Source organism: Pseudocolwellia agarivorans (assembly GCF_002000085.1).
GTDB classification, from domain to species: Bacteria; Pseudomonadota; Gammaproteobacteria; order Enterobacterales; family Alteromonadaceae; genus Pseudocolwellia; species Pseudocolwellia agarivorans.
Map to the genome: position 1 here is coordinate 115,343 of NZ_MUZU01000006.1, position 169,622 is coordinate 284,964.

At 37.2% G+C, this 169,622-nt stretch carries 158 protein-coding genes and 1 pseudogene (1 of these 159 cut by a window edge); 59 read left to right on the forward strand and 100 right to left on the reverse strand.

What is annotated here, in order from left to right:
* A protein-coding gene (locus B0X80_RS11095) for an RNA polymerase sigma factor (RefSeq protein WP_077340299.1) crosses the window boundary here: on the reverse strand, positions 1 to 193 show its 5' portion. The gene continues 296 nt to the left of window position 1, outside the view; 193 of the gene's 489 nt are visible here — the first part of the coding sequence; the start codon lies at positions 191 to 193; the stop codon falls past the left edge of the window.
* A gap of 119 nt (positions 194 to 312) precedes the next feature.
* Here B0X80_RS11095 and B0X80_RS11100 point away from each other — a divergent pair, with 119 nt between their 5' ends.
* Complete coding sequence (locus B0X80_RS11100; protein WP_077340301.1) at positions 313 to 1,701, forward strand: S8 family serine peptidase; 1,389 nt, start codon at positions 313 to 315, stop codon at positions 1,699 to 1,701.
* A gap of 44 nt (positions 1,702 to 1,745) precedes the next feature.
* Here B0X80_RS11100 and B0X80_RS11105 read toward each other — a convergent pair whose 3' ends face one another.
* The 4 genes from B0X80_RS11105 to B0X80_RS11120 all read right to left on the reverse strand — a co-directional run bounded on the left by B0X80_RS11105 (position 1,746) and on the right by B0X80_RS11120 (position 4,359).
* On the reverse strand, positions 1,746 to 2,006 hold the full coding sequence (locus tag B0X80_RS11105; protein WP_077340303.1) for a Txe/YoeB family addiction module toxin: 261 nt from the start codon (positions 2,004 to 2,006) through the stop codon (positions 1,746 to 1,748).
* The gene (locus B0X80_RS11110) at positions 2,003 to 2,254 is read right to left on the reverse strand and encodes a type II toxin-antitoxin system Phd/YefM family antitoxin (protein WP_076419866.1); all 252 of its coding nucleotides are present in this window, start codon (positions 2,252 to 2,254) and stop codon (positions 2,003 to 2,005) included. Before B0X80_RS11110 ends, B0X80_RS11105 begins: the two co-directional genes overlap by 4 nt.
* A 98-nt stretch (positions 2,255 to 2,352) precedes the next feature.
* Positions 2,353 to 3,318: a surface lipoprotein assembly modifier gene (locus tag B0X80_RS11115; protein ID WP_077340305.1), complete on the reverse strand. Its 966-nt coding sequence runs from the start codon at positions 3,316 to 3,318 to the stop codon at positions 2,353 to 2,355.
* Positions 3,319 to 3,402: 84 nt separating this feature from the next.
* The gene (locus B0X80_RS11120; RefSeq protein WP_077340307.1) at positions 3,403 to 4,359 is read right to left on the reverse strand and encodes a hypothetical protein; all 957 of its coding nucleotides are present in this window, start codon (positions 4,357 to 4,359) and stop codon (positions 3,403 to 3,405) included.
* A 335-nt stretch (positions 4,360 to 4,694) separates the two neighbouring features.
* Here B0X80_RS11120 and B0X80_RS11125 point away from each other — a divergent pair, with 335 nt between their 5' ends.
* Positions 4,695 to 5,909, forward strand: a complete 1,215-nt coding sequence (locus B0X80_RS11125) for a hypothetical protein (protein ID WP_077340309.1) — start codon at positions 4,695 to 4,697, stop codon at positions 5,907 to 5,909.
* A gap of 78 nt (positions 5,910 to 5,987) precedes the next feature.
* Here B0X80_RS11125 and B0X80_RS11130 read toward each other — a convergent pair whose 3' ends face one another.
* Positions 5,988 to 6,992, reverse strand: coding sequence for an ester cyclase (locus B0X80_RS11130; protein WP_077340311.1), 1,005 nt, complete (start codon positions 6,990 to 6,992; stop codon positions 5,988 to 5,990).
* 129 nt (positions 6,993 to 7,121) lie between these two features.
* Between B0X80_RS11130 and B0X80_RS11135 the strand changes: the two genes are divergently transcribed.
* On the forward strand, positions 7,122 to 8,102 hold the full coding sequence (locus B0X80_RS11135; protein ID WP_077340313.1) for an ester cyclase: 981 nt from the start codon (positions 7,122 to 7,124) through the stop codon (positions 8,100 to 8,102).
* A gap of 109 nt (positions 8,103 to 8,211) precedes the next feature.
* On the opposite strand, the gene B0X80_RS11140 is transcribed toward B0X80_RS11135, so the two are convergent.
* A complete protein-coding gene (locus B0X80_RS11140; protein ID WP_077340315.1) occupies positions 8,212 to 9,222 on the reverse strand; it encodes a nuclear transport factor 2 family protein in 1,011 nt (336 codons plus the stop codon).
* Between the two features lie 247 nt (positions 9,223 to 9,469).
* Here B0X80_RS11140 and B0X80_RS11145 point away from each other — a divergent pair, with 247 nt between their 5' ends.
* From B0X80_RS11145 to B0X80_RS11160, 4 genes are all read left to right on the forward strand, one after another.
* The gene (locus B0X80_RS11145; RefSeq protein WP_077340317.1) at positions 9,470 to 11,080 is read left to right on the forward strand and encodes a sodium:solute symporter family transporter; all 1,611 of its coding nucleotides are present in this window, start codon (positions 9,470 to 9,472) and stop codon (positions 11,078 to 11,080) included.
* A 16-nt stretch (positions 11,081 to 11,096) separates the two neighbouring features.
* Positions 11,097 to 12,206, forward strand: a complete 1,110-nt coding sequence (locus B0X80_RS11150; RefSeq protein WP_077340319.1) for a nuclear transport factor 2 family protein — start codon at positions 11,097 to 11,099, stop codon at positions 12,204 to 12,206.
* A 2-nt stretch (positions 12,207 to 12,208) separates the two neighbouring features.
* Positions 12,209 to 13,078, forward strand: a complete 870-nt coding sequence (locus B0X80_RS11155; protein WP_077340321.1) for a nuclear transport factor 2 family protein — start codon at positions 12,209 to 12,211, stop codon at positions 13,076 to 13,078.
* Positions 13,079 to 13,415: 337 nt separating this feature from the next.
* On the forward strand, positions 13,416 to 13,595 hold the full coding sequence (locus tag B0X80_RS11160) for a DUF6435 family protein (protein ID WP_077340323.1): 180 nt from the start codon (positions 13,416 to 13,418) through the stop codon (positions 13,593 to 13,595).
* A 114-nt stretch (positions 13,596 to 13,709) separates the two neighbouring features.
* Here the strand turns inward: B0X80_RS11160 and B0X80_RS11165 are convergent, their stop codons facing one another.
* Both B0X80_RS11165 and B0X80_RS11170 read right to left on the reverse strand, forming a co-directional pair.
* Complete coding sequence (locus tag B0X80_RS11165) at positions 13,710 to 14,126, reverse strand: ester cyclase (RefSeq protein ID WP_077340325.1); 417 nt, start codon at positions 14,124 to 14,126, stop codon at positions 13,710 to 13,712.
* A gap of 169 nt (positions 14,127 to 14,295) precedes the next feature.
* Positions 14,296 to 16,680: a TonB-dependent receptor gene (locus B0X80_RS11170; protein ID WP_077340327.1), complete on the reverse strand. Its 2,385-nt coding sequence runs from the start codon at positions 16,678 to 16,680 to the stop codon at positions 14,296 to 14,298.
* 758 nt (positions 16,681 to 17,438) lie between these two features.
* Here B0X80_RS11170 and B0X80_RS11175 point away from each other — a divergent pair.
* The 10 genes from B0X80_RS11175 to B0X80_RS11220 all read left to right on the forward strand — a co-directional run bounded on the left by B0X80_RS11175 (position 17,439) and on the right by B0X80_RS11220 (position 28,364).
* Entirely contained in the window at positions 17,439 to 21,854 is a 4,416-nt protein-coding gene (locus B0X80_RS11175) for a cobaltochelatase subunit CobN (protein WP_077340329.1), read from the forward strand.
* 1 nt (position 21,855) lies between these two features.
* Positions 21,856 to 22,365, forward strand: a complete 510-nt coding sequence (locus B0X80_RS11180; protein WP_217697145.1) for a MotA/TolQ/ExbB proton channel family protein — start codon at positions 21,856 to 21,858, stop codon at positions 22,363 to 22,365.
* 15 nt (positions 22,366 to 22,380) lie between these two features.
* Positions 22,381 to 22,728 (forward strand): DUF2149 domain-containing protein, encoded by a 348-nt coding sequence (locus B0X80_RS11185; protein ID WP_077340331.1) that lies wholly within the window; start codon positions 22,381 to 22,383, stop codon positions 22,726 to 22,728.
* A 152-nt stretch (positions 22,729 to 22,880) separates the two neighbouring features.
* Positions 22,881 to 23,903, forward strand: coding sequence for a zinc-binding alcohol dehydrogenase family protein (locus B0X80_RS11190; RefSeq protein ID WP_077340333.1), 1,023 nt, complete (start codon positions 22,881 to 22,883; stop codon positions 23,901 to 23,903).
* A 30-nt stretch (positions 23,904 to 23,933) separates the two neighbouring features.
* Positions 23,934 to 25,037, forward strand: coding sequence for an L-dopachrome tautomerase-related protein (locus B0X80_RS11195; protein WP_077340334.1), 1,104 nt, complete (start codon positions 23,934 to 23,936; stop codon positions 25,035 to 25,037).
* 297 nt (positions 25,038 to 25,334) lie between these two features.
* Positions 25,335 to 25,775: a cupin domain-containing protein gene (locus B0X80_RS11200; protein WP_077340336.1), complete on the forward strand. Its 441-nt coding sequence runs from the start codon at positions 25,335 to 25,337 to the stop codon at positions 25,773 to 25,775.
* 49 nt (positions 25,776 to 25,824) lie between these two features.
* Positions 25,825 to 26,607: a glycine betaine ABC transporter substrate-binding protein gene (locus B0X80_RS11205; protein WP_077340338.1), complete on the forward strand. Its 783-nt coding sequence runs from the start codon at positions 25,825 to 25,827 to the stop codon at positions 26,605 to 26,607.
* Between the two features lie 151 nt (positions 26,608 to 26,758).
* Positions 26,759 to 27,049, forward strand: coding sequence for a putative quinol monooxygenase (locus tag B0X80_RS11210; RefSeq protein ID WP_077340340.1), 291 nt, complete (start codon positions 26,759 to 26,761; stop codon positions 27,047 to 27,049).
* Positions 27,050 to 27,195: 146 nt separating this feature from the next.
* On the forward strand, positions 27,196 to 27,585 hold the full coding sequence (locus B0X80_RS11215) for a VOC family protein (RefSeq protein WP_077340342.1): 390 nt from the start codon (positions 27,196 to 27,198) through the stop codon (positions 27,583 to 27,585).
* Positions 27,586 to 27,587: 2 nt separating this feature from the next.
* Positions 27,588 to 28,364: a prolyl hydroxylase family protein gene (locus B0X80_RS11220; RefSeq protein WP_077340344.1), complete on the forward strand. Its 777-nt coding sequence runs from the start codon at positions 27,588 to 27,590 to the stop codon at positions 28,362 to 28,364.
* An 87-nt stretch (positions 28,365 to 28,451) separates the two neighbouring features.
* On the opposite strand, the gene B0X80_RS11225 is transcribed toward B0X80_RS11220, so the two are convergent.
* The 9 genes from B0X80_RS11225 to B0X80_RS11265 form a co-directional block, all read right to left on the reverse strand.
* Positions 28,452 to 29,594 (reverse strand): L-dopachrome tautomerase-related protein, encoded by a 1,143-nt coding sequence (locus B0X80_RS11225; protein WP_077340346.1) that lies wholly within the window; start codon positions 29,592 to 29,594, stop codon positions 28,452 to 28,454.
* Positions 29,595 to 29,605: 11 nt separating this feature from the next.
* A complete protein-coding gene (locus B0X80_RS11230) occupies positions 29,606 to 30,010 on the reverse strand; it encodes a cupin domain-containing protein (RefSeq protein WP_077340348.1) in 405 nt (134 codons plus the stop codon).
* A gap of 9 nt (positions 30,011 to 30,019) precedes the next feature.
* A complete protein-coding gene (grxB, locus tag B0X80_RS11235; protein WP_077340349.1) occupies positions 30,020 to 30,658 on the reverse strand; it encodes a glutaredoxin 2 in 639 nt (212 codons plus the stop codon).
* Positions 30,659 to 30,838: 180 nt separating this feature from the next.
* Positions 30,839 to 32,119, reverse strand: a complete 1,281-nt coding sequence (locus B0X80_RS11240; RefSeq protein ID WP_175623930.1) for an OprO/OprP family phosphate-selective porin — start codon at positions 32,117 to 32,119, stop codon at positions 30,839 to 30,841.
* Between the two features lie 48 nt (positions 32,120 to 32,167).
* Positions 32,168 to 34,054 (reverse strand): methyl-accepting chemotaxis protein, encoded by a 1,887-nt coding sequence (locus tag B0X80_RS11245; protein ID WP_077340353.1) that lies wholly within the window; start codon positions 34,052 to 34,054, stop codon positions 32,168 to 32,170.
* A gap of 776 nt (positions 34,055 to 34,830) precedes the next feature.
* Positions 34,831 to 36,291, reverse strand: coding sequence for a sulfatase family protein (locus tag B0X80_RS11250; RefSeq protein ID WP_077340355.1), 1,461 nt, complete (start codon positions 36,289 to 36,291; stop codon positions 34,831 to 34,833).
* A gap of 343 nt (positions 36,292 to 36,634) precedes the next feature.
* Entirely contained in the window at positions 36,635 to 37,126 is a 492-nt protein-coding gene (locus tag B0X80_RS11255) for a nuclear transport factor 2 family protein (protein WP_245825442.1), read from the reverse strand.
* Between the two features lie 16 nt (positions 37,127 to 37,142).
* The gene (locus tag B0X80_RS11260) at positions 37,143 to 37,790 is read right to left on the reverse strand and encodes a DsbA family protein (protein ID WP_077340357.1); all 648 of its coding nucleotides are present in this window, start codon (positions 37,788 to 37,790) and stop codon (positions 37,143 to 37,145) included.
* 85 nt (positions 37,791 to 37,875) lie between these two features.
* On the reverse strand, positions 37,876 to 38,760 hold the full coding sequence (locus B0X80_RS11265) for an MBL fold metallo-hydrolase (protein ID WP_245825443.1): 885 nt from the start codon (positions 38,758 to 38,760) through the stop codon (positions 37,876 to 37,878).
* Positions 38,761 to 39,084: 324 nt separating this feature from the next.
* On the opposite strand from B0X80_RS11265, the gene B0X80_RS11270 reads away from it, so the two are divergent.
* The 3 genes from B0X80_RS11270 to B0X80_RS11280 all read left to right on the forward strand — a co-directional run bounded on the left by B0X80_RS11270 (position 39,085) and on the right by B0X80_RS11280 (position 43,861).
* A complete protein-coding gene (locus B0X80_RS11270; RefSeq protein WP_175623934.1) occupies positions 39,085 to 39,591 on the forward strand; it encodes a (2Fe-2S)-binding protein in 507 nt (168 codons plus the stop codon).
* Complete coding sequence (locus B0X80_RS11275) at positions 39,591 to 41,768, forward strand: xanthine dehydrogenase family protein molybdopterin-binding subunit (RefSeq protein WP_077340362.1); 2,178 nt, start codon at positions 39,591 to 39,593, stop codon at positions 41,766 to 41,768. The genes B0X80_RS11270 and B0X80_RS11275 overlap by 1 nt, the downstream gene beginning before the upstream one ends.
* Before the next feature lie 533 nt (positions 41,769 to 42,301).
* The gene (locus B0X80_RS11280) at positions 42,302 to 43,861 is read left to right on the forward strand and encodes a bifunctional GNAT family N-acetyltransferase/carbon-nitrogen hydrolase family protein (protein WP_077340364.1); all 1,560 of its coding nucleotides are present in this window, start codon (positions 42,302 to 42,304) and stop codon (positions 43,859 to 43,861) included.
* An 83-nt stretch (positions 43,862 to 43,944) separates the two neighbouring features.
* Here the strand turns inward: B0X80_RS11280 and B0X80_RS11285 are convergent, their stop codons facing one another.
* Together B0X80_RS11285 and B0X80_RS11290 are read right to left on the reverse strand one after the other, a co-directional pair.
* The gene (locus B0X80_RS11285; protein ID WP_077340366.1) at positions 43,945 to 47,169 is read right to left on the reverse strand and encodes a LamG-like jellyroll fold domain-containing protein; all 3,225 of its coding nucleotides are present in this window, start codon (positions 47,167 to 47,169) and stop codon (positions 43,945 to 43,947) included.
* A gap of 402 nt (positions 47,170 to 47,571) precedes the next feature.
* A complete protein-coding gene (locus B0X80_RS11290; RefSeq protein WP_077340524.1) occupies positions 47,572 to 48,588 on the reverse strand; it encodes an aldo/keto reductase in 1,017 nt (338 codons plus the stop codon).
* A gap of 287 nt (positions 48,589 to 48,875) precedes the next feature.
* On the opposite strand from B0X80_RS11290, the gene B0X80_RS11295 reads away from it, so the two are divergent.
* Entirely contained in the window at positions 48,876 to 49,898 is a 1,023-nt protein-coding gene (locus B0X80_RS11295) for a LacI family DNA-binding transcriptional regulator (RefSeq protein WP_077340368.1), read from the forward strand.
* Between the two features lie 70 nt (positions 49,899 to 49,968).
* On the opposite strand, the gene B0X80_RS11300 is transcribed toward B0X80_RS11295, so the two are convergent.
* The 3 genes from B0X80_RS11300 to amt all read right to left on the reverse strand — a co-directional run bounded on the left by B0X80_RS11300 (position 49,969) and on the right by amt (position 57,407).
* Positions 49,969 to 51,441: an MFS transporter gene (locus tag B0X80_RS11300; RefSeq protein ID WP_077340370.1), complete on the reverse strand. Its 1,473-nt coding sequence runs from the start codon at positions 51,439 to 51,441 to the stop codon at positions 49,969 to 49,971.
* A gap of 172 nt (positions 51,442 to 51,613) precedes the next feature.
* Complete coding sequence (locus tag B0X80_RS11305) at positions 51,614 to 54,175, reverse strand: glycoside hydrolase family 31 protein (protein ID WP_077340372.1); 2,562 nt, start codon at positions 54,173 to 54,175, stop codon at positions 51,614 to 51,616.
* Positions 54,176 to 54,356: 181 nt separating this feature from the next.
* On the reverse strand, positions 54,357 to 57,407 hold the full coding sequence (amt, locus tag B0X80_RS11310) for an ammonium transporter (protein WP_077340374.1): 3,051 nt from the start codon (positions 57,405 to 57,407) through the stop codon (positions 54,357 to 54,359).
* A gap of 567 nt (positions 57,408 to 57,974) precedes the next feature.
* Between amt and B0X80_RS11315 the strand changes: the two genes are divergently transcribed.
* Together B0X80_RS11315 and B0X80_RS11320 are read left to right on the forward strand one after the other, a co-directional pair.
* Positions 57,975 to 59,696, forward strand: a complete 1,722-nt coding sequence (locus B0X80_RS11315; RefSeq protein WP_077340376.1) for an alpha-amylase family glycosyl hydrolase — start codon at positions 57,975 to 57,977, stop codon at positions 59,694 to 59,696.
* Between the two features lie 261 nt (positions 59,697 to 59,957).
* Positions 59,958 to 61,589, forward strand: coding sequence for an alpha-glucosidase (locus B0X80_RS11320; protein WP_077340526.1), 1,632 nt, complete (start codon positions 59,958 to 59,960; stop codon positions 61,587 to 61,589).
* 170 nt (positions 61,590 to 61,759) lie between these two features.
* Here the strand turns inward: B0X80_RS11320 and B0X80_RS11325 are convergent, their stop codons facing one another.
* Positions 61,760 to 62,347 (reverse strand): PIN domain-containing protein, encoded by a 588-nt coding sequence (locus B0X80_RS11325; protein WP_077340378.1) that lies wholly within the window; start codon positions 62,345 to 62,347, stop codon positions 61,760 to 61,762.
* Between the two features lie 393 nt (positions 62,348 to 62,740).
* Here B0X80_RS11325 and B0X80_RS11330 point away from each other — a divergent pair.
* Both B0X80_RS11330 and B0X80_RS11335 read left to right on the forward strand, forming a co-directional pair.
* Positions 62,741 to 64,090, forward strand: a pseudogene (locus B0X80_RS11330) (circularly permuted type 2 ATP-grasp protein); the annotation flags it as partial.
* 1 nt (position 64,091) lies between these two features.
* The gene (locus B0X80_RS11335) at positions 64,092 to 65,021 is read left to right on the forward strand and encodes an alpha-E domain-containing protein (RefSeq protein ID WP_077340380.1); all 930 of its coding nucleotides are present in this window, start codon (positions 64,092 to 64,094) and stop codon (positions 65,019 to 65,021) included.
* 82 nt (positions 65,022 to 65,103) lie between these two features.
* Here B0X80_RS11335 and B0X80_RS11340 read toward each other — a convergent pair whose 3' ends face one another.
* Positions 65,104 to 65,385 carry a hypothetical protein gene (locus B0X80_RS11340; RefSeq protein WP_139345314.1) on the reverse strand — a complete coding sequence of 94 codons (282 nt, stop codon included), beginning with the start codon at positions 65,383 to 65,385 and terminating at the stop codon, positions 65,104 to 65,106.
* Positions 65,386 to 65,587: 202 nt separating this feature from the next.
* Positions 65,588 to 66,913, reverse strand: coding sequence for an IS4 family transposase (locus B0X80_RS11345; RefSeq protein ID WP_077340384.1), 1,326 nt, complete (start codon positions 66,911 to 66,913; stop codon positions 65,588 to 65,590).
* A 326-nt stretch (positions 66,914 to 67,239) separates the two neighbouring features.
* On the opposite strand from B0X80_RS11345, the gene B0X80_RS11350 reads away from it, so the two are divergent.
* Positions 67,240 to 67,962 carry a PIN domain-containing protein gene (locus B0X80_RS11350; protein ID WP_245825444.1) on the forward strand — a complete coding sequence of 241 codons (723 nt, stop codon included), beginning with the start codon at positions 67,240 to 67,242 and terminating at the stop codon, positions 67,960 to 67,962.
* Between the two features lie 387 nt (positions 67,963 to 68,349).
* Here B0X80_RS11350 and B0X80_RS11355 read toward each other — a convergent pair whose 3' ends face one another.
* The 9 genes from B0X80_RS11355 to B0X80_RS11395 form a co-directional block, all read right to left on the reverse strand.
* Positions 68,350 to 69,747: an HlyD family type I secretion periplasmic adaptor subunit gene (locus B0X80_RS11355; protein WP_077340386.1), complete on the reverse strand. Its 1,398-nt coding sequence runs from the start codon at positions 69,745 to 69,747 to the stop codon at positions 68,350 to 68,352.
* A 162-nt stretch (positions 69,748 to 69,909) separates the two neighbouring features.
* Positions 69,910 to 73,638: a calcium-binding protein gene (locus tag B0X80_RS20360; RefSeq protein ID WP_139345315.1), complete on the reverse strand. Its 3,729-nt coding sequence runs from the start codon at positions 73,636 to 73,638 to the stop codon at positions 69,910 to 69,912.
* 1 nt (position 73,639) lies between these two features.
* Positions 73,640 to 74,374 carry a hypothetical protein gene (locus B0X80_RS11365; RefSeq protein WP_077340388.1) on the reverse strand — a complete coding sequence of 245 codons (735 nt, stop codon included), beginning with the start codon at positions 74,372 to 74,374 and terminating at the stop codon, positions 73,640 to 73,642.
* Between the two features lie 68 nt (positions 74,375 to 74,442).
* Entirely contained in the window at positions 74,443 to 74,895 is a 453-nt protein-coding gene (tnpA, locus tag B0X80_RS11370; RefSeq protein WP_077340390.1) for an IS200/IS605 family transposase, read from the reverse strand.
* A gap of 129 nt (positions 74,896 to 75,024) precedes the next feature.
* On the reverse strand, positions 75,025 to 76,674 hold the full coding sequence (locus B0X80_RS11375) for a tetratricopeptide repeat-containing sulfotransferase family protein (RefSeq protein WP_077340392.1): 1,650 nt from the start codon (positions 76,672 to 76,674) through the stop codon (positions 75,025 to 75,027).
* A 35-nt stretch (positions 76,675 to 76,709) separates the two neighbouring features.
* Positions 76,710 to 78,860 (reverse strand): type I secretion system permease/ATPase, encoded by a 2,151-nt coding sequence (locus B0X80_RS11380; RefSeq protein WP_077340394.1) that lies wholly within the window; start codon positions 78,858 to 78,860, stop codon positions 76,710 to 76,712.
* 269 nt (positions 78,861 to 79,129) lie between these two features.
* The gene (gene groL / locus B0X80_RS11385; protein ID WP_077340396.1) at positions 79,130 to 80,773 is read right to left on the reverse strand and encodes a chaperonin GroEL; all 1,644 of its coding nucleotides are present in this window, start codon (positions 80,771 to 80,773) and stop codon (positions 79,130 to 79,132) included.
* A gap of 173 nt (positions 80,774 to 80,946) precedes the next feature.
* Positions 80,947 to 81,237: a co-chaperone GroES gene (locus B0X80_RS11390; RefSeq protein WP_076419823.1), complete on the reverse strand. Its 291-nt coding sequence runs from the start codon at positions 81,235 to 81,237 to the stop codon at positions 80,947 to 80,949.
* 99 nt (positions 81,238 to 81,336) lie between these two features.
* Positions 81,337 to 81,843, reverse strand: coding sequence for an FxsA family protein (locus B0X80_RS11395; protein ID WP_077340398.1), 507 nt, complete (start codon positions 81,841 to 81,843; stop codon positions 81,337 to 81,339).
* A 276-nt stretch (positions 81,844 to 82,119) separates the two neighbouring features.
* On the opposite strand from B0X80_RS11395, the gene B0X80_RS11400 reads away from it, so the two are divergent.
* Positions 82,120 to 83,940: a protein-disulfide reductase DsbD gene (locus B0X80_RS11400; RefSeq protein WP_077340400.1), complete on the forward strand. Its 1,821-nt coding sequence runs from the start codon at positions 82,120 to 82,122 to the stop codon at positions 83,938 to 83,940.
* A 142-nt stretch (positions 83,941 to 84,082) separates the two neighbouring features.
* On the opposite strand, the gene B0X80_RS11405 is transcribed toward B0X80_RS11400, so the two are convergent.
* Genes B0X80_RS11405 through B0X80_RS11415 form a run of 3 tightly spaced genes read right to left on the reverse strand, consistent with a single transcriptional unit; the run spans position 84,083 to position 88,013 of the window.
* A complete protein-coding gene (locus B0X80_RS11405) occupies positions 84,083 to 86,515 on the reverse strand; it encodes an EAL domain-containing protein (RefSeq protein ID WP_077340402.1) in 2,433 nt (810 codons plus the stop codon).
* Between the two features lie 3 nt (positions 86,516 to 86,518).
* The gene (locus tag B0X80_RS11410; RefSeq protein ID WP_139345316.1) at positions 86,519 to 87,712 is read right to left on the reverse strand and encodes a hypothetical protein; all 1,194 of its coding nucleotides are present in this window, start codon (positions 87,710 to 87,712) and stop codon (positions 86,519 to 86,521) included.
* Between the two features lie 13 nt (positions 87,713 to 87,725).
* Complete coding sequence (locus B0X80_RS11415; RefSeq protein ID WP_077340406.1) at positions 87,726 to 88,013, reverse strand: hypothetical protein; 288 nt, start codon at positions 88,011 to 88,013, stop codon at positions 87,726 to 87,728.
* Between the two features lie 473 nt (positions 88,014 to 88,486).
* Here B0X80_RS11415 and aroQ point away from each other — a divergent pair, with 473 nt between their 5' ends.
* From aroQ to B0X80_RS11450, 7 genes are all read left to right on the forward strand, one after another.
* Positions 88,487 to 88,933: a type II 3-dehydroquinate dehydratase gene (gene aroQ / locus B0X80_RS11420; RefSeq protein ID WP_077340408.1), complete on the forward strand. Its 447-nt coding sequence runs from the start codon at positions 88,487 to 88,489 to the stop codon at positions 88,931 to 88,933.
* Positions 88,934 to 89,018: 85 nt separating this feature from the next.
* Positions 89,019 to 89,468 (forward strand): acetyl-CoA carboxylase biotin carboxyl carrier protein, encoded by a 450-nt coding sequence (gene accB / locus B0X80_RS11425; RefSeq protein WP_077340410.1) that lies wholly within the window; start codon positions 89,019 to 89,021, stop codon positions 89,466 to 89,468.
* Between the two features lie 23 nt (positions 89,469 to 89,491).
* Positions 89,492 to 90,838 carry an acetyl-CoA carboxylase biotin carboxylase subunit gene (gene accC, locus B0X80_RS11430; RefSeq protein WP_077340412.1) on the forward strand — a complete coding sequence of 449 codons (1,347 nt, stop codon included), beginning with the start codon at positions 89,492 to 89,494 and terminating at the stop codon, positions 90,836 to 90,838.
* 641 nt (positions 90,839 to 91,479) lie between these two features.
* Positions 91,480 to 94,239 (forward strand): CBM96 family carbohydrate-binding protein, encoded by a 2,760-nt coding sequence (locus B0X80_RS11435; protein ID WP_077340413.1) that lies wholly within the window; start codon positions 91,480 to 91,482, stop codon positions 94,237 to 94,239.
* Positions 94,236 to 94,823, forward strand: a complete 588-nt coding sequence (locus B0X80_RS11440; protein ID WP_077340414.1) for a hypothetical protein — start codon at positions 94,236 to 94,238, stop codon at positions 94,821 to 94,823. Before B0X80_RS11435 ends, B0X80_RS11440 begins: the two co-directional genes overlap by 4 nt.
* A 55-nt stretch (positions 94,824 to 94,878) precedes the next feature.
* Positions 94,879 to 95,502, forward strand: a complete 624-nt coding sequence (locus tag B0X80_RS11445) for a PEP-CTERM sorting domain-containing protein (RefSeq protein ID WP_077340415.1) — start codon at positions 94,879 to 94,881, stop codon at positions 95,500 to 95,502.
* 120 nt (positions 95,503 to 95,622) lie between these two features.
* Positions 95,623 to 95,790, forward strand: coding sequence for an oxidoreductase-like domain-containing protein (locus B0X80_RS11450; protein ID WP_077340416.1), 168 nt, complete (start codon positions 95,623 to 95,625; stop codon positions 95,788 to 95,790).
* A gap of 66 nt (positions 95,791 to 95,856) precedes the next feature.
* Here the strand turns inward: B0X80_RS11450 and B0X80_RS11455 are convergent, their stop codons facing one another.
* Complete coding sequence (locus B0X80_RS11455) at positions 95,857 to 97,302, reverse strand: aminotransferase-like domain-containing protein (protein ID WP_077340417.1); 1,446 nt, start codon at positions 97,300 to 97,302, stop codon at positions 95,857 to 95,859.
* A 120-nt stretch (positions 97,303 to 97,422) separates the two neighbouring features.
* Here B0X80_RS11455 and B0X80_RS11460 point away from each other — a divergent pair, with 120 nt between their 5' ends.
* From B0X80_RS11460 to B0X80_RS11470, 3 genes are all read left to right on the forward strand, one after another.
* On the forward strand, positions 97,423 to 98,340 hold the full coding sequence (locus B0X80_RS11460) for a DMT family transporter (RefSeq protein WP_245825445.1): 918 nt from the start codon (positions 97,423 to 97,425) through the stop codon (positions 98,338 to 98,340).
* Positions 98,341 to 98,599: 259 nt separating this feature from the next.
* The gene (locus B0X80_RS11465) at positions 98,600 to 99,568 is read left to right on the forward strand and encodes a class 1 fructose-bisphosphatase (protein ID WP_077340418.1); all 969 of its coding nucleotides are present in this window, start codon (positions 98,600 to 98,602) and stop codon (positions 99,566 to 99,568) included.
* 216 nt (positions 99,569 to 99,784) lie between these two features.
* A complete protein-coding gene (locus B0X80_RS11470; protein WP_077340419.1) occupies positions 99,785 to 100,708 on the forward strand; it encodes a manganese-dependent inorganic pyrophosphatase in 924 nt (307 codons plus the stop codon).
* 96 nt (positions 100,709 to 100,804) lie between these two features.
* Here the strand turns inward: B0X80_RS11470 and B0X80_RS11475 are convergent, their stop codons facing one another.
* Positions 100,805 to 101,674, reverse strand: coding sequence for an AraC family transcriptional regulator (locus tag B0X80_RS11475; protein ID WP_217697146.1), 870 nt, complete (start codon positions 101,672 to 101,674; stop codon positions 100,805 to 100,807).
* Between the two features lie 165 nt (positions 101,675 to 101,839).
* Between B0X80_RS11475 and B0X80_RS11480 the strand changes: the two genes are divergently transcribed.
* Complete coding sequence (locus B0X80_RS11480) at positions 101,840 to 102,391, forward strand: GNAT family N-acetyltransferase (protein ID WP_077340420.1); 552 nt, start codon at positions 101,840 to 101,842, stop codon at positions 102,389 to 102,391.
* Positions 102,392 to 102,467: 76 nt separating this feature from the next.
* Here B0X80_RS11480 and fadA read toward each other — a convergent pair whose 3' ends face one another.
* On the reverse strand, positions 102,468 to 103,631 hold the full coding sequence (fadA, locus tag B0X80_RS11485; RefSeq protein WP_077340421.1) for an acetyl-CoA C-acyltransferase FadA: 1,164 nt from the start codon (positions 103,629 to 103,631) through the stop codon (positions 102,468 to 102,470).
* Positions 103,632 to 103,646: 15 nt separating this feature from the next.
* Complete coding sequence (gene fadB, locus B0X80_RS11490) at positions 103,647 to 105,815, reverse strand: fatty acid oxidation complex subunit alpha FadB (protein ID WP_077340422.1); 2,169 nt, start codon at positions 105,813 to 105,815, stop codon at positions 103,647 to 103,649.
* Between the two features lie 331 nt (positions 105,816 to 106,146).
* Here fadB and B0X80_RS11495 point away from each other — a divergent pair, with 331 nt between their 5' ends.
* A complete protein-coding gene (locus B0X80_RS11495; protein WP_077340423.1) occupies positions 106,147 to 107,346 on the forward strand; it encodes an MFS transporter in 1,200 nt (399 codons plus the stop codon).
* Positions 107,347 to 107,414: 68 nt separating this feature from the next.
* Positions 107,415 to 108,323 carry a TIGR03899 family protein gene (locus tag B0X80_RS11500; RefSeq protein ID WP_077340425.1) on the forward strand — a complete coding sequence of 303 codons (909 nt, stop codon included), beginning with the start codon at positions 107,415 to 107,417 and terminating at the stop codon, positions 108,321 to 108,323.
* Position 108,324: 1 nt separating this feature from the next.
* On the opposite strand, the gene B0X80_RS11505 is transcribed toward B0X80_RS11500, so the two are convergent.
* The 25 genes from B0X80_RS11505 to mpl form a co-directional block, all read right to left on the reverse strand.
* Positions 108,325 to 109,074, reverse strand: coding sequence for a phosphoadenylyl-sulfate reductase (locus B0X80_RS11505; protein WP_077340427.1), 750 nt, complete (start codon positions 109,072 to 109,074; stop codon positions 108,325 to 108,327).
* The gene (gene cysI, locus B0X80_RS11510) at positions 109,067 to 110,806 is read right to left on the reverse strand and encodes an assimilatory sulfite reductase (NADPH) hemoprotein subunit (RefSeq protein ID WP_077340429.1); all 1,740 of its coding nucleotides are present in this window, start codon (positions 110,804 to 110,806) and stop codon (positions 109,067 to 109,069) included. The genes B0X80_RS11505 and cysI overlap by 8 nt, the downstream gene beginning before the upstream one ends.
* Positions 110,806 to 112,620: an assimilatory sulfite reductase (NADPH) flavoprotein subunit gene (locus B0X80_RS11515; RefSeq protein WP_077340431.1), complete on the reverse strand. Its 1,815-nt coding sequence runs from the start codon at positions 112,618 to 112,620 to the stop codon at positions 110,806 to 110,808. The genes cysI and B0X80_RS11515 overlap by 1 nt, the downstream gene beginning before the upstream one ends.
* A gap of 125 nt (positions 112,621 to 112,745) precedes the next feature.
* Positions 112,746 to 113,306, reverse strand: a complete 561-nt coding sequence (locus B0X80_RS11520; RefSeq protein ID WP_077340433.1) for a dienelactone hydrolase family protein — start codon at positions 113,304 to 113,306, stop codon at positions 112,746 to 112,748.
* 27 nt (positions 113,307 to 113,333) lie between these two features.
* Positions 113,334 to 113,660 carry an isochorismate lyase gene (locus B0X80_RS11525; protein ID WP_077340435.1) on the reverse strand — a complete coding sequence of 109 codons (327 nt, stop codon included), beginning with the start codon at positions 113,658 to 113,660 and terminating at the stop codon, positions 113,334 to 113,336.
* 63 nt (positions 113,661 to 113,723) lie between these two features.
* Entirely contained in the window at positions 113,724 to 114,086 is a 363-nt protein-coding gene (locus tag B0X80_RS11530; protein WP_077340437.1) for a VOC family protein, read from the reverse strand.
* Between the two features lie 47 nt (positions 114,087 to 114,133).
* Entirely contained in the window at positions 114,134 to 114,601 is a 468-nt protein-coding gene (locus B0X80_RS11535) for an OsmC family protein (RefSeq protein WP_077340438.1), read from the reverse strand.
* Between the two features lie 41 nt (positions 114,602 to 114,642).
* Positions 114,643 to 114,855: a DUF3565 domain-containing protein gene (locus B0X80_RS11540; RefSeq protein WP_077340439.1), complete on the reverse strand. Its 213-nt coding sequence runs from the start codon at positions 114,853 to 114,855 to the stop codon at positions 114,643 to 114,645.
* Positions 114,856 to 114,897: 42 nt separating this feature from the next.
* Positions 114,898 to 115,101 carry a hypothetical protein gene (locus B0X80_RS11545; RefSeq protein ID WP_077340440.1) on the reverse strand — a complete coding sequence of 68 codons (204 nt, stop codon included), beginning with the start codon at positions 115,099 to 115,101 and terminating at the stop codon, positions 114,898 to 114,900.
* A 348-nt stretch (positions 115,102 to 115,449) separates the two neighbouring features.
* Complete coding sequence (locus B0X80_RS11550; RefSeq protein WP_077340441.1) at positions 115,450 to 115,647, reverse strand: RidA family protein; 198 nt, start codon at positions 115,645 to 115,647, stop codon at positions 115,450 to 115,452.
* A gap of 56 nt (positions 115,648 to 115,703) precedes the next feature.
* Positions 115,704 to 116,330: a LysE family translocator gene (locus B0X80_RS11555; RefSeq protein WP_077340442.1), complete on the reverse strand. Its 627-nt coding sequence runs from the start codon at positions 116,328 to 116,330 to the stop codon at positions 115,704 to 115,706.
* Positions 116,331 to 116,631: 301 nt separating this feature from the next.
* Positions 116,632 to 116,940 carry a DUF1272 domain-containing protein gene (locus B0X80_RS11560; RefSeq protein ID WP_077340443.1) on the reverse strand — a complete coding sequence of 103 codons (309 nt, stop codon included), beginning with the start codon at positions 116,938 to 116,940 and terminating at the stop codon, positions 116,632 to 116,634.
* Between the two features lie 37 nt (positions 116,941 to 116,977).
* Positions 116,978 to 117,493, reverse strand: coding sequence for a ClbS/DfsB family four-helix bundle protein (locus tag B0X80_RS11565; protein ID WP_077340444.1), 516 nt, complete (start codon positions 117,491 to 117,493; stop codon positions 116,978 to 116,980).
* Between the two features lie 17 nt (positions 117,494 to 117,510).
* Complete coding sequence (locus tag B0X80_RS11570; protein ID WP_077340445.1) at positions 117,511 to 117,945, reverse strand: DUF2214 family protein; 435 nt, start codon at positions 117,943 to 117,945, stop codon at positions 117,511 to 117,513.
* 35 nt (positions 117,946 to 117,980) lie between these two features.
* Positions 117,981 to 118,217 (reverse strand): DUF1059 domain-containing protein, encoded by a 237-nt coding sequence (locus tag B0X80_RS11575; protein ID WP_077340446.1) that lies wholly within the window; start codon positions 118,215 to 118,217, stop codon positions 117,981 to 117,983.
* 98 nt (positions 118,218 to 118,315) lie between these two features.
* On the reverse strand, positions 118,316 to 118,720 hold the full coding sequence (locus tag B0X80_RS11580; RefSeq protein WP_077340447.1) for a GFA family protein: 405 nt from the start codon (positions 118,718 to 118,720) through the stop codon (positions 118,316 to 118,318).
* Between the two features lie 42 nt (positions 118,721 to 118,762).
* On the reverse strand, positions 118,763 to 119,026 hold the full coding sequence (locus B0X80_RS11585) for a hypothetical protein (protein ID WP_077340448.1): 264 nt from the start codon (positions 119,024 to 119,026) through the stop codon (positions 118,763 to 118,765).
* A gap of 82 nt (positions 119,027 to 119,108) precedes the next feature.
* The gene (locus B0X80_RS11590) at positions 119,109 to 119,804 is read right to left on the reverse strand and encodes an aspartate/glutamate racemase family protein (protein WP_077340450.1); all 696 of its coding nucleotides are present in this window, start codon (positions 119,802 to 119,804) and stop codon (positions 119,109 to 119,111) included.
* A gap of 15 nt (positions 119,805 to 119,819) precedes the next feature.
* Entirely contained in the window at positions 119,820 to 120,050 is a 231-nt protein-coding gene (locus B0X80_RS11595) for a PspC domain-containing protein (RefSeq protein WP_077340452.1), read from the reverse strand.
* Between the two features lie 46 nt (positions 120,051 to 120,096).
* Positions 120,097 to 120,366, reverse strand: a complete 270-nt coding sequence (locus B0X80_RS11600) for a hypothetical protein (RefSeq protein WP_077340454.1) — start codon at positions 120,364 to 120,366, stop codon at positions 120,097 to 120,099.
* A 150-nt stretch (positions 120,367 to 120,516) separates the two neighbouring features.
* The gene (locus B0X80_RS11605; protein ID WP_077340455.1) at positions 120,517 to 120,846 is read right to left on the reverse strand and encodes a hypothetical protein; all 330 of its coding nucleotides are present in this window, start codon (positions 120,844 to 120,846) and stop codon (positions 120,517 to 120,519) included.
* Positions 120,847 to 120,900: 54 nt separating this feature from the next.
* A complete protein-coding gene (locus B0X80_RS11610; RefSeq protein ID WP_077340456.1) occupies positions 120,901 to 121,149 on the reverse strand; it encodes a hypothetical protein in 249 nt (82 codons plus the stop codon).
* Positions 121,150 to 121,298: 149 nt separating this feature from the next.
* Positions 121,299 to 122,219: an FRG domain-containing protein gene (locus B0X80_RS11615; protein ID WP_077340457.1), complete on the reverse strand. Its 921-nt coding sequence runs from the start codon at positions 122,217 to 122,219 to the stop codon at positions 121,299 to 121,301.
* A 31-nt stretch (positions 122,220 to 122,250) separates the two neighbouring features.
* On the reverse strand, positions 122,251 to 122,904 hold the full coding sequence (locus B0X80_RS11620; RefSeq protein WP_077340458.1) for a flavin prenyltransferase UbiX: 654 nt from the start codon (positions 122,902 to 122,904) through the stop codon (positions 122,251 to 122,253).
* A 12-nt stretch (positions 122,905 to 122,916) separates the two neighbouring features.
* On the reverse strand, positions 122,917 to 124,299 hold the full coding sequence (mpl, locus tag B0X80_RS11625; protein WP_077340459.1) for a UDP-N-acetylmuramate:L-alanyl-gamma-D-glutamyl-meso-diaminopimelate ligase: 1,383 nt from the start codon (positions 124,297 to 124,299) through the stop codon (positions 122,917 to 122,919).
* Between the two features lie 175 nt (positions 124,300 to 124,474).
* On the opposite strand from mpl, the gene B0X80_RS11630 reads away from it, so the two are divergent.
* The 6 genes from B0X80_RS11630 to B0X80_RS11655 all read left to right on the forward strand — a co-directional run bounded on the left by B0X80_RS11630 (position 124,475) and on the right by B0X80_RS11655 (position 131,634).
* Positions 124,475 to 125,644, forward strand: coding sequence for a YcbX family protein (locus B0X80_RS11630; protein WP_077340460.1), 1,170 nt, complete (start codon positions 124,475 to 124,477; stop codon positions 125,642 to 125,644).
* Between the two features lie 4 nt (positions 125,645 to 125,648).
* Positions 125,649 to 126,383, forward strand: coding sequence for a 5-oxoprolinase subunit PxpA (locus B0X80_RS11635; protein ID WP_077340461.1), 735 nt, complete (start codon positions 125,649 to 125,651; stop codon positions 126,381 to 126,383).
* 14 nt (positions 126,384 to 126,397) lie between these two features.
* A complete protein-coding gene (gene pxpB, locus B0X80_RS11640; RefSeq protein ID WP_077340462.1) occupies positions 126,398 to 127,153 on the forward strand; it encodes a 5-oxoprolinase subunit PxpB in 756 nt (251 codons plus the stop codon).
* Entirely contained in the window at positions 127,153 to 128,151 is a 999-nt protein-coding gene (locus tag B0X80_RS11645; protein ID WP_077340463.1) for a 5-oxoprolinase subunit C family protein, read from the forward strand. The genes pxpB and B0X80_RS11645 overlap by 1 nt, the downstream gene beginning before the upstream one ends.
* A gap of 221 nt (positions 128,152 to 128,372) precedes the next feature.
* The gene (locus B0X80_RS11650; protein ID WP_077340464.1) at positions 128,373 to 129,842 is read left to right on the forward strand and encodes a NarK family nitrate/nitrite MFS transporter; all 1,470 of its coding nucleotides are present in this window, start codon (positions 128,373 to 128,375) and stop codon (positions 129,840 to 129,842) included.
* On the forward strand, positions 129,832 to 131,634 hold the full coding sequence (locus B0X80_RS11655) for a bifunctional protein-serine/threonine kinase/phosphatase (protein ID WP_077340465.1): 1,803 nt from the start codon (positions 129,832 to 129,834) through the stop codon (positions 131,632 to 131,634). Before B0X80_RS11650 ends, B0X80_RS11655 begins: the two co-directional genes overlap by 11 nt.
* A gap of 92 nt (positions 131,635 to 131,726) precedes the next feature.
* Here B0X80_RS11655 and B0X80_RS11660 read toward each other — a convergent pair whose 3' ends face one another.
* A complete protein-coding gene (locus B0X80_RS11660) occupies positions 131,727 to 134,279 on the reverse strand; it encodes a TonB-dependent receptor plug domain-containing protein (RefSeq protein ID WP_077340467.1) in 2,553 nt (850 codons plus the stop codon).
* 387 nt (positions 134,280 to 134,666) lie between these two features.
* Here B0X80_RS11660 and nirB point away from each other — a divergent pair, with 387 nt between their 5' ends.
* The 8 genes from nirB (at position 134,667) to B0X80_RS11700 (ending at position 145,137) form a co-directional block, all read left to right on the forward strand.
* Positions 134,667 to 137,225 carry a nitrite reductase large subunit NirB gene (gene nirB / locus B0X80_RS11665; protein ID WP_077340469.1) on the forward strand — a complete coding sequence of 853 codons (2,559 nt, stop codon included), beginning with the start codon at positions 134,667 to 134,669 and terminating at the stop codon, positions 137,223 to 137,225.
* An 11-nt stretch (positions 137,226 to 137,236) separates the two neighbouring features.
* Positions 137,237 to 137,569 (forward strand): nitrite reductase small subunit NirD, encoded by a 333-nt coding sequence (gene nirD / locus B0X80_RS11670; protein ID WP_076420889.1) that lies wholly within the window; start codon positions 137,237 to 137,239, stop codon positions 137,567 to 137,569.
* Between the two features lie 236 nt (positions 137,570 to 137,805).
* Entirely contained in the window at positions 137,806 to 138,405 is a 600-nt protein-coding gene (locus tag B0X80_RS11675; protein ID WP_076420887.1) for an anthranilate synthase component II, read from the forward strand.
* A gap of 170 nt (positions 138,406 to 138,575) precedes the next feature.
* Complete coding sequence (locus B0X80_RS11680; protein ID WP_077340471.1) at positions 138,576 to 139,721, forward strand: HDOD domain-containing protein; 1,146 nt, start codon at positions 138,576 to 138,578, stop codon at positions 139,719 to 139,721.
* A 384-nt stretch (positions 139,722 to 140,105) separates the two neighbouring features.
* Positions 140,106 to 141,320: an aspartate aminotransferase family protein gene (locus B0X80_RS11685; protein WP_077340473.1), complete on the forward strand. Its 1,215-nt coding sequence runs from the start codon at positions 140,106 to 140,108 to the stop codon at positions 141,318 to 141,320.
* A 160-nt stretch (positions 141,321 to 141,480) separates the two neighbouring features.
* Positions 141,481 to 142,497: an arginine N-succinyltransferase gene (gene astA / locus B0X80_RS11690; protein ID WP_077340475.1), complete on the forward strand. Its 1,017-nt coding sequence runs from the start codon at positions 141,481 to 141,483 to the stop codon at positions 142,495 to 142,497.
* A gap of 90 nt (positions 142,498 to 142,587) precedes the next feature.
* Complete coding sequence (astD, locus tag B0X80_RS11695) at positions 142,588 to 144,060, forward strand: succinylglutamate-semialdehyde dehydrogenase (protein WP_077340477.1); 1,473 nt, start codon at positions 142,588 to 142,590, stop codon at positions 144,058 to 144,060.
* A gap of 267 nt (positions 144,061 to 144,327) precedes the next feature.
* Positions 144,328 to 145,137 (forward strand): DUF1338 domain-containing protein, encoded by an 810-nt coding sequence (locus B0X80_RS11700; RefSeq protein WP_077340479.1) that lies wholly within the window; start codon positions 144,328 to 144,330, stop codon positions 145,135 to 145,137.
* 287 nt (positions 145,138 to 145,424) lie between these two features.
* Here B0X80_RS11700 and B0X80_RS11705 read toward each other — a convergent pair whose 3' ends face one another.
* Complete coding sequence (locus B0X80_RS11705) at positions 145,425 to 148,181, reverse strand: TonB-dependent receptor plug domain-containing protein (protein ID WP_342743301.1); 2,757 nt, start codon at positions 148,179 to 148,181, stop codon at positions 145,425 to 145,427.
* On the reverse strand, positions 148,151 to 148,447 hold the full coding sequence (locus B0X80_RS20590) for a carboxypeptidase-like regulatory domain-containing protein (protein WP_245825447.1): 297 nt from the start codon (positions 148,445 to 148,447) through the stop codon (positions 148,151 to 148,153). Before B0X80_RS20590 ends, B0X80_RS11705 begins: the two co-directional genes overlap by 31 nt.
* A 381-nt stretch (positions 148,448 to 148,828) precedes the next feature.
* Here B0X80_RS20590 and B0X80_RS11710 point away from each other — a divergent pair, with 381 nt between their 5' ends.
* Complete coding sequence (locus B0X80_RS11710; RefSeq protein WP_077340481.1) at positions 148,829 to 149,185, forward strand: DUF3802 family protein; 357 nt, start codon at positions 148,829 to 148,831, stop codon at positions 149,183 to 149,185.
* An 8-nt stretch (positions 149,186 to 149,193) separates the two neighbouring features.
* Complete coding sequence (locus B0X80_RS11715; RefSeq protein WP_077340483.1) at positions 149,194 to 149,604, forward strand: OsmC family protein; 411 nt, start codon at positions 149,194 to 149,196, stop codon at positions 149,602 to 149,604.
* 12 nt (positions 149,605 to 149,616) lie between these two features.
* Here the strand turns inward: B0X80_RS11715 and B0X80_RS11720 are convergent, their stop codons facing one another.
* From B0X80_RS11720 to rpsJ, 29 genes are all read right to left on the reverse strand, one after another.
* Positions 149,617 to 150,516 (reverse strand): phosphoribulokinase, encoded by a 900-nt coding sequence (locus tag B0X80_RS11720; protein ID WP_076420869.1) that lies wholly within the window; start codon positions 150,514 to 150,516, stop codon positions 149,617 to 149,619.
* A gap of 144 nt (positions 150,517 to 150,660) precedes the next feature.
* Entirely contained in the window at positions 150,661 to 151,062 is a 402-nt protein-coding gene (gene rplQ / locus B0X80_RS11725; protein ID WP_076420867.1) for a 50S ribosomal protein L17, read from the reverse strand.
* Between the two features lie 42 nt (positions 151,063 to 151,104).
* Positions 151,105 to 152,094, reverse strand: coding sequence for a DNA-directed RNA polymerase subunit alpha (locus B0X80_RS11730; RefSeq protein WP_077340485.1), 990 nt, complete (start codon positions 152,092 to 152,094; stop codon positions 151,105 to 151,107).
* 24 nt (positions 152,095 to 152,118) lie between these two features.
* Positions 152,119 to 152,739 carry a 30S ribosomal protein S4 gene (gene rpsD, locus B0X80_RS11735; RefSeq protein WP_076420863.1) on the reverse strand — a complete coding sequence of 207 codons (621 nt, stop codon included), beginning with the start codon at positions 152,737 to 152,739 and terminating at the stop codon, positions 152,119 to 152,121.
* A 21-nt stretch (positions 152,740 to 152,760) separates the two neighbouring features.
* Positions 152,761 to 153,150: a 30S ribosomal protein S11 gene (rpsK, locus tag B0X80_RS11740; RefSeq protein WP_076420861.1), complete on the reverse strand. Its 390-nt coding sequence runs from the start codon at positions 153,148 to 153,150 to the stop codon at positions 152,761 to 152,763.
* Positions 153,151 to 153,163: 13 nt separating this feature from the next.
* Positions 153,164 to 153,520: a 30S ribosomal protein S13 gene (gene rpsM / locus B0X80_RS11745; RefSeq protein ID WP_077340487.1), complete on the reverse strand. Its 357-nt coding sequence runs from the start codon at positions 153,518 to 153,520 to the stop codon at positions 153,164 to 153,166.
* A 129-nt stretch (positions 153,521 to 153,649) separates the two neighbouring features.
* Complete coding sequence (rpmJ, locus tag B0X80_RS11750) at positions 153,650 to 153,763, reverse strand: 50S ribosomal protein L36 (RefSeq protein WP_009839384.1); 114 nt, start codon at positions 153,761 to 153,763, stop codon at positions 153,650 to 153,652.
* 33 nt (positions 153,764 to 153,796) lie between these two features.
* Positions 153,797 to 155,122 carry a preprotein translocase subunit SecY gene (gene secY, locus B0X80_RS11755; protein ID WP_076420857.1) on the reverse strand — a complete coding sequence of 442 codons (1,326 nt, stop codon included), beginning with the start codon at positions 155,120 to 155,122 and terminating at the stop codon, positions 153,797 to 153,799.
* Positions 155,123 to 155,130: 8 nt separating this feature from the next.
* Positions 155,131 to 155,565: a 50S ribosomal protein L15 gene (rplO, locus tag B0X80_RS11760; RefSeq protein ID WP_076420855.1), complete on the reverse strand. Its 435-nt coding sequence runs from the start codon at positions 155,563 to 155,565 to the stop codon at positions 155,131 to 155,133.
* A gap of 2 nt (positions 155,566 to 155,567) precedes the next feature.
* Positions 155,568 to 155,747: a 50S ribosomal protein L30 gene (rpmD, locus tag B0X80_RS11765; RefSeq protein ID WP_076420853.1), complete on the reverse strand. Its 180-nt coding sequence runs from the start codon at positions 155,745 to 155,747 to the stop codon at positions 155,568 to 155,570.
* 6 nt (positions 155,748 to 155,753) lie between these two features.
* Positions 155,754 to 156,257 (reverse strand): 30S ribosomal protein S5, encoded by a 504-nt coding sequence (gene rpsE / locus B0X80_RS11770; RefSeq protein WP_076420850.1) that lies wholly within the window; start codon positions 156,255 to 156,257, stop codon positions 155,754 to 155,756.
* Between the two features lie 9 nt (positions 156,258 to 156,266).
* On the reverse strand, positions 156,267 to 156,620 hold the full coding sequence (gene rplR / locus B0X80_RS11775) for a 50S ribosomal protein L18 (RefSeq protein WP_077340489.1): 354 nt from the start codon (positions 156,618 to 156,620) through the stop codon (positions 156,267 to 156,269).
* Positions 156,621 to 156,629: 9 nt separating this feature from the next.
* The gene (rplF, locus tag B0X80_RS11780) at positions 156,630 to 157,163 is read right to left on the reverse strand and encodes a 50S ribosomal protein L6 (protein ID WP_077340491.1); all 534 of its coding nucleotides are present in this window, start codon (positions 157,161 to 157,163) and stop codon (positions 156,630 to 156,632) included.
* Positions 157,164 to 157,174: 11 nt separating this feature from the next.
* Positions 157,175 to 157,564 carry a 30S ribosomal protein S8 gene (gene rpsH / locus B0X80_RS11785; protein ID WP_089024871.1) on the reverse strand — a complete coding sequence of 130 codons (390 nt, stop codon included), beginning with the start codon at positions 157,562 to 157,564 and terminating at the stop codon, positions 157,175 to 157,177.
* A 19-nt stretch (positions 157,565 to 157,583) separates the two neighbouring features.
* The gene (rpsN, locus tag B0X80_RS11790) at positions 157,584 to 157,889 is read right to left on the reverse strand and encodes a 30S ribosomal protein S14 (RefSeq protein WP_077340493.1); all 306 of its coding nucleotides are present in this window, start codon (positions 157,887 to 157,889) and stop codon (positions 157,584 to 157,586) included.
* Between the two features lie 4 nt (positions 157,890 to 157,893).
* Complete coding sequence (gene rplE / locus B0X80_RS11795; protein ID WP_076420839.1) at positions 157,894 to 158,439, reverse strand: 50S ribosomal protein L5; 546 nt, start codon at positions 158,437 to 158,439, stop codon at positions 157,894 to 157,896.
* 12 nt (positions 158,440 to 158,451) lie between these two features.
* Positions 158,452 to 158,766 (reverse strand): 50S ribosomal protein L24, encoded by a 315-nt coding sequence (gene rplX, locus B0X80_RS11800; RefSeq protein WP_076420837.1) that lies wholly within the window; start codon positions 158,764 to 158,766, stop codon positions 158,452 to 158,454.
* Between the two features lie 12 nt (positions 158,767 to 158,778).
* Positions 158,779 to 159,147: a 50S ribosomal protein L14 gene (rplN, locus tag B0X80_RS11805; RefSeq protein WP_070375069.1), complete on the reverse strand. Its 369-nt coding sequence runs from the start codon at positions 159,145 to 159,147 to the stop codon at positions 158,779 to 158,781.
* 646 nt (positions 159,148 to 159,793) lie between these two features.
* A complete protein-coding gene (gene rpsQ, locus B0X80_RS11810; RefSeq protein ID WP_077340495.1) occupies positions 159,794 to 160,045 on the reverse strand; it encodes a 30S ribosomal protein S17 in 252 nt (83 codons plus the stop codon).
* Positions 160,045 to 160,236, reverse strand: coding sequence for a 50S ribosomal protein L29 (gene rpmC, locus B0X80_RS11815; RefSeq protein WP_077340497.1), 192 nt, complete (start codon positions 160,234 to 160,236; stop codon positions 160,045 to 160,047). The genes rpsQ and rpmC overlap by 1 nt, the downstream gene beginning before the upstream one ends.
* Positions 160,236 to 160,649 carry a 50S ribosomal protein L16 gene (gene rplP / locus B0X80_RS11820; RefSeq protein ID WP_077340498.1) on the reverse strand — a complete coding sequence of 138 codons (414 nt, stop codon included), beginning with the start codon at positions 160,647 to 160,649 and terminating at the stop codon, positions 160,236 to 160,238. Before rplP ends, rpmC begins: the two co-directional genes overlap by 1 nt.
* Before the next feature lie 11 nt (positions 160,650 to 160,660).
* Positions 160,661 to 161,359, reverse strand: coding sequence for a 30S ribosomal protein S3 (rpsC, locus tag B0X80_RS11825; RefSeq protein ID WP_076420827.1), 699 nt, complete (start codon positions 161,357 to 161,359; stop codon positions 160,661 to 160,663).
* Between the two features lie 11 nt (positions 161,360 to 161,370).
* On the reverse strand, positions 161,371 to 161,703 hold the full coding sequence (gene rplV / locus B0X80_RS11830) for a 50S ribosomal protein L22 (RefSeq protein WP_077340499.1): 333 nt from the start codon (positions 161,701 to 161,703) through the stop codon (positions 161,371 to 161,373).
* Positions 161,704 to 161,714: 11 nt separating this feature from the next.
* Positions 161,715 to 161,990: a 30S ribosomal protein S19 gene (gene rpsS / locus B0X80_RS11835; protein ID WP_076420823.1), complete on the reverse strand. Its 276-nt coding sequence runs from the start codon at positions 161,988 to 161,990 to the stop codon at positions 161,715 to 161,717.
* A 26-nt stretch (positions 161,991 to 162,016) separates the two neighbouring features.
* Positions 162,017 to 162,841, reverse strand: coding sequence for a 50S ribosomal protein L2 (gene rplB / locus B0X80_RS11840; RefSeq protein WP_077340500.1), 825 nt, complete (start codon positions 162,839 to 162,841; stop codon positions 162,017 to 162,019).
* 12 nt (positions 162,842 to 162,853) lie between these two features.
* Complete coding sequence (gene rplW / locus B0X80_RS11845) at positions 162,854 to 163,156, reverse strand: 50S ribosomal protein L23 (protein WP_076420819.1); 303 nt, start codon at positions 163,154 to 163,156, stop codon at positions 162,854 to 162,856.
* On the reverse strand, positions 163,153 to 163,758 hold the full coding sequence (rplD, locus tag B0X80_RS11850) for a 50S ribosomal protein L4 (RefSeq protein WP_077340501.1): 606 nt from the start codon (positions 163,756 to 163,758) through the stop codon (positions 163,153 to 163,155). Before rplD ends, rplW begins: the two co-directional genes overlap by 4 nt.
* A 17-nt stretch (positions 163,759 to 163,775) precedes the next feature.
* Positions 163,776 to 164,414, reverse strand: a complete 639-nt coding sequence (rplC, locus tag B0X80_RS11855; RefSeq protein WP_077340502.1) for a 50S ribosomal protein L3 — start codon at positions 164,412 to 164,414, stop codon at positions 163,776 to 163,778.
* 15 nt (positions 164,415 to 164,429) lie between these two features.
* The gene (gene rpsJ / locus B0X80_RS11860) at positions 164,430 to 164,741 is read right to left on the reverse strand and encodes a 30S ribosomal protein S10 (RefSeq protein WP_019026497.1); all 312 of its coding nucleotides are present in this window, start codon (positions 164,739 to 164,741) and stop codon (positions 164,430 to 164,432) included.
* A gap of 683 nt (positions 164,742 to 165,424) precedes the next feature.
* Here rpsJ and fusA point away from each other — a divergent pair.
* The 3 genes from fusA to B0X80_RS11875 all read left to right on the forward strand — a co-directional run bounded on the left by fusA (position 165,425) and on the right by B0X80_RS11875 (position 169,442).
* Positions 165,425 to 167,512, forward strand: a complete 2,088-nt coding sequence (gene fusA / locus B0X80_RS11865) for an elongation factor G (protein ID WP_077340503.1) — start codon at positions 165,425 to 165,427, stop codon at positions 167,510 to 167,512.
* Positions 167,513 to 167,873: 361 nt separating this feature from the next.
* On the forward strand, positions 167,874 to 168,224 hold the full coding sequence (locus B0X80_RS11870) for a YciI family protein (protein WP_077340504.1): 351 nt from the start codon (positions 167,874 to 167,876) through the stop codon (positions 168,222 to 168,224).
* Between the two features lie 15 nt (positions 168,225 to 168,239).
* Entirely contained in the window at positions 168,240 to 169,442 is a 1,203-nt protein-coding gene (locus B0X80_RS11875; protein WP_077340505.1) for an RNA polymerase sigma factor, read from the forward strand.
* A 54-nt stretch (positions 169,443 to 169,496) separates the two neighbouring features.
* On the opposite strand, the gene B0X80_RS11880 is transcribed toward B0X80_RS11875, so the two are convergent.
* The coding region (locus tag B0X80_RS11880) for an EF-Tu C-terminal domain-related protein (RefSeq protein WP_077340506.1) at positions 169,497 to 169,622 on the reverse strand (126 nt) is incomplete at its 5' end.

Here is a 169,622-nt window from a genome sequence, read left to right on the forward strand (position 1 = left end):
GATATTCATCAATCCATAAGTTACGACAAACCCGAAACATCCATTTATTTAACTCAACGTTTTCAGGCACGCCTTTAGTTAATAAGCGTTCAATGGTATTTTGTAATAAATCGTCTGCATCGTGTTGATTTCCCGTTAGCGAATAAGCAAATCGACGTATCATAGGCACTAAGGCAATTATTTGATTTTTCATTTTATCCCTCCGTTATAATAGGTAGACGAATGACAATGAAGTTTATTCCCAAATTTTTGGAATTTTTTTACTTTTAATACGTTTTCTTAATACAGCCCGCAAATTTTATAGGAAAAATAATGATAAAGATTAGGCAAGCCGTATTAATATTCTGCATAAGTATAACACTACCTACTTCACTTAAGGCAGATGGATTATTAGGTAAACCGCTGTCAAGTATAGAAAATTCAATATTGAACGATAAAGTCATTAATCGCCAGAATAATATTATTAATAAAAAAGCAGAAGAAATAAAAAAGAAGGCAGCACAACAAGCTAACCTAAATAAATTATTAATAAAATTACCTGAAAACGAAGTGAGTTCTTTAATTTTACCCGTAGGTAATTTAACCGAACCTCTTAATATTTTAGACAACGCAGGCAAAATCCTCTTTAAAGATGTTGAAGTAGAAAACGGTTGGCGCGCCATAGAACACCAATGGTTAGTTATGAGCTCTCAACAAGAGTTAACACAATTAAAGCAACTCGCGCAAAACAACCGTATTGAAATAGTAAACACTAAAAGCTTTAATGCTTTGGCATTAACCTTAGTGCAATTTAAAGTACAAGCGTCGTTTGATAGTGCTGAAAAAATCGTTTCCATACTACCTGTATCGTTACATAAAAAACTAACACGCGATTACGTGTATCAAACGCAATCATTAAAAGAGCTAAACCAAACTAAAATCCCTGCTGATGCAAATAAAACTGACATAACAAGTACCGCTTGTTTAGCACCGTTATCTATAGGTATGGTTGATACCGCAATAGATGTTAAACATCCAGTATTTAAGAATAAGTCGGTAACACGACAAAGTTTTGTTCCTGCCAACTTAACAGCACCTAAAGCTCATGGCACAGCCGTTTCAGCCTTGTTAATTAGTAGTTCGCCGCAACTGCCCGCTTTATTACCTAATGCTAAGTTATTTGCTGCTGAAGTATTTTATGGCCAAAGCGATTTTAGCCAAGGAGCTAATTTATTTAGTTTAGTGGCGGGTATTAATTGGCTATTAGAGCAACACGTTTCAGTGATTAATATGAGTTTAGCTGGGCCAAACAACACGATTTTAGCTACGGTTATTGAATCAGCTTTAGCTAAAAACATTACCATTGTTGCGGCTGTAGGAAACGAAGGTCCGCACTCACCACCTTTATATCCCGCAGCTTACAAAAATGTGATTGGCGTAACGGCTGTTGATAAAAATAATAAATTATATCGCTGGGCTAACCGAGGTGATTATGTTGATTTTTCAGCGCGTGGTGTTTCAGTTAAAACAGCTCGTTTATCTGGAGACTTTGGCTACGAAAGCGGAACATCGATGGCTGCACCCGTAGTAACGGCTTATGCCGCGTGTGCAAAGTTCAAAAATGAACAAGATGACTTGTTACAGCTTTTAACCCAACAAGCTGTCGATTTAGGAGAGAAAGGCCACGATCCATTGTTTGGTTATGGTCGATTGGGGGATTAAAACAGTAAGCTATTACTTCACAATTTATTCTATTTATCTAAACCTTATACCCCATAATGATAACGCAATTGGGCAATTAGAATTGAATCATCGAATTGCTTATAAACAATTCGATGTTCGTCATTTATACGCCTAGACCAATATCCAGATAAGCCGTGTTTTAAAGGTTCCGGTTTTCCAATCCCCTCATAGGGAGTTCTTTGAATGTCTTTAATAAGCAAGTTAATACGTTTTAGTATTTTTTTGTCGGTAGTTTGCCAGTAAAGGTATTGTCCCCAAGCATTAGTTGAAAAAGTCAGTTTCATTCAATAAGCTCGCGTACTACTCCTTTGCCAGATTCCAGCTCAGCAATAGACTTTAAAAGATCTCTAGCATTTGCTGGAGATCTAAGTAAATAGGTTGTTTCTTGCATTGCGTTATAATCTTCTAGAGAAATCATAACAACAGGTGATTCACTTTTGCGTGTGATGATTATTGGTGCATGATCATTACAAACATCTGCCATTGTGTTTGCTAAATTTGCTCTAGCGGCCGTATAGCTTATTGCATCCATAATAACTCCAAACTGTTCATGTACGTTAATCTGTACATTATATTTCTATCCTATAAAACAGTCAATAAACAAGATATGAACACAAATGCTAGCAATAACTAAAACACTCCTTTTATCGATAACGAGCTAATTGTTTCGTCGTAATTTAACGAAGCAATTGTTGATTCATAATGTCCATATTCTACTTTAGTATTGAGCGACCAGTTGGGTGTTATGTTGAATATCCATTGCGCGTCTACTACTTGGCTTTTATCTTTACGTTGAGCTTGTGCGTTACTCTCAGATTGCTCGTTAGATCCAAATTGATCCGTAGGGCTAAACGGTTCGTTAGTCGTTATTTGTTGATAATCTTTTTTGTTAAACTGCCAGCCAAACTGTATTTGCTGTTTATGATCCCAACCTTCAAAACTATGCGAATACATGACGCGAACACCTGAGGCTTGGTGATCAAACTGGTTGTTGTTTGCGTTTTCATTGTCGATATTTAAGTTGAGTGAAACAAAGCTTTTAGCTTGGTTAAAAAAGAAAAAATGTTGATTACTAACACCAAAACTTGTTGCGTCTCTGTCAGTTAAATTCGCAAATTTTTTCTTTTTATAGTCGGCTGAAACACGTAATAAATAACGTTGGTCAAACAATCTAGACCAATACACACTATTTTGACTAAACTGTAAAAAGTCTTCCTTTGCTAATTCGGCATCTACAAAGTAATAACTAGTACCTAGGGTTGCATCGGTAAAACGATAATCTAAATCAAAAGCTATTTTTGCTAAGTTTAAATCATAGTCGCTATAAGTTTGGTAGTCGTTTACTTGATAACTTAAGTTAGATTTTAAAGTTAATTTGGGCGATATTTTCCATTTTATTTTTGCTTCACCTTGCAAGGTTAATGCAACATCCGATTGTTCGCTTACTTGATCAAGCTCGGCAACGGTTAGCGTATCGTCATATTTTAGGCCGCTGTTAATTTCCCAAGTTAGGTCAACAGCATCGGCATGCACTACGCTAGCAATCGCTGAAACGAATAATGTGCTAATGATTAAGGGTTGGTTAAGTTTTTTCATGTGGATGCTCCAGAATACGGCATAAATAAAATTAAAAAAGTGAAAGAAAAGGCGAGAGGGGAACTCGCCTTTTTATGAGGTAAATTAGATACCTAAGCCTGAGCTAGCGTTAATCGCATTGTCTACTGAGTTATCAACCGTTAAGGCAACTGCATTGTTAATTTGGTTTGATACATTTTGAGCAACGTTTTTCTCAATGCTTTGTCCTATATTTTGAGTCAGGCTGCTATTCACACTTTGCTCAGTAGTGGCATTAATTGTCGCGCTAATGGTTTGAGTTAATACATTGTTTACTTCCGCATTAGTCAGTGCTTCTGTACTACTTAATAACTCGCCAGCTAAATTGGCATTAACCGTATTATCAATCGCTTGCTCTACAATAACGCTTGTGTTTTGTTCAACACTTGATGACAAGTTATTACTTATTGCTGTGACTTGTTGCACACTACCGGTTACAGCAAGGTCTATTTTTTCGCCGCTTGCTAAGAGCACGTTTTGACTTGTTGTAACACCTGATGTTAACGACTCTTGTAACAAGGTTTGGCTTTCACCTAACTTGCTTTGTAATTGTGTACCCGTTTTCGTTAACGTGTCAGTATATGATGCGCTATCTAACGACATTGATGCTTCACTACTCGTTTCGCTTTTAGAATCAGCTTTCGCTGTATTGGAGTTTTCTTTAGTTTCTGTTTTAGGTTCGGTGGTTGGTTCTTTTGTTACTAAGCCACCACCTTCTGTACCGTTCTCTTCATTAGCATTTGCATCAAGACTATTATTGTCTGCAAGCATAAGTTGGTTATTACTTTGCGTTGATTCGCTTGCTTGTGCTGATTGATTTGTATCTGTTGCAACTTGTTGCTCAGATGACGCACTCGCATCGCTTTGCATATTTGATGAAGTATCAAGTTGAGTTTGCTCTGCTTGATATTCAGCTTGTGTATTACTGTTGTTTGAAAAAGTTAAGTTTGCATCAGTATTCGCAAATACGGTTGTTGTTAGTGCGCATGAAATATATAAAGCTGTTTTAGTTAAGTTCATCATAATTGTTTCCTCAGAGAGTTTTTAGTAAATTCACTAAGGTAACGGTTGATGAATGGAGTTTATTCCAAATTATTTTCATAAATGTTTAAATAAAAATTAAACATTTGATTCTATTAGTTTATTTTTAAATTTTTTTTTCGTCCTCCTTGATAAAAGCCTTTTATGAATTGCATGTAATCATTTCGACCTAAATCTTGTTTTTCCGTGCGGCCTTATTCTTTACTATTATTTGCAATGCCTTGATAAGTGCGTATGATCCATATTCCCCTTTGTATTTTCAGTCTTGTAGCCAATATAACTGAAAATAGTCCTCCTACTAGAGTTTGTAGAATTTAATGAAAAAGTTGTTATCTTTACCCGTAGAAATGCCATTGTCTGAAGCTGAAAATCAGGTTTATCAAAATTTCCTTAAATATGTTCCGCCACTAAGCTTAAATTTGATGGCGATAAAAGTGGAACATTGGCCGGATGATTTTTTAGGCTGGTGTGGTGAACTCATCAGGTTATGTCGTGAAGATCTTAATATGGATCTTGTTGAAGATGAACAATTAGTCCCATTAAAAAAAATGCAAGACGTACTTGAAGCGGGCTTTACCCTTAGCCAGTTTAAAATGGCTCGTATTGCACCATGGCCAATATTTGTGGATTTTATCAAGCAACAAAACACTATACATGCTTTAGATGAACGCTTACTTTTACTCGCCTATATTGATGGTATTCGTGAAAAACCTTTAGCTGAATTACTGATGGAAGACCGTTTAGCTTTTGCAGGTAAACATACAAGCGAACACGACCATAGTATTTATAATTTTGATATTGAATGGTTTGCGAGTACTAAAGGTGCCAAAGCTTTTCACGTATTACTTGAACAGTCGCCAGAAAAATTTGATATTGCATTAGCTCATATTCCTTTAACGGGTGATGTGACTTACGAAAACTATCAAAATTTTGTCAGTGATTATCAGAAAATTTTTGAAGAATATGCGCCAGAAAAGCCACAAAGTACTAAAGCGCCATTAGCTGCTGCAACACGCTTATTAGCTATGCGTAGACCCGACCAATTTATTGCATTAAACAATAATAAAATAGATATATTATGCCAAGGTATGTCGATCCCTAAATTTAAAAATACTGATTTTTCATCTTACTGGCAAGACATGATCGCAACGTTGCACACTTTCGCATGGTGGAATCAGGCTGAGCCAACAGTTGCTGATAGCACAGCAGTAGATGCTGAAAATAAAGAACTCACTTTATGGAAAAACCGCGCGGTATTAATTGATTTATTTTTATTTGCTGATGCTGATTTAGCGCAAAACTCTAACTTTATTCGTTTTCGTGATAAAGCGCTAAATAAAGCAGCGACTAAATCAAGAGCCACACCTAAAAAACGCAGTAAAGAATCTGCTGAAATGTTAGTAGATAAAGCGCTAGAGTCGGAAGATATTCCAGAATATTTACACAGCAAGCGCGATACACTTATTAACCAAGTAAAAGGTGGTAAAAGCGTAGAACAAGCTATTGGTTTAATGCGCGCTATTTTTGGTTAATCCCTTTTAACCAATTAAACACAAAGAGTACTGCAACTGCGGTACTCTTTTACTCCTTACCTTTAGCTCTACTAGCAGCTAACAACGTGCCTTGTTAAACTCCCTCATACGCGCTAATACATCAACTCCTATTTGATGATAAACGTGCAGTATGTCTACTAACACCCAGTTTTCTCTTATTACACCGTTTTCGCAGCGCCAAAAATCTAAACTGCGCATAGTAATTTCTTGATTAGCTGGAGCTATACCTAGCCAACCATCGTTACTAATCGTCATTTGCATACCGGGCCATGCGGTAAAACCTACATAGTTTCCATCACCAAATAAATAGCCTTTTTCAACATCACCCACTCGGTTAGGCATGCCATTTAAAAACGGAATTTGATGCCAATTTCTAAAGCCTTTAATGCCTCGCCCTGTTCCTATACCCGACGGACCATACCAGCTACATTTAGGATGCCAGTACTTTTCAAGTTCCATCGCTTCAACACCGCCTGTGGCATAGTTACCTAACGAGTTACACATATCTTCAACTAACTTAACACTGCTAGCTGACAAATGATTTTCTTGAATATTTAAACCGTCTTGTGTCGCTGGTGCCGGCACATGCCACTCTCTTCCTAAACTAGGTACCATAGGCCAAGCTTTAGCTTGCATCATCACTTCAGGTATATCCCAAAGGGCTTGTATCTCTACCACTTTGTTATTTTTAATACGGTAAAACTCATGAAAACGCATTGAAACTTGATGCCCCGTGGGCGGAATATCTAACCAACTTTTTTCAAAGCTGCCGGTGTAATACCCACACATACCAACCCAATGACTACCGTCTTCACTATCGCCCGCCATGACTATAGTTTCTCTACGCTCTAGATCGGGTATAGCATTATTTAAAGGCTGATAAGCTGTTTCGAAAAAGGTTTGAGCGCCATGTAACGTTTCGAACGGATAAGATAATTTCACTACAGCATCAGACGCTAACACGTAGTTAAACTCATTTAAAACGGATACGCGATCAAAATTATATAAAGCCTGCCTTAATGGCTTAAGTAATGCTTTATGATTTGTATGTAATTGTTCCATTGCTGCTCTCTCTTGTGGCTCTTTGCCATAATATTTAAATTCAACTAAAAAAACACTATGACTTCGAAGTCATTCAATGATACTCTGCAAAAAGTGTATTTCAAGTAAAACTTTTGATGGAGAAATAAAATGACAACATTGCTAGATAAATTATATCTACAACTTAAATCTTCTGCCGATAATATTGAAGCTTACGTAGCTGATGATGTGCAATGGAATGTTAGTGCTCCAATTAACGAGCTACATAACAAAGCACAAATGTTAAGTCAGTTTTGGCAACCTTTAATTACCGCCCTACCCGATATTGAAAGAAAGCCCTTTATTCACATTGAAAGTGAATACCAAGGCGCACAATGGATCGCCGGTACAGGTTATTTTGTAGGTACTTTTGCAAAAGATTTACTTGATATACCTGCTACCAATAGAACCCTCTATTTACGTTATACCGAACTGGTAAAGCTAGAAGAAGGTAAAGTTAAAGAATGCTTTATTATTCTCGACTTTTTAGATGCCATGAACCAAGCAGGCGTTAACCCGTTAAGAAAAAGCTTAGGTCACGATGGTTTAATTATGCCACCATCAACAATGGACGGTTTATGCTACGGCGATACAGCCAAAGCTGATGAAAGCGAATCACAAAAGTCTCAACAATTAGTTATCGATATGCTTGATGAGCTTGGCCGTTTCGACGGAAAGTCTTTAGCCAGCATGCAATTACAAAACTTTTGGCACAGCGATTTTATGTGGTATGGCCCTGCAGGTATAGGTACAACTCGTGGTATTGAAGGCTTTAGAGCCAATCATCAAGGGCCATTTGTATTTAGTTTTCCTGACAGAAGTGTTGATCATAAAGCCACGTTAGTCGCACATAATAATTATGTATCAACCGGAGGTTGGCCACATATGCACGGTACACATTCTGTTGGCGGCTGGTTAGGTTTACCACCTACCAATAAAGAATTATCGCTACGTGTTATGGACATATGGCGCCGCGAAGGTGAGTTACTTAAAGAAAACTGGGTCGCTATTGATATTATTGATATGTGCATGCAAATGGGTATTGATGTATTTGCTATGATGAGAGAACAAAAACAAGGTAAAGCCTGTTAACCCTTACCATAAACAGCTGTTTTAAAAAGAAAAAAGGAAGCATTGGGCTTCCTTTTTTAATTTAAAATAACGTTAACTTAACCTAAGTTCAGTTTAAGAAGTAGTTAACTTAGCTTGGGTTATTAATTTTTCTACTACGTTCTAAAATATCTAAACCTTGTTGTTTTAACCAATAAGGAATATCAATTAACACCCAGTTTTCCATCAGCTTATCACCTTCACGACGATATACATCAACCACTCTCATGTCAGCTCTTATGTCGCCACCGGGTAAACCTAGAAAGCCCCCAATAGGCGTACTGCTTAAATTAGGCCAACCAAAGAAGCACGCATAATTACCTTCTGCGTATCGACAAATGTGGCCATTAAATACCTTGTCTTTTAATCCCTGTCTAAACGGGTAAGAATGTTGCTCTTGAAACTTAGGAATTGTATAAGTAGCACCTATGCCTGCAGGGCCATACCACACCATATCTTTAGCCCATGTTTTTTCTAAAATTTCAGGCGGATAAGTATCGTTAGCCGTTTTATTGAGTTGTGATAAATCATCAATCATTTGATTAAGCAATGCCATGGTTTTTTCAGCTTCAGCGGGTTCTTTATCGTCTAACTGAATTCCATCATGAGTTCTTGGTCCGGGGTAAATAAATGAATGCCCAGTGGCTTGCGGTAGAGGATTTATGCCCACTTGATGCATAACGCTAATAATGTCGCAGAAAAAACCAGAACGTACAATTTTACCGTTTTCAATACAGTTAAAATCAGCATAACGCACCATAGCGACCTGCCCTGAGCGCGGAATACCCAGCCAGTCTTTATCAAACTGCACCATAAAGTGTCCCATACTCGTTACCCAATTAGCATTGTCGTTACCACTAACTCCAGCCATGAAGACATCTTGTCGACGTTGAATATTTTTAAAGGCATGCATAAAAGGTTGCCAAAATATTTCGTTAACCGCTTGCGGGCCTTTTTGCTCATTAAATGGATGCACGCCATACCACTGACAATCATCACTCATATATTGAGTCAATACATCGCCAACAGTTTCAGGTGATGATGCTTCTAACGCCTGATAATACTCAAGTATAAGATTTTTATTTTTTTGTTCATTCGTCATTTTTATTCTCGTATGGCTGTGTGATTTTTAAATTCACAATAAAAATAATGAGGTTAACGTTACTATCTGCGTTACACCTAAAGGTTAATTTTATGCTCAAAATGAAATGTTTCCACTCAATTTACTGAATATCTACTTTCATATTATTTTAAACAATGCTATGTTTAAATGACTTCGAAGTCAACGAAGAATAATTAACAATAATGAACAACAGAAGACTTCAATATAATCTTAAAGAGAGATATGTATGACAGAATTTGGAACGCTAAATTGGACGATACTCATCGTTTATATACTCGGTAACCTTTTTCTTGGTTATGTAGTGAGTAAAAAAGTCAGTTCGTCTGACGACTTTTATCTTGGGCAAAAAACAACACCGTGGTGGGCGATAGGCATTTCAGTTATTGCCACCTACGTCAGTGCCTTAACATTTTTAGGTGCGCCAGCATGGGCATACAAAGACGGCCTTTCGGTAATTGCTATCCACCTTAATTATCCACTTGTTATTATTGCCGTTATTACCTTTTTCTTCCCCTTCTTTTATAACGCCGGGGTTGCCTCTATTTACGAATACCAAGAAAAACGCTTCGGGAAAAAAGCACGTGCTTTAGTCTCAGGCATTTGGTTAATATCGCAAACAATGGGCTCAGCTGCGGTACTTTATGCGACCTCAATTGTACTGAGCTTTATTACGGGTATTCCTGAAATTACCGCCATATTTATTGTGACCATAATAGCCCTTATTTATACCGTAATGGGAGGGATAACCGCCGTTATTTGGACCGATGTTATTCAGTCAGGCATATTGTTTTTAGGGGCTGGTGTTATTATGTATGCCCTTATCGACACCAGCACAACCCCGGTTATGGAAAGTCTTGCACAGTTAAAAGCGCAAGGTAAAACCAACCCTCTTAACTTTGATTTCGACTTTACTAATACCACCACCGTTTGGTCAGGTATATTAGCGATGACCCTCTACCACATTACGGTATATGGCACTAACCAAATGATGGTGCAACGAACGTTAGCCGCCAAAAACATTGGTGATGCTAAAAAGTCTTACTTATTAATGGGTTTTCTAGCTTTCTTTGTTTACTTCTTTTTCATTATTTTGGGTATTTTATTTTACAACTATTACCAAGGTAAGCCGTTTGAAAACGAAAATACCATTATTTTAGAGTTTGCTGCTCAATATGGTATGCCGGGCTTAATGGGGATTATTGCTGCTGCAGTTATGGCGGCTTCTATGTCAAGTTTAGACTCCGCATTCAATTCTTTATCTACCGTATCAACGCTAGATTTTTATAAGAAATATTACAAGCCTAATGAAACCGACAAACACTACCTTAATGTATCGCGTGTTTTCACAGTATTTTGGGCTGCCATAATTGTTTTCCCTGCCATTATGTACCACCTACACAGCTCAGGCTCTATTTTAGAAGTGTTAAGTAAAGTCGGCTCGTATTTCGTTGGCGCACAATTAGGGATGTTTGGTTTAGGTTTCTTCTCTAAACACGCAACGGAGCGTGGACTATTAGTAGGAACATTTGTTGGTGTATTAGCTGTTGCTTATACCGCTATTTACACCGATGTAGCATGGCCTTGGTACGCAGCTATAGGCGCTTTCGTTAACGTTGTGGTTACGATTATTGCCAGTATTGCCATTGACGGTAAACAAGCTGAATACTCGCCTTATAGCGTTAAAGGTCAAATTAAAGCCTTTGCCGATAGTGGCAAACCAGAAAAAGAAAATGGCTGGTATTTAGTGCCGGGTAAGGTAGACAAAGTCTGTTATTCACTCTTTGGCTTCTTCATTTTCACCCTAGTATTTTTATTCTCTTTTGAGCTATTCATTTAAAGTAACGAGTTAAACTATGAGTATTAAGTTAAACAAATCAATAACACAGGTACATTGGCAACCTCTAACAGCGTTGTTAGAGCCAGCAGGTGCCAAGCAACAAGCGCTTACAGGGTTCGATGATGAATTCGTTGATATTGTTGATTACATTATTCGTATAACTCACCGCATTTGGGAACAAAAAAATGTGGGATTATGCTACCGCTATTACAGCGAAATTTGTCCAGTATTTACCTTGGGCGGATATTCTGAATGTGTTGAGCAAGTGGTTCAAAACACTCTAAAAACCATTGCTGCTTTCCCTGACAGAAGTTTAATTGGCGAAAACGTTATATGGAAAGAAGAAGCTGACGGCACTTATTATTCGTCACATTTAATTACCAGTATTATGACCAACACAGGTAATTCTGATTTTGGTTTAGCCACCAATAAAACAGGACGAGTAACGACCATTGCTGACTGTGTTTGTTTTGAAAACAAAATAATTAAAGAATGGTTAGTGCGAGATAATAGCTTTTTGATCAGCCAATTAGGGCTTGATCTTATTGACGCTGCTATTCATTTTTCAGCCCTTACACCTAACGATACCTTTAATGAATGGTATAACAGTGAATACAATCGTGTACTCGCAGCAAAACACAGAACAGAGTTAAGCTTTACCGAAAGTAGTTGGACAACTGAAAGCTTTGTTCATGCTTGGGCGCAAACCTTATTTAATCAAAAACAATTTTCTACCTTAACGCAGTTTTATCATGTTGCGGCTGCCCATCAATGGCCAGGAGGTAGACAATCGACAGGGTTAGCTCAAATTAGCGGTACGTTAATTCAGTGGTTAGCACAATGCCCTGATGCCAAAATGACGATTGATCATATTGGCGTAACAGGCTTTGACGACGACACCATAGATATTGCCATTAGATGGTCGGTAGCAGGAACCTTTAACCCACACATCGACAGATTATCATCATTAAAAGGTAACCGCTTTTTTGTATTAGGTTGTACCCATATGCGAGTAAAAAATCAGAAAATAATTAAAGAAGTTACCGTATTCGATGAAATTTCTTTATACGCTAATATGATCCGCGAGTCGGGTCATTCACTACCATTATTAGCACAAGGAGTTTAATCATGTTTAATCAACTTATCGCGTTATACACCGAAGGTGATTTAGCACAGTTATCGTCTCGTATTTTGCACAGCACGGCATGGAAACAGCACGACTTCACCGCTTACGGTAGTATGCAAATAAACAAGCTATGGCTTAAAAGCTTAGAGCAATTTGGTTTTTTACAAGTAACTAAGCAGCAAGAAATACAGGGCGATAATTTTTCAGCGCTATATATAGAGCTATCGAAAGAATCGACAAGTAATAACGAAAACGTTTCTATCACTTTTTTCTTTGAGCATAACAACGAGCACATTAAACGTTTGCATTGTATAGTAGATACCTTAGCCCTTGCTAAATTATTACAGCAAGAGCCTAGTGTTTTAATTGATGCGCTGCCAACACCTGATCCTTTATTACTGAGTCAGTTTGATCATCAATTACACCCTAAAAGTTATCATGCCACGCCTAACGATGTATGCGACTTACCTAACAGCATTAGCGAAACGGTAAATCAATGGTGGAATATATGGCAAGAAAAACAACTCGCTAGCTTTAAAAATATTTATAGCGATAGTGCAAAAATACAAATAGCTGGCTTTGGCTCTCATGAAGGGTTTAAGCAACTACGCGACTTCCAACTGAAAGTACATAACCGTATGAATCGCAGCTATTGCCAGTTAGAAAACATATGTGTTGATAAAGCAGAAAGTTCACTTGCAGTAAAATGGCATATTGATGGTGACTATATTGATAACGGTAAAATTAAGCGTATTCGTGTACCCGTTATTTCAGTACTGACTATAGAAAATAAACATATTGTAGAAGAGCAACTGCAAATAGACTGGTTAGCTTTATACAAACAATACGACCTGAGTTATCCGTTTGTATAAGTAAGCTAAACACTGAATCAGTATTACATGTATATCGCTCTTAATTTAGCGCGATATACATTTAAGTTCCCCTCCTAAAAAGTTCTACTTTTTAAAAAATTTATTAACCACAGAGAAAAGATTAAGAGAAAGAAAGATACATAACGTTAATCAGCTGAATTCAGTATCAACTTAGCCGTTTACAGCTCCCTTATTTAAACAACGATTTTAAACCACAAAGAAAAATTCAAGAGAAGATCAAAGAAAGAACTGATCCATTCTTTTTAATTCCACCATAAGTAATCTATTATGGTTATTCAATCGTATTGCTAGTTAACTACCGCTATCGAGAAACTCAATGTTTTCACTATTTAAATCAGACCCAACCAAAAAACTCAATAAGCTTTATGAAGCTAAACTAGAGCAAGCTATGCAAGCCCAAAGAAATGGCGACATAAAAAGTTACTCAGAATTAACTGTTGAAGCAGAAGAAATACATAAACAAATAAAAGAGATGGAAAAAACAGGAAATAAATAAATCGTAGAATTACGATATAGGTGACTTTTTATATAATGACTCGCCAAATTGAAATTGACGAGTGATTACGCTAGAGCATTTATAGCATTACTTAGAATACCATTGCTCTGATGCTTAGCTCCAACCTAGTTGTTGTACGCTAATGGTGTCATTCCAAATTTTTGTCATGTGTTTGATCAGTCCATTCTCGAATTCCATATTATAAGCATAATCAGCAATAAAAGAGTTACCTGTTGGTGGAACAGGTCCTCCTTCAGCAGTGTGGGTACCTTCAATAATTCCTAAAGCAGCGACACAATTTCGTTCTTCATCAGCGGCAATAAATTTTAATTCATATTTTCCGTCAGGAATTATAATTAATAAGTTTTTCATCCATTCACAATATACATCAAGAGACGTTATACCTTCTAAGGCAGATGTTTGTGATGAAAAGGTTGCATCTTGATGACAATATTTGCTACAAAAATTCCAGCCTTTTCCAGTTTCGCATGCATCAAAAAATTGATGAGCAACTTCAAGTGTATTTGACATATTCATTCCCATTAAATCAGTATTGTTGAGGAGGTAATAATTTTTAAAGCAACGTAAATTTTTATTTTTTAACGACTTATATTTAATTTACTCGCTAACTTTTTTCCATAAAAAACCGCAGGTATTCTGCGGTTTTTTAAGGGCTTAACTAATAAACTTTAAATAAGGATTAGAAAGAATACTTAAGACTTGCCCCCCATGTTCTTGGATCGCTCCAGTTAGCTTGTACTGAGTTAATAGGTTGACCATCTTTAAGTTGAGAATGAACAACAGCACGTGTTAATACCGCTTTATCCGTTAAGTTATTAATAAAGAAATCAACTTGTAAATCTTCTTTAATGATCCAAGTTAAACGCGCATTAACAATGCCATGAGCATCAACTCGAGTTTCAGGTGTATTTACATCAAAAGCATAGTAATCGTCAGAGTATGTCGCTTGTAGATGCGGAATTAAAAATCCACCATTATCTAATTCAACTTCATAAGTCACGCCAAAACCAACAGTGTATTCAGGTGCCATTGCAGGAGACCAACCAGCAAAACTAAATTGACTATTATTGTCGTTAATATCTTGGCGACCTTCAAAGTTGCCTAATCCTAATAAAGGACGTAATTGAGAATTACCTACCGCATAGTCGTCTGAAAATTCAGCATCTAACCAAGTGAACGTACCATTAACAGATAGGTTATCCGTTGGATACCATTGCATATCCATCTCAATACCTTTCGTTTCAATGCTTCCGCCGTTTTCATAATATTCAAAACTTTGTGTTGTACCTGCTTCAACACATTGCAGTACCGTATCGCTAGTGGTTATATCATTACATGCAACAGCAAATAATTGTGCTTTAACATCGTCGTATTCATTAACGAAAGCCGAAATATTTAAACGCATTTCGCCATCAAGTAAGGTACTTTTCATCCCTACTTCATACGACATAACTTCTTCGTTGTCGTAAAGCGGATCCGCACCACGAGAAACAACACGACCATCATTAGCACCACCAGTTCTAACACCTGTAGCAGCAGATGCGTACATCATTAAATCATCACTTTGATCAAACTCAACAGCAGCTTTCCACAATACGGCTGAATCATCCCAATCAGGAATATCATCCCCTGTAAAACTCTTCTCATCTTTGTTATAGCGTAAACCACCCACTAAACGTAAGTCTTCAGATACCTCATAACGTAATTGACCAAATACAGCGATTGAATCTGACGTATGTGGGTCATGATCAGGGTTCCCCCAACTAGGCACAACGATTGAATCTGGAACACCATTTCCTGTAGTATCTGTACTTGATAACCATTCCCAGTCAGCTTCTTGATCAAAGTAGTATAAACCAGCAATCCATTGTAAAGGACCTTCATGATTTGAAGAGATTTGTAGCTCTGTTGAAATCGTTTTTTGATCATCTTGGCGACCAAAACCGCCAACCGAATCTAACCCTCCATCACTGTAATCATTATCGTAAAACTGTTTACCACTTAATTCAGAGTAGTTTGATGTCCATTTAAAATCCGCAACATCGGTGTACCATTCTAATGTTGCTGTAGCAGAAAATGCTTCTTGCTTATCAAGTGACATAGCATTTCGGTATACGTCGTATGGTCCAATATCATTGCGCTCAACATCATCACGTTGATAAATATGACCTGGTGTTACCGTAGCATTAGGATTGTATACGCCTGGGCTAGTTTCTGTTAAAGAATAGCCTGCTATTTGCTGATAGCCCCAAATAGCTTCAGAGTTAGCATCTTTTTTAGAATAATCGACACGGAAGGTCGCATTGAAATCTTTACTTGGTTCATATCGAGTGACTGAACGCGCATAGAAAGAATTTTTTTCACGCAAGTCATCAGAAGGGCCTAATAAAAAGTGGTTTTTGATATAACCATCATGTCGATCTGAAGCAACCACAACACGTGTTGCCAAATTATCTGTTAAAGGAAGATTTAATACCCCTTCGTAAGCACTACGGTTGTATGCGCCCGTAGTAATTTTAACATTACCTTCAATATCATCCATGTTCGGACGATTAGTAATAACATTAATACTACCGGCAAAGGTATTACGACCATACAATGTACCTTGAGGACCACGTAATACTTCAATACGTTCAATATCAACAAAAGCCCCCATGCCCGCTGTTGTTGTTGGTACATAAATACCATCTTGGAAAATACCGACTATTTGCTCAGCAATACCTGTACCTGCAACCCCTACTTCGTTAGTACGAGCACCACGCATAGCCGGTCTAACTTCACCACCTGAGCTGCCTACTTTTAAGCCAGGAACAACTTGCTGTAAACCAGTTATATCAATAATACCCGCACGTTCAACATCGTCTGAGCCCAATGCTGTAATTGAAGATGACACTTCTTGTAAGTCTTGTGAATGTCTGTTGGCGGTAACAACAATTTTTTCAATTTTATGGGATTCTTTTTCCACGTTAGCTTCTTCAGCTAAAGCCGTTTGGCTCAAAAAAGCATTAGTAATAGCTAATGCTAGCGTGGTTTTTAACAGCTTATTTCGTGTAACTGGCTTCATGTGTTATTCCTCATCCTCTACTTAAAATTATAAGTACAAAAGTTCATGTTAAAAGTGCGAACAATAATAGGGCTGTTTTAATGGTTATTTATTGCCCTTACCCATATTTGTACTTCGGAATCATTTTTATGTCAAGGGTCTATCAATAACACAAAATAAAGAAGTTAAAACATCAATAGCAACAACACAAATAAAAACCTTACTAAACAAAACGATAAAACAAAAACAAATAAAAACAATAAATCACAAAAATAATGACTTCGACGTCACTAATGTAACGAATTGTAAAAATCATTAAAATAATAAACACAAATAAGACAATAAATGATAACAAGGTTAATCGGCTCATTTACCCACTAAAATAGTGAATGTAAAAGTAGCTTTATTGACAATATTCGCTGCAGTCTGTAAAAAGGACATAAGTCTCAGCATGCTCATTTTTATTGATGTTTTCATCATTTAAATGTGCCTCATGGAATCCAGTATTAACAACATAAATCTGGAGCTGTCCTCGCAACTGTATTTGTTATTGAAAATATTATATTTCCAATAACATAAGCCAGACACATGACGCTGATACCTACTGTTTTGAGCGAGAATACTCAATTTAGCACAGCAATTTTCTAGATTTTTTAGCCTTTACTCTATTTCAATCTGAATATAGAGCTTAGTCTGTTACTTCAATTCTAGAGGCAAATAAACACGCGCTGTTCTTTATTTAATTCTCTCCCCCTATTTTTAATTGGCTTTGAGAATTTATGCGTTTTTTGATCTTATTTTTACTCTTTATTTCTTCTATTTGCTCTGCAGTTGAAGACGATTATTTACTCGTACTCGTTTCGCAACGTAACTCAGAAACCATAGCAGAAGCCGCTAGATTATTTTATATCGCACATCCCGAGCAAAAACAGCTAGCCATTAAAGCGCGCAGCGATGTGCAATTATGGGAACTATCACCCGAAGAACGTTCGGTATTAATTACTAACAGTCGAGCTATTTTAGGCTTTGGTTTATACGGTGCCAGCGTACCCAATTTAAAGTCGCTATTAACACAATTCAAAAAGCCTAAATTACTGATAAACAGCGACCATCGTTTAGTTATATTAAGCCAATTTGGTAACTCGCCACTATTTCCTGATGCTGAACAAATGCGAGAAATAGCCAAGAATCAACCCGGTGAGAATTTCATTCAAGATCTTGCTGATCAATTAGAGCAATATCCCAGTAAAAAAGTATGGTTACAAGCTCGTGGCTACTGGAAAGCAGGCGGTGCCAACAACAGCGCTGAAATGTTCGCTTCAATTTTTAGTGCCTTAGGCGAAAGCATAAACATTAAAGCACCTGTTCCTACACCTGAATTACGTTGGGTTATTAATAATAGCTTTTATAATCAACTCACTAATACCGAACTTTCAAAACTTAACCAGCAACCCGTTGTGGCCATAATTGATCACGCAGGTGGCGCTCGACCTGCTGATACTAAGCTACTTCGCGAAATTTGTGATCTCGCTACAAGCCAATACAACAATCAATGTTTAGGCGCTATCGCCGCTTGGGGTAAAGCTGGTGTAGACGCGGTTAAACAATTAGTGCCGATTAAAGATCGTTTAAGTGCCGTGATCATGCTGCAAGACTTTGTAATTGGTGGTGGCGATGGTCGTTCAGAAGTTACTGAATTACTCACACAACTTAATGTTCCGGTAATTAAAGCCATAAAACTACGTGACCGAACAGCCATTGAACGTCAGCTTTCATCAGACGGATTAGCGCAAGAAAAAGTTTATTACCAAGTAGCAATGCCTGAATTACAAGGCGCTAGCCAACCTTTAGTAATAGCAACCGCAGGTGCTGCCAACGACGATCCACTAACAGGTATTCGTGTACAAGGTGTTACCGCTGAAACCAGCTCGATTCATTCGTTATTAACCCGTACACAACGTTGGAACCAACTACAAACGAAACAAAATGCCGATAAAAAAGTTGCGATTATTTATTACAACCATCCTCCCGGACGACACAACATAGGTGCCGATAACTTAGATGTTCCCGCATCGTTATGGCAAATATTAAATCAATTAAAAGCCGCAGGTTATAACACCGGCGAGCTACCTAAATCACAAGAAGACCTACTCGATATGATGCAAGATCGTGGTGTAAATTTACCGCGCGACTCTGGCGCTCTAGCCTCCATGAGCCAACATATTGAACGCATGACAAGTACAGAATACAGCACATGGTTTGAAACCTTACCGGCTAGTGTGCAGCGCGAAATGGAGCAAGGTCCATTTGGTTTATTACACGAGCAACTTAGCGCTGCAATTAGCCAAAACAAAGGCAAGCTTGCGTCAGATGCACTACATCATACCGTTGAAGAAATGCATCATTTACTTGAAGGGGTTGATCACAAAGGTCGCACTCGTGCACTCGCTTTATTAGGTCAACTAGAAACCTGTTATTTAAACGTCATCAAAACACCTGAGCAACAAACCTGTATGAGTGAAGCGCCTAATATTATTGACGCACTACAAAAAACAGGCATTGAAGGTTTAGGCGGCTGGGGCAAAGCACCCGGTAAAGTAATGACCTTTAATGGCGAGCTACTTTTGCCCGGTTTAACTTTCGGCAATATATTTATTGGTCCGCAACCACCAAGAGGTTGGGAAATTAACGAAGAGCTATTACACGCAAATTTAGCTTTTCCACCACCGCATCAATATTTAGCGTTTTATCACTTTTTACGTAACAAATTTAAAGCCGATGCGTTTGTGCATTTAGGTCGCCATTCAACTTACGAATTTTTACCGCGCCGCTCTGTAGGTTTAGCACCTGACGATTACTCACGTATTATCGCAGGCGATGTACCGGGTGTTTATCCATATATTGTTGATGGTGTTGGCGAAGGTATTCAAGCTAAGCGTCGTGGTTTAGCTGTGATGGTAGATCACCTAACGCCACCTCTTGCTAGCACACCACTTTACGACGAGTTACTGCAACTTAGACAACTAATAGAAAGCTTTGAAGCAAGCCACGGCACAGATAACGAAGTGGTTGCCACAAGACTGGTTAAACAAATACGTGAGAAAGTCGACAAGCTCGAACTCAAAGAAGAACTCGCACAAGCTATGTCAGCTGAACTTGCCGTAATGGGTATCAGTTTTGAAGAAGTTGACGACGATATGATGGTGCATGAAGTGGGTCATTACCTTACCGACTTACAAGAACGTTTCATGCCATTAGGCTTACATATTTTTGGTAAAGACTGGCAAGAAAATGCGGTAGAAATGATGTTGAATTCAATGCTTACCCGGGCAGACAGCCAAGATAGCGTATTGAAAAAAGATATAACAGCAAGATTAGTCGCTTCGCCACAAGCTGAAATGACTGCCCTACTCAATGGCTTAAAAGGTGGTTTTATCACACCGGGTCAAGGTAACGATCCAATAAGAAGCCCTGCAAGTTTACCGACAGGTCGTAACTTCTATGCCCTTGATAGCTCATTAATTCCTAGCCCTGTTGCATGGCAGCTTGGACAAGAAATGGCAAAATCAGCAAGAGAAAATAACGAAAAAGCAGCCGATAAACGTGAAGCGTTAATTCTTTGGGCATCTGACGTAGTGCGTGATGAAGGTGTAATGATCGCCTTTGGTTTAGACATGTTAGGACTGGAACCTGTATGGAACAGCCGTGGTTTAGTTAAAGGCTTAAAGCGTCAAGATCTGCAAAACCAAAGTGATGAAGAAAACCGAGTCCGTCGCGATATGGTATTCACCACGTCAGGCTTATTCCGCGATTTATACGGTCAGCAAATGCTGATGTTAGACAAAGCGACATTAATGGCGATAGATGCCAGTGCAGATACCATCAGAACCGACTACCCAGCCTTAAGTTTACCACTAGCAAACGCATTAGAAGTGTTAGGTAAAGAAGCCATAGGTGGTAACGAATCACTTAACATTAACCAAGTGGCCGCTAACTGGGTGATTCAAGCTAAAGAGTTACTTGCCGCAGGTTTTAACGCTAAAGATGCTGGTATTAGCGCAAGTTTACGTGTATTTGGCGATGCTCCCGGTAGTTATGGCGCAGGTATTAACCGTTTAGTGGAACGTTCGGGTGCATGGGAAAAACGAGAGGAACTCGCTAAAGTTTATACCCGACGTTTAGGCCACAGCTATGGATTATCATCGTTTGGCACGCCAGCACAAAACACCTTTAAGCGTGTATTAAGTGATGTGGAAAACACCTACTTTGGTCGTTCAAGTAACCTTTATGGCTTAATCGATAACAACGATGCTTTCGATTATCTTGGCGGCTTAAGCTTAGCGGTAGAAACCTTAACGGGTAAACCACCAAAGAATTATATTATTGATCATGCCGATCCTGACAACGTAAAAACTAAACGTTTAGGGCCAGCACTTCGACAAGAGCTTCGCGGTCGCTTCTTAAATCCTGCTTGGTTAAAAGCGCAAATGGAACATGACTATGCAGGTGCTCGTACTATGGGTAGTGAGTTTCTTGAATACTTATGGGGCTGGCAAGTAACCAATCCAACCTTAGTGGGTGACTGGGCGTGGGAAGAAGTTAAAGCGGTTTACATAGACGATCGTTACGATCTTCAATTAGATGAGTTTTTAGAAAAAGGCCACAACGCACACGTTAAAAGCAACATGCTTGCGATTATGTTAGTGGCCGCTCAAAAAGGATTTTGGGATGCAGATAAAGCCACTATTGAACAACTTGCTGCTAGCTTTGCACGCTTAGTAAAAGCCAATGGTTTACCAGGCAGTGGTCATTCAGATCCTGACAACCCTATGTTGCCATGGTTAGAGCAACATTTATCTGCCGAGCAATGGCAAGATCTCGCGCAAGTTATCGCCTTAGCTAAAGGTAACGATACACAAGTTGAACCTGAAGAAGTTCATCGTGTCGCAGAGCTTAAACTAAAAGCTGAAGAACTAGCGCCAGAAAGCGCAGATACAGATAAGAGTTCTAACAGTGCTAACGCCGAACAAAAGCCAGCAGATGAAACAGCTGAAATTAAAACAGAAACTGAAAACAACTCAACATGGCAATGGTGGCTAGCCCTAGTACTTGTTACTTTTATGCTGTTCGGTTTTTACCGCGGAATAACAAGAGCCAAAAGCTTAACCCATAGATCTTCAACAGGAGAGCAATAACATGCACACAGAATACGGAATGATATTAGGTGTACTGCACCAATTTGTGGGTTGGTTACTTTACCCTGTTATTTTAGTATTAGCTTTGGCGGTAATAGGTGTTTTATGGGAGCTAGGTTTAGCTTTTGCTGAACGTTATTATATTTTAAAAGCCTTTAGCCAAGCGGCTCTTTCTGTTGCAGGTAAAACTTCGACTACAACCTTAAAAATAAACCACACTGAAATTGAGCAAGAGTTTCAAACGCATGCCACCAAACGCTTAGAACGTATCGACTTATTTGCTCGCTCAGGTCCTATCTTAGGTTTAATGGGCACTTTGATCCCTTTAGGTCCGGGGTTAACGGCGTTGGGGTCGGGCAACATTGATATTTTAGCAACGGCCCTCACGGTAGCTTTCGACACAACGGTAGTTGGTTTATTAATTGGTTTAGTGGCTTATACCCTAGGACGTGTTCGTCGACGTTGGTACGATCAAACATGGCAGAAAATCACTTCTGCAACTGCTAAGTAAATTTAGGAGAATATTATGTCTAATAAATCATCGTGGCAGTCTTCTCAATTTGCTGAACAAGACACCGACCCACTTGCAGGTTTCGCTAATATAATGGATGTTATGTTAGTTTTTGCACTCGGCTTAATGTTAGCGTTAGTTGCGCAAAGTAAAGAATTACAAGAAAGGTTCTCGATAGAATCTAATAAAACAGAAGTAACCGAAGTCCTCGAAGCAATAGAAGTAACAACGGGAACTGAACTCGTTGATGCGCCTGAGTCACTTGCAAATCCAGCCAATGCAAAAGCTAACGGTATGAAATCGCTAGGGCAAGTTTATAAAGATCCTAAAACCGGAAAACTTATTTTAATTAGTGGCGGCTGACACACCACATTTTTTATTATATGCGGGTAATAGCCCACCATTATCAATAATTTTTTGACAATGATTCTAAAATTACCCTATTCATTAAAACCTAATTAACCTCTATCATATCTCCAACGTAATAAATACCTACTCATTTTTGGAGCAAAACAATGAAAGCGATCGGATATAAAGAATCATTACCTATTACCAATGCAGACTCTTTACAAGATATTGAATTAACTAAGCCCACAGCAACAGGTAACGACTTACTGATAAAAGTTAAAGCGATAGCAGTAAACCCTGTTGATTATAAAATTCGTCAAAACGTGGCGCCAACAGATGATAACTACAAAGTTATTGGCTGGGATGCTGTCGGTGAAGTGGTTGAAACAGGTAATGACGTTACTCGTTTTAATATAGGCGATACCGTTTTTTATGCAGGTGATTTACTACGCCAAGGCAGCAATGCGGAATTTCAATTAGTAGATGAAAAGCTAGTAGGTTTAAAACCTAAAAACATCTCAGACGCTGAAGCCGCCGCATTACCTTTAACGTCAATCACCGCTTGGGAAATGTTATTCGAACATTTAGCAATAAAACAACAAGCGTCTAACCCAGCACAAAAAGATGAAGTTATTTTAGTTGTAGGTGCTGCTGGTGGTGTAGGTTCAATACTTATTCAACTTGCTAAAAAACTAACTAATGCAACGATTATTGCAACAGCATCACGCGAAAGTTCGAAACAATGGGTTACTGATTTAGGGGCTGATTATGTAGTTGATCATTCAAAGCCATTATCACCACAAATTGAAGCATTAAACATTGGTCCATTAACTCATGTAGCCAGTTTAAATAATACCGATGCGTACATAGATACTTATGTTGAGCAACTTATCCCATTCGGAAAAATTGCTTTAATTGATGATCCTGAAGCGATTGATATTAAAAAACTTAAAATGAAAAGTTTATCGCTGCATTGGACTTTTATGTACACACGTTCAATGTTCCAAACCGACGATATGGTTGAGCAAGGTAAGTTATTAAACCGTGTATCTGAGCTTATCGACCAAGGAAAGATCAAAACAACGATAGGTAAAAACTTAGGAAAAATTAATGCTGAAAACTTAAGAGCAGCTCATCAAGAATTAGAGTCTGGCTCATCTATCGGCAAAATTGTGTTATCAGGCTTTTAAATTCTTACGTATATACAAACAGGAACACACATGAAATTAATTAAGAACACATTCGCTATAGCAACATTGTCGCTAGTAGCAGCAATTGCACCTAATATTCAAGCTGCACAAGTTAGCTCATTAGAAACAGCAACAGAATTTACAGACAGTCGAGGTGGTGGCATAACTATTACACCAGCGGGACGTATGATAGTAAGTATGCACCCATTAGATGGACCCAAAATACGTGTAGTTGAAGTGATGGCAAACGGCGCAAAACAACCTTTTCCTACTACAGACTGGGCTGATGGCCCTGAAATTGGCAAAGTAGGTTTTACTTCAGTTATTGGTGTGCATAGTGATAGTAAAGGTGTTGTTTGGGTTTTAGATATGGGCAGCGACAAAACACCAGCACAATTAGTTGCTTGGGATTCAGTAAACAATACCCTTGTTAACACAATAAAAATTGATAAATCTGCACTATTAGCTAACTCGTTTATTCAAGACTTTGTTATTGACGAAAAACGTGATCATATCTACATAGCAGATATGTCTTTCGGTAATTTTATGGGTGCAACTAAACCCGCAATTATAGTAGTTGATCTTAAAACAGGTAAATCTACACGTGTTTTAGAAAGCCACAAAACCTTTATGCCTGAAGATTTTGATATTGTTATTGAAGCCTCTTTATTAGCATCTAAAACACCCGAAGGAAAAACCAATAAACTACGCTTTGGTTTAAACCCTATTGCGATAGATGACAAAAGCGAATGGGTTTACTTCGGTGCATTTACTGGTACTACAATTTATCGTATACCCGCATCCACATTAGCAAATAGCAAGATGTCGGACAAAAGTCGTGCGAATAAAATTGAAGAATTTGGTCCTAAAAACCCAAGCGACGGCATTGCATATGCTCCGGGCGGTGGAATTTTAGTTACCGACCTTGAAAATCATGCTGTAGGTTTAACAACCCCTGGTAAATATGAAATTTTAGTACAAGACAAAGCGTTGTCTTGGCCAGATAGCATTGCGATAAGTAATGGTTGGATATACGTAACGCAAGACCAACTTCACCAACATCCTGCTTTTAGCCAAGGTTTAGGTAAAGCTAAAGCGCCATATAAAGTAATGCGCTTTCGTTATAGTAAATAACCTGAGTTCGGCTTAATAAATGTTCTTCTAGCAGCTATTTTTACTCACTTCGGCGTTAAATTGACTTCAATAGACCACCTATTGACGCGTAAATTTACCTTGAATTAAGTAAAGATATCCAGCTAGAAGTAAACCAAAGTTTTAATAACTATTTTTCAATGAGTTAACTAATTTTCAAACCGAACTCAAGTTAAATAATAATTTCAGTAACCTATTACGTAACCCACTTAAATGATCTCGTCATTGAGCTCATTTAACTTTATGACCTTCAAATTGAAGTAAAACGAGTAACTTATCATGAAATATATAAAGCATGTATTAGCATTTACTTTAGCACTAACTATACATTCAGCATACGCCGTAAATACAACCCATATTTTACCTCAATCATCAGGTAAATTAGATGTACAAAGTGCAATAAAATCTCTCCCTAAAGAAAGCGAAAAACCTTTTGTAGAAGTACGTTTGGCTGATAATGCCGAAGTAGGTGTTCGTGTATTTAGAGTTTACAACCCTGTTCCTATTCACAGACATGCATATTCATCTACTTATCTTTCAATTCAATCCGGTCGTGGAATTTTCAGTATTGATGGCGGTAAGCCTTTTGAAGCTGGTGCTGGCGATATGGTTTTTTGGGGGCGTGGTGTTAATCATCAAGTAATAGAAATTTTAGAGCACCCATTAACTTTTTTAGTGATTGATGCACCAACACGTCGCGAGGGTGATGTACAAAAATAATGACTTCATCGTTAATACATAAATTTAGTAAAAATTTAAGGATACACTCATGTCTACTACAATAAAAATTGGTGTTACCGACTTATCTTTTCATCATGTTGCTGCATCTCTTGTAACAAACATATTACAAGAGATGGGGTTTAACGTAGAGCGTATTTATTCTGCTCACGAGAGTAATTTCAAAAAATTAAAATCTAATGAGGTTGATTTACTTTCTTCTGCTTGGTTACCTTCAAGTCACGGTATATATAAAGCCGATGTAGAGCAGGTTATCCAGCTAATAGAGCTAGGTTTACATTACGAACCTTATGCACTTTGGGGGATTCCTGATTATGTTCCTGAAAGTATAGTCGCTGAAGTAAGCGATTTATTAAAACCAGATGTTGTTGCGAAAATGAAACCTGATATTCAAGGTATAAACCTAGGAGCAGGTATTACACGTTTTTCAATAAAAATGATGGATGAATATGGCTTAAGTAACGTGGGCTATAAATTTCATACAGGTACAGAAGAAGATTGTTTTGGTACTTTTGAACGTGCAGTAGCAAACAACGAATGGTTTATAGTGCCATTATGGAAGCCACAATTTTTGCACTACAAATACAATATTAGAGAAATAAAAGAACCTAAGGGTTTACTTGGTGCTGTTGATAGAGCAGTTCTATTAATGCCTGAAGATAAAAAATCGTTATTTACTGACGAACAAATAAAAACATTAGATTCACTTCGCTTTACAAATGACATTATTGCAGAGCTTGATTATCAAGTATGCAGAAATAACAAACCATTAGATGAAGTAACTAAACAATGGTTAAGTTCACACTTTAAATAAGCGATAGTTTTGCTAAAAAAAATTATCAATTATTATTTGATAATGATTCACTTTTTAACCTGTTTAATAATAATAGTTTACCTATTAATATTAACTCAGCTGTTTAGAGCATCTTTAACAAAATTTTTAAAACTAACTAAAGGAAAAAATAATGACTACATTAACTATTGTTGCAAACATTTTAGCAAACGAAGACAAAATTGAATTAGTAAAAGCTGAGCTTATTAAGCTTATCGACATTACACGTGCTGAAAAAGGTTGTATTAACTATGACTTACATCAAGACAATGAAAATCCAGCACACTTCACTTTTTACGAAAACTGGGAAACACGTGAGTTATGGCAAACACATATGGGCAATACACATTTAGCTGAGTACATGGCAGCTACTGATGGTGCTGTTGCGCAATTTACATTAAGTGAAATGACAAAAATCGGTTAATTACTCCGTTAAGAGACTCCCTCTTAAGTATATTAAATACATATCAAAAAATATTGGGTGAACTAAGCCATTGTTGGGCACTTTAGTTCACCCAAATTTTTATATTAATTGTATTGCCACCCGAACATGAATATTAAGGAGTTAGCATGAATGTTAGATTTGATCACCTGTCATTAAGTGCCAAAGATCCCGAAGGTATCCGAGATTTTTTAATCGATTTACTTGGTTTTGAAATAGGTACACGCCCTAATCTTTCATTTAATGGTTATTTTTTATTTTCTGATGGAAAAGACTTAGTTCACATATTTCGTCAAGCCCCTGTGCCACAACAAAACAGTTTTCAGCCTAATAATAGTTCTGAACAAAACATTGTGCATCATGTATGTTTTTTTACAGATAACTACAAGGAAGTGCTGAACAGAATAGAGAAATTATCGCTACATTATTCTATGAATACGGTACCTGATACCCATACCAAACAAATTTTTGTAAGAGGACCTGAAGGTCTTATTGTTGAAATACAGGCGGTTCCTTAACAATGACAAATACTCAATCTAAACCTTTCTATGTTGCTGCTCACGAACTAGGCAGTACAAACACACATTTACCTCTATGGGCCAGCTATGATCAGAATCCACTAGAATTGAAAGCCTCAGCTACTCAGTTAATTTCCAGAACAGAAGTTGAAGGGGTTCCTGGCGCTTTTCAGTTACATAATGTACTGAGTAAAGATGAATGCCAAAGCTTTATAAAAGCAGCAGAACAAATGGGCTACACTGAAGATGCTGCTGTATCGTTAAGTAGAAATATTCGCCATAATATGAATGTAAATTGGATCACAGATCATTTAACCGAACAGATTATTTGGTCAAGGATCACTGATTTAATTAACCAGAACAATACTCATTTTTTAAATAAAAACGCCTTAGGGTTAAATCAACGCTTTCGTTTTTATCGTTATGAAAAAGGTGACTACTTTGCTATTCACACTGATGGTGCTTGGCCTGGAAGCAGAATAATAAATGAAAAACCCGTTATTGATGCTTTTGGCGATAGATACAGCTTATATACGTGTTTGATTTTTTTAAGTGAAGATTTTACTGGAGGTGCAACTGAGTTTTTAATTGATAGGTTAAACCCAAATAAGCCAGCGCGTAATCCACATGGAGCAGAAACAAAAGGTATTAGAACACCAGCAGGTAGTATGCTTTGCTTTCCTCATGGATCACACCCTTTACATTGTTTACACGGCTCAGCAATGATCACTAGCGGTGTTAAATACATTATAAGAACAGATATTCTTTTTAGTTTATAAGCTACAACAAATATACTCGAACACAAAAAAGCTTTCATAATGAAAGCTTTTTTGTCATTGTCTTATTAGGCCGTAAATTACTTTGGGTTACCTACCTAATACGCCGTCAGCTATCGGCCTGAACTGGTAAATTAAATACGGTGGTTTATTTTCAGCAACACCATTATTCAATGGAGCTGAAAGTGGCAATTGTGCTGCACCTGTATACATATCACCATTAGGGCCTACACTAACACCATCTGGCCATACCATCTGCTGGTCACTTGTGTAATCTCTATACTTACGTGTGCCAGCAGGAATTACACCAATTTTTCGTTCGCCTACTACGGTTAAATATAAGTTATCATTTTCATCAATACTTAAGCCACCGTTATTTGGTTTTTCAGCATACTGCTCAACTTTATTACCGAGTTCTTTTTCAGACAAAGCAGTATTAGCAATGTCAGCCATTTGAATACGATATACATATTTTTTGTTCAGTGGCGCAAAGTATAGCCATTCTTCTTTTCGGTCTAAAACAATACCATCAGCACCGACAAATACATCTATTTGTTTTTGTTTCTTAGTTCCCGCATCCGTTATTATTGGTAGAGTAAAGTCAGGTAATACGCTTTCATGTCCTTGTAATATACGACGACTTACTCCTGTTTTAAGGTCAACAGTAACTAATGCTGCTTTATCTCCTTTTGGACCGTTACCAATACCTTCATCAGCAATAACTATCATATTAAATTTATGTGATATGGCTAAATCATTATGCTGAGATTCAGGTAACGATATGGGAGAAGGTAAATAAATAATGCGATCTAACATATTCGTTAATACATTCCATGCTACAAGTTTCGGCGTTATACGAGGTTCCGCTTGCCCTGAATCAAGTATCCATACAACCCCTTCTCCATCAGCTCTTACACCTAAAACCCAGTTTAAATAATCAGCCGGATTCTTAAGTGAACCATCGGCTTTATATGCTCGCTGCATTTCAGCATTAGGAAACGGGATTGTTTCACCATTTTTTAATAACTCTCCCACTTTTACATTCGGATTATAAAAAGGATGGTAACTAAAAATAAAACGTTCATTTTTAGTATAGGTAATACCACCAACAGCACCATCAACCTTTGCGTAGATTTTAGACTTTACGGTATTGTCTGCTAAAACACATGCTGACAATACAAATGAGCTGCCTAAAATAAGTGTAAGTACTTTATTTAATTTGTTTAACTTCATAGTATTTATAATTACCTATTTTTAATATAGTCAGCTGTTCCATCAATCCAATCTTGTCTTGCCGGTGCAAAAAAATCGATATTAATAGAGGCTTTAGTGAAATGAAATTCGTGTGGAATATTAGTCGTAAACACCATAATATCTCCGGTTTTCATCTTAGATTGTTTACCATTTGAATAAACAGTTGATTGGCTGCCATGAAAATATTGACGTGATAATAACATCCCCATTTGCTCCGAGGGCTGCTGTGCTAAATTCAATAAAAAAGGCTCAGCTGTTAAGTGTAGTGCTAACCTTTCAATGGTTCCTTTACCAGGCGTCGACATAATTTGTTGATTAATTTTATCTTGCTCGCTACTTGCATTAGCCTGAGTGACTAAAAATAAGCTAGCGATAAATAGAGGCGTAAATTTCATTAACGATTCTTAATATAACTTTAATAATGGAAGTGCTAAGTTTTCGCTTTGTATATTTAACCAATGCTGTAGCTTTTCAGGCCAGTTAATTGTTGGTTCGCAACTTACCCCTGATAATATGGAATAATAAATAGCTTGATCCACCAAAGAAGCTTGGGTATCAGTGCCATTAAAATTAAGTAATTGTTCAGCTTCGTTAGCTAAAGCTTCAACGTGTTTTACTATTTCCGCTGTTTGCTCAAGTAAGTGATCAAAATTTAATTCAGCTACTTGCTTATTAGCAACCCAAGCTAAATGACTTTCTTCTTTTGAAAACTCAGCTAAATTCAGTGACAACCATCGTGGATAACCTATACGTTGCAACAAAGGAAAAGCTTTCTTTTGCCATTGTAAAGTCGTTTCAGCGGGGGCAGATGCGACATAGTCGTGCTTTAATGAAATAAGGTAATCAATAATATCGCTGCTCTCTAACATAGGCGTACCGTCATCTTTAATTAAAATAGGTACAACTTTTTTACCTACTAATTGAATAGGTGTTTCTTTGTCATGATAATCAACGATAATTTCTTGTAATGAAATATGTAGCATCTTAGCTACATATCTAACACGAATACAAAATGGGCAATGTTCATATATATATAATTTCACAGTTACTACCTTATTAAGATGAATGGGAGTTCAGTAGTAATAGAGTAACTAATCAAAAGTTTAACAAAAACATCAATACTGACGAAACATTCTCAATTTATTATTGATAATGCTCCCTCAGTATTGATGTTTTTAAACTTATGTGAAATATCAGGGAAAGAATTCACTATTTAAAATATTTTAAAAGCGGTAAGACACTCTTGCAGCGATAGCATTACCGTCGTGATATGTTTGCCCTGTTGTACTGGTAAATGGTGACTTAGTAATATCGGGCCCTGACACTTGAGCATCATAGTATTGCAGTTGTAAGTTGATATTTTGATTGATGTAATAATTAGTGCCTATCATAGAAACTTCGGCTTTAGTGCCCTCATTATGATCGACTAGGTCTAATACACTGTAGCGAGCGTACACTTCCCAAATACCATTTTCGTCTGTTGGTCGGCCAAATTTAGCGTACTTAGTATTGTATTTTAAATGGGTATCGCCATTAAGAAAGTAGCTTGCTGTTACATAATAACCACTAAAAGATAAGTCGTTAACACTGCTATCAACGGCATCTACGTCCATATTTCCGTATTCACCTTCAATGCGAAAAGCATTTTTTTGATAAGCAATTTCGCCCATAATAATAGTTGTATCGTTAGCTGCATCTAAGGTGGGTGCCTGAACTAAACGGTTGGTTGCATTTCTAATCCCCGCCCTTTCCGTTAACGCAATTTTTTCTTTACCTAGCTCTCTTAAAGCGTAAGACGCGCCAAGATGGAAAACTGAATCATTGGTCATATATGACCATGTTCCACGAGTATTATAGCCAAGTTCAAGTTTGTCGTTAGCATCACGTCCGTCTTTATCCCCAGCATATTTTTTATCTTCAAAAACGCCAGCCGATAATCTAAAACCATGATCAAATAATCTATGTCCCTGAATCCCCCATTGAAACGCAGTAGCAAAAGCATTCGCAACCATAGGACGTTCAGCTGTTAATTCTTCACCAATGTACTGAACCGAAAAACTTCTATCTTCTTTAATTTTACCTATTCGAAATTCAGTTTTATTGTTAGGTTGATAACGAGCAAAACCAACAAAAAACCGCGTAGAATCATCATCAGCTAATAGTAATAAAACATAATCGAGCTTATCGTTAGCTTTATGAAAAGCCCTTAAGTGTACTCGTCTAACAAAAACGTCAGATCCTGTTGCTCCTTCATTATTTGCATTATAAGCGCCGTTGTATTGGTTATAATCCATTTGTACAAGGCCCGCGAAACGCGTTTTACTAACGTTAGGCTTTTTCTTTTCTTGCTCCTGCTTTTGATAAGTTTTTAATTTTTTCTCTAATTTTTCTAAACGTTGCTCTACTGTATCTTGCGCGTTACTAGCAAAAGTAGACGAACAACAAACCGCTATAACAGAGTAACTTAACGTTTTTTTCAGATTTCGATACATCGAATTAATCATAATATCCCTTGCCATATGTTTTTAGTTAAAGCTTGTTTTGCGCAAAAGTTATAGCTTAAATATAACAATTGTCTCTTTTAAAGACTGAGCAACCTCTTTTAGGTGTGTTGCTATTTCTTTGTTATTACTTGATTTTTCATGTGTGTATTTAGCAAGGTCATTTATCGCGACTACGGTTTCATTAATTTCAGAAGCGACATGTGTTTGCTCTTCTGCCGCAGTAGCTATTTGGGTGTTCATATCTTGAATAACATTGATTGAGTGTTGAATGGATTGTAGTGACTGATTAACCTCAGTCGACTTTTCTTTAGTTTGCTGAGCATCACTCACAATAACATCCATTAATTGCACAGAGTTTTTAGATTCAAGCTGCAATCGCGTGATCATGGTATGAATTTCGTTTGTACTTTCTTTAGTTTTAGTTGCTAGGTTTCTCACTTCATCCGCAACTACTGCAAAACCACGACCATGTTCTCCTGCACGGGCTGCTTCAATAGCAGCATTAAGTGCAAGTAAATTTGTTTGTTCTGAAATACTATCTATAACATTTAAAATACTGCCAATGCTGTCGGTTTCTTTTTCTAAATTATTAGAAACCGTAACTACTTTATCGATACCGCTAAGTAACAAGTTAAGACTTTCACTCATCGATTCAACAATGCCAGTACCTTTGGCTGCGTCAGAACTTGTTGTATCTGCTGCATCAGAAGCTTGCACAGCATTTCGAGCTACCTCATCAACTGTAATGGTCATTTCATTCATTGCAGTAGCTGTGGCTTCAATACGCACCATTTGATCTGACGAACTATTATTCACCTCACCAGATGATTGAAACATTTGAGTAGAAGAAGCATCTAACTGCTCAGCAGAATTATTAATGGACTGCACTATGCTACGAAGATTTATCGCCATTTTAAGAATTTCAGCATAAACGCCTGTATCTTTATCTGATGGTAAAGGTGCAGAGGCTAAATCACCTTCAGCAATTTTATGTAATAACTGCTCTATTTCTTTCGGCTCACCACCAATTGGGATATACATTAATCGAATAACAATCACATAAATAATAACGAGTGAAACAATAATTAAGCTGATCGCCATAATACTCGTGTAAATCAAATTATTATTAGATGATGAGTTAATTCGTTCCTGTGAATCCCATGCCATAACGGCCCAATCTAAAGATTTAATAGGCACTGATATAGCAAAATATTCTTTCTTATCTAATGTGTAAGCATGCGGTGCAAAAGCACTTTCTTTATTCTGAGCAAAAGCTGGAATGGTTTTAAATAGGTTGTTGCCTATGTCTTTAGGAAATTTAGAGGCGAGTACGTAACCGTCTGCGCGCGTAACATAAATTTGGTTATCTTCTGAAAGCTCTTTAACAAAGTTAGTGAGTTGATCAAGCGCTAAATTAACGCAAAGTACGGCAACGATTTCACCATTACGAATTACAGGTACGCCAATCGCCATAACTAAATTATCAGCGGCACTTTTATAAGGTGTCGTGATAATATTTTTTTCACCTGCAAAGATTCGTGTATACCATTCTCGCTTTAATTCTTTCGCATTAAAATTTTTGATAATGCCATTTTTAGCAGACGAATAAGTAACACCGCTTTTTAGCCCGATATAAGCATTTAATACATTGAGTTCATCTTTTACTCGATGTGCCTCTGTAACAAATTTTTCAACATCTAACTCACCATTTGTATCAATAACAATTTGAGAAGCCACCATAGTTAAGAGAGAAAAATATCGATTAACATTTTGCTCTACAGCTTTAGATGTTAAAAATGCTTGGTTACTCAGCTTATTAGAGTAGTTTTCAACAGAAGATGATTTAAAGTTAATAAATCCGATGGTAGATATTGCAATAATTATAGTAGTAAATAAAAGAGCAATAAAAAGAATGAGTTTAGTTTTAGCAGCCATAATACGCCTAGAAGTATATATTTATAAAATGATTAATTTACATAAATTCCATTAACTTCAAATATTGTTGAAGCTATGTAAACAGTACTTATACCTATTTCATACAATTAAATGGGTATTAAACATTTTAATGTTCATTCATGATTATAGTTACTTTTAATAAATAACGAGTTTTTATTTATATGAAATTTAAGCTCCTCCGGATCACCATGAATAACGAATTAAATTAAAAACTTGTATTTAATTCTTTTCTTAACGGGCTATAACAAATAAAAATTGGGTTATTGTGCCATTATGAAAAACACAATTTTTACATTACAAATACAATATTAGAGAAATAAAAAAAGCTGAACCTCTGTTGGTATTATAAATAGAAGGGAGTTATTAAGTGCTCAAGCACAAGAAAAAATATTAGATTTGCGGACTTTGATGTTTAAAATATTCCTTAACCTCAACTCGGGTTAATGAATGTTAGATAATGAATTAAAAATCTTATTTATCAAAATCTTAATCTGTATCGTTGTTTTCCTAAGTTATATTAGTCTCTCAACATTGATATTTTTGTGTATAACAAGGCGAATTTTTCTATCTAATAGCTGGCTATTAGTAATAAATTCAACGAAGTTAGGCATGAAAATAGCTTGTTGAGTAACTTTGCTTATCCCGAGCTGAGGTTCCTTAGCCATACAGCTAAGGAATATTAATTGATAATGGTTTTTAAGACTAAGCAACCTCAACTTAGGTTAACGTTCATTAATGCGAGTTGAGGTTAAGTATTAAAGCTCAAACGTATTTTTAAATACTGGCGTTTTAGCGCCCTTTTGCTCTTTTAACCATTGCTCTCCTGCTTTTTCACTATCAAACCAAATAGGTTGGCGATGGCTTTGATTAAATTGTTCTGCTTCTTTAACCATGGTGGCTAGTACCTCTGGGTATTTAGCACTTATATCATTAGATTCACTAATGTCTTTATTGATATTAAAAAGTTTCCAAGGTTTGTTAACCACTTTAGTCGCTTTCCATTCATTCATACGTACACCAATATCTACATCTGCCCCTCTATAACGCATAACGTAAATATTACTGTTTTTACGTGGATTTTTATCTGCCAGTAGATCTTCCCAAATATTTACACCATCTAAAGACTTGGTTGCAGGAATGTTAGCATCTGCTAAATGAGCAAAAGTTGGGTAAAAATCTAACGCACTTACAGGGTAATTAAATACTTTTCCTGCGGGTACTTTACTTGGCCAATGAAAAAACATAGGTACACGGAATCCGCCTTCGTAAGCATCGCCTTTTTCGCCTCGCAGCGGTGAGTTATCAGCACCTTGTTCAGGCTTTCCACCATTATCACTTAAGAAAACAATAAGCGTATTTTCATATTCACCTGTCGCTTTTAATGTTTTAACAATATCACCTACACCACGGTCAACGGCATAAACCATAGCAGCATAAGTTCTGCGTTTTTTATCTTTTATAGAAGCAAACTTTTCCATATCTTCAGCTTTGGCTTCCATAGGAGCATGTGGCGCATTGTAAGCAACATAAAGGAAAAATGGTTTATCTTTGGCTGATGCTTGCGTAATAAAACGTGAAGCTTCACGTGATAGCGCATCTGTCATGTATTCAGTTTCACGTACTTCTTTACCATTGTGCTCTAAAGGTAATAAATAACTATGAATACGTTTATTACCCGCTTTGACTTGCTTGTTATAAATTGATTCATAATCTTCAGGAAAGTAACGATGTCCTCCATCTAAAAAGCCGTAATAATCGTCAAATCCTCTAGCATTTGGGTGATACTTAGGGCCACGTCCCATATGCCATTTACCTACAGCTCCGGTGTAGTAACCCGCATCTTGCAGTACATTACCCATTAATACTTCATTAACGTCAATACCTTGTTTGTTGTATTCAACATAACCTCTAGCAGGCTGCGGTAAGTTAAATTGCCCACCAAATTTATGAGGATAACGTCCTGAAAACATACCCATTCGGCTTGGCCCACAAAAAGGATGAACAACATACGCTGATGAAAACTTGGTTCCTTTTGACGCTAAGTCGTCTAGCTCTGGTGTTTTAATATCTTTTGCACCATTGAAGCCAACATCACCATAACCAAGATCATCAGCTAGTACGATAATAATGTTAGGCTGTTTTTGATCAGAAGCAGCAAAAGCATGAACACTGAAAGCTGACAATACAACCAACAGTAATTTAAAATTAAATTTCATAATAGGTTCCACAATAGGAGGTTTTGCGATAAAAAATATCGGTAAATATTCAATAACAATTGTAATTTACGGTTATTGGTCTTAATTATTATTCATTATAAATTGTCGTATTCGCTACATTATTTTCTTTAAAAGATGTAACAAAAAGTAGAAAGCTGCAGCTAAAGGAAAACGTTCGCCTTAAATTGCGATTTACAACATAAAACATTTAAAAGAAAAGTACAGTAATAATTTTTGAAGGAAAGCATAGGTGGTAGCAATAACTCTATTCAACTATCTTTATTAATAATTTGAATAGAGTAAAAATGCTTATTTTTAATACATAACAATCTAATCAGTACTTTTAATGCATAGCATCGGTAACCATTTTGCTATCAACTATTTGTTCAAAACTAATAATTTTTTTATCTTTTAGCTTCCATATGTGTGCAACCCTAGCGTTAAAGCTTTTTCCTGTTTCACGGTAGGTACCTGAATATGTTCCATAAGCGATAACAATATTGTTTTGAGCTACGTAATTTTCAGCTGTAAATTTATAGTCATCCCATTGGCTTGCTAACTTCGCAAAAACATTCGATGCTATTTCATTAAAACCTTGATATGTACCCGCGTAAGGAAAACCGTCTGCCTCACGCCATTGCACGTTACGACTCAAATATTTTTGAAGGTTTTTACCATTTTCTTCTGAAGTTTTACCTTCGTATGTACTTTGCACTATTTCAAGATTAGTCATGCTTTCCTCCGATAATATTCCCGTACCAAATGCACTAGCGGTATGAGCAATGATAAAAAACATAAAATATTTAATTAAAAAGTTTATTGGTCGCTTAGCCATAAATACTCACTTACACTTAATGTTTTAACAAACTAGCTAATTGAGTCTGCCAAGCTTCGGTTTGTCCGTAGTAACTTGCAATATCTAACTCTTGCCATTGGTTATTATCAAACTCAATAGCGCTTGACGGAAAGCCTCTACCGTTAATGTTTTGCAGTAATATTCGACTGTCATCAAAGTATTTACTGGTTGCTTCACCTTTTAACTGTTCAAATTTTTGGGTAAAGCTTTCTCTCGATAATCCATTGCTTACCGCGATATCAACGAGCTCTTGCAACTGCGTAATATTTTTACCGTTTTGATAATAAGCTTTTTGAATACTGTTAAGCATAGTAGCAGCCGCAAAACCAAGTTGTTCTGCTGCTAATATCGCTGTACTTGCGGGTGAAGAGTCTAGTACGACGGAGTGATCTGTTAACAAACCATCAGTGTATTGTTCACCAAAAACTTGCCCTGTTCTTTCAGCGATTACCTTATCGTTTTTTAAGGCAAATTCACGCCAGTCGACATGAATCTTCTTTCTATTATTTCCCGTTAACATGCCACCTGAATGAATTTTCACGGTTAAATCTTCTATATTATTCGCTGCTTCAATTAACGGACCTGCGCCATATGTCCAACCGCATAAAGGGTCAACAACAATATGTAGTTTTGCTTTGTTCATTTTAATCACCTTAATTTGTTGAATGACCTAAGTTCACAATAAGTTATTACTCTGAACTCAGGTTAACGACTATTACGCTAAGCGATTAACGCCATTCCATTTCACCCATGACTACTTTAGAGCCTAAAGACAGAATGTTTTCGGCACCAACATTTGGGTATGTTTTCGTCATAATATTCACCACGTCATCTGACGTTTTTGATTGCGAAACCGCTTTTTCAAAATCTGTAAGGTAAGACTTCATGTAAGTGATAGACGATAAGTCTTTTTTACTACCCGCTAAAAAATGACCTGGAATAACAACTTCAGGTTTTAAGCCTTCAATGTTAGACAGAGTTGTTAACCAAGTATTTCGATCACTTGTTGTTTTAGTATCTGCAACCCAAACGTGCATTTTGTCAAAAACGACAACACCGCCTACTACTGTTTTTATTGATGGGATCCATAAGTACGTGTGTGAAGGGTCATGCTGTAAGTTTTTAATATAAATAGGTGTTCCATCTACCATTAATTTGTCGGTATTAACCACTTCGGGTACAAATAATTTTTTAGGTGCATTATCTTTTAAGATTGGTCCCCAGTAAGTTAGTTTACCGTCCATCGACTTTTTGATTTTGCTAACCGTTGATTCTGTAGCAAGAACTTTCACTTCAGGAAATGCTGCTTTAATTACATCAAGACCAAAATAAAAGTCAGGATCACCATGGCTGATATAAACTGTTTTTAAGGTTTTACCGCTTGCTAAAATCTTTTTCACCAGCACTTCAGCATCATTACGCTGAAATTGTGCATCAACTAATAGTACTTCACTCGTACCACTAATAATGCTTGATGAAACAGGGAATATGCTATTGCTTTCGGGATTAAATACATCCACATTAAGTGTAGTTTCAGCGGTTACATTACTTGCTAATGCTGCTGATGTTACTGCTACTGCTGCCACTATTGCTTTTTTCATTTTATTCATCATTGCTCTACCTATGTGTTAGTTAATTGACTGATTTAAATAAGTTGAAGCAAGTATACGTTGCAAGTATCAGTTAAAAAACACTACAAAAAGCAATTGATTATTTCATAAATCGAACAGATAGAGCTTTATAGATTTTATTTTTTGAATAAATTAACTCGGAAAATATTTATGTTTATGCCTTTATTTATTCTGTTAAGTGTAAATATATGTAAATAACAGCAATTAAGCCTTTCTTTCTATCAAGTCTATAGTAAATTAATTACATCATATCAATCGATAAAAACAACGTTTCAACGCGTTTCATAAAAGTGATAAACCATGCCTATATACAACCTTTCCATTAATGGAAAATCAATAACAACATCTAATATAGAAAGTGACACGCCACTTTTATGGCTGTTGAGAGATGAACTTAATATGGCTGGCACCAAGTATGGCTGTGGTAAAGGCTTATGCGGTGCTTGCACTGTGCATATGAATGGCAACCCTATTCGTTCTTGCCAAATTCCTGTGGCAGCATTAGGTGAACAGAACATAACAACGATTGAAGGTATTGCCTCAGATAACAAACTTCACCCTATACAACAGGCATGGCACGATTTAGATGTTGCCCAATGTGGCTACTGCCAAGCAGGGCAAATTATGAGCGCAGTGGCTTTACTTAAAGAAACGCCTAAACCCACTGATGAACAAATAGAGCAGTCTATGGCGGGTAATATTTGTAGATGCGGTACATATGTTCGCATTAAACAAGCCATAAAACTTGCCGCAGGAATTGAAGATAACACAGCGAAAAAGATGGATTATTCATTAGCTAAGGAAGTGAAATAATGGAATTAGTTAACGTTAATCGTAGAAGCTTTTTAAAAATGACAGGCATCGCTACTGGCGGTTTAATTTTAGGTTGGCATGTGCCTAAGTTCGCCATTGCAGCCACGTTAGAAAACCCAAAAGCGCTAAATGCTTTTTTACAAATAACACCCGACAGCCAGGTAATGATTTATTCACCTAACCCAGAAATTGGCCAAGGTGTAAAAACATCAATGCCGATGATTGTTGCTGAAGAACTTGATGCCGACTGGGAAATGGTTACCGTTAGACAAGCGCCTATCGATCCTATTTTTGGGCGTCAATCAGCAGGTGGTTCTCGCTCTATTAATACCAATTGGGATAACTTACGTAATGCAGGCGGTAGTGCTAAGCACATGTTATTACAAGCGGCAGCTGAACAGTGGGCAGTAAATGCTAATGAATGTCGTGCAAAATTAGGTTATATCATTCATAACCCATCAGGTAAAAAATTAAGTTACGGTAGCCTTGTAGAACGTGCCGCTAACCAAAACGTACCAGCTCCAAGCGACTTAACTTTAAAGTCGTTTGATGAATTTACTTTATTAGGTAAGCGTATTGGTGGTGTCGACAACCTTGCTATTGTTACAGGCCAGCCATTATTTGGTATTGATCAGCATAAAGAAGCCATGTCTTATGCTACTTTTGTAAAATCACCTGCTTATGGTGCTAAACCTAAAAAAGCTAATCTTGACGAAATTAAAAAACTCCCAGGAATTAAAGACGCCTTTATTGTTAAAGGAGCAAAAACACCTCGCCAACTAGCACACGGGATAGCCATTGTTGCTACCTCAACGTGGGCAGCTTTTAAAGCTGAGAAAGCGTTAGTAATTGAATGGGATAACAGTAACGCTGCAAGCGATACCTACAGCGAAATGAAAGCCCAAGCTGAAAAGTTGGCGTTAAAAGCCAGCAGCAATCAAAAGCTATTAAATAAAGGAGACGCGGTAACAGGGCTTAAGAACGCAGCTAAAACAGTATCTAGCGTATATAGCTACCCTTATATTGCTCACACACCACTAGAACCTATGAACTGTACTGCTCAATGGCAAGATGGAAAAATTGAAATATGGGCGCCAGTACAATTACCACAACCCGCTATAGGATTAGTTTCTCGCATAACTAACGTTGATCCAGCCGATATAACCTTACACCAAACACGTGTTGGTGGTGGTTTTGGTCGCCGATTAGCTAACGACTACGTGATGGAAGCAGTTGCTATAGCGCAACATGTTAAAGGACCCGTAAAATATACCTCAACACGTGAAAGCGATACTGGCCATGATTTTTATCGCCCTAGTGCCTTTTTCACCTTTAATGGTGGTGTTGACGAACAAGGTAAAATTACCGCATGGCAAGAACACTTTATTACCATGGGTGGTAATAAAAAAGCCAATGGTCCTGCAGGTAGACGAACAACTGTTTTCCCTGCGCCATTAATTAATAACTTTGAATTAAGCCAAAGTATTATCAAGTCTAAAATGCCTATTTTTGCTTTAAGAGCACCACAATCAAATGGTTTAGCTTTTCCAATCCAGTCATTTTTACATGAGTTATCAACCTTAGCGGGTCGTGATCATTTAGAGTTTTTATTAGAAGTTTTAGGTGAATCTAAATGGCTTGATGAAGGCAACAAAGACTCTTTACATACAGGCAGAGCTGCTGAAGTATTAAAGCTAGCTGCTAAAAAATCAGGCTGGGGTAAAAAGCTAGAAAAAGGTCGCGGTATGGGTATGGCTTTCTATTTCTGTCATTCAACACCTGTTGCGCAAGTGGTTGACTTAAGTGTTGATGAAAACAAAAAAATTACTATTCATAAAGTCACTATAGTAGGCGATGCTGGCCCTATTGTTAATTTAAGTGGTGCCGAAAACCAATGCCAAGGCTGTGTAATTGACGGGTTAAGTGTTGTTATGGGGCAAGAAATTACCTTTACTAACGGAGTTGTTGATCAGTCTAATTTCCACGACTACCCATTACAACGTATGCCGGGTGTTCCTGAAATAGAATCACACTTTATACAAAGTAACTACCCTCCAACGGGTTTAGGCGAACCTGCATACCCACCGTTTGCGCCAGCATTTTGTAATGCGATAGCTGATGCAACAGGCGTAAGATTAACCCACCTACCTATCAATAAATTAGGGTATAGCATTTAATTTAAATTAGAGTATTAAATAACCTGAATTCGGTTTAAGAAGTAGTTAACTTATTGAAAAGTAAATATTAAAACCCTATCTCGCTTCTAGCTTGATATTTTTACTTAATTCAAGGCAAATTTACGCGTCAATAGCTGGCCTATTGCAAGTGAATTTAACGCAGAAGTGAGTAAAAATAGCAGCTAGAAGAACATTTATTAAACCGAGCTCAGGTTAAATAATTTCCTGTTTTATTATGGAAATAGAGGATTATTTTCGATTCCTGCCCAAAAGTGAGGCTATATACTTCGGCTTTACACCAACTATTTTATTGTTTGGCACATAAACATTAAACCCAATAAATAATGCATAAATAATAGTTTTAGTTTATATATTAACTTGGGTATAAAAAGCACTTAGCAAGTCATTCAACAGAGCACATAGTCTGGCTGTTATTCGTACCTCACACATAGAGTCAGCTACTTTTTTCCACTCAGCATGGCGTTATTTTTATAGCTTAATAAACGTCGAAATTATAAAAACCTGGTATCAAAATGAACGATAATACTTTTACTGATGAATCAGAACACAAACTAAATTTACGCAACCTGGAGTTAAGTGATTTTGACGATTTAAAAGAAGTCATGGAACTCATCTATCCTGACATGGGTGGTGCTGGGCCAGAAAAAAAATTCAAAGCGCAACTGTCTACTTTCCCAGAAGGCCAAATATGCATTGAAGATCATGGAAAAGTGATTGCCGCAGCTTTTTCGCTTGTTGTAGATTATGACAAATTTGGAGATCACCACACTTACGAAGAAATTACGGGTGATGCCTACCTAACAACTCATGATCCATTAGGTGATGTATTATATGGTGCTGAAGTTGTGGTACATCCAGACTATCAAGGCATGCGTCTTGGTAGACGATTGTATGAAGCAAGAAAAGAACTTTGCCAAAATTTAAACCTTAAATCTATTGTGGCCGGTGGGCGTATACCCAACTATCAAAACCATGCAAAAGACATGTCACCTCAAAAATATATTGAGCTTGTTAAAAAGAAAGAAATTTATGATCCCATTTTAACTTTTCAGTTATCAAACGATTTCGAAGTAAGACGCGTTCTGAGTAAATACTTGCCTGAAGACAAAGAATCGAAAGGTTATGCCACCCTGCTGGAATGGACCAATTTATATTACGATGATGAAAAAGCCCCCTTGTTTGGTGCTATCAAAAAAACAGCAAGAGTTGGTTGTGTTCAATGGCAAATGAGGCCGCTTAAGTCTGTAGAGGAACTTATTCAGCAAGTAGAGTTTTTTGTTGACGCCCTCTCAGATTACCAATGTGATTTAGCTTTATTGCCTGAGTTTTTTAATGCACCTTTAATGGGGATTGAAGCGCATCAAAACTCTATTGATTCAATTAAAGCGTTATCTGAATTTTCTGAAGAAATTATTGAAGCAATTTCTCGTCTAGCCGTTAGCTATAATATCAATATCATTGCGGGTTCATTACCCGTTATGGAAGATAACCAGCTATATAATGTGTCCTATTTTTGTCGCCGTGATGGAACACTAGAATCACAATATAAAATTCACCCTACCCCCCATGAAAAACGCGCTTGGATTATGCAAGGTGGTGATAATTTACGAGTTTTTGATACCGACTTCGGTAAAATTGGTATTTTAATTTGTTACGATATTGAATTTCCCGAACTTGCTCGACTTCAATCGGAAAAAGGTATGCAATTATTATTTGTGCCTTTTTGGACAGACACAAAGAATGCCTACTTAAGAGTTCGTTGTTGCGCACAAGCTCGGGCTATTGAAAATGAATGTTATGTAGCTATAGCCGGTAGTGTGGGTAATTTACCCAAAGTAGATGGTGCTGACATTCAATATGCTCAATCTGCCGTATTTTCGCCATCAGACTTCTCTTTCCCTCATGATGCAATTATGGCCGAAACAACACCAAATACAGAAATGACGTTAATTGTTGATCTGGACTTAGAGAAACTAAGTACATTACAAAATGAAGGCTCAGTAAGAAACTATTTAGACAGACGTCGCGACTTATATAAAATAAATTGGCTCGGAAACAAAGACAACGAGTAAAAGGCATAGCCATGTATGAAAAAAGCCTCGTGAGTTGTATAACTCACGAGGCTTTATCATTGGATTATAAGATTAATAACAAATCAATTAATAATACCTATCGCATCAAATTCTCGAAGCCCTACTCTTTGTGAATTAGCAGATTCAAATAACACTCTAATACGGTCAGCTGAAATATTACTTGCGGGTGTATAACGAGTTACACCATTCACATTAGCATTCTGCCAAGGGGTTATATCTTCCCAAGCATTATTATTTCGTCGTTGAACTTTCCAACGAGATATTTGATAACTAGGTGCATTATCTTCTCTTACTGAAAATACAAAGTTACTAGCTGTTTGAAACGTAAACTCTTGCCAAACTAAATTATTAGCTGCACCAATACCATTTGAATTAGCTCGTGCTTCTACATTTAGGTTTCCATCATGTACTCGATGTTGACGTGTACTTTGCCAATTATTACTTGCAGCAGAAAATGTACTAACCGTTGCTAGCTCAATAGGCTCTCCTGTTGGAGGCGGTGTAACTGGAGGTGTCGCAGGTGGCGTTACTGGCGGCGTAGTTGGCGGTGTTACCGGTGGTGTAGCAGGAGGCGTTGCTGGAGATGATCCCGATCCAAATCGGCCTAAAACTAATTGGTCAATACGGTAACCATTAACGGTATCAGCAACAAAATGGTTTGCATTACCTAACCAACCAGCAGGAATATTACCGTAAACAATAGGGTCAGGTTGCATTGGTTGACGACGAGGATCAAACGGTGCATTGCGATTACTAGGATCAGGTGTTAAAGCATCGATACCTAAACCTCCATTAGCCGTCCCCGTATGACAACTCAAACAAAAAGCATTGCTTGATGAATCAGGTCTAGGTCGATCGGAAAATAACGGTCCTTCAGGGAAATTAATATCGTCACGAATGCTACTTAAACCATTAGGAATATTACCTAAATGTGCTGCGTAATCAGCTGTATAATCGTGATAACACACATATCTATTATAACTTGTACTACCCGTACTTGTTAATGTAGCGCTAATTGCATTATGGGTAGAATTTGGGAAGCTGTTCGCTACCGCGGTCCAGTTAGTTCCGTTCCAGTTGGTAACACTGCCATTAATTCCCGCTAAAGTTCCGCTTGCATGATTACACGCAACTTCTGCATTTACTTGTTCAGCAAATACTTTAAAGTCATCAATCCAGCCGGTATAACTTGCTGCATCTCCATTACCAAGTGTCAATAATCCTGGTGTTAATGTAAATAAAGCTAAACTATTATTAGTAGTAAACGTGTCAATAATCATACCATCAACATAAGTACTAATTGTTTGGTTGCCATTAGTTAACTGAAACCCTAGATGTGCCCATGCATTAGCATTAATGCCTTGAGCAGAAGTTATACTATGTACTTCTGCACCTGAGCTATCAAAAAACACAATTTGATTAGTATTACGAATTCTAATTTCACTGCCATCAGGAAAGGCAATTAATGTTCTTGTACCTGATGTATTACGTGTATCAACAAAAATACTGTAATACCAAGGTGTTGTTAAAATATTTCTCGTTTGCGCAGGAATAGTGAACTCGAGACCCGCATTATTACCGTCTAACCAAAAACCTTTGCCGTGTACTCCACCATTAGTTACCGGTTCTGCACGACCATTTCCTAGAATACGACCACGAGTAGGGATACGCCATTCAGTATCAGCAACTACCGCACTATTGCTATTATTAAGATGCGGCATACCACCCGTTGCTGCATTTTGTAAATAACCTTGGCGAATAGCTCTATTTACACGACCATTACCTGCATACCCCATAAAAACGGCATGCGCCATATTTGCGTTAATAAAGCTATTAGGATTTAAGTAATCATCAAATGGTACTTCATCACTACCGCGTCCGGTGCTCATTAACCAAGTAACATCTGCAGGTGTTATTGGTGTCATACTCGCGTGATAATTAAATCGGTGTTCATTTGAGTCAAAAAACGATGAATTAGCTGAATTGCTTAACGGCATTTGAGAGCGATCACGGTTACGTGCATCACCAATACGAATATAACCATCATCGCCACCATTTGGTTCATACAACTGAATTTCTCGATGTTGTGCATCAGTCGATTTAATCATGTAATCAATATGGTTAAGCTGATTATCAAGTACCACAGCTTTACCACGAGTCCAAAGCCCCATAATAACGCGACCATTTAGTTTAGAAATTTCTTGGAAATCATTTGAACAACCAGTACCTGCAACACAACGAGTTGGGAAACCTGAACGTGTTAGGTTCTCACCATAAGTGGTGAACGTTATATTATCACCATCTTTATCCATCCATGGGTAACTACCAAAGTCGTAATCTTCAGGAAGTATCGTTCCTTCACTATCACGAAATGGCTGCATCGCTAAGCCGTAGCGTGTATTAATAGTATCATCATAAGGTGCATGAGCCATTGGACGAATATTATCACTGCCCCATTGCCTAACATCACACGCTGCTGCGGGTTGAGTATTACCATCGTTATCAACATATGTTGGGTTTTCAGGATTGTCGTTCACAAAGTAAGCAATATCAGAGCTACTCGTATGAGCATCGCCATTATTGTCGAACCAACGATAACTACTATTAGGATCAACTCGCGCCACCATCATACGACCATCACCCGTAATGGTTGGCTCAAAAAAAGAGTTCACATTAAAAGCGTTACCCGTAATGGTATCAAGCTCTGTTACTTCAACAATTTCAGCGGCTGCCGTTTTAGGGTTTTCAACACGAACACGCATATTGATACCAAACAAACGACGAGGACCATTATTACCACTGGCACGAACAACCGTTAAGTCATAACAATCAAAAGCACCGTTAGCATTAGCGCCTGTAGCATCACAAGCATAAGGATTTTTAATATTTGAATCGGGTGCAAACGTTGGATCACATAACCCTGCATGAGCTTGCCCACCATCGCCAGCCAAACTGCCACTAGGCACACCTGCATAGGTTGGCGCTGAGGCATTAGCATGGCTAAGAATTTCAGTACCTGCTGCTGAATTTAAAAAAGGTGTTGTAATTTTTTCTGGCACAAGTAGACGGAAAGCGACTCGTAAACCATTACCCCCTGGAATTTCAGGACGATGAGCTAGGCCGACTCGCCCATCAGCACTCGTTTGTAGTGGAGGAATTGTGGGTTTTAAATACTGCAAATTTTCAGTCATGTGTACATCACGATTAATGACTGGAGTTTCAGCAAATGCAAAAGCAAAAGCTGGTTTGAATAATAAGAGTAATATTATTGGTTTAGTAAATCTCATAAAACTTCCTTTATTTTAATAAGAGTAAACATCATACATTAGTATACATTATACCTTTGCGCCAATATTTTAATCATTAATTCAATTAAAGTGGTAATACTTTTTATGAAACAACAATAAAAAAGCCTCGTGAGTGCTATAACTCACGAGGCTTTTGTTTTTAACTAATCTAATACCAATTCCATTAAGTTTGTTCTCAACTCAGAGCTACATTAGCGAGCTTAAAACAAGCAAAATTATTTAAACATAGTTATTCTATATTTCATTAATTTTGTGCCGTTATAAGTTTGCTAATGAGCTCCCAAGGGCGAGTTTTAAAGGCTTTTAACTCTCGCTGAGTGGGAAAAAACTTATTGGACTTGGTATAAGTTCAGATTAGAACTAATTAGATAATAAACACTATTACGAGGCTAATATTTTCTCAATTAACAGTAACTCTTCAGCGCTAAAGTTTTGTTGCTTTAAAGCATCTACCGACACTTCAACTTGTGCTGCGCTGCTTGCGCCAATTAAACACGATGTTACCGCTTTGTTGTTAAGATTCCATGCGATAGCCATTTGCGCTAAAGTTTGTCCACGCTCTAACGCTAAAGCATTTAATGCTTTCACTTTAGATAGCTTTTCAGGTGTTATTTGATCACTATTGAAATGAATTATTTCGTTACGAGCAGCTCTTGAATTAGCCGGAATACCATTAAGGTATTTGTCGGTTAACAAGCCTTGAGCAAGAGGTGAAAACACAATAGACCCCACACCTTCATTCAGTAACACATCTGTTAAGCCATCTTCAATCCAACGATCAAACATGTTGTATCTTGGCTGATGAATCAACAACGGTGTACCTAAATCGTTAAGAGTTTTAATCGCTTTAATACAATCAGCCGGACGATAATTTGAAATGCCTACGTAAAGTGCTTTACCTGAACGAACAAGATAATCAAGCGCTGCCATTGTTTCTTCTATAGGTGTTTCAGGATCTGGACAATGATGATAAAAAATATCAAAGTAATCTAAACCTGTACGTTTTAAGCTTTGTTCACAACTTGATATTAAATACTTTCTTGAACCGCCAATACCAAAAGGCCCAGCCCACATGTCGTAACCCGCTTTGCTAGAAACAATAAGTTCGTCACGATAATGTTTAAAATTACGTTGAAAAATTTGACCAAAAGTCGATTCAGCCGAACCATACGGAGGCCCATAGTTATTCGCTAAATCGAAATGATTAATACCTAAATCAAACGCTTTTTGTAAAATATTAGCCGCATTTGATTGTGAATCGACTTCACCAAAATTTTGCCAAAGGCCTAATGAAATTTTAGGTAGCTTTAAACCACTTTTACCACAACGAGGATATTCCATTTCTTTATAACGGTTAGCGTCTGCAATGTAGCTTGGATTAGGTTCATGAGTGATCATAAATAGCTCTTTAATTAATGAGTGATAAAACGACAATAAATAAGCGATAAAGCTAGCTTTTTTTGAGTCTTTTGTTACCAAAAAATATACGTGCTTTATTATACAAGATCCCACCTAAGTTGCGAGATGAGTATAAGTAAAAAACAAATAAACTCATGCACTATTTTATTGATAGTAATAGAAAATACAGAAGAAGTATTAAGGTGAATAGTACAACGACTCTTCATTGTATAAAACGCCCCTCTAAGGTATATTCAGGTATGTATTGTTTTTTGGAAAAACACTGAGTGAAAGCTAAAGCCACATCTTTTGATATTGCCTATCAGGCAGGTGTATCGCAATCTACAGTATCTAGAGCACTAAGAAATAGTCCATTAGTGAATGAAGAAACTCGCGCTAAAATTCGAGCGATTGCCAAAGATCTCAATTATAAAGTTGACAAAAATGCGAGTAATTTAAGATCGCAACAAAGTGACACCATAGCTTTGCTCTTGTTCGAAGATCCTAGCAACGATGACTCGTCAATTAATCCTTTTTTCTTATCTATGTTAGGCAGCATAACGCGTGCATGTTCGAATAAAGGCTTTGATTTACTCGTATCTTTTCAGCAATCAAGTAACGACTGGCATGCCGATTTTGAAGACAGTAACAAAGCCGACGGGCTCATTTTACTCGGCTATGGCGACTACGAAGATTACGAAGAAAAACTACGTACATTAATAGAGCAAGGTACACACTTTGTGCTTTGGGGCGCAGAAGTAAAAGAACTGCCTATTATTTCGATTGGTTGTGATAATTTTCAAGGTGGTATGAAAATAACCGAACATGTTATTAAGCAAGGCCGTAAAAACTTTGCTTTTTTAGGTGATGCTTCAAATCATTCGCCTGAATTTTTAGCGCGTTATCAAGGCCATTGCCAAGCACTAAAAAACCATAATTTAGCTGTTAATGAAAAATTACAAATAGCGGCTATTTTCACCGAAGACTCAGGCTATCACGCAGCCTGTAAACTTATAGAAAGTGGTGAAAATTTTGATGCTATTTTTGCCGCAAGTGATTTAATAGCCATTGGTGCAATGCGAGCATTACAAGAAAAAGGAATTACTATTCCTGATCAAGTTGCTGTGGTGGGTTTTGATGATATAGCAATTGCTAGTTTTACCTTTCCACCATTAACGACTGTTAAGCAAAACACGCAGTTAGCAGGTGATATTTTAGTGACCAAACTGCTGCAATTAATTCACGGTGAACAAGTAGAAGCGAGTTTAATGCCGACCGAGCTTGTCGTACGAAAATCTTGTGGTGCTTAATAACGCAAAGAGCCATTATCCTATGGGAATAATGGCTACCTAAATTCTAATAACTTGTCTGGTTAAATAATCATGAACTTTGATCATCTTTTACAAAGTACACCGACATCGCTGCAAGAAACATGGCAATACCCGCTAATATAATAATGTAAATAGCCTGATTATTAAAAAATGTAGTTAAAATCCAGCCCGTTAAAACACCTGAAAGTATTTGCGGGGCAGCAATAGTAAAGTTAAAAATCCCCATATAAACTCCCGTTTGTTTCACCGGTAAAGCGCCAGCTAATATTGCGTAAGGCATAGCTAAAATTGCCGCCCATGCCATACCGATACCCGCCATAGGAATTAATAAATTTACAGCCCCTTGAGGAACATCAATTTGTCCGCCAAAAAAGCTAACGGTTGTTAGTGTTGGATCTTGTAAAAAGTACATACTAACGTAACCAATACCGCCCGCAAATAAAGCAAACGAATACGTAGTTTTACGGCCAATCGTATTAGCTAATTTAGATAAAAACACAGAAAATACCGCAGCAAATAACGAGTATGCTGCAAACAAAATACCCACCCAATCGCCTGCTGCACCTTTGGCTAATAATATCGCTTCAGGCACCTCGCCTACTTGTTTTAAATATTGAGAATCAAACCATTTAGCATCAATTCCCCAAATGTGTTGCGCTAGCGCTGGCATGGTATACACCCATAAAATAAACAACGCGAACCACGAGAAAAATTGCACTAAAGCTAATTGCTTCATAGTACTTGGCATTGATTTAACTAAACCAATAAAGCCAGAAAAACGTTTAACTAGTGACTCTTTTGTATCGGTACTTGTTGCTGAGTTTTCAAGCTCAGGAAGAGAATAACTACCCGGTGCATATTCTTTAGTCATTACGGCAGTCCACAGCACCGAACCTAATAATACGGTTGCACCAATATAAAACGCCCAGATAACGGATGGCGCAACTTCACCGCTTGAAGAAGTATTATCTAACCCAACCACATTCGTTAAAATAAAAGGTAGAAGAGAACCAATAACTGCACCAATATTAATAAGTAGCGATTGCACAGAATAACCAATATTACGTTGGTTGTTAGGTACCATGTCTGACACTAGCGCTCTGAAAGGTTGAAAGGCCACATTAAATGACGCATCCATAATCGCCAGCATTACTGCACCAAACAATATCGGTGGTACTAAAGTTACCACCAAAGGCGCATTAGGCATTAATATCATACCGATTGCAGCAGCTACAGAGCCTAATAAAAGGTAAGGTATACGACGGCCAAACTTATTCCATGTTCGATCAGACGCGGCACCAACTATCGGCTGAATTAATAACCCCATAACAGGGGCCACTAACCAAAATAATGAAAGGGAGTGTAAATCTGCCCCAAGGTCTGACAGTATTCTACTAACATTGGCGTTTTGTAAAGCAAAGCCAAATTGCACACCTAAAAAGCCAAAGCTTACGTTCCATATTTGCCAAAAACTAAGTTGAGGTTTCTGTTTATTATTATAGGTTGTTGTGGTTTCACTCATTTTTAGACTCTTATGGAAAGTAAATAGTAAGTAGATATGATCAAAAAGTTACAGCAAATATTGGTGTATCTAGAGAGTAAATAATATACGTACAATAAAACTAAATCGCTATCACCTGCATACGTATTCACAGGTATGCTGTATTTGCTCATTTATTCGTTTTTATTTTAATTTAACGCACAAACAAGTTTATATCTTGCTGTTGCCAATTAAAGCTCATCGTAAGTGTTTGCTTTTCTTCATTCCAACGAGCCACTTTATTATGCAACGGTTGTTCTTTATTTAACTCGCTGTTTGAACTTGATTTTTCTAGCTTAAATATGGTTTTATTTTCGCCTTGAACAAGCGCTATGTTTTTCGCTTCTCCTTTATAATTATGAATAACTAGGGTTATGTTTCTCATTTTAGGTGAAGCATCAAAGCCATTTTTTAGTTTTGAAAAAACAAAATGCAATTCTTCATTTTTTGCGCCATGTCTTTGTGCACTAAATTGTAATAGTTCAAACAGTTCTTTTTCCAAAGCTTGATTGCTTTCACCGTCGTCTTCATACATTTTAGCTTGGCTAAAATTAACCGATTCATCTGCGTAATAATGCAAGCTAATAGCATCACTCGAGTAATTTTGGGTTGATTGAATACTATCAATCATAGGAATAAAAGATCCGCCTCTAACCAGTACAGGTATGTGCTCTAAAGAAACAGGCATATTGATAACTTGATTACCTTGATACTCAGTTCCGTTCCAGTAATCTGTCCAAGTACCTTTAGGTAATGGTATATTTACACTTTTTGTATCCGCTTCAATAATGGGAGTTACAAGAAAGGCATCTCCCCATAAATAACTTTTAGTATTATTGATTAGCTTAAGATCGTCTTCATTCTCAAAAAATAGCGGACGCATTAAAGGCATTCCTGTCGTGCTATTTTGGTAAGCTAACGTGTAATTATAGGGTAATAATTGGTAGCGTAATTTAACGTATTTTCTGAGTATGTTTTTCGTTTTTTCATCATGGAACACAGGTTCTGATGCAATATGATCTTGGCCATGAGGACGAAACACAGGTTGAAAAACCCCGTACTGTAACCAACGCGTATAAAGCTCGGCATTAAAAGTGTCTCCGCCAGCAAAACCACCTAAATCAGAATGCGTATAAGCTAAACCAAACAAACTCATTTGTAAGCTAAGTTCTACTTGAGATTGCAAACCTCCCCATGTTCGGCTTACGTCGCCTGTCCAAGGCATAATGCCATAACGCTGTGAGCCCGCAAAACCTGAACGCATCATAACAAAAGGCCTTGTATTGGGTGCCATGGCTAATTGTTGGTTATACACCATTTGTGCCCAGCGATGACCATACACATTATGAATTTCATCCGCGGTAACATGCATTCCGTTATCTAACCTATGTATGCTGTCGCTTGGGTGAACTTCTGGCTCGCCTAAATCGCCCCACCAGCCAGCAATACCTTGTTCGTGTAACCTTTGATAACTTTGATTAAACCACTCTCGACCGCTTTTATTAAACACATCAACTAAGCCAGTATTACCAAAGTAAAAATCAAACGTTTTAGCATGGCCATTCTTATCCATTGCTAAGGCATTATTTTCAACAGCAGATTGCCATTTTTTTGAAGAACTTAAAATAAAAGGCTCTGTTATCGCAATGGTTTTTACGCCTTCACGTTTCAGATCTTCAATCATTTTTATCGGTGTTGAAAACGCGTTTTTATCCCAATCTAAATTACCCATGTGGCCTTTAATATCTTTACCAAACCAATATAAATCTAAAATAAGCGCATCTAAGGGAAAATCTTCTTGCTGATATTTATTAACAACGTTACGTACTTCTTGCTCGCTTCGGTAACCAAAACGAGAGGCAAAACTTCCTAATGTCCAACGAGCTGGCAAAGGTTGTTTACCTGTAACGTGAACATAGTTTTCAATCAACTTAGGGTAAGTATCACCCGCAATAACAAGGTAAGCATTTCGTCCGCCTACTGCGTTAAACTCAAGTGTATTATGCTGTGTTTTACCTATATCCATCATACCTTTAGCCGAATTATCAAAAAGCAAAATATACTTTTTATTCGACATAACGGCTGGTAGGCCAAAGTACATTTGGTTAGATTCTGAGCTGTAACCGTAATGAGCTTTATTATAAAGTGGCATAGCATGGCCACGCCTATTCATGCCAAGTATTCTTTCTCCACCACCGAGTAATACCTCTTCATCACTTAATGTAAACTTCAATTTAACTTCTGATTTATCTACAGATTTATTCGTTTTGTTATCATCTAATAAATACTGAGGGGCTTGAGAAATCAATTGTTCAGTATTTTTATAAAAACTTATATTGAAAGGTACTTTAGTAATAACTGCCGATAATTTTCCGGCTGAAAAAGTAAGAGATTTAGCTTTATTAATAACACTTGTTTTTTGTTTTAATGTAGAAGGAGCTATAGCAAACGACGGTAAATTCTTTTCCCTTTGGTTGTGATAAACCACTTCAATAGCTTCTTCACCATAGGCAGTAAGCCAAACACTGCCCTCCTCCGTTTTAATTTTTAATACGCTATGATTAAACTCATAATCGACTACATTAATGTTAGGTTTTTGTTCAAGAGCATAAACGCTAAAAGCACAACCTAAAAAAAGAAGTAACGACAGCAACAGGCTATTTTTATAAGAAGTAAGCTGATGTTTAATATTAAAAATAATAAAGCCAGTGTGCATGTAGGTACCTATTTATTTTTTCGTACAGTTTCAGTATAGACTGAATAGTAACGTTAAATATCTTTGTACCGCAGCTGAATACGTATGCACTAACTTGTACAGTTATTAGCAACGTCATAGCATGCTTTAAATAACAATTTCCTGACTTAATAAACTTAATTAGCGCCTTATAAACCTAAGATTAAAATGTAATATCTTTTAATCTTAATAAAGGCGTCGCTTGCTCTACTGTGATAGGTTTTGAGAAGAGGTAGCCTTGAAAGTTTGTACAGCCATTTTTTAACAAAAAGGCTTTTTGTTCTTCGGTTTCAACTCCCTCAGCTATGGTTGATAAACTAAGGTTGTTGGCTAAATTGATAATGGTTGAACATATTTGTCCGTCTTCGCTGGTTGATGCGCATTCATTAACAAATGAACGATCAATTTTTAATATATCAATAGGTAAACGTTTTAAATAACTTAATGAAGAATAACCCGTACCAAAGTCATCTACTGATATTTTAATATCCATTTCTTTTAATTGCGAAAGAACGTTAATACACTTTTCAACTTCTGTTAATAACACGCCTTCTGTTATTTCTATTTCTAAAAACTCACCCGAGATATTATTTTTTGATAACTGCGCTTTTATAAAAGGAATGAGTTGCCCTGAAATCAGGTGTTTTCCTGAAATATTCACCGATATGGGCACAATATTTAATCCTTGCTGACTCCATTGCATCTGTTGCTCTAAAACGTTTTTTATTGCTAACTCGCCTATCGTAATAATAGCTTCTGAATTTTCAGCAATAGGAATAAATATACTAGGCGAAATATAATTACCATCAGAGTGTAGCCAACGAGCTAAGGCTTCAAAACCAATAACATCATCACGTTCATTAACTTTTGGCTGATAAAAAAAATGGAATTGTTCAGGATCGTTTATTGCGCTTCTTATGTCTTGTTCATAAGTAAAGTTGATAATATCAGCACCTTCCATGTCAGGCTGGAATAATTGAAAATTGTTACGGCCATTTTTTTTAGCATGGTACATTGCCATATCAGCCTGTTTTATTAACTCTTGCGCATTGGCTTTTACCACTTTAGATAAAGCGATGCCGATACTCGTTAATATATTGACCATATGCCCTTCTAATTCAATAGGACTACGTAACACACTTAATATTTCTTGTGCTTTATTTGTTGCGTCAAGTAAACTTAACTCACCTTCCATCATCACAATAAATTCATCGCCTCCCCAGCGAGCAATAATGTCTGAAGAACGTGTTACTTCAATTAATCGGCTAGCAACTTCGCATAACAAAGTGTCTCCTGCTTTATGGCCTAAACTGTCATTCACTTGTTTAAAACGGTCTAAATCTAAAAAGAAAAGAATAATGTGTTGTGTATCATTGACCGGTTTTTTAATAAAACTTTCTAGGCAGTTCATTAAATAAGTGCGGTTATATAAGCCCGTTAATGAATCGCTATACGCTAATTGTTTGAGCTTATTTTGTAATTTTAATTGCCTAGAAATATTACGAATATGTAAGGTAAATTCATTTTTAAAAACGCTACCTAAATTGGTTCTTGTTACCGATACCTCAGCGGGAAATTCGCCACTGGCTTGGCTATTTAATGTGATGGTGTTTCTTCTATTATGTAAAAGTCCTTGGGCTGTAGAAAACTGATGCTTTAAACTTTCTTTAATTGCTTCTTGCTCATCTTCTTGAATAAATAGCTCGATAAAGTTTTTTCCAATAACACTTCTTTTTAAATAGCCAAATATTTTTTCTGACGCTGGATTAAACTCAAGAATATTGCCATGTAAATCAACGGTTACAATACTGTCCATTGATGAATCTAATATGGCACTTTTGCGTTTTTCGCTAGAACGAAATTGCTCAATAGCATCATCTCGTTGTGTAATTTCATTATTAACGCGCTTAATAACCTTATTATATTGCTTAGCTATTTGGCCAACCTCTGTAAAAGGTTCTTCGGGTACCGAGGCTGAAAACTCACCTTCCGTTTGCTGTAAACGCATTGAATCAAGTAAGTCGATGAGCTCAGTTGAGGCTCTATGCTCTGAAATATTCATACCGATCATTTCATTTTTAGCTGACACACGCAGTGGAACAAAGTGATTAATTACTTTGAACAAAATAAAACTAACAATAAAGCTGAAAGAGAAAATAGAAAAGATACCAATAAGCTGAGCATTAAACTGCTCAAAGCGTGATAACCCTGTATCTAATACGGTTAAATCAGAAAATAAAGCAACCGCTAATGTCCCCCAAATACCTGCAAATAAATGCACAGGAATAACACCTAAAGCATCATCAATTTTTAACTTTTCAATAACGTATGTTCCATAATACAAAACAATACCAGCGATAATACCAATAAGCATAGCTTCTTTAGCGCTAACACTGTGGCAACATGCTGTAATGGCAACCAAGCCTGAAATAACACCATTTAAAATATAACTCACATCAATAAATTTATGATGATAGGTATGAATCATTGACGCAAATATGCCGCCAAATACTGCAGATATACAGGTATTTAATATAATGCTTGGAACTTGATCGTTAAGGGCTAAAGTACTTCCACCATTAAAACCAAACCACCCTAACCAAATCAATAAAACGCCTAATACAGCAATAGGTAAGTTACTTCCTTGTGGAAACTTTCTCTTAGGATCGAATCGTCCTAATCGAGGGCCAATAATTAATACGGCGGCAAGTGCCACACTTCCTCCAACCGAATGAACAACGGTTGCTCCGGCAAAATCAACAAAACCTAAACTTTCCAGCCAGCCCTGATTATTGTCTGCATAAATAGATGACCAAGCCCAATGACCACATATAGGATAAATAATCGCAGACAAAATTAATGTGCCATAAATATAGCCGCGATATGTCATACGTTCAGCTACAGCACCTGATAAAAGGGTAGCGGCCGTACCGCAAAACATCATTTGAAAAATAAAGAAGCTAATTTGAAAAGGAGTTTGATCATCACCAAAAAAGAACTCGCTTGTGCCGAATAAACCATAAAAAGATTCACCAAACATTAAAGCAAAGCCAATAGTCCAATAAACGGTTACAGCAACAATAAAATCAGAAATATTTTTGGCGGCAACATTGATACTATTTTTACTGCGGATTTTTCCACTTTCTAAACACAAAAAACCTGCTTGCATCAAAAACACTAAAAAAGCTGTAGTAAGCAGCCAAGAATAATCCATTCAAAACCCCTATATATATACCCGTTATCATTCAAAATGCAGGTTTCAGTGGGAACTAAAAACAATTTAGACACAGATTTTACGTTCCAAAAAAAATCTAAGGTCTACATCCATGTAGGAACCTGACTAAAGTTAATAAGCCCCATAAATTGTTTTTAGACCCATCGAAGAAGCGCTTGAGCAAAATCACTTCTGCGTTAATGCTTTTTATAAGGGAACGACCATTATTACAAAGCATTGCCTTGAATTGATATCGCTCAAGCACTCTGAAATAGCCTCTTGATTGGTAACGGGTATAGACTTAATGATTTAAATTTATTTTAATAAACAATCAATTAACGCTTCATGCTTATCATCTCTAGTGGCTGTTTTGTTGTCAAACGAGTAAATTTCATCTATGCCAACTTAAATAATACTAGTATAAGTTTTGAAAAATTAAAGTTAGCTGAAAATATATAACTACAATATTCATATCAGTAGGTTTGTTGTTTGAATACGTATGCACTAACTTGTACAGTTATTAGCAACGTCATAGCATGCTTTAAATAACAATTTTGGGATCCTTTTATGCGTAATTATTTACATGCTGTTCGCTTATCTAAGCCACCATTTTTTAACTTGATCAATATTATGGTGCTTGGAGCTTTATCTATCAGTTGTTCTTCCATAGATAACAATAAAACACCGAATAATGCGGCGATAACACAAAGCACAAATAACATTTACGGCACTACAAACGATTACGCGAAAGAAGCTATTTATTTCTTAATGACCGATAGGTTTGTAGATGGTGACCCAAGTAATAACCATGAAAATCAAGGCGGAGAGTATCCAACATTTGATAGACCTTTAGTGGGTGAGAACGGCGAAACAGCTAATGTGGGTTATCTTGGAGGCGACTTTCAAGGTGTTATCAATAACGCACAATATATTAAAGATATGGGCTTTACCTCTGTGTGGTTAACGCCTATTTATGACAATCCTGATGAAGCCTTTTCAGGTGGCTTGCCAATTACTTATGGCGGAAAATTTAAAGACGGCGGAAAAACGGGTTACCATGGTTATTGGGGCGTTAACTTTTTTAAAACAGACGAACACTTAACCTCTCCTACCTTAGGTTTTTCTGAATTTACCCAACGTTTAAACAAAGATTTTCAGCTAGATTTTGTGCTTGATATTGTTGCTAATCATGGTTCACCTTCTTATACCATGCCGGTTAATCAAAAATCTTTTGGTAAGCTGTATGATGAAAACAATACCTTAGTTGCCGATCATCAAAACCTTGCTCCAAAAGATCTTAATGAAAAAGAACCACTGCATCAATTTTTTAATAACAAACCCGACATTGGTGAACTCTCAGACTTTAATGAAAATAATCCAGAGGTTTTAGCCTACTTTACTAAAGCTTATTTATATTGGTTAAACCAAGGTGCGGATTCTATTCGTATTGATACCATTAAACATATGCCACACCATTTTTGGAAAAAATTAACTGACAATCTTCGCGCACAACATCCTGATCTCTTTATTTTTGCTGAAAGCTTTTCATACGATGCAACGTTTATTGCAGAGCATACTAAACCAGAAAATGGCGGCGTTAGCGTTTTAGATTTTCCAGGACAAAAAGCAATAACGGGTGTGTTTGAAAATCCTAACAGTAGCTATGCAGATCTGCTTTCTTACTTACATTTAACTGATGGTTTATACCAAAATCCCTATGAGTTAATGACCTTTTACGACAACCACGATATGCCGCGTATGAACGCTAACGATAATGGCTTTATTGATGCAAATAATTGGTTGTTTACCTCTCGTGGTATTCCGGTGATTTATTATGGTTCTGAAATCAACTTTATGACTGGAAAAGCAGAGCATGAAGGTAACAGAAATTACTTAGGACAAGCGAATATAGAGCGTGCTAAAAAGCATATTATTCATCAAGAATTAACCCAAATAGCCCAAATACGTAAACATAACATCGCCCTACAAAAAGGTGTACAACTGAATGTAGAGTTCAAGCAAAACACCGCTGTTTTTTATCGTGTTTATCAAAAGGATGGCATTAACCAAACGGCTTTGGTTTTATTAAATAAAAGCGATAGTCCTGAAACCATTACTGTTAATAAATTATTAAACGCTGGGGTTTGGCAAGACGCTCAATCTAAAGAACTGTTAACTATTACCCCAGAACAAAAGCAGTTAAGCGTGCAAGTTAATGCTCACGATGTAAAAGTTCTGCTATTAAATAGCCCTATTAATAATGCTAAATTATTAGCAATGCTGAAATAACCCTTTCAAGCTTACGGTTTAAAGCCTACTGTTAAATATAAATAAACGGTAGGTTACCTCTATCCCTCTTTTATCTCCTTAATTTCTCCAAACTATTGCTTATTTTTTTTCAAATAAATGCATACGTATGTTACACAATACATACGTATGCAAACCCTATGATAGATAGGGCTTCTTAGCGTATTCTTAGTACATTGTATGAATACGATAACGAGTGGCAATAATTCAAGCCGCTTTAGTCAAACGGTTGGAGCTTTAATAATGTTAGAACAAATGTGGTGGCGAGGAGCCGTAATTTATCAAGTTTATCCTCGAAGCTTCAATGACAGCAATAACGATGGCATTGGTGATTTACAAGGTATTGTTGCTAAGCTAGATTACATTGCAAGTTTAGGTGTAGATGCGATTTGGATTTCGCCTTTTTTCAAATCTCCAATGAAAGATTTTGGTTATGATATTAGCGACTACCGAGACATAGATCCTATTTTTGGTAACTTAGCCGACTTTGATGAACTAATCGCAAAAGCGCATGCGCTAAATATTAAAATAATGATCGACCAAGTGTTAAGCCACACTTCAGATCAACACCAATGGTTTATTGAAAGCCGCGAAAACCAAACTAACGATAAAGCAGACTGGTATGTTTGGGCCGACGCTAAGCCAGACGGAACAGCGCCTAACAATTGGTTATCTATTTTTGGTGGCATGGGTTGGACATGGGAACCCCGCAGACAGCAATATTACCTTCATAACTTTTTAACGAGCCAACCCGACTTAAACTTTCATAATCCTGATGTTCGCCAAGCGGTATTAGACAATGTTGAATTTTGGCTAAAACGTGGTGTTGATGGTTTTAGATTAGACGCGATTAACTTTTGTTTTCACGACGCTCAACTGCGCGACAACCCGCCAAAACCTAAAGAGTTAAGACAAAGCATAGGTTTTGATGAGAAAAACCCATACGCTTATCAATACCATTATTTTAATAATACCCAAGATGAAAATTTAGGCTTTATTGAATCAATCAGATCACTACTTAATCAGTACCCAGGTACAGTGGCTTTAGGGGAAATATCGTCTGAAGATTCACTTAAAACCATGGCTGAATATACCCAAGGTGATAGCCGTTTACACATGGGTTATAGCTTCGATTTATTAACCGACAATTTTACCGCCAGCTACATTAAACAAGTAGTTAAATCGTTAGAAGCAAGCGTATCTGACGGCTGGCCTTGTTGGTCTATCAGTAATCACGATGTGCAACGTGTAGTCAGTCGTTGGGGTGCTAAAAATAACCTAGCTGCTGCACCAAATTTTGCCAAAATGCTATTTGCTTTAATATCATCATTACGTGGCAGTGTGTGTAGTTACCAAGGTGAAGAGCTAGGATTACCTGAAGGTGAAATTGCCTTTGAAGACATTCAAGACCCTTACGGAAAAACCTTTTGGCCACAATTTAAGGGTCGCGATGGTTGTAGAACACCTCACCCTTGGAATAAAAACGAGACTAACGCAGGCTTTTCTGAAAACACACCATGGCTACCTATGATCGACAGCCATAAACCGCTAGCTGTAAGCGAACAAGATCTTGAACCTACATCAATTTTAAATAGCTATAGAGCATTTACCCATTGGCGTAAACAACACCCTGCACTACTTTATGGCGACATTGAATTTATAGACTCGGATGAATCTTTATTAGTGTTTACCCGAACATTCGAAAGTCAAAAGCTACTTGTATGCTTTAACTTAAGTGATGCAACGCAAACGTTTAATACAAGCTCATTTAACAACTTAACTGAACAAACAGGCCATAAACTCGCTGTAGGTAAAGTCGTTGGTAACAGCATTGAGTTACAGCCTTTCGGTTGTTTTTATGCTGAAGTACAGTAACGCCAACTCCCTAATAAGTTGGAATAAATAAAGTATAAACTGATTAAAAAACAAAAGTCTGAATAGCAATATTTAGGCTTTTTTATGGAGGTTATAAATATGGTAATAGATTGAATTTATAGTTTATTTTTAAAAAAATAGCGAATGGCTATAATGATATATGTAATTATTTACCTATTATACTTTATCAATTCATTGTCGATATTTATCACCCCTTCCTCAAGAAACTCTTGAATGTACTTCTGAACTTCAAGTTCGACATTATTCTTAACTCTCATGTAAGTTTTAATATGATTAAATAAAGCATCACGCCTTTTCGGTCTAGCTGTTTTAGGCATATAAATGATGTTATTAATTAAATGAGGCGTTTTCTTTTTCTCACCTTTTGTAAGCTGTATCGGTTTTACATTGTTTTTTGTTTCTCCCCAACCAACTTGCACACACTTTCTAATATTTAAATTCACATGCTTAATCAAAGGCGAGAATGCTCTATCATTACTTATCACGTCAAAGCTGACATTTTCAGGTGCTATATGATTATAATCAGAAAGGTAATAAGCTAAATGGAGATCTAGATTGTTTTTATTAACCTCTGCAATTTTAATATAAGTGAAATCAATTGGCTTATTGTAAATATCATCGCCAAAGTTGAGGACTTTTTGTTTTGCTCCGACAAAAACAATTACTTTTGTGTAATGACCTAGGTTTACCCTATTTAAACTTCCAACATTTTCATAATCAATAAAAGCCCACTTCATCAATCCCCTCCTAAAAAATCAATACAAACCAATACAAAACAGCACATTAAAAATAGATGGATACATTGACTTTTTCGAATAGTTTTTTCATATAATGAAAATAAAAATGATGAATATTAGCTTTGTTGTTAAGGTACTTTTTAGCCTTCTATTTGGTTATTAATCATCTTTCAGCTCATTAAGAAATGAGGTTAAAACGAATTTACTCATTGTTGTTCGCTTTTTAATACGACTGCATGGGTGCAGAAGGTAGGGCGACTCAGCAGACAAAGCCGAGAATAACGATGATACAAATCTCACGCCGCGTTTAAATCCGTTTAAATCCGTTTAAATCCGTTTAAATTGAATGAAATTTAACCCTGAAAGACCAACAGACCCTAGTGTTTTTTTATTTTATCTGCTGAAGAGTTAAAAAAAGCCCGAGCAGTTGCTGATTTAGCTATTAAAGAGATGGGGATTTCCTTCACTGTTTATAATGAAGGCAACATGATTGATAGAGCTTGGCCTTTTGATATCATCCCTCGTACCATTGGCAAGAAAGAATGGCAAGGTGTAGAAATTGGTTTAAAGCAACGAACTGAAGCACTCAACCTGTTTATTGATGATTTATATCACGACCAAAAAATTATTAAAGACGGTGTATTCCCAAAAGGCTTATTAGAAAAATCTGTTAACTTTCGTAAACAATGCGTGGGGATCAATCCCCCTAATAAAATTTGGGCACATATTTGTGGTTCAGATTTAGTACGAGATGGCAAAGGCACTATGTACGTGCTGGAGGATAATCTACGTGTTCCTTCAGGTGTATCTTATATGCTTGAAAATCGCTCGGTAATGAAGCGCGTATTTCCAGAGTTATTTGAACAAGTCTCTATTTTACCTGTTGATGATTACCCTTCTCAATTATTTGATATGTTGGCTGCAATGTCACCTCGTCCGCAAGACAAGCCTGAAGTAGTTGTATTGACACCTGGTGTTTTTAATTCTGCATATTTTGAACATTGTTACCTTGCCCAAGAAATGGGCTGTGAGTTAGTAGAAGGTCGTGATCTCGTTGTTGAAAAAGATGACTGTGTTTACATGCGTACCATCACAGGTTTACAACGTGTAGATGTTATTTACCGCCGAATTGATGACTTGTTCTTAGATCCAGAAGCCTTTTTACCTGACTCTCAATTAGGTGTTCCGGGGTTGATGCGTGCTTGGTCTAAAGGGAATGTTGCTCTAGTAAATGCGCCGGGTGCAGGTGTTGCAGATGACAAGGTCGTTTATGCCTACGTGCCAGAGATGATTAAATATTACTTAGGCGAAGAAGCAAAATTAGAAAACGTTCCTACCTATAAATGTATGGATCCAAAAGAGTGTGATCACGTCATTAAAAATATCGATAAGTTAGTCGTTAAACCCGCTAATGAATCAGGTGGTTATGGTTTATTAATTGGCCCTAAATCCACTAAAAAAGAACAACAAGCGACAATTGCACAAATAAAAGCAGATCCTCGTAACTGGGTCGCACAGCCAACATTAGATTTATCAACGGTTCCTACATTGGAAGAAGATGGTATTACACCGGGTGGTCGCCATGCTGATTTAAGACCTTTTATTTTATCATCAGGTAAAGATACTCAAGTAACTACAGGAGGCTTAACTCGTGTTGCTATGGTTAAAGGGTCCTTAGTAGTAAATTCATCACAAGGTGGTGGCAGTAAAGATACGTGGATTGTAGACGAGGAGGCTAAATAATATGTTATCAAGAGTCGGTGAAACTTTATATTGGATGTCTCGATACATTGAACGCGCAGAAAATGTTGCTCGGTTAATTAACGTGAATAATATGTTGATGATGGACTTACCCAAAGGGGTAAGTACTGGGTGGGAACCTTTAGTCGACATTATTGGCGCGCGAGAATCTTACCAAGAAACACATACAGATTTTTCAGAGCCCAAAGCTTTACGATACCTGTTAGTGGGAAAAGATAACTTTTCTTCCATCTTAAATTCTATTATCTCTGCCAGAGAAAGCGCTCGCACGATTCGAGACGTTATCCCAAGAGATATTTGGGAAGAAATAAACACCTTATATTATTATGTAAAAGACAATCAAAATGAAGGATTGAGTAAACGAGGTAGGTTTGCCTATTTAAAAGCGATTATAGATGCAGCACACCAAATATTTGGTGCTTTAGATGCAACCATTAATCATGATTTAGGTTATACCTTTATTCGTCTTGGATTAATGATTGAACGTGCCGATATGACATCGCGTATATTAGATATTCGCTCTGAAAATTTAATTATTAGTGAAGAAGCAAAACCTTTTGAAAATATACAGTGGATTAGCTTATTACGCTCATTAAGTGCTTATCAAATGTATCGCCAAGAGATGGGTGTACGTGTTCAACGCTCAGATGTTATTGAGTTTGTGATGCACAGTGATGTTTTTCCACGATCAATTATGTACTGTTTAGGGCAGATGAAAGCGCTAATTTCACCTTTACCTAATTCAGCAGAAATAATAACCTCTATCGATAAAGCGATTGATGAATTAAAAGCAGGAGATGTGCGATCGCTTGAAAAAGGTTATTTGCATGAATATATTGATGAAATTCAAATTAAATTAGCAGGTATTCATAATGATTTAGCAGAGCTTTATTTTTTAAAGCCAGCAGAATAATTAGTAAACGTAGGGCAACAGAACATTCCCCTGCTAACTTTGTCACTTTAGAATTGCTTCACTTTATTGAAGAGAAGCAACTTTAAAATAACAATTTTATTGATACCGATGACTTTCGTTTATTTATGTTCTTTGGTTTCCTCTGAACATCTAAATGGATAAACATCGTTACGACCTTTAAAATATAAGAGAAGAGTTCAATTTTAGATTTAGGAGAGGCGTGTAGATTAAAATTTTGAGCTAATGCAGCTTCATGTTGTGTGATTAACACTTGGCGTTCATTAATCAAAGCAACACGCTCCTCATTTAATAATTGAAGACGGGCATCTATTTGCGCGAGTTTATTAATATGGCTTTCAGGCATGATTATAATATTACTCTTATATAGTTTTTTTGTAATGTTAATATTTAAAGCATACACACACTGCTTTTCAAATTTGAAAAATAATCTTGAAATAAAGTAATTATTACTACATAATTAACTTAACAACTAACCCTACTTCCACGCGTAGCATTGAGTCTCCTGGATATAGGGAGAAAAAGCCGACCTTAGTGTCTAATGCCAGTCAGTTAACAACTGACTGGCTTTTTTTATTGGGATATTTACTCGGTTTGGGTTTAACACACCGAGGATATGCTCGCTCACGCTTTATTGGTAAAATGTGATGCTCTACCTGCTCTTGTAGTTGCTCAATTGATTTAGGGATACGCCCAGCATTTTCTATAAACATCGTGTGAATTAAGTTAATAATACTGATAGCACATGTCGTAAAACTCAGGTGTTTTGCATATATCCCTGGCTTTTTCTGCGCCATTTTTACCATCTGATATCTGAGCAAGTTATAGCTCAACATTACGCCCCATAACTCTTGCGCTATCATTTCAGGTTTTTTGCTGCGTAACGTGAAATGACTATTCAATAAGGTTTGTTTCATTTCTCTATAGCCAAGCTCAATTTCCCACCGTTCACTATAGAGGTCAACAATGTCAGCCTTAGGGAAACGCATTGGGTCAGTCAGTGAAGTGAGTATATTCACCTCTTTCCCCTTAACCGTTTTTGTGACTAGCCTGACTTCAATGCTCTCTGGTAAATCGTCGAACTTTTTTCTCGCTTGTGCTGTTGCTTTTAGCTTGATAAGTTTGTCGTGACGGCCTAGGGAGCGAACGACTTCATACTGTGTGCCTTTTCTCATCGGTTGCAACCAATGACGATTTTTTCCTCCATGGTGCCATCGATTGAGCAAGCCCAGTGAATAAAAGCCTCTATCAAATAACGTCAGTGAATTATCTGGCGTAGAGTCAATTAAGTCTTCGGCTAATACCATTTCACTTGAGCGACAACTATCAAAGACACTCCCCATTAATAAATGGCTAGTTAACTCCATTAAGCAAACCATACGCACTTGAGGAAAGGCTGTGTCACCATATTGATTTTTCCAAGTGGAAAACTGCTTATGATTTTCAGCCGTATCAGGTGTACGCCAAATGACACCATCAACGCCTAATAGGGATAAGCCACACCATGTGGGGTGGTTAGCATCTGCGTTCCACATTTTTTGGCTTCGCTCAAAAACCTCTTTAACTGCACTTGAGCCAAGGCGTTGCCTTGCTTGTACAACCGCACTGGGTGCAACGAGTTCTTTTTTACCTGGTAAAGCGAGCCCTAATTTACTGACAATACTCCACAGTGGGTCTTCACGATAAAACGACATACAAATGACTGTCCAAACGGCCATCTCAACAGGAAGCCTTCTTTTCCTTATCGTCGCGACACCAGCGGTTTCTGCGCATTGTTTGATAAACTCAGGGCATAAAAAATCACTCAGTTGACCTAATCCTTCTGAGTTTGGGGCATAGCCGTTGGCAAGAGAAAGTGCTGTTGTTAGTTGCAAAAGAAAAGGCTCCTAAATGAATTCAGAAGCCTTTATATACTAACCAGAAGATCGGTCAATGGATCGTTAAATATTTCTTAACTGATCGGCATTAACCTTAGTGTCGGTTTTTTTGTAACTAAAACCTAAGGATTAGCTTTGAAGACGCGTGTATATATTGATGGATACAATCTATATTATGGCTGTCTTAAGCGCACACCTTATAAATGGCTAGATCTATCCAAACTATTTATCAAGCATATTCTGCCAAGCTCCTCAGAAGAAACTCTCTCTTATCAAGATTTAAGCATCAAGTTCTTTACTGCTGATATGTTGGTAAAGCCGCAATGTCTACAGATTCCCTAAATGATCAACAAGCTTATCACCGCGCTTTAAACTTCAATAGTGAAAATAATCAACTAGAAATTATCAAAGGTTATTACGCGATAAATGCTACACGTGCATTCAAAATTGACGCAGATGAACCAAATAAACCACCTAATGAATGTGAATATGTTGATATATGGAAACTCGAAGAAAAACAAACGGATGTAAATATTGCTGTTGAATCGCTATATGATGTATTAACCGATGATACCATCGAGCAAGTTGTCTTTGTAACTAATTATACTGATTTAGCGAGTGTTTTAGAAAAGATAAGATCGCTGAATAAAGTAAAAGTTGGCTTAGTTATACCTACTACTGATAGCATTCGAAACCCAAATGAAAAACTCGATAAATTTGCTAACTGGACGAGAAAGAACATTTTAATTGATGAACTAAAGTTATCTCAATTGCCAAGAGTTGTTCAAGGAGGGAGAAAGCCAGCGGTTAAACCTATCGGTTGGTTTGGGCAACCAGCTATAGTTGAACAAATAATTGAAACATTATTACAAGTAGAAAGAAATAGAAGTAAATGCTGGAGGTGGTTAGAAACAGCACCACCAAGCTTTGAAGACTTACCAGTACTAACTGAACTCCCAATTGCGTTACTCAATAGTGAGGAAACTTCCAACATTGTACTTCAATACGCCAAAAAATATGTTGATTTTCGTAAAAATGAAGAATGAATAATATTTGGTTTATTGATAGAGAGGCAGAAATGCAATAAGCCTGAAAAGAATATTTTTCAGGCTTATTGAAACGTTATGAATGAACAACTCGCTACATCATGCCGCCCATGTAGAGCTCAACATATTGAATTGTATATAATTTGTCACATGGGAATATTGCCATCAAAAACACACGATATAAATACAATTAAGGCTGCCTTTTTTAAAAAGACAGCCTTAATACTTAACAACAAAAAAACATCACAACCGATTGATTTAAGTAAACTTCCACGCCATACTACCCATATGTAACTTATCTATTTGTTTTTATTTAATTAGTTACATGGGATGAATTTCGACACCCCACTTTATACTCTAGACTTCAAAACTATATATACTTACTATCTACCGCTCCCCCAAACTATTATCAGTAGCGCGTTGAATAGGACTTAAGAAGTAATCAATAATGCGTCTGCGTGATGTTTTTACTTCCGCTGTAATACTCATTCCGGGTATTAAATCAATCCATTTACCTTCAACTAATAATTTATTTTCATTGAGTTTTAATCTCATTTTATAAACTAAACCACGTTGCTCATCTTCAATCGCATCTGCCGTAATATCAACTACTTCAGCATGTAAAAAACCATATAAGGTAAAATCGAAGGTCTCTACTTTTATCTCAGCGGTTTGTCCAACGCTCACAAAACCAATGTCTTTATTGGTTAGTTCAACTTCTGCCTCTAAAAAATTCCCTTTAGGTACAATCAACATAAGCGGTTGCGCATCAGTAACAATACCACCAATAGTGTGTACACTTAGCTGCTGCACATAACCTGTTACTGGCGCAGTTAATAGTTGTTTATCATTAAATACATGGGCTTTTTCTAGTTCTTGCTCAAGACCAAAAACTTGTTGTTGGAAGCTTTCAATTTCAGTAAGGTTTTCTCCCATGAATTGCGCAGTTAATTGTTCCAATTGCTGTTCGGTTTCTTTTGCTACTGAGGCCAGCATTAATCCTCTGTCTTGTGCTATTTTCATTTCTTGTTGATATTCAATCAATTGCTGCTCTAACTCAAGATAACTACTCTCAGATACATAAGAATCAACCCGCAAAGACTTTAACGAATCTACCCGCTTTTGTATAATAGGTAGCACGGCTTTATATTTTTCAATATCGGCTTTATTCATATTTAACTCAGCACGTTGAGTCGTTAATTGTTGTTTTAAAACGCTTAGTCTTGCTTGATAGGCAGACCATTGCTGCGCTATCCAGGCTTGTTGATAGTTAAGCGCTGCTGGCGTTAATGAGGTCTGCCAGTCAAAGCTTTGTTGCTGAACTAAGGTGTTGTCATTGGTGAGTTTTTCTCGCAGTGTTAATTGCCGATAAAGGTTTAATTGGGCAATATTTAGATCTTTACTTATGCGATTTAAGTCGGCACCCGTTAAACTTTTCTCAAGTTCAATGAGTGGTTCGCCTTGTTGCACCAGTTGGCCTTCGGTCACAAAAATGTGTTTAACTACGCCTTTTTGTAAAGGTTGTATCTGCTTAACCCGGCCACTAGGAATGATTTTTCCTTGAGCTACCGCTACCACATCAAGGTGTCCAAAATAGGACCAAATTAAGGTAAAGACACAAAAGACGATAATACTTTTACCTAAAAAACGACCAATAGGCGATACTGGCCGCTCTAATACTTCAATCGCTGCAGGCATAAAATCAAGTATAACGCCAGATTCTGACATTTCTTTCTTTGTCGGCGTTTTTTTAAAAACGTTTAACTTTTGTAATATTTTTTTCATAACATCTTAAAAAATAAAACCCAAGTAGCCAAAACTACTTGGGTTGATCCACTTCATTTCACTAAACGGCTTTGCTGCTTAACTGTATTGTTTTGAGTTGAGTTGAGCAACTTAACGGCGCCTCAGTCGATTTAACCTTGCTTAATCATTATCGTAATGTAATTAAGCAGCTTTATCCCAACTTTGTGCCAGTACCGGTATCAGTGCCTCATCCATCTCTGCCGTGACAACTTTGCCTGCACCAACTGGCGGTTCAAAGGCGGCCATCGCGTCAACAAGTTGTTGTACTTGGTTAGATGTCAGCACACCATCGTCAGTTTCTATGCTTTCGATTTGATGTTGCGCGCCTTGATACCAGCTATCAATGTTGACACTGCCATCATTACCAGTGATACCAATCACGAGGTCATCGTTATGACGACTAAACCATAGTTCATCAGAACTAATACCGTCGAAGATGAGTTCGTCTTGTGACCAGTGACTATCAGCAATGGTGTCATTGCCATCACCTAACGCGTAATGATAGGTGTCGTTACCGCCGTCACCTGCAAGATAATCATCACCTAAACCACCGGTGATAATATCTTTTTGGTGTCCGCCTTCGATATGGTCATTGCCTGCACCACCTATCAAGATGTCTGCACCCGTTCCACCACTTAATGTGTCATCGCCTAAGCCACCCTCAAGGATATCATTTTGGTGACCTCCATCAAGTGAGTCATTACCCGCACCGCCTATCAAGCTATCAGCTCCTGTGCCACCGATTAAGGTATCGTCACCTAAACCACCATCAAGCGTATCGTTTTGGTGTCCGCCATTAAGTAAGTCATTGCCTTCACCGCCCATTAGGGTATCTTCGCCAGTATCACCGATTAAGATGTCATCACCTAAACCACCTTCAAGGAAATCATCACCATGGCTGCCATCGAGCGCGTCATTACCAGCGCCACCTTGTAAGTGGTCATCACCGTTACCACCATCAAGTACATCGTTACCGCCTTGACCATTTAAGATATTATTACCATGGTCGCCGCTTAAGATGTCAGCAAAGTCACTACCGGTAACGTTTTCAATGTTAATCAAGCTATCGCCAAAAGCAGCAAATGCATTATCAGTATTATCAAGTAAATTAACGTAAGCCGCCTCTAATGCTCCTATATAGCTCGCTGTATCAATACCGTTACCGCCATCTAATACATCTGCGCCTAAACCGCCAATTAAGCTATCATTATCACTACCGCCTGATAACGTATCGTCACCTTCGCCACCATTAAGGATATCATCGCCTTCGCCACCATTGATTATGTCATTTCCACCATTGCCAACGAGCCTATCGTTACCTGATACACCATAAAGTGTATCATTACCTAAGCCTCCATAAAGTCCGTCATTGCCTCCATCTCCTGATAATACATCTGCACCTGCACCACCTACTAAAACATCATTTCCTAAGCCGCCTGAAGCAATATCATCCCCTAAATCACCTTTTAATGTATCATTACCAATACCGCCATGTAGTATATCGTCTCCAACATCACCTTGAAGTAGGTCATCACCTAAGCCACCATGTAAGGTATCATTACCACTGCCGCCAAAGAGCGCGTCATTACCTTCGCCGCCATCAAGTATATCATTGCCAAGGTTACCAACTAATCTATCGTCACCTTCGTCGCCATAAACATTATCATTGCCGGTACCACCAAATAATGTGTCATTACCTTCATCACCATGAAGAGTGTCATTGTCTGCTCCGCCATCAATGTAGTCGTCGCCTTCACCGCCATGCAGTAAGTCATCACTCGATAAACCTTTAATAAAGTCATCCCCTGCTTCACCGTATAAACTATCCGCCGATTCATTACCGTATAAATAGTCGGTTGCTGCAGTTCCCATACCAAATAAGACTAACAATTCATGCTCTGCAACAGCTTCTGGTGCATTACCATCATCAATTAACGCCTTAATACCTTCATTAAATTGTTTTGCTAAGCTTGCATCGACTTCAACTAACGTTAACGCAGCAATCATATAAGCATCAACATCAACACCTTCAGCAAGTTTCGTTAATGTTTTATCCAATCGTTGTTCAAGCGTGTTTATTTTAGTGATTGAAATTGAGTCATTATCAAGATTATAAGAGGCTAATGGCAATGCATCTTTTAATAAACCATTACTGACCGCTGTCTTCACTAGAAGGTTACGATGAATCTCATTCAGCGTACGGCGCATGATGCCACCGCTGCTGACGTTGTTCCAATCTTCTTCGGTATCATGGAAGCGTTCATCAGAGAACTCGAGTGTTTCGAACCCTGCATACGCTTTAACAATCGCTAACTCTTCTGGTGTGAACGTTTCATTATTCGCATTTTCAAAAACAAACAATCCGCTTTCTTCATTATATATCGCACCAAAGGTCTCATTAACTTCTGCCGTTAAGTCTGCGGGGTTAATGCCTTCAGCGCCAGTCCATTTGACTAAAAAGCTATCAAAGTTATTAATGAGTTGACTGGCATCATCGGCCATGATTAACGTATTCGCATAATCACCAAAATCGGTATCTAGACTCATTGCGATACGTAAATCGGCCATCGTACCGTGACCTTTGATTTCAGCAACTTCTTCCGCTGCTGAATAAAAGGCATAGTTTTGAATATATTTAGAATCAACACTTCGGGCATTCACAACTATATCGGCTAATTGACCTTCGCTACCGTCAAAGTATTCAAAGCTACCAACACGCGCAATACGGCCAGCATCGCTCAAAGGATTATCGATTTCAGTATGAACCAAATTCAACCCTTCAATTCCTAACGAGGTTAATGAATGTAACTCGTCAGCTGAGCTAACACCATCACTGTTGCTGTCTTGCCATACTTGTATCGTTTCAAAAGCATCATCTTGCGCGTTAATTTGACCATCACTATTTGAATCAAATAAGGCTAGCTCATCAAAACCTGTTGATGTTGGACTACCAAATAGTTCATTAATATCGTTAATTTGGCCATCGCCATTTTTATCGACAACTAAAAGGCCATCATCCGCACTCACCCAAGAGGTGTTAATCGCAAAGCCATCGCCATTTAAATCAAAATAGGTGTTATTTCCTTCTAAAGAAATAAGTTCAACACCGTCCCCATCAAGATCAATAACAAGTGGGTCATAGCTGAAACTAGAAAAGCTTGTCCAACTCGATGAACTACCAAAACCGCCTGAGTCACTACCAAACCAATCATCCCATAAACCACCAAAAAAATCGGAAACATCATCCCACGTATTAGATACCCAATCAGTAAAATCATTCCAACTATCAGATGCCCAATCAGTAGCATCGTCCCAAGTATCCTCTATCCATTGTGCACTTTCGTCCCAAAAGTCCATAGGAACATCTGGTGCATAAATAGTAATAATCTCTGCAGTTACTTCTTCAAAATCAGTCGAATTGGTATTATTTACATCTACAGGCGTTTCAATGCCTGGGATTTCACTTAATTCTGTATTACTAGGCACTATCAGCGGAACATTATTTTCATCAAGAACCGTTCTTATTAGCGAGTTACTATTATTTTCCAATCCCCCATAGCCCGCATCAGAATCTTCAATTTTTTGAGCCGAGTTTTTCATCCCCTCCCATACATCTGCAGCACTCCGCCCTCCAAGGTCCAGTTCAGCCTGTCCACGGCTTTGCGAGCTATCTCCATCCCTACTATCTGCGGATTCTGCTAATGGAACATCTATTTCTGTAACTATCTCGCCTAAATCCGCTTCGAATATATCAATTTCTGGCCCCCCCCTAATAACAAACTCTTGACCTGCGTCATCTTCATACACTAAATATGTGTGGTTATAATCAGGATGGGCTGAATCAATCGATTCTATATATATCTTTCCCATTTTAATCTTTCCTTGTAGTTAAGTTTTTGACAATAGCGCTATTGCCGGTACCATGGTTATTTACATCAATAATAATTTCTTTATTGAAATCATGAGCGGTTAGTCGAGTAATTATATTTTCAGTAGGCTCTTCAATATAATAATAAGTATATGACTGTTCGCCCTTTTCGAAAGGTTCAGCCTTTATACAGCCTATTAACTCCATATATTCATCCAACTCAACTCCTACTCTCAAAGCTTTTACATATTTTGAAAGTATCATTGAGTAATCATGATTATCCGCCTTGACACTTTCAAACGAGAATGGCCTCTTTTGTTGAATAATAGTTTCCTTCTCATATCGCACGTTCCCCTTATGAAAAATGGAGTTACCAGACGAGTCCGCAATGACATTAAATACATAACGAAATGAAACATTATCATCAGCAACACACTCTTTAACTAAACCTATAAGAGTAACCTTTTCCGTTGTTGAATAAAAAAAGTCCGTTACTTTTTTTTTATACACTTTAGTAAAGTACTTTTTCATGCTGTTAATATCATCTATTGATATTTCATTACCATATTCAGCTTTAATAAAATCATTAAAGCTAGCCACCGATTCGTCCAAATCACATAAATTTACCAACGGTTCTTCCCCTGTATTTTTTGATGTATGTGGTATCTCTTCTTTAGCACAACCAACTACTAAAGCAGATAAAAAAATAAAAACTAATACGCTTTTATTACGTAACATTATCAATCCCTCAAAGTTAAATGACCTCCGGCAGAGCCGGAGGCTTATTAGATGGCAGCCTAAAAGGCTTAAAGTAAGCGCCCAAGGCGCATTAAACCCCTAACTTCATCTGGTCTCTCTACATCTTGTTTTTCTTGATTACGGATATATTCCCTAACCATATTTTCATCAAGCACAACCGTTGATACAAAATATCCCCTACCCCAGAATACTTCACCATTAAAGTTTCTTTGCTTTCCTTTAAATGTTCGCGCTATTGAGATCGCACTTTTACCTTTTAGAAAACCAACAACATTCGAAACAGCTAGTTTCGGTGGAATACTCAAACACATATGAACATGATCAGGCATTAAATGTCCTTCCTCAATAATCACTCCTTTTTGGCGAGCAAGCTCATGGAACACTTCACCTAAATATGTTCTGATTGAACCAAATATCATTTCACGCCTTTTTTTAGGTATAAATACGATATGGTATTTACAATCCCACCGTGTATGGGACAAACTCTTATAGTCTCGCATAGGTTTTTCCTTCATTCTCTTAGTCGAGGTGAAAGGATACCTATACCGCGGTATAGGTAGAACCTATGTGAGTCTCCCCTGCTGAGCCGGGGGTTTACCTGTATTAATTATTGACATCGGGTAAAAGGCCTATACTCTTTTATAATCAATAACAGCATCACCAAGAGCCACTTTCAACTCACCAAGCTCACTCTCGTAATTTTTCCATTGCTCAATACTATCGGTATACATTGGCTGCTTAACCTGCTCTGCACTCGGTGTTTTTATTGAACGTTTAGTCTCATGAAAATTCAAACAACCTTCTTCAAAAGGTAATTCACAATAATCCAACAACTGTCTTATTTCTTGCTCTGGATTTTGTACAAGGGTTTCATAAGACAAATGGTGTACCTTACCTGGTAAAACTTCATCCCAATGCTTCATGATATCTAGATAGCGTTGATAAAAGTCTGCAAAATTATTTAAGTCATTACTAAAGCTCAGGCCTTTAGGGAAGCTTTGCCTAAATACACTTAGTCCAACCGACATTGGGTTACGCCTGACATCAATAATTTTGGCATTCGGTAATATCTGGTGAATAAGGCCAATGTGCATAAAGTTATTCGGTAATTTATCAGTAAAAAATGGTGCTCCTTGCCTATGTGCCATCGTTTTTTCGTCATAATAACGCCCGCCCATTTCATACTCTAAAGTATTAAAATTAGCCATAAGGTCCGCATAAGGTAAGAAAGGGATTTTTGAATCAATTTTAAGCTGCTTTATATCACGAGTATCTTTACCAAACTTCTTATTCATATAGAGGTTACGGGCAAGCTTAAAAATATAACCTAACTCACGAGTACCATCGACTTGCGAATGACTCGCCAGTATTTGTTCCGTTAACGTAGACCCTGAACGAGGAAGGCCAACAATAAATATCGGTGCGCAGCCCTCAAAGCCTGTTCGTCCTTTTTCAACAAAATAATCTTTCGTAAAACCTGCTTTAGTGGCCTGGTAAAAAAGTTCTAAGCCTTCTTTATAATAAGGCTCTGTTTTGGCTTTAATTTTATTCGCATGTGTATAGTGTTTGAAAGACTCACTATACTGCTGATTATCCTCTAAGGCCTTTCCTAAGGCATAATTAAAAAGCGCTCTGTCATTATCAGTAAGCTCTGATTTAATTAATGTCGATTGCATTAAGGCGATTTCTTTCTCTGAAAAACGATACGATTTTAAGTTGGCTAGTGACCAATACGGCATACCCGCTAAAGGTTTAACAATAGATGCTTGTTTAAAAGATATCTCTGCTTCTTCAACACGACCTAATGTTTTCAATATATCGCCATGGCGAATAAGTAATCGAAAGTGATTAGGGAATTTTTCTAGCTTTTTCTCTAAAAAATCCAGGGCTTCATCGTACTTATCATGATTCGTAAAGTCTTCTAGGCGCTGATTATCACTAATGTTTTTTATAGAGGTTAACTCTTGCATTATCGTAAGCTGTGTTGATGCTTCTTTAAAATTCTCTAATTTTTTTAATAGAAAAATCAACCTTGCTCTTGCCGTCGTATCTGTCTCATTCAAAGTTAAATATCTTTGCAAATAAGCGACTGAACCCGATAAATCCTCTATTGAAAAGCATGCTTTTGCCGCTTTCATAAAAGTAGTACTATCTTTTTCCGTGCCATCAAGATCCCTTTCACAAAGGGTATCAATGTGTTTTCTTTTACTATCTTTCACTGTTTTATCACTAACCAGTGAGGTTTGGTCTAATACATCCATCATTAATTCCTTTTTCATATATAGTGTTACAAAGGGCGAATACTTAAAAAATTTTAAGCCAACACTTTTGTTGTTCCACCTTGCAATGCATATAATTTAGCAAAATAACCTTTCTGATTTATCAATTGTTGGTGTGTACCCTGCTCCACCACCTTACCTTTATCCATCACAATTAATCGATGACAATGCTGCACAGCATTTAAACGATGAGCGATAATGAGGACGGTTCTGCCTTTACAAATGGCTTGCATATTCATCTGTATGATTTTTTCTGATTCATAATCCAGTGCACTGGTTGCTTCATCAAAAATCAAAATTCTTGGGTTGGTTAAAAGCGTTCTGGCAATCGCAAGGCGTTGCTTTTGACCACCAGATAAATTACTGCCTTGTTCGTCAATTTCAGTGTCGTAACCTTTAGGCATGCTAGAGATAAATTCATGCGCACCGGCTAGTTTTGCCGCTTGTATCACGCGATCAATCGGCATCGCTGGCGAGGTTAAAGCAATATTTTCTCGTACTGTGCGATTGAATAAAAAGCTGTCTTGTAATACAACACCAATATTTTGACGAAGCCAACTTACATCTGCTGAGCAAATATCAATGCCATCAACCTTTACTTGCCCTGACTCTGGAGTATAAAAGCGCTGAACTAATTTTGTTAAGGTACTTTTTCCTGAGCCTGAACTTCCCACAATACCCACTACTTCACCAACTTTTATATTGAGGTTAATATTTTCAAGTACTAAAGGGGTATTCGGCTGGTAACGAAAGTTGATTTGTTTGAATTCAATGTTGCCTTGTACTTTCGGTAAGGCGCTGCGGTTTTGGTTATGTTGGCTTTCTGTTGGTATATTTAAAATATCACCGAGGCGTTTTACTGAGATTTGCGCTTGTTGAAAGTCTTGCCATAACTGCACAATTTTTAAAATAGGCCCACTAATCCGCCCGGCTAACATATTAAAGGCGACTAGCTGACCCACAGTTAGCTCTCCTAACATCACAGCTTGTGCGCCAAACCAAATAATGCCTAAGGTGGTCAGTTTATTAATGAAGCTTGCGGTTTGACTAGAGATATTACCAATGTGTTGTGCTTTGAAAGAAGCTGACACGTAATTGGCCAGTTTATCTTCCCAGTTACGTTGCATTTGCGGCTCAAGTGAGCAAGCTTTAACGGTTTCAACCCCACTAATTGATTCAACAAGAAATGATTGGTTTTTTGCCCCTTGTTCGAATTTTTCATTCACTCGCGCTCTCAGCGTTGGTGTGATCAATACCGATAATAAAATGTATAAAGGAATACTGGCTAGCACCACCAGAGCGAGTGTTGTACTGTAATAGAACATCACGCCAAAGAAGACAAATGTAAATAATAAATCAATACATAAAGTCAGTGCGGTACCTGTGATAAATTGGCGAATACTGTCAAGCTCATGCACCCGGGCAACAGTTTGTCCAACTTGCCTGGTTTCAAAGTAACTCAGAGGCAGTGCAATCAAGTGTTTATAAAGTTTTGCGCCTAATTCAACGTCCACTCTTGTGGTAGTATGGCTAAAAACATACGTACGAATACCCCCAAGCAGTACATCAAAAAGCGTCACCGCAAAAAAACCTATCGCTAAGACATCAAGTGTACTTAAGCTGTTGTGCACCAAAACCTTATCCATCACGACTTGAAAGAATAAAGGGGTTGCCAAAGCAAAGATTTGTAAAAAGAATGACGCAATCAATACGTCATAAAACAGTTTTTTATATTTTTTGAAAGCAGGGATAAACCAACTGATATCAAATTCATTCATCGATTTAAGTAAACTTTCACGTTTAGTGACAAGCAATACTTTACCTGAAATCAAAGAAATCAATTCATTTTCAGTAAGGTTTTGTGGTTTTTTTAATAAAGGATCGTGTACAAGAAAACGCGTTTCTGTGTCGCTATCTGTTTGCGCTGACATACGTGCAATAACGAGGTATTGATCTTCTCGGGTTTCGGCAATAACGGGTAGTATTTTTGAAGAAAGAAGAAGTTTTCCGCCATCAAGTATGCTGGTATAACGCGCTTTAAAGCCAAGTGATTTAGCCGCACGAGTTAAGTCTATACTAGTGAGTAAATGGCCCGATTGACCAAACCGCTGAGCTACTTGTTCTGCATCCACTGCAACATTGTTTAGCTGTGCAACAATGCACAGACTAATAACACCAGTATCCATACTATTTAAACCGCTCCATGCTATTTATAAATCAATTTATGTTCAATAGCTTATAATTATAAAATAATAGTAAAACAAATTAAAATAAAAGACAAGTCATTTGTAGTATGAGTATAAACATCATATTAATAATGATGATTTATTTGATAGAGCTTTAAATTTTTAGTACATTTCAGGACAATTTACTTGCTAAAATAAAAAAGCCCGAATATTACTATTCGGACTTTCGTTTAAATGGTTAGAGTTGTTTTTTTAGAGCTTCAACTCTACTACATCATTCCGCCCATACCACCCATGCCGCCCATATCAGGCATTGCAGGAGCACCAGCATCTTTAACTGGTGCATCGGTGATCATAGCTTCGGTAGTTAGCATTAAGCCAGCAACTGATGCTGCGAATTGTAATGCGCTACGAGTTACTTTAGTTGGATCTAAGATACCCATAGCTAACATGTCACCATATGTGCTATCGCCAGCGTTGTAACCGTAGTTACCTGTGCCATTACGTACTTCGTTATGAACTACTGAAGCTTCGTCGCCTGAGTTAGTTGCTATTTGACGTAATGGAGCTGACATCGCACGAATCGCTACGTTGATACCGTGTGTTTGATCTTCGTTAATACCTTCAAGATCTTTAATTGCTTCAGCTGCGCGAACTAATGCAACACCACCACCAGCAACAACACCTTCTTCAACGGCTGCGCGAGTTGCGTGTAACGCATCTTCAACGCGTGCTTTTTTCTCTTTCATTTCAACTTCTGTTGCAGCACCAATTTTAATTACGGCTACACCGCCAGCTAATTTAGCTAAACGTTCTTGAAGTTTTTCTTTGTCGTAATCTGACGTTGTATCTTCAATTTGAGCGCGAATTTGTGCAACACGTGCTTGAATGTCAGCTTCTTCGCCAATACCGTCAATGACTGTTGTATTGTCTTTAGAGATAACTACACGCTTCGCTTGACCTAAATCTTCTAATGTTACTTTTTCAAGTTCCATTCCGATTTCTTCTGAAATTACTGTACCCGCTGTTAATGTAGCGATGTCTTGTAACATTGCTTTACGACGGTCACCAAAACCAGGAGCTTTAACAGCTGCAACTTTAACAATGCCGCGCATGTTGTTAACAACTAATGTTGCTAGTGCTTCACCTTCAACATCTTCAGCAATAATTAGAAGAGGTTTACCTGCTTTAGCAACACCTTCTAATGTAGTTAGTAGTTCACGAATGTTAGAGATTTTTTTATCTACTAATAAGATAAATGGGTTTTCTAGTTCAACACTGCCACTTTCTTGATTGTTGATGAAGTATGGAGAAAGGTAACCACGGTCAAACTGCATACCTTCGACTACGTCAAGCTCGTCTGTTAGTGCTTGACCTTCTTCTACAGTAATAACACCTTCAGTACCTACTTTTTCCATTGCTGTAGCAATGATTTTACCAACAGTTGCATCTGAGTTTGCAGAAATAGTACCTACTTGCTCAATCGCTTTGTTGTCTGTACATGCTTGTGAAAGCTTTTTAAGTTCTTCAACAGCTGCGATAACTGCTTGGTCAATACCGCGCTTAAGATCCATTGGATTCATACCAGCAGCGATAGATTTTAAACCTTCGTTTACAATTGCTTGTGCTAAAACAGTTGCAGTAGTTGTACCGTCACCTGCTTCATCATTAGCTTTAGACGCAACTTCTTTAACCATTTGTGCGCCCATGTTTTCGAATTTATCTTCTAATTCGATTTCTTTTGCAACAGATACACCATCTTTAGTGATTGTTGGGCCACCAAATGATTTGTCTAATACTACGTTACGACCTTTTGGGCCTAATGTTACTTTTACTGCGTCTGCTAAAATGTTAACACCACGTAGCATTTTTACTCGTGCGTCGTTACCAAATAATATGTCTTTTGCCGCCATGTTATTTATTCCTATAATTTGTTTTATTAAAAAATTAATTTTAAATTTATGTAGTTAAGCCGCTTTGAGAATATTCTTTTTTGCTTAATTACAAAGATGAAGTGCTGAACTTACTTGAGTAAATTAGCCCCTCGATGCTGCTACTTTAAAAATAACAACATAGAATTTTTGTTTTATTCTACAATCGCTAAAATGTCAGCTTCGCTAAGAATTAATACTTCTTCGCCGTCAATTTTTTCAGTTTTTACACCGTAGCCTTCACTAAAAATAACTTGATCGCCTACTTTTACGTCTAATGCACGTACTTCACCGTTTTCTAATATACGGCCTTTACCTACAGCAACAACTTCACCACGAGTAGATTTTTCTGCCGCACTACCCGTTAATACAATGCCACCAGCAGATTTTGATTCTACTTCTTTACGTTTAATAATTACGCGATCATGTAATGGACGAATACTCATTTTTCTCTCCTGAGATTGTTTGGTTAATAAGGGTTTATAAGTTTTGTTGTTTCAAAGATGGGGTCGAATTAATGCTTAACAAGTCCACGTTGAAAATTTTTATTCTTTACGTTCAAATTCACCATCTAATATTTTACCTTGGTGAATTGAAGGTTTTGATGATGACTCACTTTCTGGAGAAAAGTCGTCATTCACGGCCTGTTCATGATGATAGTGATTTTGTTGTTGAAAACCTCCACTCGCATAAGTTTGAACCGGCATAACTTTTTGAAATGCTTTAGCAATACTTTTTCGAAACGCTGGTATTAATAATGACAAACCAAATATGTCAGTAACAAAACCAGGGGTAACTAATAATATTCCGGCGATTAATAACATAAGCCCTGAAACTATTTCTTCAGATGGTGCTTGCCCTTGTGCCATTTTAGTTTGTAGGGAGCTTAGCGTTGCTAGCCCTTGTTGCCTAACATTTTTAGCGCCCAACCAAGCCGTAACTATAACAATAGTGATCGTTGGCCATACACCAATCCACCCACCTATTTTCATTAGCAAGGCTATTTCAATAATGGGAATAACAATAAACAAAAGGAATAAGAATCTAAACATGGAAGCCTCAATATTATTTAATGAAACTTATATGGGGTTCATCGGGTCTTTTTCAAGCAAGGTTATTGTCTGTTACATTTGTAACTACACAGAGTAAATACAATAGCGTAAACTTTATTTATTGAAATAAAATAGAAAACTTAAGTTTTTCTTAAGAAAAAAAACATAGTGTTGAGCTAACTGTTTTTATAAAGTACTTCCAAATTATTGTCATGAACATCCAGCAAGGCAATGAAAATATTTACACTGGATTAAAGAGTTTACAAAGTCGTGATTATGAAAAAAATATGTGCCATTTTCTGGTTAGGTTTTATCAGTCTATTTCTGTTAACTGCACAAGTAAGCGCACAAGAATCTATTTTTGATGTTTCTTCTCCTTCATTATTCAGTAATGACGATGAGTTTTTACCACTCGACGAAGCCTTTCAGTTTAATTTTCATCAAGAAGGCAATAGAGTCAATGTGACTTTTGATATAGCTGAAGGTTATTATTTATATCGTCATCAATTTAAATTTAAAACTGAAGAAGCCAGTATTTCTGATGTAGTTTTACCTACCGGCGAAGACCATGAAGATGAATATTTTGGTGTACAAAAGATTTTTACGGGTCACTTAGCTTTTAATATTGATGTAGAAAGCACACAAGAAAACCCTATTGTTACCGTAAGGTATCAAGGTTGTGCAGAAAAAGGACTTTGTTATGCACCAGCAAAACAAACGATTTATTTAAACCAATATAATGATAACCTTCAAACGACTACAAGCTCAAACAACACATCTGAAAACAAAAGTGAGCAACATCAATTAGCTGACATGCTAAAACAAGACAGTTTATGGCTAACTCTAGTGGCGTTCTTTATTGGTGGTTTATTGTTGTCTTTTACGCCTTGTGTATTTCCAATGTACCCTATTTTAACGGGCATAATTGTAGGGCAAGGTAACAAGTTAACCACTAAAAAAGCATTTACTCTGTCGTTTTTTTACGTACAAGGAATGGCTGTTACTTACACTATTTTAGGTATTGTTGTCGCACTAGCTGGTGCTCAATTTCAAGCAGCTTTTCAGCACCCAATCGTATTAATTGGTTTAAGCGTTTTATTTATATTTTTAGCCCTTTCAATGTTTGGTGTATTTAACTTAGCTTTGCCGAGTAGCTGGCAAAATAAATTAAATGATATGAGTAACAACCAAAAAGGTGGTTCTGTAATAGGAGTAATAAGTATGGGGATTATTTCAGGCTTAGTTGCCTCGCCTTGTACAACCGCTCCTTTAACTGGCGCGTTACTTTATATTTCTCAAACGGGTGACATTGTTTTAGGTGCTTCGGCTTTGTATGCCTTAAGTTTAGGAATGGGTTTGCCACTATTAATTTTAGGTAGTTCTGGCGGTAAATTATTACCTAAAGCCGGCGCTTGGATGAATGTAATTAAAAATATATTTGGTTTATTACTGTTAGCGGTTCCTATTTTTTTATTAGAACGTATGGTTCCTGCCCTTGTTATTCAAATACTTTGGATTACGTTATTACTTTCAACTGCAACTTATTTTTACGTTACCAATAAATCAACACCCGTTAATTTTTGGCACGGCGTTCGTTCATTATTTATTTTCTTAGCGTTATTTTATGGCGCTATGCAAGCTTACAAATTAATTGATACGACACCAGTTAGCTCAACTCAAGTGTCAACTAGTTCAACGAATGAAGAACAAGGCGCTCAACAAGCTCATGCGGAAAACAAGTTTGTTATGGTAGCTAGCCTTAAAGAGTTGGAAGCAAAAGTTAAAGAGGCTAATGCAGCAGGTAAAACCGTAATGGTAGATTTATATGCTGATTGGTGTATTGCTTGTAAAGAGTTTGAACACTATACATTCAGTGCTCCTATTGTTAAAGAGGCGCTTAAAAATACGGTGTTAATACAAATTGATTTAACAGATACAAGTTCTGATTCAAGCGTTGAATTAATGGATAAATTTCAAGTATTTGGCTTACCATCTATTTTATTTTTTAATACTAATGGTGATGAGTTAACACAGAATAGAGTTACAGGTTTTATGGATGCTAAAGACTTCTCAGCACTGGTAAAAAAAATATTATAAATATTTTCTGTTCTTAATGAAAAAGCGGTAAATGATAGTTTCATTTACCGCTTTTTTATTGATATTTATAAATTATCATTCATAACTACTTACTCTTTAAGAGCAATACTTTAGTAAAACAAACGCAACGAATATACCCTTATTATAGAGCCTTTGTTTTCCAGTGATTATCAACAATGTGAGCATCAATAAAGTCAAGTAATTCAGCCTCAGGAATAGGTTTTGCAAAATAATAACCTTGAATTAAATCACAATCGTTTTGCATTAAACTTCTTAACTGAGCACTTGTTTCAACGCCTTCAGCCACAACCGTTAAACCTAAGTTTTTAACCATGGCAATTGTCGACATAATAATTTGATAATCAGAATGGTTTTCTAGCATGCCAAAAATAAAGCTTTTATCTATTTTAATCACGTCAACAGGCATTTGCTTTAAGTAGGCTAAAGACGAATACCCTGTACCAAAATCATCAATAGCAAAGCTAAAACCTAACCCTTTTAGTACCTCCATCATACGAATGGTGTGGTCAACGTTTTTAACCAACGTTTGCTCTGTAAGCTCTAACTCAAAATGAGAAGCAGAAATTGAAAACTCAACTAATAACCCTTGTAAAAAATTAGGTAGGTTTTGATCAACAAATTGCCCTGCTGACAAGTTAATGGCAATTCGTGAATCTGTTAATCCATGATTTTTGATCATAACAGCCAATTCGAAACAACGACGGATGATCCAATATCCTAGTTCAATCATATGGGCTGAATTTTCTAAAATAGGAATAAAATCATCTGGAGAAATCATTCCTCTTGAAGGGTGCTGCCAGCGTAATAGCGCTTCAAAACCATATATTCTTTTAGTTTTTGCTACAAGTTGTGGCTGTAGACTTAAGCTAAATTGATTTTTAGCTAATGCTTGTCTTACTTCGCCTTCTAACATCACTCTATGGGCAACACGCTGATACATTTCTGAATGATAAACATGGTATTGAGCACCACCACTGTCTTTGGCTTCGTACATAGCAATATCAGCATAACTAATCAGCTCTTCAGCTTTAATCAGCTTATCTTCAGTAAAGGCAATGCCGATACTTGTTGAAACATAAAAAATACTACTGCCTATTTTTATAGGTGTTTTGAAACGTTGAAGAATTTCTTCTGCTACAACGACCGCCTCTTCTACGTTTTCAATTTTACCTAAAACAACAACAAATTCATCGCCACCAAAACGACAAGCAACATCAACATTTCGAATACTTAATCTAACGCGGTTTGCTGCTTCAATAAGTAATCGATCTCCTTGACCGTGACCATGGCTATCATTCACTTTTTTAAAGTCATCTAAATCTAAAAAAAGAACGGCTATTTTATGTTTGAATTGAGAAAGATTAGCAACAGATTTACGCAGTTGATAATTAAGCATATTACGATTTGGCAAACCGGTAAGTAAATCGTACATGGCTATATTTTCTAATTCTTTAGTTTTTTGCTCAACCTCTAGGTTTAGCTGTTCAAGTTCATAACTTAATTCACTTGTCGCATCAGCTAAAATATCTAATTCATCAGAAAAGAAACTTTTACGTTTTAATTTAATGCGTCTGAATTGATCAAATTCTTTACGAGCTAATAAAGGTAACGCATTAGAAAGTACAATTAAGCGGTGAGTTAATGGGCTAGATACAAAATAAACTAAGCCTGCTAATGTCACAAAAATTAACACAGCAGAAAGCAGGAATTGATAACGGTATTGCTTATATTCAGAGGTAATAGGCGTTACATCATCAATAAGCGCCATGTAATAAGCTCTTTGATTATTGGTTGCCAAAGACATTAAATTAATTAAATAACTATGAGAGCTTATATCAACTTGTACACCCATAGCTTTAATTGCTTCAACACTAATCTGTTTTTTAGGTTGAACAAATAATGTTCTCATTAATTTAATATCAGAAGCTGATAAAAATTGCGCCTCATGTAATTTAGCTTGGTCGCTTTTTGAAAAACTAACAATGGCAATTTCACTTTTTATTGACTGATTGATCGCATAAATCATATCAACTAATGAAACGGCCAAAGCAACAACCACCATGTCACCTTGTTTATTAAGTAAAGGAACAGTAAGTAATTGCTCACAATAAACCTGACAATATAATAAGTGCTGAGGTTCTTGAATATCGAGTGTTTTATTTACACTATTTAAAACGTAGTTTGGCGTTATACTTGAGCTATATAAGATATTTTTTTTGCTATCTATTAGCCACATTTTTTCAACATTATGATGTAACTGAAGCGCGTCAAACTGCTTTGATATTTCTTTAGTTAAATCATCAAAGTCATTTTTTTCCTGAAGGTGAACTACATCAGCAAATGATTCAATCCAAACCCTTAAATTCTCTCGTAAGGTTTTTTCATGCAACTTAAATTGCTCTTGCCCCTGAATTAAAGTTTCCGCTTGATATGCTTTAAATTCAGCATTTAAACGTGATAAAGATACCGTTGAAAAACCAGCACTTAATAAAAGTAAAGTACCAATAATAAGCAAAAGTAATTTGGTAGGAACACGAATAAATACTTGTTTCATTATTTAAAACCAATAAATCAATTGCAGAGCCCACAATTGCCAATATTCATCTTTATTTACCCTAGGTTCTGGTATTAAAACAGGAGTCAACCTAGCGGTACCTTGGATCCAATGATGCTCAAACTGTAGTTCAACTTTGGGAGCTATTCTATATTTAAGACCTACGGTGGTATCATATTGATAACCAAAATAATGAGGTACGGCACCAGCATAGTTCAACTCAAGTTGCTTGCCATGTTTGTCATCTTTATTGGCATAATAATGCTCATATCGACCTAAAAACTGTAATTTAGGGGTAATATTATATTGTAACTGGACGAATCCCCCTTCGCCTTTTGAATCGTTTACAAAATCAGGAAAAAGTAAACCATCAAGCTTTATATTTTCTTGAAGAATTTCCGCGCTAAATGTCCAATTTTCTGCTTGGTATTCAGCATTCGCATAAAATCGCTCTAAATCTAAGACTCCATACATAAATTTATCATCAATACCGCTTTTATAAGTAAAGTCAGCGTTTGTTGTTGCTAGGCCAAACCTCCATTGAGATAAGCTTGGGGTCCAATAAATACTAGCTTGAAAGTCATTTTTTTGTGTTAGCTTTCCTGTTGATTTACTTCCCATCAAAATAGTGGTTTGCTCTGTAGAAATAGGTGAAATCCCTATACTCGCTGTAACATCGATATCACCAATGCTTTCGTTTGAATAACGAGTTGCAATAGCTCCTCCATCACCACCAATAGACATATCTCGGGTTGCATCAAAATAAACGGATTGCGGAAGTACTATAGTTGGCCTCGTCATGGGTACATCACGTGTACTTGAATACAACCAATGGTAGTTTTTAATGCGCCCTAAATATAATTTTGTTTGCCAGTTTTGAGTATTGTGTAAAGCCCATTCAAGTAATAAATAATCGATTCTGAACCCTTCGTCGTATCTATTCCCACCATTTAGGTAGACCGCCTGCCCAGCTAAACGAACATCTGAACTTAATTGATAAGAAGCATTCAAGCCTATTTCAGTTAACTCTAATGATATATCTTGGTCATCATTGACAAAGTCACTGCCATTTACATCAATAACGCCTTGAGCTACAAAACCATGAATTTGAAGATCTTCACTTATGTTATCCGCATAAGCAAAGCCCGTTAAAATAAAGTAACTACTCAAGACAACGGTTATTAATTCCTTTTTCACTATTTTTTCCCAACTATTCCGTAATGTTAATAACATTGACATGCTGTTTTTCCTTATCCAATACATCAACATAACCAATAGAGCCACGAGTGGTACTTACTGCGTGTACAAGTTCTGCTTGAGTTTTTACTATTCTGGGGGCAACACCTAATCCTGAGAATGTTAACTTATTCCATATTCTATCTAACTGATATGGAAATATATGTAAAATATCTTTTGAAAAAGCTTTGTGGACCGGGTGTTGGCTGGGTAAAACGTACACGACAATAGATTCGTTATTTGGCCAGCGTATTTGCCTCATAGAATAAATTCTACGAAGTTGTGATGAAGATAGAGATTCTAGCTTAACGGAGTGATGAGTTATAACATCAATGCTATGCGATTTAAAACAAATCAACGCGAGTAACAATATGCTAATTTTAAGAAATAATTGAGTAATAACAATATCCTTATAATATCACTATCGAAAAACATATAAGATTTAAGATTATGCACTGACAATAGATATGAATGCAATACATTATAAATCAATAGATTAAGGCTTATACGATCATCTAATAATTTTAGTAAATTAACACGGAAATGCAAAAAAAATATACTTTATTTTTAAATACCTAGTGGTTATACCAGTACTTCCTCACTAACTTCATCGAAAAGTGGTCAATATTCGCCAAAATAACAAAAGTTAGTAATTTTTATCAAATTTCCTTTAACCCTTTAACTAAGTATGTAATGATACATATATATTACAATATCATGGTTGTTTTAAAGACAATGTCTACAAAGTTTAATGTTTTACTATTGAATGGCCCAAATTTAAACATGCTAGGTAAGAGAGAACCTGAAATTTATGGTTCTGCTAGTTTAGATGATATTGTTTGCCAGTTAAAAAAATCGGCAGCTGATAAAAATATAAACCTAACACATCTACAATCGAATGCTGAATATGAACTTCTTGATACAATTCATAGCGCGCACAACAAGATTGATTTTATTATTATAAACCCTGCTGCTTTTACTCATACAAGTGTAGCACTAAGAGATGCATTATTGTCAGTAAGCATCCCTTTTATCGAAGTGCACCTTTCAAACGTACATGCTCGCGAACAGTTTAGACACCACTCTTACTTATCGGATGTAGCTGTTGGAGTAATTTGTGGTTTAGGTACAAACGGTTATGAATATGCACTTGATGCCGCACAAGAATGGCTAACTAGATAATCGTTTAGATATTTCAATGATAATTTGTAACGAATTGCTACAAATTATTTTTTACTTAATTATAAAATGAACAAAGGTACAAATAATGGATATTCGTAAAATTAAAAAACTTATTGAGCTTGTAGAAGAATCAGGCATTAATGAATTAGAAATTTCTGAAGGTGAAGAATCGGTAAGAATTAGCCGTGGAGCATCTGTTATACATACAGCAGCACCTCAATATGCACAGCCTTCCGCTCCTGCTGCACCAGCCCCATCGGCACCAGCAGCCGCTACTATTGAAGCTGCACCTGTAGCATCTGGTCATACAATTCGCTCTCCTATGGTAGGAACATTTTATGCGTCAGCATCACCTGATTCTCCAGCATTTGTTGAAGTAGGACAGCATGTAAATGCTGGTGATACTTTATGTATCGTTGAAGCAATGAAAATGATGAACCAAATTGAAGCAGATAAATCCGGTGTTATCAAAGAAATACTTGCTCAAAACGAAGATGCTATTGAGTTTGACCAACCGCTATTCATCATTGAATAAGCCCAACCAAAAAGGGTATTTTCATGTTAGATAAAGTAGTTATCGCCAACCGTGGCGAAATAGCATTAAGAATATTAAGAGCGTGTAAAGAGCTAGGTATTAAAACTGTTGCTGTTCATTCAACAGCAGATAAAAACCTAAAGCACGTACTATTAGCCGATGAAACTATTTGTATTGGTAAACCTTCAGCGATGGATAGTTATTTAAATATCCCTGCAATTATTACTGCAGCTGAAGTTACTGATGCAACAGCTATCCATCCTGGTTATGGCTTTTTAGCTGAAAATGCAGACTTTGCTGAACAAGTTGAAAAGTCTGGTTTTGCTTTTATCGGACCATTAGCTGAAAGTATTCGCCTAATGGGTGATAAAGTTTCAGCAATTAAAGCAATGAAAGCAGCTGGTGTTCCTTGTGTTCCTGGTTCTGATGGACCTTTACTCGATGATGATAAAGCTAACTTAGCTCATGGTAAGCGTATTGGTTACCCTGTAATCATCAAAGCTTCTGGTGGCGGCGGTGGTCGTGGTATGCGCGTTGTTAGATCTGAAGATGAATTAATTGAAGCGATTCAATTAACTAAAAGTGAAGCACGTTCAACGTTTAACAACGACATGGTTTACATGGAAAAGTATCTAGAAAACCCACGTCACGTTGAAATACAAATAATGGCTGATGGCCAAGGTGGAGCAATTCATCTAGGTGAACGTGATTGTTCAATGCAGCGTCGCCATCAAAAAGTTGTTGAAGAAGCGCCAGCCCCAGGCATTACGCCTGCAATGCGCCAACAAATTGGTGAGCGTTGTTGCAGAGCTTGTATCGAAATTAATTATCGTGGTGCAGGTACATTCGAATTTTTATATGAAAATGGCGAATTCTACTTCATTGAAATGAATACACGTATTCAAGTTGAGCACCCTGTTACAGAAATGATCACAGGCGTAGATTTAATTAAAGAACAACTTCGTGTAGCTGCCGGTCAACCATTATCATACACACAAGATGATATTAAAATTTCTGGTCATGCTATTGAATGTCGTATCAATGCCGAAGATCCACGTACTTTTATTCCTTCACCAGGGAAAATTACACGTTTTCACCCTCCAGGAGGGATGGGTGTAAGATGGGATTCTCATATTTATGCAGATTATTCAGTACCACCTCATTACGACTCTATGATTGGTAAGCTAATTACTTACGGTGATAACAGAGACGTTGCTATTGCTAGAATGCGTAATGCATTAAGCGAACTAGTGATTGACGGTATAAAAACGAACATAGCCTTACATAAAGATATTTTAAATGATCAAGGTTTTGTTAATGGCGGTGCAAATATTCATTATTTAGAAAAGAAACTTTCTGAAAATGAATAAACAGCAATATTAAGCTTTATTGAAACCCTGCAAATGCAGGGTTTTTTTTGAGTAATAAACTGATTTCTATAGCCAAATTTATTCATTATTTATATAAAAAACTCATACTCGTATAGTAGTTTCTTTATGTTAAATGGCGATAAATAGACTCTGATGGTAATAACTTATTATGTTCTCAATACTTGAAAAATAAATGGTTCCATTCTGATACTGAGATAAAACAATACCGAAGTTATCATATAACATTACAAATAAATCTATTGATATTCCTAAACTTAAAATTGGAGGATATATTTATTAATAATAATATTACCTACCCACCACTTAAAACATCGTAAAAATAAAATCAAAATATTGATTTATAAAGTAATTTCATCTTAGTTGAATTATTAAAATCGGCTAGATCAAAGCACCATTACAAAAAATCATAAATATTCATTTCAACAACATCACAAATAAATCTTATAAGCACACATTGACTTGTCTGACAAGTTAAGTAATATATAAATACTAAAAGCAAGTATTAACTTAAATACAATTTGTTTTGTCATAGAGCATAAACAGAGGTTTATATTAATAACACTGTAAAATAATAAACACGGCTTCATCCTCATATTTTAATAATAATAAGGTTTTACACCATGAGTATATTCAAGCGTAACAAGTTACCCATTACAACATCATTAATCGCCGCCATCATTTCACATACGATAGTGTTTTCTGCTAACGGAACTGATGTAAATATCTGGAAAAAATATACAGGACAAATAACAACAGAAAACATACCAGTACTTACAGACTACTCTTTTGCAGGCTATCAATTAGGGTCACAAGCTATTCCTCAAAAGCATAATTTACCTATTTTTGATGTTACGCATTATGGTGCTGGAGCCAATGATTCTGTTTCAGATCAAGCTGCTATTCAGGCCACAATAGATGCTGCTGAAGCCAATGGTGGTGGAATTGTATTTTTTCCTCCGGGTGAGTTCTTAGTTAATGCGACAGCCACAGAAACGGGAACGATCAGAATTGAAAAATCTAATATAATATTAAAAGGTAGCGGCTCTACACCTGGCGGTACCGTTATTAACATGAAAAATCACATGTTATTGCCGACAGGAAGCTCTGCGTGGAACACCCCTAATATGTTCACCTTCTCTGCACCTTATTCGTCTCAACCTAAAACCAATATAATAAAAAGTGAAAACCGAGGTAATACAACTATCCAAGTAAAAAATAGTAGTATTTTTATCGGTAAAAAGCATTTGTTGATCGAGTTACCTGCCAACCCAGAAGCCAACTCATACTTTTTAGACAACAGAACTCCTCGAAGCATCTGGAGTAATATTGTCGAATCAGGTGTTAGTGCATCAGCAATACACGAAATTGCTTCAATTGATACTGAAAAGAATACCGTTACCCTTAAAGATCCAATTATTGATGACATCCAAGCAAATCATCACTGGACAGCCGAACCTTACACTTTAATTGAAAATGTAGGCTTTGAAGATATTCATTTCAAGGCAAACTTTATCGACAAATTTGTTCATCATAAAGATTATATTCATGATTATGCATGGCACGCTATTTCAATGGGTAAAGTTGCAAACTCTTGGGTAACCCGATCTCGATTTACTAATGTAACTAGGGCTGTAGGTATTTATAGGAGCTATGCCTCGAGTATTATAAACCTCTTAGTTGATGGTAATAATGGTCATGCGTTAACAACAATCAATGGCGGTTCATCAAGAATTCTACAAGGTTTACTGTGGGACAATACATTAGACGGACAATTTCATGGTGCTGACTTTTCAGGTCAAGCAAATGGTTCAGTATCATGGCGTATTGATACACCCAATGCAAAAGGCTGGGATATACATGCAGCACAACCCCGTACAAACCTTTTAGATAATTATACAAGCAAAGGTATCAATGGTGCGGGTGGTCATTATTCAAATTACCCAGGACATCTTATCGGTCTCACAATATGGAATCAGAAAGTAACCGGCACATCATTAAATAATGTAGATTTTTGGCCTGTGTGTGAATCCAATTATTGTGGTACAACAATCGCGAACCCAATAATTGTCGGTTATCATGGTAATAATTCTACTTTCTTGCAAAGCGCCTTAAAGTACGAAGAAAGTCATGGCTCCCCTGTCACACCAATATCACTTTATGAAGCTCAGTTATCGCACCGTTTAGGCTATGAACCTGAATGGGTTTCAAACGCTAAAAATGAATATGCGACTTTAAAAACAGCATGGTATTCAGAGCAGACTTCACAAACAAGTCTTTCAGCTAGCGCCGACTCATTTATTCGGAACGGCGCCTCAGAAAATAATAATTATGGCTTAGATGCAGGAATGAATGTAAAACTAGGCGGCGGTAATTATACTCGAGAAGCACTTGTAAAGTTTGACCTTTCAGAACTTCCTAACAATATCTCATTAGCTAAAATAATGTTGACTGCAACCTCAATAGGAGCGGGAATTGAAAGTACTTCATTTCCACTTAGTTTTATTGAAGACGACAGCTGGGAAGAATCGTTAGTGACATGGAGTAATAAACCTATTGTCACAACAGTTTTAGATACAGCTTCTGTCAATACAGAAACAAAGACAATTGAATGGAATGTTACCAGTCAAGTTATCAAAGAAATGTCTGATGATAAAACATTATCAGTCAATATATCCTCCGACTCAGAAGTATGGGCTACTTTTGCGTCAAAAGAGAATGAAATATTAAATATCAGGCCGTTACTTATAGTTAAGTACAAAGACAAACCGCCTGTAATACCAGCAGCAGATTTTTCTTATCAAGCAAATAACTTAGTCGTTAATTTTAGAGATGCAAGTGTCGATGCTGACGGTACGGTTGAAAGTTACAACTGGACGTTTGCCGATAATACAAACTCGACAGTGGCAAACCCTAGTCATACTTTCGCAACAGCTGGCACCTACTCAGTATCGTTAACGGTAACCGATAATGACGGAGCAATAAATACTAAAACTGTAGACATTACCGTGTCAGCTAATGAGGCAAGTACCATTAATATTCCTGTTATAGCTGATGCTTATGTTCAAAGTGGTAATTTTGGAGAAAATAATTACGGTGCCACAAAAGATCTATACGTAAAACTAGGCGGTGGTAGTTACACACGCGAAGCCTTGTTGAAGTTTGATTTATCCGCTGTAAAAAATAAGGTTATTTCAGCTAACTTAAGACTAAATGCAGCTGCGGGGGGAACAAACGTAAAATGGCCAGTTAAAGCAATCGCCGATGATAATTGGCTAGAATCTACAGTGACATGGAATAACAAGCCCGCTTCTGGAGCGGTACTAGACACTCACCGGGTAGCACTGACGACTTTATTCAATGGGATATTACAGAGCAAGTGATTACCGAGTTAGCTGGAGATAATATTATATCACTTAATCTTTCAGCAATTGACGGCAGTGTTTTCGCTAGATTTTCTAGCAAAGAAAAAGGTAACAACGAATTAAGCCCCGTTATTGTTCTTGTTTTTAGTAATAGCATAAATAGCCATGCTGGTGATGATCTTTCTGGCAAAGTAGGCACACCTATAACACTAAAAGGCTCTGTAGAGAATGAGTTAGCCTCTTCATTCAACTGGAAATTTAGCAGCGTACCTGAAGGCTCTAAGCGAACCAATGCCGATATTATTTATGCCGACACACTATCAGCAGCTTTCATTCCTGATATATCTGGAATCTATGAATTAACATTTACTGCTAGTAACGGTGCTCAAGTTTCTTCTGATGCAGTAATGGTTACCGTAGAAGAACCTGCGACCACATTAAAGTGTGACGTTGATGGTAATAGCGTAGTAGAACGTAGCGACATTGTCGCCATATTAATGAAACGAAATCAGGCCGCTCAAGGTGAAAATGACCCAATGGACGTTAATCAAGATGGTTTTATCACAGTAGCTGACGCTAGAGCTTGCCAAGCAAGATTATAAAACAATATTAAAACACGCCTATTGCGTAAGTATATACTCATAAGGAATTAAAAAAATGAAGAAATATAGAAGTTTATTCGCCGTTATTCTTATTTTATTTTTGCGGATTGGTGATATCAACGCTGCAATGATTAGCCTTGAACCAAATATGTCTGATGTACATGTTGGAGAGGTATTTAATATTGATCTTAAAATATCAAACGTAGACACTGATATTTTAACAACCTTTGACTTTAATGTGCTATTCGAAGCAAGTACTTTAGAGTTCATGAACTTCACTTTTGGTGACCCCGTATTTGGTAATCAATTGGATCTATTTGGATTTAGTGGGGGCCTTTTTTCCAGTGTTACCCAACCTTCTACTGGTACAATAAACCTAACTGATACTAGCTTTGATACAGATTTTGATTTATTCGCCTTGCAATTAGATGAGTTTATTATCGGTACTTTTACTTTTAATGCAAAAGCTGTTGGAACAATTACATTATCATTTGATAATGTACTACTTGGCGGTGCTTTCGATCGTAACTTTATACCAACCCCTCTTGCATTTACGGCTATACCTAGCTCAGTTGACGTGACTTCAACACAAGTTCCAGAACCACATTTAGCTAGCATGCTTTTATTTGGCTTAGGTATAATAGGGTTAAGAAAACGCTATATAAAGTTGAAAATATAATACAACTATAATGTTACTAACCCCTGCAAATGCAGGGTTTTTCATTTATAATGTCCAAATAGAAGTTAGGCTAACCATTATTATGAATACAACAGAAATGGCATTATTAAGAAACAAATAATGACTAAAATATTAGAAAAACCTATACCACCTGCAGATGGTGCATGCTGCGAGAGTGGGTGTAGCCCTTGTGTGTGGGACTTTTATTATGAAGAGCGGAAAGCATGGAAAGCACAACAGGCCCAGCTAGCGCAAGAAGCTGAAAATAATAAGCATCAAACTCCATAAACGGAATCGAGACTATTAGAATCTCCCTGCATTCCTACGGATGTATTTATTCTACTCTCCTAAAGTTTATTTTTGAGAGTATTTTTTCACAATACCGCCTAATGTAGTTATGGCTTTAACAACCTCGTCACTCCACTGCACCCCAAAACTTATTCTCATAAAATTATTATACTTTCCTGATGGCGAGAAAATAATTCCTGGAGCAAAACTTACTCCGTTTTCAATCGCTTCATGAAATAACTTTTCTGTATCGACATGAGAACGACACCTTACCCATAAAACACCACCACCTTTAGGCTCTGAAATACATACTTCAGTTGGAAATTGTTCAGTAATTAATGCTCGCATGCGTTCGCTGTTGTATTGTAATTTTCTTCGTAAAACCTGTAAGTATTTATCATATTCGCCACTCATTAGGTAATCACTTAACGTCCATTGCTGTAACATAGCCGTTGAACATGATTGCGCTCTTTTTATTCCTTTTGCTTTTTCTTCGTACTTACCCGCCACTAACCAACCAATACGATAACCAGGAGCTGCGGTTTTAGAGAAAGAAGAGCAAGTTAGCACTAGGCCTTTTTTAGAATACAGTTCTGCTGGTTTAGGCTTTTCTTCTGTAAAATAAAGTTCACTGTAAACCTCATCTTCAATTAAAGGAATGTTATATTTTTCAACTAGTTCAACTAGCTCTTTGCGTTCCATATTGGTCATCAGGGAACCTAAAGGGTTATTTACTGTGGTTGTAAATAAGCAAGCTTTAACATTGTGTTTTTTAAGTACTTTTTCTAATTCCTTTGAGCAAACACCATTTTCAGTACAGGTATACACCTCTACCACTTTCATCCCCAAACTTTCTATTAATTCTAACTGTCCAAAATAACAAGGTGACTCTACCGCAATAACATCACCTTTAGAGGCAACACATTGCAATGCAATAGATAATGCTTCTTGAGCACCATTGGTAATAATTATATCGTCGTAATTAACTGCAACCCCCTGTTCTTGATAGCGGAGCGCAATATTCAATCGTAATTTTGAATCTCCATTAACAGCTCCATAGCTTACTGACTTTTCTGATACTCGACTTAACACACCTTTCATTAAACGAGATAAAGCTTTGTCTGGTGGGTGTGTATTTACTGGGTTTGAAAGCCCCAAAGCAACCGTATTAGGTAAATGAATAGCTGCGTAAACTTGCTCAATAAGGCTCCTACATTGCAACTCAGCTGGAGAGGAATGTAACCAACGATCTCTCATGGGTAACAAAGTACGTACTTGTTTAGCTTTCATGTAGTAACCCGATTGAGGGCGTGCATAAATAGCCCCTTGTCGTTCTAATTCAATATAAGCTTGCTTTACAGTAGGTACACTGATGTCTAATTGCTTACTTAATTTACGTAAACTTGGGAGTTTATCGCCCGCTTGAAAAACACCTTTTTTCTCTTGCTTTTCAACATAGTCAATAACTTGTTGGTATAAAAAATTAGATGATGATTTATCAAGTAGCTGCATAACTGTATAGGTATCATTTTTTATTTTTTGTATATGTTATTAAATCAAAATTTAGTTAAACTGTCATTACTTCTTAATGAAATCAACTTTAATCTTATGAATAATACCTTGTTATACATAATGACTGTTCTTATTTGGGGCTCTACCTGGATTGCTATTAATTATCAATTAGGTGACGTTTCCCCAGCCGTATCCCTTAGTTATCGCTTTGCGTTAGCTGCGGCTATTTTATTTATTTTTTGTAAACAGCAAAAAATACAACTTAACTTTTCATTAAAGTTACACGTCCAATTTTTGGCATTTGGCTTAGCGTTGTTTGGTTGTAATTATTATTTTCTATACAGCGCACAACAACATATTAATTCAGCACTTACCTGCATTGGATTTTCAATGATAATGATATTCAACATGATTAACGCTCGAATTTGGTATAAAACCCAAATAACTAAGCAGTTTTATATTGGGGGATTACTCGGTATAACAGGGATAACAACGTTGTTTTGGCCACAAATTAGTCATGTATCTTTAGGTGAACAAACGCTTATTGGTTTAAGCTTTTGTTTAGTAGGAACCATATTAGCTTCTTGCGGTAATATGATTTCGATTAGAAACCAGAAAAAAAAGGCACCACTTCATGCTGCTAACGCATGGGGCATGGCTTATGGGGCAATTTGTTTAGGGCTATGGGCATTTATTAATGGTGAAGCTTTTATACTGCCCATGAACATCGCTTATATCAGCTCATTACTTTACTTATCTATTTTTGGTTCTGTTATCGCTTTTGGTTGTTATTTAACGTTATTAAATAAAATTGGTCCTCAAAAAACCTCATATGCCAATATCATGTTTCCTGCAATAGCGGTGTTAATATCTTCATTTGTGGAAGACTTCCAGTGGAGTGCTTTTACAGTAGTAGGATTAAGCTGTATTTTTCTTGGTAACATCATTGTTTTATCTAAAACCAAAGTTAAACCTGAGGTAAGTAAAAACGCCGTAAGAAACGACGATATTAATACAGCAGAAAAAGTTGTTTCTTAAAAAATAGTTTTTTTGTATTCAACATATTTCGAGATGGTAGAATTTATCTAATTACAGCGTAATTAATGGGTATTAAAAAACTAATGCAAATAACGCTGTAATAAAACACACTATATATCATTTATTCAGCCTAAAATGACAATTTAATCTGATTATTTATTCTAAATTACACCTTAAACGGTTTATAATTACTCAGCTGTAAAATTAATAAAACTTGTTTAACAAGCTTTTATCATTCAAATAAATTTTAGGTACCCCCATGCAACGATTAGCTCCAGCTCTACGTGAAGACAATGTTCCACTTGATCTCATCTCATTAATCAAAACAGTACTAGCCGCAACGAAAGAAATATCTTTTCGTGTTGGCCAAGGTCATTTAAGCGGCCTTATGGGATCAACTTTAGATGAAAACATTCAAGGCGAAGTTCAAAAAGAACTTGATGTGGTAGCAAATGAACTATTTAAAGATATTTTATTAGAATCTGGTTTTGTAAAAGCTATTTCGTCTGAAGAAGAAGATACTTCAGTTGCAGGAAACCCCGACGGTAAATATATTGTATCGTTTGATCCACTAGACGGTAGTTCAAATATCGAAATTAACTCATTGATAGGTACTATATTCTCTATTCATCCAGCTATTGATGGCATGGATGCAAGTGATCCGGATATGTTTAAACAAGCTGGTAACAAACAAATTTGTGCGGGTTATGTTTTATACGGCCCTTCAACGATGTTGGTAATGACCACAGGTAAAGGCACTCATTTTTATGTACTCGATCGTACTTACGGTGGTTACTTATTAGTAGAGCGCAACGTTCAAATTTCAGAAGATACCCAAGAATTTTCCGTTAATATGTCAAATCAACGTTTCTGGGAATCACCTATGCAAGACTATATTAACGACTTACTATTAGGAACTGAAGGCCCACGTGGTAAAAACTTTAACATGAGATGGTGTGCCGCCATGGTAGGCGATGTTCATAGAGTACTAACTCGTGGTGGCCTATTTACTTACCCCGCTGACTCAAAAGATCTTGCTAAACCCAATAAATTACGTTTAATGTACGAAGCAAACCCAATGAGCTTTTTAGTTGAACAAGCGGGTGGTTTAAGTGTTACATCAACACAAAGAATAATGGATATTGAACCAACAGATATTCATCAACGTGTTGAAGTTATTTTAGGCTCTAAGAACGAAGTAAATAAGTGTTTGTCTTACTACAAGTAACAATAGATCAAATACTTAAACAGAGAGGATGTATTTCCTCTCTGTAATTCTTTCTATTTTTATAACCCTTATCTTGCTTTATTCTTCAATACTCAGTTAACCCTCCCTATAAGAACTATTCTTTACAGCCAACATTCATTGTATAGATATAAACCTTTTTGTTAGAATAGCCGCTATTAAATTTTAATAACAAACTCCTTTAACAGAGAATTTTATATGTCAGCTTACGCCGTGGGACACAAAGTTCCAGATTCAGATTCAATTTGTTCAGCTATCGCGCTTTCTTATTTAAAAAATGCGACAGGTGAAGACGTGAAACCTGCACGTTTAGGTGAACTATCTCCTGAAACCCTTTTTATTCTAGAAAAATTTGGTTTTGAACAACCTGAACTAAAAATGACATTTGCCGATACCGACGGTATTTATGTAGTCGATCACTCAGATCGCATTCAAGGCCCTGACGATATTGATGATACAACCGTATTAGGCATTATTGATCATCACAAATTAGGCGACATTACAACTTCTACACCGCTTGAATGCTGGATCCGTCCTGTAGGCTGTACTAACACCATTATTAAAATGATGTACGACTTTCATAGCGTTGCAATTCCTAAAGATATTGCCGGAGCCATGATGTGTGCAATATTGTCTGATACAGTAATTTTTAAATCACCAACATGTACAACGGCTGATATTAAATGTGTTGAAGCTCTTGCTGAAATTGCTGGTATTGAAGACTACAAAGCGTTAGGCATGGAAATGTTTAAAGTGAAATCGGCGGTTGAAGGTACACCAATTCGCGACTTAGTTATGCGTGACTTTAAAGACTTTAACATGCACGGTAAAAAAGTAGGTATTGGCCAATTAGAAGTTATCGACCTAGCTGTATTTGATGAAATGAAAGAAGACTTTTTGGCTGATATGGCCACATTAAAAGCCGAAGGCGAACGTCACAGCGTAATGTTACTGTTAACTGACATTATGAAAGAAGGTTCTGAAGTATTAGTAATCAGTGACAACGACGACTTAACAGAAAAAGCCTACGGTAAAGCCACGGTTAACGGTAAAGTTTGGATCGACGGTATTATGAGCCGTAAGAAACAAGTAGTTCCGCCACTTCAAGATTCTTTAGCTTAAACATCATTTTTTAAAATACATAAAAGCCCTGAAATATAAATTATTTCAGGGCTTTTTCTTTAATAAAAATAAATATTAGTTACTAGCTATAGATATTTATTTTAACGGAAAATATATATCAGTAATAAGATCACATTCATCTACTTCAAAAATAAAGTTTAAGTAATGAAAAAACAAAGGTTGCTCACGCATTTCTTCACCACTTTGAGGTAACCATTCCCGAAAAAAGTAATAAATGCTCTGATTTAGCTTATCGTGGCTTCCTTCATGACGAATTAAAGCGCATTTACCTCCTTTAATTTCTCCTATTTGAACTCCGTATTTATTATCCGGAATATCCCCTGTTATTGTTCCACAAATATCCCAGCGAAATTGGTCGGGTTCGGTTATTTGTGGGTCACTATAGGGAATACCAAACGTTTTACTGGTTTTTACTGGTGATAAGCCAGTGTCTTTACGCCATGCAATAAATTTTGCTGCAGTTTCTAGCACCGTTTCAGGCGATCCTTTATGTGCTATAAAAGCAATCTTTGCCGTGTCGAAATGAACAATATCTACATTCATTTTTATTTCTCCATAAGGTTGTATTTTAAAATCAAACCGCATGTACCACTCAGGCCATTTAGGTTCTAGCCTGAATTCTGAAGGAGACTGTTCAAATGTTCTTTTAAACGCTCTTGAAAAAGCTTCAGGGCTGTCAAATCGAGCTTCTAAGGCAATATCAATAATACGTTTATCGGCTTCAAACGCTAATCTAAACGAAGCTCTTTTCAACCTAATGAGCTGAATAAACTTAGTTACACTCATGTTGGTGTAAGCCAAAAATACACGATGAAAGTGGTATTTCGAAAATGCCGCTATATCGCTCATTTTGTCTAGCGACAATTCGTCATCAAGGTGTTGATAAATATACTCGCAAACATTCGATATACGTTCATCATAGCTATTCATTTGTTTAGCACTCATTTATTTTCTTCATCTTTCAGGTACATGTATAGTGCGCTATTGCATGGCTAACATCCTGATTGAAATTGCTATGTTTATAATCCATTATCGTTATAAAAATAACGAGTTGTTGTAATTAGTATTAATAGCCAATAATACACAATTTATAAAATAAGGTCGGACTAAATGCACATAACTAATTCAACTCGCCTGAGTTACCATCTGATTGATAAAAACGATGCGGAATTTCTTTTTCAGTTAGATCAAAATCCTGAGGTTATGCTGTATTTAAATGGCGGAAAGCCCACTACCCAAAAAGATATTTTAGATAACTTTATTCCTCGTTTATACGCTTATCGTAATACAGAAAAAGGCTGGGGATTATGGAAAGTAACCATAACAAAAACACAGCAAGACATTGGTTGGATATTAGTTCGACCAATGGATTTTTTTACTGATACACCACGCTTTAACGATATTGAATTAGGGTGGCGTTTTCTTCAATCAAGCTGGGGCAAAGGTTATGCAACCGAGGCTGCTCAACATATTCTACAAACAATAAGCAGTGAACCTGAATATCAATTTTTTAGTGCTACAGCACTGAAAGATAACGTAGCTTCAATAGCAATAATGAAAAAAATAGGTATGGAATATATAAAAAACTATCGTTATTCAGATAATAATTTTAGCAATGTTAATGCTGTTCTTTATCAAATAAACGTTGCTCAAAGTAACTAACCAGAGTTCAGCTTAACTAAAAAAGCTCAACAAAGTTACCTGTTGAGCTTCTAAAATATAAACAATAAGGTAAGTACTATACGCGTTCAAACACCGTAGCAATACCTTGTCCAAGACCTACACACATGGTCGCTAAACCAATGTTAACATCTTGACCTTCCATTAAGTTAATTAAGGTACCCGAGATACGAGAACCAGAACAACCTAGTGGATGGCCTAACGCAATTGCGCCACCGTTTAAGTTAATCATGTCATCAGCTTTATCTTCTAAGCCTAGTGCTTTAATACAAGACAATGCTTGTGCAGCAAACGCTTCGTTAAACTCAGCAAGCTCAATATCATCAATCGTTAAGCCGGCACGCTTAAGTGCTTTCTGAGTAGCAGGCACTGGACCGTATCCCATAGTCGCTGGATCACAACCTGCAATCGCCATTCCTCTAATTTTAACACGAGGTTTCAAGCCAAGTTCTTTCGCTTTGTCAGCCGACATCACTAACATAGCTGAAGCCCCATCAGATAGCGCTGAAGAAGTACCCGCAGTAACTGTACCGTTAACAGGATCAAATACTGGACGAAGTGCTGATAGCCCTTCAACCGTTGTTTCTGGACGAATAACTTCATCGTGCTCAATAAGCTTTAACGCACCTTTTTCGTCATGTCCTAAGGTAGGAACAATTTCGTTATCCCAACGCCCTTCTAACATGGCTTGGTGAGCACGTTGATGAGAACGAGCGCCAAAAGCGTCTTGCATTTCACGACTAATACCGTGTTGCTTGCCAAGTAACTCTGCCGTTAAGCCCATATTGCCTGAAGCTCTTGCTATGTGCTTACTTAAGCCCGGAGCAAAATCTACATCGTACATCATAGGAACATGCCCCATGTGTTCAACGCCACCAATTAAAAACACATCACCTTGGCCGGCAATAATACTGGTAGTAGCGTCGTGTAATGCTTGCATTGACGAACCACACAAACGGTTAACGGTTACACCACCAATTGATTTTGGTAAACCGGCCAATAACGAGGCATTACGAGCAATATTAAAACCTTGCTCTTTTGTTTGTTTAACACAGCCCCAAATAACATCTTCAATGTCGTTTGGATCAAGGGCTGGATTTCTTGCTAAAATTTGTTCCATTAAGTGGGCTGATAATGTTTCTGCACGCACATTACGAAATACGCCAGCTTTCGAACGTCCCATAGGAGTTCGTATGCAATCAATAATTACAACTTCTTTCATTGTGTTCTCCTCAGGTTAAGCTGTTTTTACATCTGTAGTGAAGTAAGATTTGCCAGATTTGGCCATTTCGCGCATGCCGTCTGTTACTTGATAGAGCTCGCCTAAATGCGCAAAGCTATCCGCCATTGCAATATAGTTATCTAAACCTACGGTTTCTAAATAACGTATAGCGCCACCTCTAAATGGAGGAAAACCTAGACCGTAAATTAATCCCATATCCGCTTCAGCAGCAGTATCAACAACACCTTCTTCTAAACATCTTACTACTTCGTTGATCATAGGGATCATTAAGCGCGCAATAATGTCTTCTTTCGAAAAGGTTTTACTCTCAGAGCAATGAGGAGCAAATAATTCATAAGCGGCTTCTGAAGCAACTTTAGTCGGGCGACCACGTTTATCTTTACCGTGATCGTAAAAACCTTTACCGTTTTTCTGGCCAAATCGCTCATTTTTATAAAGTAAACTTACTGGATCGTTATCTACTTTTTTCATACGCGTAGGAAAACCGTCAGACATTACGCCAGTACAATGATCTGCCGTATCAATACCTACAACATCTAATAGATATGCAGGTCCCATTGGCCAACCAAATTCTTTTTCCATCACTTTATCTACATCGGTAAAGTTTGCGCCTTCAATTACTAAATGGCTTAAACCTGCAAGATAAGGGAATAGAACACGGTTGACATAAAAACCCGGACAGTCGTTCACTACAATAGGTGACTTACCCATTTTAGCTGCGTATGCAACAACGGTAGCAACGGTTTCATCAGACGTGTCTTTACCACGAATAACTTCTACAAGTGGCATTCTATTTACGGGATTAAAGAAGTGCATGCCACAGAAGTTTTCAGGGCGTTTCACACTTTTAGCCAATAAATCGATTGAGATAGTTGAGGTGTTTGAAGTTACAATGGTGTCTTCACTCACTACGCTTTCTACTTCAGCAAGCACTAAACCTTTAATTTTGGGGTTTTCAACAACCGCTTCAACAACAATATCAACACCTTTTACACTATCGTAAGATAATGATGGTGTAATGTTATTTAACGTAGCTGCCATCTTTTTAACATTCATACGGCCGCGTTCAACTTGCTTTGTTAAAATGCCAGCAGCAGTACTTAAACCTAAATCTAACGCGGCATCGTTAATGTCTTTCATTACAATTGGCGTACCTTTGTAAGCAGACTGATAAGCAATACCGCCGCCCATAATACCTGCACCAAGTACAGCAGCTTTGTTTACTTGTTTGGTAGCTTGTTTACCGGCTTTTTTCGCTTTACCTTTAACGACTTGGTCGGCCATAAATAAGCCAATTTGTGCGGTAGCTGAATCTGTTTTAGATAAGGTAGCAAAAGCTTCGTTTTCAATAGTCATTGCGCCAGCACGATCTAATTTTGACGATGCTTCAATAGTATTTACCATCATCATAGGTGCAGGATAATGCTTACCCGCTTTTGCAGCGATCATGCCTTTACACGTGCTAAAGGTCATTATGCTTTCTGTCGCACTTAATTTAAGTGGCTCAAGTTTTGGCTGACGTTTAGCTTTCCAATTAAGCTTGCCTGCAATAGCATCTTTTAGCATAGAAACGGCAGACACCATTAAATCTTCAGGTGCAACTACTGCATCTAATAAGCCGGCAGCTAAAGCTTCGTCAGCACGATGTGCTTTACCTGTAGACATCCACTCAACCGCATTATCAGCACCAATAACACGAGGTAGGCGTACAGTACCACCAAAACCGGGAATTAAGCCCAGTTTAACTTCGGGTAAACCAATACTTACATTTGTGTCTGCTATTCGATAATCACAGGCTAAAGTCAATTCACATCCTCCACCTAGTGCAATACCATTAATGGCGGCAATAGTGGGTAATTGAATGTCTTCTAGCGCATTAAAAATATCCGTCGACTGTTTAATCCATGGGATCAATTCTTCAACTGGCTTTTTAAATGTATCTAAAAACTCAGTAATATCAGCACCTACTACATAAGTAGACTTACCTGATGTTACGACTACGCCCTTAGCTTCTTTAGTATTGTTAATTGCTTCAATAGCAGTCCTAAATTCAATAAAAGTTTGAGTATCAAACTTATTAACTGAGCCTTGAGCGTCAAATTTAAGCTCAACAATGCCATCTTCCAGTAATTGTACAGAAAGGCTAGTGCCTTGATAGATCATGCCTGCTCTCCTCGTAAAATTTCGCTTGTATTGGTTATCTTGCAATGACTATATAATAGACCACAATAATGAGATTAACTTCCCACCTCATCCGATGAGTTAATTTAAACTCTGTTGCTATTGAGTTTGCCTTGAAAAAAACAGGAAAGCAACTAAATTTAAACAAGCGTTTTAATTGAGTGTATTAACTTAATCATAACCATCAATACAAGTTGTTAAAGCAAATTATTATCTTCTCCCATAAAAATACACATGGGCCTTTTCAGTAAAATAATCGTATACTCTGTACTCTATTTTATCCTTCTAAATTATCTTTTATTTTAGGCACATAATGAAATTTAATCAGCTTGTTCAAAAACCTGAAAACCTCTTGTTAGCCATGGCGTTCATTATGCCTTTAATCTTTTCAGTATGGATGGTATTGCTGAATAATTTTGTTATCGAAAAGGCTAACTTTACCGGTGTAGAAATTGGTATTTTACAAAGCTTACGTGAAGTGCCTGGCTTTTTAGCTTTTACCGCAATTTACGTTCTGCTTTTTATAAAAGAACAACGTTTAGCTATTTTATCGTTAGCGGTTACTGCTATTGGCGTAGCTGCAACAGGCTACTTCCCTAGTGTTTATGGTTTGTATATAACCACGATGATCATGTCAGTAGGCTTTCATTATTTTGAAACAGTTAACCAATCTTTAACCCTACAATGGGTTGATAAAGACAAAACCGCGCATTTTATGGGGCAATTATTATCAATAAAAGCTGCAGCATCTTTACTCGCTTTTAGTACCATATGGCTACTTATGGAACAGTTTTCTTGGTCGTATCAAGCAACTTATGCTCTGTTCGGTGGTATTGGTTTAATTTTTACGATTTTTATTGGATTATCCTTTACACACTTCAAACCGAAAACAGAACAAAGTAAAAAACTGATATTGAAAAAAAGATACTGGCTGTTTTACGCCTTAACTTTTTTTGGTGGTGCACGCAGACAAATATTCGTAGTTTTTGCGGGCTTTTTAATGGTCGAAAAATTTGGTTATAGCGTTGCCGATATTAGTACCCTATTCCTCATTAACTATATTTTTAATTGGTTTTTTGCGGCCAAAATAGGAAAGTTTATTGGTAAGTTTGGTGAACGATTTGTTTTAAAATTTGAATATATCGGTTTGATACTTTTATTTTGCGCTTATGCCGTGGTTTCTAACGAATATATTGCCGCAGCCTTATATGTTATTGACCACTTATTATTTGCTTTTGCTATCGCCATTAAAACATATTTTCAAAAAATAGCGTCTCCTGAAGATATAGCCTCAACCGCCGGTGTTAGCTTTTCAATTAACCATATCGCCGCAGTTGTTATTCCAGCTTTACTTGGCATGGTATGGATTATTAATTCTGCATGGGTATTTTATATTGGTGCTACCTTTGCCGCATGTTCATTTATTTTAGCTTTACTTATTCCTAATTCGCCCGCTATTGGCGTTGAATTACGAAGCCATGAATTAAAACAAAAAGAAGAAGTTAATATATAACGGTTTCACTTATTATTTTACTAAATGCAAATATATGTTTAAATTAAAACAAAAATTAAGGATTAACCGTGAACAAAGATCAAGATGAATCACTTCAAGAACCACAAACAGACTTAGTCGCTTCATCAACGGTTAATACTACAAATATTTCTGCAGAATCTAAAAATTCAAGCTCTAAATCCACCTCAGGTTTTACTTCACAAAAACAACTACTGGCTTTAGCTAAACAATTTGTACTCGATGGCGCTTTATTACCTGAAAATAAACAAATGCCACTTGAAGAACGAGTAGTAAGAAGAGAGCGACTGTCTCGATTACGTCAGCAGCAAAACTTAGAATCTATTGTTAAAAAATCATTAGCCTATTGCCCTAATGCCAGCAACTCAGCAAAAGCAGACCCTGACTGGTTTAGTCGCTTTACACATTTAGCCGAAGACGTTAGCAACAATACCATGCAAGACTTGTGGGCTAAGATTTTAGCGGGTGAAATTACACATCCGGGTTCTTTTTCACTTAAATCACTCACCGTTTTTAAATCAATGAGTATTACTGATGCAAAGCTGTTAGCTAAAGTTTGTAGCCTTGCGGTTAAAGACACGAGTAAGAAGAATATGCGTATACTGTCTGGTGCGTATAAAACACCGGGGCTATTAAGCTTTTTCAGTAAAAATACGCAAAGTAAGGTGAATTTAAATCAGTGTGGGATCAGTTATACCGAACTATTAAGCCTAGCCGATAATCATCTTATTTTTCTGCAAGAAGCGGAATCAAACGAGTTACAAAAAGGAGAACAAGTGGTTTTCAACTATAATGGCCAAAATCTAACCTTGACCGCTAAAGCAAACCAATGTGGTTTACGTTTTTACAAGTTCACCCCCATTGGAAGTGAACTTGCTTTACTTATTTCTGATAATCCTGACGAAGACTTAGTGCCTTTATTAAAATCATCATTACATGCTCATTTTTCAGTAAGCTAACCTAAATACCATCACCGTCGGTATGTAAGCCACATTCTCTTTGCCCACCAGAAAAACGCGTATCGCTTTCGTCCATGCCTAATGTTAGCGGTTTAGTACTGTGTACATCACCTACAGAAACATAACCATGATCCCATAACGGGTGATACGGTAAACCATGTTTAGTTAAGTACTGGTGAACGTCTTTATTGGTCCAATCAATAATTGGATGTACTTTGAAACGACCACGTAAGGTACTTACTACAGGTAAGTTTTCTCTGTGTGCAGTTTGTTGACGACGCACGCCTGTAAACCAAGTACTTGCATTTAAGTCATTTAAACCACGTTCTAAAGGCTCTACTTTGTTACGGCGGTTATATGCCTTTAACTCTGCTTCACCTTTGTCCCACTCTTCACCGTATTTAGCTTGTTGCCAAGCGGCGCTTTCTTTTGCGCTATATACGTGAAGATTCAAATTTAAACGCTCAGTTAACTGATCGATAAATTGATAGGTTTCCGGAAATAAATGCCCTGTATCCGTTATTAGCACAGGAATATTTGGATCAACCTGCGTAAGTAGATGTAACATTACCGCAGATTGAATACCAAAACTTGATGATAATACAAACTGAGAAGGTAAGTTCTCTAACGTCCATTCAACACGCGCAACAGCCGACTCTTTCTCTAATAACTCATTCCATTGGTTTAGCAATGGCTCCGGCACCGTAGTCGCGGAATAGTTATTAACAGCTGCTTGACTTGTATTAAGCATGAAAATCTCGCTTACTCACTTTAACTTCGGCAACAATGCCGGCACGTATGGTGAAATCACCAAAACCTTCGTTGTCGTTACGCTCTGTAGACCAACGGCCAACTAACTGATCTATTTCAGTTAAAATGCCAGCTTCGTCAACACCGTCTTTGTATAGCTTAGGTACACGAGTACCTGCATGGTTACCACCTAAATACATGTTGTATTTACCTGGACCTTTACCCACTAAACCAATTTCGGCAAGCATTGCTCTACCACAACCGTTTGGACAACCCGTAACACGTAAAATTACATGTTCGTCTGCTACCTTATGTTTAGCTAAAATACCTTCAACGTCAGTCACTAAACCGGGTAAGTAACGTTCAGCTTCAGCCATTGCTAATGGACAAGTAGGAAATGCCACACAAGCCATTGAGTTTTTACGTTGATTGGATGTTTCGTCTTTAATTAAGCCGTATTGACGCGCTAAGGTTTCAATATTGGCTTTATCTTCAGCTGCAACGCCCGCAACAATTAAGTTTTGGTTGGCTGTCATTCTAAAGTCACCTTTGTGAACTTTAGCAATTTCAGCAACACCAGTTTTGATAGGGCTGTCTGGGCCATCAATTAAACGACCGTTTTCAACAAATAATGTTAGATGATTCTTGCCATCAAAACCTTCAACCCAACCAATGCTATCGCCACGGCTAGTAAATTCGTATGAACGACTTTCGCCAAAGGTAACACCAGCACGTTTTTCAACTTCAGCTTTAAAGGTTTCAATACCTACACGATCTAATGTGTATTTAGTTTTCGCATTTTTACGATTTACACGGTTACCCCAATCACGTTGAGTGGTAACAACCGCTTCCGCAACATCTAATGTTTTATCGATTGAGATAAAACCAAAGTCATCCGCTTTACGAGGATACGTTGAATTATCACCATGCGTCATGGCTAAGCCACCACCCACTAATACGTTAAAACCAATTAATTTTCCGTTTTCAGCTATAGCAACAAAGTTTAAATCGTTAGCATGCACGTCGATGTCATTCTTTGGAGGAATAACAACCGTTGTTTTAAACTTACGAGGTAAATAGCTTTTACCTAAAATGGGTTCGTCATGTTCAGTGGTTTCAACTTTTTCTGCATCTAACCAAATTTCAGCATAGGCTTTAGTTTTTGGTAATAAATGTTCACTGATTTTTTTCGCCCACTCGTAAGCTTCTTGATGAAGTTCAGATTCAATTGGGTTACTTGTACATAATACGTTTCTGTTAACGTCGCCAGCAGTTGCAATACCATCAATACCGATGCTATTTAACGTTTGGTGCATTAACTTAATATTTGGCTTTAAAACACCGTGGAATTGAAACGTTTGACGTGTAGTTAAACGAATACTTCCGTAAGAGGTGTAATCGTCAGCAAATTTATCAATCGCTAACCATTGCTTAGGCGTAATAATACCGCCTGGCATACGAGCACGAAGCATTACGTTATGTAATGGTTCTAATTTTTGCTTTTGACGCTCAGCACGAATGTCACGGTCATCTTGCTGATACATACCATGGGTACGTATTAACTGGTAATTATCAGGGGTAAAACCACCTGTCATTCTGTCAGCTAAATCTTCAACAATAGTTCCGCGTAAGTAGTTACTTTCTAACTTTAAGCGCTCGTTATCCGCATGTTTACCTTCAACAATAATTGGACCATCACCGGTAGATTTAATGTCTTTAAATTCAGTTGTCATTAGTATACGTCCTTCTGGTAACGTTTGTTGCTGCGTAACGATTTCAAATAGTCTTCAGCTTGCTCAGGCGTTAATCCACCTTGAGTCGCGATTACATCAACTAAAGTGTTGTGTACATCTTTCGCCATACGGTTTGCATCACCACAAATATATAAGTGGGCGCCACGCTCTAACCATTCAAACACTTCTTTAGCGTTTTCTTTAATACGGTCTTGTACATAAACTTTTTCAGCTTGGTCGCGAGAGAAAGCTACGTCCATTTTAGTTAATAAGCCTGATTTTAAATAACCTTGCCATTCAACTTGGTATAAGAAGTCTTGAGTAAAGGTTTGATCACCAAAGAACATCCAGTTATCACCTTCAGCATCGCTTGCATCACGCTCTTGCATGAATGCTCTAAATGGTGCAACACCTGTACCTGGACCTACCATAATGACTGGCGTGTTACCGTCAGCAGGTAAGCGGAAGTTATCGTTATGTTCAACAAATACTTTAACCGTAGCGCCTTCTTCTGCATCGTTAGCTAAGAAACCTGAAGCACCACCAAAACGTGTAGCGCCGTTTTCTTCATAGCTAACTAAACCCACTGTTAAGTGAACTTCTTCTTCAACTTCGGCTTGGCTTGAAGCAATAGAATATAAACGCGGTGTAATTTTACGAAGTGCATCAACAAATACTTGTGCAGCTACATCACTTGGCGCCGCTTTTACAATATCAACAATTTGATGTTCGCCAGCGTATTCACGCGCTGCGTTTTTGTCTTCAGCTAAAGCTTTAAGTTTTGCATCACCTGAAATACTTGCCCAAAACTCAATAAAAGCAGGAGCAGTTTGAGTAATTTCTAATTCAGACGTTAACGCTTGGCTTAAAGTAAAGCTTTCGCCTTTAATGCTAACTTTTTCGTCTGCGCTTAGTTTTAATGTGGCAATTAACTCTTCAACTAACGCTGCTGAGTTTTCAAACCATACGCCTAAAGCATCACCTACTTGGTAAGTTAAGCCAGACTCGCCTAAATCAATTTCTACGTGGCGAACATCTTTAGCAGAGTCACGACCGGTAATTTTTTGGCTAACTAAAAGCTCAGCTTCATAAGGGGTTTGTTTAGTGTACTGACTTTCAACTTCAGTAGCGCCAGACAAGCTAACAACCGGCGCTAAACCTGCATCACCTGATTTTGTTAAATCGTCTTTTAATGTATCAATAACATTTGCAGACCAAGATTGTGCGTCTTCTTCGTAGTCAACATCACAATCAACGCGAGGAGTAACGGCAGTCGCACCTAATGCTTTTAAGCGCTCGTCAAAGTCTTTACCTGTTTGGCAGTAAAATTCGTAGCTGCTGTCGCCTAATGCCAATATGCTGTATTGCAAGTTTGGTAATTTAGGCGCTTTTTTAGAGGCTAAAAACTCATGGAATTCAATCGCATCATCTGGCGGCTCGCCTTCACCGTTAGTACTTGTAACGATAAGTAGGTGCGTTTCAGATTTTAATGATTTTGGCTTGTACTCTGAAACGTTTTTAAAGTTAACAGTAATACCTGCAGCTTTCGCATTTTCAGCTAACTTTTTAGCAACGCCTTTAGCGTTACCTGTTTGCGATGAAAATAAAATAGTTAATGTCGGTTGAGCTTGTGCAGATGCCCCCGCAGTAGCAGTAGGTAGAACAGCAACTGAGCCACCTTCACTTTTCGCTGCTAAATAACCACTTGTCCACGCTAATTGTAGCGGTGTGTAAGTCGCTATAGCTTCTTGTAAAGATGCAAGTTGGTTTGCATCTAGCATTGTTTGGTTTAAATTTTTCTGACCTGGCAACATAATGTCAACTCGCCCATTTAGAAGTAATAGGCAAATAGTAATAGTCCTGCCTAAAAAAGAAAAAGATTAGAAGTTGCCTTTTTATTCCAAAAAAGAATATAAGACTAACTTGTATGACTGATTGTTTAAGTAAGTTGCTCGCAAAGCCAACCGGTATATGTTCTGTACGCTTGTTCGTTAAAATTTACTGAGTGTCTATTCATAAACCCGTGATAAAAACTGCAACGTTTAATTGACACCCTTGCCAGCTTTTTAAGTTTTTCTTGTAAAGCGTCTACATCAAAATGCTCTTCTTTTTTAGGAAGAATAACCGTACTTTTAATTTGAGGCTGAATATCAAGCAAATGCCGAATTTGTGAACCGTAAAAGTAAATAGCGTGTTCTACGTTGATATTATTTTTAGCAGATAGCGCCCAAAGTGCTGACGCGCCAACACTAAAGCCAATAACAGTAGTATCTTTTTGTGAGACGAGTATTGAATGTAAATGCTGTGCGTATTGTTCAACGCCTACATGTTTAACAAAATAAGCATAGGCTGTCGCTTCATCTTCAAAGCTCATCTGCTTACCTTGATAGGGATCAACAATATTAATTGCAGCTCCTGAACTAACTGTTAATGTTGCCACAAACTCTTTTAAAGCAGATGTAATACCAAAAATGTCAGTAACTATATAGATGGCTTTCATATTTAAACATATACCTTAAACATTAACTTAAGCACTGGTCGACTGAGATTCTTGTTTCCACTTATCCATTTCTTCATTAATAAAATGGTTAACAAGATCACGGTACATTTTTTCTATCGCATCAGGACTTAAGCCTTCTTTTTCAGCCCACACTCTACGCTGCTGTAACATTGCTGCGAAACGTTCGGGAGCACGAACAGACGTTTCCGAAGTTTTAAATTGTGCGGCAGACTTAACGTATTGAAAACGGCGTCCTAACAAAGTCACAATGGTTTGATCTATACCATCAATTTCGGTACGTATATCGTCCATCCCTTTACATTGCTGTGGTGATAACGTTTCTTTATATTCCATGAGTATTTTTGTCCTTTAGGTTTTCAATCGAGCTGTTTGAAGTAAAAATACTAGCTTAGCTAGTTAAAGCTGACCCCACACGGCAAATTCATTACCGCTTGGTTCTGTAAAATGGAATCGTTTTCCGCCAGGGAATTCATAAGTGTCTTGTTTAATAACACCACCCGCTGCTTTTATTTTTTGCTGTGTGCTATCTAAATCGTTACTGAATAGAACAATAAGTGCGCCACCTTTTGCTTGCACACTTGCCCCTTCCGCTTTAAAAAAACCACCATCTAAACCTTGATGATTAAACGCTGTGTAATCAGGCCCAAAATCTTGAAAGCTCCAGCCAAATGCTTCTTCGAAAAAGGCTTTCGTGGCTTTAAGGTCGTTAGCTGCAAACTCTACATAATTAATTTTTTCGTGATTCGGGTTATTTGTCATTATGCTTTCCTTGTTTAGCTGGGCTGTATTGAAACGTATTGGTAATGTTACTCTACAATTTCAGTAACTATCTCAGCTTTTACTGAGTTAGCAATAAAACATTGCTGATGTGCTTGGTGATGTATTTTTTCTAATAATTCATAGGCTGGTTGAGTATGCGCGGCAAAAACAACTTTAGGCTTTAAAGTAACTTTAGTTATAGAGATATTGCCTTGTGTGTCCTTTTCCATAATACCTTCAGCTTTGTCTTCATAGCTTTCAATGACAAGTTTGTTTTTTGCGGCAATAGAAAGAAAAAATAACATATGACAACTTGAAATTGAGGCAATAAACGCTTCTTCAGGATCAACATTAGCTTCAACTGAATAAGGCAAAGGCACAACATGAGGAGACGAAGATGCAGGTACTGTTACACCACCATCAAACAACCATGTATGGCCTCTGCTGTATTTGTTATCTATATAAACTTCATCATCGCTTTTCGACCAGTTGATTTGCGCAAAATATACCGACATACTTTATTCCTTATTACAAAAAGTTTTACTGTTTTTTAGCGCTAAAGTACCTGATAATCAAGTGGTGCGCCCTCATCGCATTTTTTACAATTAAGCTCATGACCGATCATAGACTTTCGCCCTGTTAAGGTTTCAACCCAAGGTCGGTTTGTCCAAGGAGGATTATGCCTAACATGTTGAAAATGACCACAGTTGAGCCTTGCTACCCAATGATTTTCATCGTCTTTGTGATAGTCAGCTATTGCTCTATTCACTTTGCACCCTAATTTAATACTTTGTATTCTAAAAATAATAACTTACGGTATAACCACATCTTCTTTCGCAGCTAAGTAAACAACATAAATAATACCCAGTACAGGAATAACCGAAAAAACAAAGCCAAGTAACGCCGACTTTATTGGGGCTGTTGTTTTACGTTTACCTAACACATAACTAATCAAACCTATAACTACCATAAAGATAAATACTGCTGAACCCATTTGGGTGAGAGTAAAATTCATATTATTTCCTTCTTTAAATATCGCTTATAAATACACTAAAGTTGTCACCTTTACAATTTGTAAACTCACCTAAAAAACATACCGTACCTACATTATGATGAAGAGAGTAGTCCAGATACCTCTAACAAACTTAAAGCCTATATCATGTTAGGTTCGGTATAGATCAAGTTACTCGCGTAAAAATAGCGACTAAGAGAGTGTTAGCTTTATTGAAGAATTAAATAAGTTGAATATTAAACATGCGTTTCGAGCTATTAAAGACGCTAAACATGCTAATTGAGGTAAATACCAATTTCGTTATTAGCACTCATTAATGAGTACAGTATCGGCTGCCTTAAAACTAACTTCTTAATTTTTAGCTGTAATACATTCGATTTCTATTTTTGCATTTAAGGCTAAGCCACTCACTGCAAAAGTACTTCTCGCAGGATAAAGTTTAGCAAAAAAGTTGCTATACACTTTATTAAATTCACCAAAATCGGCAATATCAGCCAGCATTACCGTACACTTAACTACATCATTTTTTTTAATGTGTGTTTCATTTATTAACCTTTTGTATAAGTGTAGGGTGTAAAAATAAAAAGCTTAAATTGGCTATATTACTATCTTTCTACTGTCGCCATTTTCAGCCCTGCAAAAATCAGCATAGCGCCAGCCGAGCGATTAATGGTTTTGATAATAATAGGTTTAATAAACTTACCTATCGATTTAAAACCTAAATAACCATAAAGCGAATAGCACACTAAATCTAATACCAGCGTTATCAAACACAGAATAATAAGCTGTGGAATAATAGGCGTATTAATATCAATAAATTGCGGTAATAAAGCAGAAAAATACAAAAGCGCTTTAGGGTTAGAAATCTCTAAAATAAAGCCTCTCAAGAATATTTTATACGCTTTGCTCTCGAGCTTTTTAGAAGAATTAATACTTAACGGGCCAGATTCACTAAAAATAGCACCAAAACCTAAATATAAAAGATACGCCACACCTATCCATTTAATAACAGAAAACAAAGTATGCGATGCAATAATAAGCGTAATAATACCCGTTGCCGACAACACAAAAAAAACAACATTAGCCGTTGCAATACCTAATATAACTAATGCTGATTTTTTAAAGCCATTCGATGCAGCTTCAGCTGTAACAGCAATAGCTGCAGGGCCAGGAGATAGTACAACTACAAGCGTAGTCATAAAGAAAAGCAGCAAGGTTTCGAGTGAAATCATCAGTTATCCTTCATTAAATTTAAATAAATACAGACGAATAAATGAATTTACAGATTTTATTGGATTAACACTAGAAAATTAGAAAAAAGATAGTTGAAGGAAGAAAAGCTAAAAAAAATTTTGTACCTTTACTGCGCATAACTATAAAGGTACAAAATATCCAAGGGGGGATAAAACCGATAATATCGGCAAGCACATTTACTTTATAAACAAAGGCATAAAATAAAAACCTTATTTACATTACTTTACATTCGGGTAATAAAATTTATCGTTATCAATATTGAATGTTTCCCATCAATGGTTATCGCGCTTCAGGCTTAATATCTTTAACAAGCTCAGAAAATGCTGATATTTCAGCTTCACTTAATGTGGTATTCACTCGTTTGGTTGAAGCACCTTGATACTGAAGGCTGACGCCTTTTCTGCGCTCTTGAGTGGGTCGAATAGGCCTAGCCGAAAATCCACCGCCACAATTAGGGCAAACATTTTTTAAAAGGTTATCAACACAAGTTCTACAGAAAGTACATTCATAGGTACAGATACATGCTTCAGTTGATTCAGGAGGAAGATCTTTATCGCAGTTTTCACAATTTGGTCGTAGTTCTAGCATAAGACACAACTCCTTTCATTACATGATTAAGATAGCTCTATTTATTTGTGTTGTTATTGATAAAACGTCTAATTTTAGTGCGTACGTTTTTCATAGGCGACGAAGTATTAAATTGGATCATGCGCCCTAAAGTCCATTGTTTATACCACGCTTCACCGTATAAAATATGCTCATCTAGCTTATGTAATAACGTAAGAATATCTTGTATAACCCTTTGATATTCTTTTTTCAGTTTTTCAAACGTCCAGTCTTTATATTCTAATTGAAAAGCTTGAGCAAGAGCGCCCAATTGATTCCATTGGTAGCCCGTTTCAGGGAAGTCGATATCTTTGCCTTTCACCGAAAAGTCGTACCATTTTAAAACCAACTTACCCCAACCTATTAAATAAGCCAAAGTATCGCACACACTAATAATTGTGCCTTTTACATTACCTTCTACACCTAAAGAGCGTGTTAATGCATTTGGCACCCTTTCATAATCAAGCGTAAGTTTTTCATAACTTACGCTGATGGCTTGAATAAGCTCATTTTTATTTTGTGGGATAGACGACATAGATGATTAAGGGCAAACTAATAACTGCCAACACCTCTAGCCATACTCGTTGCTAAAAAAGGCATAACCACTAAAAGAGTTAATTCAACACGAAGAATGACAACTATATATTTGGGTATTTCAATATATTCAGCAGTCGTTTTTCTATTACGTAAAAAATAATAGGTAGGAAATACTGACAATATTGCAATAACGGCAAACAAAGTGACTTTTAAATGAAACACCCAGTTAGCGGTATAAAACTCTTGCGGCTTACCTACAACAAACCATAAAAGTAACCCACCAGTAAGCGTCATAACAGCGCCTAAGCCATAAACGCCATCAATGATTACAAGTTTTTTAAACGCTTTTAAGTCCATTTGTTTAGATATTAATAAATGCTCTGCCACGAGCGCTGACACCAGTGTAAAAATACCTAAAAAGTGTAAGGTTCTAACGAGTATATCTTCCATAATAATCCAATAAGTTAAATGCTATACAGTAAAGCTTAATCTTCAGTTAACGCTTCAAATGCTTTCTTTTTCTCTTCCATAAAGTCTTGCATCGCTTGTGGTTGTTGCATCATCACCATCACTCTTTGCATCGCTTCCATGTGTTCAGGGTCTTGTTTTTGAAACATTTCCATACCGTGTGCTTTACTTAGCTCAACAATATCTTCAAAGGTACTACCTTGAAACGCTTTATCGCACGCACCACCGAGTTGTTTACATGTCATGGTTTTCATTTTAAATCCTATTACTTCAATTACGGTTACAAAAATAGTTGCAAGATATGCTATTAAAAAACGATTAATACCTCAATGATATTAATCGCTTTAACTTTTTATTCAGGGAACTTAGGGAATTGTTTCGCATGAATCGCTTTATCGTACCACTGTGCTTTTTCGTCACAAAAAATATTATCTTGCGCTTCAATATTAGGCGCACCATCTAAACAGCCAGCAGGCACAATAAGTGCGTTTCCTGAGCCAGAAAGATACGGAACACCACTGCCACATTCAGTACAAAAAGCGCTTGATATAGAACGATTAGGTACATCATAGCGTTTTATTAGGTTTTCACCTTTTAGCCATTTTATTTTGTTTGGAGCAATAAACAAATTAGACGCATGCGCAGAACCTGTTACTTTTCGGCATTGAATACAGTGGCATAAATGAAATTGCGTAAAACTATTTTCACATTCAAATACAACGCTTTCACACAGGCAACTTCCAGTAACTACAGACATAAATTCTCCATAACAAAAATAAAATAGAATGGTTTACAGAGGTTATTCGCTTTTGAATACTTTACGAATAAGTTTAGATACAAAGTAAGAAACACTAAAACCAATAACCACATATAAAATAACTAACGGCATTTCAAACCCTGTAATATAAAGACTACCATCACTTAAAATACATTGGCCTTTTTCAAATTTAAATACGCCGCCCTGCTCAATACAAGGGGTAATTAACAATACATCGTTAACTTTCCAAATAACTAATAAGCTAAAAAACACACCAATAAACTTTGCTACCGCACTTTTATTCATAACAACCTAAATACTACCTATCATTTATGTTTGTGTTATATCACAATTTAAGTATCAATAAGATATTGGTGTATCCTTTTAATTAAGATTGAAGCGCAAACGCTACAGCACTCGCTGCATGAATCTCAGTTGTATCGTACAAAGGTACATCAGTGTCTTTTTGCTGAATCAATAAAGCAATTTCGGTGCACCCTAAAATGACCGCTTGAGCGCCTTGTTCAAACAAATTATTTACAATCGCTAAATATTGCTCTTTCGAGTCAGGCTTTATTTCACCTTTGCAAAGCTCGTTATATATCACGTTATGAACTATGGTGCGTTCATCATCATTTGGCACAACTACCTTTATGCCAAACTTATTTATTAAACGGCTTTTATAAAAATCTTGCTCCATAGTAAAACGAGTACCAAGTAAACCTACTTTAGTAACACCGTCAGACACTAATTTGGCTGCCGTAGCATCGGCGATATGAAGAATAGGAATTGAAATATTGGCTTGAATTTCATCCGCGACTTTATGCATAGTATTAGTACAAATTAATAAAAAATCTGCACCGCCAGCTTCAACTGATTGTGCAGCTTTAGTTAAAATAAGCGCAGTTTCATTCCACTTACCAGCATGTTGTAGTTTTTCAATTTCAGCAAAATTGACACTGTATAAACATATTTTTGCAGAGCTAAGTCCACCAAGTTCGGCTTTAACACCTTGGTTAATGGCTTTGTAATAGCTGGCTGTTGATTCCCAACTCATACCGCCTAACATGCCAATTGTTTTCATTTATACCTCAATTTACTATATTTTATTATTATTACTTCGTTTTAATAACTTAGCTCTTTGAGAATAACTTGGAATACTTACCCAAAGAATGAAATACAATAAAAACCCTCCGCCCATAAAAGCTAATACAATAAAAACGAACTGTAAACGACCTCTCCGAAGACCAAAGTATTCAGCAATACCACCTAAAGCCCCTGAAATAGTTCCATTTTTACTTCGTGTTAATACTTTGTCATGTTGAACCATTATTTTTCCTTATGCATAGCATTCTTAAAATAGTTTATTTATCTCACTATAAGATCTTTTCAATAACTACGCATTTTATTGCCGCACGATTTTTATTAAAGTTGCCGTAAACATAATCACCGTTTTTAATAACAGAAGTGAACCCTAAAGAGGTAAGAATACCAACGCCTTTATTAGCGCATTGGGCAGGCGTTTCATTTAAAACTTTATGGCTAGACCATAACTGCGGAGTATATTCTTTTTGAACAGGAACATATTGAATACTTGTTTTGGTAATAACGTCTGGCTCAGTAACCTTATCAGAGTACTCGAACAACCAGATAGAAGCATGATAGTGATAATGGTAATTTTTTTGATATGACTCTCCATGTCGTTAAGCTTAAATTATATCTATAGAATTATGAGGTTATACTTAGAAGAGAGTAAAAAACAGTTGTTATTTACTCTTTTAAATAATTTATTAATACTACCACTTAACTTCATTGCCCTCTTCTACAACAAAGCCTGACGGTATTATATGAGTTATTACGTGAACCTCACTAATAGGTAAGCTGAAGCTTTTTGCTAACGCCTTAGCTAAACCTATTTGAAGTGATGATATTTGGGATTCTTTCCAAACGGAAGGTAAAGATAATGTAGCCATAACACCATACCTATTACCTAATTGTTCATTACTAACAATAAGGTTTATTGTCATATGTTTAGAAGGTAGTCCAGCTTCCTTTGCCCAAAGCTCAATTAAATCACCAGAGTGATTTGGGCAATCGGGGTTAACAATACAAGTAGCAATTGGCATATTAAATCTAATTTTTTGGATAACTTATTATCAGTAAATTGAAATAAACTTATTTTAACTTTTACCTAAGATACCATTAATTTCTGATCTTAAACGTATTAAAGAGTCGAGATGATTAGTTGACGTTTCTTTACCCTCTTCAGCGCGTCTAGATTGAGAAAATTTAACAATACTTAATGCCATATCTATTTTTTCCAATAAAGCTGAAGCATCTTCAGGTATTGGATTAATCCATTGTAATGAAGATGATAAATCCTTACTTCCACTATCGGATAATAATTTGATGAGTTCGTCAGAGTGCATAAGTTACCTTTACTTATAATGTTTGGTTAAGAGGCTAAAAATCCTTCTTGCTTAAGCGCTATTGCTGTCGCTAATATAGCAATATTCATTACAATTACTTCCTTTTAAACATAACAAAATAATTTAATACTTTAGTATCTACTAATTTATTAACCCCAACGAGGACTTACTCCTGGGCGTTTGTCAGACTGAGTCGATTCAAATTCATTTGCCGTTAATCCGTATTCATTTTTAATAAATTCGGACACCTTATCTATTTCAGGGAATAATTTATCTTTTGAAATACCTATTTTTGAAAGTTGATTTAAAATATCTTCCTTGTATTTAGACTTAATAATAATTCGTTTTTGTTGTGGGGAGCCCAACCACGTAGAAGGAACTTTTTGGGCATGATGTTTATTATTATCTATGCCAAAAAGTAAAAAGGCACCTTCTTGTCGTATAACTCTAGGGTTGTCTAGTTTAGGCTTTACACAAAGAACTGACTGGAGATGATCAGGGTTAATTTTTTCTAAAAAATAAGATTTCTCTTGTTTAATAATATGCATAAGCCGATTGGCGTGCTTATTTTCTTTATAAAATTCTATACTGTTTTTTTTATGTTGAAAATTTATTTCAAAATCATTTTTAGCCCAAGCTAGTGCAGAGATAACACTAACCGTATCACTATCAAAATATTTAATTTCTTTTTGCGGTATTTTAAAGAAAACAACTTCACCATCTTCACCTTTTTCCTCAAGGCTTGAGCATGAAAAATATAAGGCAACCAATGGGTTTTCAGTAATATCTAACAATCGGGTAGGTAAGTCATAATGTTGCATTTTTACTAATTTTTCAAAGTTAGTCTGCATATGTGAAAAGTCACTAGGACATCTCATTATAATTTCCCGTACAATCTTATCTTCATTAGAGTACCATTCATCTTTTCGATATATTGAAGGTTGAAGTTCAAATTTTTTATTCGCATGCCCTCTGAAATAGGAGGAAAGCTCATCTTCATCAACATTCGATATAACATTAAGAAAATCATTTACACTTTTACATTCTAACTCTTCTTTTTCTGTTTCCATTAGATAAACTCCTTTTAATTACCTTTAAAATTTACCCTTTCTGATATCCCCAGCGCGGCATGATTTTTTGATCAATACCAATATGATCTAACATTCGGCCAACCATAAAATCGATTAAGTCGTTTATTGATTCAGGGTTGTGATAAAAGCCCGGTGACGCAGGCATTATAGTTACGCCCATTTGCGACAGGGTTAACATGTTTTGTAGGTGAATGGTTGAATATGGGGTTTCGCGCGGAACTAAAATAAGCTGTCCGCGTTCTTTAATTACTACATCGGCTGCGCGTTCTATTAAGTTATCGCTCATGCCTTGGCTAATGGCGGCAAGTGTTCCGGTTGAACACGGGCAAACCACCATAAGTTTAGGTGCTGCGGAGCCTGAAGCTACGGGCGAGAACCATTGTTCTTTACCAAATACAATAATTTGCTCGGGCTTACCTTTAAATTTTTCGATAAAAAATTGGCTAGCGGCATCGGGAGATGATGGGACTTTCAGCCCTACTTCGGTATCAAATACCACTTTAGCGGCACTCGAACATAATAGGTAAATTTGATAATTGGCCGCCACTAAACATTCAATAAGGCGTAGCGCGTAAGCTGAGCCTGATGCACCTGTTATGGCTAAGGTGATTTTTTTATCAAATGTTGTGTTGTTTATTTTATCTTTTTCGGTCGCTAAACTCATTGTATAAACCTTTTACTGTTTGTCTGCTAACGAACTAAGAAGTTTGTTATGTATGTCGCCAAAACCGCCGTTACTCATAACCACTATGGTGTCGTTGGCTTGTGCTTGCTCGGTAATGTTATCAACTAAGCCCGTTAAGTCAGCACTTACAACACAAGGCGCTTTACAGTCTTTTATTAAGTCTTCAACCGACCAGTCAACGCCATCACCTTGGTAAATAAAAACAAGATCGGCATGATCGAGCGAAGCCGCTAAGGTGTCTTTATGTACGCCTGATTTCATGGTGTTTGAGCGAGGTTCTAGTACCGCAATAATACGCTGTTCGCCTACATGAGCACGAACACCTGTCAGTGTTTTAGTAATTGCCGTTGGATGATGGGCAAAATCGTCAAACACTTTAATGCCATTTACGGTGCCGCGAAGCTCTAAACGTCGTTTGGTATTAACAAATTCAGCAAGCGCTTCAATACCTACGTCACTTGGTACGCCAGCATGTCGTGCTGCAGCAATCGCCATTAAGCCATTTTCAATATTAAAGTCGCCAATTAAATCCCATTTAACGGTGCCCTGCACTTCGCCTTTAAAGCTAACGATAAACTCGCTTCCGTCTGCTTTAAGTTTTTCGGCATACCAACCTTGGTTGCTATTTTGTTCGCCGCTATTGCTGAGGGTACTTTGTTGCGTAGGTGTCCAGCAGCCTTTTTCAATGGTTTCTGTAATAGCTTGCTCACCTTGCGGATAAAGCACTAAGCCGTTACTTGGCACCATTCTAATAAGGTGATGAAATTGTTTTTGAATATCACTTAAATCATCAAAAATATCAGCATGATCAAACTCTAAATTGTTGATCACTAAAGTACGTGGTCGGTAATGTACGAACTTAGATCGTTTATCAAAAAAGGCAGTGTCGTATTCATCGGCTTCAATCACAAAAAATGGTGACTCGCCTAGTCGAGCTGAACTTTCAAAGTTTTGTGGTACGCCGCCAATTAAATAACCCGGCGCCATTTTGGCGTATTCTAAAATCCACGTTAGCATGCTGCTGGTGGTGGTTTTACCGTGCGTACCTGAAACCGCCAACACCCAGCGATCTTTTAACACGCTTTCAAGTAACCATTGCGGACCCGATGTATAAGCAATATTACGGTCTAATACATATTCAACCATAGGATTACCGCGTGACATGGCATTGCCGACTATCACTAGATCAGGCTCGTCTTTTAAATGCTCTATTTGGTAACCTTGTTTTAGCTCAATACCTAACTCTTCGAGCTGAGTGCTCATTGGTGGATACACGTTAGCATCGCAACCTGAAACTCGATGCCCTAACTGTTTTGCAATGGCGGCAATTCCGCCCATAAATGTGCCACAAATACCTAAAATATGAATATGCATATGCCTACCAAAAACTCAAAAATAACAACCTTGTAATATCATAGCAATATACCTTAGTCACCATAGGTAACACTAGCCGAACATGCATTTTATTCTATATCTGTGATTGAATCACAAGTGAGTTACGCGTAAATTAGGCTTACATTGACGTTGTGAAAATAAATAAGGAAGTAGCGTGACTAATATAGCATTACAATCAATTTCAGTTTATCCGATTAAATCATCGTCAAATATTCAACTTTCAAATAGCTGGGTAGAAGAATTAGGCTTAGCTTTTGACCGACGTTTTATGGTTGCTACCGAAAAAGGTGAAATGCTTACCGCTAGAACCGAACCACGCTTATGTTTAATTCAAGCCAATTTAACCGCTAACGGAATCAACATTACGGCGCCGGGTATGCCTGTTTTGTCGGTTGAATATTCAAAGCTATCAACCGAATACCAAAAAACAGCGATATGGAGCACAACCTTAAACGGTCAAAAAAGTGCTGAATATTACAACCAATGGTTTAGTCGCTATTTAAACAAGCCTTGCCAGTTATTATTTTTTGGCGACGAATCGGAACGCTTTGTTAAAAATAAAAATAGCCAAGTAGGTTTTGCTGATGGTTACCCCATTTTACTTATTTCTCAGCAATCTCTTACCCATTTAAACCAAAAGTTAGGTACAAATCATATTGCTTCTATGACACAATTTAGACCTAACTTAGTTGTAGATGGTTGCAACGGTTTTGATGAAGATACATGGAAACATATTCGAATAGGTGAAGTAGAGTTTGAAGTAACTAAACCTTGTTCTCGTTGTATTTTCACCACAATAAATCCAGAAACAGCTGAGAAGAATAGCCAACAAGAACCCTTAAAAACATTGAAGTCGTTCCGACAAGTTGAAAATGGCGATGTTATGTTTGGTCAAAACTTAGTACCGCTGAACCAAGGGCAAATTAAAATAGGCGACAAAGTTGAAATAATTGAAACCAAGCAACCTCCTATTTTTGTCATAAAAGAAACTAAACAAATGAAAGATAAAGCTAGCCAAGCTCCTACGCCAGTAAAAGTAAATAAAAAACCGAAGCTTAACTTTAGCTCTTGGAACAAAGAAGTTGTAGGTAACAACAAAGGCACTATTTTAGAACAAGCTGAAGATGCGGGTTTAATTTTACCTTACTCATGCCGAGGTGGAATGTGCGGACGCTGTAAAATAAAACTTGATAACGGCAATGTTGAAGAATTATCAACAGATGGTTTGTCTGAAAAAGATAAAGAACAAGGTTATGTTTTAGCTTGTAGCGCTATTCCAAAATCAGATGTAGTGCTAAGTAAACCACTTAGGCCAGAAAGGTAAAACCATGAAACTCAACTGCGATTTAGGTGAAAAAGTACATGACAACGATGCGTTGATCATGCCTTATATTGACATGGCGAATATCGCTTGTGGCTTTCATGCATCAGATCCTTTAACAATATTGAACACTATAAAGTTAGCACTTACACACAAGGTAACTATTGGTGCACATCCTAGTTATAACGACAAAGACAACTTTGGTCGTATCACAGTAAGTTATTCCGCCGAAGAACTTATTGCACTTATTCAATACCAAATAGGTGCAATGCACGCGATATGTGTCAGCAACAATGCTCAGCTTAGTTATGTAAAACCTCATGGCGCTTTGTATAACGACATGATGAAAAATTCGGTAATATTCGAACAAGTGTGCCAAGCTATTTCAGGCGTTGATGCTTCTCTTCCTTTATTAATACAAGCATTACCTGATACAGATAAAAACTTTATCGCCCTAAAAAAAATAGCATCTACGTACAATGTTTCTTTATTATTTGAAGCCTTTGCTGACAGAGAATATACCGACGAAGGTTTGCTAGTAGCTCGCAGTGAAGAAAACGCCGTAATACATGACACAGATAAAATTATTTCTCGATGTGAAAAGCTGATCAGAGATAATCAATTCATCAGTATTAACGGAAAAACATTACCACTCACAGTTGATTCTCTTTGTGTACATGGGGATAATCCCGCGGCAATTAAGGTAGTAAAAAAGCTTCATCAATTACTACAAACTCAATAAGAGCTTCAATGTAAATGTCTAAAAATATTAAAAGTACAAAAGGTTTACCCTTAGTTACACTTTCATATATTAGTGAAAATGCGGTATTACTTGAGTGGCCTGAAAAAGTTTGTGCGGTGCAACATCAACATATAATGCATTGCCAGCAACAAATTGGTTTAGCACTTAAAAGCACAGTTATAGATTCAATTGCCAGCTATGCCAGCCTGATTATTTATTATAAATTTGATCAAATAACTCACGACTCGTTAAACACTCTTTTGCTCAATGTGGTGCAAAAAAGCCACTTATCGAATGAAAACTTAACACTTTCTAAACAAACATCAGAAACCGAAATAGAAATACCTGTTTATTATGGTGAAGAAGCGGGTTGGGATATTCAAACCGTTGCACAGCAAACACAATTAACTTGTGCTGAAGTTATTCAGTATCATACTCAAACAACGTATCGAGCTTATGCGTTAGGTTTTACTCCCGGTTTTTGTTATTTAGGTGAACTTGTACCTAGATTACAGTTAGCTCGAAAATCATCTCCAAGATTGTCTGTTCCTAAAGGTGCTGTTGCTATTGCCGAACAACAAACAGCTGTTTACCCAAATACTAGCCCCGGTGGTTGGCATATTATTGGGCAAACACCTCTCGATATGTATAGCGTTAAAAACAACGAGTTTGAAAGTACCATTAGCGTTGGTCAGTCAGTAAAGTTTGTATCAATTACTCAAGCTGAATTTTTATCTTTGGGCGGCGAGCTTATAAAGGAATATGTTTAATGAATAAGCGCGTAAAACATAACACTGATAACTATTTAACAGTGATCAAAAAAAACGGGTTGTGTAGTATTCAAGATCTGGGTCGATTATCAAGTCAGCATCTAGGATTTAGTGCTGGTGGCGTAGCAGACGAATACGCATTTTTATTTGCTAACTATTTACTGGGCAATGATCAAAATAGTGCTCAATTAGAAATAACCTTAGGGCAAATAACGTTTAAAGCTGCACAAGATTGCACCATAGCGATTACAGGAGCTGATTGCTCTGTTTATATAAACGATAATCCGATTAAAAATTGGCAAGCTCACCAAGTTAGTGCTAACGATATAATACGCTTTGGCCAGCCTAAAGAGGGATTACACACATACCTAGCAATTACTGGCGGTATTCAAAGTCAACAATGGCTAAATAGCCAATCGCAAACATCAACCGAAAATAGGTTAAGCTTTGGTGCAACAGCAATTGTTGAAGGGAGTAAAATCGAGTTATTAAACACCTGTTTTGCAAGTAAAGAGCATAATCAACATACTGCTCACATAAACTATAAACGCCAGCTAACACCAAGCCTTTTTTACAATAATATTCAAGAAACATTAATATTACGCTTTATTCCACAGCCTTTATTTTTAGGGCTTAGCAGTAAAGAGCAAGATCTACTTTGTGCTCATCTTTTTACTATTTCGTCAGACAGCAATCGTATGGGATATCGCTTGTCGACGTTACCTGAAAAAATTATAACAACGATCACTAATTTACCTAAGCCTACACTTTCAAAACCCGTTACTTTTGGTGCAATTCAACTCCCTAGTAATAACCAACCAATTGTTTTAATGAAAGAAAGACAAACCATAGGCGGGTACCCTGTTTTAGGCGCTGTTATTCAAAGCGATTTATTTAAACTCTGTCAGTTGCGCCCCGGCAATAAAGTACAATTTATGCCAACAACCCTAAACTTTGCACAACAACAACTAAGCGCTTTGTATCAAAAATTTAATTAACCTATTATCTTGCAACAAAATATATACCCGTTAATTTTCAGTTCGCACTGTAAGCGTGCAAAATTTCAAGAACAGTGCAACGCTTCACGTAAACCCACCGCACATAAAAAATAAACAACTGATAATTAACAACAAAAATAGTTTACATCAGTGGCACTAGGCTTGCTCTTATCATACCAATAGTTTTTATTTTCAAATTTGAATGGAATGGTGAATACGAAATGAGCGGTCAAGCTGGCATTAACTTATTATCTTTTACAGGAAAAATGAAGGTTCTCCACTTAAGTTGGATGGCCTTTTTCATCACCTTTATGGTGTGGTTTAACTTCGCGCCTTTATTATCAGTTATTGGCGATAGCTTAGGTTTAACAAGCAGTGAACTTAAAACACTCATGCTACTTAACGTAGCGCTTACTATTCCTGCCCGTATTATTATAGGTATGCTTACCGACAAATACGGACCTCGTTTAGTTTACGCCTTATTATTAGGTGTATGTAGTATTCCGTGTTTTATGTTTGCTTTTGCAAATAGCTTTGAGCAAGCCGCTATAGCTCGCTTTTTATTAGGCTTTATTGGTGCCGGTTTTGTTATTGGTATTCGTATGGTGTCAGAATGGTTTCCGGCCAATGAGTTAGGTACGGCTGAAGGTATTTATGGTGGTTGGGGGAACTTTGGTTCTGCCGCTGCAGCAATGAGTTTACCGACTATTGCCTTATTATTTGGTGGTGAAGATGGCTGGAGGTATTCAATAGCAATAACAGGTATTTTAAGCTTAGTATTTAGTTTTATTTGGTACGCTAACGTTAGCGATACACCTAAAGGCTCAACTTACTTTAAACCGAAACAAACCGGTGCGATGGAAGTAACGAGCGTTCCTGATTTTTACTTATTAATTATTATGAAGTTACCTATGTATGGCGCATTAGCTTTACTTGCATGGAAACTTTCACCATCAGGTGTTCAACTCTTAACAGAAAATACAACACTAGCTGCCTACTTAGCACTTGTTATCTTATTTTTAATCGAAGTAAAACAAACCTATAAAGTCAACGGACACCTATTCAAAAAAGAAGTACCTGAAGCACATCGTTACCAGTTCAAACAAGTAGCCGTATTGAACGTGCTTTATTTTGCAACTTTTGGTTCTGAGTTAGCCGTTATTTCAATGTTACCTTTATTTTTTGCTGAAACCTTTGAGCTTGATATGGTTTACGCAGCGATGCTCGCTTCAATGTATGCTTTTATGAATTTAATGTCTCGTCCTGGTGGCGGTTGGTTAAGTGATAAGTTTGGCCGTAAAAAAACCTTACTTATTTTAACTGCAGGTTTAGCTATTGGGTACTTTACGGTGTCGCTTATCGATAATTCATGGCCTTTAGCAATTGCAGTTCTTACCGTTATGGCATGTTCATTCTTCGTTCAAGCGGGTGAAGGTGCTGTATTTGCTGCAGTACCATTAATTAAACGTCGTTTAACAGGCCAAATCGCTGGTATGACGGGGGCTTACGGAAACGTGGGTGCAGTGGTTTATTTAACCGTATTATCAATGGTAAGCTACGAAGTATTCTTTTTAGTTATTGCGGCTACGGCAGTTGTTGGTTTTATCGCATTATTATTTATGCAAGAACCTAAAGGTACAATTACCGAAGTACGTGAAGACGGTAGCATTGAGCTAATTAATGTCTCTTAATTTTTCAGAAAAAAATGAGCCTAATACCACAGGCTCAACCCGTAACAGCCAAAAGGCATTAAATAAATTAAATGTGTCTTTTGGTGGTTACAGCATTGCAGGAAAAAAAACAGAAAACCAAGATGCTTTTGCAGCCCTGGTTCCCAAAGCCAGCGAAGTTATATCAAAAGGTATAGTGGCAACTATTGCTGATGGCGTATCTAGTGCCAGTCGTGCAGCTGATGCAGCTCAAATATCTGTTACTCAATTTATTAATGATTATTACGCTACGCCTGACACTTGGTCTACCCAAAAGTCAGCGTCTAAAGTACTCACCAGTTTAAATCAGTGGCTATCTTCTCAAACTGATTCAGACAGTGGCGAAGCATTACAATGGCTGACTACGTTTACTTCTTTAATTGTTAAGTCGTCAACGGGATATGTATTTCATGTAGGCGACACGCGGTTAAGTGTTTATCGTCAAAACGATATAGAGATTATTACTCGAGATCATAACCGTAGAAGTGGTAATGGCAGCAATCATTTAGTATTAACACGTGCTTTAGGCGCAGATTTTCGTTTGAAAGTAGACGTACATCAAATAGATATAAAAGCAGGCGATATTTATATATTAACCTGCGATGGCGTACACGATTTTTTATCAAACGCGGCTATCCAATCAAAATTAAATGATTTACCCCAAAACCCTACCAGTGACGATTTAGAAACGGTTAGCAAAAGCATTGTAAATTTTGCTTTAGAGGTAGGCAGTAACGACAATATTAGTTGTTTGCTGATGTATATTGGCGGCACACCGAATCGCGAACTCGCTGAAATAGAAAGGGATTTATTGAGTAAAACGATTCCTCCTGCCCTTGATGTTGGAATGAAGATAGACAACTACAAAGTATGTAAAGTTATTCACGCCAGCATACGATCTCATTTATACCTTGTTCAGCATGGATCAGACCCAACACTTCGTGTATTAAAAGTTCCTTCTGAAAATTTTGCTGACGATATGTTTTATCTGCAAGGTTTTATGCGCGAAGCTTGGATTGGTGAGCGCGTAAACCATCGTAATGTTATGCGTGTACAAAGTGCTGATACTAACAGCAAGTTTTTATATCACGTATGCGAATATATTGAAGGCCAAACGTTATCCGAATGGATACACGACAATCCAAACCCGAGCATTGCACAAGTACGCGATATTCTAGAGCAAGTGATAAAAGCCCTACGTACCTTCCAGCGTTTAGACTTAGTACACCGTGATTTAAAACCAGACAACATCATGATTGATTCATACGGAAAAGTAACACTTATTGACTACGGTACGGTACTTGTGGCCTCGTTAGAAGAAAATAGCGATAACGTAGCTGAATCAGTTCCACAAGGTTCTTTAAATTATATTGCCCCTGAAACCTTACTCACACTACATGCTGATCATAAAAGTGATTTGTTTTCATTAGGCATTATCGCTTACGAAATGCTATGCGGAAATTTACCTTATAAACCTATGGTGAGAGCTGAAGTTAACTTTAGTGATTATGCGCATTTTCAATATAAAAAAATTAGTCATCATAGAAAAGACTTACCTTTGTGGTTAGATTTGGCGCTAAAAAAAGCTACGCAAGCAGATCCTGCGCTTAGGTATCAATCGTTTTCAGAATTTTACGCTGATATGAGTAAGCCAAACATCAACGCGTTACAAGAATATAAAAAACAACCCATTATGCAGCGTAATCCTATTCAGTTTTGGCAAGGCATGTCAGCGATATTGTTTGTGGCACTGATCATCACACTTATTTATTAGTAGATTAGAGCTGCTTAATAGTTTGCTATTCAAATAATAAAAGCGCCTAAATCATTATTGATTTAAACGCTTTTATTATATTAAAAACGCCTCTAAAAAGTATAATTTAAGCGCGTATAAATAAAGCGCCCATCAATACTGTATGATGAAAACCCTGAATAAGGAAATATTTGGTTAAAATCTGATTGACCAATATTACTTACCGTATCTTGTGGATATTCATCAAATAAATTATTGGCTCCTAACGACAATTTTAGGTTACCTGTAATGGTGTAAGAAACATCCACATCTGTTATCCAATTTGCATCTAAAACTTCGTCGCCCTCAGCTGTACTTGATGAATCAATAACTTCACCATAGCGTGTAGCACGCAAATTAACTTGCCAGTTATCTCGTGTCCATGTTGCCGCTAAGTTTAATTTATTTTTAGGTGTTCCATCTTCAAAGCGTGCTATTTCTCTACGAGCAAAAAACACATAGTCATCACCTAATACTGATAATTCACTTGGATTATCTTTTAAATGAGTGACTTCAGTTTCATTAATATTAAGGGCAGCACTTAAACGTAAATCACCATTGTTACTCAAATCAAGGTCATAAGTTGCTACAACATCAACCCCTTTAGTTTTAGTATCAATAGCATTAGTGAAGTAACGGGCTTCTTTTATATTTACCTCGCCTACATTTTGTAAAATACTTACTACTTCACTACCACTTAAGTTTTCAGATAAAACTATGCGGTCATCAATCGAAATTTGATACGCGTCTACTGTTAGATTGAAGTTATCTTTTTCATAAACAAAACCTAATGTAGTATTCAGTGAATCTTCTGCCGTTAGTGGTTTTGCACCTAAAGCTTTGGCTGCGGAGTCTGCTACAGGAAAAATCCCCACGTCTCTTGGTATACCATTATCAAATACTGTCGCTACCGATTTATAAGACGTTTGCGCTAGACTCGGTGCTCTAAAACCCGTACTAATTGCACCACGAAAAGCTAAGGCTTCTGACACTTCGTACCTTGCAGCTAATTTAGCATTAAGGTTTGAACCAAAATCACTGTAGTCTTCATAACGTGTTGCTAAAGCAATATTTAAGTTTTCGGTTAAGTCGGTATCTAAATCAATATATAACGCTATATTATGTCGACTTTCGTCGACCGCACTTGCAGGAGAAAAACCAGGAAGCACTTGTGCACCACCGGCAGCTACAGGAGTACCATCATTATTCAATACAGTTAAATATGAAGCCTCTTCTCCAGCAATAATTTGATAATTTTCAGAGCGATATTCAGCTCCCATAGCAATAAATACTTCATTACTTAAACCTAAATCTAGCATGTTGGTTACATTGAAATTCAATAGGGTTTGATCGTAAACAAGGCCACCATCATCAAATTCTGTAGGGCTATTAATACCCATTGATGTATTTAAGCTATTAACGACTTGAAATTCAAAATCGTTTTTACCGTAGTTCGCACTTAGATCCCATGTCCACTCGTCCACCTCACCGTTTACACCAACCACTAAAGATTGATCTTTAACATCTGACGCTATTTGTGGCAAAAAACCATCTGCGTATATGTCTTGAATATTTCGGCTATCTTTAGCTCTTCGATAAAAGCCACCAGATAAGCCATCACGCTGAGAATAACTACCAAATGAATACAGTTCCACATCGTTATTTAACGCCAGACCCATATTATAAAAAAAAGCCGTATCCTTAAGCTCAGCTTTACCAAAGCGGTGATTATAACGATTAAAAGTAAGCTCTCTTGGGTCTAAGTTATTGTCTCCATCACGGGCATATTGCTCTCGTGGATCGAAACCGGAGCGGTTGGTGGCATCACGATCTCGTGACTCTATTGATAAATGAAGAAAACCATCGTTACCAAAAGTTGTTCCCCAATCTGCTGCCAGTGTTGTAGTGGCTCCGTCAGTACGTGACCTATCACTACTTGTGACAAATTCAAGATCACCATTAGCATCAACTCGTGTTTCCTTTAACTCAGGAACACCATCCATTGTTGTAACATGTTTACCATAGGTAACATTAATACTTCCACCATCATTCTTTTTAAGAATAATATTAATCACGCCAGCAATAGCATCAGAACCATATTGAGCAGCAGCACCATCGCGTAATATTTCAATACGTTCAATGGCTGAAGTTGGAATAGTATTTAAATCTACAGCGGTCGAACCACGACCTACAGTGCCATTTAAATTAAGAAGTGCACCACTATGACGACGCTTTCCATTAATAAGAACCAAAGTATGATCAGGAGCTAAACCACGCAGTACTGCTGGACGAGCATGATCAGTACCGTCAGCAACGGTTGCATTAGGGTAATTAAAACTAGGTACAAGATTAGCAAGTACTTGGCTAACTTCTAACTGGCCTGTTTTTTCCATGTCTTCTGCGCTTAGCACATCAATAGGTACTATACTTTCAGATATTGTTCTATCATTGCGACGAGATCCCGTTACAATAATACGCTCTACACTTTCTCCTTTTATTTCTGGTGCTGCCTGTATTTCGAAAACAGGTATGGTACATACTGATAAAACAAGTCCGAAACCTACCGAATGATTTTTAAATGATGATTTAATATCTTGAGAGATTTTTTTATAAGAGGTATTTAACATAATGTGTCCCTTTATTAAGTATAAAAATGCTTCCACAACGCATTTACAAAAATAATTATACGCTTTACTTATCTGAATAAAATACCCAAGTTCATACGTATTGTTATTATCAATAAAAATACAATAAGAACGAGTACAACTTAGGGTATGCTTTAATATAGTCTCAAGCAAACATGCACAGGTCTTGTGCGCATTTATCTTCACACTAGTGCACTTTTATAATATAAACACCATAAAAAAACATAACCTGCTGATATATATAATTTAAAATTCATGGCATTTTGTTTGCAACATCCCTACTAAGTCGAGGTGAATTACAACGTTCTGTATTTTCCCACCTCAGTTCCGCATCGATGCGGCATTAAATAGTTAAGTAGGATTGTGAGTATGAGCGCAAAACAAAAAATTGTTGTAGTAGGTAACGGTATGGTTGGCCATCACTTTGTTGATGAAATGGCTAAACATGAAGGTTACGAAATTACCGTATTATCTGCTGAAGATAGACTCGCGTATGACCGTGTTCATTTATCTGAATACTTTTCAGGTAAAACGGCAGATGATTTAGCCCTTACAACACCCGAGCATTACAACGAATTAGGGGTAAAGTTTTTTACTGACGCTAAAGTTACCAATATCAATAAAGCTGAAAAAGTTGTAAGTACAGAAACCGGTGACAAATACCCTTACGACAAACTTGTTTTAGCAACAGGTTCTTACCCTTTTGTTCCTCCTATTCCAGGTAAAGAAAGAGAGCACTGTTTAGTTTATCGCACAATTGATGATCTTGATGCTATTCAAGCCTCAGCCAATTCAGGCAAAGTGGGTGTTGTTGTTGGCGGTGGTTTATTAGGTCTTGAAGCAGCTAACGCATTAAAAGAGCTAGGTTTACAAACACATGTTGTTGAATTTGCACCACAGTTAATGGGTGTTCAACTTGACAAAGACGGCGGCGAATTACTTCGTAATATGATTGAAGGCATAGGTGTTCAAGTTCATACACAAAAAGCCACACAAGAAATTATAGACGGAGAAGACTGTGTACATCGCATGGTGTTTGCTGACGGAACCCATTTAGAAACCGATCTTATTTTATTTTCTGCCGGTATCCGCCCTTACGATAATTTAGCGCGCGACTTTGACCTACAAATAGGCGAGCGTGGTGGTATTGTTGTTAATAACGAGTGTCAAACCTCAGATGAAAACATTTATGCGATTGGTGAATGTGCCCTTTGGAATAACTTTATATACGGCCTTGTAGCGCCGGGTTACACCATGGCTAAAGTAGCAGCTGATAACATTATTGGTGGCGAACAACAATTTACGGGTGCAGATATGAGCACCAAATTAAAGCTCATGGGAATGGACGTGGGCTCTATTGGCGATGCACACGCACGTACTGCTGGTGCGCAATCCTATACCTACTTTAACGAACCAGACGATGTATACAAAAAAATAGTCGTCAGTGCTGATGGCAAAACACTTTTAGGTGCTGTACTTGTTGGCGATACCAGCGAATACGATTCATTACTACAATATGCGTTAAATGCGATTGAATTACCTGAAAAACCAGACAGTTTAATTTTACCCAGTGCTGGTGAAAAACCAACATTAGGCGTTGATGCCCTACCTGAAAGCGCTACTATTTGTTCATGCTTAAACGTAACAAAAGGCGATATTATTAGTGCAATTGATGCTGGCGCCTGTGATGTTGCTGCAGTTAAGTCATGCACTAAAGCAACCACTGGTTGTGGTGGTTGTGCTGCATTAGTTAAAACGGTAACCGATCACGAATTAGAAAAACGTGGTGTTGAAGTTAGTACCGATCTTTGTGAACATTTCGCGTATAGCCGTGTTGAGCTATTTCATATAGTTAAAGCTGAAAAAATTAGAAATTTTGATACCTTAATTGAAAAACACGGTTGTGGTATTGGTTGTGAAATATGTAAACCCGCTGTAGGTTCTATTTTATCGTCGGTATGGAACGACTACATATTAAAAGAAGACCATTTACCTCTTCAAGACACCAATGATACTTACCTAGGTAACATGCAAAAAGACGGTACCTATTCAATTGTACCTCGTATGCCAGGCGGTGAAGTAACCCCTGAACGTCTTATCGTAATTGGTGAAGTGGCTAAAGAATACAACTTATATACCAAAGTAACGGGCGGACAACGTATTGATTTATTTGGTGCTCGTATTGATCAACTGCCTGATATTTGGGAAAAACTAATTGCTGCCGGTATGGAAACAGGTCACGCCTACGGTAAATCTTTACGTACCGTTAAATCATGTGTTGGTAGTACTTGGTGTCGTTATGGTGTGCAAGACAGCATGGCAATGGCGATATTCTTAGAAAACCGCTACAAAGGTTTACGCTCTCCTCATAAAATAAAATTTGCTGTGTCTGGCTGTACTCGTGAATGTGCAGAAGCACAAAGTAAAGATATAGGTGTAATTGCAACAGAAAACGGTTGGAACTTATACGTTAGTGGTAATGGTGGTATGAAACCTCGTCACGGTGATTTATTTGCAACTGACCTTGATGACGAAACCTTAGTTAAATATATCGACCGTTACTTAATGTTTTATGTACGAACAGCAGATCGTTTAACACGTACTTCAGTATGGTTAGAAAACCTTGAAGGTGGTTTAGAGTATATGCAAAAAGTGGTAATTGACGATCACTTAGGCGTAAACGCCGAGCTTGAAAATCAAATGCAAGCCGTTGTTGATACGTACCAATGTGAATGGAAAACAACCATTGAAGATCCTAAACAATTAAAACGTTTCCGCCAATTTGTTAACTCTAAAGCCGTTGATGAGAACATTGAATTTGTTACCGAACGTGAGCAAATTCGACCGGCACGCGGCGAAGAAAAACGCTACAAAGGTGTGCAAATTCACACCGTAGATATTTCAGAACCAGAAGCAGAAACCGTTTAAGGAGCACAAATATGACAATTGAAAAACAATGGCAAACCATTTGCCACAAAGATGATTTAGTTAAAAACTCCGGTGTTTGTGCGTTATTAGCTAACCAAGAACAAATCGCTATATTCCAAGTTAAAGATGAAATGTACTCAGTAGGAAACTGGGATCCTATAGGTAAAGCCAATGTTTTATACCGCGGGCTAATAGGTGATACAAAAGGTGATATTTATGTCGCTTCACCTTTATATAAACAACGTTTTGTTTTAAATAGTGGAAAATGTTTAGACGATGATAGTGTATCAATTAAAGCTTACGATACCCGTTTACAAAATGATGAAGTACAAGTATTAGTATAATGCTCGACTTAGCGCAGTACTTAATTTATTAAGTGACTGCGCATTTTTCTTTTAAACTTTGCTTTAAACAATAACAATTCAAATTACTTACCCTAAATCACCCTTAACGCCAGCATACCTTATTCTTGATATTACTTATTTGAAGTAAATAAAAGGTGTATTGTCTGACTGACATGATTAGAATAAGCGCCGATAGTAATAAACTTCTTTTTTACCTAATACAAAGGACAAACTGCTTGTTATTAATGATCGACAATTACGACTCTTTTACATTCAATTTAGTGCATTATTTTCAATCACTAGGACAAGAAGTAAAAGTATGTAGAAACGATCAAATAACCATTAAAGAAATAAAAAAGTTAGCCCCGCATTACATTGTTATTTCACCAGGCCCTTGTGATCCAAACTCGGCTGGAATATCGCTAAGTGTTATAGAACATTTCGCCGGCAAAATACCATTACTAGGTGTTTGTTTAGGTCATCAGTGTATAGCACAGCACTATGGTGCTAGCGTTGAAAAAGCATCAAAAGTAATGCACGGTAAAACCAGTAGTATTAGCCATAACAACAGTGGAATATTTGAAACATTAAATAACCCATTAACCGTGACTCGATACCACTCTTTAATCGTTAATAAAAACACCTTACCAGCAGAATTAAGTGTTACCGCATGGAGCCATGATAATAATAGTGATGAAATAATGGCCCTTTCTCACACGAGTCTTCCTATAGAAAGCGTACAATTTCATCCTGAATCAGTATTAACAGAACAAGGTCATCAATTACTTAACAACTTTATTACCTTATATAAAAATTACCCATGTAGTTATGAGTAATTACCTGTAATGTAAATAATATTGACGCAATGACTGATTAATTACTCCGGTTGACTATAATACGAAGTGATACAAATAATAACTTGCTTTGAATACTCATGATTAACTCCCTATATCCGATATAGATGATAATAAAAATTTAATATAATAAGAATTCCAGAATTTTTCACATGCAAATATTTAATCACAACGACTATGTTTCATCTATATACAAAAAATCTATTAGCTTACTAATAGGTAAGGATTTTGCTGATCAACTTAATGGAAAAATTACTGTTGCCGAACATCAAGACAGCGAACAATTTAATCGCCGTAGACAGTTGTTAGCCGTAGAAGAAGAAACAAATAAAAATAAGATTATTGAAGCTCACGGACAAAGCCACTTTAAGGCACAAGTCATGGAGCAATTTTTTACCAAAGTAAATAAACAAGTTAATGCTCTATTTGATAATAAAGACAGTTTATATAACGACATTCTAAAAATTGAAGAAGCAGGCCCATCGGTACTAGAGCTTTTATGTTTAAGAGCCACATCAATTAAACGAATTGCTCCTTTAATTAATTCACTTCCTTGGTTATCAACCGAAGTGGTTAGCCTAGTGAATAAGCCTCAGTACAGAAAACGCGCTGACGTACAAGTTAATGATGCCAACTTAGCATTAAGCTATATAGGCTTAGACAACCTTAAACTTGTTATGCCAACCTTTATTTTAAAACATTGGCTACCAAGTACAACATCCCCATTTCCATTACTTAAACGTAAACTATGGAATAACAGCCTATCGGTTGCACTGGCGTCATCTATACTTGCTGAACAACAAGGCTTAGATAAATTTACCGCTTTTACTGCTGGTATGCTTAGTAATGTAGGTCTATTAGCGGTTACTCGCTGCTTTTTACAAACTTATAATGAGTTGCACCGTGCTAGCGTACAAAAAGCTTACGACAACAAAGACAAAAAGCTACACGACGCACTAGCTGAATTTGATTCATCACCTGAATTACTGCTATCACAACTAACTTCACAGAGTGATAAAACAACAGCGGATATGATTGAGTTAATGCGTTTCGATCGCTTACAAATAACAGAACCTCTATTTGATTTAGCGTATACCACTGAATATATGAATATGTCTCCAATGGCAAAAGTTGTTGCACAAGCAAAAACCTTTGTTGCATTTAGAAGCTTGGCTAAAGAAGAGTTAATTACCAAAGAGGAAACAAAAGCACTGTTAGCTTCAGTAAAAATGACATCAAAAGATATTACTTTATTAAACAAAAGCGATATTGATCACATAAAACTGATTTTTAAATAAAATAATCAAATTTTTTTTTGAGTATTTATCACTATTGTAAATATAAGAAAAATTCAACACGAATTTCAGTACCACTGTCGAATCAGAAATATTAGCCCTCACCTACCTAAATATAGTTATTCATTTAAAATGAATAAAACCCTCTAAGGGCTTATTTTAAAAGGCTTTAAAGCATTTTATGCAAGACAAGCTAAAAAAATCCTGCCATAATAACTTTACTAAATAGGCTAAACTTTATACCAATCTGATTAGCCAATTTCTATACTTGTATTAATCGACACTTGTTTAACCAACAATATAAATCGACCTAATATTATCGGTTCAGTATTAAACAATATTGCACCTTATTAAATGGCGTAATGCCAACAGTTAGTGGAGTAAGTAATGACAAATCAATTTCCAGTAAGTCGCCCATTATTTGACGAAGTAATGGTACCAAACTATTCGCCTTCAGCAGTTATTCCAGTACGTGGAAAAGGTTCGCGTGTTTGGGATCAAAGCGACCGCGAATTTATCGATTTAGCTGGCGGAATTGCTGTTACATGTTTAGGTCATTGCCATCCAGCACTAACATCAGCATTACAAGAGCAAGGGAATAAAATTTGGCATTTAGCTAATGTAATGACCAACGAACCAGCCTTAAGACTTGCTAAAAAATTGGTTGATGCAACTTTTGCTGAAAAAGTCTTTTTTACCAATTCAGGTGCCGAATCTAACGAAGCAGCGTTTAAACTGGCTCGTCGTTGGGCATTAGAAGAATACAGTGCTGAAAAGTCGCAAATCATTGCATTTAAACAAGGCTTTCACGGCAGAACATTCTTTACAGTAACGGTAGGTGGACAAGAAGCTTACTCTGATGGTTTTGGTCCTAAACCTGGTAATATTAGCCATGCGGAATACAACAACCTTGATAGCCTTAAAGCACTTATTTCAGACAAAACATGTGCTGTTGTTATGGAACCTCTACAAGGTGAAGGCGGTATTATTTCTCCTACAGCTGAATTTGTAAAAGGTGTCCGTGAATTATGCGACCAACACAACGCTTTATTGATTTTTGATGAAGTACAAACAGGAGTTGGTAGAACTGGCGATTTGTTTGCTTACATGGGGCTCAACGTAACACCAGATATTTTAACGAGTGCAAAATCACTGGGTGGAGGCTTCCCTATTGGCGCAATGTTAACAACAACAGCAATAGCGCAACACTTAAAAGTAGGAACGCACGGTAGCACATACGGTGGCAACCCATTAGCATGTGCAGTAGCAGAAGCAACATTAGATACCATTAACACACCTGAAGTATTACAAGGCGTTAAAGACAAAGCCCAATTAATTGTTAATGCACTCAACGCAATTAATGCCAAATACAATGTGTTTTCTGAAATCAGAGGTAAAGGTTTACTTATTGGTGCAGCACTCAATGAAAGCTACCAAGGTAAAGCGAAAGATTTCTTAAACGCAGCAATGGACGAAGGTTCAATGGTGTTAGTTGCTGGCGCAAACGTAATACGCTTTGCACCTTCTTTAGTTATTCCTGATGAAGACATTATTGAAGGCTTAGCACGCTTCGAAAAAGGTGTAGCAAAACTCGCTAAATAATTACCTTTTAAAATATCAACGGCAACAAGTTTATTATCGCTAGCACCTACTTAATAAGGTTTTAACAAATTAAGTAGGTGTTCAAATATATTGAATACCTATATTTCAATATACCTATTACGTTATTTCACCCAGCTAAATTATTTGTAGAGAGATTATTATGATCATTGTGCGCCCTATTCAACATCGAGATTACGATGCTTTATATCGTATCGCTGAAGAATCTGGACATGGTTTTACGTCCTTACCAGTAAATGAAGCTTTATTAAAACAACGTATTGAGTCTGCTGAAAAATCTTTCAAAAAAGACGTTTCAAAGCCAGGTACTGAAGGCTACTTATTTGTAATGGAAGATACAGAAACAGGTGATGTAGTAGGTACAAGTGGTATTGAGGCTGCTGTAGGGTTAGAAGATGCTTTTTATCACTATCATTTAGGTAAAGTAGTTCACAGCTCTAGAGAACTTAATATATATAACACAGTAGAAACACTGACCTTATGTAATGATTACACAGGTGCTTCTGAAATTTGCACTTTATTTTTAAGTGAAAGTCATCGTAAAGACAAAAATGGTCGATTCTTATCAAGAGTACGATTTTTGTTTATGGCTGAGCATAAGCACCGTTTTGCTGAAACCGTTATTGCGGAAATGCGTGGTGTTTCAGATGAAACCGGCCGTTCTCCTTTTTGGCATTGGTTAGAGGCTCACTTTTTTTCGATGGATTTTCCTACCGTTGACTACCTAACAGGAATAGGCAACAAATCATTTATCGCTGAGCTCATGCCTAAGTACCCTATTTACGTAAATTTACTCAGTAAATCTGCGCAAGAAGTCATTAATCAAGTGCATCCAAAAACTGTACCTGCAGTAAAACTATTAGAAGCAGAAGGTTTTTGTCGTCGAGGTTATGTCGATATTTTTGATGCAGGACCAACAGTAGAATCTCAGCTTAAAAGCATTAAAACTATTAATGAAAGTCGCAGGCATCAAATTATCATTGGTGATGTCGATAACAACAATAACTATATTGTTTGTAATACAAAAATAGAAAACTTTGCTGCTGTGCAAGCCGCTATTACTTTTCAAGAAAATACAGATAATGTCATTATTGCTGCAAGTACAGCACAAGCATTACAGGTATCGGAAGGTGACTGGGTTCGCCTAGTAGAAAACTAAAAAACTATGATTAAAACAAGTAACACATTTAAATAAACTTAATATTTCACAAAACAAACACGACCTTTTAAAAGGTAATGAGGAACTAGCATGTCGCAAGCAATACAATTAATTAACGGCCAATGGCAAGAAGGCCTTGGCCATCAAGTTTCATCATTAAATCCCGCAAAAAATGAAGTTATTTGGGAAGGTAAATCAGCGTCTCAAAATCAAGTAAACGAAGCTGTTTTGAGTGCCCGTGCAGCTTTTGAATTTTGGGCTGATTTAACAATTGATGATCGTCTAACTGTTATTAACAAGTTTGGTGAATTACTCGCGGAAAATAAAGAAAGCTTAGCACATACCATTGCTTTAGAAACAGGTAAGCCTCTTTGGGAAACACGTACCGAAGTAGGCGCAATGATTGGTAAAATTAATATATCAATTAAAGCTCACGAAGAAAGAACAGGTACCGTTGAAAACCCTATGCCCGGCGCAAAGGCTTTTATACGCCACAAACCTCATGGCGTAGTGGCTGTATTTGGCCCGTACAACTTTCCGGGGCATTTACCTAACGGACACATTATTCCAGCCCTTATAGCCGGTAATACTATTGTATTTAAACCGAGTGAACTAACACCTAAAGTGGCTGAAGAAACTTTAAAAATTTGGCTACAAGCCGGTTTACCTCATGGCGTAATTAACTTAGTTCAAGGTGAGGTTGAAACAGGTAAAGCACTAGCAAGCCATCCGCAAATAGACGGACTGTTTTTTACTGGCAGTTCAACTACTGGGCAATTATTGCATGAACAATTTGGTGGGCAGCCAGGTAAAATATTAGCCTTAGAAATGGGTGGAAATAACCCATTAATTGTTAAAGATGTTGCTGATGTAAACGCTGTTGTTCACGATATTATTCAATCTGCCTTTGTAACGACAGGTCAACGTTGTACATGTTCACGACGTTTATTCATAGAAAACAACGCAGCTGGCGATGCTATTTTAGAAAAATTAATTGCATCAACTCAAGCTATTAAGATTGGTTACTTTGATGATGAAGAGCAGCCTTTTATTGGCTCAATGATCTCTGAAAAAGCAGCTTTAGGTTTAGTAGCAGCGCAAGCGCAATTACTTGAATTAGGCGGTAAAGCATTATTAGAAATGAAACACCTTGAAGTAGGCACAGGTTTTATTTCTCCGGGTATTATTGATGTAACTAATATTAAAGACATGCCAGACGACGAGCACTTCGGGCCATTATTAAAAGTATACCGATACTCTGACTTAGATGCTGCAATTGATGAAGCGAATAATACCTCATTTGGTTTATCTGCAGGTTTACTATCAGACAGTGAAGAAACGTATCAACATTTTTTCCGTAGAATTCGTGCAGGTATTGTTAACTGGAACAAACCACTTACTGGCGCCAGCAGCGCAGCACCATTTGGTGGTATTGGAGCAAGTGGTAACCATAGAGCAAGTGCTTATTATGCCGCTGATTACTGTTCTTACCCTGTTGCTTCAGTTGAGGCAGAAAAAGTAAGTTTACCAGCAACATTAAGCCCAGGTATCACAATCAAATAAACGTTATTTATCATTTTTACGAAAATAAAAGTAATGAAAACAAACAACCCCATTAAATTAGCTGGGATCCGTCCCAGCTTTTTCAAGAGTATCGATCAACTTTAGCCGTAACCTTATGGCGAATTAAACACACCTGTCTATTATTTATCATATAACGAGTTACCTAGCTAAATGCATAACTGTTTATATGAACAAACGCATCAAAATGTGCTTATAACGCCATCAATTAACCATTAATTTGTTATAACGTATTTTAGGATAATAATCATGACACAAAACAATACAACAGCAGTAAAAGCACTATTTACCCATATCTGGAATAACTACCTAGACGTTACACCTTCGGCTTTAAAGATTCACGACCTGTTAGGCTCAGGTAACGATTTAATTAACGACCATGTGGCTTATAGAACCTTTAACTCATCAAAAGTAAACATTGCAAAGCTCGCTTCTCATTTAACCGCTTTAGGCTATAAAGAATGTGGCGAATATCACTTTGAAGCTAAAAAGCTTTACGCAAAACATTTCGAACATGCAGACAATACATTACCGAAAGTGTTTATCAGCGAATTATTAGTAGAAGAATTTCCACAACCTATTCAAGATATTATTAATAAAATGGTTGATGCTGTAAATTCAGATTCAATTAATCAAAGTAGCTTTTTATATTCAGGAACACATTGGCAAGTCAGTTATGCTGATTACCAAACATTGTTAGCAGAGAGTGAATATGCTGCTTGGATGGCCGCATGGGGTTACCGAGCGAATCATTTCACTGTAAGTATTAATCACTTAGCAAAGTTTGATGATATTGAAAGTGTGAACAGCGCAGTTAAAAATGGAGGATTTCCTTTAAATACCTCAGGAGGTGAGATCAAAGGTGACAAAACAGTCATGTTAGAGCAATCATCAACTATCGCCGACAAAGCTGAAGTAGTATTTACCGATCAAACCGTATTAATTCCAAGTTGTTTTTATGAATTTGCTAAAAGATACCCTTTAGCGAATGGTGAGTTATACACTGGTTTTGTAGCTGCATCTGCTGATAAGATATTTGAAAGTACTAATGCGAAGTAAATCTTATACTATTATTCCAAATAAAAAGTGACTATCGACCTTTTAGTCACTTTCCATCAAATAACTTACCTCGTCTCATATCACTTATTATTCCACCTTCATGGTTTTCCTTTATAAGAGAGATTTAGTGAAATAACACAATTAGAAAAACTCTGCATCGTTGTTTCGTTTAACTGAAATCTACCAATCTAATTCAAGTAACCATAATTTATAAAGAGCTATATCAATCGTTCTGATGGCATAAAAAAGCCCCATAACGGGGCTTTAGATAACTAATAGATTAATTATTAAAAATTAGCTGTAAAACCTAAACGTACTGAACGAGGTGTTTGCCATTGCTCAGCCGCACCATAATATTGATTAACAGTACCTGGCGATCTACGCGCTTCATAATGGTCATTAATTCGAACTGTATTTTGAGTGTCTAATACGTTGAATATATCTAATGACGCAGACATATCAACACCATTAAATTCAAAGCTATATGTAGCAGATAAATCTACATTTAATGTCCAATCTGTTGTTCCATTTGAACCTCGAGGTGTTTTAATAAATGTACCATCAGCCTGTTGGATATAATATGTATCACCATAGCTACCGAAAATATTAGGATCATTGTTTGGATGTCCTGCACCAAATGTATTCCTTGGGCGGCCACTTAATAAACTAGAATTCCAACCAACAACTAGGTCTTCGCTTACATTATAACTACCAAAGAATTTTAAAACATGACGGCGATCATTAGCTAGATTACCATCTGCACCATCTAACAATGCAGGAAAATCGAAATCAGTTGTAATACCAGCATCATCTTGACCTGTATCAGATTTAACAGCACCTTCAAAGTTACCGTAGCTATGAGACCATGTGTAACTAAATGACCAAGCTAAATCATCCAATTGATAACGAATAGTTGTCTCTAAAGCATAATATTTATTTTTTGCTTTAGGTAGCTGAATAGTTGTGGCATTAGGATGAAGTGTTAACGAACCTGGATCTGCAGTACCGTCAAAACGAGGATCATCAAACGGGTCTTCAATACCATCAGCTAAGTCATATGCGGTACCATTCCAGTAAACACCATCTTTATACCATGATGAGTCTTCACCTGGATTTAATAATACGCAATACGGGAATGCAAATGAACCACAGTAATCATCTAAAGCACTATCAACATAACGGTATGTACCTTTCACTAGTAATGTGTATTCATCACTTAGCATCGTCTCATAACCTAAAATGTATTCAACCTTAGAGAATGGATCAGCTTCTTGAGCTTGGAAAACATCTTTTCCTGGTACAGCACCAACACCATTAATAATGCTAGAAGATGATGCATCACCAGTTATAGGCTGCAGACCAACAGGTGTGCCATCAGCTGGATTAATACTATCAAAAGAATAATACGTTGTTACATCCGAAACACCTGATGCAGCACGGAATACAGTATTATTAGCTACAGGTAGGTAGTATTGACCAAATGTACCATAAAACTTACTTTCACCTGCACCAGTAGGATCCCAGCTAAAACCTAAACGAGGAGCTACATCAGTTGTAAAATCTGTTAATGTTTTACCTGTAGTACCTACGTTTGAGAACTCATCACGACGAAGGCCAATAGTTACAGTTAAATCATCAGTAACAGCCCACTTATCTTCAATATAAAATGCTTTGATATCACTCTCAAATTCACCACCACCAGCAAATATACGATCAAAAACTAAATCATGTGTAGCACCAGTTTCATTTCTATACAAAACACCAGATGAACCTTGAATTTCAGAACCATTAGCTAATGAAGAATATGTATACGAATGTCCGCCAGCAGGAAGAGAAATATTCCTTGTAAAGCGAGTTTGATTCTCATAACCAAAATTGATGGTATGATCACCAAATATGTATTCTACATCAATAGCCCACTGTTCATTTTCATCTAAGTTATCACCGAATTGAGTACCTGTACCACAACCTACAGCAGGATTTGTTGGGTTTGTACGACTATCAACAATATCTGCACAAAGAATATCTTCTGGACGAGTTTCATATTGTGTTTCAATTCGACCTGCCATAGCCGTAACAATTAAATCATCTGTAATATAACCTGTATAGTTTAAACTATGGGTTTCACCGCCACGCATACGCAGTTGCCCCCCTTTACGATCGCCAATTTCATTAGTATTTGGATCATAATCAAAAATTTCTTCAGTTGTATCGCTTCGATTTGAATATCCAAAATAAGATAAACGATGATTATCGCTAATGTCCCAATCTATTGTTGCGCCCCAGAATAAATTATCACTTCCTGATGAATCACGTGTTCTCCATTCATCATCTGCTAAGTATTGCTTACGAGTCGAGGGATTCCATGAAAACTCACGCTGATAATCTCTAGCGTTTACAATTGCATACATGAACAATGTATCTTCAATGATTGGACCGCCTACAGAAAAAGTTAAGTCTGTTTCATCTCTAGTATCATTTTCAGTATTACGATATACCTTGCCCGTACCACCATTACCACGAGAAATACGACCTTCACTTCTTAATGAGTTTGGTACTATTGAAGCGGTAGCCGAAAATTCCCATTCATTCGTACCACTTTTAGCTGTAGCATTCACCATACCCCCAGTAGCACGACCGTATCGAGCAGAATATCCACCAGTTTTCACTTGAAATTCTTTATAAAATTCGAAAGGTAATTCCCCACAACCTAATCCTTGACGAGTGTCAGTCACTTCCATGCCATTTATATAACATACATTTTCAGAAGGAGATGACCCACCAAACGATGCAACATTACCAAAATTCCCATCCCCTTGAATAACACCTGGAGCTAATAAGGCTACAGCTGTTATATTACGAGCAACAGGAAGGCGATCGATTTCAACTTCACCTAATACAAGACCTGAATCTGAAGCTGTAATATCAATAGTTGCAATAGAAGACCCTACAACTTGTATTACTTCTGTATCATCTGCGCTAGTTACTTCAAAGTTAGTAACGCTATTTGTACCTAATATAGATCTAGCTTTTGATTCGCATATATTGTATTGCCTTTAAGTACGGTTACGGTATAAGTACCAGATGGTAATTTAGCAAGCCGATAGCTACCATCTTCTTTTAAATCAACTGTTCGTGTTTGTCCCGTATCATCATTAACCGCTCTAACTTGGTAACCGGTATTATTACCATTGCTAATAGTAACATTTCCAAGTAAATCATCGGCAAAAGCGATATTAGTAGTTAGAACAGAGCATACTGCCGCGGCAGCTAATGACCTTTTAAACGTTTTAGATAAATTATTTTTCATGTTTATAGTTCTCTTTGGACTAGAAATAAAATTATTATAATTAGATTTTTGCGATCCATAACCACGTTACAAATCGTAACAACTCCGACATCTTTCCGTGTAGGCAAGGGTAATTCAATTTTTTTGAGACGAAAGTACTGTTATATACGATTAAATTTCATAATTATTTCAACACATTGTTTTTATTAGCTTTTTATTATTTAACTTAATTACCCTTAAAATAAGCTTAACTAAGTTTGCATTGACTAATCTCCCTATATCTTTTAGTTTGAGCATAGCAGCTAGGACATAACTCCTTACACTGAACCGCTGTACTAATAAAGTTCAGGTAATACTTGTATTTATAATACGTACTTAACTATAGCTTAAATTTTTAATTATATGGTCACAGATAAAAATGGTTACATGCATTTAATTGAATACTTAACTGAACACTTAAGTTTATTTGAAAATATGCCGCATTCTCCTAACAGCATATCTCCTTCAATTATTGAAACAATTGAAGAAGAATTAGGTGAACAAATAATAAATGTATGCCTGCAAAACAGCAACTTAACATTTAATCAACGCAACACTATTGTAAGAGAAGTTGATTCTATTTTATATGATCTAGAAGAAATATTATCTACAGTAGTAAATAATCCTATATCTACAGAACAGTTATCTTTTATTAAAGAATTTGCGCTTTTAATCAAGAATTTATTTGATAGCGAAATCAACTCTTACAACTCACAATAAGGAATTGAATGAATACAGTAGTTAAGTGGGCAAACGATGAATTATTTGTCGGTTACACTGAATCAGGGCATTCTATTTTAATGGATGCTAATAATGGTAAATTAGCGCCAACCCCGCTAGAAAATGTTTTAATATCACTCGGAGGCTGTTCATCTGTCGACGTTGTCAGTATTTTAAAAAAGGCAAAACAAGATATTACTGGTTGCGAGGTAGTGATAGAAGGCACTCGAGTCAACTCTATTCCTAAATTATTTTCAGATATACATCTAACGTTTATCATTACGGGAAACAAAATTAATCACAAACATGTAGATCGTGCTGTGAGCTTATCTGCCGATAAGTATTGTTCTGTGGCATTAATGCTAAACAAAACGGTTAACATTACTCACAGTTTTGAAATTAAATCAGATATAAGCTAAAAATGGGCTTAATTATAAATCACTCATCCAATCCAGTTGCTTATTTGCTTTTTCTTTTTTACGCATAATTTCTTGAATAAGAGGTGTTAATAGTAGCTCCATAGCTAACCCCATTTTTCCGCCAGGCACAACAAGTGTGTTGACACGAGACATAAATGCCCCATCAATCATATTAAGATAATATGGAAAATCGACTTTAGTCCCCTCCCGAAATCGAATAACAACAAAGCTTTCATCAAGTGTAGGAATAGCTTTAGCACTAAAAGGGTTTGAGGTATCTACGGTAGGCACACGTTGAAAGTTAATATGAGTACGGGAGAACTGTGGTGTAATAAAGGATATATAATCCTCCATACTTTTAACAATACTTGCTGTAACAGCCTCTCGAGTATGACCTCTTTGATTTGTATCTCTGACAATTTTTTGGATCCACTCTAGATTAACAATAGGTACCATACCAATAAGTAAATCTACATGCTGAGCTACATCATTTTTTTCTGTCACTACACCGCCATGAAGCCCTTCATAGAATAGTAAATCTGTTCCTTCACCCAACTCTTCCCAAGGAGTAAAAGTGCCCGGCATTTGGTTGTAAGGTACAGCTTCATCAAAAGTATGCAAATACCTTCTCATTTTTCCTTGGCCTGTTTCAGAATAGTCTTTAAACAAGTTTTCTAATGCGTCAAAGTCGTTTGCGGTATCACCGAAATAACTAATATTACGTTTATCTTCCCTCGCTTTTCTTTTTTCTAAATCCATTTCTTGTCTTGAATAACGATGAAAACTATCACCTTCAACTTTAGCTGATGAAATACCCAATGAACGAAAGATATGCTCAAAGGAATCAGTTGTTGTAGATGTACCTGCACCAGATGATCCAGTAACAGCTATTATAGGGTTTCTTGACGACATAAATGGTATCCAAAAAAAGGTCGGTATTTGTTATACGAATAAAACTTTGTGGGGTCAAGCTATAGGGGTAAAATTATTAAATTTTTAATAATAAAAAACGGAGCCTAAGCTCCGTTTTTAACGTAAAAACATCTCAAAATAGAGTTATGCTTCTACAGCTTCTTCAACGATCTCAGCATCTTCAACTACTGGACGATCTACAAGCTCTACATAAGCCATTGGCGCTTTATCACCAGTACGGAAACCACACTTTAAAATACGTGTATATCCACCTGGACGTTCTTGATAACGAGCACCAAGTTCGCTGAATAAAATACCTACAACTTCTTTATCACGTGTGCGAGCAAATGCCAAACGGCGGTTTGCTACACTGTCGGTTTTGGCCAATGTAATTAGTGGCTCAACAACGCGACGTAATTCTTTAGCTTTAGCAACAGTCGTTTTAATAACGCCGTGTTTTACTAAAGAACTTGCCATATTGCGGAACATCGCCTGGCGATGACTGCTATTACGGTTTAACTGGCGACCGCTTTTACGATGACGCATAAGTTAATCCTTATCTCAACTATTTAAAAAACAATGATCGAATTAGTCGTTATCAGCAATGCTTTCAGGCGGCCAGTTTTCTAGGCGCATACCTAGAGACAAACCACGAGATGCTAATACGTCTTTAATTTCAGTTAATGACTTCTTACCTAAGTTAGGTGTTTTAAGAAGCTCAACTTCAGCACGTTGTACTAAATCACCAATATATTGAATCGCTTCTGCTTTCAAACAATTTGCAGAACGAACAGTAAGTTCTAAGTCATCCACAGGACGAAGTAAGATAGGATCGAAAAGTGGTTTCTCTTCTTTCTGCTCTACTTCAGTCACATCGCGTAATTCTACAAACGCATCTAGCTGCTCAGCTAAAATTGTTGAAGCGCGACGGATAGCTTCTTCCGGATCTAATGTACCATTAGTTTCCATATCTAGAACTAATTTGTCCAAATCTGTACGTTGTTCAACACGTGCAGAATCAACATCATAAGCAATTCTTACAACTGGGCTAAAAGACGCGTCTACTAATAAACGGCCAATAGCACGATCGTCTTCCTCGGCATCGCGACGTGCTGAAGCAGGTACATATCCTCTACCCATTTCAACTTTAATTCGCATATTTACTGAACCATCACCTGTTAAATTACAGATTACATGATCTGGATTTGCAATTTCTACATCACCATCATGTTGAATGTCAGCAGCCGTTACAGGGCCTTCACCGGACTTAGTTAAAGTAAGAACGGCTTCATTTTTGCCTTCTAAACTTATTGCTAGTCCTTTAAGGTTAAGCAGTATTTCAATGACGTCTTCTTGAACACCTTCTTTACTGCTGTACTCATGAAGTACGCCGTCGATTTCTACTTCTGTTACGGCACAACCCGGCATAGAAGATAAAAGGATGCGGCGTAACGCATTACCTAAAGTGTGACCAAAACCACGTTCTAATGGCTCTAAAGTTACCTTAGCTCTAGTCGGGCTAAGTGTGTCAATATCTACCAATCGTGGTCTAAGGAATTCGGTTACAGAACCCTGCATTATGTCCTCTCTTAAAGTGCAACTTTACTTAGAGTAAAGTTCAACAATCAACTGTTCATTAATTTCGGCAGATAAATCTGAGCGATCAGGGATGCGTTTGAAAACACCTTCTAATTTCTTGTTATCTACTTCAACCCAAACTGGCTTCTCACGTTGTTCAGCTAATTCTAAAGCTGCGATAATGCGTGCTTGAGATTTAGATTTTTCACGTACAGAAACTACATCTTCGGCTTTTACAGTGAAAGATGGAATATTAACAACAACACCGTTTACTGTAATAGCTTTATGGCTTACAAGTTGACGAGCTTCAGCTCGAGTACTTGCATAACCCATACGGTATACAACGTTGTCTAAACGTTTTTCTAAAAGTTGTAATAAGTTTTCACCTGTATTACCTTTTAGACGTGCCGCTTCTTTATAGTAGTTGCGGAACTGTTTTTCAAGAACGCCGTATATACGACGAACTTTTTGTTTTTCACGAAGCTGAATACCATAATCAGAAAGGCGACCTTTACGTGCACCGTGCTGACCTGGAACCATTTCGAATTTACATTTAGTGTCAATTGCTCTTACACCGCTTTTAAGGAATAAATCTGTTCCTTCACGACGACTGAGCTTTAACTTAGGACCTAAATATCTTGCCATGTTCTTTCTCCAACTTTCCTATTAAACGCGACGTTTCTTAGGAGGACGACAACCATTATGAGGAATAGGTGTAACGTCAGTAATGTTGGTGATTTTAAAACCAGCAGCATTTAAGGCACGGATAGCAGATTCTCGACCTGGACCTGGACCTTTAACGAACACTTCAATATTCTTCAAACCAAACTCTTGTGCAGCTTTACCCGCACGATCTGCAGCAACTTGTGCAGCAAATGGAGTAGATTTACGTGAACCACGGAAACCTGAACCACCAGCAGTCGCCCAAGATAAAGCATTACCTTGACGATCTGTAAGAGTCACGATTGTGTTGTTGAAAGATGCATGGATATGAGCCATGCCATCAGCAACTTGTTTTTTTACGCGTTTACGCGTACGTACAGGTGTTTTAGCCATTGTCTAGTTCCTCTTACTTCTTAATTGGCTTACGAGGACCTTTACGTGTGCGCGCATTAGTTTTAGTGCGTTGACCACGTAGAGGAAGACTGCGACGGTGGCGAATACCACGGTAGCAACCTAAATCCATAAGACGTTTAATATTCATTGAAACTTCACGGCGTAAATCACCTTCAACGGTGAATTTATCCACTTCAGCACGAAGCAAATCAATTTGAGCTTCGTCCAATTCACTGATCTTAGTTGTTTCTGCAATACCTGCACCAGCACAAATTGACTTTGCGCGAGTTGCTCCGATACCGTAGATCGCAGTAATGGCGATTACTGCATGCTTACGATCAGGGATGTTAATGCCAGCGATACGGGCCACTAACACATCTCCTATTCTTAATTAAAATTACATCAGGTTGAAAAGCCCGTTAGGATACTCAACCCGTCTCTTTCTTGCAATCGAAGCGGCATTATACAGAGTTATCTGTATAATGCTACTGCTAAAGATTTAGCCTTGACGTTGTTTATGCTTAGGTTCACTACAAATAACGCGAACAACACCAGCACGCTTAACAACTTTACAATTACGACAAATCTTTTTTACGGATGCACGAACTTTCATCTTACTACTCCGTTATATAAACGTAAGCTAATCTTACTTGCCATAGCCTTTAAGATTAGCTTTCTTAAGTACATTATCATATTGATGAGACATCATATGTGTTTGCACTTGGGCCATAAAATCCATAATTACAACAACTACTATCAGTAGAGATGTTCCGCCAAAGTAAAAATTGACGTCCCAAGCGATAATTATAAACTGAGGTACTAAACAGATAAATGTGATGTACAACGCGCCCGCTAGGGTTAAACGTGTCATTACTTTATCTATATATTTTGACGTTTGTTCACCAGGACGAATCCCTGGAATAAACGCACCTGATTTTTTCAAGTTATCAGCTGTTTCACGCGGATTAAAAACAAGAGCCGTGTAAAAGAAACAAAAGAATATAATCGCTGCTGCTAACAACATTACATATAATGGCTGTCCTGGAGACATAGCGATTGAAACTTCTTGTAAGAAGTCTGCAACCATTCCTTCACCCTGACCAAACCAACTTGCAAGTGTTCCTGGGAACAAGATTATACTTGAAGCAAATATTGGAGGAATTACACCTGCCATATTAACTTTCAACGGTAAATGAGTACTTTGTGCAGCAAAAACTTTACGGCCTTGCTGACGCTTTGCATAGTTAACAACGATACGTCGTTGACCACGCTCTACAAATACGACGAAAAAAGTAGTGGCAAATACAATAACACCAATAAGTAATAATACTAATAAGTGCAATTCACCTTGACGCGCCATTTCTGCCGTTTGACCAACAGCTGATGGCATACCTGCAACAATACCAGCAAAAATTAGAACCGAAATACCGTTTCCGATGCCGCGCTCAGTAATTTGCTCACCTAACCACATTAAAAACATGGTACCAGTAACCAAACTTACTACTGCCGCGAAATAGAAACCTATTCCTGCATTCATTACTAAACCTGGCATCATACCGGGTAAGCTTTTTGCTATTGCTATAGATTGTACAATTGCAAGTACTAAAGTACCGTAGCGAGTATATTGACTGATTTTACGACGTCCTGCTTCACCTTCTTTCTTTAATTCTGCCATTGCTGGGTGAATAACCGTAAGCAATTGCATAATGATTGAAGCTGAAATGTACGGCATAATACCTAAAGCCAATACAGAGGCACGCTCAAGAGCACCACCGGAGAACATGTTAAACATTTCTACAATGGTACCCTGTTGTTGTTCAAACAACTGAGCTAATACAGCGGCGTCAATACCAGGAATCGGCACAAATGATCCTAAACGGAAAACAATAAGTGCTCCGAATACAAACCATAATCTTTGTTTAAGCTCAGACAATCCGCCTTGCGCTTTGTTATCCATACCTGGTTTAGCCATAGCCTGTACTATTCCTCGATTTTTCCGCCAGCAGCTTCAATAGCTGCACGTGCGCCTTTAGTAACACTTAAACCACGAACCGTTACAGGTTTTGTGATTTCACCAGACAACATAATTTTTGCTGTTTTGATGTTACGTGTAATTAAGTTTGCATCTTTTAAAGTAAAGATATCAATCACATCACCTGTGATTGTATTTAGCTCATGTAAACGTACTTCAGCGTGAACTAAAGATTTACGTGACGTGAAACCAAATTTAGGTAAACGTTGTTTCAATGGCATTTGACCGCCTTCAAAACCAGGACGAACACTACCGCCAGAACGAGATTTCTGACCTTTGTGACCACGACCACCTGTTTTACCGATACCTGAACCTATACCACGACCACAGCGCTTTTTAGCTTTCTTTGCACCTGGTGCAGGAGATAAAGTATTTAAATGCATTATTAATCCTCCACCTTAATCATGTAAGACACTTGGTTAATCATACCGCGTACAGATGGAGTATCTTCTAACTCTACTGTATGACGAATACGACGTAATCCAAGACCTTTTAAAGTAGCTCTATGTTTAGGTAAACGACCTATAGAACTTTTTACTTGAGTTATTTTAACTGTTTTAGCCATGCTCAATTACCCCAAAATGTCTGAAACGCTTTTGCCACGTTTAGCTGCAACAGCTTCCGGCGAATGCATATTCGCAAGAGCAGATACAGTAGCGCGAACTACGTTAATTGGGTTAGTAGAACCGTATGCTTTTGACAATACGTTCTGTACGCCTGCAACTTCAAGTACTGCACGCATCGCGCCACCGGCGATGATACCTGTACCTTCTGAAGCTGGTTGCATGTAAACCTTAGAACCAGAATGACGCCCCTTAATAGGGTGTTGAAGAGTAGTACCCTTCAGATCAACTGTTACTAAGTTACGGCGAGCCTTTTCCATTGCTTTTTGAATTGCAGCAGGCACTTCACGTGCTTTACCGTAACCAAAACCAACGCGACCGTTGCCATCACCAACTACTGTTAGTGCAGTGAAACTGAAAATACGACCACCTTTAACCACTTTTGAAACACGGTTAACTGCGATTAACTTTTCAGCTAAATCACTTTGTTGTGAGTTTTCTTGATTAGCCATCATCAACCCCTAGAACTGTAGACCAGCTTCACGAGCTGCATCTGCTAACGCTTTTACGCGACCATGGTAACGAAAACCTGAACGGTCAAAGGCAATAGTAGTTATACCTTTTGCTACTGCACGTTCTGCAATAGCTTTACCTACAGCAATAGCTGCTTCAACGTTACCTGTTTTTTCTAACTGAGCACTTAATTCTTTATCTAAAGTAGACGCTGCTACAATAACTTCAGAACCTGTTGGTGCAATCAATTGCGCGTAAATGTGGCGAGGAGTACGGTGAACGACTAAACGATTCGCACCCAGCTCGCTAATTTTTGCACGGGCGCGTTTAGCGCGGCGCAAACGAGATGTTTTCTTATCCATCGTATTACCCTACTTCTTCTTAGCTTCTTTACGACGAACATTTTCGTCTAAATAACGTATACCTTTACCTTTATAAGGCTCTGGCTTGCGGTATTCACGAATGTTCGCTGCAGTTTGACCAACTAAATGCTTATCAGCACCTTTCAGTGTGATTTCAGTTTGGCTAGGAGTTTCAACAGTTATTCCTTCAGGAATAGCGTGATCAACCGGATGTGAAAAGCCAAGAGATAAGTTTAAATTCTTACCTGCAGCTTTTGCACGGTAACCAACACCGTTTAAAACTAGTTTCTTTTCAAAACCTTTACTTACACCTTCAACCATATTATTGATTAAAGCACGTGCAGTACCGGCTTGAGCCCAAGCAGCTTTCTCTTCACTTACTACACCCGTTGTTATAGTGTTATCTTCATAAGATACCGCTACTAAACTATGGATAGTATGTGAAAGTTCACCTACAGGACCTTTTACTTTAATGTCTTGACCAGATAACGTAATAGTAACGCCAGCAGGTACTTGGACAGGTGCTTTTGCAACACGAGACATAGTTCTGCTCCTTACTCTACGAAACCGAGGATTTCGCCACCAAGACCCGCAGAGCGAGCGGCGCGATCAGTCATAAGACCTTTAGAAGTTGATACAATCGCAATACCCATTCCCGCTAATACTTTAGGTAGCTCGTTAGCTCCTTTGTATACACGAAGACCAGGACGTGAAACACGTTTGATTGTTTCGATTACTTCTTTACCTTCAAAATATTTCAAAGTAACAGCAAGTTCAGGTTTTGCTTCACCTGATACTGAATACTCTGAGATGTAACCTTCTTCTTTAAGTAAGTTAGCAATTGCTACTTTAACCTTAGAAGATGGCATTGTTACTGCAGTTTTAGCTGCAGATTGACCGTTGCGGATGCGTGTAAACATGTCCGCGATAGGATCAGTCATCATAACCATTTACTCCCGTGAATTACCAACTAGCTTTCTTAAGACCTGGAACTTCACCACGCATAGTTGCTTCACGCAACTTGATTCGGCTTAAACCGAATTTACGTAAGTATCCATGTGGACGACCAGTAATATTACAACGATTACGTTGACGACTACTGCTTGAATCACGAGGTAAACTTTGAAGTTTCAATACCGCATCCCAACGTTCTTCTTCAGAAGAATTAACACCTGAGATGATTTTTTTCAACGCTGCACGCTTTTCAGCATACTGAGTTGTAAGCTTAGTTCTTTTAGCTTCACGAGCTTTCATTGACGATTTAGCCATAACTCTACACCTTTTTCTTAAATGGGAAGTTGAAGGCAGTCAATAATGCATGACCTTCTTCGTTATTCTTCGCACTCGTAGTGATAGTGACATCTAATCCACGAATTTTATCGATTTTATCGTATTCGATTTCCGGGAAGATAATTTGTTCACGTACACCCATGCTGTAGTTACCACGACCATCGAATGACTTAGGATTTAAGCCACGAAAATCGCGAATACGTGGAATAGAGATAGAAATTAAACGCTCTAAAAACTCCCACATACGCTCACCGCGTAGAGTTACTTTTGTACCTATAGGATAGCCTTCACGAATTTTGAAGCCCGCAACTGATTTGCGTGCTACTGTCGTGACCGGCTTTTGACCTGAGATTGCAGTAAGATCATTCGTGGCGTGTTCTAATACCTTTTTATCAGATATAGCTTCACCAACACCCATGTTAAGGGTGATCTTTTCAATCCGAGGGACTTGCATGACACTTTTGTAAGCAAATTGCTTTTGCAATTCAGCTACAACTGTATCTTTGTAAAAATCATGCAGTTTCGCCATCGTTTACTCCAATTAAATTAATTCGTTATTAGATTTGAAAAAACGTACTTTCTTTCCGTTTTCATCTCTAAAACCAACACGATCCGCTTTCCCAGTAGCTGGGTTTAAAATCGCAACGTTGGAAACATTTAAAGGTGCTTCTTTTTCAACAATCCCACCAGGCTGCTGTAACTGAGGTACAGGCTTAGTGTGCTTTTTGATCAAGTTAATACCTTCAACAAATACTTTGCTTTCTTCTACAAGAACTTTGGTCACTTTACCAGTTTTGCCCTTGTCTTTTCCTGCAAGTACGATTACTTCATCATCACGACGAATTTTAGATGCCATTATCGTGACTCCTTAAAGTACTTCTGGTGCAAGTGAAACAATTTTCATGAACTTTTCATTACGAAGTTCACGTGTCACAGGACCGAAAATACGAGTACCAATTGGTTGTAAGTTAGCATTTAACATTACAGCCGCATTTTCATCAAAACGGATGGTAGAACCATCTGAACGACGAACACCTTTCTTAGTGCGCACCACTACTGCAGTAAGAACATCACCTTTTTTAACCTTACCGCGAGGATTTGATTCCTTCACTGCAATTTTAATGATATCACCAATGCGTGCGTAGCGACGGTGCGAACCACCAAGAACCTTTATACATTGTACACGTCGAGCGCCGCTGTTATCAGCTACGTTCAATTGTGATTGCATTTGGATCATTTAATATGTCTCCGCTAAATTATCTTATAAAAGATTAAATTCAAGGCCAGAAATTTGACCCGTCACTGCCTTCTAAAGCCCACTCACAACGAGCGGGCGCGAGATTATAACACCACCGGTTAAAAAGTGATACCTTAAATTAAGAAAAAATGAACAATGTGGCAGAGTTAGCTGTATCAAGACTTATAGTAAGTATATTCACTGAATATTTATTGTTCTGGTAAGTTAGATAATTCATATTTTAAAATAAAACGTAGTTATAAAACCTTTCTACAAACAAAGTAATTAATAACGCTTTAATTTATAAATACGGAGGGTTACTGCTAAAATTATTAAACATTACAGCCAAATGTACTTTATCGAATATATAGGTGAATAAGAAATGCATTCTTAATATGCTTTCCTACCACAGTACATATATTGAGTACTTCAATTAACCTAGATTTGGATATTTGTATAAACACTAACAAGTATCTCATTACCCCTCCTTTAATATAAAGAATTAAATTTATATTATTTGTCAATTACCTAAAAACTATGCTGTCTTATTAGGGTCTGTTATATTTTCTAGGCATAAAAAAACCCTACCAAATAAATGATAGGGTTTTTTGTATAACTATTTAACGTTAATTATTTTAACAATAAATTACGCTTTAGTGATTATGTCAACCAAAGTCCAGTTTTTAGACTTAGAAATTGGAGCACATTCACGAATAGTTACTACGTCACCTGGTGCACATTGGTTAGTTTCATCATGTGCTTTCAACTTAGTTGAACGAGTGATGAATTTACCGTACATAGGGTGCTTAACACGACGCTCAATCAGGACAGTGATAGACTTATCCATTTTGTCACTGATAACACGACCTTGTAGTGTACGAACTTTAACTTCGCTCATTACTTACCTGCCTTTTCAGTTATGATAGTCTTAACACGCGCGATATTACGGCGTACTTGTCTAAGCAAGTGAGTTTGCGCTAATTGACCAGTGCTTGCTTGCATGCGGTAGTTAAACTGCTCGCGAAGTAAGCCTAATAATTCAGCGTTTAGCTCTTCAATGCTTTTATTTTTAAGTTCACTAGCTTTCATTACATCACCGTTCTAGTTACGAAGGTTGTTTTGAATGGCAGTTTAGCAGCTGCTAATGCAAATGCTTCACGTGCTACAGATTCAGGAACACCTTCCATTTCATAAAGAACACGACCAGGAAGAATTTGACATACCCAATATTCCACTGAACCTTTACCTTTACCCATACGAACTTCTAATGGTTTTTTAGTAATTGGCTTATCAGGGAATACACGGATCCAAATTTTACCTTGACGCTTAACGTGACGAGTCATAGCTCGACGAGCTGCTTCAATTTGACGTGCAGTCATACGACCACGCTCAAGTGATTTCAACCCGAAAGTACCGAAGCTAACAGCGCTACCAGTGTGTGCAAGACCACGGTTACGCAGTTTAAATTGCTTACGGAATTTAGTACGTTTTGGTTGTAACATTACTTATTCCTCTACTTACTGCTCTTGCGGTTGTTTTTTCTTTTAGGCTTAGCAGCTGGTTGCTCTGCTTGTAATGGCATATTGCCAATAATTTCGCCTTTAAAGATCCAAACTTTAACACCGATAATACCATAGGTAGTATTAGCTTCAGCTGTTGCGTAATCGATATCAGCACGTAAAGTGTGTAATGGAACACGACCTTCACGATACCATTCAGCACGAGCAATTTCTGCTCCGCCTAAACGACCGCTAACTTGAACTTTAATACCTTTAGCACCTAAACGCATTGCATTTTGTACTGCACGCTTCATAGCGCGACGGAACATAACACGACGCTCTAATTGACTAGTGATACTCTCAGCAACTAACTGCGCATCCATTTCAGGCTTACGTACTTCAGCAATGTTGATTTGAGCTGGAACACCAGCAATTTTTGATACTTGTAAACGTAATTTTTCTACGTCTTCGCCTTTCTTACCGATAACAACACCCGGACGAGCAGTGTGAATTGTTACGCGGATAGATTTAGCTGGACGCTCAATTACAACCTTAGATAATGAAGCACGTTTTAACTTTTCAGTTAAGTATGCACGAACCAAATGGTCACCGTGCAAATTAGCAGCAAAATCTTTATTACTTGCAAACCAAGTAGACGCGAAAGGTTTCGTGATACCTAGGCGTATACCGTTTGGATGTACTTTTTGACCCATACTAATATCTCCTAGCTATCAGATACAATCACAGTAATGTGGCTTGTACGCTTAATTATACGATCGGCACGGCCTTTCGCACGAGGTCTAATACGCTTCATTGTTGGACCATCGTCAACCATTATAGTTTTAACGATTAGTTCATCAATATCTGCACCTTCGTTATGCTCAGCATTAGCAATTGCTGAATCAAGTACTTTTTTAACTAACACTGCAGCTTGTTTATTGCTGTAAGTTAATATTTCAAGTGCTTTTTCAACATGTAAGCCGCGGATTTGATCCACAACTAAACGTGCTTTTTGAGCAGAACCACGGGCAAATTTATGTTTAGCAATAGCTTCCATTTAATTTCCCCTTATCTTTTCGCTTTCTTATCCGCAACATGGCCGCGGTAAGTACGAGTTGGTGCAAATTCTCCTAATTTGTGACCGATCATTTCATCAGTTACAAATACAGGTACGTGTTGACGGCCATTATGGACAGCTATGGTCAATCCGATCATATTAGGTATGATCATTGAACGACGGGACCAAGTTTTAATTGGCTTTTTATTCCCGCTTTCCAGAGCTTTCTCTACCTTCGTCAACAAGTGCAGGTCTATAAATGGACCTTTCTTGAGAGAACGTGGCATGGTGAATCCTCTTTACTTAGTTAGTACTATTTAGTACGACGACGTACGATAAATTTATCGGTACGCTTGTTTGAACGAGTCTTGTAACCCTTAGTTGGTACACCCCAAGGTGATACCGGATGACGACCGCCTGAAGTTTTACCTTCACCACCACCGTGTGGATGGTCTACTGGGTTCATGGCAACACCACGAACAGTAGGACGAACACCGCGCCATCTTGAAGCACCAGCTTTACCCAAAGAGCGAAGCATATGCTCAGAATTACCAATTTCACCTAATGTAGCACGACAATCAGACTCAATTTTACGCATTTCGCCTGAACGTAAACGTAATGTTACATACGCGCCGTCTTTAGCTACTAATTGAGCATATGCACCAGCTGCACGTGCGATTTGAGCACCTTTGCCTGGTTTAAGTTCAATTGCGTGTACAACACTACCTAAAGGAGTATTGCGTAATGGTAATGTATTACCTGGCTTAATTGGAGCGTCTACACCTGACTGGATAACATCACCAGCAGTTAGGCCTTTTGGAGCCAATATGTAACGACGTTCGCCATCTGCGTATAATACAAGTGCAATATTAGCTGTACGATTTGGATCATATTCCAAACGTTCAACTTTTGCAGGGATACCATCTTTAGTACGTTTAAAGTCAATCATACGGTAGTGTTGTTTATGACCACCACCAATGTGACGTACTGTAATACGACCGTTATTGTTACGACCACCAGACTTTGATTTAGTATCAAGTAATGGTGCGTAAGGCTTACCTTTATGCAACTCGGCGTTAACCACTTTAACTAAGTGGCGACGACCCGGAGAAGTAGGTTTACATTTTACTATAGCCATTTTTAACTGCTCCTATGATTCCGCGCCGACGAAGTCGATTTCGCTACCTTCAGCAAGAGTTACATATGCTTTTTTCCAGTCGTTACGACGACCGATACGAGCACCTGTACGTTTAGTCTTACCTTTAACATTTAGCGTACGAACACCTTCGACAGAAACTTCGAAAAGCTTCTCAACGGCTGCTTTGATTTCAGCTTTAGTAGCAGTAGTAGCAACTTTGAAAACAACAGTGTTGTTTGCTTCAGCAGCCATAGTGCTTTTCTCAGAAATGTTCGGCGCTAAAAGCACCTTTAACAAACGTTCTTCGTTTATCATGATAACATCTCCTCAATTTGCTTAACTGCAGTAGCAGTCATCAAAACTTTTTCGAAACCAACTAAAGAAACTGGGTCAATACCGTCTACATCACGTACATCAACTTTATATAAGTTGCGTGCTGATAAAAATAAATTTTCATCAACTTCTGGAGTTACGATTAATACATCTTTTAACTCCAAAGCGTTAAGTTTAGCTACTAACTCTTTAGTTTTTGGTGTTTCTACTGCAAAATTTTCTACCACAATCAAGCGTTCTTGACGAACTAACTCAGATAGGATACTAGCGATAGCACCACGGTACATTTTACGGTTAACTTTTTGGCTGTGGTCTTGAGGTTTAGCAGCAAATGTTACACCACCTGAACGCCAAATTGGACCACGAGTTGTACCAGCACGCGCACGGCCAGTACCTTTTTGACGCCAAGGTTTCTTGCCGCCACCGCTAACTTCTGAACGAGTTTTTTGAGCACGAGTACCTGCACGAGAACCTGCTGCGTAAGCAACAACTACTTGATGTACTAATGCTTCATTAAACTCACGTCCAAAAGTTGTTTCAGAAACTTGAAGAGCGCCTGAAGCGTCTTTTAATGCTAATTCCATCACAAATCTCCCGGACGTTAGGCTTTAACAGCTGGTTTAATGATTACGTTACCGTTGATTGCACCCGGAACTGCACCTTTAATAAGGAGCAAGTTACGTTCTGCGTCAACGCGAACCAATTCAAGGTTTTGTGTAGTTACTTTCACAGCCCCCATGTGACCAGACATTTTTTTGCCTTTGAAGACACGACCTGGTGTTTGACACTGGCCGATAGAACCGTTTGAACGGTGAGAGATAGAGTTACCATGAGTAGCATCTTGCATTGAAAAATTCCAACGTTTGATACCGCCTTGGAAACCTTTACCTTTCGAAGTTCCAGTTACGTCTACTAATTTAGTGTCGTTGAATAATTCAACAGTAATATTACTGCCTAATTCAAGACCTTCACCTTCATTTGCATCTAAACGGAATTCCCACAGGCCACGACCTGCTTCGATACCAGCTTTAGCAAAATGACCAGCTGTTGGCTTGTTAGTACGATTAGCTTTTTTGCTACCCGTAGTAACTTGAAGCGCTGAATAACCATCGTTGTCAACAGTTTTAACCTGAGCAACACGGTTGGCTTCAACTTCTAGGACTGTAACAGGCGTTGAAACACCATCTTCAGTGAAGATGCGAGTCATACCTACTTTACGTCCAACTAGACCTATAGTCATGTTAAAAACCCCCTATTAACCCAAGCTGATTTGAACATCAACACCAGCTGCAAGATCTAAACGCATTAATGCGTCAACAGTCTTTTCAGTTGGTTCTACGATATCAATTAAGCGCTTGTGAGTACGAATTTCGTATTGATCACGAGCATCTTTGTTAACGTGTGGTGAAGTCAAGATAGTAAAACGTTCTTTACGTGTAGGTAGTGGAATTGGTCCACGAACCTGTGCGCCAGTACGTTTAGCAGTATCTACGATTTCAGCAGTTGATTGATCAATCAAACGATGATCGAACGCTTTCAAACGAATGCGAATTCTTTGATTTGACATGAATCAAATCCCCATTTTAAAGAACAACAAAACACAGCCCATCACCTTTCAATATATTAAAGGGGGGTGTGTCGCTATATATATCATTCAATCCCATATCGGGATTGCTGTAATCTGAAACTCAATCGATAAAATTTCAGTATAATCACGTTAAGCATGCTCAACGTGGAGGCGTATTATACATAACAACTAAGTTAACGCAACTTTTTATTACGTGTCTGTTTAATCGTACCTATATATAAGCAGAAGAATTCATTTTTTGTTCGACACTGAGTAAGGTCATTGAGTAATAACTAGATGTGTGCTGTAAAGCTTTAATGTCAACTCATCCATTGTATAAATTTTCCTAAAGTTATATTTATGCTTTACCGTTTTACGATTTAACCTGCCAATAACGTAAACTGACTTTTTATAACTTGATTAAATAGCACTTAAAAAGTGTTTAACCATATATTTTGTTTTTCTCATCATTTAATGATTCAACACTTGTCTCAGATAATAAGTAAAGCACATTACATAAAGTGATTAATTATCAAACTATTTTTTACCTTAGATATAGAATGCGCTCAAATAATTAAAGTTAACTATTTTTTTTATGTAGATTTATTTTTAGTAATGGTATACTCGCGCGCAAATTTTCAACAATTCCGCTTTTTTAGTAGAACTTAAAATAGAGTAAAGTAATGGCAGATTTATCTAAATACAGAAATATTGGTATCTTCGCTCATGTTGATGCTGGTAAAACCACAACAACTGAACGTATCCTTAAATTAACCGGTAAAATTCATAAAACTGGTGAAGTACATGATGGTGAGTCTACGACTGACTTCATGGAGCAAGAAGCTGAGCGCGGTATTACTATCCAGTCTGCAGCCGTTACTTGTGAATGGAAAAAGCACCGTTTTAACGTAATTGACACTCCTGGTCACGTTGACTTTACTGTAGAAGTTTACCGTTCATTAAAAGTTCTTGATGGTGGTGTTGGTGTATTCTGTGGTTCAGGTGGTGTTGAACCTCAATCAGAAACTAACTGGCGTTACGCGAACGACTCAAAAGTAGCCCGTTTAATATTCGTTAACAAATTAGACCGTTTAGGTGCTAATTTTTACCGTGTAACAGACCAAGTAAAAAAAGTATTAGGTGCTCACCCACTTATCATGACTTTACCAATTGGTGAAGAAGATGATTTCGTTGGTGTTGTAGATGTACTTAGCCAAAAGGCTTATGTTTGGGATGACACTGGTCTTCCTGAAAACTACGAAATCACTGATATCCCTGCTCACATGGTTGATGATGCCGCTATATACCGTGAGCAAATGATTGAGACTGCTTTAGAAGCAGACGAAGATCTATTAATGGATTACTTAGAAGGTGAACTTACACCTACTGAAGAGCAAATTAAAGCATGTATTCGTAAAGGTACGAACGAATTAATGTTCTTCCCTACATACTGTGGTTCAGCATTCAAAAACAAAGGTATGCAACTTCTTCTTGATGCTGTTGTTGACTACTTACCTTGTCCTACGGATGTTAACCCTCAACCTTTAACAGATGAGTTAGGTGAACCTACTGGTAAGTTTGCTGTTGTTGATACTGAAGCAACATTTAAAGCGTTAGCATTCAAAATTATGGATGACCGTTTTGGTGCACTTACTTTTATCCGTATCTATTCAGGTAAACTTAAGAAAGGCGATACCATATTAAACTCATTCACAGGTAAAACTGAACGTGTTGGCCGTATGGTAGAAATGCAAGCTGATGACCGTACTGAATTATCTGAAGCACAAGCTGGTGATATTTTAGCTATCGTAGGTATGAAAAATGTACAAACAGGTCACACATTATGTGATCCTAAAGATCCTTGTACATTAGAAGCTATGGTATTCCCTGCTCCAGTAATCTCAATTTCTGTAACACCGAAAGATAAAGGTGGATCTGAGAAGATGGGTATTGCTATCGGTAAGATGGTTGCTGAAGATCCTACTTTCCAAGTTGAAACTGATATTGATTCAGGCGAGACAATCCTACGTGGTATGGGTGAGCTTCACTTAGATATCAAAGTAGATATTCTTAAGCGTACATACGGTGTTGATTTAGTTGTTGGTAAACCTCAGGTTGCTTACCGTGAAACAATTACTCAAGCCATTGAAGATTCTTACACACATAAGAAACAATCAGGTGGTTCTGGTCAGTTTGGTAAAATTGATTACCGTATTCGTCCTGGTGAGCCAGGTTCTGGTTTCGTTTTCAAATCGTCAGTTGTTGGTGGTAATGTTCCTAAAGAATTCTTCCCAGCTGTTGAGAAAGGTTTCAAATCTATGATGGATACCGGTACTCTTGCTGGTTTCCCTGTATTAGATGTTGAAGTAGAATTATACGATGGTGGTTTCCATGCTGTAGATTCATCTGCTGTTGCTTTTGAAATTGCTGCTAAAGGTGCTTTCCGTCAATCAATTCCTAAAGCTGGTGCTCAATTAATTGAACCAATTATGAAAGTTGATGTATTCACACCTGAAGATCATGTTGGTGATGTGATCGGTGACCTTAACCGTCGTCGTGGTATGATCAAAGATCAAGAACCTTCTTCTACTGGTGTTCGCATTAAAGCTGATGTTCCTCTTTCAGAGATGTTTGGTTACATCGGATCGTTACGTACAATGACATCTGGCCGTGGTCAATTCTCTATGGAGTTCTCACACTATATGCCTTGTCCTAACAACGTTGCTGAAACTGTAATATCTGAAGTTAAAGAGCGTAATGCTAAAAAGTAATTTTAACTTAACAAGTTAATATTAAGGGCCTCGCATATGCGGGGCTTTTTTATACGTGAATTTTATGCTGTTATACGGTTTATACTAAACGCATTAATGAATTAACCTATTTTATACGAAGAACGAATTGTCAAATATACAAATTCATCGTTCCAGACTGAACCTAAGCACCTACTGCCTGTACGCGAGGTATTATTCACTTTAATACGATGTAATTAGCCATTCAAACAAGTATAAATAATCAATAGGTAATTACGATTAGTATTATTTAAAAGATTAAAATAATTGTCGGGAAAATTGACTTTACAACGTCTTAATAACGAACTATTTAATTAATTGAGTCATTACAAGGATAACAATCATGAAATATCTATGTTTAATATTTGAAGCTGAAACATTAGCAGAAAAGCGTGATGAAAAAGCTAACCAAGCATTATTTGCTGAATATGATGAATTCACTAAAGAAATTGAAGCATCAGGCAATCATATTGGTGGCGAAGCACTACTCCCCACTGACACCGCAACAACTATTCGTGTGAGAAATGGTGAAACTCTACTAACTGATGGGCCTTTTGCTGAAACTAAAGAACAACTAGGTGGTTACTATCTTATTGAAGCTGCTTCTTTAGATGAAGCCATTGAAATAGCCTCTCGTATTCCGTCAGCTAAAGATGGCTGCGTAGAAGTTAGACCTGTAATGCTTATTGAATAACTATAAAGCTTACTCATGGATATAGCGCAGCTGATACAGCGACATTATGGAGCTACTTTGGCGTGTTTAGTCAATAAGTTAGGCGACATCAGCTTAGCTGAAGATGCGCTACAAGAAGCAAGTATTGCTGCGCTTAACCATTGGGGGAATGAAATACCTAAATCACCACAAGCATGGTTGATTAGAGTTGCTTCTAACAAAGCCATTGACCTATTACGAAAAGAAAAACCTCAACTTTCAGTTGAACTTGAATGTATTACAGTAGAAATCATTAATTTTGACAATGAAACTTCTGGGGATGCAGTGCTTAGGCTTATCTTTATCTGCTGCCACCCAGCTATAAATATGGAAAATCAATTACTAATGACGCTAAAGCTTGTTATGGGCTTTAATCTACGTGATATATCAAGAGTTTTACTTACATCAGAAAAAACATTAGAACAGCGCTTAACGCGTTCTAAACGCAAGATAAATGCTAATAAAATATGTTTAGACCTACCTTCACGAGACAAGCTCAAAAAACGACTCAGTGTCGTGATGCATGCCCTCTATCTTATTTTTAATGAAGGTTATCATTCAAGCTCTGGCAACAAGCTGTTATGCAAACAAATATGCAAGCAGGCTATTTTTATGGTAAAACTTCTGTGCCATTACTACCGCGATCAATCAACATGCCTTGCTCTTCTTTCTTTAATGTTATTTACCCATGCGAGGAGCAATGCGCGTTGCGTGCACTCGTTTATTCCTTTAGAAGACCATGACAGAAGTCTCTATGATCAACAAGCAATACAAGAAGCTGATATTCTATTGCAAAAATCTTTACGTATGGGTGAAGTCAGCTCTTATCATATAGAAGCAGCTATTTCTGGTTTACACAGCCAAGCAAAAAGCCATAATAAGACGGATTGGCAGCAAATCTATTTGCTATATAAAAAACTATTAACTTACCAATATTCTCCCATTATTCAGCTGAATACAGCAGTTGTTGATATGATGTTGAACCAATATGATACTGCAGAGGCTACACTAAAATTGATTGCAGATACATTAGCAAGCTACCCTCCATTTTATTTAGCGCAAGCGAAACTCTATCTACATACCAATAAAACACACCTGGCAATCCAAGCATACGAAACAGCCATTACACTGTCACATAACACAGTTGAAAAAACATATATCAAAATAAAACTGAAATATTTAAAAAAAAGAACTTTTTGAAAGACAAAAAAGGATGCCGAAGCATCCTTTTTTAAGTTCTGTATCTGACAAAAATTAGTCGATAATTTTTGAAACTACACCAGCACCAACTGTACGACCACCTTCACGGATCGCGAAGCGTAAACCTTCGTCCATCGCTACTGGGTTGATCAGCTCTACAACAAACTTTAAGTTGTCGCC

Bases quoted from the DNA above. Each gene is read 5' to 3' on its own strand.
- B0X80_RS11475 (WP_217697146.1), bottom strand. From the start codon at position 101,674: ATGAGTGCTAAACAAATGAATAGCTATGATGAACGTATATCGAATGTT.
- rpsD (WP_076420863.1), bottom strand. From the start codon at position 152,739: ATGGCAAGATATTTAGGTCCTAAGTTAAAGCTCAGTCGTCGTGAAGGA.
- B0X80_RS20590 (WP_245825447.1), bottom strand. From the start codon at position 148,447: ATGAAAAATAATTTATCTAAAACGTTTAAAAGGTCATTAGCTGCCGCG.
- B0X80_RS11290 (WP_077340524.1), bottom strand. From the start codon at position 48,588: ATGATCACTCATGAACCTAATCCAAGCTACATTGCAGACGCTAACCGT.
- B0X80_RS11210 (WP_077340340.1), top strand. From the start codon at position 26,759: ATGACTACATTAACTATTGTTGCAAACATTTTAGCAAACGAAGACAAA.
- rpsS (WP_076420823.1), bottom strand. From the start codon at position 161,990: ATGCCACGTTCTCTCAAGAAAGGTCCATTTATAGACCTGCACTTGTTG.
- groL (WP_077340396.1), bottom strand. From the start codon at position 80,773: ATGGCGGCAAAAGACATATTATTTGGTAACGACGCACGAGTAAAAATG.
- rpsK (WP_076420861.1), bottom strand. From the start codon at position 153,150: ATGGCTAAAACACCTGTACGTACGCGTAAACGCGTAAAAAAACAAGTT.
- rpmD (WP_076420853.1), bottom strand. From the start codon at position 155,747: ATGGCTAAAACAGTTAAAATAACTCAAGTAAAAAGTTCTATAGGTCGT.
- B0X80_RS11545 (WP_077340440.1), bottom strand. From the start codon at position 115,101: ATGAATTTTACTCTCACCCAAATGGGTTCAGCAGTATTTATCTTTATG.
- B0X80_RS11245 (WP_077340353.1), bottom strand. From the start codon at position 34,054: ATGGCTGCTAAAACTAAACTCATTCTTTTTATTGCTCTTTTATTTACT.
- B0X80_RS11225 (WP_077340346.1), bottom strand. From the start codon at position 29,594: ATGAAGTTAAACAAATTAAATAAAGTACTTACACTTATTTTAGGCAGC.
- B0X80_RS11400 (WP_077340400.1), top strand. From the start codon at position 82,120: ATGAAAAAAATATGTGCCATTTTCTGGTTAGGTTTTATCAGTCTATTT.
- rplV (WP_077340499.1), bottom strand. From the start codon at position 161,703: ATGGAAGCTATTGCTAAACATAAATTTGCCCGTGGTTCTGCTCAAAAA.
- B0X80_RS11285 (WP_077340366.1), bottom strand. From the start codon at position 47,169: ATGAGATTTACTAAACCAATAATATTACTCTTATTATTCAAACCAGCT.
- B0X80_RS11205 (WP_077340338.1), top strand. From the start codon at position 25,825: ATGTCTACTACAATAAAAATTGGTGTTACCGACTTATCTTTTCATCAT.
- B0X80_RS11250 (WP_077340355.1), bottom strand. From the start codon at position 36,291: ATGAAATTTAATTTTAAATTACTGTTGGTTGTATTGTCAGCTTTCAGT.
- B0X80_RS11165 (WP_077340325.1), bottom strand. From the start codon at position 14,126: ATGTCAAATACACTTGAAGTTGCTCATCAATTTTTTGATGCATGCGAA.
- B0X80_RS11515 (WP_077340431.1), bottom strand. From the start codon at position 112,620: ATGTTGCCAGGTCAGAAAAATTTAAACCAAACAATGCTAGATGCAAAC.
- B0X80_RS11710 (WP_077340481.1), top strand. From the start codon at position 148,829: ATGGTCACAGATAAAAATGGTTACATGCATTTAATTGAATACTTAACT.
- B0X80_RS11585 (WP_077340448.1), bottom strand. From the start codon at position 119,026: ATGAATAAAAGTGCGGTAGCAAAGTTTATTGGTGTGTTTTTTAGCTTA.
- rpsH (WP_089024871.1), bottom strand. From the start codon at position 157,564: ATGATGACTGATCCTATCGCGGACATGTTTACACGCATCCGCAACGGT.
- B0X80_RS11390 (WP_076419823.1), bottom strand. From the start codon at position 81,237: ATGAGTATTCGTCCATTACATGATCGCGTAATTATTAAACGTAAAGAA.
- B0X80_RS11525 (WP_077340435.1), bottom strand. From the start codon at position 113,660: ATGGAATATAAAGAAACGTTATCACCACAGCAATGTAAAGGGATGGAC.
- B0X80_RS11680 (WP_077340471.1), top strand. From the start codon at position 138,576: ATGCAAATATTTAATCACAACGACTATGTTTCATCTATATACAAAAAA.
- rplP (WP_077340498.1), bottom strand. From the start codon at position 160,649: ATGTTACAACCAAAACGTACTAAATTCCGTAAGCAATTTAAACTGCGT.
- B0X80_RS11660 (WP_077340467.1), bottom strand. From the start codon at position 134,279: ATGTTAAATACCTCTTATAAAAAAATCTCTCAAGATATTAAATCATCA.
- B0X80_RS11150 (WP_077340319.1), top strand. From the start codon at position 11,097: ATGAGTATTAAGTTAAACAAATCAATAACACAGGTACATTGGCAACCT.
- B0X80_RS11700 (WP_077340479.1), top strand. From the start codon at position 144,328: ATGACACAAAACAATACAACAGCAGTAAAAGCACTATTTACCCATATC.
- B0X80_RS11380 (WP_077340394.1), bottom strand. From the start codon at position 78,860: ATGGATACTGGTGTTATTAGTCTGTGCATTGTTGCACAGCTAAACAAT.
- B0X80_RS11200 (WP_077340336.1), top strand. From the start codon at position 25,335: ATGAAATATATAAAGCATGTATTAGCATTTACTTTAGCACTAACTATA.
- B0X80_RS11620 (WP_077340458.1), bottom strand. From the start codon at position 122,904: ATGAGTTTAGCGACCGAAAAAGATAAAATAAACAACACAACATTTGAT.
- B0X80_RS11375 (WP_077340392.1), bottom strand. From the start codon at position 76,674: ATGAAAAAGGAATTAATGATGGATGTATTAGACCAAACCTCACTGGTT.
- B0X80_RS11215 (WP_077340342.1), top strand. From the start codon at position 27,196: ATGAATGTTAGATTTGATCACCTGTCATTAAGTGCCAAAGATCCCGAA.
- B0X80_RS11415 (WP_077340406.1), bottom strand. From the start codon at position 88,013: ATGAGGCAAATACGCTGGCCAAATAACGAATCTATTGTCGTGTACGTT.
- B0X80_RS11635 (WP_077340461.1), top strand. From the start codon at position 125,649: ATGAAACTCAACTGCGATTTAGGTGAAAAAGTACATGACAACGATGCG.
- B0X80_RS11445 (WP_077340415.1), top strand. From the start codon at position 94,879: ATGAAGAAATATAGAAGTTTATTCGCCGTTATTCTTATTTTATTTTTG.
- B0X80_RS11520 (WP_077340433.1), bottom strand. From the start codon at position 113,306: ATGAAAGCCATCTATATAGTTACTGACATTTTTGGTATTACATCTGCT.
- secY (WP_076420857.1), bottom strand. From the start codon at position 155,122: ATGGCTAAACCAGGTATGGATAACAAAGCGCAAGGCGGATTGTCTGAG.
- B0X80_RS11105 (WP_077340303.1), bottom strand. From the start codon at position 2,006: ATGAAACTGACTTTTTCAACTAATGCTTGGGGACAATACCTTTACTGG.
- rplR (WP_077340489.1), bottom strand. From the start codon at position 156,620: ATGGATAAGAAAACATCTCGTTTGCGCCGCGCTAAACGCGCCCGTGCA.
- rplW (WP_076420819.1), bottom strand. From the start codon at position 163,156: ATGATAAACGAAGAACGTTTGTTAAAGGTGCTTTTAGCGCCGAACATT.
- B0X80_RS11320 (WP_077340526.1), top strand. From the start codon at position 59,958: ATGTTAGAACAAATGTGGTGGCGAGGAGCCGTAATTTATCAAGTTTAT.
- astA (WP_077340475.1), top strand. From the start codon at position 141,481: ATGATCATTGTGCGCCCTATTCAACATCGAGATTACGATGCTTTATAT.
- B0X80_RS11395 (WP_077340398.1), bottom strand. From the start codon at position 81,843: ATGTTTAGATTCTTATTCCTTTTGTTTATTGTTATTCCCATTATTGAA.
- B0X80_RS11610 (WP_077340456.1), bottom strand. From the start codon at position 121,149: ATGCACTCTGACGAACTCATCAAATTATTATCCGATAGTGGAAGTAAG.
- rpsN (WP_077340493.1), bottom strand. From the start codon at position 157,889: ATGGCTAAATCGTCAATGAAAGCTCGTGAAGCTAAAAGAACTAAGCTT.
- B0X80_RS11155 (WP_077340321.1), top strand. From the start codon at position 12,209: ATGTTTAATCAACTTATCGCGTTATACACCGAAGGTGATTTAGCACAG.
- B0X80_RS11560 (WP_077340443.1), bottom strand. From the start codon at position 116,940: ATGCTAGAACTACGACCAAATTGTGAAAACTGCGATAAAGATCTTCCT.
- B0X80_RS11870 (WP_077340504.1), top strand. From the start codon at position 167,874: ATGAAATATCTATGTTTAATATTTGAAGCTGAAACATTAGCAGAAAAG.
- B0X80_RS11535 (WP_077340438.1), bottom strand. From the start codon at position 114,601: ATGTCGGTATATTTTGCGCAAATCAACTGGTCGAAAAGCGATGATGAA.
- B0X80_RS11565 (WP_077340444.1), bottom strand. From the start codon at position 117,493: ATGTCGTCTATCCCACAAAATAAAAATGAGCTTATTCAAGCCATCAGC.
- B0X80_RS11530 (WP_077340437.1), bottom strand. From the start codon at position 114,086: ATGACAAATAACCCGAATCACGAAAAAATTAATTATGTAGAGTTTGCA.
- rplC (WP_077340502.1), bottom strand. From the start codon at position 164,414: ATGACTATAGGTCTAGTTGGACGTAAAGTAGGTATGACTCGCATCTTC.
- B0X80_RS20360 (WP_139345315.1), bottom strand. From the start codon at position 73,638: ATGGGAAAGATATATATAGAATCGATTGATTCAGCCCATCCTGATTAT.
- rplN (WP_070375069.1), bottom strand. From the start codon at position 159,147: ATGATCCAAATGCAATCACAATTGAACGTAGCTGATAACAGCGGCGCT.
- rplB (WP_077340500.1), bottom strand. From the start codon at position 162,841: ATGGCTATAGTAAAATGTAAACCTACTTCTCCGGGTCGTCGCCACTTA.
- B0X80_RS11575 (WP_077340446.1), bottom strand. From the start codon at position 118,217: ATGAAAACCATGACATGTAAACAACTCGGTGGTGCGTGCGATAAAGCG.
- rpsQ (WP_077340495.1), bottom strand. From the start codon at position 160,045: ATGAGCGAAGTTAAAGTTCGTACACTACAAGGTCGTGTTATCAGTGAC.
- B0X80_RS11335 (WP_077340380.1), top strand. From the start codon at position 64,092: ATGTTATCAAGAGTCGGTGAAACTTTATATTGGATGTCTCGATACATT.
- rplO (WP_076420855.1), bottom strand. From the start codon at position 155,565: ATGCATTTAAATACTTTATCTCCTGCACCAGGTGCAAAGAAAGCTAAA.
- mpl (WP_077340459.1), bottom strand. From the start codon at position 124,299: ATGCATATTCATATTTTAGGTATTTGTGGCACATTTATGGGCGGAATT.
- B0X80_RS11685 (WP_077340473.1), top strand. From the start codon at position 140,106: ATGACAAATCAATTTCCAGTAAGTCGCCCATTATTTGACGAAGTAATG.
- B0X80_RS11185 (WP_077340331.1), top strand. From the start codon at position 22,381: ATGTCTAATAAATCATCGTGGCAGTCTTCTCAATTTGCTGAACAAGAC.
- B0X80_RS11580 (WP_077340447.1), bottom strand. From the start codon at position 118,720: ATGTCTGTAGTTACTGGAAGTTGCCTGTGTGAAAGCGTTGTATTTGAA.
- fadB (WP_077340422.1), bottom strand. From the start codon at position 105,815: ATGATCTATCAAGGCACTAGCCTTTCTGTACAATTACTGGAAGATGGC.
- pxpB (WP_077340462.1), top strand. From the start codon at position 126,398: ATGTCTAAAAATATTAAAAGTACAAAAGGTTTACCCTTAGTTACACTT.
- B0X80_RS11645 (WP_077340463.1), top strand. From the start codon at position 127,153: ATGAATAAGCGCGTAAAACATAACACTGATAACTATTTAACAGTGATC.
- accC (WP_077340412.1), top strand. From the start codon at position 89,492: ATGTTAGATAAAGTAGTTATCGCCAACCGTGGCGAAATAGCATTAAGA.
- B0X80_RS11715 (WP_077340483.1), top strand. From the start codon at position 149,194: ATGAATACAGTAGTTAAGTGGGCAAACGATGAATTATTTGTCGGTTAC.
- B0X80_RS11495 (WP_077340423.1), top strand. From the start codon at position 106,147: ATGAAATTTAATCAGCTTGTTCAAAAACCTGAAAACCTCTTGTTAGCC.
- rplX (WP_076420837.1), bottom strand. From the start codon at position 158,766: ATGGCATCTAAAATTCGTCGTGATGATGAAGTAATCGTACTTGCAGGA.
- B0X80_RS11315 (WP_077340376.1), top strand. From the start codon at position 57,975: ATGCGTAATTATTTACATGCTGTTCGCTTATCTAAGCCACCATTTTTT.
- B0X80_RS11260 (WP_077340357.1), bottom strand. From the start codon at position 37,790: ATGAACAAAGCAAAACTACATATTGTTGTTGACCCTTTATGCGGTTGG.
- B0X80_RS11230 (WP_077340348.1), bottom strand. From the start codon at position 30,010: ATGAAATTTACGCCTCTATTTATCGCTAGCTTATTTTTAGTCACTCAG.
- B0X80_RS11175 (WP_077340329.1), top strand. From the start codon at position 17,439: ATGCGTTTTTTGATCTTATTTTTACTCTTTATTTCTTCTATTTGCTCT.
- nirD (WP_076420889.1), top strand. From the start codon at position 137,237: ATGACAATTGAAAAACAATGGCAAACCATTTGCCACAAAGATGATTTA.
- fadA (WP_077340421.1), bottom strand. From the start codon at position 103,631: ATGAAAGAAGTTGTAATTATTGATTGCATACGAACTCCTATGGGACGT.
- B0X80_RS11305 (WP_077340372.1), bottom strand. From the start codon at position 54,175: ATGCACACTGGCTTTATTATTTTTAATATTAAACATCAGCTTACTTCT.
- B0X80_RS11590 (WP_077340450.1), bottom strand. From the start codon at position 119,804: ATGAAAACAATTGGCATGTTAGGCGGTATGAGTTGGGAATCAACAGCC.
- tnpA (WP_077340390.1), bottom strand. From the start codon at position 74,895: ATGCGAGACTATAAGAGTTTGTCCCATACACGGTGGGATTGTAAATAC.
- B0X80_RS11325 (WP_077340378.1), bottom strand. From the start codon at position 62,347: ATGAAGTGGGCTTTTATTGATTATGAAAATGTTGGAAGTTTAAATAGG.
- B0X80_RS11125 (WP_077340309.1), top strand. From the start codon at position 4,695: ATGAAAAAGTTGTTATCTTTACCCGTAGAAATGCCATTGTCTGAAGCT.
- B0X80_RS11435 (WP_077340413.1), top strand. From the start codon at position 91,480: ATGAGTATATTCAAGCGTAACAAGTTACCCATTACAACATCATTAATC.
- B0X80_RS11195 (WP_077340334.1), top strand. From the start codon at position 23,934: ATGAAATTAATTAAGAACACATTCGCTATAGCAACATTGTCGCTAGTA.
- nirB (WP_077340469.1), top strand. From the start codon at position 134,667: ATGAGCGCAAAACAAAAAATTGTTGTAGTAGGTAACGGTATGGTTGGC.
- B0X80_RS11875 (WP_077340505.1), top strand. From the start codon at position 168,240: ATGGATATAGCGCAGCTGATACAGCGACATTATGGAGCTACTTTGGCG.
- B0X80_RS11605 (WP_077340455.1), bottom strand. From the start codon at position 120,846: ATGCCAATTGCTACTTGTATTGTTAACCCCGATTGCCCAAATCACTCT.
- B0X80_RS11650 (WP_077340464.1), top strand. From the start codon at position 128,373: ATGAGCGGTCAAGCTGGCATTAACTTATTATCTTTTACAGGAAAAATG.
- rpmJ (WP_009839384.1), bottom strand. From the start codon at position 153,763: ATGAAAGTTCGTGCATCCGTAAAAAAGATTTGTCGTAATTGTAAAGTT.
- B0X80_RS11405 (WP_077340402.1), bottom strand. From the start codon at position 86,515: ATGAAACAAGTATTTATTCGTGTTCCTACCAAATTACTTTTGCTTATT.
- B0X80_RS11505 (WP_077340427.1), bottom strand. From the start codon at position 109,074: ATGCTTAATACAAGTCAAGCAGCTGTTAATAACTATTCCGCGACTACG.
- rpsC (WP_076420827.1), bottom strand. From the start codon at position 161,359: ATGGGTCAAAAAGTACATCCAAACGGTATACGCCTAGGTATCACGAAA.
- B0X80_RS11470 (WP_077340419.1), top strand. From the start codon at position 99,785: ATGTCAGCTTACGCCGTGGGACACAAAGTTCCAGATTCAGATTCAATT.
- B0X80_RS11140 (WP_077340315.1), bottom strand. From the start codon at position 9,222: ATGACGAATGAACAAAAAAATAAAAATCTTATACTTGAGTATTATCAG.
- B0X80_RS11300 (WP_077340370.1), bottom strand. From the start codon at position 51,441: ATGAGTGAAACCACAACAACCTATAATAATAAACAGAAACCTCAACTT.
- B0X80_RS11275 (WP_077340362.1), top strand. From the start codon at position 39,591: ATGGAATTAGTTAACGTTAATCGTAGAAGCTTTTTAAAAATGACAGGC.
- B0X80_RS11595 (WP_077340452.1), bottom strand. From the start codon at position 120,050: ATGGTTCAACATGACAAAGTATTAACACGAAGTAAAAATGGAACTATT.
- B0X80_RS11615 (WP_077340457.1), bottom strand. From the start codon at position 122,219: ATGGAAACAGAAAAAGAAGAGTTAGAATGTAAAAGTGTAAATGATTTT.
- B0X80_RS11730 (WP_077340485.1), bottom strand. From the start codon at position 152,094: ATGCAGGGTTCTGTAACCGAATTCCTTAGACCACGATTGGTAGATATT.
- B0X80_RS11120 (WP_077340307.1), bottom strand. From the start codon at position 4,359: ATGATGAACTTAACTAAAACAGCTTTATATATTTCATGCGCACTAACA.
- cysI (WP_077340429.1), bottom strand. From the start codon at position 110,806: ATGACAACTGAATTTAAAGACATTAAATCTACCGGTGATGGTCCAATT.
- B0X80_RS11340 (WP_139345314.1), bottom strand. From the start codon at position 65,385: ATGCCTGAAAGCCATATTAATAAACTCGCGCAAATAGATGCCCGTCTT.
- B0X80_RS11450 (WP_077340416.1), top strand. From the start codon at position 95,623: ATGACTAAAATATTAGAAAAACCTATACCACCTGCAGATGGTGCATGC.
- B0X80_RS11130 (WP_077340311.1), bottom strand. From the start codon at position 6,992: ATGGAACAATTACATACAAATCATAAAGCATTACTTAAGCCATTAAGG.
- B0X80_RS11220 (WP_077340344.1), top strand. From the start codon at position 27,588: ATGACAAATACTCAATCTAAACCTTTCTATGTTGCTGCTCACGAACTA.
- astD (WP_077340477.1), top strand. From the start codon at position 142,588: ATGTCGCAAGCAATACAATTAATTAACGGCCAATGGCAAGAAGGCCTT.
- B0X80_RS11355 (WP_077340386.1), bottom strand. From the start codon at position 69,747: ATGAAAAAAATATTACAAAAGTTAAACGTTTTTAAAAAAACGCCGACA.
- amt (WP_077340374.1), bottom strand. From the start codon at position 57,407: ATGGATTATTCTTGGCTGCTTACTACAGCTTTTTTAGTGTTTTTGATG.
- B0X80_RS11280 (WP_077340364.1), top strand. From the start codon at position 42,302: ATGAACGATAATACTTTTACTGATGAATCAGAACACAAACTAAATTTA.
- B0X80_RS11720 (WP_076420869.1), bottom strand. From the start codon at position 150,516: ATGTCGTCAAGAAACCCTATAATAGCTGTTACTGGATCATCTGGTGCA.
- rpsE (WP_076420850.1), bottom strand. From the start codon at position 156,257: ATGGCTAATCAAGAAAACTCACAACAAAGTGATTTAGCTGAAAAGTTA.
- rplE (WP_076420839.1), bottom strand. From the start codon at position 158,439: ATGGCGAAACTGCATGATTTTTACAAAGATACAGTTGTAGCTGAATTG.
- B0X80_RS11455 (WP_077340417.1), bottom strand. From the start codon at position 97,302: ATGCAGCTACTTGATAAATCATCATCTAATTTTTTATACCAACAAGTT.
- B0X80_RS11160 (WP_077340323.1), top strand. From the start codon at position 13,416: ATGTTTTCACTATTTAAATCAGACCCAACCAAAAAACTCAATAAGCTT.
- B0X80_RS11110 (WP_076419866.1), bottom strand. From the start codon at position 2,254: ATGGATGCAATAAGCTATACGGCCGCTAGAGCAAATTTAGCAAACACA.
- B0X80_RS11255 (WP_245825442.1), bottom strand. From the start codon at position 37,126: ATGGCTAAGCGACCAATAAACTTTTTAATTAAATATTTTATGTTTTTT.
- B0X80_RS11350 (WP_245825444.1), top strand. From the start codon at position 67,240: ATGTCTACAGATTCCCTAAATGATCAACAAGCTTATCACCGCGCTTTA.
- B0X80_RS11145 (WP_077340317.1), top strand. From the start codon at position 9,470: ATGACAGAATTTGGAACGCTAAATTGGACGATACTCATCGTTTATATA.
- B0X80_RS11555 (WP_077340442.1), bottom strand. From the start codon at position 116,330: ATGATTTCACTCGAAACCTTGCTGCTTTTCTTTATGACTACGCTTGTA.
- rplF (WP_077340491.1), bottom strand. From the start codon at position 157,163: ATGTCTCGTGTTGCAAAAGCACCTGTCCAAGTACCTGCTGGCGTTACT.
- rplD (WP_077340501.1), bottom strand. From the start codon at position 163,758: ATGGAATTAGCATTAAAAGACGCTTCAGGCGCTCTTCAAGTTTCTGAA.
- B0X80_RS11265 (WP_245825443.1), bottom strand. From the start codon at position 38,760: ATGATGAATAAAATGAAAAAAGCAATAGTGGCAGCAGTAGCAGTAACA.
- B0X80_RS11460 (WP_245825445.1), top strand. From the start codon at position 97,423: ATGACTGTTCTTATTTGGGGCTCTACCTGGATTGCTATTAATTATCAA.
- rplQ (WP_076420867.1), bottom strand. From the start codon at position 151,062: ATGCGTCATCGTAAAAGCGGTCGCCAGTTAAACCGTAATAGCAGTCAT.
- B0X80_RS11170 (WP_077340327.1), bottom strand. From the start codon at position 16,680: ATGAAGCCAGTTACACGAAATAAGCTGTTAAAAACCACGCTAGCATTA.
- B0X80_RS11115 (WP_077340305.1), bottom strand. From the start codon at position 3,318: ATGAAAAAACTTAACCAACCCTTAATCATTAGCACATTATTCGTTTCA.
- B0X80_RS11240 (WP_175623930.1), bottom strand. From the start codon at position 32,119: ATGATTAATTCGATGTATCGAAATCTGAAAAAAACGTTAAGTTACTCT.
- B0X80_RS11180 (WP_217697145.1), top strand. From the start codon at position 21,856: ATGCACACAGAATACGGAATGATATTAGGTGTACTGCACCAATTTGTG.
- B0X80_RS11655 (WP_077340465.1), top strand. From the start codon at position 129,832: ATGTCTCTTAATTTTTCAGAAAAAAATGAGCCTAATACCACAGGCTCA.
- B0X80_RS11570 (WP_077340445.1), bottom strand. From the start codon at position 117,945: ATGGAAGATATACTCGTTAGAACCTTACACTTTTTAGGTATTTTTACA.
- B0X80_RS11365 (WP_077340388.1), bottom strand. From the start codon at position 74,374: ATGTTACGTAATAAAAGCGTATTAGTTTTTATTTTTTTATCTGCTTTA.
- B0X80_RS11465 (WP_077340418.1), top strand. From the start codon at position 98,600: ATGCAACGATTAGCTCCAGCTCTACGTGAAGACAATGTTCCACTTGAT.
- aroQ (WP_077340408.1), top strand. From the start codon at position 88,487: ATGTCTACAAAGTTTAATGTTTTACTATTGAATGGCCCAAATTTAAAC.
- B0X80_RS11100 (WP_077340301.1), top strand. From the start codon at position 313: ATGATAAAGATTAGGCAAGCCGTATTAATATTCTGCATAAGTATAACA.
- B0X80_RS11190 (WP_077340333.1), top strand. From the start codon at position 22,881: ATGAAAGCGATCGGATATAAAGAATCATTACCTATTACCAATGCAGAC.
- accB (WP_077340410.1), top strand. From the start codon at position 89,019: ATGGATATTCGTAAAATTAAAAAACTTATTGAGCTTGTAGAAGAATCA.
- rpmC (WP_077340497.1), bottom strand. From the start codon at position 160,236: ATGAAAGCTAGTGAACTTAAAAATAAAAGCATTGAAGAGCTAAACGCT.
- B0X80_RS11480 (WP_077340420.1), top strand. From the start codon at position 101,840: ATGCACATAACTAATTCAACTCGCCTGAGTTACCATCTGATTGATAAA.
- rpsJ (WP_019026497.1), bottom strand. From the start codon at position 164,741: ATGTCAAATCAAAGAATTCGCATTCGTTTGAAAGCGTTCGATCATCGT.
- B0X80_RS11135 (WP_077340313.1), top strand. From the start codon at position 7,122: ATGACAACATTGCTAGATAAATTATATCTACAACTTAAATCTTCTGCC.
- fusA (WP_077340503.1), top strand. From the start codon at position 165,425: ATGGCAGATTTATCTAAATACAGAAATATTGGTATCTTCGCTCATGTT.